Here is a 230,686-nt window from a genome sequence, read left to right as displayed (position 1 = left end):
TGATAAAATGACACCTTTCGACGAATTAGTCAAAAGTATTAATGATAATATTAAATGTATTGTTTTGTACGGAGCAGTACAAAATAAGATAAAAGATACTTTGGATAAATATGATTATAAAAATTATCATATGGTACAAGGCGGATTTGACGAAGTTTGCATAAAAGCTACATCGCTTGCGGATAAAGGAGAGTGTGTACTCCTTTCTCCCGCGACTTCAAGCTTTGACATGTTTGACGACTACGAACAAAGGGGAAGAGCGTTTAAGTCATACGTAAAAAATTTGAAAGGATAAGTTAAATGAACGAAGGAAGAAAAAGAAAAAGGACAATGGATTACTGGCTGCTCCTTACTATAATGGGGCTGACCATATTCGGGATAGTATCTATTTTTTCTGCCAGTATGTATAACTCGGGAATAAGCGGAAGTCCTTTTTCCTATTTTACCAAACAGCTTATTTTTGCTATCATCGGAACTATTTTGATGATAACTATTTCAAATATAGACTATCGTAAAACAAAGCAGTTTGCTCCCATTGTAATGATAGGAGTTATAATAATGCTTGTCCTTGTTTTATTCATAGGTACTAATGTAAACGGAGCGAAAAGGTGGATAAGGATAGGAAGTCTCGGAACGATACAGCCCAGTGAGTTTACAAAAATAGCTCTTATCCTTTTCCTTGCTTATTACATCGAAAGGAAAAAAGAGCTTATAAGGAGTTTCCGTTACGGTATATTGCCTGTCATAGGTCTTGCACTTATAGTATGCGGACTTATTGCTTTGGAGCCTAATCTTTCTACCGCGACTATCATAGGTGCACTTATAGTAGGTATGCTCATAATCGGAGGTATGAACCTAAAATATTTCATACCCGTCGTAATAGCGGGTGTGGGAGGGATAGTATTCATGATAATAAGTACCCCGTGGAGACTTACGAGAATGCTTACTTTCCTTGACCCTTGGGCTGATATAAAAGGTGCAGGCTGGCAGATCTGTCAGTCGCTTATGGCACTGGGTTCGGGAGGACTTTTAGGACGAGGTTTCGGTCAGGGGAAAGCAAAGCTGTTATTCATGCCCGAACCTCAGAATGACTTTATATTTGCTCATATCGGTGAAGAAATGGGACTTATTTTCGGGATAATACTCATTGCTGTTTACTTATTCCTTATTTGGAGATGTGTTATTATCGCTCTCAATGCGCCTGACAGCTTTTCCATGCTGTTCTGCGGAGGAATGGCGGGACTTCTCGGATTACAGGTATTTATAAATATAGGTGTTGCGACGGCACTTATACCCGTAACCGGTATGCCTCTTCCATTCGTCAGTGCGGGAGCTTCCTCCCTTATATCTCTGATGTGCGGTATGGGGGTAGTGCTCAATATATCCAAACATTGTAATATTTGATTCGCCCAAAAGGGCGAACCATAATTCTGTAAGGCTCTGCCTTACAAACCGCCCTTTTTTGTCCGAAGAAACAAAAAAGGAGTAAAAGTTTTTCCACTGCGTGGTGCTAAGAGCTTCGCTAAAAAAGATATTAAACTTATTTAAGTCATTCACTCGCATATTACCTAAAAAATTTATTAGCTTTAATACAAGGCAAAATTTTTATTTATATGGGGTAGGGGATGCGACTGTTTTACAAAATGCGGGCAGCATTTTGTAGAAAATCCAGTCGTTATAAGCCACCGCGGCTTGAGCGGAGATTTTTTGGTACTTTTTAATCTTTTAAAAAGTGCCGGGGTTTTAGGGGCAGAGCCCCTAGGAAGTTGTTTCTTTATAAAAGAAATAAAAAAAACCAATAACTTAATTGCAATTTTATTCTTTTATTAGGATAGATTTGCAGCTAAGTTATTTCGATTATTGACTAAAATAATCGGTAGTTAGCTTAGAATGTTTATATACATATATTAAATATTATACTTAAAATAAAACCTTGCTAAAATTAGGGAGGGGTAGCAACTGTTCAAAATTTTCGAGCGGAAAAATTAAGTAAATCCAGTTGCGTATATAGCCACCGCGGTAAGCGGAGCCCTTTGTTCTAAAACTTTGAGTGAACAAAGATTTAGCAGGGTGTAAGGGACGGAGTCCCTTGACTGTTTGTTTCTTTAAAGGAAAAGGAGAAGACTATGAAAATTTTAATCGCCGGCGGCGGTACCGGAGGTCATATATATCCGGCCGTTGCAATTGCAAATCAAATAAAATACGAACATCCCGACGCTGAAATAATGTTCGGCGGAAGAATGGACTGCATGGAAGCGGATATAGTTCCAAAAGCGGGGTATAAACTGAGCAGTATACGAATTTACGGTTTTGAAAGATATTATTCCAAACTTCAAAAGGCGGGAGTTTTCATTAAGATGTTTCGCGGATTTAACGACGCCAGAAAGCTTGTTAAAGAATTTGACCCCGATGTCGTTATCGGTACGGGAGGTTTCGTAAGCGGTCCCGTAGTCCTTGCGGGAGCTTTAAAGGGTAAGCCTACTCTTATCCATGAGCAGAACGCAACACCCGGGTTTACCACAAAGACACTTTCAAAATGGGCAAATGTGGTTTGTTCGAGCTTTGAAAACACCAAGGAATTCGTGAAATATCCCGACAGAGTGGTTCATACCGGTAACCCCGTAAGAAGAGAGTTCGGGCTTTATAACCGTGAAATTGCCAGAAAGACGCTGGAAGTGGATAAAAACAGAAGAGTGATAGTCTGTTTCGGAGGAAGTCTGGGAGCAAAAAACTTAAACGACTCTATGCTTTATTTGATAGATAAATATAAAAACAGAGATGACGTTTATATTTATCACGTAACGGGAAAAGCCGGATATGACGAGTTTATGGAAAATGCAAGTAATCAGGGTATAAACTTCGGAGAGATACATAATGTGGAGATAAAAGACTATGTATACGATATGCCTTTGCTTTTAAATGCCGCAGACCTTGTTATTGCAAGGAGCGGTGCGGGAGCTATTGCGGAAATCACATACGTCGGACTTGCCGGTATCTATATCCCTTATCCTCTTGCAGCCGATGACCACCAAAGGAAGAATGCCGAGGAAGTCGAAAAGGCGGGAGCGGGGATAATGATTTTGGATAAAGATTTGAGTGCTGTCAAGCTCGCGGGAGAGGTGGACAAGATACTTGATAATGAAGAGCTTTTAAAGCAGATGAGCTATAGAGCAAAACTCCTTTCCAACCGCAACAGCGCGGAGATGATAGTTGATGAAATCGAAAAGCTCCTATAAGGGCTGTCTGCCCTTAAAAAACCGACCATTCTGTGACTGACCTAAAACTCTTTTGGAGTTTTAGGTCAGTCACAGAATGGAAGAAAGGACCCGCTGGGCGAGGTGCCTAAGGCTTCGCCAAAAGGGATCTTTAACTTACTGAAGTCATTCATCCGTTATTTACCTAAAAGAGTTATTACTCTATAATAAAAATAAATTTTAAATTTAAGAGGGCGGAGTAGTGACTGTTCCCTGAAAATCGGGTAGATTTTCAGAGGAAATTCAGTCACGTTAATAGCCACCACGGCGATTGAGTGGAGCCCTTTATTTTATCTTTGGGCGAACAAAGATAAATGGGGTTTGGGGCAAAGCCCCGAAAAGAGTCTTCGGGACACTTCCCGAGGAAGCAGGACGAAGTCCTGCAAATAAGCTTCACCGGTGCAGTGGACAAGTCTTAAAAAGTGTATTGAAAAAATCTTTGGACAAGCAAAGAATGGCGGGCTATGGGGCAGAGCCCCTTATATATTTATTTTTTGTAGAAGAAAGGTCTTAGGACTGTGTCCTAAAAAGCTATGCCCTTTCGGGCAGAATAAAATACCTCTCACAATATAGTCTTAGTTTGAATAATATAGACTATATAGGTATGGGAGGAAAGTAAATGGACAGTTTCGTTATTGAAGGCGGCAGAAAATTAGACGGCGATATAAACTTGCAGGGCTGTAAAAATGCGGCTTTACCGATTTTGGCAGCATCTATATTAAGCAAATCCGAAAGTATTATACATAATGTACCGGGTATCGAAGATGTAGGTATAATGATAAAATTACTTAAAGACCTTGGATGTAAGGTGATAAAAGAAGGAAACACCATATCGGTAAATTCCGAGGATTTAAATAAGACGAGCCTTAATGAAGGCTTACTCAGAAAAATGCGATCTTCCATCATGTTGATGGGGGCGGTTCTTTCTCTTAATAAGGAATGCAGTTTTTCTATGCCCGGCGGGTGTGATATCGGACTCAGACCGATAGACATGCATATCAAAGCATTAAAAGAGCTGGGCTGTGAAATGAGTGAAGAAAATGGTATCATAACTCTTAAAGGGGAACATTTAAAGGGAAAGAATATCCAGCTTGATTTTCCCAGTGTAGGTGTTACGGAAAATATTATGCTTGCTTCCGTATTGGCAGAGGGTGTGACCTCTATAGGTAATCCCGCAAAGGAACCGGAAATAATCGACCTTCAAAATTTCCTTAATTCCATGGGGGCGAGAGTATACGGAGCCGGTACAAATACCGTTTATATCGAAGGGGTCAAAGAGCTTCACAGCTGTGAATATACCGTCATGAGCGACAGGATAGCATGCGGGACATTTATGTGTCTTGCGAATATGACGGGCAGCAGTATATATTTAAAAGACGCAAAAGTAGATACGATGAAAGCCGTCTACTATAAATTGATGGAAAGCGGTGCCAGGTTCAAGATATACAGCGACGGGATATTGATAAAGGGCGCCGATAAGATAAAAGCCATAGATTCTCTTATTACACTTCCTTATCCCGGATTTCCCACGGATATGCAGTCTCAGTTCGGTGCGATGCTCTCTCTTGCAGAGGGAGTAAGTATAATAAACGAAACCATATTTGAAAACAGGTTCAAATATACATGCGAGCTTACCAGAATGGGTGCAAACATGAATGTAAACGGGACTACCCTCGTTATAAACGGAGTAGATAAGTTAAGCGGTGCAAATATGTACGCCGAGGATTTAAGAGGCGGCGCCAGTCTTGTGATAGCCGCACTTGCCGCAGAGGGCAAAAGTAATATTTACGATATATATCATATCGACAGAGGATATGAAAATTTAGAAAAGACTTTAAGAGGACTTGGAGCAAAAATAGACAGAAATCAGTAAAGGTGTTATTATGGGTAAGAGTTATTATGAAGCACATACATACAGACCTAGAAAAAAGAGGAGAAAAAAAAGACGCAGATTTTTCAATCCGAAATCGCTTCTTATTATTTTCATATTCATAATCATAATCGTAGGTGCTTTATTTGTAACTTCTTCCGATATTTTTAATATCGAAAACGTAGAAGTTGAAAACAATCAAATATCCAATAAACAGGAGATCATCGCAAGAAGCGGTATAATAGAAGGGGAGAATATTTATTCTTTCAGTGCGGGAAAAGCCGAAGATGAAATAGAGAGGATAACTATAGTAAAAAAAGCTAAGATACATAGAAAATTCCCCTCAACGGTCGTAATAGAAATAGAAGAAAGATCTCCTTATTTCATACTTCAGGAAGAAAAGACTTTTTATGATGTAGACGATGAGGGCAAGGTCATATCCTCATCCGATACACTGACCAGGTATGATGTTCCCATAGTTACGGGGATAAAGATAAAAGACCTTGAAGAAGGTAAAAAATTATTTGATTTGAATGATGTACAAGTTCAGACTTTAAAACAAGTTTTAGAATTTTTGAAAGAAAATGAAATGCTTAAGAAAGTTTCACAGTTTTATGCTGACGGTTCGGGAAAATATAATCTATACTTTGAAAACGGAAGTGTCCTTCAGTTTTCAAACTTTTCCGCTTTTTCGTACCATAAAAGCTTTGTCCTCTATTTCATAAAGAACATGGATATGAAGCAGAAGGTAGAATTGATACAGGGAGTTAACCCAATATATAGTAAGATATAGCATTTAAAGTCAAATATGTAGTAAAAATCACAAAAAAGTGTTGCATATATTAAAAAATAATATTAAAATAGAATAGAATTAGTTTACTATGTTTAGGAGGAGTTATTATGCCATACGAAATGGAAGATATACATATGGGTAATTTTGCGGATATAAGAGTAATCGGCGTTGGCGGCGGTGGCAACAATGCTGTTAATAGAATGATAGAAGGCGGACTTCAGGGAGTTAGGTTCGTAGCGGTAAATACCGATGCACAGGCTTTGAGTGAATCTTTAAGCGAAAACAAAGTGCAGATAGGAGACAGGACTACAGGCGGTCTCGGTGCAGGTGCAAATCCACAAGTCGGACAAGAATCTGCGGAAGAAAGCAGTGATGAACTTAAAAAAATCGTAGAAGGTGCAGACCTTTTATTTATTACCGCAGGAATGGGCGGGGGAACAGGTACGGGTGCGAGCCACGTTATCGCTAAGATAGCAAAAGAACTCGGTGTACTTACAATTGCCGTTGTAACAAGACCATTCGGTTTCGAAGGTAAAGTAAGAGCCTCCAATTCAGATCTTGGTATAAGACTTCTAAGAGAGCATGTAGATGCATTAGTAGTTATCCCAAATGAAAAATTACTGGGAATAGCAGATAAGAATACGACATTCAAAGATGCGTTAAAATTAGCCGATGATGTATTATCACAAGGTGTCAGAGGTATCTGCGACCTTATCGGTATCACGGGTATCGTAAACTTAGACTTCTCTGACGTTAAGACTATCATGAAAGATGCCGGAATGGCACACATGGGTGTCGGATACGGTACGGGCGAAGATAAAGCCGTTGAAGCCGTACAGGAAGCAGTTAAATCTCCGCTTCTTGAAACAAGTATCAAAGGTGCTACCGGGGTTATCATCAACATTACCGGCGGGGAAGATCTATCATTATTTGAAATCAATAAGGCTGCGGAAATAGCAAGAGAAGAAGCAGACCCTGATGCAAATGTTATCTTCGGTGCCGCAATAGACCCAAGCCTTGAAGACAGCGTTAAGATAACTATCATCGCTACAGGCTTTAACATGAAGAATAAAAATGGACAACTTGTTGAACTTGCGGAAGAAGAAATAAAGAAAGAAATCGAACCTCAGGAACAGGAAGTTAAGAAAGAAAAGAAGAATGACTGGGGAGATATCCCTGATTTCTTAAAGGATTCTTTATCAAGAAGAGACAGAGACGATTATTAATATATGAAATTTAAGACCGCTTAAAGCGGTCTTTTTTACATATTTTAAAATTTGATAATCAATTAAATAAAAAGGAAAGACTTAATGTCCTTCCTTTTTTATATTTTCCGAAATATCTTTTATTATCATTTTGATTGCTTTATCTTTAGATACCTTTTTGATTTTACAATACTCCATCAATTTACTGTAGCTGTCTTTATCTAAATCAATGTCCAAATATTCTGTGTCATTCATTATTTTAACCTCCGTTTATTCCTTGCCAAACAGAAGTATGCAGTGTATAATATTTACATACTCCGTTTGGGGTTGGTAGTCCATGTCATCTTGCAGGGTGCTGGGCTACCTTTTATTTTTTTAGTTCCTCGTAGACCTTCTTTATTCCCATTCTTATGATTTCGGATTTTGTCTTTCCTGTGATGTCACTGCAGTATTTCAGCATTGAAACATCATTTTCCGAAAGCCTTATACGTGTATTCAATGTCTTAGGGTCATCTGTCGGTCTTCCTCTTTTAGATACCAAGTAAAATCACCGCCTTTTTTCGTATCCATATATGTATCATATATGTTGATACATAATAAGTCAATATATATTTCATATGTTCGTAACTTGTAATTAAGATATGGTAAAAAAATTATGTATTTAAAATTGAAGTAAATCAGAAAAAATAGTATATCGATATTTAATTAATATAAATAAAAAAATTAAAATATCATATCTTATTTTTTTAATAAGTATTAAGTTTATATTACTATTACTATGCTATTTAAAGCTTAATGTTTTAAAATTTAAGCAGGAGATAAGGGTTATTTTATTAATAAATTTTTGTTTATAGTCAATATTGATCGTAACATGAAAATTAAAAAATAAAAAAGGAAGAACTCATTGTTCTTCCTTCTTAGGTTAGATTTATTTTATTGTATGACATAAAAATCATAAACCTATATTTATATTTTTATATCATACTCATTATATTGAGTCGTTACGTACATTTTCGATTCTGACTCAACAGTTAATAGGGGAAGGGGTAAGTCTGTTTGCTTAATAATTCAATATTTTGCAATAAGATTTAAAATTGTTTTACCTTTATTATCCGTTTAAGGGGATGGGATGAGACTTTTTTAAGAAAATTGGGCAAATTTTCTTAAAAATCAAGTCGAATTTAGCCACCGAGGCTTAAGCGGAGATTTTTAGTACTTTTAATCTTTTAAAAGTACGTATACGTTGTTATTTACAACAGTTTTCTTTTAATTTAAAAGATTTACAGTCAGTACAAGCACATTGTGTAGGATGAGCTTCGTGAGTTCCTACCTTGATTGATTCCAATGAACAGTAGTTACAATCCTGACAATTGTATTCACAGCTTTTAACATCACATTGAATAGCAGTATTTTTCATTTTATATCCTCCTGAATTTGTAATTAAGTAACTTAACGTTACATAATTAGTATGTGAAAAATGAAAAATATTATTAAACTATTTTGCAAGTTCGTCTAAACTTTTAAAAGTATATCCTTCCTCTTTGATTTTTGAAAGCAAATCTCCCAGTACTTCGCCGTTGGTTTTTGAAGTTGAATGAAGAAGTAGTATGCATCCGTTATGAAGTTTGGGAAGCACTTTGTCGAACACTTCGCTGTAACTTTTCTGCTGATTATTGTTCCAGTCGTTATAAGCAAGTGACCAGAAAATCGTTTTATAACCCATGCTTTTTGCCATAGCCAAAGAATGTTCGTTAAAAGTTCCTTCAGGCGGTCTTAAATATTTTTTGATTTCCTGTCCTGTGGTTTTTTTGTATAGATCCGCAAAATCATTGACCTGCTTTTTAAATTCTTCGTCGCTGACATATCTTAAATCTTTATGAGAATATGTATGATTTGCTACTATATGTCCTTCTTTAATCATTCTTTTAACGAGTTCCGGATTTTTTTCAAGGTAGTTTCCTACTAAAAAGAATGTTGCCGGCACCTTTTGTTCTTTTAATGTATCAAGGATTTTTTCGGTATATCCGTTTTCGTATCCTGCGTCAAAAGTAAGATAAATATTTTTTTCATTTTCATTGCCTACATAATAAGCATCATATTTAGAGAGCGTTTCTTTATCCGCGTTCCCGACAGGCTGTTTCCCGTCCCCGTAGTTTCCGAGTCCCCATTCGGTCTTGTCTATCCCCGCACTTATTTTGTGAATAAAACCAAAACATATGACCGCGATTATAATCACCGCAATAATTCCAAATAAAATAGATATAAGTTTTTTTCTGTTAAGATCAATCATTGTTTATCCCTCCTAATAAAGTATATAGACAAAGTCCATCTTTATGATTAAACTTTCTAAATTTTAATTTGGTCCTTATTTATCACGTATGATATCTTTTATAATTTTAAGCGTTTTAGTATTGTGTATATAATTTTATATATATTAAAATGTTCAAAAGATATGTTTATTAAAAACCATTTTTTAATTGTTGATTTTATGATACTGGGAAAATTAAAAATCCTTAGGTTATGCTTTGTGTCCGGGCGCGGAATCTCGTGAAGCGAGGCGTAGTGCCCGGTATTTTTTTATATTAAATTTTTATTTTATTATTAGTATTCCGCAAAAATAAATTTAAATGAAAAAAGACACCAAATAGGTGCCTTTTTTCGAAACAAAACAATATCAATTTCAAAGGATAAAAATATAACAATAAACTTTTTTATTTATTTTTATATTTTACAAGGATTATTATAAAACCCTTAAATTAAAATAAAATGATAATAGAATTAATATTATATAAATTTTCCTATATTTTTTATTAAGAATTTGTGAATATTGCGTTTACGGGGCACTACGCCTGCTTTCGGCAGATTCCGCGCCCCGTAATCAACTCTTCTTTTCATTTTTATTTTTAATTTAAAAAAATAAAAAAATCCATCTTGCAACGGATTTTTTTATTAGTGTTTCAATTCTCTGTTCTAAAATACGTAATCTTTTAAAAATATATAATTTCTTTACTTTTTAATTATATCACAAGAGAACACGAATTCATCACATTTAATTCAAACTTAAGAATTTTTTAATAATTAAGGAATAGTAAAAAATACCAGCCTTATGATATATGTAATGACATACAAAATCAGAATAATGATTAAAAGTGTACTTCTTGTTTATATAATTATATATATTTAAGATATATTAAGTTCTATAAAATATATATTATGGTATTATGTTTTCTTATTAAAAAATTTAAACCTGTTTAATAATAACAACGTCTATTTACCTAAAAAAGCTATTAACCAATGAGAGCATTTTATATTATGATAAGTCCGAGTATCAATAGCCCTAATACCGTAAGGACTTCTCCGAAAGACATTTGAATCAAAGTTTTTGAAAACACTTCTCTGTCTGTGATTTTATTTACATTGTTTCCCGCAAATGTGGCTTTTATTATCATAGCCGCAAAATTCAAAACTGCGATGACGGAACATGTCCTTATAAGATTTGTGCTTAAAATAAGTTCAAAGCTCCTGGTGTAAATCAACAGACTTTCCATTACCGCAAAAACGATATTTGTCATACAAACGACGTATAAAAGGAATATTTTATTCTTTTCTTCCGTTTCTTTATTTGCATTTTCTTCGTAGGTTATAAAATCTTTTTCTTTCTTTTTCTTTAAGTTTATGTACAAAACAGTATATAATGCACCTATAATACTGAATGATAAAATAATTATATATGGTAAGTATCTCATGTCATTCTCCTTTGATATAAAATATATCATAATTATTCGCTCCTCTCAAGTTTTAATCATAACTTTGATTAAATTAAAACCGTCTGTATAAAATAATATTTTTAAGAGAAAATATATAGAAAACGGAGGTATGAAATGGCTAAATACGAATGTACATTATGTGGATATATTTATGACGAAGAACTCGGAGATCCGGATAACAATATCCCGCCAAATACAAAGTGGGAAGATGTTCCCGATACTTATGTCTGCCCAGTGTGTTTTGTTAAAAAAGACGCATTTGAAAAACTTGAAGACTAATGTCTTAAAATTGACAATACCCTTGTATAGTGCTATAATCTATAAGTTAATGAAGATTATGGTGCTATTTTTTTGCACTTTTTATTAAATGCTCATATTATATTAAAGGAAACAAATAAATGAAAAAAGAGAATATTAGAAATATTGCTATTATTGCCCATGTAGACCATGGTAAAACGACGCTTATAGATGCAATGCTTAAACAAAGCGGTACATTCAGAGATAACGAAGATGTAAACGAAAGAGTCATGGACTCCAACGATTTGGAAAGAGAAAGAGGGATTACGATCCTTGCAAAAAACACATCTGTATACTACGACGATATCAAAATTAATATCGTAGATACTCCGGGACATGCCGATTTCGGCGGGGAAGTGGAAAGAAGTTTATCCCTTGTAAACGGGGTAATCCTCCTTGCGGATGCATTCGAAGGATGTATGCCTCAGACGAGATTTGTTTTAAAGAAAGCTTTGGAACAAAACCTGCCTGTTATCATCGTTATAAACAAAGTCGACAGAGAAAATTCCACTCCGGAAAAAATCGCTGACGACGTACTTGAACTTTTCATAGACCTTGAAGCGGATGAAAGCTATCTTGATTCAAAAATACTTTTTGCTTCCGCTAAACAAGGCTGGGCAAGCGAAACTCCTCAGAGACAAGCAGAGGGTATGGGAGTACTTTTTAAGGCTATCAAAGATGAAATACCTTGTCCTGTGGGAGATGAAGAAGGGGATTTTCAGTTCCTTGTATCAAATATCGAATACGACGAATACACAGGAAGACTTGCTATCGGTAAGATAGAAAGAGGAAGTGTATCGACAAACGAAAGCGTGACAATAGCGAGAAAAGAGGGGGAAATATCAAAGGGTAAGATTTCTCAGCTTTATACTTACGAAGGACTTAACAAAGTACCTTGCAAGAGTGCAAGTGCGGGCGAAATTATTTGTATCGCGGGTATTGCAGATATAAATATAGGTGAAACCATAGGTTCCGCAGAGGGCGTGGAAGCAATGCCTTTCGTTGAAATCGACAAACCCGTACTTTCCATGAATTTTTCCGTAAACACTTCTCCTTTGGCTGGAATGGACGGAAAATACGTAACAAGCAGACATCTCAGAAACAGACTGTTCAGAGAGCTTTTATCCAATATTTCTCTTGAAGTAAAACCTACGGATAGTGCGGATACTTTCAAAGTATCGGGTAGAGGGGAACTTCATTTATCTATACTGATAGAAAACATGCGTAGAGAAGGATATGAATTCATGGTTTCAAAACCGACCGTAATCACAAAGGTTATCGACGGAGTTAAGTGTGAACCTTTCGAAAGGCTTGTTATCGACGTACATGACGACCATACTGGAACGGTAATCGAAAGCTGTGCCAACAGAAAAGGTGAGCTTTTGAATATGAACAAATCAAGCGACAGCTATACAAGACTTGAGTTCATGATACCGTCCCGCGGACTTATAGGATACAGAAGTGAACTTATGACTGCGACAAAGGGAACTGCGGTAATAAATTCAAACTTTGAAAAATATATGCCATACAAAGGCGACTTCGAAGGAAGGAGCAGAGGTTCTCTTATAGCAAGCGAACCGGGAGAAAGCATTACTTACGGACTTTACAACGCTCAGGAAAGAGGTTCTTTATTCATAGGACCAAACACTACGGTTTACGAAGGAATGGTAGTCGGAGAAAATGCAAGACCCGACGATATGACGGTAAACGTATGTAAGCGTAAGCAGGTAACGAATATGCGTGCTTCCGGAAGCGACGAAACTTTAAGACTTACTCCTCACAGACAGCTTAGTTTGGAACAGTACCTCGAATTCATAAATGACGACGAACTGTTGGAAGTAACACCAAATCATTTAAGAGTAAGAAAAGAATACTTGAATAAACAAGACAGGATAAAAGCGGAAAACAGAAAAAAACAACAAGGTAAATAAAATATAAGGGGCTCTGCCCCTAAAACCCCGCAAAGTTTTTTCCAAAGCGAAAAAATTTTGAGAAAAACGCTTCCGCGGGAGCCGCGGAGGCTTTAATAGACTGAATTTCCTAAAATTTTCTGCCCGAAAATTTTGGAACAGTCTATACCCCAACCCCGTAGTAGAAGTTTTACTTTTATTATGGGGTTTAGTTAATTAAACTAATAACTTTTATAGTATATGAAAGATTGGCGATTGTTTCAAAAATCTCGGGCAGATAAGTATTCCTTGGAAGAGAATTTACCTTGCCAAATATATAAAGGTGTATTCAATTATAAAAGATAAAACTTTTATTTATTGGGAGGGGAGAAGTGACTGTTCCCTAAAAATCATGTTATTTAGTGTTTTTCTATACTTAAATTTGCAATTTTCTTTAATTAATCCTACTTTAATACCACTATGTTTACATGAAATATATTTTCTTAAATTTAATTTAAGAAATTTTTTAGGCAAATAGCGGATGAATGACTTCAATAAGTTAAAGATCTTTTTTGCCGAAGGCTAAGCACCACGCAGTGGAAGAATTTTTCTCAAAGTTTTTTTTCTTTGGAAAAAACTTTGCAGGGTATAAGGGACGGAGTCCCTTGAATGTTTGTTTCTTAAAAAAGAAAGGAAAAAATAATGAACAACATAATCATAGGCAATATAATATCATTCATTGCGGCTCTTTTTATGATATCGAGCTGTATAGTAAACGACAGAAGCAGAGTGTTCATGCTTCAGTTTTTTAATTCCTTTCTGCTCGGTATAGCGTCGTGGTTCTTTGCTTCTTATGCGGGTATTGCCGCACTTCTCATTTCTTCTGTAAGGAACTTTATTGTTTCAAAGGATAAATTTACGAAGAATGTAATGATTGTATTCCTTATTTTATCGGTGACCTTGGGAGTAGCAGTCAATAACAGAGGCTTTATCGGTCTCATACCTATTATCGCGACCGTACAGTATACTCTTTGCAGTTATTATGTAAAAGGGGTAAAGGAAACGAGATACAGTATATGGGCTAATCTTTTTATGTGGATAGTTTATTCCTTTTCGATACTCGATTTTTCGACGGCACTGTCGGATTCAACTACACTTATCATAAATACCATATCAATAATAAAACATAGAGACAGTGAAGTATCTATGGAAGAGATAAAAGAAAATATCACTTTTGATGATTTTGATTATGCGTCGGATAAAATATAAAAGATATAGGAAAGATTTTTAAAAGCATGGCTTGGCTGTGCTTTTTTATTATTTATCATTGATTAAAGTTATAGAATTATTTATTAAATCAAGCTATTTTAATATATTTAGAAAAAATAAATTTATGATAATATAAAGAAAAATATATTTATATTACTTTAGTTAAGAATTGATTGAATGAGTTACTTAAATTGTTCTTTAAAATGGTTAAAGGGGCTTAGCCCCTTTTATTTTGATTATTTGATAAATATAGCACATGAGATACCGATAATCACAAGCACTACCAAAACCGCCGCAATAAACTTTATATATAACATCATATATCCGGCTATCTTTTCCGTATTGGATACTTTGTTTTCGATGACATTCCTTATATCGTTATCGGTAAGTTCATCAAGACTTATTTTATATAGTTTTGCTATGGATATGGACTGTTCTATGCTTGGTGAAGTCTGTCCCGTTTCCCAGTTTGAAATGGTCTGTCTGGTCACATTAAGTTTTTCTGCGGCTTCTTCCTGAGAGTATCCCTCTTTCTTTCTTATCATCGTCAATTTCTCGCTTAAGTTCATTAGCTATTCTCCTTTTTTTATTCTATGATAGCTATAGTGATATTTAAAGTCTATCAAATACCTTTTGCAGCATGTAAAAAGGCTTTTGCATGAATAAATAGTAGATTTTATTTATTAAAATCGTAGTAAACCATGGTTATATACAGTCTAAAAGTCATTTGATATTATAGATTAATTATATCACAAAACGTATTTGATATATGATTATAAATTCTATAGTGTCTTACAGTTCTTCTTATTAAGATATCTTTTCATCTTTCAAAATGCAGAACAGCTGTTTATTAGAGGAAGTATAGTAATAACTTTTTTATATTTATTGATAGTGTTTGTATCCGCTGTTATTTCTTGCAATATTCTATAATACTTAATGAAATAATTAAATGAAAATAGTAAAAAATGATAAATGGAAACTTATTTTTGTATCAGTCAATCAAATGAAATCTATCTCAAAAATCTTATTAGTTCAAGTTTTAGGAATAATTTTAACTGTTGATTTTTATTGATATATTCTTTAACAAATATAGAACATTACTTTATTCATTTGTTTGTATTTAAGGAGTGAGTCATAGAATTATCATGGTAATTATAATAAATTTTATTAATTTTACTTTTTGTTAAATCATATTAGAAATATTTAAATGATTATAAAATCTTTTAAAAAGTAATCTTTCGATTTTATTGGTACAAATCATCATAAAAATCTAAAGTATGATTTCCTCTGCTTAATATTTTGAAGAATATATATTAGATTTAAATATGCTCGGAATTTAAGTTTAAGAAGAAATTATTTAACAGTTGATTTGAATTGAATTTTAAAAGTAATAATTGTGATTTTTAAGTTGCTTTTTATTAATAAATGTCCCTTAGGCTTATTTGTTTTACTACATAATAAAATCCTGTTTACTTTTATTTTGACACAGTCAAGTTTTAAATTTTAAATATATTTCAAAATCCCATAGGGGATTTTAGGTCAGCAATAAAATGTATAGATAGACTCTCTACACGCGTATACTTAGCCTTCGTGGTATGATTATTAAACTTGATATATTACTATCGATTTAATAATATGATTTCGCAGTTATTCAATGCAGTAAATTCCATCATGATAATTTGTAAATCACTATAAATCACTTTAATTATTTAAAACTTTTTAGACTTATCACGTTAGCTCAAATATCGGTGTAGGGTGAAACTTTTTATAATTTGATAATAAATAACTATTATGTTAATATAGTAGCAAGTATTTTAAGAAACGGTGATTATATGAAAGATAATGATAAAAAGGGATTAAAATCATTCGATGATTTCCTTATGCCTTATTTGACGGACGACGAGAAGATATTAAACAAAGAAAGCGATATAGCAAAAGATGCTCTGCTCTTTGGCGGGAAAGACTTTAACGAAGGATTAAACAAAGAAGTGAATGAAAATATTGATGATAGTAAACCTGATGATATAAGTGACTCTTATGAGGAAAACAAAGGTCATTTCTTAAACGATAATAAGGATTATTCAGCTGAAGAAGAGGATAGCATTTCCGATTATGATGAGAACGAAGAGAATTATTATAAATCGGATATTGAAGGAATCGACAGGGGCGAAAACAATGATAACCAAAATGGTTTAAATACGTCAAAACAAAACAATAATCAAAATAAAAGCATGGACGTGGGCGGAGGCAAATACGATATGCTTCCCAACATGGTAATGCTTTTGATACTCTCGGTAATCGTAGCATTGGTATTCCTAAAAGGCTGGGATGTATTCCATGGATTTGAAAGCCTTCTTTTCTTTATTGTGTGGGCGAGTATACTTTCTTATGTATCAATAATAATACACGAGGGCGGTCATTTTATCTTCGGTAAACTCAGCGGATACGAGTTTGCTTCCTTTAGGATCGGCAATATGATGTTCGTTAAGAACAACGGCAAAATGACTTATAAAAGATATCATATCCCCGGTACGGGCGGACAGTGTCTGATGATACCTCCCGATGTGAAAGATGATAAATATGATTTCCCAAACTTTTTGTATTCACTTGGCGGAGTTATAATGAACTTCATTTTCGGCGGGATATGTCTTATTTCGTATATAATGCTTCCTTATGTGATATTCTTATCGGAAGGGCTTATTATGGGAGTCGGACTAAGCTTATACTTTGGTCTGTTAAACGGGATTCCCAGAAAAATAGGCGGGATTGCGAACGACGGAGCAAATGCGTTATATTTGGATGAAGATATCAATTCGAAGAAAGCATTTTATTCTCAGCTTAAAATAAACGGACTCCTTACAAAAGGAATCAGGCTTAAAGATATGGACGAAAGCCTTTTTGATGTGGATGAAAGAGCGGATTATCTAAACCCTCTCGTAAGTGCTATGGTGACTTTAAAATGTAATTATCTGGTAGACAAGAAAGAATTCGATAAAGCAAAGGAACTGATTTTATATTCCCTTGATAACTTGACGGATATGCTTAGCGTTCATAAAAGTGAGCTTAGATGTGAACTTTTGTTTTTAGAGCTTATGGGAGAATGTGACAAGTATGAAATAGACAGGCTCATGAATGATGACCTTAAGAGATATATAGAAACTACGAAGAACAACTATGTATCCAGAAGAAGACAGCTTTATGCTTATGAACTTCTTTATAATGAGGACGAATATAAAGCTAAAGAACAGATTGATGCGTTTAAGAGGATATCTTCTTCTTATCCTTACGAAACGGAACTGGAAGGGGAGATAGAGCTTCTTCATGCCGCACATGATAAGGCGGTTGAAAGAGGGATTGTAAAAGAAGATAAATAAGGGTGAATTATCTTGAAGTTTGAACTGATAAGAAGTTTGGAAGAGCTTACCGAAAGTATAGAAGGAAGTTTGATTTTATCAAGCTCACTTGAATATTGGAATGATGAAATAAATGATGTTACAAATAATTTAAGTGAAATTTCTTTAAATGACTGGGAAGAAGTTATCAGCACATATAAAATAATGGATGATTATGATTCTTTCATAGGTATCATAAGTTTTTATACTCTTAAAAAGGGGATTTTACAAAGACAATTTATACAAATAGATAAAATAGATATTTTTACTCAGTATATGGGGTACGGCTACGAAGCAAAATTATATAAAAAATTATTTGAAAAGTATCCCAAAGCCAAGTTTATTAATTATATTATGTCACAGGACGAACTTAACAGCAATTCTTATATGGTAAAGAGTCTTTTGGACATAGGATTCAAAAAGAAAAAATTAAAAACGGCAGGTATGTTTGATTATAAGTTTTGTCTTTACAGGAATGATATAATGTGATTTATATTTTGCATGAGGGAAATTATATGAAAAGATTTTTAATAACTCTGGGATGGTTATCCTTTATAATGTTTTTATTTGATTTATATATGGAATATTATGGTATGGATATGTATGATACCTGTCTGTTTTCTCTCGGCGGAGAATCGGTCGGTTACGGCGGTGTCATTGATTTATCTCCCATATTTATGTTTATTATCTATTTGATTTGTTTCGGTATCAGTTTGACAGCAGCCGTCAAAAGTAATGATAAATATTTTTTATAAATATATCAAATTTAATTCTCGGAGTTATAGTTTTTGTAACTATGTTTTATAGAGACAGTATAGTCTTTCCGTCTGCATTTCATAAAATATTTTATTTTTACGGAATTGCCGGACCGATACTGGGTATTATTGCTGTAATATATAAAATAAAAGAACGAAAATCGAATAAATAAAAGTCCTCGGAAATTTCCGAGGACTTTTTTAGATATTTAAAGTTATATTTTTTGTAAATCATTTTACTCGGAAATTTTACATGTGACTCAAAAGTGACCACTTTTGCCATAAATATTGAACAAACATTCGAGGTAGTATATAATAATACCGAGCCGTAGAATAAGGTGCGGGTGGTTTCCTCTTTACTACATAAAGGGGGTGGTGCTATGAAGATAGATTACGTACTGATAATAAAAGTACTTATACTACTATTTGAGATAGCCGCCGCTATTTTAAGTTTCTTTATTTAAAAAATAAGAAAAATTAAAATAACTACCCAGTTGCGACCTGAGTAGTTATTATTGAATAAAAAACTATCTTAGGAAGCCACCTTCATCTCTATGGCTCCTTCTTTATTTATATTATATTCTTTAATTTCATTATTGTCAACAATTCTAACTAATTTAAAAGTGACGAAAATTTGCTATATCATTCTTTGTATTTTCTTTTAGGTTTATAATTTAATAATAAGTAAACATCTCTTTTAGGTAATATGCGGGTGAATGACTTCACTAAGTTTAATATCCCTATTAGCGAAATCCTTTATTTTGAAATTTACTGATTTAAGCCTTAAAAAAAGTTTTAAATTCTATTAAAAGTAATAACTCATTTAGGTGATTTGCGGATGAATGACTTATTAAGTTTAATATCCTTTTTGCCGAAGGCTAAGCCACTGCGGCTTGAGCGGAAGAATTTTTATCCCTTTTTTGTTTCTTCGGACAAAAAAGGGCAGGGTTCTTAAGGGACGGAGTCCGTTACAATGGGTTTTTAAGGGCGGACAGCCCTTAACTGCTTATCTCCTCCTCCTGACACCGTACATATATCCGCCTTCTATCGTTACGATATCGTTTATGGTAACCACGCTGTCCGGTACGACGTTGTAAGCGATTTCTCTGGCTTCTTCCACTCTTTTTCTGTTTACGTGAAGTTTAAGGATATATCTTGTGTGATTAAATCCTTCGCCTTTCATTATAGTAACACCGAAGTTGTTTTCTCTTAAAATATTTGCAAGGTTTTCTCCCTCAGTCCCTCTCACGTTGATTTCCATACTTACATATCCGAGAGCGATCTTCTTTTCTATCACTATCCCCACGTAGATCCCTACGCTGTATCCGAGAGCGTAAAAAAGAGCCTTCCACAAATCTTCGCTTAGGCTTGAGAGTACGCTTGAAGCTACAAATATCCAAAGTAAGATAACGATGAACCCTACCAAACTTCCAAGCTCTTTCTGTCCTTTGTTGATAAGTACTATACGCAGTGTATCAAGGGAAATTTCCAGTACTTTGAGAAAGAATATTGTCATATAAACAATAGGTCCCGTCTTGGTTAAAAAACTCATTAAAAAATCCATTTTTTGCACCTCTTACTTATATTGTTACCTGTAGTATACTACTTTATTTCATAAAGTAAAGAAAAATATTTTAATTTTACATTTGCTTTAAATGTAGTATAATATTAGGACATTAAGATTTAATTAATAATAGATTTAATTATTTATTAACTTTAAAATATATATAAAAGGAGATTATTATGATAGGGATAATAGCGTCTATGGACGAAGAATTATATTTGATAAAAAAAGAAATGAAAGATTTAAAAGAAGAGGATATAAAGGGAAGCAGATACTTCATAGGTAATATCGATGATAAAAAAGTCGTTGCCGTAAAATGCCTTACGGGAAAGGTTGCAATGGCTTGTACTGCTCAAAAACTAATCGACAATTTTGCTCCCGATCTTCTGATCAACTGCGGAGTTGCTGGTGGACTGAAAACGGGTATCGAAGTGGGGGACGTGGTTTTATCAACAAAGACCGTTCAAAGCGATATGGACGTTACTCAGCTCGGTTATGAAGTCGGATGTGTTCCCGATATAGACGTTACATATTTCGTTCAGAACAAAGCTTTCAATGAAATCGCAGAGGATATCAAGTATGATTTTGATTTTGGTGTATATTTCGGGAATATACTGACTGCGGATAAATTCGTTTCAAATAATAAAGATAAAGAGTATCTTATAAAGACTTTCGACGGATACTGTACGGATATGGAGACAGCTTCTCTCGCTCAGGTATGTCATATAAATGATATCTCATTTGCCGGGATAAGAGGTATAAGCGACAGTGCAGATGAGGGAGCCAGTACGGACTTTAAAGAAAACCTTAGAAAAGCCAGTGATAATTGTGCGAAATTGCTGATTGCTGTTTTAAAGAAAATGTAAGGGACTAAGCCCATTAAATATAAAAAAGAAAGGTAATAAAGTGGACGTAATAACAAAAATAACGAAGACAAAAAGAGAATATAACGTAACGATAAACGATGAAAAAGTACTTCGTCTGGAGAAAAAAATCATAAATAAACTTAAATTGGAAGATGAAGTTGATATCGACGAGCTAATAAAAGAAAGCTACGACGATTTATACGATACTGCTCTTAATATGGCTCTCAATTACCTTTCTTATGCCATGAGGTGCGAAGGGGAAATCCTTGATTATCTAGGTAAGAAACACTTTCCCGATATAGTGATAAATGATGTTTTAAACAGGCTTTTGGAGCTTAAGTATGTAAATGACGAAGATTATATAGAAAACTTTACGAGAAGTAAATCCGCTTCTCTTATCGGGAGAAATAAAATAAAGAATGACCTTATAAAGAAGGGGATAGATGTTTCCTTGGTGCTTAAGACTGTGGAGATGTGCTTTAGTATGGAAGAAGAAACAGAAAATTTAAGCGAGTTCATATCAAAGCAGGACAAAAAGCACAGTGAGCTTTTTTACAGGGAGAAGAGAGATAAAATAATAAACAGTGCCGTTAGGAAAGGTTACGATTATAAGCTTGTAAATTCCGTAATTGACGATATAATAAGCGAAGACGAGAATATCAGCGAAAATACAAAATTAAAGGAAAAGATAAAGAAACGTTTTTATAAATACATAAATAAAGGCGAAGAGCTTGAAAAGGTAAAATATAAAGTGTTTCCGTTCTTTTATGCCAAAGGTTACAGTGAAGAGATACTGAGCAGTGTATATAATGAAATCCTTGAAGAGATGGAAAATGAGGGATAAGCTAAAATTATGATATATTAATGATAATTTTAAAAGTTTAATTTTGTGTTAAATTTCGGTAATCAAGTAAATTATATATGGTTTTAAATTATAGTATTTTAAGAAATCAAAATGTATTTATATTTAAAAATCATTGATATTTATCATTAAATAAATATAGATGTCAAATCATATTAAATAGAGACAATAAAAAAAGTGCTTAATGCACTTTTTTTAGTTGCCTGAAGGACAAATCGGTTTGAAGTATGCTTCGGAATGGTCACAGATAGGACAAACTTTAGGAGGGTTTGGTCCTTTGTGATGATGACCGCATTTTAGACAGATCCAGTCGCAGTCGCCTTCTCTGTGGAAATAACCTCTTTCAACTTCTTGTGCCAATGTGTCATATCTTTTGTGGTGGAATTTTTCAACATCCGAAATCAAGTCGAAATATGTTGCAACTTCCTTGAAACCTTCTTCTCTCGCAGTGTTTGCGAATGTAGGATATATTTCATATGCTTCTTCGTATTCACCGAGAGCCGCTGATTTTAAGTTTTCCAAAGTAGTTCCGTAGAAAACAGGGTAGTCTGCTTGATCCACCATGATTTTTTCTCCCGGTAATTCTTTGTTTATAAGGAACATAAATCTTTTGGCATGATAAAGTTCGTTTAATGCAGTTTCGTTGAAAATATCTTCGATGTATTTAAATCCATCTTTGTTTGCTCTTTTTGCATAGTAAGAATATCTTTGATAAACACCGCTTTCACCTACAAAAGAGCTCATTAAGTTTTTAACTGTTTGACTATTTTTAAATTCCATTTTTTCCTCCTTTTTTAGTATTTTTTACGGAGGAAGAAAAAATATACTAATGTATACTGTTTTAATAAATATTTTTGATTTTTAATAAGATTTTTTAATTTACATTATTTAAAATTATAATGTTGAAAATTCTTTTAGTTTAAAATTTTTATGAATGTTATTGCTTATATTAAACTCTGTAGGGTTCCACCCTACAACCCGGTGTAAGGGACTCCGTCCCTTAGGAACCCTGCGAATATTTTTCCAAAGCAAAAAATATTCGATAAAATGCTTTCACTCAATCGCCGTGACGGCTTTAACGCGGTTCGATTTTCTACAAAATGCTGCCCGCATTTTGTGAAAGAACCGCTGTCCCGCCCCCATAAAAACTTACTTTTTTAATGTATGACATTTTGTGAATGTCATATGATTTTTAATTTCATATATAATTTATAGTATCAGCAGGTTCAAAAATCCCTTAAATTCCTTTGTATAAGCCGTTTTGTCATATTTTCCTTGCCACACAATCCAAAAAACTAAGCAAAGTTGAGCGGTTTAAAACTCTGTATTTAAGAAACCAATTTAAATAAAATATAAACAAAAAACATGGTGCAGTGAATGAAAATAGACTATCTTATGTTAGGAGAAAAATTAAAACAACAAAGAAAAAAACAAGGAATAACACAAGAAACTCTTGCCGAATATGTGGATTTATCCGTAAGCCATTTGAGTCATATTGAAAACGGAAGTACAAAAGTATCACTACAAACTATAGTAAATATCGCAAATATTTTAAACATAAGTTTAGATGAATTATTAGATTTGGATTTAGGCAAAAGGTCTATGTTTATTACTGTAAGAGAAATAGATTTACTTTTTAAGGACTGCACTATTGAGGAAAGACAAGTTTTAGTCAAAAATTTGAATTATTTAAAAAAGCTGGATTTAGAAGAAACTTTAGAATATGTATAGTGCTAAATTAATTTAGCACTTTTTAAATTTAAAAGGAGTAAGAAATGAAAAAAGGTGTATTGGAAGATTTATTTTATGGGAATATAGAACCTATGGATATCAAAAGCGAATTAAGCGATGAAGTATTATTAAAAGGAAGTCTTCTATTCAAAAATGAAAATAGTTTCAGTCAAGATTTATCAAAGGAAAAAGAGGAAGAATTTGAAGAATTGACTAAAAAGTGGCTTGATTATAATTTAGCTAACTGTTCTCATTATTTTATTGTGGGTTTTAAACTTGGAGCAAAGATGATGAAGGATATACTTGAAGAAGATAAATAAAACACTCCTAAAGGGTGTTTTTTTATTTATGAATATTATTCTTTTAGTTAATATGGATATGAAAGATTAAAATAAGTTTAATATCCCTTTTGCCGAAGGCTTTAGCTCCACGCAGTGGAAGCGTTTTTCTCGAAATTTTTTCGCTTCGGAAAAAACTTCGCGGGGTGAAAGGGGTGGAACCCCTTATATACTATTGTGAACAGAAAGTGACCACTTTCGCCATAAATATTGAACAAATATTCGAAGTGGTATATAATAATACCGAGCCGTAGAATAAGGTGCGGGTGGTTTTCTCCATTTATATTCAGCGTAAGCTGAAAATACATAGGAGGTGGTGCTTATGAAAATAACTTTAAAAGAAGTATATAAACTATAAAATAGGTTATATTCGCAAATATCGCTAAAGCGAATCTGCTCATGTTATTCTAATATGTGTAAACACATACTTGAATTTTAATAAATTAAAATTCAATAAGAATTCTAAAGAATTCTTAGAATAGTCAAAAAAATAACTACCCTAACGCCGAATCAGGATAGTTATTTTATAACTTAATTGTCTGAGGAAGCTACCTTCATCTCTACGGCTCCTTCTTTGTTTATATTATATTCTTTAATTTCATTATTGTCAACAATTCTAATTATTTTATATGTGACGAAAATTTGTTATATCATTTTTATAATTTGAAAGCTTTCATTTGCTAATAAGTAAATAACTCGTTTAGGTAATATGCGGGTGAATGACTTCAGTAAGTTTAATATCCTTTTTGCCGAATGCTAAGCCTCCGCGGCTTGAGCGGAAGAATTTTTACCCCTTTTTTGTTTCTTCGGACAAAAAAGGGCAGGGTTCTTAGGGGACGGAGTCCCTTACAATGGGTTTATAAGGGCAGACAGCCCTTAATCATAAATTTTAGAAATTATTAAGATTTTTATACTATTTTTAATAAGAAACGATTTTTATAATAAACAAAAATCGAGGTGATGATATGGACAGAAAAGACAAAACTTATAAAATTTATCTTATGTTTTCAAGATCGAATACGCTTCTTTCCAAAGCGATATATAAAAGGACAAAGGAAGATTACACTCATGTGGCGATTTCTTTGGACGATACTTTCGATACTTTTTATGCCTTCGGCAGAAGAAATCCAAACTTCATGCTTCCCGCCAGATTTACAAAAGAAAGTCCTTTTAAAGGATTGTATGAAAAAAATCAGGATATTAAAATAAAAATCGTATCTATAGAAATAAATGAAAGTCAGTATGAAAGTATATCGAACCATTTGTCTAAAATGTATGAGGAAAGACTTGATTATAAATATGATATTTTAGGTGTAATGTTATGTAACGGAAATATTACTCTTAACAGAAAATATCATAAATTCTGCTCCGAATTCGTTAGCGAACTTCTAAGCAGTAACGGAGTTATAGATATTTTTAAATCTCCGAAACATATCCGTCCTTATGAACTTTCAGCAATGAAAGATTTTGATTTAGAATTTGAAGGGAATGTATATGAGCTAAGCAGATTATATAATAAAGATGATCTCGGCTATTCATATTTAAGCGATATATACGAACCGGTATAGAAAAATGAAAAACAAGAAAAAAACGATAATAATAGCGTCGGTCATTGCACTCATCACGCTTATAGGTTTGGGAGTGATATTGAGCCTTGACCTGGAAAAAATAATAAAGTGGATTTCAAATCTGCCTCACGGACTTAAAGAACTTTTGATGATATCTCTTATAACGATACAGATATTCATCGCTTTCATACCCGGTGAACCTTTGGAGCTTGCGGCGGGGTATATGTTCGGTTCCCTTTGGGGGACGGCAGTATGTATGGTCGGTTCTTTTATAGGAACGATAATCGTTTATTATCTGGTAAAGATTTTCGGCAATAAGATAATAACCATGATGTTCAAAGAAGAGAAAGTAGAAGAAGTGAAAAAGACTTTCGAGAAGAAAAAAGGTCTTTACTGGGTATTTGTTTTATTCCTAATCCCCGGTACTCCCAAAGACGTAATGACTTATCTCGTATCTCTTACAAATGTAAGGCTGTATAAATGGCTTGCTATCACTACGATCGGAAGGATACCGAGTATCGTCACTTCCACTTTTATAACGGGTTCAATAAAAAATCAGCAGTATATACTTGCAGGTATAATAGGGATCATAACTGTCATTATAGTGACAGCAGGATTTTTTTACTATAAAAAGTTAAATAGTTCTTCCAATTGCTGATAAGATTATTATAGAATAGAGGTAATTATATGAAAAGAGGACTTTTAAATGCAGCATAATATATTGATAGTTGAAGACGAAAAAGGCATAAGAGATGCCATTAAGATTTATTTGAATAATCAGGGATATAACGTATTCGAAGCCGAAAACGGAAAAGAAGGCTTGGAGGTTTTGAATAGGGAAGATATACATCTTGCCATAGTCGATATAATGATGCCCGTAATGGACGGTATCACAATGACGATGAGACTAAGAGAAACTTACGATATACCCGTTATATTCTTAAGTGCCAAATCCGAAGATATAGATAAGATAACGGGGCTTAATATAGGTGCGGACGATTATGTCACAAAGCCTTTTGCTTCAATGGAGCTTATCGCAAGGGTAAATTCTCAAATAAGAAGATATGATCAGATTTTAAATCTTAAACATAGTTCTATAAAAGAAGAGGAAAATTCCAACAGATATGTCGTTGGAGGTCTCGAACTTGACGATGACACAAAAGAAGTGACTGTTGACGGTAACAAAGTAAAGCTTACCGCAAAGGAATATCAGATATTAAGGTTACTTATAAAGACTCCGGGAAGGGTGTACTCTTCCGAGCAGATTTATGAACAGGTATGGAATGAAAAGGCGATAAATACAGAGACCATAATGGTCCATATAAGAAAACTGAGAGAAAAGATAGAAGTAAATCCCAAGAAACCTCACTATATAAAAGTAGTATGGGGGATAGGGTATAAAATGGAAAAGATGTAGGTGAATAAAATGAACAAAATAAATAAGAAGCGGACGTTTTTTATATCATTTATGGCGCTCATCATATTCTTAAGCGGTATGGTGGTAAGTTTATACGATAATGTAGAGGGAAAATTCAATCATAACGAAAATATTATAATAAATCATTTAAACAGTGAAATGAAATATTTTACCCTTGCCAAGGCAAAAGAAGCTGATCCGAGCTATCAAATCCTGTCTTTCGGCAAAGATGTACCGAAAGACATCAGGGAACAGCTGACGGAAAATCTTGAAGAAAATATGTCAAGTTCTCTTAATGTGCTTGAAAATGACAGTAATTTTTTATATGAAATAAAGAATACAAAAACAAAGAAGACGGTTAAGAGTAAATATCTAAAGAATAACATATTTGATAAAGATGTAAAGAATAAGAGTATATTCTACGGTACTCTATATTACGATGCAAAAGGGGAACTTAAGGATATAGAATCTTTATATAAAGGTGATTATGACGGGTTTGACTTTATGTCTTTCTTTGAAAATTCTCTTGATGTCGGTTATTCCGGAGGGGAAGACGGAAGTGACAGATTTTATATTAACGGCGTCAGCGTTCCTCAGGATCAGATAAAAATAAATACTCCCGATAACGTATCTATAGCTTACTCTGTTCCCAAAAATGTAAAAGATAACGGGGGCATGGTTTATTATTACTTAAACAGCTGGGAAAATTATAATGCTTTTTCTGCGGCGGCATTGATGTTCGGAAGTTTTATAATCGCATTATTTATACTATTTTACCCTAAGAGCATAGAAGACGAAGTAACTCCTTTTTCTTCATTCAGAAAACTCAGAGGAGAAATCAATATAGGCTTTACAGCGACTGCCATAACTCTTGGGTGTATGGGATGCTTGATAGTATCGGGATATACCATAAATGGGGTGTTCTTAAATCTTGTCGATACATTGGGATTTACTTTTGCTAACTTTATAGTTGTCCTATGCAATATGGTAATATGGGCTTTGACTTTCCTTGTTATCGGCATAGGCTGTTATGACGTAAAATATATAGTAGTTGACGGTATCTGGCGTTTTCTGAGGGACGACACTTTGATAGGCGATTTATGCAGGAATATCAAAGGGGGTATCAATAAACTCGGCAATGTGGATTTATCCGATAATATAAATAGGACGATAATGAAATATGCCCTTATAAATACATTGGTGATACTTATAATGATATGTCTTTGGTGGTTTGGTATATTCCTCGCCATTATATATGCTGTCGTTTCATACTTATGGGTAAAAGAAAAAGTCGACAAGATAAAAGCGGATTACGATGTTTTGCTCGTGTCTGTGGAAAACTTGGCAAAAGGGAACTTTAACGATGAGATAACCGAGGATGTGGGTGTATTCAATTCCTTAAAAGATGAATTTAGGAATATCAAAACCGGATTTGAAGAAGCGGTAAGGGAAGAAACCAAGTCTCAGAATATGAGGACCGAACTTATAAGCAACGTTTCTCACGATTTAAAGACTCCTCTCACCGGGATAAAGAACTATGTTGAGCTGTTACAGCAGGATAGTATTGACGAAGAAACAAGAAAAGAGTACACCGAGACTTTAAATCAGTACATCGATAGATTAAGTACGCTGATAGAAGATTTGTTTGAGGTAAGCAAAGTAAACAGCGGGAATATCAATTTGGATTTAATGGAACTAAATCTTATACAATTGATAGAACAGACAAAAGACGAATGTTTTGAAGTACTTAATTCCAGAGGACTTGAAATGATAATGACGTCGGCAAACAGTGAAATAGCGCTGATGCTTGACGGAGACAAGACCTACAGGATATTTGAAAATCTGTTTAATAACGTGGCAAAGTATGCTCTTCCTTCCACAAGAGTATATATAGATATAATAGAAAGCGAAGAAGATGTCATGGTGGAAATAAAGAATATTTCAGCCTCTCAGATGAACTTTACCAGCGAAGAGATAGTCGAAAGGTTTGTAAGAGGAGATAAGTCAAGACATGAAAGCGGAAGCGGCATAGGTCTTGCAATAGTAAAAAGCTACGTTGAAGCACAGGGCGGAAGTTTCAAGATCGATATAGACGGGGATCTGTTTAAAGCTATAATCGTATTTCGTAAAAATACAAACAATTAGGGGCTTTGCCCCTTACCTCAAATGCAGAGGTTGCCCCTGCAATCCGCCAAAATTTTCCTTGTCCGAATTTTTGGATTAAAGGATACCATTCATTCGCAGCGAAAGCTTTAAGGCGGTCGGATTTGACTATTCACTGTTTATCAGAGCAGATAAATTTAACAAAAGTTATTCAAGCATTAGCCCGAATAACATGAGTAAATTTGATTTAGCAGGATTTTAGTATGGTTTTATGTACATTCGCAAATTACCATAAACGGTATTCGCTTCATCAAACCAAAGAAATCATGCTGACCTCTGAACTTTGTTCAGTGAAAGCTTAACCAAAGATAAAATTTTCAAAACTCCTTTGGAGTTTTGAGTCAGTCACATAACGGATAAAAAACCGCTCTTAACGATAGTTATAATGTTTCGAAAGAGTTATTATCTTTTAATAAATATAAAGTTTTTATTTCAATTAAAGTTATCCCGCCTTATGTTTAAATAATATGGGGCGGGATTTTTTTGTTATATATAAGTTTATTAAGTTAAAAATATTTCGAGCCTTGAAGAATAAAAATCAAGAAGTATATATAAGTGATACGTATATATATCAGTGTAAAAGAAAAGTAAATTTTCTTATATATGAGGGTAAATATGGCAGTTTATGGTATAATATCAAAAACGTATTTATGGTGTTGTAAAGATATTGATTGACTTATGATAAAGAGCATTAAGTTATTTGATATAGGGTATATACATCATATCAAAGGTCAAAAATATCAAGAATAAAATTTATTATAAATAGGTTAAAACCAATCTATTTTATTGATTTAATTAATATGGGGAGAAGAACTTGAAAAACAAAGACTTGGATTTATTTATTACCTTCGCCAACATCGGAGCTTTTACCTTCGGCGGAGGTTATGCAATGATACCCCTGCTTCAAAAAGAAGTCGTGGAGAAGAAAAAATGGATAGACGAAAACGAGATGCTGGATATAACGGCGATATCTCAAAGTACCCCGGGACCTCTTGCAATCAATTGTGCCACATTCGTGGGATATAAAATCGGAGGGGTATGGGGTTCAGTCCTCGCCACCCTCGGAGTTGTCGTCCCTTCTTTTTTTATAATAATCGGAGTTTCTATTATTTTTAATATGTTCAAAGATAATATCATCGTTAATAACGTATTTGCGGGAGTAAAGGCGGGAGTTATCGTGCTGATTTTGGAAGCGGCTTTAAAGCTGGGAAAACCCATAAAGAAGGATTATTTCAATATGATACTGCTTTTTGCTTCACTTCTCATAACCGCATTTACAAGTATAAACGTCATTTATGTCCTTATCGCATGCGCACTTCTCGGAGTGATATTTCATGGGTTTAATATCATCAAGGGAGGGGATATGTAATGGTAATGGAATTATTTATTGTCTTCTTTAAAATAGGACTGTTCACTTTCGGCGGGGGTTATGCAATGATACCTCTTATAAAGACCGAAGTCCTTTCACACGGCTGGGCGACAGTCGGAGAGATCATCGACTTTATAGGCATAAGCGAATCCACTCCGGGACCTTTTGCGATAAATATAGCTACCTTCATAGGCTTCGACCACAGCAGCCTCATCGGGGCGTTCAGTGCCACGCTGGGTGTGGTTTTGCCCTCATTTATAATAATAATCCTGATAAGTAAATTTTTCTTTAATTTTCAGGATAACAAATATGTGCAGGCGGTGCTTGCGGGGCTTAGACCGGCTGTCGTCGGGACCATAGCCGCATCGGCAATGACGATTTTTGCTTCTGTATTCATATTGAAGGGAAAGCTTACCAACTATACGGGGCTGATGATTTTAGCTGTAGTGCTCTTATTAAAGCTTAAATTCAAAGAAATGCACCCCATTGTCCTTATTATAATATCCGGATTTTTGGGATATTTGTTTTACGGTCCGCTGGCGGGGGTAATATAGAATATCGGAGGTATGTTTTACATACCTTTTTTATTTTTGAATGTAATCCAAGTAAAATAAAAAATGTTAAAAGCATTTTTTAGTCCTTTTCACTTTATAGTCCATTTTTATCTGATTATAGTTAATAAATCTGTAGTTATTTAAAATTTATTATATTAAGTATTGAAATATATTAGAAAAAATAGTAATATATGTTTAAACATATAAACATGATATTGGGGAGAAATTTATGAGTAAACAAACAATGGAATATATGGAGAAATGTGCTCCCATATTCTCAATGCTTCAGGACAAGAGGCGCCAGGAAATAACTCAGCTTTTATTTGATAATCGGGAATTAAGCGTTACTGTGCTTACAGACAAACTTTCTTTATCCCGCCCGGCTGTTTCTCATCATTTGAAGTTATTATTGGATGCTGATTTGGTCACGGTCAGGCAAGACGGCAAGGAGAGGTATTACAGAGTAAATTTAAAACCTGCGTTAATGCTTTTAAAAAAATTAACGGATTCAATCGAGACGGATATAGAACAAATGAAATAAAATAAAGCGTCACTTAGGTGGCGTTTTATAACGGATATTAAGTTTATATGTTTAAACTTATAAAATCAAGAGGTGTAAATATGAACTATACAAATCAAGATAATTGGGAAAAAATAATGTCTTTTCTTCCAAAAGAATATCATTTTAACGAAGAGCCTTTACCTAAGGAAGAACATTGGGACTGGAGAGGAAACGATGTGCATTTGGATACATTCAGGAATAAAGATGCAAAGGCCAAGATAATCTTATTTCATGGTGTTGGTACCAACGGTCGTCAGATGTCTACGATAATCGGCAGACCTCTTGCAATAGACGGATATGAAGTTATCGCAATAGATATGCCCTTATACGGCGTTACAAAAGTAAATAAAAATACGGTGATCGGTTATGAAGACTGGGTAGAGCTTGGAAGTGATTATATAAATCATGAACTGAAAAAAGATGACCGTCCTATTTCCCTTTACGGGCTTTCCGCGGGAGGTATGGAAACATATCATATTGCCTGCAAAAATCACAACATCAAAGGTATCATAGGTATGACTTTTCTCGACCAAAAAAGTAAAGAAGTTAGACGAGCAACTACGAACAATGCTTTTTGGGCATACCTTGGGACTCCTCTTGCGGGAATGTCGGTAAAGCTGGGATTTGGCGGATTAAAGATGAAAATGTCGGTTTGTTCAAAGATGTCCGCTCTGTGTAATAATGAATAGTGTCTGAAGGAATTACTTAAAGATAGCTCCTCCGCAGGTAACAAAGTTCCGATGAAGTTTATTTATTCTTATATGCAGTATGAACCGGAAATATCTCCCGAAGACTTTGATATCTGTCCGATTTTACTGACTCAGCCGGAGAAAGATAAATGGACGCCTTTATGTTTGAGTAAACCTTTCTTGGATAGGATAAAAAAAGCGGATATGAAAATAAGTATTTTGCAGGACGGTAGCCACTATCCTGTTGAAGAAACTGCACTAAAACAGCTTCATGAAAATATTTTGAATTTTATTGATGAAAACCTATAAAATACGTTATCTGTTCGGCTCGTTTAAATATAATATTTTGTTTGGAAATCAAATGAATAAGATAAAATAATAATAAAGAAGAAATCATGTAATCTTTCCTATATTATATAATAATGATATTAAATCAACTTTTTAATGTGGTGCTTTCATATAGGTTCACAAATAAGACAATATTTGTAAAGCTATAAATAAGCGCCTTTCTATCATTTAAAACTCTTTATAAACTTCTTAATAAAAACTATTATCAAAATAAGAGACAATAAAATACAAACGAGGACGATAACGTCTTCGTAAATATATGAAATATCCAGTCCTTTCATAATAAAATCAATAACCTCTTTCATTTTTATGCCTCTTTTTATGCCTCTTTTTATGCCTCTTAAATAATTTGTCGAAAAATGTTTTTATTACCTTTAACCTACCACATAAATATGAAATAACGGTGATATATCAATTAAAAATTTATTAATTGTTTTCGTTTTAATTAGATAAATTGGGATTTTGTATGATTTAACTTGTTTTTTTATTAAAATCAATATGTATATAGAATTTATTACCGCTTATCCTTTTTGCTTTTTTTCATTTGACGTAGTATAATTACTTTATAAATTACGGATATGACTTTTGAACATAAGGAGAAAATATATGAAAATCATTGTTGTTGCGGGAATGCTTGCTGCGGGAAAAAGTGTGGCTTTAAGATTTTTTCAGGACAGAGGGTTTTACTGCGTGGATAATCTTCCGCCGAAACTCATAGATACATTCATCGAACTTTTGGATAAGAGCGAACCAAAAACAGAGAATATAGCAATAGTTTTGGATGTGAGGGGGAGTGCTTTCTTCGATGATATAGATGAAATTTTAGACAGCTTAAAGAATGAAAGAGGTGCGGACGTTTTATATATCGATGCAGACGATGACGTACTTATTTCAAGGTATAAAAAGAATAGAAGGAAACATCTTATATCGGGAAATGACAGGATAGAAGTTGCCATAAAAAAAGAAAGAAAATCAATGGAAGAGGTAAAGAAGAGGGCAGACCTTATAATAGATACTTCCAAGCTTTTAGAGAGGGACTTCGAAAAAATACTTCATGACTGTTACGGGAAGACCGGTGATATATCTTCCGAATTCAGTATCAATATAAGTTCGTTTGGATTTAAATACGGTATACTGCACGATGCGGATATAGTCTATGATGTAAGGTTCCTTCCGAATCCTTTTTATGTAAAAGAGTTGAAGCCTCTTACTGGGAAAAATCAGGAAGTATCGGATTATGTGTTTTCCTTTGATGAAAGCAAAGAATTCATGGATAAGCTGGAGGACATAATCGCCTTTACTATCCCATATTATATTAAAGAAGGAAAGGCTCAGCTTGTAATAGGGATAGGCTGTACAGGGGGAAGACACCGTTCTGTCGCAATAGCGAGCGAACTGGCTAAGAGGATAGAAGAAAAAGGATATATCGTTACGGAAGAGCACAGAGATATAAGCAAAGATAACTATCAGTATTAAGCAGGTGATTTTATGAAATTCAAAGATAAAAATATCGTCATAATCGGCGGGGGAACGGGAAACAGTGTTCTTTTAAAGGAATTTAAAAAGCATACCGACAACATAACCGCTATAGTTACCGTTTCCGATGACGGAGGAAGCACGGGTAAACTGAGAAAAGACCTGGGCATTTTGGCAGTTGGGGATATCCGTAACTGTATAACGGCGCTCGCCGAAGACGAATCTACCATGACGGAGCTTATGGAATATCGTTTTACAAAAGGAGCGTTAAAGAAACATTCCTTCGGGAACTTATTTTTGGCGGCACTTAATGAAATAAGCGAAAGTTTCCCAAAGGCGATAAAGGATATAAGCGATGTTTTGGCAATAAAGGGAGAAGTCGTTGCGGTATCGAAGAATGATGATATAACTCTTTGTGCACTCCTTGATAACACTGCGGTCGTGAACGGAGAGTCCAAGATACCGAAGCAGGCCGTTAAAATGCGTTCCAAGATAAAAAAAGTATTCATGACTCCTAGTGATGCGAAAGTTAATGACTATGCGGTGGAAAAAATAGAGAATGCTGATATAATCATTTTAAGTCCGGGAAGTCTTTATACTTCCATAATACCGAATTTGCTTATCAAAGATATACCTTATGCCATAGATAAGAATAAAAAAGCTAAGAAGTATTTTGTGGCGAATATAATGACCCAGCATGGAGAAACGGACGGATTTGATGTATGGAAGCATGTTACGGAAATAGATAAACATATCCCCAGAGGATGTAAGATATTTGATGAAGTGATTTACAGTACTACGGTTTTGGACGAAGACGTAATAAAAAGATATAAGAAAAAACATGCAGATGTAGTTGAAGCCAACATAACCGATGAGATGAAAAGTCTTTATAAATTCACCGGTCTTGACCTTGCGAGAGAGATAAACGGGGTCATGAGACATAACAGTGAGGTTTTGGTGGATTATTTAAAAAATACCTAGGGGCTCTGCCCCTAAAACCCCGGCACTTTTTAAAAGATTAAAAAGTGCCAAAAAATCTCCGCTCAAGCCGCGGAGGCTTAAAACGACTGGATTTTCTACAAAATGCTGCCCGCATTTTGTGAAACAGTCGCTTTCCCACCCCATTGGCATTGAACATAGTGTCTTACTTTAATGTTAATAACTTTTTTAGGTAAATAGCGGGTGAATGAATATCGTAAGTTAAAGATCTCTTTTGCCGAAGGCTTAGGCTCCGCGCCCAGCGGGGTCGTTTTATCCATTTTTTGGACAAGCAAAAAATGGCGGGGTGAAAGGGGCGGTGCCCCTAGTGTTTATGTTAGTGATGTAAGTTTGAATACATCGGAAGATTTGCCTATAACGATTATATGGTCGTTTTCTCTGAACACATAGTTCGGAGAAGGCATAGGGTCTAATATATTTTCGTTTTTGATTGCGATTATGTTGACTTTGTATTTTTTTCTTATTCCAAGGTCGGACATGTTCTTTCCCACCCATAGATCCATTATAGGTATTTCGTAAATGGAGTATTCCGGGGTCAGCTGTATATAATCGAATATGTTCTTAGCATTATATCTTATGGCGAGCTTTTCCGCAGTATCTCTTTCCGGATATACTACCTCGTCCGCACCTATCCTTTTTAGTAATTTCTTTTGAATATCGCTTCTCGCCTTTGTTACTACCCATTTCGCATTCAAGTCTTTAAGCAGTGCAGTGATTTCAAGGGAAGCCTGAAAGTCCTCTCCGATGGCCACGAAACAAATATCGAAATTATTTATCCCGAGGGACTGTAATACACCTTCCACTCTGCAGTCTCCGATTTGTGAGTCCGTGAAGTCCGAAGCAAATTCCGAAATAAGTTCCTCGTCTTTATCTATTATCATTACGTCGTTTCCTAACTCCTGCATTTTCTTTGATAAATGCTTTCCGAAACGTCCCATTCCTATTACAAGTACTGATTTCATATTAATATATCCTTTCTGTTGTAAACTATCCTATTAGTATTTTTTCTGCCGGTCTTTCGACAGGCGCACATTTTTTCTTTGCTGCAAGTGTTAACATAAGTGTAAGTGCTCCGACTCTGCCCGCATACATCAGTGCGATTATGACGCATTTTGAAGCGGCGCACAGTGTAGTGGTTATACCCATTGAGGAGCCTACGGTACCTATTGCCGAAGATACTTCAAACATTATGGATACTGCAGGGAGGTTCTCAAAGTAGCATAGGAGTAAGCTTCCTATTAAAAATCCGATAAAATATAATGTGAATACCGCGCTTGCCTGTTTGACCGTATCGTTGTCAAGACGTCTTTTAAATATGGTTATGCTGTTTTTATGTCTTGAAGAAGCCACCGCACTCATAACCAAAACTACCAAGGTAGTGGTTTTCATACCCCCTGCGGTCGAGCCCGGACTTCCGCCGATAAGCATTAAAACTATCGTAAATATTGAGGTCCCTTGTGTGATACTTGCCCAGTCTACAGTGTTAAAACCTGCGGTCCTCGGCGTTACAGCCTGGAACAGTGACGCTAATATACTTTCTTTCATTGAAGAGTGAACGAGCACTCCGTTTTTGGTTTCGAATAAGAAGAATAAGACTGCCGCGCCGAATATAAGTATAGCCGAAGCGGATATGACTATTTTTGAATGAAGTTCATATCTTCTTACATGCCATTTGTTTTTTATTATATCGCTCCATACCAAGAACCCGATACCGCCTATGACTATAAGCGACATTATGGTGATATTCACTATTATGTCATCGGAATATCTAGTTAGGGAAGAGAACTGTTTAAATCTTCCCATCAAGTCAAATCCCGCATTACAGAATGCAGATATGGCATGGAAGACGGCGTTATATATACCTACCTTAAATCCCATTTCGGGAATAAATCTTATTGACAGTAGTATCGCTCCAAGACCTTCGAATAATATCGTTCCCTTTACTATACGAAGTATGAGCTTAACCACTCCGCTGAGCTGCATGCTTCCCGCGGACTGCATCAATAGCCTTCTTTCGTGAAGTCCGATCTGACGCTTTAGGAATATAGAAAACATGGTGATAATGGTCATAAAACCTATACCGCCTATTTGTATCAAACATATTATAACTATTTGTCCGAAAATCGACCAGTGAGTGTATGTGTCAAAGACTACAAGCCCCGTCACGCATGTTGCGGATGTTGCTGTAAAAATAGAATTTAAAAACGGAGTAAACTCTCCGCTTCGTGATGATATAGGCAGCGTCAATAGTATACCGCCTACTAAAATTGTCAGGAAAAATCCAAGTGCAATTATTTGTGTGTAAGATAATTTAAGCTTTAATTTACTTTCCATTTAATCATTTACCCATTATAAACAATTTTGTTTATATAAAGTCCTTTTAAAATCTTAATATTATTTTTATACCTTATTTGAGAATTATATCAGACAATCAATAGAAATGAAACCATTATTTGAAAATAATTTTCAAGTAAGTTTTCAAGCCGTTTTTCATACATTTTAGCTCAAAATAAATGATGTATCGTATATTTGAATAAGCGTATATTAAAGGCTGTTTTATTTGAGCTTATTACTATAATATGGTATACTTATTTAATTAATTTTATTAAATAGCTAAGGGAAAAAATCAAAAATGGGAAATAATGACTTTAAGGGTGATGAAAAATTGGAAAATTTTTCAGATGACCAAATCGAAAAGATAAATCTAAAGAGGATAGCTTCTGTATGCGTATGTATACTTTTTTTCCAAATCATTAATTTATTTAATCCGCAGTTTTACGTCCAGCGTATTTTATGGGGCGGTACGTTTTTGTTATCACTGTCTGCGGTCATATTCCTGATACTTATTTTGGTCATAAAAAGGAATTCGTCTTTTAAAAATATATCATTTATATATAAACTGTTTTGGAGCATTCTTGTAATCGGAGTTTTCCCGTTTTTATACAGAGATGCTTCAATGTCTCTAATCCCTCTGAACTGCGTTGTCCTTGCAGGGGTTTTGATATGTGCTCCCATACTTAAAAAGAACGATTTGAGATTTATTTATTTGGTTTCGATAATAGTGAATGTATGTGCATGTTTATATGCGAAGGATATTCCTTTTTATTATTATCTTCAGGTCGTGATCATCAATATTACCGCATATCTTCTTGCCAATAATCTTCATGGAAAATATATGGAACTTTTTGACAAACAGCGTCAGGCTTATAAAGCATATATGAATTCTATTTTGGAACAGGAAAGCCTTAAAGCGAAACTCAATGAAGAAAAAAGTGCAAATTCCGCAAAATCCGAATTCCTCTCAAGGATGAGTCACGATTTGAGAACACCACTGAACGGGATAATAGGTTCTTCTTATTTGGCTTTGAATGATGATATCCCAAGAGAAGAAGTAAATGATTATTTAAATAAGATAAATCAGTCGGGAAAATATTTGTTGTCTCTTATAAACGATGTTTTGGATATGTCCAAAATCGAAAGCGATAAAATGGAGCTTCATCCCGAGCCTTATACTTTATCCGAGTTTTTGGATACTGTAAACAGCATCATAAAAGAGCAGTGCAGTGAAAATGATATAGATTTTGATATAGTATGCAAAGAGGTGGATATAAAATGTGTCATGCTTGACAGGCTTCGCTTCAATCAGATATTTTTAAATCTTCTTTCAAATTCCGTTAAATTCACTCCGAAAGGGGGAAAGATAGATTTGATAATAGAACACCTGTCCAAAGATGATGATAAAATAAAGAAGCGTTTTATCGTTAGGGATACGGGAATAGGAATGAGCAAAGAATTTTTAGCTCATGCTTTTGAACCTTTTACTCAGGAAAAGGCAGGGGATACTTCCGAAGGTACGGGGTTGGGGCTTTCCATAGTATATAAGATAGTTGAGCTTATGAACGGCAGGATATATATAGAGAGCGAACCGGGGAAGGGCACGAGCGTTACGGTTGAGCTGGAAGTGGATATAGTTAAGGATATGGAAGATAAAGAAGAGAAAACAGAGTTTGACTTAAATAAACTCAAAGGTAAGAGGATACTCATTTTCGAAGATAATGAACTCAATCTGATGATAGCAAAGACATTGCTGGAACAAAAAGGTATTTATGCAGAGTGTGCCGAAAACGGGAAAATCGGCGTCGATATGTACTTAAATAAGGAACCTTACCATTACGATGCGGTGCTTATGGATATACAAATGCCCGTTATGAACGGGCTTGAGGCTTGTAAGAAGATAAGGGAATCGAATAAAGAGGACTGCAAAAGTATACCTGTGATCGCAATGACGGCAAATGCTTTTGCGGAAGATATAAAATGCTCCATAGATGCGGGAATGGACGAACACCTCGCAAAACCTATAGAGCCGGATATACTTTATAAAACGATTTACAAACAAATATTTAAATAAAGAAAGATGAAATCATCATCTTTTTTTATTTGTTTTAAATATTCTTATATCAATCATAATTAAATTTTAAATACTTCGGAATAAAACGATTATCCTTGATATTAAAGCCAAATGAATATATAATATACACATATATAATTTGTCGTATTTTGCTGTAAGGTATTAAACAATAAGGGAGAAACGATATGGAAAACCAGCATGAATTCGGTCCGTGGAATAAAAATCCTCTGAATGTGGGAGGAGAAAAGGATGTGCTGTCGAATATAATGAATATAAGTATATTGAATTTTAAGTTAGATCAAAATTTAACTGTTATTTGGGCTAACGATGATTTTTATAAGAATATAAATTATACAAAAAAAGAGTTTGAATCTATCTTTGGGGATTTGTATCATTATTACAAAGATTACCCCAAAGATTTTACTGTTTTAAGTGGGAATTTATTATCTAATTATGAAAAAGGGGAAGCATCGGTACAGGTTACTGTCCGTCTTCCTTTAAAGGATAAAGGTTTCAAATGGTTCCGCATTACAGCGACCGTAACAGAAAGCGAAGAGCATGATGTACCTATTGTATATGCTGTTTTTTCTGATGTAACGGATATGGTGGATAAATATAAGAAGACCGCCAAAGTATGCAGGGAAAAGGCAAATAGCTTTGAATTTATGATGGAGGAATATGCGGGCAATATCTATATAAGTGATATGGATAACTACGAACTGCTGTATTTGAACAGGACCGCATGTGAGACATTGAAACAGCCTGCTTCGAGTATGGTAGGCAGAAAATGTTATGAAGTGATACAGGGAAGGACTTCCCCTTGTCCTTTCTGCACCAATGATATTATAAACGACAAAGAGTTTTATGAATGGGAATTCGATAACCCTGTGCTGGAACGTACGTTTATGATAAAAAATCGTATCATAAACTGGGAGGGCAGAAGAGCAAGGCTAGAGCTTTCATATGATATGTACAGTACGGAGTATAAGCTTGCAAAGAAAGATAAAGAGAGGGAAGTTATCTTAAGGACCCTTCCCGGAGGTTTTGTAAGGCTTGATGCAAGGGATTATGAAACTATCCTTTGGTACGGTGCGGACTTTTTAAACCTTATAGGTTACAGCGAAGAAGAATTCGAAACCAAATTAAAATCCAAATGCGGATATGTTCATCCCGATGATTATAAAAAAATCATTCCCGTTTTGGATGAATTAAAAGAAACAAATGGCAGCACCGTTACCGAGATAAGGATTATCCGCTCCGACGGAAGTATCAAGAATCTGACAATGACCCTATGTTACGTATCCGAAAAAGACAGCTGGGACGGGATACCTTCTTTCTACAGCCTCGGAATGGACGTGACAGAGGAACGTATGGAGCAGGAAAGACAGCGTATTGCATTGGAGGACGCTTATCAAACGGCGAAAGTCGCCAATGAAGCAAAGACGAATTTCTTATCTTCCATGTCCCATGATATACGTACTCCTATGAACGCTATAATGGGAATGGCTGCTATTGCTAAGATGAATACAAATGAGCCGGATAAAGTCCGGGACTGTCTAAATAAAATAAACATATCAAGCAAACATCTTTTAAGTCTTATAAACGAAGTTTTGGATATGTCGAAAATCGAAAGCGGTAAAATCAATTTAATGCTTGAAAAGATAGACCTTTCGGAGCTTGTGGAAAATGTAGCGGATATTTGTAAACCCTTGGTGGCAGAGAAAAATCAGCAGCTTAAGATGAGTGTAGGCAGAGTCAGACATGAAAAAGTGATCGCAGACGGTGACAGGCTTCAGCAGGTGCTTTTGAATTTGATGTCAAATGCGATAAAATATACTCCCGAGGGCGGAACTATCACTTTCAGGATAAATGAACTGTCTTCTGCGATAGATAATTTAGGTCAGTATGAATTTATATTCATAGATAACGGCATAGGTATGGCGGAGGATTTTATCCCTCATATATTCGAGCCTTTCTCCCGTGCGGAAGATTCTCGTATAAGCAAGATACAGGGTACGGGGCTCGGGATGGCGATAACGGATAATATCGTACGTATGATGAACGGGATCATAGAAGTTCAAAGTACTCTCGGTGTCGGAAGTAAATTTGTCGTTTCGGTTCCAATGGAGATACAAAACGAAGAAGAAATGTGTGATGAAGAGCTCGTAGGTCTTCCCGTACTGGTAGTCGATGATGACCAGATAGTATGCGAAAACGCGAGTGCACTTCTCGATGAACTGGGTATGAGAGGGTACTGGGTACTTTCGGGGCAGGAAGCCATACTAAGCGTCATAAATGCTCATGAAAGAAGAGACGATTTCTTTGCGGTCATATTAGACTGGAAAATGCCCGAAATGGACGGACTTGAAACATTAAAAGCCATAAGGAAAAATTTGGGGGATGATGTTCCCATCATTATAATATCAGCTTACGATTATTCCGAGATAGAGGAAGAATTCCTTGAAGCGGGAGCGGACGCATTCTTGAGTAAGCCTTTATTTAAATCAAAAATGCTTCATGTACTTCAGCTGTTCTGTACTCACAGTAATCTTATATCTTCGGAATACGAAGAAAAAAATGATGCAGACCTGTCGAATAAGAAAGTACTGCTTGCCGAAGACAATGATTTGAATCGTGAGATAGCAATAGAACTCCTTCAAATGGAAGGGATAGAAGTGGACTCAGTTGAGAACGGAAAGCGAGCGGTCGAAATGTTCGAAGCGTCAGCCGTAGGTGATTACGGGGCAATACTCATGGATATACAAATGCCGGTTATGAACGGTTACGATGCGACAAAGGATATACGTTCGCTTAACAGGGTAGACGCAAAGACCGTTCCTATCATCGCACTTACCGCAAATGCCTTCGCAACCGATGTAGGAAAAGCCAGAAGCGTAGGCATGAACGAACATGTTGCGAAACCTATCAATGTAAAACATTTGATAAAAGTCCTTCAAAGATGGATGGGTTAAATTTAATTTATTTTATTATAAGGAGCCGATAAACATGATTTGTTTAAGGCTCTTTTTGTTTGCGAATAAAGTCCTTACTTATAGATTTTTTTAATAGTTTATTGCAGTTATAAGTATTTTTATCATTTTAGGAAACTGATTTTTTTAATATAATTGAATGAATGATTTAGAAAGTTTAAAGGTTTATTTGACTGCTGAAATTTAAAGTCTTTTATCATTTCACTTTGATTTAGTTATAAAGGTTGATTTTAGATATGAAGCATATCATGTTACTTGATATATAACAAAATTCGGTAACACTTCTTAAGAAATTTTCGATAGTCAAAATGAAGTTGAGTGCAGAAAAGGAACTTACCAAAGTTTTTGAGGGTGACAGTCTATATAATTCCACTGAATTTCTAATAATTAAAAAAGAACCGCCTTTTGGCAGTCCTTTTAAATAAATCCTTCAATAAAATCCCATACTTCATCTCTTCCCAGTTTTTCCTCGGTAGAGAAAATTATCACCTTATCGTCTTCATCCAAGCCGAGAGTCTTTTTTATGAGGTCTATATTTTGTTTTCTTTTGTTTTTACTTATCTTATCCGCTTTTGTCAAAACCACGACAGGGTATATATCATTATCCAGTATCTCGTTATACATCTTTATGTCGTTTTCGCTTGGTTTATGCCTTATATCCACAAGGAAGAATACTATAAAATCCGCATTCCTCTTCTTTAAATAATCGGTTATTATATTGGAGAAAGTCGCTTTCTCGCTTTTGGATACTTTAGCATACCCGTAGCCCGGCATATCGACTATATAAAATTCATTGTTTATTATATAGTAATTCGCAGTTCTGGTCTTTCCCGGAACGGAACTTGTCCTGGCTAAAGATTTTCTGTTCAGTAAGTTATTTATAAAGCTGGATTTGCCGACATTGGATTTTCCGATAAGTACTATCTCCAGCTTGTCCTCGGGAGGCAGCTGGTTGAACTTTGCGGCGCTTGTAAGTATTTCGGCGCTTCTTATAATCATTTTCAGTCCTCTTTGAATATTATTTTATATACATCCATCATGTGTTTTACAGGTACTATTTCCAAAGTATCTTTTATATCATCGGGAACTTCTTCAAGGTCCTTGATATTTTCTTTTGGAATAAGCACTTTCTTTACTCTTGCTCTTGATGCCGCAAGAAGTTTTTCTCTGAGTCCTCCTATAGGAAGCACATCTCCCGACAGTGTTATTTCGCCGGTCATGGCGATATCTTCCGGTACCGACATTTTTGTAAGGGCGGAAATTATCGCCGTTGCAAGGGTTATCCCCGCACTCGGACCGTCCTTCGGTGTCGCCCCTTCGGGAACATGGATATGTATGTCTTTCTTTTCATAGAAATCTTTATCTACTTTCAGCTTGTCAACGATAGTCCTTACATATGTAAGAGCTGTCTTTGCAGATTCCTGCATTACATCACCGAGGCTTCCCGTAAGCTCGATATGACCTTTACCGTCGGTTATGACCGCTTCTATTTTCAAAGTATCTCCGCCGTAGCTGGTATAAGCAAGTCCCGTTACTTTTCCCACATGTTTTTTATTTCCCTGCTTGTCGAAAGTAAGGAGTTCTTTACCTAAAAATTCATGGAGGTTTTTCACTGTAACTTCGATTTTACCTTCTTCATCAGCTACGATTTTCTTAGCGCATTTCCTGCATATCTTGGCGATTAGTCTTTCAAGCTGTCTTACTCCGGATTCTAAGGTATAATCCGTAACGATTTTAGTAAGAGCTGCCGTGGTGAAAGAAAGGTTTTCTTTTGTAAGCCCATGCTCTTCCATTTCTTTTTTGATAAGGTGTCTTTTTGCGATTTCCACTTTTTCCTTTGGAAGATATCCCGGTATCTCTATAACTTCCATCCTGTCTAAAAGTGCAGGAGGTATAGTAGCTATGTTATTCGCGGTCGCCACGAATAATACTTCCGATAAATCAAATGGGATTTCGAGATAGTGGTCGGAGAAATTTGAATTTTGTTCCGGGTCAAGTACTTCCAGTAATGCACTTGCAGGGTCCCCTTTAAAGTCGGAACCTATCTTGTCTATTTCATCAAGCAAAAATAGGGGAGTGTTGCTTTTTGCCTGAGCAATCCCCGTTATTATCCTGCCCGGCATAGCTCCGATATATGTCCTTCTGTGACCTGTTATCTCCGCTTCGTCTCTGGTTCCGCCTACGGAAAGCCTTACGAATTTTCTGTCCGAAGCCTTTGCTATCGCCTTTGCTATGGAAGTTTTTCCGACCCCCGGAGGTCCGACCAAACAAATTATAGGTCCTTTCAAGGTATCGGTAAGTTTAAGTACGGATAAGTATTCGATTATCCTTTCTTTTACTTCTTTTAAGCCGTAGTGGTCTTCATCGAGTATCTTCTGTGCTTCTTTTAGATTGATGTCGGGTTTTTCTTCTTTTTCCCAAGGTAAGTCGAGTATGGTTTCGATATAAGTCTGTATCACCCCGGCTTCGCTTGAACCTACGGGGATGAGTTTGAGCCTATCGATTTCTTTTTCTATTTTTTCCTTGAATTCTTCTTTTATGGGAAGTTTTTCAAGTTTTTCCAAATAGTTACTGCCTGCACCGCTCCCGTCGGAGTCCTGAAGTTTTTCCTGCAAAATCTCTATTTTTTCTCTTAGATAAACTTCTTTTTGAAGTTTTTCCATTTTTTCTTTGACATCCTGTTCTATCTCGTTTTCAAGGGATAGGACAACTATCCTGTTTTCGATTATCTTATATACTTCTTTGTATCTTTCTTCGCTGTCTAAAATGCAAAGGATATCCTGGAATTTATCAAATTCCACGCCAAGGGGCGGAAGCATCATGTCGATAAGTTCGTTTGGATTTTTGATGTTATTTAAAAATGAAAGTATTTCAAAGTCATTTCCCGTCATTTTTAAAGAAGAAAATTCCGAGAATTTTTCTTTTAATACATTGGTCATTGCCACTTCTTTATCCGTTAGATTATCGTTTGAATAATTTATTATATCTCCGCTTGCAACCAAATATGGGTCGTGCTGTTCATATTTATTTATCTTAACACGGTTTAAGACTTTTATTGAAACTTTGATAGCATTATATGGAAGTCTGATAAGGTTTGTTATCTTTGCCAAAACTCCGACTTCTCTTAAATTTTCGATTTCGATTTCGTCTTTATCCGAATCTCTTTGCGCGATAAGGATTATCATGCTTTCTTCTTTTACACTTTCTTCCAGTGCCATTAAAGAAGCACTTCTCGCCACATCAAAATTAGCGTTCATTCCTGTTATTAACGATAAATCCCTCGTCGCAATGGCAGGTAAAGTCAAATTTTCCATGTTGCTGGTATATGTATCCATTATGTTTTGAATATTAGCCAATTTCGTACCTCTCTTAATTTTTTTATAGTAAAATAATATATAGTATAACGCATACTATTCTATAATTACCTCTTACGATATATCCGTGTAATGGTAATTATAATACAACGAACATGATTTTATCCTAATATCCGATAAACTATGATAAAATTCTACTTGTCATTATATATTTATTAAAACTTTATTGCAATAAAAAATAGAATATTTCTTATGTAATATCTGTAAGAATAGGAATATTTTCTTATATCATGAGCTTTTGCTCATCTCCCGCACAATATCCGACTTCGCTTTTAAGTGTTTCATAAATAAACCCGAAACCGAGGAGTATCATCATATCGTCGAAGGAATTATGATAAAGTGAGAATTTGAAGTTTATACTTGTAAGATCTGTTTCTATGTACTTATACATTATATCAGAAAATCCCCAAATATTACCCCATTTTCTTCCCCAAATCAAACTATCCGATAAATTTAAGTCAAGACTTATTTCTTTTGTGTCTTCTCCGGTTATTTTTATGTTTAAATTGCTTTCGCCTTCCATGTCATAATTCTGAAGATATATGGGCATTATTCTTTTTAGGTGTTTGTATTTATAAAATTCCGATAAATCGTATGGTTTTGATACGACTTTGAATTCTATGGGTACCCTTTTATTTTTGATTGGGTCAAAGTCGCTCAGTCCTCTGGAGTTTTCTTTATTAAATATATCCGTTTCAATTATATAGTTTTTGCTTCCTATAAAAAGCTTACTGTTTTTATTGAACAGATAATAAATAACGAGTCCTGTGTTTATATTAAATCCCGTTGACTTTTCAAAATCGTATTCCATGAGTTTATTGGCATAGTCCAGTTCGTTATCGTCATTGAAAGCCAAATATACTTTACCGTTATTAAACGCCATGGCAGAGAGTTTTTTGTTTTTTATATTGCTAAGAGAGGTATTTACTTTGCCGTCGCTTATGATTTTGGTATAAATGCTAAGTGCTTCCAAAGAGCCTATATCCGCAAATATCCGGTCGTTTACTTCTATTATTTTGTTTCCTGTAAAGAATGTAAAAGAGCAGGGGGTGGATATTACGCATTTGTTGTTCAAAGCTCCGTAGGGGAGTGAAAGGGGCTGCCATACGAATTCGTCAAGGTATTCTTCCTTACCTCCGCTGAATATGTACCAGCCTTGTTCGTAGCTGACACATAGATATTTTTTTATTACCGTCATTGCGGTGACATTTCCTATGGTGCTTGCTGGATAGAGCGTTGAGCTTCTTCTGAACACGTTGAATTCGCCCGGGTCAGAGTAAAAGACCGCCTTTTTGTCTTTGGGATGCCCTGCGGCGAATATCCTCTTGCTGTAAGGGTGGTATATCATCATCGTACATTTTTGAACCTCGTCCAGGGATATATTGTCGTCGGTTTCTCCGTCTCCGTCCTCGTCGTATTTTGTTGCCCTGTTTGAGATGTTGTCGAATAGGGAAGTGTCGTAGTATTTGAGGTTTGATAAACCGAAAGATATCTGATTTCCGTCGCTGTCAAATCCCATTATATCCCTTTTCGCTCTATACCTGAACAGCTTTGAAGTATCTTTTGCCCATATGTTCTTTTTAGAGGCAGAATCGTATTTTTTATAATATCTCGGAGCCAGAATGACTTCTCCCATATATATTTTGTTTACGGTACCGTCTAGATAAGTATAGTCATAATCTCCGATACCCATAGGGACTTCGCTTCTGTACTTGTCGATATTTATTTCTTTCCATAGCGAAGTATCGTTATAGTTCGCGGTAATAAGATTTATAAGCTTCTGCTCCTTTAAGCTTAAATAATATTTCCCGTAAACACTCTCGCTTGATTCTTCATGATTTACCTTAACTATACTGTTCTTTACGATATATTTGATACCCTCGTCACTGGTAAAGTCAAACCCCGATATCCTGTAGAACTTTCCGTTGAATGAAAAATATAATCCTTTTTCCGTCTGAGCGAAACTTATATCGGATATGTCCTTATTGATAAGTTCATAATCCCTTGCGAATATATAGTATCCTCTTTCCTCTTTCAGCGGATGAATGGGATTATCGTAGAATTCTTCCCACTTTTTTTCGTTTGAAAAGTCTGGCTTTGTTTCGTCTATGATGTATTCTCCGTGAGAGTCTTTTTCTCCCGTGGTGTCGTACACTTCGTAGCAGTATCCCTCCATATCATCCGTATGATCCATGCTCCATTTCCCGTCATTGTCTTTTCTTTTTACTTTTTTTCCTATTATGTAATTATCGGTAATGGCCCTGTAAAATTTATCGTAGAAATGAACCATTTCATTCTGTTTTATCAGACATGGTTTGAATTCTTCTATTTCCAGTTCAACATCAAAATCTTTATCCGCGTAGATATAACCGAAGTAATAATTTGACACGTTCAAGTAATAATATTTATCCGGAAGACTTTCCTTTGGTATGACATATCTTGCTATAAAGAAAATCCTGTTGTATCCGTTTATCATGACTTCTTTTGCGAATATGAACCTTACGTCTTTTAGTTCGATCAGCTCATCTTCACTGTCATCCGCAAAATTTTTATCTTTGAGGAGCCTATGGAGATATATATCCGTCCCCGACCTTTTTCCTATCCCTCCGTCAAAAGATAAGTTTGCATTCTGACACTCACTAAGGCAGTTGTCCTCAAGATATATGGGAGCCAGTGTATCGTTGAGCCCGCCTTCGAAATTCTTTATTAAATATTCTTTTTCCACTTCTTCACCTTCTTTCTTGAATATATATAAAAAAAGATAATTTCCCTAAAGAAATTATCTTAACTTTAATTATACTTTGAACTTTTCGCTTCTTCAATGAAGAGTTTTTGTTTTCTTTTTGTTAAGAAAGAAACATAGAAGGGGTTTCTCCCCTTAAAAACCCCACGAAGTTTTTTCCGAAGAAAAAAACTTCGAGAAAAATTCTTCCACTGCGTGGTGCTAAAGCCTTCGGCAAAAGAGATCTTTAACTTACTGATGTCATTCACCCGCTATTTACCTGAAAAAGCTATTATCTCTAATATAATATAAAACTTTTAATGTAAATTGGGGTAGGATAACTTCTATTCCAAGAAATGCGGGGTCTCTCAATAATTCGTAAATATCACTAAAGTAAATTTGCTCATGTTGTTAATCAGTCTAACGACTGAACATATTTTATAAATAAAATATGCTTATTTCTTCTAAATAGCAAACAGTCATCGAGAAGCGTTAAAAGCCGTCACGGTGACAACATGAAAGCATTTAAATTCTTCAAATAAAAATAGGATTTTATATGATAACCAGTCGTTACCCGCTCTTTATATAAAGCGCTATCTCCGATTAAAGCTAATAGCTTTTTCAGGTAATATGCGGGTAAATGACTTAGCTAAGTTTAGTATTATTCCACGAAGGTTTATAAGCTGTGCGGCGGACTGAACTAAAATATTGAAAATCTTGTTTTAATACTTAAGGGTAGTGACTGTTCCCGAAAAATCGAGTAGATTTTCTGAGAAAATGCAGTCACGTTAAAAGCCGTTAAGGTGACAACATGAAAGCATTTGAATTCTTCAAATAAAAATAGGATTTTATATGATAACCAGTCGTTACCCGCCCCTTATATATAAAGCGTTATCTCCGATTAAATCTAATAGCTTTTTCAGGTAATATGCGGGTGAATATCTATCGTAAGTTTAATATCTTTTTTAGCGAAGCTCTTAGCACCGCGCAGCGGAAGCGTTTTTCTCAAAATTTTTTCGCTTAGGAAAAAACTTTGCGGGGTTTTAGGGGCAGAGCCCCTGAGAGCTTTGTTTCTTTATAAAAGAAACCCCTCTCAATGTTGTAATTAAAAGGGGATTATGCTATAATTTTTTAATATGATTTTTTGTAAAAAAGTGTATATTTTAACTTAAATTGGGAGAAAAAGATGATTAAAGCCGACAGTGTGAATGATGTTTTGAATAAAATAAAAAAGGACTTTGAAAATAGGGAAAAAAGTTCTCATATAGTTATGATAGAAGACAGCTTAAATCATGTTTTGGCATCGGATATAGTTTCCAAAGTGAATATCCCGAGCTTTGACAGAGCGGAAATCGAAGGATACGCCCTAAATCATGAAAGTCTTTACGGTGCGGACTACTATGATCCCATAAATCTCGATATATCGGGTAAAGAGCAAATAAATGATAATGAAGCAAAATATGTTATAAGCGGGGAGGCTCTTCCAAAGGGTGCCGACTGCGTTATCGATATAGAATATGTAAAAGAAAAAGATGCTGTCATTTCGGTAAACAGAGAAATCGCAAAGGGGCACGGTGTTTCGTTCAAAGGCTCAAAGATAAAAAGCGGGGACGTGGTCTTAAAGAAAGATACGAAATTAAATCCTCTTAATATAGGTCTTCTTGCAAGCCTTAACGAATTCATGGTGGAAGTCTATAAGAAAATAAAAGTCGGTGTCATTTCTTTCGGGGAAGATATAACTGTCGTAAGGACTCCCGAAAAGGATAAAGATATAGATTTGAATTCATATATATTATCGGCAGAACTTGAAAACAAGAATGTGATCAATATTCCTTACGGGATAGTGGATAAGAAGAGTTCGGCAAAGGTGCTTGAAAAGGCTTGCGATGAATGCGATATTGTTATCGTTACGGTAAGTTCTTCTTTTGATTATAAAGAGGCTTTTGGGGAAAATAAAGTTTACTCGGATGAGATACTGGTTTCTCCGGGAGAAGATACTTTGATAATGAATTATGATCATACCCCTGTATTCTTTTTAAACGGAAATCCCAAAGATGTATATTTACTTTATAATGTATTCGTAAGACCCGTAATAGACGGATTTTTAAATATAGAAGAAAATGAACCTTACATAAAGGCGAGAAGCATTTATAACGTTCCTTCCAAGAAAGGTATAAATGAATACAAACCTGTAATACTTGAAAAGAGAGATGACGGGTATTATTTTGAAATAATAGAAGACGATAGTCTGTTGAGCGAATTTCTAAGTAATACAGACGGATATATACTTATACCTAAAGACAAAGACGAGATAAAGAAAGACGAAGGCGTAAAAGTAACTCTTGTGTAAAGGAAATAAAATGGAATATCTAAAGGACATATCTTTTGAACAACTGAATGAATTATTTGACGAACTGTTAAACGGCATGCCTTGCTTGGAAAGCGAAGAGGTATCTGTTTTTGATGTAAAGGGAAGGGTATTAAGCGAAGATTTATATATAAAGGAAGATGTTCCGAGCTTCAATTATGCACTTAAAGACGGAGTAAGTATAAACATAAAGGACTTAAGTAAAAAAGGTGCTTTATTAAAGATAGATGATTATAAAAAAGTGAACAAAGGGGATAGGGTAGAAGATAAATACAATGCGGTGATAGATAAGAAAAAAGTCATTCATAAAGAATATTCTTTGTATTTGAATTACTATCCGTCTATGTTCGAGAATATAAAATATAAGGGCGAAGATACTTTAAAAGGAAGCTTTTTATATCATAAAGATACCTTGATAAACGGCGAAGAGGCGGGAGTACTCATTGCTTCGGGTATAAAAAAAGTCAAAGTCTACAGAAAACCGAGAGTAAGCATGATCCCTACGATAGATATGGTGAGTGACAGAAGAAATAAAACTTCGGATAACGATTCGATCATCTTAAAAGGAAAAATGAACTTGGAAAGAGTTGATTTAAATATATCGGATCCCTTAAAAGAAGATAAAAGGGACTTTGAAAGGGTCATAAAGTCAGCGGCTATGTCCTCCGATGCGGTTTTGATACTTGGTAAGACGGGGGAAGGTAATAACGACTATACATTCGATACCATGTCTAAACTCGGCAGAGTTTATTTCAGAGGAGTGAGGATAAATCCGGGGAGTGGTTTTGTTCTCGGGAAAATAGAAAACGCATTGGTATTCGGTATCCCCGGGGATAACATCTCCGCCATTATGATATATGACCGTTTTGTATCGAGACTTATTTCAAAGCTTTCAGTGACCGATACAAAAAAGGATAAGACTTTATATGCTGCGCTTTTAAGCGATACGCCCTCAAGTCCTTACTGTAAGGATTTTGTGTTTGTGAATTTATTTTTATATAACGAAAATTATTATGCACTTCCAATATATGAAGTAAACTCGGCAGCGGATTATTTAAAGGCGGACGGATACTTTATATCAAAGGAAAAACAGACACTTTTAAACAGAGGGGAAAGTTTGGAAATACACCTTTTAAAAGACAGGAAAGACATAAATAAGAACATACTTTTCACAGGCAGGAAAAATCATTTTAATACAAGTCTTTCAAACTTCTCCGAAAATAAAAGAAGTGAAATAAGCCTTGTGCTTTCACAGGATAAGTCTTTGGCGGAAAGCTATATCGAAAGCAGGGAATACTTCCTAAAAGACTTTGAGAATAAATTCGATTACTTTAAAGAGGAATTGAATAAGGGGAAAGTGATAATAGAGGGTGCCAGCGAGAGGTATGGATTTGCCACAAATAAAAAGTATCTTGAAATAGTTTCCGTTACGGATTTGGTGAGTAAAGACGTAAAGATAGGGAATTTACCGAAGAATACTTTTTCAAGGTCATCTTTGGAAGGACTCTTAAAGGCAAAGAATATAAATCACGGCGATATAAAAGGTTTCGGAGAAAATGTATATAAGAACGAAAAAGTCTTGCTGTCGGCACTTCTTGAGGATAAAATAGATATATGTTTTATCAGTGAGAGAGAAGTTAAAAATCATAAGAGTATAAAATTTATCCCTATAATAGTAAAGGAAAATGATTTTATAATAAACTGTGAGGATAAGGCTTTGATAGATATGATACAAAGTATATTTACGGATGAAAGTCTGAAAGGATTTTTGTCCGAAGATTATGACACTGAAAATTTAGGTAAGATATCGAGAATAGAAAGGTAATAAGCGTAATATGGATGTAAAAGAAAAATCACTTAAACTGCATGAAGATTTAAGCGGCAAAATAGAAGTAGTAAGCAAAAAGGAAGTAAAGACAAGCGAAGATCTATCGCTACTTTATACTCCCGGCGTTGCCGAGCCTTGTGTAAAGATACATGAAAATGAGGATAATGTATATAAGTACACCGCAAAGAAGAACTTGGTGGGTGTGGTAAGCGACGGAAGTGCCGTTTTGGGGCTTGGGGATATAGGAGCAAAGGCTTCTATCCCTGTAATGGAAGGCAAAGCCATTTTATTCAAGGAATTCGGTGATGTTGATGCCTTTCCTATATGTATAGATTCTACTGACGTAGAGGATATAGTAAAGACAGTTAAACTCATATCTCCCGTGTTCGGAGGGATAAACCTTGAAGATATTTCCGCACCGAGGTGTGTGGAAGTGGAAGAAAGGCTCAAGGACGAGCTGGATATCCCCGTATTTCATGACGACCAGCACGGGACTGCCATAGTTGTGGGAGCGGGTATAATAAACTCGCTTAAAATAGTAAAGAAAGATATAGATAAAATAAAAATCGTGGTAAACGGAGACGGTTCAGCGGGATATGCGATAACAAAAATGCTTATAAATCTGGGAGCAAAGAACGTTATCGTATGCGGTATAAACGGAGTGGTAAAAGAAGATAAAGATAACAACTACGTTCAAAAGGAACTGAGTAAGATTACAAATCCGAATAAGGAAGAGGGAACACTTAAAGATGTTATAAAAAATGCCGATGTATTCATCGGTGTTTCCAAGGGTAACCTTGTGGATAAAGAAATGGTGGAGAGCATGAACGGTGACGCCGTGATTTTCGCCATGGCAAATCCTACCCCTGAAATCATGCCCGACGTGGCTAAAAGCGGAGGTGCAAGGGTTGTCGGAACGGGAAGAAGTGACTTTGAAAATCAAGTCAACAATGTTTTGGCATTCCCGGGTATCTTTAGGGGAGCTCTTGACGCTTATGCAACTAAGATAAGCGAGGGAATGAAAGTAGCGGCTACTCATGCAATAGCAAACTTTATTAAAGAAGAGGACTTGAATGAACATAATATCCTTCCGTCCGCTTTGGATAAAGATGTTGCGTCTGTTGTGGCAAAAGCCGTTTACGATGAAGCGGTAAAAGAAAATATAGTAAAAAATATCAAATAAATCAGTATTATCTCAGGAGGGTAAAGTGAAAAACCAATTATTGAATATCAGCGAAGAAGCTAAAGAAAAAATACAAAATCTGAATGCTTTGGAAGATTTGGAAAACTTCAGGATAGAATTTCTCGGCAAGAAAGGGAAGCTTACTTCTATCCTAAGAGGAATGGGAGGACTAAGCAAGGAAGAAAGACCTATTATAGGTAAGCTTGCAAACGAAGTAAGGGCAGATATAGAAGAAGAACTGAACAAGATGAAATCTTCTATTGAAGATAAGCTCATGGAAGAAAAATTAAAGAGGGATAAAATAGATATAACTCTTCCCGGCAAGGAAGTCTTAACGGGACATCATCATCCTTTATATCACGTTATAGGAGAACTTCAGGAGATATTCGAATCTCTCGGTTTCAGCGTTGCGGAAGGTCCGGAAGTGGAGCTTGTAAAATATAACTTCGATAACTTGAACGTACCTCTTGACCATTCATCAAGAGACGAAAGCGATACTTTCTACGTTGAAGGGGGCAACTGTCTTAGGACTCAGACTTCTCCCGTACAGATAAGAGCTATGAAAGACCAAGAGCTTCCTATCAAGGTAATAGCTCCGGGAAAAGTATACAGAACAGACGAAATCGACGCCACTCATTCTCCTTTGTTCCATCAGCTTGAAGGGCTTATAGTAGATAAGGGTATCACTATGGCAGACCTTAAGGGGACTTTGGAATACGTAGTCAAGAAGCTCTACGGCGAAGACACAAAGACAAGGTTCAGACCTCATCAATTCTACTTTACCGAGCCAAGTGCGGAAATGGACGCGACATGCGTAGTATGTAAAGGCAAGGGCTGTAATGTATGTAAAGGCTCGGGATATATAGAAATCTTAGGCTGCGGTATGGTTCATCCAAACGTTTTAAGAGCCTGCGGGATAGACCCTGAAGTTTACAGCGGTTTTGCCTTTGGTTTAGGGCTTGACAGGATGACCACACTTAAGTACGGTATCAAGGACTTAAGACTGTTATTTGGAAACGACACCGAGTTATTGACTCAATTTTAAGGAGGATAGAGAATGTTAGTACCAATAAATTGGCTTAAAGAATATGTAAATATAGATAAAGATATAAAAGAATTCGCAGATATGATGACCATGAGCGGTTCAATGGTGGAAACCGTCACTTATCTCGGGGAAGGGATAGAAAATGTCGTAACGGCGAAAATCAATAAGATAACTCCTCATGAAAATGCACAAAAACTTATAATATGTACCATGTTTGACGGTAAAGAGGAATACCAAGTCGTAACGGGTGCAAACAACGTAAGTGAAGGGGATATAGTTCCTTTTGCAAAAGTAGGTGCAAAACTTCCCGACGGGACCAAGCTTAAAAAAGCGAAGCTTAGAGGAGTAGAGTCCTTCGGTATGCTTTGTTCTGGACAGGAGCTTGGAATGAGTTCAAGCATTATCCCAAAGAATATGGAAGACGGGATATATATATTTTCAAGTGATGTACCTATAGGTATAGATGCAAAAGAAGCTTTGGGGCTTGATGAGTACGTTATCGACTTCGAGCTTACAAACAACAGACAGGACTGTAACTCTATCCTCGGAATGGCTTATGAAGCGGGGGCGACCATGGGCGAAAAGTTCATCATGCCCGACTTCAAAATAGAAGATAAAAGTAATGATATAAATGATAAATTGAGCGTTGAAGTAAAAAACACGGATTTATGCAAGCGTTACTGTGCAAGACTTCTTAGAGTAAAGAAAGTAGAACCTTCTCCTCTTTGGATGCAAAAAAGACTTATGGTGTGCGGTATAAGACCTATTTCAAATATAGTAGACGTTTCAAACTACGTTATGCTTGAGCTCGGTCAGCCTCTTCATATGTTCGATTACGATAAATTGGAGGGACATAAGATAATCGTGGATACCGCAAAAAACGGGGAAACCATGGTAACTCTCGATAATATCGAAAGAGAACTGGACGATAAAATGCTCCTTATCAATGACGAAAACAGGGGAGTATGTGTTGCGGGGGTAATGGGTGCGGCTAATTCCGTAGTTGATGACGATACGAAGAATATCGTAATAGAATCTGCTAATTTTGGTAAGAACTCTATCAGAAGGACTTCGAGAAAGTTCGGGCTCAGAAGCGAAGCTTCTGCACACTACGAAAAGGGTATAAATCCTTTGATTACAAGATATGCAATCGACAGAGCGGCTTCACTGCTCGTTGAAATAGGAGCCTGCGAACTTGTGGAAGGTCTTATCGATGAAAACTTCTACGAAAAAGAACATGTCAAAATGGATATAGATTATAATGATGTAAACAAACTTCTCGGTAGTGAAATTTCCGCAGAAGAACAAGTTAAGCTTCTTGATTTACTGAATTTTGAACCTAAACTAAAGGGAGACATGATAAGTATAACCGCTCCGCTTCTTAGAGATGACGTGAATATCAAAGAAGATGTCATAGAAGATATCGCGAGGATGTACGGATATAACAACCTCCCTAGTACGCTCATGGAAAGCTCGAATTATATAAGTGAGAAGAATACCTATTACAGGGATAAAAACGCTCTTAAGGACGCTCTCGTTGCCGCAGGGGCTCTTGAAACCCTTACTTATACATTCACATCAAAAGAAAAACTTGATGAACTGGGTTTTGATGAAAATGATATTAGGAGCAAATATTTAAAGGTAATAAATCCTCTCGGAGAAGACACCGGATATATGAGAACGAGCATGATGGTAAGTATCCTTGAAGCACTTTCTTTCAACTATTCCAGAAAGAATAAAGAAAGGGTGTTGTTTGAAGTAGGAAATGTATTCTTCAACGATAAATTTGATGAGCTTGGACTTCCTCTTCAAAAGGAACATCTTGTGATAGGTAAATACAATACCGATTTCTTTGAAATAAAAGGTATCGTTGAATACTTATTCAATAAGTTTAGGATAAAGGGTGTGAAATTCATCAAAGCCGAAGAAAATATGCTTCACCCTTCAAGAAGTGCTTATGTATGTATAGATGATAAGATAATCGGATATATAGGAAATGTTCATCCCGTACTGTTAAAAAAATACAATCTCAAGGAAGATGTCGTGGTTGCGGAGCTTGATGTCAAGACCATAATCGAACTTTACGATAAGGAAGTCGTATTCAAGGAATTCCCTAAATTCCCCGCACTTGAAAGAGATATCGCGGTAGTCGTGGATGAAGATGTCTATGCGGGAGAAATCATTGACGAAATCAAAAAAGCGGGGGGCAAATATCTTGTAAAAGCCGAAGTGTTTGATGTATTCACGGGAGAACAGGTAGGTGAAGGCAAGAAATCTGTCGCTGCGGCGCTTAACTTCAGAGCAGAAGACAGGACTCTTACAGACGAGGAAATAGATGTTACTTTCTCTAAAATAGTAAAAGCTCTCGATGAAAATCTAAATGCAAAATTGAGATAATCAAAGTAATAAAAAAGGTACTTAATAAGTACCTTTTTTTAATCCATATATTTATTTTCGAATTCTTCCACGGTTATAGGCTTTGAAAAATAATAACCTTGAATAAAATCGCATTTATAATTTTCCAGCATGTCGAATTGTTCTTTCGTTTCCACACCTTCCGCAACGGTTTTTGTCTTTTCTATGTGCTTGCACATATCTATAACGTGTTCTATGATTATCCTTGCATTGGGGTTATTGTTGATATTATCGATTATGCTTTTATCTATCTTCAAGTTATCGAACTCTATTTTCGTGAGTATGGATAAGTTTGAGTAATCGGATCCGAAATCGTCCAGAGAAATCGTAAAGCCCTCTTTCCTTAATCTTTCTATTATTTCAAACAGTACGGCGTCGCTCATCTTTGATATGCTCTCGGTCACTTCTATATTTATAAAGTTATGAGGTATATCGTAATGGTCGCATATAGCGCATATTTTATCTATTATATTATACTCCATTACCGTAACCCTGGATAGATTTATGCTTATCGCAATTAAGGGTTTGTTTTCACTTCTCCATTTATCCAGTATCTTACATACGCTTTCAAGAACGAATAAGTCTACATGTCTTATTATATTCTTTGCTTCGTAGGAAGATATGAATTTGTCGGGAGTTATAAGGTTTCCGTCATCATCTATTTTCCTTACCAAAGCTTCGGCACCCGAGATCTTTCCCGTGGAAGTTTCTATTTGAGGCTGAAGCAGAACAGTAAATTTATTATTTGCTATTTCTCTTATAAGCTTCTTCGATACTTCCGAGCGGTAATTGTGTTCTTTTACCAAGTTTGATTTATAATAAGACTGCTTTTCCAGATACATTAGGTTATCGGCATTTTTTATGAGTTTTTCAAGCTCTGTTTTCCCTTTGTCCCATACCGCACCGATAGAAATATTTATTTCTTCTTCTTTTTTCAGTAAATGTCTTAAACGGCTGACTGATTTTTCAAATTCATGTTTTTCAATGTTTGGACAAAGAGCTACGAATTCGTCTCCGCCTACTCTGAATATATGCTTATCATACACCTTTTTAAGTAATTCTGCGGTTTGTTTTAAAAGTATATCGCCGTAGTCGTGTCCGTAGCTGTCATTTATAAGTTTAAGTCCGTTTACGTCAATATAGACTATCCCAATATTTTCGGGAGGGTTTTCATTGAAATGTTCAACTACATTTATATAATGATTTCTGTTCCCAAGGTCTGTAAGGGCATCGTAGTAACTCATTTTATTCAGCGTATTAAGAAGTTTTTCCTTATCGATGTCGTTCATTATAAAATAAGTCAGTGTCTTTATAAGGGTAAGGTCGTTTATATTTTTTTTCGGATCGTCTACCCCGAGAAATCCCGTTATTTGTCCGTCCTTGATGAGGGGGGCTGCAATCAAGCTGTCTATTCCCTGACTTGACAAGATTTTATATGCAGGAGAATTTTTATCATATTTTTCTCCGAGGGCAGAAATATAGAATTCTCCTTCTTTGTTAAATTGATACAGCCAATCGTCTATAAGGGTTATGGGGAGGTTTTGAAGGTTATCTATTTCTTCGGTAACGTTTTTTGTGCAGTATTCATAAGTATTTGAAAAAACTTTGTTTTCATAATCTATTTCAAATATATATGCGCGGCTACCGTTATAAAATCCGCATACTATTTCAAGAAGCTTGTCTATGGCAGCTTGTATGTTCCTGTCTCCCGAAAGTGTCCTTGCACAGTTTACGATAGTTTCTTCTTTATAGATTTCATACTCAAGCTTTCTTTTTTCGCTTTCTTTCTGAGTTATATCCGTTGCTATTTCAAGCCTTGCTTTTTTGCCGTCTATATTTACGACTTTATCTCTAACTATAAAATATTCTCCCAGCAGGGGATTGAAACTTTCCCAAGTATAAAAAGAATCTTCGTTTATAAGCTTATTTGTGCAGAATTCACATGGAGAATCAAGTCCTCTTAAAACTTTGTAACATTTCTTTCCTCGGTAGTCTTCTTTTTCATCTATATTAAAGCTTTCTCTCGCAGTCTTATTCATATAGATAAGTTCGTATTTATCCACATCACTTATATATATCAAATTGTCCATTTCATTAATTATAAGCGAGCATATTTCATCGTATTCCATATTTTTTGATATTTTTGCAGTAATGACTGCAGTCTCCTTTTATTCTTATATATCATTATATATCAACTCAAAAAGAAAGTGTACTGATTTCGTACACTTTCTAAAAATAATTACTTTTTTCTACTTTAACGTGATTTTTTTAGGGTACTTGTAACTGTAGCTCCCGTGGATGAATTTCACTGTGTATTTCCCTTTTGAAAGGAGCTTTTTATTGTATTTGCCGTTATTGCCGTAGCCTTTAAAAACCGTGCTTTGTTTTGTATTTGCTTTTTTATAATAAAATGCCTGATTGAATACGAGACTGTTTTTTGAGTCATATATCCTTATGTAGCTTGTTCCGGGTCTATTTGGTTTCATGGATAATGTGGTGGATGCTTTTCTCTTTATCGCCGTTTTTGTAATGTTGGTATTTAATTTTGTGGCTTTACTATATACTTTTATGTTATATTCCTTTGATTTTACGCTCTTCGATGAGGTTGAAAGAAGGAGTTTAACCATATATTTCGTTCCCGATGAACTTCTTTTAACGTAACTTCCCGTTTTGTATCCCGCTTTATTTCCTTTAGTTGCTTTTCCGTCCCAGAAAATCTTTTCTGATGTGGTTCCCGTCTTTTGCTTGGTAATGCTTTTCTTTGCGACTAATTGTTTTTTTGTGTTGTATACCTGCAGTTCAAGCTTAGCATTCTTTTTGTTGGAATATATTTTTCCTTCGACTTTTAGATTGTTTCCATATCCTGGAGTAAAACCGTAACTTGGGGAAGGACTTATCTTTATGGATGAAATCGTAAGCTTATCCGCTGTATCGGCGGGAACGGATGATTTTCCTTTTCTTACTATATCTATACTGCTTTTGGGGATATATCCCACCGAGCCGTTATGATCATATAAGTTCTCAAAATGAACATTTCCGCTTTTAACTCCCATATCGCTTTGGACTTTATAATAATCTCCGCTTGTTCCCAGTATGACTACGGGGATACCCACGGGTTCGTTTAGGTTCTTGTTGGATAATTTGTAAAATACTTTGCTTCCCGATGAGGGTTTCTCCATGACGTTTGCAGTTTTATTGGTTATACCTATAGTATATTTTTCATAATCTTTGCTTCCCATGTTTTTATCTTGTGTGTAGGCAATCCCTCCTATTTTTTCTCCGTGATATGGATCGGAAGCATATTTTACGTTCACACCTATTTTTTTATTTCCCGGAGAAGGACCGTAATATCTGAAATCGGAATTCGCATCGAAATAAGCCCTGCTTAAATGTCTGTAGGCATGTTCTTCTATACATTTCTTCGGACTTTCGAATGAATATGCATTGTCGGGAGTTTCATCGTATGCCGCAATCCCGAACAGATTATTTTTGTTTATAGCATAACTGCTGGTGCCGTATCCGCTTTCCAAATTTGCGAAAGACAATTCCATAAGGGCATTTATCCCATATTTATTTTGAACGTCTATGAGCGTACTTCCTTGATTTTTAAGTTTTGTATTACTCGGATAAGTATTTATCCTATTATTTAAATCCTCTTTTGTATAGTTCGTTTTTGTCCTGTAGGAAAGATAAGTAAAGTAAGGATAGTGGGTACCGATTTTAGAAGAAGAACTTAAATATTTAGAAGTATAAAAGTTCACACCGTCCATACTGTAATACTTGGTATCCGTCTTCATAAATGAAGGAGCCTTATCTACGATAAAACTTTGGAGCGTTGATTTTTCACCGTTTTCATATTTCTCTGATACACTCGGGTCGGTGAGTATGGATACATAGTGATAAAGATCCCTGTTAGTATTTACGTAGTAATATCCCGTAGTGTACTTCTTTTGGGAGCTAGAAGCTGATAGGTATGTATCGCTTAGGACTGCTTCTGGTATAAATGTAAGGTTATCGGAAGACGTATAATTGGTCATACCGCTTATACCTATTTTACATGCAGAAGATGTAAGGTCGTTTTTATTCTCCGCACCGTAGTAAAATACCTCATGATTAGTGGGTATGTATGGTGCGGAAGAACCGTGATTTTTATCCAGTGAGATAATGGTCGAATTTACCGAAATATAAGCTTTCCCCAGCTTCATATCGATTATTTTTTCTCTGTCGTTTAAAATAACAAGTCCATTTGCTTTTTTTGTATATTCGACGGAGTTCTTATTTTTATACTCCGTATACAAAGTATTCATTGAGTTTTTTGCACTTTCAAATGTACTGAATGTCTTTAATTTATTGAATTTGACTAGGGTAGGGTACTTGTCTTCGGACTTGTCTTTTGCGGCATAAGCATAGGCAACATAAAAATTTTTATTTACTGCTTTTGTATTTTTATCCTTATTATTTAAATACTCCTTCGGCAGTTCGTCCCCTTTATATTTGCTTTCGTCTTTTGCTTCGTTTTTTACGAAATCGGGGATTTCAATAGTGTATATATTATTTGCACTTATATTAAATGATGGGATAAGAAATAACAGTAAAACCCAAATTATTCTTTTACCTGTATTCATAAAAATTTCTCCTTAAGATTTTTTATCCATAAAATTATACTATTTCAAATAGCATTTTTAGCATTAAGATAAAATTGGCAGAAATGTAAAAAAAAGACACTTAATAGTGTCTTTTTATTTTAATACTAATTTTTTAGGATATTTATAAGTATAACTTCCATGTATGAATTTAACTGTATACTTTCCTTTGGCAAGTAGTTTTTTGTTGTATTTTCCGTAATTACCATAGCCCTTAAATGAAACCGATAATTTTCTGTTTGCTTTTTGATAGTAGAACTTTTTACTAAAAACTAGTTTTCCTTTTGAATTATATATACTTATATAACTGGTTCCCGGTCTGTTTGGTTTCATAGAAAGCGTTGTTTTGCTTTTTCGTTTTATAGTTGGTTTTGAAATATCCGTCAGTAATTTCGTCGCTTTGGAATAAATCTTTGTTGTGTATAATTTTGTTTGCGCGGTTTTCCCATTTACTGTGATTAACAGCTTAAATTTATAAGGTGTTCCTTTGGAGCTTCTTTTTACATACGCTCCGGTTTTATATCCGGCAGTATTTCCTTTTGTTGCCTTTCCGTCCCAAAAAAATGTTCCTATTGTAGTTTTGGTTGTTTTTTTTGTTTTGCTCAATTTTGCCACAAGTCTATTTTTAGAATCATATATACGAAGCTGTGCAGATGCTCCCTTTACGTTTGTAGCGAATTTTCCTTTTACTCTTAAATAATTTTTATATCCCGGAGTAAAGCCATAGCTTGTATATGGTCTCGCTGATGCAGATGTTACTGATACTTTTGTTGTATTTGAAGTGCTCGATGAAGTTGAGCCGCCTGATGATGAAATGGAGTTACTTCCTTTTCTTATAATAGTTATTTGGCTTTTAGGTATATATCCGACCGAGTTTGTAAAGTTATATTTATTATAGCAGCTTGCTTCAGAGTTAACTATCCCCATATCGCTTTGAACTTTATAATAATTCCCGCTTGTTCCGATTATAGCGACCGTTATACCTACAGGAGAAGAACCTCCTTTTGTTCCGAGCCTGTATAGTTTTTTACTTGATGTCGAAGCTTTTTGATATACATATGCCGCAGTAGTCGTTTTACCTATGGTATATTTGCCGTAGTCTTTCGAGCCCATATATTTATCCTGAGTATAGGCGATACCGCTGATTTTTTCTCCGTGATATGGATCCGATGCATATTTTACCGCTACACCTATATTTTTATCTCCCGGACAAGTCCCGAAGTATCTTGAATCGGTTTTTGTATCGAAGTATCCTTGGGACAGATATCTTCCTGCATGCCTTGTTATACAATCTCCCGCAGATTTAAAATAAGAAGCTCCATCAGGATTGGAATCCGTAGCCGCTATACCGAATAAATTCTTTCTTGATATGGCATAACCGCTTGTTCCGTATGCACTCTCTAAATTTGCAAAAGACAACTCAAGAAGAGCATTTATTCCATATGTATTTTGCGCAGAAACCAAATATTTACCGGTCCCCCTCAAAACGCTGGAACTTGAATAGTTTTTTATCCTGCTGTCAAATTGTGAAGCGGAATAATTGCTTTTAGTCCTGTAAGGAAGATATTTGAAGTATGGATAATGAGTTCCCGCTTTGGTTGATGATGATAAATAAGAATTTGTATAAAAATTGACTCCGTCCATGCTGTAGTATTTTGTTCCCGTTTTCATAAAAGAAGGAGCTTTGTCTACTACCATACTGTAAGTATTTCCAACGTATTCGCCGCTTTCAAAATATGTAGAAGTGCTTGAATTTGTAAGAGTTTTATAAGTATGAATAAGTTCTCCGCTTGAGTTTTTTGAATAATATCCGACGCTATATTTTTTAGTACTGCTTGATGCGGATTTATACATTTGTGATATCAGTGTATGAGGTACAAGAGTTAAATTAGCAGAAGATACATATCCCTTTGCACCGCTGATCCCAACATTTACACTTGAGTTTGTGGAAGAATTTGCTTTAGCGCTATAGTAAAATAATTCATGATTTTTTGTTACATATGTACTTGCAATATTCATTGTTGCACCGCTTGGAGTTGCATAGGCACGTCCGAGTTTCATTGCTATGATTTTACCGGAAGTATTTCTTATACATAGTCCGTAGGCTTTTGTAGTATCTCCCGCATTTTTATATTTGGTATAATAACTGTTCATGGAAGAATAAGCATCATCAAATTTTGAATATCCTTTAAGGTCTGTAAAAGATACTTTTGTTGCGTATTTATCGCTTGATTTTGCTTTGGCTGCATATGCGTAAGAAACCGTAAAAGTACCCAAAGACTTGACTGCTGCGGATCTGGATGACTTTAAGTTTTCCGTTTCAGAAGTGTTTTCTTCTTTTGCGGCTTCTTCGGAGTAAGACTCTCTGTCCATACTTTTTTCTTCTTTTGTTAAATCGGATTCGTTAGCCTGACTTGGTATATCGTAAGTTATGTCCATATTCATGTCTTCGGCAAAAACGCTTCCGGATATGGATGTGATAAATAGGATTATGAGTATTAGGCTTATTTTCTTGAATGATTTCATATTTCGTTTCGTTCCTCCAAAAGGCTATATTTACTAAATTATACAATATTCGACAAATATTTACAATAAAAAAAGAGCCTATGACTCTTTTTGGTTAAAATTTACAGAAAACCATATATTTTGTACATCAATATGGAACCGCTGACGTTTGCATTCAGGGATTCGCATTTTCCGCTCATGGGGATCTTTACTTCTTTTGTGGCGTATTTCAAACATTCGTCGCTTATACCGTTACCTTCGTTCCCCACGATCAAAACATTGTTTTTTTTGTTAAGCGTTATATCTTCTTTTCCGTTCAATGTGGAAGCTATTATATCAAATCCTTTTTCTTTTAATGTTTTTAAAATTTTATAATCTTCATCCAAGATTATTTTAGTGTTTATTATGCTTCCCGCACTTGCTCTCACTGCTTTTGAAAGGAAAGGGGATGCTGAAGAGTTCAATATTACTGCGTCAAAATCCGTACAGACACTGCTCCTTATAAGCCCTCCCACGTTTTCGGGGTCTTGGACCGTATCCAAATATAATATGTTATCGTTTTTATTTATATCATTTATATCACAGTATTTCGTTTCTAATACCGCAAGCACTCCCTGAGGGGTCTTTGTGGAAGATATGTATTTGAATATTTCATTATCCACTTCCAAAGCATCATCATAATCTTCGGTGTATTCCTCGGTGGTTATTATATATTTGATTATATGATTTTTATTTATAACCGCGTCCTTTACGAATTTTATCCCTTCAAGGACATAAAGTCCGTATTTATCCTGGTATTTCTTTTTTTCCAGACTCTTTACAAGTTTTATTATTTTATTCGTCTTTGATGTTATCATGGCTTTCCTCTTTGATTTACTCATCTCATTATAACTATTTTTTTATTAAATGTAAACAAAATAAAAAGGACATAAATCATGTCCTTTTTTATTACTGAACTTTTTTATCAAAAGCTTCTTTTACCATTTCTTTGGTTACGGTAAGTTCTTTTACATCTTCTCTGCTTGGTGCTTCATACATAACATCCAGCATGATGTCTTCGAGGATACTTCTAAGTCCTCTCGCTCCGGTCTCTCTCTTGACGGTTTCCTTTGCTATTAAGTTAACAGCTTCTTTGTCAAAATGAAGATCCACATCATCTAAGCTGAGCAGATATTTATATTGTTTTATTAAAGCATTTTTAGGTTTTGTCAAAATATTAACAAGAGCCTTTTCATCAAGCTTCTTAAGTGAAGCACTTATAGGAAGTCTTCCCACAAGCTCGGGGATAAGACCGTATTTCACGAAGTCCTGAGGCTGTGCAAGTTTGAATAAATCGTCGGTGGATTTATCTTTGACTCCGGTAATATCGTTGCCGAAGCCCATTGAATGAGTTCCAAGTCTTTTCTTTACAACTTCGTCCAAACCGTCGAAAGCTCCTCCGCAGATAAATAATATATCTTTGGTATCTATTTGAATGAAGTCCTGATGAGGATGTTTTCTTCCGCCCTGAGGGGGAACGTTGGCAGTGGTTCCTTCAAGTATTTTAAGGAGTGCCTGCTGAACACCTTCACCGCTTACATCTCTCGTAATAGATGTGTTTTCGCTTTTTCTGGCAATCTTATCGATTTCGTCGATATATATTATCCCTTTTTGTGCAAGCTCTACGTTATAATCCGCCGCCTGGATAAGTCTCAGTAAGATGTTTTCAACGTCTTCACCCACATATCCCGCTTCGGTAAGTGCCGTAGCGTCCGCAATTGCAAAAGGTACTTTTAATATCCTTGCCAGTGTGGAAGCCAGCAGTGTTTTACCGCTTCCCGTCGGTCCCGTTAGTAAGATATTGCTTTTTTGTAATTCTACATCCGAATCTTTATCATCACTGTTTTCTGCTACGTTTATCCTTTTATAGTGATTATAAACCGCAACGGCTAAAGTCTTTTTAGCATCGTCCTGGCCGATTACATATTCATCCAATAATTCTTTGATTTTATTAGGTTTTTCTACATCATTAAGATTTGGAGCTAAATCATTAACAAATTCGTTATTGTCATCATCGTAAAATGTTTCGTTGAACATTTCGTTACAAAGTGCAATACATTCGTTACAAATAAATACTCCCGGTCCCGCTACCAAACTTTTTACTTCGGATTGGCTTTTTCCGCAAAATGAACAATGATTCTGCTCTTCGTAAGTTTTGTTTTCGTCACTCATATAATAGCTCCTTTCTTATTTATCTTTTTTCGATAACTTTATCTATAAGCCCGTATTCCATAGCCTCTTTAGCAGACATAAAGTTATCTCTGTCAGTATCTTTTTCGATAGTTTTAAGTGTTTTTCCCGTTCTTTTACTAAGTATTTTATTAATATCTTCTCTTGTCTTTAAGAGTCTTTTTGCGTGTATTTCCACATCGCTGCTTTGTCCCTGAAAACCTCCCAGGGGCTGATGTATCATTATTTCACTGCTTGGCAGAGCAATCCTCTTGCCCTTTTCACCGCATGCGAGTAAGAATGCTCCCATGGATGCTGCCATACCGATACAAATAGTCGATACATCGCATTTGATATAATTCATTGTGTCATATATAGCCATTCCCGCAGTAACGCTTCCGCCCGGGGAATTTATATATAACTGTATATCTTTTTCGCTATTCTGTGACTCTAAAAATAGCATTTCCGCTACCACTAAATTAGCAACGTCGTCGTTTATTTCTCCTGAGAGAAATATTATCCTGTCTTTAAGTAAACGAGAGTAGATATCGTAAGAGCGTTCAGCTCTTCCTTCATTTTCTACTACCATTGGGATTAATGGCATAAAAATTACCTCCGAATTTAGGTTTATTTTTCTTCTTTTTCTTCTTCTTTAACCTTAGCATTTTCAATTAGGAAATCGAAAAGTTTTCTTTGTTTGATGAAGTTTTCGATGTAATTTTCTGTAGCTTCGTCAAGGACTTTCTTGAAGTCTTCAACCTTTTGGTTGTAAGCTTTTGCGAAGTTTTCATATTCCGCTTCTTTTTCTTCGTCACTTACATCAAAGCTTTCAACTTCCATTAATTTATTTAATACCAAGTCTTGTTTTACATCATGTTCTGCTTGTTCAACGAACAGTGCATCGAAATCAGCTTCGTTTTTGCCGTCGTTTTGCTGTTTCATTATTTCATAGTAAGTTTTAGGGTCGATTCCGCTTTGCATTATTTGCTGTTCGAATTGAGCCTTAACGTCTTCAGTCTTTCTGTCTATCATACATTTAGGTATGTCGATTTCGGTATTCTTGCATACTTCTTCGATAATAGTGTTGATAGCAGCGCCTTTAAGATTGTTTTCTCTTTGTTCTTTGATAGTTTTCTTTAGGCTTTCTTTGTATTCGTCCAAAGTATCGAATTCGCTTATGTCAGCTGCGAAATCATCATCAAGTTCAGGAAGTTCTTTAGCTTTTACTTCATGAATTTTTACTTTGAATACGCTGTCTTTTCCCGCAAGTTCGGCAGCATGGTATTCTTCGGGGAAAGTAACGTTGACATCTGTTTCTTCTCCCGCTTTTTTACCTACAAGCTGATCTTCAAATCCCGGGATGAACGAATTGCTTCCTAGTACCAACGGATAGTTTTCGCCTTTTCCGCCTTCGAAAGGTTCATCTCCGACATAACCGTCAAAGTCGATGATAACAGTATCGCCGTCTTTAGCTTCGGTATCTTCAACGCTTATAAGTCTTGCGTTTTGTTCTCTTACTCTTTCAAGTTCGTCTTCTACGTCTTTGTCTGTAGCTTCATACTCTGTAGAGTAGATTTCTATACCTTTGTATTCGCCAAGTTCGAATTCAGGTTCCAATTCAACTTCAATAGTAAATGTAGCACCTTCTTCTTTACTTATGCTGTCTAATTTTGTCATTGCAGGCATGTTTACAGGTTTTAAATTATGTTCTTCAATGGCTTTTTCGTATTCTGAAGGGAATGCTTCGTCTAATGCATCTTCAAAGAATACGCCTTCGCCGTATCTGTTTTCAATAATTCTTCTTGGGGCTTTTCCTTTTCTGAAACCATCGATGTTGAACTTACCTCTGTTTTTTTTGTATGCAGCATCAAGGGCCTTGCTAAAATCTTCTGCGGTAACCGTTATTGTGATTGTTGCCACGTTGTTTTCTTTCTTATCTAATATTGAACTCATTTATATTTTTACCTCCTAAGTCCCATTCTAACTCAAAATAGTATTATATCATAATTAATCAGAAATTCAAGATTTAAAAGGCTTTTGTTTACATATATTTGTAAAAAAAAGGATATTTTAAATAAGCAAGTCAATTTTGAGTCAAAAGAAAAGCAAAATCTGTCTTATAAGTGATAATACTCACTGTTTTAAGGATATTTTACTGACGGTATTTAACATATACTAAATATAAATTATTATATCAGGATTATAATAATATTAAATTTTGATAATAAATTTATCGTTTTTTTTAAAAAAAGTTTATTTTATTAAAATTTGACAAAAATTATTGCTTAAAGAATAAATCGTATGCTTATTATTAAGCTTATTATTTAGGTATGAAAATCAAAAAAGTAAATAAATTGATTTTTAAGAAATCGACTGAAAATATATTAAAATATCCTTTTATATTTAAGATAAGCATTTTAAGTCTATGACTTTCTTTATAGATATATTATTTTATATTTTTATTATTATATTATTATCCTGGTAATTTTTTACTAGGGGTATAGTAATTTTTTTCCATAGGTACAAAAGTATCATTGTTTATTCTATAAATATGTTTTTGATTTTATATCAAATGCTTCTTTTAAATATATTCAATTCATTTATTTCTTTATAATATTATCTTTAAATATTTTTTTTTGGTACTTAACTATTTTTAACGGGCAGTTCAATGAGTATGAGGTATTTTCATGCTACGCTGTTCTTCATAGATATATTATTTTATATTATTAATCTTATATTATTATCTCCACAATTTTTGATGGGGGGACTCCAAATTTTGAGTGGGGGTATCACAATTTTTAATAGGGGGTATATGTTATTTTTTAATAAATGAGTTTTAAATATAAATCCTTTTATTATGATATATATTATTTTATATTTTTATTATTATATTATTATCTTTATCATTTTTTATAAGGGGGTACTATCATTTTTGATAAGAGGTATTAACATTTTTGTATAGGGGTAAATATTTTGTTTTAAAGAAATAAACCTATAAGGGATTTTATCTTTTATATCCTGTTCATTTTTTCTGAACAAATTGAAATTATAGAGTTGTCATCTAAGTAATAGATTTTAGAGCTTTCGGGTGCAGTATTCCCGAAAAACATACATATATAGGTAAAATATGTTTGGTTGTTATTTTTATCGTTAGTTAAAGATCTCTTCAACAAAAATCTAATTTATCACCTAATGGAATTATTTTTCTCTTTTTTAGACGGACATAAGATTTAATTACAATTTAAAAAGAATTTTAAATTGTATAATTATTTTTTAAGTATTGCTGAGCATTGCAGAGAGTTATTATATAAAAAATGCCCCTTTTACATAAAGGGGCTGATTATCAGCTATTCTATTAAAATGAAAGTTTATTCTTGATAGTTATTATATTTTTCCAAGCAATGTATCGAAGGTTTTACTTTAATAAAATTTAAAACTTTGTTTTTAAAGGGTCGGGGCAGCGACTGTTTCCTGAAAATCGGGTAGATTTTCAGAGAAAATCCAGTCGCTAAAGCCTCCGCGGCTTAAGCGGAGATTTTTTGGTACTTTTTAATCTTTTAAAAAGTGCCGGGGTGTAAGGGGCAGCGCCCCTTATATTACTTAACTTCTTTAACAAGCTGGACTTCTTTCATTTCTTTAATGATATTATCCGCTTTTATATCTTTTATCCATACTTTACCGCTGTCGACTCCTATTTTGGACTCGGCTTTATCTATATAGCATATCAGTTTTGAGCCGTCCTTAAAATGAACATAGAAAATCTCCTTTGTATAATCTTTGTTCGATAATACTTTGATCTTATAATTTCCCATGTTTTTTATAAACTTTGCGGCAGTACTGTCTTTACCGTTTATCTCTCTTTTTTCTTTTACTACGGACATGAACGGTTTATCTTCGTAACTTATATATTCGACTTTTGTGATTTCTTTATTCAAAACTTGATTTTCCATTACGGAATTGAGCATGATCTTTTTTGAAAATCCGGGAGTAATAAGTAAGAATAAAACTAAAACTATCCCTATAATAATAAAAGGGAGATATTTTTTAATATTCGGCTTCATATTTCTTATTTAAGGTCCTTTCCCTTATAACCGTAGATATAGCTTACGGGAAGCACGAACATGAAACCTACACCCTTTTCTTCGATATTATCCAGTAATTTCATTATCTCAATAGTTACTTCGTCAAGCTTGTCTTCGCTTTTTATGATAGACATCACAGTTATGTTTTTAGGCTTGTCTCCCGCCAGCATTTTTCTTACCGAAGTAAATGTATGGCTGTCCGAATTGTCGTAATTCATCTCGACTTTCCCAAGCCCCGTAGAATTAAAAAAAGTTCCGCCGACTTCGCACTTCGATAATATCTCATGAACGTCGTCGATCAAATACGTATCGTTTAAAACTAAAAATAAAGCGTGCATAATTTACCTCCAAGATAACTTATATATAATTAGTTTATCATAAAAAAGTATAAAAATCTAACAAAAAACAAACTACTCGGCTTTTTTTCTTTGTAATTTATTTTTCGTCTGGTGTATAATTAAGTACTGGTTAAAGAATAGATTAAATTATCTATAAAGAGAGGTATATATAATGGCAAAAAACAAAACTTCAGGTATCTAATAAAAGAGTTAATTATGAACAAATAGATACTATTGTAGGTAGTGATATTACTTTTATAGGCGACCTTGCTTCAGGCGGAAACGTAAGATACGAAGGTAACTTAAAGGGTAATGTAAATTTGTCCGGAAATATAATAGTCGGCAGGAATGCATTCATATCAGGAAATATAAATGCTAAAAATGTTCATATAATAGGTACTGTTGAAGGAATTGTTACTTGTGAACAATTAAAAATCCTTTCTACGGGTAAACTAACCGGAGACGTTTATGTTGATAATATCATCATAGACGAAGGTGCTATTTTTATCGGAGGGTGCAAGATAAAATCAACCGAGCTTAAAGAAGAAGAACAGTTAAGCGAAGCTCTTGCCGGTAATGAAGAAGAAAATATAAAGCAAGCACAGGAATAACAGATATATAACGGAGGTAAAAATAATGCAAATCACAAAAGATATGGGTATCATGGATATCGTAAATAAATATCCTCAGGCCGTTTCCGTATTTCAGGCTTACGGTATGGGATGTATCGGATGTATGGCTGCAAGATTTGAAACATTGGAAGAAGGTGCCAATGCACACGGAATCAATGTTGACGATTTGGTAGACGATTTAAACGAAAATATTTAATTTAAAAAAGCCTCTTTTGAGGCTTTTTTTAGTAGGAGAACATATGACCAAATATTTATACGAAAACATGTACGAAAAGGCTGAAAAAGTAAGAAGTGAATATTTTGTTGATACATATCCCGTGACCTTTGAGAAGTTTGAAGAAATATTTGAGGATTTGAATTATAAACTGAAATTTTTCGATGACTGCGATAAATCATGCGTTATCGGAAATTTGCTGATCGTCGGCAATACCAAAATGGAAGATAATGAATATTTAAATAAGAACTCCACTTTGGCTGACGAGACAAAGAAAAGGAGAGAGGCTTTGGCTCATGAGGCGGGACATCTCTTCTGTCACAGCATAAATCAGCTTGAAAGCGAAGATATCCCTCTTAATAAGGAAGAAGCTCAAGCCGATGCATTTTCATTGTATTTTCTGATGCCCGATGATTTATTCGAAGAGTTCTACGATAATTCTTTTCTGATGTACGGCGGTTTCAATCCGTATGACGCCAGCGAGGCTTTCGGTGTTACGGTGGATTTTACCATGAAGAGAAAGAAATATTTTGAAAAGAGCAGAAGGCACGAAAGAAAAATAATGAGCGAAGATGTTTAAAATAGTTTAAATATCCGTCATTGAATAAATCAAAAAAGTAATATACTATTAAAGTAAAGTTTTCCCGAAAAGCGGGGGGACTTTATTTTTTTACGGAGGTGATAAATTGAAAGTCAATAAAATAGGATATGAAATGCTTGACGATACCCTTAAGTCTATTATCGATAAGAATGTAGATACGGGGCTTGTAAAGAGTTTTTCCCATATCCCAAGTATCAGGACAATGCAGGATAAGGAAGCGTATATCATTTTAGACGATGATATATATTTGGAAGAAAACGAAGAGAAGAACAGGAAAGGATACATATATTATGCAGAAAATTTAGGAGACGGCTATGTATATGTAGGCAAACAAAAGGATATAGAGTTTACTCCCTATGATTTACTGGAAAACAACCCCTTTGCTTTTAAGGAGCATACTCATGATTTGTCGGGAAGTGACTATACCATTTCTTGGGACAGCGTTACAGGCAAGCCCGAGAGCTGGCACCCGAGCAGACATACTCATGTTTCGGGGGAAGTAAGCGTAGGTTGGGCGGATATAAATGAAAAACCTGAGGTATTCCCTCCCGCTGAGCATTCCCACGGTTCGGGCGGACAGCTTGACAGAGGCTGGGAGGATATTTTGAATAAGCCCGGGTTATATGGGAATAACCTTCTTCATAACACAGCTTTTAAAGTACATCAAAGATACGATGATATGGATTTTCCTATGAATATCCTATCCGACGGTGAAGCAAAAATTATATTCGACAGGTGGGCTTTTATAAATGAACTTAATATACCCATGTCTGTTTCAAGAGAGGCTAATGGTGGGTTCTCGGTTGACGGACTAAATAATGTAAGTAAGTATGACATATTCAAAATAAGACAAACTGTCAAGGCAAGCGAGATAGGATATAGTAAAGGTGCGGAAATGAAAAGGTTCAATGTTTCAGTAAACGGAGAATTTGAAAATATTCTTTCTATCGAGTTATATATAAATAATATGTTGTTGGGAACTTTAAATAATAGTGATAATACAAATTTCCAAATCAATTTCGGAGTGTTACGAAACGATATTATATTTGAACTGCAAATAACATTTAAAGAAAATGTTTTGCCGAGTTTTAAGCTTTATAACATCAAAATGGAAGCGGGAGAATTTAAGACTGATTATGTGGATGTAAACGAAAGTTTGGAGCTTTTAAGGTGCAAAAGATATTATCAAAGGCTTACATTACCCGAGAATGTCATTATAAGCGGTTCAAACGATCATGTAAGGTTTATTTATCCCGGGTATATAAATATGATAAAAACTCCCTCTGTTACATTATTGAATGATTTATACATTCATAAGACTGACGGGAACAGCCATATAAAAATAGGGGGTGCTGGAGATGATTTGAGAACACTGACAAACGTTAAATTCAAAGACAGTGCAGTAGTAGCCGATACCAAAGACAAACTATATAACATTCCCGAGAAGAATTATTATGTACCGAATTCAAGCTCATCGGAATTACTTTGGGATGAAAATGAAATAGAACTTAGCGTAGGATATTAAAAGGAGGAAATAATGAAGTATATAAAAAAAGAAGAAGCGGTCATTAAAGACAAAAAAGAAGCAAAGTACGACGAGCACGAAATATGTTCATTTATATTCGATTTGCTGGAGAAAAAAAGGAGAGAAAGACTTCCGTATGAACTGAAGTGGAGGCTTGCCATAAACTTTCTTCAGGGAGATCAGTATTCATACATCGATTCTGTAAGCGGAGGAATAATGGAGGTGGATAATGTGCAGTGGTGGCAGGAGAGAGAAGTGTTCAATCAGATAGCTCCCATATACGATACGAGGCTTGCAAAGTTATCAAAGCTTAAAGTTCTTATGAACGTAAGACCCGCCACGAATTCCAAGGACGATGTCAAATCCAGCAAGGTATGCAAAAAAATACTTGAGAGCATAGAAGAAGACTTGGAGATGAAGAAACTTCAAAAGCAGGCGAATATATGGGCGGAGAAGACGGGAAGCGCCATATGGGGAGTATTTTGGGATAAAAATAAAGGAAAGACCATAGGTTATAAAGAACAGTATGTTGTAAAAGAAAACAGCGATAAAAAAGAGAAAATAAATGTAGCAATAAAAGAAGGAGGTATAAATTATGAAATTATATCTCCTTTTGATTTTTTCCCTTCAAATGTATATGCGAAAGACATTGAGAGTTTAGACTATGCCATATGGTATAAAGTGATGAGCGTGAAAGAGATAGAAAATATGTTCAATATTACCGTAGAGGGATATGAAAACAACGTAGTGTCTTATTCCAAATCGAAAACGAACGTGGGAGGTCTCGGAAGCAAAGGTCACGGTTACAGCGAAAGCAGCAAAAATATCGATTTGAGCGCAGAGGTCATATCCTACTTCGAAAAGCCCACAAATCGATATCCCAAAGGCAGATATATAGTTTGTACAAAAGATAATGTGCTTCATATGGGAGACCTGCCTTATATAAACGCAGAAGACGGAGAAAGAGAACTTCCCTTTGTAATTCAGAAATCTCTCGATTACGGAGAATTTTTCGGAGAGAGTATAATAAACAGGCTCATACCTCTTCAGAGAAGATTTAATAACATCAAGAACAGGAAGCAGGAATATTTGAACAGGGTGGCAATAGGACAGATAACATACGAAAAGGGGAGTATCGACGAAGATGACGTCATTGATATGGGGCTTGCTCCGGGGGCTGTGATACCGAGAAGACAGGGAAGCGAAGAACCGTCATATCTTAGGACGCCCGCACTTCCTTCGACTATACTCAGCGACGAGAAAGCAACGGAAGAACTCTTTATTACACTCAGCGGAGTGAGCGAGATGAGCAGGAACTCTTACAATCCGAAGAACGTAACTTCGGGTGTGGCACTGTCATTGCTTCAGGATCAGGACGATACGAGGCTCGCTCTAAACTATGAAAATATGTACGACACGAGAATAAAAATAGCAAAGCAGACGCTTAGGATACTCAAAAATTCCGTTACGACCCCGAGACTTTCCAAGTATGTGGATATGAAAGGTCAGGTAGAGGTATTTTACTGGGACGGGACGAATATAAATTCCACGGATATATATATCGACAGCACGTCACTCCTTGCAAAGACCCCTGAAAGCAGGAGAGAACTTGTCCTTGACCTTATGGAGAGGGGACTTTTCAACGACCCCGATACGGGAAAGGTAACAAAGGAAACATTGGTAAAACTCTTTGAGATGATAGAGCTTGGGAACTGGGAAGATTACTGCGAAAGCGTTAATCCTAATATATCCAAAGTTGACAGGGAGAATATCAATATGCTAAAGGGCAGAGAAGCTAAATTCAAACCTTACGACGAACATGAACTGCATAAGAATGAACATATAAACTTTATGTTAAGCGAAGAGTTTGAAAATGCCTGCGAAAATGACGGAGACCTTGAAAACAGATTTTTAAAACATATAGAGCTTCACGATAAAGCGTTGAATTCCGCTTCATAAAATAAAATGCCGGGTTCACCGGCATTTCTCATTTTGTTTTCTTCATAAATATAGGACTTCCCAAACCTTGAATAAACGTGAAAAAGTTAAAGCTTTTCTTATATTCTTCAAAACCCAGCTTTTTATAAAGCCTGTGAGCATTTACATTCTTTGATAACACTTCCAAATGACATTCTTCATATCCTTTCATATCATAAGTAAAATCAAGAAGTTTTCCTGCGATACCCTTGTTCCTGTGATTTTCACAGGTAGTCAAAAGTTCGATATATATCTGTTCCTCATTTTTTATTGGGATGTTGTCCGTTGACATCCTAAGCTGTTTATATATGAATTTCCCTTTCCTCTTAAATATTTGTCTGCACACATCTTCTTTAAAATCGTATACTCTGTTCTTTAATGTACTGACTCCCAAAACACCCAGGACTTCATCGTCTTTTATATATACATACATCATCTTAAAATCAAAGGATAAGAGGAAGAGCTTTAAGGCTTCATCTTCATCGGCAAAAGTCAAGGTATTTTTGAACCCTTTAGTAAATATTTTTACCGCTTCTGTTTTCTTTTCTTCATTCAGTTCATTAAGATTTATAATATTGGTTTCGTACATGGTGTTCTCCTAAGGGTTTGTTTTTTTATATTTTATCATAGGCGGATAGGATATTTCATTTATATTTTATTATAAAAATTATCAAACTGTCATCGTTTATATTATGTGACCTATAATTGTCCTGTTTGTGACCAAATGTTCTAAGAGTGTTGAAATTTGTCAAAAAATGTTTTATCCTTTAAACATAGGATAAAAGGAGATTAAGTATGAATATAGAAAAATGGTTATGGTTGATGTCAATTCAAAATATCGGAGCAAAAAGAGCTATTAATTTATATGATTATTTCGGTTCCATAGATGAGATATATTTGAATGATGATATAAATAAATATACTAAGGTCAGCGGAATAACTCTCGATATCGCAACAAGGCTCACTATGGATAAGGATTTAAATAAATTTAACAGGCTCATAGATAAGATGTATAATGAGGGTATCAACTACATTACCATGGATGATAAATATTATCCTTATTCTCTAAAGGAAATTTACGATTATCCTCCCATACTGTTTTACAGAGGTAAAAACCTATTCGTCGAAGAAAACCCAATGATTTCCATTGTGGGAACGAGAAAAGCCAGTAATTACGGGATTCAGGTCGCAAGGGATTTTGCAAGGGAATTTTCAAATAAAGGTTTGGATGTTGTAAGCGGTATGGCTGCGGGGATAGATACTTATGCTCATAAGGGTGCACTTCAGGGGTTTGGGGATACCATAGCCGTACTTGGTTCGGGAGTAGATAAAATATATCCCAAATCAAATGCGAAGCTCTACGATGAAATAATAGAGCGAGGTATGGTAATCAGTGAGTACTTTCCGGGAACGGAGCCTTTGAGCCATCATTTCCCCGCAAGAAACAGAATTATAAGCGGACTGTCCCACGGGACGATCGTGATAGAAGCTTCATATAAAAGCGGTTCACTGATAACCGCAAGATATGCCAACGAACAGGGAAGAGAAGTTTACTCGGTTCCGGGAAATATTACTTCCGCCTTATGCGAAGGCAGCAACTCTCTTTTAAAAGACGGTGCAAAGCTTATTTTAAGCGCAAACGATGTTTTGGAAGATTTATATTATGTTCTCGACAGACCGAATATGGAAAGGATAACTGATATAATAGAAGCGAAGGAGGACAGGTCTTTCAGGCAAATAAAAAAGGAAGTAAATATCCTTGATAAATACGAACTTTCCGATGATGAAAGAAATATATGTCAGGCGATTTTAGACGGAAATAACACCGCGGATCTTATAAATGAAAATCTGGGGCTTGAAATAAATCTTATAAATTCTGTCTTGACAATGTTGGAAATTAGAGGTATTGTTATTAGCACAGGCGCAAATCTTACCATAAAACAGTAGATAGTGCGCATAACTTATCATCGAAAGGAGTAGGGGATGTCTTATAGATTAGTAATAGTGGAATCGCCTGCTAAAGCGAAAACAATACAAAAATATTTGCCTAAAGACTGCAAAGTAGTTGCGTCTAAAGGACATGTGATCGATTTACCCAAATCCAAGCTCGGAATAGATATAGAAAATGATTTCGAACCGGATTATAAAACTATAAGAGGTCAGGGGGAAAGGCTTAAAAAGCTTAAAGCGGACGCAAAAAAAGCCGATGAAGTTATCCTCGCAACTGATAACGATAGAGAAGGGGAAGCCATTTCGTGGCATCTTGCCAATTATTTGGGGCTTGATTTAAATGATAAAAACAGGATGGAGTTCTTGGAGATAACTCCCTCTGCCATAAAGAATGCTATAAAAAACAAAAGAACCATAGATATGAATATCGTGGACGCACAGCAAGCAAGAAGAGTTCTCGACAGGCTGGTTGGTTATAAAATAAGTCCCGTCCTATGGAGCAAAGTACTAAGGGGACTAAGTGCCGGAAGAGTTCAGTCCGTTGCTATGAGACTTATAGTAGATAAAGAAAATGAAATAAGGAATTTCGTAAGCGAAGAATATTGGCTTATGGAAGGTATCTTCAATAAAAAAGATACAAAAGAGGCGTTTTTAAGTAAGCTTGCTCTTATAAAAGGCAAAAAAGCCGAAGTAAAGACAAAAGAAGACGCAGATAAAATAGTAAGAGATTTAAAAGAAAATAAGTATATCGTAAAAGAGGTCAAAAGAGGTACGAAGAAGAAAAATTCACCTCCTCCTTTTGAAACCAGTTCGATGCAGCAGGACGCAAACAATAAACTTAATTTCTCTATTTCCAAGACTATGATGCTGGCTCAGCAGCTTTACGAAGGTGTGGAAGTCGAAGGGATAGGTCAGATAGGTCTTATCACTTATTTAAGGACCGACTCTACAAGACTGTCCGAAGAAGCCGTAAAAGCCGGAAGTGCCTTCATAATAGATAAATACGGTAAAGAATTCCTAGGATATACGGGACCTAAGGGTAAAGCCAACAGCAAGATACAGGACGCCCATGAGGCTATCAGACCGTCAGATGTAAATCTGACTCCCGATAAACTCAAAACGTCACTGAACCAGGATCAGCTTAAATTGTATACACTTATATACAACAGATTTTTGGCGTCACTCATGACTCCTGCGGTTTATGACACTTTAAGAGTGGATATAGAAAACGGCGATTATATTTTCCGTTCTACGGGTTCAAGAGTGAAGTTCAAAGGCTATCTTGAAGTATATGATTTTATAAGCAAAAAAGATAAAGACGGTGAAAATGAAAATATACCGCTCCTTACGGAGGGTGAAGAAGTCGATTTGAAGAAATTATCTCCTATCCAAAAGTTCACTCAGCCTCCCGCAAGATACAATGAAGCGAGCCTTGTAAAGGTGCTTAAAGAAGAGGGTATCGGAAGACCTTCCACTTATTCTCAGATAATAAATACCATAAAGAACAGAGGCTACGTTGAAGTAAATCAAAGAAGATTTTCTCCTACAATGATTGGAGAAGCGGTGGATAAACTTCTCAGAGAAAACTTTGAAGATATAGTCGACGTCGATTTTACCGCTCAAATGGAAAGTACCTTGGATAATATAGAAGAGGGAAGCAAGAAATGGAAAGATGTAATTGCGGAATTCTATAAAGGGCTTGAAAAGGAACTGGATAAGGTAAAAGACATTGAAAGGATAAAACTGCCGGAAGAAGAGACCGATGAAGTATGTGAAAACTGCGGGAAACCTATGGTCATCAAATACGGAAGGTTTGGCAAATTCATGGCGTGCAGCGGTTATCCCGACTGTAAGACGACAAAACCTATCGTAAAAGAAATAGATGCGGAGTGTCCGAAATGCGGCGGACAGGTCGTTGAAAGGAAAAGCAAAAAGGGCAGTGTGTTTTACGGATGTAAGAATTATCCGAACTGCGACTTTGCTTCTTCACAGAAACCTACCAAGAAGATTTGTCCGAAATGCGGAGAACTTCTATACGAAAGCAAAGGCAAGACAAAAAAATTATTTTGTAAAAATAAAGAATGCAAATATAAAGAAGAACAATAAAAAAGGAGCTGTATGCTCCTTTTTTTAATTATTATTTTTTCCATAATCCGTGAAGATTACAATATTCATATGTAGCAACAAGTTCATCTCCGTCTGCTAAAATAAATTCAGCTTTAGGTTCGTCACCCGGTTTTAAATTCTTGATTTGGTGACCCATTTTTGTTTCTATCCAAATGAATTCAATGTGATGTTTTTCTTCCATAGGATGAATAACATCTCCTACTTGTACGCTTACTTTATTACCGTCAACGCTTACTGCAGGTACATGTTTTTCAACTGCCGCATCTGTTGTTCCCGCTTTTAGTTCTTCCATTTTTTCTCCGCAGCACATTACCGGTACTCCTTGATTTTTTGCGAAAACGATTATGTTTCCGCAGTGGTTACATCTGTAAAATTTTGCTTCCATGATTTTTTTACCTCTCTTTTTTATTATTTGGTCTGCTAAGTTATTCAAACTATTTAAGCTGTCCTCTTTGAGTGCTGATTTTATAGTTACTTCTTCTTCTATAAAATTACAGTTTTTGAGTTTTTCCAAAATAGCTTTCATCTTTTTATTTGCCGAAGGTCCCCATGAACCGTTTTCTATGAGTGCAATATCCCTGTTTTGAATATTGTGAGCCGCCACTTCGTGAAGAAGAGCTTCCATTTTAGGGAATATTTCGTTGTTGTAAGTTATAGATGCGAACACAAGAGTTGAATACTTGAAGGCATCCGAGATTATATATGAAGGATCGGTTTTTGATACATCATATACTTTTATGTTTTTAACTCCCTTATCTGCCAATGTATTTGCCAAAATATTCGCAGCAACTTCGGTATGACCGTAGATCGATGCGTAAGCTATTACCACCGATTTTTCTTCCGGAGTATAAGTGCTCCATAAATTATATTTATCCAAAATGAATTCTATGTCTTTTTTATCTCTCCAAATGTGACCGTGAAGAGGACATATCATTTCTATATCAAGGGCAGAAGCTTTTTTTAATGTAGCCTGGACCTGAGGACCATACTTTCCTACGATATTTGTAAAATATCTTCTGTTTTCATCGAGCCAGTCTTTTTCGTAATCGACTTCATCGGTGTATAAATTACCGTCTATAGCTCCGAATGTCCCGAAGGCATCGGCTGAGAATAAGATTTTATCCGTGGTATCATAAGTAACCATAACTTCAGGCCAGTGAACCATAGGTGCCATAACGAAAGCAAGAGTGTGTTTACCTGTGTTCAAAGTGTCATTTTCCTTTACCAAAACTACTCTTGAATCTATATCGAAGTTAAAAAACTGTTTTATCATATTCACTGTTTTTTGATTTGCAACTATTTTTACATCGGGATATCTTTCCACTATTTCTTCTATCATTGCACAGTGGTCCGGTTCCATGTGGTTTACAACGATATAATCAAGGTTTCTGTCTTTCAGCACTGCTTTGACGTTTGTTAAGAATTCACTGCTTGCATTTTTGTCTACGGTATCCAGTAATACGGTTTTTTCATCCATAAGTAAATATGAGTTATAAGATACTCCGCTGTCTACCGGATAAATGTTTTCAAAAAGTGCTATCCTTCTGTCATTTGCTCCTACAAAATATAAGTCTTCGGTTATTTTTCTGATACTCTCCATAATCTAAAAATCATCCTTTCTTTTCTGTTTAAAAACATAAATCTTCAAGTTTTTCCCGGTTCAAGACCAAGATATATTTTTTATCTACTTTTATAAGATTGTCTTTTTGCATTTTCATCAAACTTCTCGAGAGTGAAGGTCTTTTCACTCCGAAATAATCCGCCATTTCTTCTCTTGTCATATTTAGTGTTACTCTTTTATCGTCTTTCATACTTTGAATTAAATAAAGAGCTATTTTTTCTTCCAAGGTCGTTGCGGATAAAATATGTATTTTTTTCATCAGTGTAAGAGATTTATCTGACTGAAGCTGCATGATGTTTTTTATGAGCATTTTATGAAATTCGCATGCTTTTTCACATACGTTGAAGAAAAAGTTCCACGGTATTATCATGACTTTTGATTTCTTTGTGGAAATTGCATCATAATAATTCAGTGCGTTATCCAACCCATGAAACAAATCTCCGAAAATCTCACCGTCTTCCACTTCGTAAAATACATTCCTGTTTCCCGACGGATAATCTTTTACTATCATTACCTCGCCTTTTAACAAAACATAAAGGTAATCGGATATTTCATCTTCATTAAATATGATTTCATCCGCTGAATATTCTTTTATCCTTGAATTGGAACAATGAAGCATTTTTTCTATGGATACTTCGTCTATCCCTTTAAATAATTCAGACTTGGCAATCAATTTTAAATCCATTTTTTCACCTTATTCAGATTTGCTGCCTCACTAATGAATTTTCTATATAATACCAGAAAAATATTAGCATTTCGGTAACATTTGTTACAATTATACATCTTTTACTATGATTTTTCAATATTTTTAATTATATTTTAATAATCTAAAATGGAAAATTATTCAAATTGTAACTTTTGATTTTTTAAATTTTATATCTGTTGATTTTATATTAAATAGTGTTAAAATTATTTAATATAATTTAAGGGAGGTAAAAATATGAAAAGATTATTGAATACTTCATTTATGTATGCAATACTTGCAATGATAGGCGGGGTATTTTACAGAGAGTTTACGAAATATAATGGATTTACCGGTGTAACCATGCTTTCAAAAGTTCATGCACATTTGTTCATGTTGGGCATGATCGTGTTCCTTGTTATATTACTATTGAATGATAAATTCGATATAATTAGCTTAGGGAAATTCAATATATTTTATATCATTTATAATTTGGGTGTTTTGATAACTTCCGTTATGTTAGCCGTTCATGGAGTTATCCAAGTGTTAAATGTGAACATATCAAAGGCGCTTGTTTCAGCGATATCGGGAATTGCCGGTATAGGACATATATTCGTCGGTGTAGGAATATTATTGCTTTTCTTTATGCTTAAAGAAAGGATAAGCGAAAAGGAGTAAAAATCAGTACATAAACGCATGAATGGTATAATTAAAATATTATTTTGATTAATATTTATGATATGAAACAGTATACGGAGAACAATATGACAATCGATAAAATAAATATAAATGAAAAAGATAAGATAAAAGAGCTTTCGGTATTTGCTTCAAATATAGTAAAAGAATATTTTGACCCTATAATAGGAAGTTCACAAAACGATTATATGATAGAAAAATTTCAAAGTGTAAAATCTATCACTTCACAGTTAAATGATGGATATGACTATTATTTTGTTTTGGATGATTTTAATGAAAGGATAGGCTTTATAGCTTTTTATCCTAAAGGTGAATGTATGTATCTTAGCAAGTTTTATCTAGGTAAAGATAACAGGGGGAAGGGGTATTCAAAAGAAATGCTTGATTTTATTATAGATAAAGCAAGAATGTGTGGACTTAAAGGTGTGACTTTAAATGTGAATAAGAATAATCCCGTTATAAATGTATATGAGCATTTTGGTTTCGTTAAAATTAGAGAAGAAAAAAATGATATAGGCAGTGGTTTTTATATGGATGATTTTGTTTATAGGTATGAAATAGTCTAAAATATAGGAGTATTATAATTAAAAAGTTTTATATATAATATCAATATCTTTACAATTATCAGTTGCTTTATTGTTAATGTTATATTCTGTTTCAACAAAACGAAGTAATATAATAAAAAACAATAATTATCCGGATGTCATAAGTTGATTTTTTCAAATCAAAATCCTGTTAAATCAGCATTTTGATACATCCCGTTTAAGGGTAATAGTGATTAAGTGAACAAATATGGTTATAAGTTAACATAAAGTAACGTAACTAAGTGAGCTGTTTGACATTACCAAATGGCTCATGCTAGAATGAAAACATAGCTATATGTTTTTAAAGGAGGTCTTTTGATGTTTAATGAAATCTGCATTTATGAAGCGAAAATCAACAAACAAGATGAAATAGAAACTTTAATGAAAGAGGTTGCCGAGTTTTATCTTTCTCAGAGAGGTGTTATAGATGTGAAGTATATCAAACGTACACACCGCCAAAAAGATTTTAATGCAGTCAAGGAAGGTGAACCACCTATCCGTCTTACTAAATGGGTAGGTAAAGTTACATATATTTTGCATTGGACTCTGGAGGATGAAGAAACTCATGCCCGAGTTTCAAAGCTTGGATTGGAGAAATTTTATAAAAGATGGAACCGTTGTCTTACTACGATGCCCAAAATCTTATTGGGTGAGGATATTGTATAGTTCGATAGGATAATCCTATCTTGGCTCTATTTGAATTTAATAAATTTTATACATAAAAAGATTTTCAATTATTTCTTTGTGCTTTTTTAATTATTCCTTGTTTTGAAAATATTATTAAACAGTTATCTTATATTAGATGTGCTTTCGCCTTTATAATCCTGCATTGTAAGACCACACTGACCTATGAATTTACCTTCTTCGTTAATTTTTGCGACCATTAATCCGAACCCGTCATTTTCATACCTGCAAAGCCGTTTATTAATCTAAATTTTACTTCTTTGACACTAAAACCATGCTTATAATCGTACATGGTTTCTTTGTCTTTTAGTATTTCAGACAAAAAAAATCATTTTTATTTGGTTTTCTTAGTATTTTTTTGTTTCTGCATCATATTTTTATCCATTAAAAAAGGAGTAATCGTACTTACTCCTTTTATTTTTTATAAGCTGTAGAAACCTACTTTTTTCTTTACTTTTCTGAGTGTCTTATTAGCTATATAAGAGGCACTGTCTCTGCTGTCTTTCAAAACTTCGTTGACGTAAGTCTTATCTTTGCATAGTCTGTCAAATTCGTTTTGGATAGGAGAGAGTCTGTCTGCAATACTTTCTCCCACCGCATTTTTAAAGTATGCGTAGTTTTTGCCCTCAAAATCTTTTACCGCTTCTTCCATAGTTTTATTTGCCGCACAGGAGTATATTTCAAGCAAGTTTGATACTCCTGGTTTATTTTCTTTATCGTAAATGATGTTCATATCCGAGTCCGTTACCGCTCTTTTGCATTTTGACATTATCACATCTTTACTATCTATCATAGAAATAAATCCGTTTTTATTTTCATCGGATTTTGACATCTTCTTTAAAGGATCCTGAAGCGACATTATCCTTGCTCCGTTTTCTCCGTAGTAACCTTCGGGAACTTTGAAAGTAGGAGAGTAGTTATTGTTAAATCTGTTGGCTATTGTCCTTGTAAGTTCCAAATGCTGTTTTTGGTCGTCTCCGACGGGAACGAGGTCTGCCTGATAAAGAAGTATATCCGCCGCCATTAGTACGGGATAGTCGAATAGTCCCACTTTTATATTTTCTCCCTGACTCTTGGATTTATCTTTATATTGAGTCATTCTCGAAAGCTCTCCCATGTGAGCGTTACAGTTAAGTATCCACTGAAGTTCTGCGTGAGCGGGAACGTGAGACTGAATGAATAAAAGAGATTTTTTAGGGTCAATACCGCTTGCAAGGAGCATTGCCGCACATTCAAAACTTCTTCTTCTTAAATCCGCCGGAACTTGGTTTACTGTTATTGCGTGCATATCGGCTATGAAATAAATGCAGTTATAATCGTCCTGACGTTCTACCCAGTTCTTTATCGCTCCGAAATAATTTCCTATTGTAAATTCTCCGCTGGATTGGATACCGCTTAGTATGGTTTTTTTATCTTCTGACATAGTCCTACCTCTGAATATATTTAAATTTGATTTTATGCTTTTACTATAATTATTAATAATAACAATATTTCTCTTTATTTTCAATAAAAAACAAAGATTATTGAGTAAATCTGTTACTTGATATAAATAATGACTGGATAGGTCTTATTTATACATTATTTGATTTATTATTTTTATTGATAATATAATTAGCTTGGGATTTTAAAATTATATATTTTAATCATTTAACTTTTTTTACCGTAAATTATATATATTAATAAAATATAATCGTATCTTAACTTATTTAAAATATGATTAAGATAAAATAAGTATTATAACAATTAGCCTATGATTATTTTAAATAAATCACATTACGAAACTTATTTTGTTGGTATATATTAAAAAATAAGTTATAAGAAATATGAATGTATATGATAATAAATATTTTTATATAATCAAAATTATATTATTCTTCACCATTTATCCTGCCTTTTTCAACATTTGGAAGAATGAAGTTGTTATATGCATAATCCCATAATACTTCGGAACCCTTATTTGTGTTTGTGTTTCTGTTAAGTATTTGTTCGAGTTTTACTCCCCATTCCTGCCAGCTTTTGCCGTCGTTTGCAGCATTTAACATCATAGGCTGGATATTGTCCATTGTATGTGCAAACCTTGCTTCCTTTGTTTCTCCCTCTTCAAATTCTTCCCATAGAGCCATTAGTTTTTCTCCTTGGTCGGAAGGGAGAAGTCCGAAAATCCTCTTTGCCGCTTTTTCTTCACGCTCTCTTTGTGTTTTTTGTCCCTCTTTGTCGTAGGCAAAAGTGTCTCCCGCATCTATTTCCACTATATCGTGAATGAGTAACATTTTTATCGTCTTCAGTACGTCTATTTCTTCGTTTGCATATTCGCTCAGTAAAAAAGTCATTATAGTCATATGCCAAGCGTGTTCTGCGTCGTTTTCCTTCCTCTTTGCGCCCGTTAAATATGTCTGTCTTTCGATAAACTTTTCTTTATCTATTTCTCTGAAAAATTCAAACTGCTTATCTATCCTATTTTTATCCATTTTTCTCTCCGTTTTATTTAATATGTTTCATTATAAATAATCATTTTATTAAAAGCAAGTATCTAGGGGCTCCGCCCCTTACACCCCGCTAAATCTTTGCTCGCCCAAAGATTTAGAATAAAGGGCTCCACTAGCTGCGGCGGCTTAGCCTTCGGCAAAAAAGATCTTTAACTTACCGAAGTCGTTCACCCGCAAATTACCTGAGAGAGTTGTTGACTTTGATTTAATATAAACATTTTATGTAAGGGTAGTACATCAGCAGTTTTAAAGATTTTCGGTATATAATAAAGAAACATATAAATGTTGCTTTAGGCATATTAGCAAATCAATAGAAGATGCTTCCCGTGTTTCTTGTGAAAAATGCTACCAAGCCCCCGTAAAATATAAGTTTTACGGATAGTTTTTAGAAATAGCCTTCTTTGGATACATTTATTTCTCAAATAATATTTGAAATGGAATGTATACATTCCTGTTTTGTTCAAGAAAAATGATAAAATAATTATAAATGATAATTTAAACAAATAATATGGTGCAGTGAATGAAAATAGACTATAGAAAACTAGGAAAAAGGTTAAAAGAGGAAAGAAAAAAACAAGGTGTTACACAGGAAAAATTAGCAGAGTACGTGAACTTGTCAGTAAGTCACCTTAGTCACATAGAAAATGGAAATGAAAAGACATCACTCCAGACTATAGTAAATATTGCAAATGTTTTAAATGTAAGTTTGGATGATCTTTTAGATTTGGATTTGGGAAAAAGGTCTATGTATCTAACAATCAGGGAGATTGATTTACTGTTTAAAGACTGTACAAAAGAAGAACGAAAAATATTGATTGATAATCTTAATTATTAAAAAAAGTTGAGCTGAAATAAAGGAAATGAAGATTTTTCAGATAAATTTTCTTTGTATTTATAACTAAGAATAAAAAGGTTAGATATTAAAGAATATTTTATAAATAAATAGTTTATTTAATGTATAAATAGGCGTATTAAACACTTTAAAATAAATTTATAATGTATCTTACTGGGGATTTTCAGAGAATAAATCATATAAGGCTTTTATTTTTTTAAGTTATATCTTTTTTATAAAATGGTAGGGGTAGCTTCTTTTTCAAGGAATGCGGGCAGCATTACTTAGAAAATCAAGAAGCGTAGTAAGGCACCGCGCCCAGCGGGGTCGTTTCTTCCATTCTTTGGACAAGCAAAAAATGGCGGGTCGTAGGGTGGAACCCTACAGAATGTAAGGTCATATGGCGAAACCTTAAAACCCCTTTATATTGACTTTAACAGCATATTTTGATATACTTTTTTGTTAGGTAAGGGTATTAATCTTTCCTAATAAAAGGAGGAAATAAAATGATAAAAGTAACATTTCCGGACGGAAACATAAAAGAATTTGAAAACGGCGTAAGCGTTTTGGATATTGCCGAAAGTATATCTCCCGCACTTAAAAGAGACGTTTTATGCGCAAAAGTTAATGACGAAATCGTGGATATAAGAACCACTTTAGATAAAGACGCAAGTATCGTATTTTATAAATTCGATGACCTTGAGGGTAAAAAAGCATTCTGGCATACGACCAGTCATATATTGGCTCAGGCTGTTAAGAGACTTTACGGCGACAAAGTAAAACTTGCCATAGGACCGAGTATAGATAACGGATTTTACTATGACTTCGATATAGAAACTCCCATAACGGAAAATGACCTTGAAAAAATCGAAGCTGAAATGAAGAAAATAGTTAAGGAAAACTTATCTATCGAAAAATTCGTTTTACCAAGAAAAGAAGCTATCGGATTTGAAAAAGAGGCAAATGAAGATTATAAAGTGGAATTGATAGAAGATTTACCCGAAGACAGCATAATTTCTTTCTATAAACAAGGAGAGTTTACCGACCTTTGTGCGGGACCTCATTTACTTAACACAAAGCCGGTAAAGGCGATAAAGCTCCTTTCTACGACAGGTGCATACTGGAGAGGGGACAGCAACAAAAAAATGCTTCAAAGGGTATATGGGATTTCATTCCCTAAAGCAAAACTCCTCGAAGAATACCTTGCTATGCTTGAAGAGGCAAAGAAGAGAGACCACAGAAAAATCGGCAAAGATATGGACTTATTCATGATCTGCGAAGAAGGTCCGGGCTTCCCGTTCTTCCTTCCGAAAGGAATGGTTATAAGAAACGAGCTTGAAAACTTTTGGAGAGAAGAACACAGAAAAAGAGGATATCAGGAAATCAAGACTCCTCTTATATTAAACGAACAGCTTTGGCATACTTCCGGACATTGGGATCATTATAAAGACAACATGTACTTTACTAGGATAGACGATAACGACTATGCAATCAAGCCTATGAACTGTCCAGGCTCTATGCTTGTTTATAAAAGAAAGATGTGGTCGTACAGAGATTTACCTCTAAGGATAGGGGAAATGGGTCAGGTACATCGTCACGAGTTATCCGGTGCACTTCACGGTCTTATGAGAGTAAGGACTTTTACTCAGGACGATGCTCATATATTCATGCTTCCCGAACAAATCAAAGAAGAAGTTATAGGTGTTATCGACTTTATCGATTATGTATATAATATGTTCGGATTTAAATATCACGTTGAACTTTCAACAAGACCCGACGATTCGATGGGTTCGGACGAAGACTGGAACATGGCTACGGAAGCTCTAAGAGAAGCTATGGAAGAAAAGGGTATGGACTATGTGGTAAACGAAGGCGACGGTGCATTCTACGGACCGAAACTGGACTTCCACTTGGAAGACTGTCTGGGAAGGACATGGCAGTGCGGTACTATACAGCTTGACTTCCAAATGCCTCAAAGATTTGACCTTACTTATATCGGTCATGACGGCGAAAAACACAGACCTGTTATGATACACAGAGTTATCTTCGGTTCCATAGAACGTTTCATAGGTATCTTAACGGAACATTTTGCTGGTGCATTCCCGTTATGGTTAGCTCCCGTTCAGGCTAAACTTATTCCTATTACGGACAGAAATCTTGAATATGTAAAAGGTATCAAAGATAAGCTTGAACAAAAGGGTATCAGATGTGAAATAGACGACAGAAGCGAAAAAATGGGATATAAGATAAGAGAAGCTCAGCTTGAAAAGGTTCCTTATATGATAATCGCCGGGGACAGAGATATGGAAAATGGCGTCATATCCGTTCGTGCAAGAAAAGACGGGGAAGACCTCGGTGCAATGAGTGTAGACGAGTTTATAAATAAAGCAGTAAAAGAAATAGAAGAAAAAAGTATTTAGCATATAAAAAAAGAGCAGTTACATACTGCTCTTTTTTATTTATAAATATACTTTAGAAATAATTTTTTATGATTTACAATATAGAATAAAGAGGCTATAATGAATATATTAGTATAATATGTGGTTTAAAGTATTATTATGAAAGAGGACAATAGGTGTGGATAGAAAAAAGAGAATATCAAACGGAAAGATAACATGGATCGCAGGGCTTGCTGTGGTTTTATTTGTTATTGTTCTTTTCGTTTCCAATCTAATTAATTCCAATAAGATTATTAATCAGGTCGAGAGTATGCGGGAACATCCCCTGAAAGTCATCATAGCTTCGGGTGATGTTGAAACCTATATAAAAGAAATGAGGATACACTCCGAAAAGCTTTTATATAACAATAATAATGCGGAAACTTCAAGGATGGAAAAATCCATGGAAAGTCTTTATCCCAAACTTGAAAAAAGTATAAAGGAAATAGAAGAAAAGACTCTTATTTCAAAAGGTAAAGCAGCCGAACTCTATAATATTTTTTCCAAAATAAAAAAGGAACACATTGCGGTCATTGATTATGGTAAAACCGGAGACAGAAGCTACGAAGAAATGGAAGCTTTTCAAAATAAAAATTTAAATTCGCTTTATTCAAAAATGGAAGATTTAAATGATAATATTTTGGTCTCTGCGGAAAATAAATTTAATAAAATCACCGAAACCGCCATATATAATAAAAATGTCTCTGTTTTTTTATCGATAGTTGTGCTGATATTGACTTTAGTAGCAGTAGCGGTTTATCAATATTTTATTTCAAAGCAGCATGAACTTATCAATTACAAAAATAAGCTTTTCGATATAGTCTCAAAAAATATAGACAATGCTTTTTATATAAAAAATCTTAAAAATGAAGAAGATGATTACATATCCGATAATATAAAAAATATATTGGGTTTCGATGGTCGTGAATTATTATCTTCTGATTTTGGTGTGATCAGCGAATATATAAATAATGAAGAGATAGAATATCTTAAAGACTTATCTGAGAAGAATGTTGATTCGAATTGGAGTTATTCTTTTATTTATACAAATCCCAATACAAATGAAAAGAAAAACATACTTCTCGAATATTACTACGTACGGGATAAGGATATCCCCGTTGTGATCACAGTATTCACCGATGAAACGGAAAGAAAAAATATGCAGAGAAAACTCGAAAATGCACTTGACAATGCAGAAAGAGCGAGTATCGCAAAGAGTGAATTCTTATCTAGGATGTCTCATGAAATAAGGACACCTCTTAACGGTATCACGGGAATGACTTTGATCGCCATACAAAATATTAAAGACGAAAAAAAAGAACTTGACTGCCTCAATAAAATAAGCATCTCCTTGTCCTTGTAAATGATGTTTTGGATATGGCTAAAATCGAGAGCGGCAAAGTTGAAATAAAGAATGAGAAGTTCAATTTCAGAGTATTTATCGAGTCCATAACTTCTATTTATTTTACTCAGGCAAAAGCCAGAAACATAGATTATGAAACGATTTTGATCGGCGATATCCCCGAACAGCTCAATGGCGATTCTTTGAGATTAAATCAAATTTTGGGTAACCTGCTTTCAAATGCGCTTAAATTTACTCCTGATAACGGAAAGATTAAATTTAAAATAACATTGGTAAAAAGCAGTACTGATGAAGACATACTTAAGTTTGAAGTCATTGACAACGGCTGCGGTATCAAAAAAGAGAATGCGGATAAGATTTTCAATGCCTTTGAGCAGGAAGATGACAGTATAACGAAACGCTACGGAGGAACGGGGCTCGGACTTTCTATTTCTAAACGTTTTGCTCATCTTATGGGAGGAGAAATAAGTGTACAAAGCAAAGAGGGCGAGGGAAGTGATTTTATAGTCCAAATACCTTTTAAAAAAGTCCTTGACCAAAAACCTATAAGAAAATCGGATTTGGGGAATTTGAATGTACTCGTTGTGGATGATGATATCGAAACTTGTACAAATACAAAATCTCTTTTAAATAAAATCGGATTAAATGCCGACTGGGTAGATAACGGATTTGATGCAATAAAGAAAATAGAAGAGTCCATAAAAGAAAATGATAAATTCGATGTGTGTCTTATCGACTGGAAAATGCCTTATATAGACGGTATCGAAACTACAAGAAGGATAAGGGAAATTGCAGAGGATAAAGATATCCTCGTAATACTCATAACAGCTTATGATGTGGAAGAAATAAGAGAAGAAGCTTTGAGAGTAGGGGCAAACGGAGTTATAAACAAACCTTTATTCGAATCCACTATCGTTGAAGCCATTGAAAACGCAAAGAACCATAATGAAACTTATGAAGTCATGAAAGACGGCTTTGCTGGAAATGTCTTTGCTGGAAAACGAATTTTAATTGCGGAAGATAATGACCTCAATCTTGAAATAGCCTCGGAACTTATGATAATGAACGGTGCCGAAGTTGAAAAAGCAAAAGACGGAAAAGAAGCCGTCGATATGTTTGCAGGTTCTAAAGAGGGATATTACGACTTGATTCTTATGGATATCCAAATGCCGGTTATGAACGGCTATGAAGCGACGAAAGAGATAAGGAAGCTTGACAGAAGAGATGCCAAGACTGTTTCCATTGTCGCAATGTCGGCAAATGTATTCGAAAGTGACGTTAGAAAGAGTATTGAAAGCGGTATGAATGACCACATAGGTAAACCTATAAATATGGATGAGATATATGATAAACTGGGTGCGCAGTTTAGTTAAAAAACAAAAAAGAGCATTTTACTATGCTCTTTTTTGTTTTGCAATTATTTAATATTGGTAGTATAATATTGTTTGAGTATAAATTCAAAAAAAGTATTTAATATAGTTTCAAGTTTTAATGTTAACGTATTTATGTTAAAATGATATATATTACATAAAAGAGGCATTTTTTAATGAAAATCAGCGATAAGAAGTATATAAAGAAAAGCTTAAGAGATAATAAAAAAATCATTTTTCTATGGGGGGTATTGATTTTTTTCTTAGCTCTTTATTTCTATATAATCATGTTCAACATGAATAAACTTATGGATCAGGTAGACTTGATAGTCAGAAGACCTTACGAAGTTCTTGTTTCTACGGATAAAGTAAATGCGGAGATAGATAAGCTAAAAGTATATAATGAAAATTTGAAATTCAACAGTACAAAAGATAATATAAAACATATAAGTAAAGATATTGAAAATATTTATGCTAGTGTCGAAGGCGAATTTTTGAACTTAAGAAGTTTCTTTGATGCCAATGACGGTAACGTCAGAAAACTTTACAATAATTTCCGTGAGTTAAAGAAAAATGAAAATATCCTTTTAAAAAATGCGTCAGATGAAAATTATAAGTATAAAGAAATAAATAAGTATATGACGGATAACGTAAATCCTTATTTTGATAAAATCGACACTCTTGTAGTAAAAATACAAAATAAGGTCGATATAAAAATACATAGCTTTTATATGAATGCAAATGATATAAAAAACATTTCTGAGTCTATATCTATTATTATGTTCCTTATAATTATTTTGGGACTGATAGCATATCAAATATCTTTGAATAAAAAGAATAAAATAATAAATTATAAAAACTCCATATTTGACACTATATCAAAGAACATCGCTCAGGGTCTTTTCCTTCATAATTTAAATGACCCTAACGAAAATTTCATATCCGAGAGTTCGGAGAAGCTCTTTGGAATAAAGCATGAAAAGCTATTGAACGGATATGATTTGATAATAAGAAATATAGATGAAAAAGACAGGGAAGAGATAAGTAAAATACAAAAAAGTACGGATAAAGAAGACTGGGAGTATACCTTTGATTATCATCATCCTATTTCCGGTGAGGTCCTAAAAATCAAGATGTCGGTTAATTATGTAGATGCCGACGGAGAAGATGTATGGCTTACTGTTTACAGCGATGAAACCGATCAAGTATTGATGCAGGAAAGCTTAAAGAATGCACTTGAAAAGGCAGAGAAAGCGAATGAAGCAAAAAGTGATTTTTTATCGAGGATGTCTCATGAAATAAGAACTCCTCTGAACGGTATAATAGGTATGGTCACTTTGGCAAGAGAAAATATTAACAACAAATCAAAAGAAATAGACTGCGTGAATAAAATTTCCGCTTCTTCGAAACATTTGCTTGTTTTGATAAACGATATATTGGATATGTCGAAAATAGAAAGCGGAAAAGTCGAAATTAAGAATAAAAAATTCGGATTTAGGAATTTTGTTGAATCCACCGTCAGCCTTTTCTTTTCGCAGGCAAAAGAAAAGGGCATAAAGTTTAAGAGTGTACTTATCGGGAATATACCTTCATATGTAAAAGGAGATTATCTTCATACAAATCAGATAATAGTAAATTTACTTTCAAATGCCGTTAAATTCACCGATAAAGGCGGGGAAATAACAAACAGGATAAGCTTATTAAAAGAAGAAGATAATAAGGTTTGGATAAGGTTTGAGGTATCTGATACCGGGGTGGGTATAGAAAAGAAAAACTTTGATAAAATATTTAATCCTTTCGAACAAGAAGATGCTTCCGTTTCTTATAACTACGGAGGGACGGGGCTTGGGCTTCCTATCGCAAAGAGGTTTACACAAATGCTCGGCGGTAATATTTCTCTCAAAAGCGAAGTGGGAAAGGGAAGTACCTTTACCGTAGATTTGCCTTTTACCAGAATACCGGAGCCGAACATAGATATTTTTATGAATAAAAAACTGAATATACTTTTGATAGACAGTATGCCGGAAACTCTGGATAGGATGGCTTATATATTCGAAACCATGAAAATAGATTATAAGTGCATCGGAAGCGGAGAATGCGGTATTAAAGAAATAAAGGAAAACCCAAGCAAATATGATATATGTATGATCTATGATGATTTAAACGATATGAGTGCATCTAAGGTCATTGATGATATAAAAGATACTGCTGAGAACGATATAAAAATCATCGTTTCTTCATATGATACCATCGATATAATGGATGATAAGAAGTGGGAAAGAGCCGATGCTTTTATAAATAAACCTATGTTTATATCTTCCATAATAGATGTTTTATACGGAATGGATAATATAGACTTGAACTTTGAGGATATAAATTATAAAAACGAAGATATTTTAAAGGGCAAAAACGTCCTTATAGTAGAAGACAATGAACTTAATATGGAAATATTAAGGGAGCTTCTTATATTGCAGGGCTGCAAAGTCACTTGTGCCGTAAACGGTGAAGAGGGAGTTGAAGCCTTTGAAAAATCCAAGCCATATGATTTCGATATAATATTCATGGATATACGAATGCCTGTAATGGACGGTTATCAAGCGACTGAAATAATAAGGGGCCTTGACAGGAAAGACGCAAAAGAAGTCATAATAATCGCTATAAGTGCAAATGCTTTCGAAGATGATATTGAAAAGAGTATAAGCTTTGGTATGAACGCTCATATAAGCAAACCTATAAATATCGGAAATTTGATAGATAGTTTAAATAATATATATAACAAAAAAGATACTTACTAATAGTAAGTATCTTTTCTTATTTCGCCAGTCTGTCTATTTTTTCTCTCGTCAGTCTGTAAACCGTCCATTCGTCCATAGGTTCCGCTCCCAATGAAAGATAAAAATCGATGCTCGGTTTGTTCCAGTCAAGACAGGACCATTCAAGTCTCCCGCAGTCTCTTTCCTTTGCGATCTGAGCTAATTTCTTTAGAAAACCTTTGCCGTAACCGTTTTTCCTATATTCTTCTCTTATGTATAAGTCTTCCAAGTATATTCCGCTTTTACCAAGGAATGTAGAAAAATTATGGAAGAATAATGCAAATCCAATGGGTTCGTTTTCCACTTCTCCGATTATTACCTCGGCTTTTTTCTTTTCGAACAGCCATTTGTTCAAAGTTTCTTCATCTGCCACTACTTCATCCAGCATATTTTCGTATACCGCAAGTTCTTTTATGAATGTAAGTATTAACTTTGTGTCTTTCGGTTCTGCAAATCTGAATTTTAATTTATTCATTCTTCATCTCCTTGATTTTATCTTCTTTTATTTCAATTATCACATTTTCTCCGTTTTCATATGTGACGTATTTTATAATCAAATATTGACCGTTAATTTTTATCGCTCCGTTTTTATATAGAGGGATATTATATCCGCTCATCATTTCTCTGTTTGAATATTCAAAATAAATATCATCTATATAAAAATGTTCGCTGTCGTGTCCTTCTTTTTTTAGTGCATGAAATCTTTCTACATATCCGCTTATTGTTTTATAATTATCGGTTTCATATTTTTCTTTTAAGTCAAAGTAGTCTATCAGATAACCCGCAGATGTATAAATAAATAATATAAACGTGATCAAGCCTACCGCTTTTGTGAGTATATTATTTGCTATATACTTTTTATGTAGCTTATTGCGGGGTTCATTTACTCCCGAGTTTTGCCTTGTATACCACCTATTGAAAGTAAAAAATCCAATTGATACAATAAGAGGTATCAATAATATCGGGATATAAGAGTAATTGAAATGTAGGGTGTAGAGTGTTTCTGCCATATGTACCTCTTATGAAAAATATTTACCGTTCGGTTTATGTTTCTTATAATATTTATAATGTCTGTGGCATATTATGAAGTATAAAATATACCCAATCACCGCACTGAGTGTATTGAATATCACATCGTCTATATCGGCTCTTCTGCTTACAAGGAATAAGAACTGTGAAACTTCTATAAAAGTAGTCATTAAAAATGCGGTAAAGACCGTCTTTTTAAAAGTTATCTTTCCCGGAAAGGCTAGAGGGAGCAAAAATCCGTAGGGAAGAAGGAGACCTATATTCCCAAACAGGTTTATAAATGCGACCATGCTCGGCTGTCCTCCGCTGAAAAAGCCGTTATATCTAAGGCTTTCAAAATAACTTTTAATACTCGCAAAGGGGATCAAATTATAGTTTCTTTCATATGTGTATTCGCCCATATAAGGAACGAGAGTCATGGAGAAAACTATTATTATATATATAACTAAAATCGATAGACAAAACCAATTTACTTTTTTGTTTTTATAACTCAAACTTTACCTCTTTCTCTCATAATACTTTAACATGATACAATAAATAATATATAAACTCAACTTTAAAATCGAAGTTTAATATTATCTTAAGACTTTTTTAACCAAATAAATATGTGATTAAAAGGTTCTTTGAAATAAAAAAAGACACAACCGAAGTCATGTCTTTGAATTTTATAGTGCGCCTTTAGCAACTTCCACTAATTTAGCGAATGCAGCTTCGTCATTCATAGCGATGTCAGCTAACATTTTTCTGTCGATTTCAACGTTAGCGTTTTTAAGACCGTTTATGAATCTTGAATAAGACATATCGTTCATTCTTGCCGCTGCGTTGATTCTTGTTATCCAAAGTTTTCTAAAATCTCTCTTCTTTTGTTTTCTTCCTGCATAAGAACTTCTTAAAGCTCTCATTACAGCTTCGTTTGCAGGTCTGTATAATTTAGATTTTGCTCCGTAATAACCTTTAGCAAGTTTTAAAACTTTTTTATGTTTCTTTTTACTATTTAAACTTCTCTTTACTCTAGCCATATATCATCACCTTTTAACTACTTAACGATAATGTAGCTGATTGTCTTTTGGTCAGCTGCAGAAACGTAGCCACCCTTTCTTAATTTTCTTTTTCTCTTAGTTGTTTTTTTGTTTAGAATATGATTTCTGAAAGCTTTCTTTCTTTTGATAACACCAGATTTTTTTCTTTTAAATCTTTTAGATGCACCTCTGTGCGATTTCATTTTAGGCATTTTAAATCCGTTCCTTCCTGCTATTTTTTTTCTTTACCTTTTATTGGGCTTAAAGTCATAGTATAGTTACGTCCTTCAAGCTTAGGCTTAGTTTCTATTGTTCCTACTTCATCAACCATAGAAGCAAATTTTAAGAGTACTTCTTTACCTCTGTTTACATATGCCATTTCTCTGCCTCTGAACCTAACGGAAACTTTAACTTTGTCTCCCGCTGATAAGAATTTACGGCAGTTCTTGGCTTTTACTTCCAAGTCATGATCCTGTACTCTAACTGAAGTCCTGATTTCTTTGATGTTTACAACCTTTTGGTTTTTCTTGTTTTCTTTTTCTTTTCTGTTTTGTTCGTATTTGAACTTTCCGTAGTCAAGAATTTTACAAACCGGCGGTTTAGCTTCAGGGGAAACTTTAACTAAATCCAAGTTTCTCTGATCGGCTTGTTTCAAAGCTTCTTCAGCAGACATAATACCAAGCATAGAACCATCATCAGCGACAACTCTTACTTCTCTGTCTCTGATTTGTTCGTTAATTTGAAAATCTTTAATCGAATTATACCTCCATGATTAAAAAAATAGATAGCATAGAACTGCTACCTAAATATATCACTACAATTAATTTGCAATATATTTACCAAACTAAATCCACGTTTGTTTGGTGAGAAGCAATTCTTCTACTTTGTTTGACTTAAATAGTATAACCGTAAAATCCCTGTTAGTCAAGCTTTTTGTGTTAAAAGTTAGTAATTAATAATATTATATTTTGATTTTTAATACTATTTATAACTAATTTATTATAATTTTAATTGACTTATATCAAATATATAATAAATAGGTTTTATCGTTATAGTTATATAATACACTTTGAATATTAAAATTTATGAATATATGATTAAGAAAACAGGGATACAAAGTTAGTATCTCTCATAAGTTTTTTATATCTAAACTAATAATATTATCTTTTTCTAGATTTTTTTTAAATCTTTTATTGATTCTTTGTATCCCTGTATGAAAAATGCTTCTTCTATCAAATAGGCGTATTTGTTTATGGTATCTTCAATTTAAACATATCGTTCTTTTGTTATGATTTCTCTCAAATGCTCTGTTAAGTTTGATTTTTCCATTCTGATATTCTTTGGTGTATGTTCCGCTTTAAAATTACTATCGTTAGGGCAGAATTTCCTATATATTTAGCCGAATATATCGTCAATCATTTTTCCCCTCCGAACCGTTTAAATATAAATCTTCCAGTTTTGTGATGGCAAGATTTACCGTTTCTTCTATGGTCAAGTCATTTTCTTTGCAGTATCTGTCCAGTTTTTCTTTTATTTCTCTATCTAATGTGAATTCAATGTATTTGTATTTCATAAAAAATATACCTCCGTTTTTATCCTTGCCAAACAGAAGTATGCAGTGTATAATATTTACATACTCCGTTAGGGGTGACAGTCCACATAATTGCTTGGTATGGCAGGGTGGGCTGTCTTTTTATTTTTTTATTATTTCTTCGTAAACCATTGATAATCCTAGCCTTAATACATCCGAACGTGTCATGCCAAGCTTATCGGCACATATAGTCAACACTCTTACTTCGTCTTCATTCATCCTTATCCTGGTATTATAAGTCCTGGGGTTATCTGTAGGTCTACCCATTTTTTTTACCATTAAAGTAATCACCTCGCTTTTGGTAATACATATATTATATACTGTGGTAACACATAAGCCAATAAAATAATCGCATAAAGTAGGATTTATTATTCTTATGCTTTAAGTCGGTTTTTGTAAGGAATTATGTATTGGGGAAGAAGATTTGGTATGCAAATTTAAAATGAATAAGATATGAGACATACAATGCTTTATTTAAAGTTATTTACTTATAATCGGTAAAGAAAATTAAGTGTTAATAAAAGATTAGTATATATTATTTTAATCACAGAAAACGAATGATTGATATTATGATTTCATTTATCAGATGATTTTATAAACAAATATTATTTTACCGCTAAAATCAATAAATATTTTTACTTCTATATTTTAATATGAAACCTTACTCATAATACTTTCTTTGGTTTAAATATATATTTCAGATAGGTCTTAAATGTTCAATATTATAAATATTATGATATAATCATTATATTGGGAGGTGTTAAAATGTTATTTGATAGTTTTACACTTAAAGGAAACGTTATAAAAAACAGGATAGTGATGTCTCCGATGGTTACATATTCTCTCGTTAGGTCAGACGGCTTTATAGATGATAGGCATATATCTTACTACGAAAAGAGAGCAAAGAACGAAGTAGGTACCATTATAGTTGAGGCAAGCGGTGTAGACGGTAATCAAAAGGCATGGAACCAAATCGGGATATGGGACGATAAGTTTATCCCGGGGCTTAAAAAGCTTGCAGGTGCCATAAACGATAACGGAGCATTTTCCGTAATTCAGCTTCATAATGCGGGAATAAAGGCAAAGATGGAAGAGTGTCCTTACGGTCCTAGTCCTTTGGAGGGATACGGCAGACAGATGTCAAAAGATGATATCAAAAAATCAGTAAATGACTTTGTAAATGCGGCGGTAAGGGCGAAAGAAGCCGGATTTAAAGCTGTGGAACTTCACGGTGCTCACGGATATTTGTTATGTGAATTCACTCTAAAAAAATACAATAATAGGACCGATGAGTACGGATTTGAAAACTTGGAAGACAGATACCGTTTTCCTATCGAGGTCACAAAAGCGGTAAGGGAAGCTGTTGGAGAGGATTATCCTATTTATTACAGGATGGGAGTTAATATGGAAGATATAGATGATGTTATCAAGGGAGCGAATATGCTTGTAAACGCGGGCGTGGATGTCTTAAATATATCTTCTGCTTTCGATGCTTCAACATCTTTGGAAGATAAAGAACACGAGTTCAACTCGGTTACATCAAGTGCAAAAATAATAAAGGAAAATGCGGATATTCCCGTTATCTGCGTAAACAGGATATCTACACCAGAGAGAGCCGAGAAACTTTTAAAGGAAGGATATGCGGATTTCACCGCCATAGGAAGAGAACTTCTTTCCGACTATCAGTGGGCATATAAGGCAAAGAACGATATACCTATAAATTATTGTTATCACTGCAAGCCGAAATGTCGTTTGAACGGAGGAGACAATAAATGTCCCAACCTTATAAAGACGGGGGATACTTTGTATTAAGTTTGATTACTGAAAAATCAATATAGTTAATATATTTAAAGCTAAAATTATATCATTATGGTTTTGTATATATTAGAACAAGGTTTGTTTTAAATTATGGTTATTATTTTTAACAATATATTTTAAGTTCCTAATGTAAAAGAAAATTTAATCACAAATAATTTATATATTTGTATTATAGGAAATTACAAATGTAAAATGAATGCTGATTCAAATCTGTTTTAAAAATATAAAAGTAAATTTGATATAAGTTTTTGAAATTTTACGAATAGGTTATAAAACATAGAAATTCAATATTTATAAAAGTTATTATTAAATCATCAAAGGAGAATAAATGATGTTATTTGATGGATATGAAATAAAAGGGAATAAGATAAAGAATAGGATAGTAATGCCGCCTATGGTCACTTTTATGCTGGCAAAGGAAGACGGATATGTTACGGATAAGCACGTATCATATTATGAAAAGAGAGCGAAAAGCGAAATAGGAACGATAATCGTGGAAGCAGCCGCTACGGATAAATCGCAAAGACCATTCTATCAGCTTGGTATATGGGATGATAAATTCGTAGAGGGACTGTCAAAAATCGCAAAAGTCATTAACGACAACGACTGTTTCTCTGTGATACAGCTTCATAATCCCGGAGTAAGAGCCGCGGGGAAACTGAGCGAACATCCTTACGGTGCCAGTGCACATCCTGACTACGAGGGAAGCAGGGAAGTAAAAAAGGAAGAACTTATCAAGGTAAAAGAATATTTTGTAAATGCGGCGTTAAGAGCGAAGAAAGCGGGATTTAAAGCGGTGGAACTTCACGGAGCTCACGGATATTTGTTATGTGAATTTACTGCGCCGAATTACAATAAGAGGACAGATGAGTACGGAGGAAGTTTAGAGAACAGGTTTAGATTTCCGATAGAAGTAATAAAAGCGGTGAGAGAAGCCGTAGGGGAAGACATGCCTATATACTATAGATACGGACCATGCGTTCCCGATATAGAAAGCGGGATAAAAGGAGCGAAGATGCTTATAGAAGCGGGGGTGGATGTACTCGATATTTCATATGCAAACAAAGAAGACGTAACACTCAAAACCGATAATCCCGATTTCAATTACAGCGTATATTCCGCTAAGCTTATCAAAGAAGCCGTAGACGTTCCCGTTATAGCCGTTAATATGATTTCTACTCCCGAAAGAGCAGAATATCTGCTAAAAAATAACTATGCGGATTTTACCGCTATAGGAAGAGAACTTATTGCTGACTATCAGTGGGCGTATAAGGCAAAGAACGACATACCTATAAATTATTGTTATCACTGCAAGCCTAAATGTCATATGAACAGGGGAGACTATAAATGTCCTAATTTGATAAAGGCAGATGAAACCCTTTATTAAAATAAAAAAAAGACGAGATTTTCTCGTCTTTTGATTTTTATTCTTCGTCCTCGTTATCTTCTTCGATTATATCATTAACTTCTTCGATGATGCCTTCTTTTTCTTCATCGCTCACATCGGCATCTTCTCCGAGTTTGATTGCTATGATTTGATCGAATAAAGCGTTTATTTCTTCACATAGTTCGTCAGCCACATGTTCATAAGAACCTTCTTCTTCATATGCTGAATATACAAGTTTACCGATTTCTCTGTATTTTCTTGAAATTTCATAATCCAATTTTTCTGCTTGAATTGTTTTCTTTGCACTTTCCGCAAAGCTCTTGGATGCTTCTAAAGCTTCCGAAGAAAATTGTCTCGCTTTTTCTGTTGCTTCTCCCAAAAATTCACTTGCTTTGTTTAATAAATCGTCTTTGTTCATATTAAAACCTCCTGCTTTTATATTATTATACCACATAATATAAATAAAAAATATTTTTTTTCATAGTAGTATAAAAATCAAAAATGTTAACAATAATATCATTAGCACATGAAATTGGGGGACAAAGATGAAGAATTCATATATAAAATTTATGGGTAACAGACCGGAAGATCCTGCGGTCATAAAAAGCGATATAAACTTTACAAATGTTGCGGGTTTAGATGAAATAAAAGAAGAACTTTTGGAAATAAGCGACTTTTTGACAAAGCCTGCAAAGTATAAAAAGTTCGGAGCGAAAATACCCAGCGGAGTACTCCTTTACGGACCTCCCGGAACAGGGAAAACTCTTATAGCAAAAGCTTTGGCAGGGGAATGCGGAGCTACGTTCATGTATGCTTCGGGAAGTGAATTCATTGAAAAGTTTGTAGGTATAGGTGCAAGCAGGATAAGAGCTTTATTCGATAAAGCGAGAAAAAAAGCCCCTGCGATAATTTTTATAGATGAACTTGATGCAATCGGAGTAAGCCGAAGCACCGATAATAATTCCGAGAGAGACCAGACATTAAATCAGTTTTTAATAGAGCTTGACGGTTTCAGCGAAAACACGGGGGTCGTCGTAATGGCGGCGACAAACAGGATGGATATGCTGGACAGCGCACTTTTAAGACCTGGAAGATTTGACAGACATATTTATGTGGGCAATCCTTCGAGTATAACGAGAAAAGAAATTTTAAATCATCATATTCAGGGTAAACCCGTATCCAAAAATCTCGATATACAAAAGATAGTAGAAAAGACAAACGGACTCAGCGGAGCACATCTCGCAAATATAGTAAACGAGTCGGCACTTATGGCAATAAGAAAAGGCAGGAAAGTAATAACCAACGATGAATTCGATAAAGCTATCATAAAAACCATGGCGGGGCTCAAAAATAAGAGCATGATTTTAAATAACAAGGAAAAAAGGATAGTATCTTTTCATGAGGCGGGTCATGCCCTCGTGAGCTTCATTCTGACCGGAGTACTTCCCGATAAGGTAACTATAGTCCCATACGGAGTATCTCTCGGTTTTGTCCTTACGGGAAGCGGAGAAGATAACTTGATACTCACAAAGAAAGAACTCGAAGAAAAAATCTGTATGCTTCTTGCGGGAAGAGCCAGCGAAGAGATAATATTCGGAGAAATAAGCACAGGTGCTCAAAATGATATAGCAAAGGCAAACGAGCTTGCCAATTCCATGGTATGCGAATATGGGATGAGCAAATATAAAAATAAGACTTTTGATATCAAAAATGATACTATTTTTAAAGATGAAATAGACGAAGAAGTAACGAAAATATTGGACTCTACTTATTTGAAAGCGAAAGACATTATAAAATCGAATGTGGAAGCTATAAATAAGCTCGCAAAACTTCTTTACAAGAAGGAAGATTTATCGTCCAAAGATTTGGAAAAAATCTTCGATACTGCTTTAGTATAAAAAATTGATTAATAACTGTTCGATTTAGGAGCAGTTATTTTTTATTTGTTTTTTATGAAAACGAATTGCAAAGTAGGATGATGTGTGATAAAATTGTGATTAAGATAAGGAGGGAATTTGAATATGAAAAATTCTAAAAAAATATTATGCGGTTTGGTTGCGTCTTTATTTATGTTTTCCTGTGTGTCTGCTGTAAGCGCAGCTACTCCGAAAAAATCGTTAAATGTAAAGTCACCGAGACAAGTAGTTACAAATAAGTATGTAAAAATTTCTTCACCTACTCATAAGAAAGTATATTATAAGGGTGAAAAAATAAATGTGACGGCAACTGTAAAAGATCCGTTCGGTAACGGATATACAGGAGTAGTCAGTTTTTTAATGGGTTCAAAAGGTCAAACTTTATCCGAAGGAAGTACAAAACTTTTTAAAGGAACTTATACATATAAAACGACACTTAATACCAAGAAAGCTCCAAACGGTGCAAATTATGTAGTTGTAGGGATAGCTGATGCTACCGACGAGACCGGCAGCAGTATGGAATTGGCATTGACCGAAATAAAAGTTGCGACTTTAAAAGCCCCAACAAAAGTAAAAGCAAAAGCGGGTAAAAGAAAAGTGACTTTATCTTTCAAAAAAGCAACGGGCGGTAAGAAATATGAAATTTACCGTTCAACAAAGAAAACAAAAGGCTACAAAAAGGTAAAGACCACAACGTCCAACAAATTCACAAACAAGAAGCTTAAAAAGGGCAAGAGATACTATTACAAAGTAAGAACGGTAAGAGGAAGCGTTAAGAGTTCATTCACCAAACCTATAAGGACTCCTAAGGTAAAATAATAATAAATCAAAAGACCGATATAAGTCGGTCTTTTTTATTTCATAAAAATCTATATAAGATAAATAAATTTATTGTTTGATTGTAAATTAAATGGCATTAAAAAAGAAGTAAGAAAACTTACTTCTTTGATTTTTATAAAACTTTATTTAAGAATTTTTTCGTTCTTTCGTGTTTAGGATTGTCGATAAGTTCTCTCGCGGGACCTTCTTCAACCACCACACCGTCAGCCATGAATATGACTCTGTCCGCTACTTCTTTTGCAAAGCCCATTTCATGAGTAACGACTATCATGGTCATGGAATGTTTTTTAGCCAAGTTTTTCATAACTTCCAAAACTTCTCCTACAAGTTCCGGGTCAAGAGCTGATGTTGCTTCATCGAAAAGCATTATTTCGGGATCCATTGCAAGGGCTCTGGCTATAGCGACCCTTTGCTGCTGACCTCCCGATAATCTGTTTGGATATTCGTCTGCTTTATCTCTGAGTCCGACCATATCCAAAAGTTCATAGGCTTTCTTTTCTATTTCTTCTTTTCCCACCTTTTTAACTACCATTGGAGAAAGTGTTACATTTTCAAGAACCGTCTTATGAGGGAATAAATTGAATCTTTGGAATACCATGCCTATCTTTGTACGTATCTCAACAAGCTTTTCCTTTTCAGTCTTTACTACACTTTTATCATTTTCTCTGTGAAAAACGAGTTCATCGTCTATGTATATTTTGCCTGAAGTCAATTTTTCTAAGTGGTTTAGACATCTTAGAAATGTACTTTTACCCGACCCCGAAGGACCGATTATACAAACGACTTCACCTTTTTCAATTGTAAGATTTATATCTTTGAGTACACTTAGTTCACCAAAATCTTTTTTTACGTTTTCTACTTTTACACTGCTCATAATATCCTCCTAAATGTACCTGCTGGTTTTCTTTTCGAGTCTTTGGAATAATACTATACATACCGATGTAAGTACCAAATATATCCCGCCTGCCACAAAGTAGTAGCTCCAGTCACCGCTTGCCGCAAATTGTTTCGAAACTCTCATCAAGTCGGCCATACCTATAGTTGAAACCAAAGATGTATCCTTTAATATCATGATAAACTCATTTGCGAAAGGAGGTATTACCCTTGAAACCGTCTGAGGTATTATTACTTTGAACATTGCCTGAGAGTAAGTCATCCCGAGGGCTTTTGCCGCTTCCATCTGACCTTTGTCTATTGACTGGATACCCGCTCTGAATATTTCAGAAGTATAAGCTGCCGTATTTAATGTAAGGGCTATGATAGCCGCTGTGAACGGTTCGAAATTCAGCGGTGAACCCACCATTTGTTTTACCATTAAAGGTATGGCAAAATATACTACCATTATTTGAAGAAGCAGAGGAGTTCCTCTGAACACCCAAGTATAGATCCATGCAATCCCTTTTAATATTTTATTTCTGCCGATGCTCATAAATGCAATCACAAGAGCGAGTATCATACCGAGAACTATACTTATAAGAGTAAGTTCTATGGTCGACACTGTTCCTGCTGCCAATTTCGAAATCTGCACACTAGTCATAATATTTTCTCCTATTTTACGTTTAATCTTTTACATTATATAATAAAACAAGAAGCCTGGCAAGCAGACCTCTTACTTTTTTCTCTAATACCACAATATATACGGTTATTCGTCATATCCTTTTAAAGTCGTATCTATATTTTGTGTTAAATCTTTACCAAATACTTTCTTTGATATTTTTGTCATCGTTCCGTCTTTGCTTAGTTCTTCGAGTATAGGATTGATTTTATCTATAAGAGCCTGATTGCTTTTTTTAGCCGCAACCGCGATTGGTTCGTTTGTGAGTTTATCGCATGTCTTTACAAATTTATTTGTATTTTTATGAACGTAATATTCTCCGACCACAAGGTCTGTCACTACGCAGTCGACACTTCCTCCTTCAAGAGCTACGAATGCTTCGGTCATTCCGTCGTATTCTCTTAAATCAAAATCGATTCCCTTTGATAAGTAATAATTACATGTATCATTCGAAGTTGTACTTACTTGTACGCCTACTTTTTTACCTGCAAGTTCTTCAACGGATTTGATTTGTTTTCCGCTTTTAGATGAAATTATTACCTGCTGATTTGCAAGATAAGGATTTGATAGTGCAAGCTGTTCCTGTCTGTCTTTATTTACTCCCACAGAGGAGATCACAAGGTCGTATTTATCTGCGTCTAGCCCCGCGAAAATAGCGTCCCATGAGCTGTTTACGAACTCGACTTTCCTTCCCATTTTTTCTCCTATGGCTTTTGCAAATTCGATATCGAAACCGACCGTCTTGCCGTTTTTGTCCACGTATTCCATAGGGGGATATGTATTGTCTATTCCTACAACCAATGTTTTGTCCTTTGTAAACTGAGCTTCCGCCGAAACCGTATCTTTAGAACCGCAGCCGCTGAGTAAGCTGAATCCCAAAACAGATGTTAGAACTATAGCCGCGATTTTCTTTCCTTTTTTCATATTGTATTTCCTCCAAAAATAAGTAAAAAATTTACATCTAAATATACTACACAATGTAAATAAATGCAATAGTTTTTGTTAATTTTTATAAATATTTATGTATATTTATACTATATTAATGATATGTTAAAAATCTTTATACCTTTTTAATAAATAAAAAAGAGCCTATGTCAGACTCTTTTTTTATGTTGATTTTTATTCATCGTAGTTCTTTAAGTTAGCGTCGATATTCTTTGTTAAATCTTCACCGAACAGTTTTTTGGAAATTTCAGATGTTTTGCCGCTGTCGATAAGTGATTTTAAAGATTTGTTAATTTCGGCTATTAAAGCTGTATTTGATTTTTTAGCTGCAATAGCGATAGGTTCGTTTGTAAGTTTATCGCAAGATTTTACATAATCTTTAGGGAAGTTGTTTACATAGTAATCACCAACTACCAAGTCTGTTACTACACAGTCAACATTTCCGCTCTTTAAAGCTAGGAAAGCAGCCGTCATATCGTCTAATTGCTGTAAGTCGAATTCAAGACCTTCTTTTTCCTGATAGTACTGACAAGCTTCATCGGCTGTTGTACCTACTTGAACCGCAACTTTTTTGCCGCTTAGTTCTTTAACCGATTTGATTTGTTTTCCGTCTTTAGCTGAAATAACTACTTGCTGATTGGCAAGGTAAGTGTCTGATAAAGCCAAAGTTTCCTGTCTGTCTTTGTTTACGCTGATAGCGGAAATCGCAACATCATATTTATCTGCGTCAAGACCTGCAAATATAGCGTCGAACCCAACTTGAACGAATTCAACTTCAAGTCCCATATCTTTAGCGATAGCTTTAGCAAGCTCGATATCGAATCCCGCAAGTTCGCCTGTCTTTTCGTCTATGTATTCCATTGGCGGATAAGAAGCTTCAAGACCTACGGTAAGAGTTCCTTCTTTTACAAGTTTTACTTCAGAGCTGTTCGCATTATCTTTGTTACCGCATCCCGCAAATACGGCAAGGCTCATTAGTGCAGCCATTGTAACTGCCATGACTTTTTTCAATTTCATAATTAATCCTCCGTTTATTCCCTTTGAAATTAATAAAAGTTTACTATGATTTTACCTAAAAATCAAGCACTTTTTTATTTTTATACATTTTTATTTATATTTATACTTAAGTTTCCTTTTTAAAAGAAACAAAATTCAAAGGGATTCCACTCTTTTAAAACCTCGCTATTCTTTGCTTATCCTACTCGCAAATAATACTGAAGCAAATCCTCTGGTGTTATTAATTGTGTTTCACACATCTAAAATTTACTTAAGTAAATTTTAGTAAGCTTTTTTCGAAGTCTTTTAATAGTCACAAAATGGAAGAAAAGACCTTTCTCAACGCAGAAGCTTAAAGCTTCGCTAAAAGAGATATTAAACATCCTTCCGCTTTCATATGCTGATTACACAAAAGATTTATCAGCTATTGATGAATAATAGATTTTTGAAACGACCGCTGCCCGAAGTCTTAAATAAAAGTTTAAATGATTTTTTATTGACTTAGGGGAGTCACGACTATAAAATGCAGTCGGAAATCTGTCAGTTGGGTTTTTAACAATATCATCATTTTATAAAAGTAAGTTCAATGAGTTATAAAAAACCTCTCTGTTTTTACAGAGAGGTTTTAGGATTGTTTTGCGGAAGTTATATTTTAAAGCGGTAAATCTTTTTTGTTAAACCATACTATACCCGTGATATATAGTACAAGAGATATAACTCCCATTACTATGAATTCCGTGCCGTAACCGCTTCCCAGCAGTATATTTTGAGTATCGAACAATGTATTCAATGTTACGTATTTCAAGAAGTCCAAGTCGGGAGATAATTTGATAAACAGGCTTACGACGAAGAAGAACAGAGGTATGCCCGCTCCCAATGTTAGAGAGTCCTTAGAGGTATTGAATACGCATGAAGCACAAAAGCATATACCGCTTATCACCAAGTGATATAGGAAAACTCCGAGGTTTAGAGTCAGGAACGTTTCTATATCCAGTGCATCGGGCTGAAAAGCGTTTGCTGCAACTATGCCTACTCCCGAAGCAATGCCCCACATTACTGCGAGGGAAAGGATAAAGTAAACCGCACTGGTTATGGTGATTTGATTTCTGGTGGTAGGGGTGGATAAAAATCCCGTCATGCTTCCTTTGTCGATTTTTTCCGCTATCATCCTGTTTCCTACCATGATTGAGTAAACCATAGGGAAGATTATCGCCATAAGGGCGTAGAATGAATTTGACATGAAGCCTACAAGGGTACCGTTACCGGATAACAGGTTGCCCGCAAGGGTACCCGCCGTAGCCGACTGTAGACCCGACATAGCCTGCGGTGTGAATACATAGCACATTACAGTCAGGAATATGCATAAAACAGCCGTAAAGGCTAATAAGAACTTCATATTGGATTTTATTGTTTGCTTAAAATAAGGGAAACTAAACATTGTCATTACCTCCGTAGAACTGCATGAAGTATTCTTCAAGCGTATGTTTTTCTTCCTTTAGAAAGTTTATGTCGCATTTTGATAATTCTCCTATCAAAGTGTTTATATCTTTGTCGTTTATAGAGATTATCATTTGTTTTTCCGCTTCTTTGAATTTTGCGTCGGGGAATTTTAGTTTCAGATTTTGTACGTCATTGTCATTTTTAAGTTCCACTTTATACGTCTTGAGTTTTGAATGTTTAAGTTCGTCTATGGTAAATTCTTTTATTAATTTACCGTTTCTTATCATACCCACTCTGTCGCATGTCTTTTCCACTTCTTCGAATATATGAGAAGAAAGGATTATGGTCTTTCCTTTTGATTTTTCCTTTTGTATAAGTTCTATAAAGTTATTTTGCATCAAAGGATCCAGACCGCTCGTGGGTTCATCGAGGAGAAGTATTTCCGGGTCGTGCATAAAAGCCGCGACTATGGCTACTTTCTGCTTCATTCCTTTAGACATGCTCTTGATGTTTGAATTTGGGTCTATTTTGAATAGATCAAGCAGTTCTTCCGCATGAGCAAAACTCTTCATATGTCTCATGTTCGCAATCAGCTTTAAATATTTAAGACCGTTCATATCTTCGGGAAGAGCGATTTCTCCCGCAAGGTACCCCATATCTTCCTGAAGTTTCTTTTGATCATCCCAACATTCCATATCATTTATCTTTACACTTCCGACTTCGGGTCTTACAAAGCCCATTAGATGTCTCATCGTCGTGGATTTGCCCGCTCCGTTGGGACCGAGATATCCGTAGACTTCTCCTTTTTTAATACTCAGAGAAACATCGAATACACCTTTGTGATTTCCGTAGTCTTTGGTTAAATGACTTATTTCGATAGTATTCATAAATCACACTCCTTATGTCATTTTTTATATCTATAACATTCTAATGTCAAGGCTCACTTAAATCAATCAACAATTATATACAAATTGTCGGTTTTGAGTTATAATGATTTCGAGGTATTTACATGAAGAGAGAAGAGACCAGAAACGATTTTATAACAGCATTTTGGCAGTTATATCAAATAAAAACGATAGATAAGATATCAATAAGGGAGCTGTGCGAACTCAGCGGATATAACCGCTCCACATTTTATTCCTACTTTGAAAACATATACGATTTACTGGATGAGGCGATAGAAGATATAATGACTTCACCGAGAGAAGCCTTCTCTAATATAGATAGTTTTGAGACCGCCTTGAACAGCGACAAGATAATGTATATGTTTTTAAGTATATTTAAGTCAAAGGAAAAGTATATAGAACTGCTTTTAAAAAATCATCATCATTATATTTTGGAGGATAAGGTAAAAGAATTTCTTATTCCCTTTATAAAGAGTCAGTTTGAACTTGTCAATGAAAAGAAATTCGAATATATCATAGAATATCATGTATCGGCTTGCTTCGGGCTTATAAAGAAGTGGATAAAGAATAATAAAGACTATAGTGAAGAAGAAATAATCGAGTTGGTGTACAACATAACTTCCAAGGGTATCCTGAAAATGATAGCAGAAAATATCAAAACCGATAGAGGTGAACCGTCCGAGAAGTAAAAACATATTTTTATTCATAAAAGCAATATCAAATTTATCAATATTATTTTAAATGGATTTATAATTAAAGAATAAGTTAAAATATTTTAAAATAGGATTTAAGGATTTTAAAATAATTGATTTATTTGGGGAAATTTATAATGCGTAAAGCTGATATGATCTTCAAAAGATATAAAACATATTTACTCTTTTATATATAAATTATCCGAGAACTTAAATACTTAAAATGTATGGATAATTATTTGAAGTTTATTTAATGTAAATAATAAAAAGCTTAAAATTACTTAGGTCATATAACTTATATTACCTTAAAATAATTATTAACCTTTATAGTTTTTTATAAGGTGATAGACTGTTAATGAATATCGGTCAGATTTTTACTGTTAATATTATGCAGAAATATATATTTTATTTATAAAATATATTAGGTCTTCAGACTGATATTGGGAACGAAAGGATTTTTGTAATAATTAATTTAATCGATATTAAAAAAAGACTTCTTTGAAGTCTTTTTAAGATTTGCTTTGATTTCGGATGTGTGAAATACGTTTTATACATCATTTCGAATTTATTTTATTATCAAAATTTGCTTTAGGAAGATATGAAAACCTGACGAGCCGGTTTTTATTTGAGGAAGGGGAGCTCTCAGTGGTTTTTTGGTATCGCCTTTTATAGAGGACTTTTTTTGATTTTCGCCTGCTTTCTCGGATATCTGTCTAAAGTCGGTTTTATCTTTTCTATTACGATTATATCCCTTTCTGCATTTGAGTATGGAAGATTTATCTTATGAGTGTCCAGTAGTTTGCATGAAAGTGAACCTATCGCATTTTTGCTTTCCTCTAATTCTTCATTTCCTCTGCTTCCCTTTAAAGCTATGAATTTACCTCCTGATTTTATAAAAGGAGTGGTGTACTCGGTAAGTACATTTAGCTTAGCTACCGCTCTTGCGGTCACATAATCAAAACTTTCTCTGTAGTCTTTATCGTGAGAAAGTTCTTCGGCTCTTGCATGTATGGCTTCTATATTATTTAGTTCAAGTTCTTTTATTGTTTCGTTCAAATAATTTACTCTTTTGTTTAAACTGTCAAGGAGAAGTATATCCATATCATCATTTAATATTTTTATGATTATTCCCGGCATTCCCGCTCCCGAACCTATATCTATGAGTTTCCCTTCGTTTTTTATGTATTTTACCGCTATGGCACTGTCGATTATATGCTTTTCGATGAACTCTTTTTCGTCGGTTATAGCCGTAAGGTTGAATTTCTTATTTTCTCTTAAAACTATTTCCATGAATTTTAATAGTTTTTCTGCCTTGTTATCTTCTATTTCTATACCTGATTTTTTTAGTCCCGCTTTTAAATATTCTCTTAAATCCATAATATTCTCCTAAGTTAATGTCAAAAATAGTATAACAGAATTACGCTTCAAGAAAAAGGTGTAACATGTTTATTTTTCCACGTATTTATGTTATCCTTTATAAGAAGATTTTAAACGGAATGAGAGGACACAATGAAGAAAAAACTTGTTATTATAGACGCATATTCGATTATTTATAAATGCTTTTTCGGGGTAAGACCCATGCATTCTCCGAAAGGTATTTCAACCAATGCGGTTTACGGATTTTTAAATATAATATTAAAATTGATAAGCGATGAAAAACCAAATTATTTATATGCGGCGTTCGATAAGGGACATAAGAATTTCAGACACGATAAATACGCCGATTATAAAGCGGGAAGACAAAGTATGCCCGAAGAGCTGAGGGAGCAGATACCTTATATAGAAAGGCTCCTTGACGCAGCAAATATCATCTCTTTGAAAGTAGACGATTATGAAGCCGATGATATAATAGGAAGCGTAAGTGAAGTGGCTGACAAAGAAGGTATAGATACCGTAGTAATTACCGGAGACAGAGATTCATTCCAGCTTGTATCGGAACATACTAAGATACTCTATTCAAAAAGGGGTATAAGCGATATCGAAGTGATTAATGAGGATTATTTAAAAGAGAAGTATAACCTTACGCCTAAGCAGATGATAGACCTTAAGGCATTGATGGGCGATAAGTCGGATAATATCCCGGGAGTAAAAGGAGTGGGGGAAAAGACCGCTCTTAATTTGCTTGAAAAGTATTCTGATTTGGACGGAGTTTATGAACATATAGAGGAAATAAAAGGTAAATTACAGGAAAAGCTTATAAATGATAAAGACAATGCTTTCTTAAGTAAAGACTTGGGAACCATTGAAGTAAATATGGATATTGACTTAGATTTAAACGAGGAATGTAACTTTAATTTTGAAAACGAAGAATTCATCTCTATACTCCGTGAGCTTGATTTAAAATCAATAATCAAAAAGCTTGGTGTAAAAGCCAATGACACGAGGGAAGATAATAAAGAAAACGAAAAAGACGATTTTTCTCATATAAAAGAAGAATATAAAACCATTTCGAAAGATATATCATTGGATGAAGTTTTAAATAATATCAAAGATAAAAAATCCCTCAGTGTTTATTTTGTTTTAAGCGACGATTTAAAGACGATAAAAAGTGCCATGATTTTTGATAAAGATAATTTTTATCTTTATGACAGCAGCGTATCGGACATAAGTGAACTGGTAAAAATAATGAGAAGCGGACTTGATATAGTTACTCATAACTTTAAAGACGTTTATAAAGTGTTTGTGTCTCAGGGATATGATGATATACATTGCAGATTTGATATTTATCTCGGGGGATATGTTTTAAATCCAAGCGATGAAAGATATTCTCTCGAAGTAATGAGCAAGAAATATCTCGATATAGATTTGGAAGAAGAAAAAGGCGAAGCCGTACAGCAGAGCTTTCTTGATATAGAAGACAACAATAAATACAATATGCAGATGAAAAAAGCTAAAAGCATATATTCTCTTGCTGGGATTTTTAAGGAAAAAATTAAAGAAGAGGAAATGGAAGACTTATATCAAAATATAGAGCATAAACTGATGTATGTTTTAGGTGATATGGAACTTGAAGGGTTCAAAGTAGATTTGAATACTCTTGAAGAGCTTGGTGTGGATTTTGATAAAAGGGTAGAGGATCTTACAAGAAATATAAGAGAAGCCGCGGGCGAAGATGAGGATTTTAATGTGAATTCCACGAAACAGCTCGGTCATGTTTTATTCGATAAAATGGGGCTTCCCGCACTTAAAAAGACAAAGACGGGATACTCGACGAATATAGAAGTCCTTGAAAAATTAAGAGATCATCATCCAATAATCCCTATGATAATAGACTTAAGGCAGATAAGCAAGCTCAATTCCACTTATGTTAAAGGTTTGGTCAGTCTTATAGATAAGGATACCAATAAGATACATTCCACCTTTAATCAAACCATAACCACAACGGGCAGGATATCTTCATCCAATCCCAATCTTCAGAATATCCCCGTAAGGACGGAAGAGGGAAGGATAATAAGGAAGGTATTTATCTCAAGCAGTGAAAATAATGTACTGGTTGATGCGGATTATTCTCAAATCGAACTTAGAGTGCTTGCTCATATTTCAAAGGACGAAAAGCTGATAAATTCATTTAAGAACAATGAAGATATTCATACAAGGACAGCAAGCGAAGTATTTAATGTGCCTATAGATGAAGTGACATCCGAAATGAGAAGCAGTGCAAAAGCGGTAAACTTCGGTATAGTTTACGGGATAAGTGATTTCGGTCTTGCAAAGGGTCTTAGTATTGCAAGAAAAGACGCAAAGGAATATATAGATACTTACCTTTCCAAATATCCGGGAGTATGTAAATACATGGAAGATATAGTAGTTACCGCAAAAGAACAAGGATATGTTACGACTATGTTCAACAGAAGAAGATATATAAATGAAATATACTCCAAGAATTTTAACGTAAGGTCCTTCGGAGAGAGGACGGCACTCAACACTCCTATTCAGGGAAGTGCGGCGGATATTATAAAACTTGCTATGGTTAATGTTCAAAACGAACTTAATAAGAGAAAGCTTAAAGCAAAACTAATTCTTCAGGTACACGATGAGCTTATAATCGATACACCTATGGAAGAAGTAGAGGAAGTAAAGGCACTTCTAAAAGATAAAATGGAAAACGTGGTAGATATGTCATGTCCGCTTAAGGCTGATATCTCTGTGGGAAAAACTTGGTTCGAGGCGAAATAATGAAAATAATAGGTCTTACCGGTTCAATAGGAACGGGAAAGAGTTCCGCAAGTGAAATACTCAATAAAGAATTCGATATCCCCATAATCGATGCAGATAAAATCAGCAGAGAAGCTGTGGAAAAAGGAAGCAGGGGACTAAATAAAATAGAAAATGAATTCGGCAAAGAATTTATCACGGAAAACGGAGAGCTCAACAGGATAAAAATGGGGGCTCTGGTTTTCTCCGATGAGAAAGCAAGGATAAAGTTAAATGATATCGTTCACCCCGAAGTAACGAATAGATTCAATGAGCTTGTTAATAAATATAGAAATCAAGAAGAGCCTTACGTTGTTTATGACTGCCCTTTACTCATAGAAGAAAAGCTTACGGGTTTTGTAGATGTGGTAATGCTTATTTATACTTCTTACGATATCCAGCTTAAGAGGGTAATGCTTCGGGATAAGATAAGTAAGGAAGACGCAATAAAGAGGATAGAAGCTCAAATGAGTCCGGGAGAGAAAATAAAGTTTTCGGATATAGTCGTAAATAATGACGGGAATTACAGTGAGCTAAAAGATAATATCAAAAAAGTATATCAGAGTAAATTTTCTAAAAATAATACTTGCATAAATATACATTAATATGTATAATGTATCATATTATGGAGGTAACGAAATGATAAATGTCGGTATTTTGGGAGCTACGGGTTATACCGGAGCGATCCTTGTAAGTATACTTAAAAAACATAAAGAAGTAGGAAATATAAAGCTGGGTTCCCACAGTTATGTTGGGCAGGATTTCAGCGATGTATATAAGGCTTTTAAAGATATAGAAGACGGAGAATGTCTGGATAGTGATATGAATGAATTTGCGGATGAATGCGATGTGGTATTCATGGCTCTTCCTCACGGAGTAGCTTCAAAAGTCGTAACTAAGGAAGTCTTGGAAAAAACAAAGGTGATAGACCTTGGGGCGGATTTCAGGCTCAGTGATATAGATACATATGAAGAATGGTACAAGACAAAACATTACGGCGAAGATGTGCTCAGTGAAAGTGTCTACGGTTTATGTGAAATAGAAAGAGAAAATATCAAAGGAACGAGACTTCTTGCAAATCCGGGATGTTACACTACTTGTTCCATATTATCTCTTTATCCTTTGGTAAAGGAAAAACTTATAGATATAAATTCTATCATTATAGACGCAAAGTCGGGTGTCAGCGGAGCGGGCAGAAAAGCCGCGACCGGGTCTTTATTCTGCGAATGCAACGAAAGCATAAAAGTGTATGGAATAGGAACTCACAGACACACTCCGGAAATAGAAGAGCAGTTATCCAAGCTTGGAGAAGATATAACTTTATCTTTCACTCCTCATTTGGTACCTATGAACAAAGGGATTTTGACTACTATTTATGCAAATGTAAACGAGGGAGTAGGGGAAAGTGATATAAAAGAAGCTTATGAAAAATATTACAAAGATGAATATTTTATAAGGCTGAGAGAAACGGGAGACCTTCCCGTAACCAATTACGTAAAAGGAACTAATATCTTAGATACGAGCTTTGTTCTCGATAAGAGAGTGAACAGAGTCATAGTATCAAGCGTTATCGATAACCTTATGAAAGGTGCTTCATCACAGGCGGTGCAGAATATGAACATAATGTTCGGCTTTGGTGAAAAAGAAGGGATTGATTTTGTTCCTATGTATATATGATTTCTTTTAAAAGAAAGAAAGGATTAAGGGCTATCCACCCTTAAAACCCTGTTATAAGGGACTCCGTCCCTTAGGAACCCTGCGAAGTTTTTTCCGAAGAAAAAAAACTTATGGAAACTCGCAAATCTTGCTGACGCAAATCCGCTCGTGTTGTTTAATGTGCCAAGGCACATCTGGATTTTAATAAAATCCAGTCCATTTATTAAATGGGTAAACAGTCAAATTCTTCCACTGCGTGGTGCTAAGCCTTCGGCAAAAGGGATCTTTAACTTATTTAAGAATATCACCCGCTATTTACCTGAAAGAGTTATAAACTTTAATATAAGAATATTTTGTGAAACAGTCGCTCTCCCGCCCCTTATTAATGAAAAGTTATTATTTTTTATAATATATAAATGTTTAATTGAAGGATGGAGTAGCTTCTTTTCTAAGAAACGCGGGTAGCGTTTCTTAATAATTCACAAATATCGCTAAAGCGAATTTGTTCATGTTGTTTATCAATTTATCGACTGAGCGTATTCTATAAATAATATACGCCTATTTCTTCGAAATAGCTAACAGTTACATCGAGCAGTGTAAAAGCCATTACGGCGATTGAGTGAAGTCCTTTATTCTTAAATTGACTAATTAAATCTTTTAGGGAAGATTTTTAGATTTTAATTAATTAAAATCTGTGTGTACGAAGTACACTAAATAATATGAGCAGATTTGCTTTAGGAATATTTGCAAATTAGGGCGAGCAAAGTTTAAGCATGGTGTAAGGGGCAAAGTCCCTTATAGGAATTGTAAGGCAAAGCCTTACAAATAATAGTAAGGAGTATAACAATGAAAACAGAAAAAGGATGCGTTGTTGCACCAAAAGGATTTTATGCTGCCGGTAAGTCTACCGGACTAAAGAGAAAGAGAAAAGACATGTCTCTTATATATTCAGAGAAGCCTTGCAATGTAGCTGCGGTATTTACCACAAATGAGGTAAAGGCTTCAAGCGTGCTTCATAATATGGAGTTGTATAATAAAGGTAAAAAAGCAAGAGCCATAATCATCAACAGCGGTAACGCAAATGCTTGTACGGGAGAAGAAGGGCTTAACAATACATATAAAATGGCTGAAGAGACTGCTGCATGTCTTGCATTAAAACCCGAAGACGTATATGTGAATTCTACGGGAGTAATCGGCGTACAGCTTCCTATGGATACCATTATCAGCGGTATAAGAGAAGTTTCTCTTGCTCTCGATGATGACATAGTTTCCGGGATAAACTGTGCGGAAGGTATCCTTACCACCGATACTTTTATCAAAGATAAAGCGGTTGAAATAATAATCGACGATAAGAAAGTCAAAATAGGAGGTATAGCCAAAGGTTCGGGAATGATACATCCGAACATGGCGACAATGCTTTCCTTTATCACTACCGACGTAAACATAGACGACGCTGTTTTCAAAGACCTTTTAAAAGAGATAGCCGACGATACATATAACATGATTTCCGTTGACGGAGATACTTCGACAAACGACAGTGTGATTGCCCTTGCTAACGGCATGGCGGGAAACGAACTCCTTACAAAAGAGCATAAGGACTATAATGTGTTCAAAGATGCCTTTACTTTTGTATGTAAACACCTTGCCACTCAAATCGTAAAAGACGGAGAGGGGGCTACGAAGTTCATGGCAGTAAATGTACTAAATGCCGACACGAAAGAAAATGCGAAGAAAATAGCCAAGAGCATAATAGGTTCTTCTCTTGTAAAAACTGCATTCTTCGGAGAAGACGCAAACTGGGGCAGGGTACTTTGTGCCGCAGGATATTCGGGAGTAAAATTCAATCCAAATATCGTTACTCTTTCATTTAAGAGTGCAAAAGGAGAAATCGAACTTTATAAAGACGGGATAGCTCTTGATTTTGACGAAGAAAAAGCCCTTGAAATACTACAGCAAGTTGAAATAGAAATAGATATAAACATGAATATGGGAAATGAAAAAGCAACTGCATGGGGCTGTGATTTAAGCTATGAATATGTAAAAATAAACGGAGAGTACAGAAGCTGATGGATGATAAATATATGGAAAAAGCCAATATTTTAATAGAAGCTCTTCCTTACATAAAAGAGTTCTACGGTGAGATAGTAGTAATCAAATACGGCGGAGCGGCACTGGTAGATAAAGAAATGGAAGCCAGCGTAATAAAGGATATCGCTCTTATGAAGCTTGTTGGTATAATGCCTGTTATCGTTCACGGGGGCGGAAAAGATATCAATAAGATGCTGGATAGAGTCGGTAAAGAACACAAGTTTATAAACGGACTTAGATATACCGATAACGATACTATGGATATAGTTCAGATGGTCCTTGCCGGAGGAGTCAATAAAGACTTGGTTTCACTGTTTACAAATCAGGGAATGAATGCCATAGGTATTTCAGGACAGGACGGTCATATCCTCGAAGTCGAAAAACATACTCCAGGAGGAGATGATATAGGCTATGTTGGTAAGATAAAAAGTGTAAATCCTATGCTTATAGCAAAACTCATAGATGATGATTTCATTCCTATCATAGCTCCTGTAGGTGTTGACGAGACGGGACACAGTTATAATATCAATGCGGATTTTGTTGCTTGTCATGTGGCGAGTGCACTGAGTGCAAAGAAATTGTTATTCATGTCTGATATAGAGGGAGTCCTCAATAAGGATAAAAACCTAATCAGACAAATAAATATAGGCGATGTACAAGGTCTTATCGACGACGGCACAATAGACGGAGGTATGATACCGAAGATAAAGGGTGCAAAAGAAAGCGTTGAAAACGGCGTTGAAGGCGTACATATAATAGACGGCAGAGTTGAACATAGTTTATTAATAGAATTATTTACCAACTATGGAATAGGAACGATGATTAAGGAGTAAGAAATGGAAGATACGGTAAAAACGGGCAGTGAAGTCTTAATGAATACATACGGGAGGATTCCCGTGGTTTTTGACAGAGGAGAAGGGGTATATCTGTATGATGATAAGGGAAATAAATATCTTGATTTTGTAGCGGGGATTGCGGTAAATGCTCTCGGTTATAACGACGAGGGACTTAACAATGCTTTAAGCGAACAGATGAAGAAACTTTATCATGTTTCAAACCTTTATTATACAAAGGCAAATGTGGAAGCCGCAAAGCTTTTAGTCGATAACAGCAAGCTGGACAGGGTATTTTTCTGTAATTCGGGAGCAGAGGCTACCGAAGCGGCTTTGAAGTTATCAAGACTTTATGCTTATAAATTTAAAAATAAAGAAACTAAGATAATCGCAATGAAGAATTCTTTTCACGGCAGGACTTTCGGTTCCATAACCGCAACGGGACAGCTTAAGTATCAAAAGGGTCTGGGACCTATCTTACCCGATGTGACTCATGTTGATTTTATGGACTATGAAGCCTTGGAAAAAGAAGCTAGGAGCGGTGCCTGCGGTATTATCCTCGAACCCGTACAGGGAGAAGGCGGTATCAGACCCGCAACTAAAGAATTTTTACAAAAGGTAAGAAAGTTATGTGACGAACTGGATATACTTCTTATATTCGACGAAGTTCAGTGCGGTATAGGCAGGACGGGATACTTATTTGCTTATGAATATTTCGATGTAGTTCCCGATGTTGTGGCAATGGCGAAAGGTCTCGGAGGAGGTTTCCCTATAGGTGCGATTTTGGTAAGCGAAGATAAAGCTAAAGGTTTCGAACCAGGCAACCATGCTTCTACCTTCGGAGGAAATGCACTTGCTTCTACGGCAAGCAAATACGTTGTAAACAAGATTTTAAACGAGGGTATACTTGATAACGTAAAAGAGCAAGGGGAATATTTAAAATCAAAACTAGAGAGCTTAAAAGAGAAATATCCTTTCATAACCGACGTAAGGGGTGTTGGTTTGATGCTTGGAATGGAACTTGAATTCCCGGTAGCGGATATAATAAATAGTGCTCTTTCCAAAGGTTTGTTGTTACTTAATTCGGGAGTAAACATAATCAGATTTGTTCCGCCTCTTATTGTTTCCAAAGGGGATATAGATAATTGTATTGAAATCCTTGACGGTATCTTGGATGAAATATAAACATGATTGAAATCGGTAATATTTAGATAATAATATATCTTGTAAATTAAAGGGTCATAAAAAATGAATGAAAAAAATAATGAAAATAAAGTATTTGCCAAAGGTTACTGTTTTGAAATAATATTTGTGTTTTTCTTGATAGGCTGTTTGCTGGGGACTTATTATGAAGAAATTTTATGGTATGTAAAATATCATGTAATCACCGACAGGCAGGGTCTGCTCTATGGACCTTTCAGTCCCATATATGGAATAGGCGTAGCTATTTTTGTTATTTTTCTCGGTAAAAATAATGATAAAAGAAATGTTTGGAAGACTTTATTATACGCTTCTATCATTGGAGGGGTTACGGAATTTGCTACAAGCTGGATAGCCGATGTTGTCTTCGGCGTTGAATTCTGGGATTATACTGGCAGATTTCTTAACATATGCGGAAGAACCACCATTCCTTACATGATAGGCTAGGGGATAGGCGGTACAGTCCTTATAAAGATAGTTTATCCTTTTGTATCAAAGTTGCTTCAAAAAACCCCTTATAAAATAGGACATCCTATTTTTATAGCTGTAGTAATATTTATTGTGATAAATATGATACTGACATATACCGCTCTCGGAAGAATGGCTTTAAGGCAGAAAAATATTCCTGCCAAAACATTTATCGGAGAATGGATGGATAAGACATATAACGATGATTATTTATATAAAAAATTTCCTGTTATGAGTCCGGAAAATAAATAATATATTTTATGATTATTTGTATTATTTTTCTCTTGGCTTTAGCAAATAAAATTTAAATTAAATATGCTAAAAATATTACATTAACTAGCATAATAGTACATATAATACGAAATTAATATTTATAAAATGTAGTATTTACGATAAAAAGAGAAAAAATTATATGATTTTCTAATTTTTTCTTTTTTTTATAGTAAACTTTGTGGTATTATATATTTATATATTGTATTTTGATAAATTTATATATTTTTGTAAAGTGAATGGGTGATAGATATGGAAGAAAAAAACACACCAAAGAATAGAGTCGTTGTTAATATTCTGGGTACTAATTACACTATAATAACCGATAATGATGAAGACAGCTTAAAGAAAGTTGCGGGCTTTGTGGATGAACTCATTAAGGAAGTAAAGAAAAACAATCCTTATATGAATCCTTATACGGCTGCAGTGTTATCTTCACTTAACTTATGCGAAGAATTATTCTCCTTAAAAGATGAAGTCGAAGACCTTAGAAAAGATAAGGAAGAGTATGAAATACTTACGGATTATAAGGAAAAGTTGATGTCTGCTTTGGAAGAAGCCGAAGCAAACGAAGCTAAAAGACTTTCCATGCAGTATAAGTATGAAAAACTTGAAATCGAGAATGAAGAACTAAAAGATTTACTTGAAGAGTATAAGGAAAAATTCACATCTATGAGAAGTGAAATTGAACTTAACAGAAGATCCATAAGCGAACTTCAAAATAAACTCCTTGAAAATCAAATCGAACTCGTAAAAGCAAGAAAGAATATACTTGATTATTCAAGCTAACTTATAAAAAATAAAAAGCTTTCAATATGAAAGCTTTTTTTATTTAATATTTTATCAAACTATTCAGTTTTTCCAGTTTATCTTTATCCATAGGTTTTACGTCTTTTAACCTATAGTCCATTCCAAGTTTTTCGTATTTACTTATAGCCATATTGTGATATCCGAGAAGTTCCACTTTTTCTACATTTCCTATTTGTTTTATAAATTCATTTAAACTCTCGATGTATTCTTCTGTGTCGTTGATACTAGGTATTATAACTTGCCTTATCCATACTTTTTTATCAAGTTCATTTATATCTTTTATTATTTTAAACAGCGTTTCCTGGTTTCTGCTTGTTATTTTGGTAAATTCCCTTGGATTTGTATGTTTTATATCCAGAAGTATCAAATCCGCCTGATTTATAGCTTCGTGTGAAAATTCATCGTAGTATGTACCGCTTATATCTATGGCACAGTTTATATTTTCCTTTTTAAGCGCTTTTATGGCTTCAATAAGGAATTCGCCTTGAAGTAAAGGTTCTCCTCCCGAGAATGTCACTCCGCCGTCATCTCCGTAGTAGGGGATGCCTCTTTTGGCTCTCTTTACCAAATCTTCGGCTTCCACTTCACTTCCCGCACCTATTTTCCAGCTGTCGGGATTGTGACAGTAAAGACATCTTGCGGGACACCCCTGCAAGAAAAAAACCGTCCTTATACCCGGACCGTCAACTGCTCCGAATGTTTCTATGGAATGTAATCTGCCTTTGACCATTTTTTTACCCTCTTATAAACTTTCTCAATTAAGAAATGATACCGGACATAAGACCGGTATCACTCAATTTAAATTATAAACTTTCGTGGAAAGTTCTTTCTATAACTTCTTTTTGGTGAGCTTTTGATAGTGCGTTGAATCTTACCGCATATCCCGAAACTCTGACCGTTAAGCTTGGGTATTTGTCAGGGTTTTCGTAAGCGTCCATCAACAGTTCTTTATTTAGAACATTTACGTTTAAGTGATGTGCTCCCTGGTTGAAATATCCGCTTAGTAATTTAACCAATGTTTCATTTCTTGATTTTTTATCTTTACCCAGTGAATCTGGAGTAATACTGAAGGTATTTGAAATACCGTCCTGACATGTATCCCATTTGATTTTTGATACTGAGTTAAGTGAAGCTATCGCTCCCGTGTTATCTCTGCAGTGCATTGGGTTAGCTCCCGGTGCGAACGGTGTTCCCGCTCTTCTTCCGTCAGGAGTGTTTCCCGTCTTCTTACCATACATTACGTTTGAAGTGATTGTAAGTATAGATAAAGTATGGACCGCATTTCTGTATGAAGGGTGTTTTCTCAACTCTTCTATAACTTTTTCTGTTATTTTAACTGCGATTTCATCTACTCTGTCATCGTCATTTCCGTATTTAGGGAAGTCGCCTTCTGTTTTATAATCAACTATCAATCCGTTTTCATCTCTTATAGGAGTTACTTTTGCATATTTGATTGCTGATAATGAATCTGTTGCAACGGATAATCCCGCAACGCCGAATGCGATAAGTCTTTTAACTTCGGAGTCAAGGAATGCCATTTGACTCTTTTCAAAGTCGTATTTATCGTGCATGTAATGGATTATATTCATTGTATTTACATATAGTCCCATGAAATATTCTATATATTCCATATATCTCTTCCATGCATCGTCGAAGTCTATAGGACCGTCTCCAACAGGTTCCATTTGAGGACCCATGCTGTCTCCGCTTCTTTCTTCCTTACCTCCGTTTAGAGAAAGTAAAAGGATTTTTGCGAGGTTACATCTTGCTCCGAAGAACTGTATCTGCTGACCCATTTGAATAGCTGATACACAGCATGCGATAGAGTAGTCATCTCCGCAGTGAGGTCTCATTACATCATCGTTTTCGTATTGAATAGAGTCAGTATCAATTGAAACCTGTGCACAGAATTTCTTGAACGGTTCAGGAAGGTTTTTAGACCATAGAACAGTTAAGTTCGGTTCAGGTGCGGCACCTAGGTTATATAGAGTATTTAAAATCCTGTAAGAGTTCTTTGTTACTCTGTGTCTTCCGTCTTCTCCGACCCCAGCGATACCTTCCGTTATCCACATTGGGTCTCCTCCGAAGAGTTCGTTGTATTCGTTTGTTCTAAGATGTCTTGCAACTCTTAATTTTAAAATGAAGTCATCCATGATTTCCTGGATTTGTTCTTCGGTGTAGTTTCCTTTTTCTAAATCTCTTTCGGCGTAGATATCAAGGAAAGTTGATATCCTTCCGATTGACATCGCAGCTCCGTTTTCTTCTTTGATACCCGCAAGGTAAGCAAAGTATGTCCACTGAACGGCTTCTTTAAAATCTTTGGCAGGCTTGGATATATCATAACCGTATTTTTCTGCCATTTTTTTGATTTCTTTTAAAGCGTCTATTTCGTGTGAAATTTCTTCCGCAACTCTTATGTTTTCTTCAAGCATTACAGATCTTGAAGAAACTTCGTCGTGGTCTTTTTTCTTTTCTTCGATCAGTCTGTCTATACCGTAAAGTGCACATCTTCTGTAGTCACCGATGATCCTTCCTCTTCCGTAAGCGTCGGGAAGACCTGTTAAGTAACCCAAATGACGGGCTTTTTTGATATCCGGAGAGTAAGCTTTGAATACTCCGTCGTTATGTGTAGTGATATAATTGAACATATCATCTATTTCTTTAGGTAATTCGGCACCGTATTCTTTAAGTTCCGATTTGACCATTCTTATTCCTCCGAACGGACAAATACCTCTTTTTAAAGGTTCGTCTGTTTGAAGACCTACTATTATATCTTTTCCTTCTATTATATATCCGGGATCAAAAGCATTTATTCTCATGATCTTAGATGCATCGACTTTTAAAGTACCGCCATTTTTTCTTTCTTCGACTAAAAGTTCTTTAACTCTTTCGTTGCATTCTGTGGTCCTTTTTGTAGGTCCTGCAAGAAAACTTTCGTCTCCGTCATATGGGGTATAGTTTATCTGGATAAAATCGTCAACGTTGATGTTATCATTCCATAAACCTTCTTTAAATCCATCCCATTGTTTAAACATTATATTTCCTCCATATAAATATTTTTATATAAATTTTATTCAAATAATTAAATAAAACCAAAAATAAATTCAAAAAAATCATTTTGATTTTTCTGATTTATCTTCGGTCTAATAATACTCTATTTTAGCATATATAGTCAAATCTTTTTTGAATTTTTCTACATATTGGTACAATTTATTTACTCATTATCACTGTGACTTTGCTGGCTCTTTGATATTTGTTCTCTTTGCCGTCTTTTATATCCTGTTCGGATACAAAAACATCCACAAGATCATATCCTTTTTCGTCCATCTCATTAAGGTAATTTTGCAGCTTGCTCATAAATAAATCTCTTTCAACGATATACTTCATCCTACTATCCCCCTAGTAAATTAAATTTATTATATATCCCACATAATTAGTTTAATATAAATATATCACAATAATAAATTCATGTAAACTTGTAAAATACAAGTTTAATTCATTTCTAATCAATTTTTTATCACTTCTTCACAATTGTAACAATTTAATACTGATTTTATTTTTTTATTTTTGATTATATTTAGATAGAAGTATTTAACTGAGAGGAGGTGGAGAAATGATTAAATATAATACTCAAAATATGCAGCTGTTTGCAGATGATAAGAAAAAAATCAAAAATCCCATAAATCAAAAAAACATTAAGGATTTTCAAAATGAAAAAAATAAAAAAGAGGATGATAAAAAGCCGGATGATGTTGATCCTTCAAAAGAAAATACCAAAGATGAAAATATGAAAAATAATAAAAAAAATATAGACAGTACAAAAGTTAAAAAATCTTTGGAAGAATATAGTGAAGAAGGACAGCAAATCAATGAAGACAGTGATTATTCATCTAAGGAAAGTCCCGAAGTCATGAGTTTGAAATTCAGGATAAGAGAGCTTGAAGAAGAAAATAATAAGCTTACCAAAGAAAAATCCGAAATTGAAAAGGGTTATATATTTAAAGAGAATATTATAAAACTAAGAGAAAAATATGAGGATTTTAAAAGTCTGGAAAACAGCATTTTAAAGAAAATCGATACCGAAGTCATAAATATTGACGGCGAAAAGGTTAAGTACTTGTATGAAAGCGGATATGACGGTTTGATTGCGGCGTATAACATGTGTAAGTATTCTGTGGAAGAACTTCCGGATATAGAAGATTATATCGAAAAGAATATAGATAAGATTGCACAGAATGAAACGGTAAAGAATGTGGTTATAGAAAACTATCTTAAAGACTTGGATGAAATGAAAATGCCTCTCGTTTTTAAAGACGAAGACGGTTATACATCTTATACAAAAAAGGAAGAACCGAAAAACTTTGCCGACGCAGCAAAATTATTTTTAAAATCCCTTGAATAAATATAAAAGGAGTGTGATTATATGTCAGTTACAACAACTAAGAGTGCCGATCAGGCACTTAAATCTTATTTTTTATCCCCTGTAAGAGCGTCTTTGAATGAAGACTCGGGACCGTTTTTTGCAATGATTACCCGTAACAGCGAAGATGTTGAAGGCGGAAATATCAAAATGGCCCTTCAGTACGGCAGACACGGCGGTATAGGCAACAGAAGCGAAGACGGCCTTTTACCTACTGCAAATGCAAGAAAATATGTACAGGCTACTTGGGAAACAAAAAACCTGTTTGCGGTTTTAAGTATTTCGTCTAAACTCATCAAAGCTTCAAGGACAGATAAAGGAAGTTTTGCAAATATGCTTACCGCTCAAATGCAGGATTTACTTACCGATGCAAAGGATAATATCAGAAGACAGTATTTATCCGACGGCTCAGGTAAGGTTACATGTATAAAGAAGAATGACAGTACATGGGTGTATAAAAGCGGGGAAGCGACCGTAAATGTCGAAAACAGCAAATATTTTTATCCCGGTCAGTTCATAGATATAATCGATAGCAGCGAAAATAAAGGATTTGCGGATATGGAAGCATTGGAAATAAAAGACGTAGATTATAAAGCTAATACGATTATCCTGAATCTACCTTCCGATTTGACTGTTGAGTCTAATGCATCGGGAACCGTTTCTGCGGATTATATCGTCTTTACTGGAAACAAAGATATGGAACTTACGGGTATCGACGCTGTATTTAACAGCTCCAATCTTTACGGAATAGACAGGTCCGCAAATTCATGGTTTAACGCAAATAAAATCGCGGCGGAAGAAGCAGACGGTGCTCATCCGTTAACGGAAATGGATATGCAGTATGCAATTGATTTATGTGAAGAGCAAATGGGTTCTACAATAGATTATATCCATACCACATACGGCGGTGCCAGAGCATTTCAAAACCTGTATCAGTCTTATAAAAGAAATATCGAATATACCGATATAAAGGGCGGTTATAAGACGATGTCTTTCGCAGGTATCCCGATTTTTAAAGAAAGATATCTGAAAGAGGGGACAATGGACTTTATTTCAACCAAAGACTTCTCTCTTTTCCAATTAGATGATTTTGACTGGATGCAAAAAGACGGAGGTATCTTGCATAGAGTTGATAATACTCCGGTATATCAGGCAGTTCTTGAAATGTACTGCGATATCGGATGTGCAAAACCTAAAGGTCAAGCAAGATTATTCGGATTTGACGAAATGTAATAAAAAAGGAAGATTTTATCTTCCTTTTTTATTTAATATTCTGCATCAATATTTTCAGTTTTTATTTTATTTTCCTCCGCATATTTTAATGCATAAGAATTATACGGCGCATATATAACTACATTTTTGCTGTCATCAAAAACTGTCTTTCCTATGAAACCCAAATTATATGACGGTGCGATGAATTTCGTAAGTTTAGGACAGTTGCTGAATGCTTTTTTGTTTATTTTAGTTACTCCCGTACTTAAATCAACTTCTGTAAGTCCCGTACAGTCCGCAAAAGCATAGTCTCTGATATAATTTACACTTTTAGGTATAGTTACTTTATTTAAGCTTATACAGCCTCTGAATACTGAAGCTCCCATAATTTCAATAGAGTCCGGAAGGTCAATGTTTTTAAGAATAGTACAATTTTCGAAAGCATTTGCTTTTATCTCCGTTAAGCTGTCAGATAATTTTACATCAGTTAAACTTTCACATTCCGCAAAAGCATTTTTGCTTATGGTTTTTGTTCCTTTTAGTGTAACATTTGATAAGCTTACGCTGCCGTAGAAAGCTTCGCTTGCTACGGATGATACATTTTTAGGTATTTCTATACTTTTTAAACTTCTTGTATTATAAAATGCCAAAGAACCTATAGTTTTAAGCTTTTTAGGTAAAATTATTGTTTCAAGCTGTTTGTTACCATAAAATGCAGAATTACTGATTGTTTTAGTATCAGCATTTACTGTATAGCTATTTAAATCTTTATCGGTCGGATAAGCAATTAAAGTTTTTTTATCCTTACTGTACAATACACCGTCAATGCTTATGAACGTTTTATTGTTTTGAGCTACTGTAAAATCCGTAAGATTTGAACAGTTGGTAAAAACATTGTTCCCGATTTCTTTAAGGGTAGAAGGAAGCGAAATTGTCTTCATCCCGCTGTTTAAAAATGCACTTTCTTCGATTTTGGCGGTACCTTCTTCAATAATAACATTATTTAAATTTAAACAGTTTGCAAAAGCATAGCTGTTGATTTTTTTACTTCCTTTAATGGTAAGTTCCTCAAGATTACTGCAGTTGTAAAAAGCAAAATCTCCTATTGTTTCCACTGATTTAGGGATTACGATACTTTTTGCAGGTATGTTTTTAAAGGCTTCATCTTGTATACTTACGACAGGACAATTTTTTATCTTATCAGGAATAACAAGGCTTTTGATACTTTCCTCTGTTGTGTCATATGATATTATATAAGCTTTTTTGTTTCTTATCCTATATGTATATCCGTTTTCTTTGCCTTGTGTTACGTTGGTTATACTGTCGCCGACTTCTCTCGAGGTTTCTTCGTCTGTCATATCCGTTTTAGCGAAAGTAATTGAAGGTATTATTAATAAAGTCATTAAAATAATTGATATCAAAGTGATTTTTTTATTTCTTTTCATTATCTATACTTCCTTTTTATATTCAAATCATTTTACCATATTTATGTAATTATTTAAATATATTATTTCTTAATTTCATTATATTTTCATCATAAATTATTATTCATCTTTAAATTTAAATATTTTTATTAAAGGTATTGACAATATTGAAATAAGGTTGTATTATTGTATTAGTTAATTAATACAATAATACAAGAAAGGACGGACGAATATGGGATGGGAATTTAAAAGTGACAGACCTATATATCTGCAATTAGCTTCATATATAGAAAGAGATATACTAAAAGGAAAATACAAAGCAGCTGACAAACTAGCGTCGGTCAGAGAATTTGCAAGTATTGCAAATGTAAATCCAAATACCGTTCAAAAAGCTTTCAGCGAACTTGAAAAAAACAACATAGTTTTTTCTTCAAGGACCAGCGGAAGATTTGTGACGGAAGACGAAAATGTAATTAAGGAGAGAAGGAAATTGTTAGCCAGGGAATATGTAGATGATTTTTTGCTTAAGATGAGAGAGATTGGTTTTAATGATGAAGATATTATATCTGTAATAAAAGAGGCTGTGGGAGGAAAAAAAGATGAGTAATTTAATTGAAATTAAAAACTTATTTAAGGAATACAATGAAATACTTGCTCTGAATAATGTTACTTTAAGTATTCCAAAGGGTAAAATAGTGGGGCTACTCGGTCCTAACGGCAGCGGCAAGACTACACTTATCAAGTTAATGAATAAACTTCTCGTTCCTTCCGGGGGAGAAATCACGATCGACGGAATGAGTCCGGGGATAGAAACAAAAGAAATTGTGTCTTATCTTCCCGATAAAAGCTATTTGAATGAATGGATGAGGGTAGATGAGCTGATGGATTTTTTTGAAGATTTTTATAAGGATTTCAATAAAAAGAAAGCTTACAAAATGCTTGAAAGTCTTAAAATAAATCCTACGGATAAACTCTATGAGCAGAGAAGCCAGAGTTTATCTTTTAGACGAACCTATCGGCGGAGTCGACCCCGCAAGCAGAGACTATATTTTAAACACCATTATAAATAATTACTCCGAAGATTCAACGGTAATCATTTCCACTCATTTGATTTCCGATATAGAAAAGGTACTCGATGAAGTCATTTTTCTGAAAAACGGTCAGGTGGTATTAAATGGTGACGCAGATGAAATAAGGGAAGAAAAAGGAATGTCTATAGACAATTTATTTAGGGAGGAATTCAGATGTTAAGGAAATTAATGAAATACGAATTTAAAGCTACAAAGAGAATAATGCTTCCTGCAATTATTGTACTTTTTCTTATATCAATATTTAACGGAGTTTTCTTTGGAGTTATAGAACCTCATATAAGTAAAAACAATATATTTGTCAATCTCTTCGGAGGCGTTGGGATGACTGCTTATGTATTGGGTATTATAGGTATATTTATAATATCGGGGTTACTTGCACTCTTTAGATTTTATAAATCAGACTTATCAAACGAAGGATATTTGACTCATACATTACCTGTAACGATATCAAAAGAAATTTTAAGTAAAATAATAATAGGTACATTTTGGATAGTTGTAACGGGGATAGTCGTAATGTTCTCTATATTTGTCATTTTGATGGTTTCGGGTGCTTTGAATATTACGGATATAGACTGGACTTCTTTCAAAGAAGTAATTAATGCTATATTTACCGAAGAAGGCGGACTTGCATTTATTGCAATTATATACGTAATCATAATTATAATACTTGGATGTTCATCAAAGATACTTAACGTATATGCATCCATGGCAATAGGATTTTCGGCTAAAAAGAATAAGATTTTATGCTCATTCGGAGCATATATGGTATTATCATTGATTTTAACTGTAATAACCACTGTTGCCGGAATGGTGTTATCCAATCCTTTAAAAGCGATGATGAGTACTTTAAGTAATGCAGCCGCTTTCCATTTATTATTCATCGGGGTTATATTATATATACTGATATTAAACGCAGCATATTTCTTCATAACCAAGTATATGATGGAAAACAGACTCAACTTAGAATAATTTGATTATATATTTTTAATTAAATATAAAAAAGGAGCTGATAAAAATGGCTCCTTTTTGTTTGGCTTAGACTGTTTAATATATTGGTTATTGTAATTTATTTGCAAATTTATCAACTTTTTATGAAAATTTTCTCAAAATTCTTGAAGTTAGGTGTAAGTGATGATATCATTTAGTTTAATAAAAATTTTAGGAGGAGTTTATGGCAGTATTAAAACCATTTAAGGGTATAAGACCCGATGAAAAATATGTAGAAGATGTATCCTGTTTACCTTATGATGTAATGAACAGGGATGAAGCAAGGGAAATGGGCAAAAATGAAAAGTCCTTTTTACATATTGTACGCTCCGATATAGATCTAGACGACAGTGTAGATATTCATGATGAAAAAGTATATGAAAAAGCAAGAGAAAACTTCGATAAATTCTTGGATAAAGGTTATTTAAAAAAAGAAGACAAAGAAGTTTACTACATATATAGACAGATCATGGACGGCAGAGTGCAGACAGGTATCTGCGGATGCTGTTCCACATTCGAATACGAGCAGGGGATAATCAAGAAACATGAGTTTACGAGACCTGAAAAGGAAGTGGACAGGATAAATAACTTTCTTGCATGTTCGGCTCATACAGAACCTGTGTTTTTCGCTCACAGACACAATGAAAATGTACATAACTTTATAGAAGATTTTACAAAAAACAATAAACCGGTATACGATTTTGTTTCCGACGATGGTATAAGCCATATATTATGGGTAGTCGATAAAGAAGAAGACGTTGAAAAAGTAAGAGAATATTACAATAATATAGATTACCTATATATTGCGGATGGTCATCACAGGACAGCTTCGTCTTACGAAGTGGGTAAGAGGCTCAGAGAAGAAGCGGGGGATGATGTCGACAGAGAATATAACTATATATTATCAGTAGTGTTTGACAGCGATGAGCTTGCTATAATGGATTATAACAGAGTGGTAAAAAGTTTAAACGGACTTGATAAAGATGAATTCTTTAGTAAAGTAAAAGAAAAATTTGAAGTAAGCGAACCGAGTGAAGAAATAATAAAACCAAATAAGAAACATGACTTTTCAATGTATGTAGAGGGTAAGTGGTATCTTATTACCGCCAAAGAAGGTACATTCGATGAAAGTAATCCCGTTAAGAGCCTTGACGCCGATATACTTCAGGAAAATCTTTTAGGTCCCGTTCTCGGTATTGATGACCCGAGGACGAATGACAATATAGAATTTGTCGGAGGTATAAGAGGCTTGAAAGAATTACAGGAAAGAGCAGATAAATTCGGTGGTGCAGCATTTGCGGTCTATCCGGTAACCATGGATGATTTGTTCGGTGTGGCGGACGCAAACATGGTCATGCCTCCGAAATCCACTTGGTTTGAACCGAAACTAAGAAGCGGTTTATTTATACATAAAATATAAAATACATAATAGTAATAATATATAAAAGGAGATTGAAGTAAATGAGCAGAGTATATAACTTTTCAGCAGGTCCGGCTGTATTACCGGAAGAAGTATTAAAAGAAGCAGCGGCAGAAATGCTTGATTATAACGGAAGCGGGATGTCTGTAATGGAAATGAGTCACCGTTCGAAATGGTTTGAAGAAATCATCAAGACAGCGGAACAGGACTTAAGAGATTTAATGAATATTCCCGATAACTACAAGGTATTATTTTTACAAGGCGGTGCGAGTCAGCAATTTGCAATGATACCTATGAACCTTATGAAAAACGGAGTGGCTGATTACATTATCACAGGTCAGTGGGCTAAAAAAGCTTTTAACGAAGCTAAAAAATACGGTAATGCAAAAGCGGTTGCTTCAAGCGAAGATAAGACTTATTCATATATCCCCGATGTAAGTGATCTAAATATCGACGACGATGCGGATTATGTATACATATGTGAAAACAACACTATCTACGGAACAAAATATCATACACTTCCAAATACAAAAGGAAAGACTTTGGTTTCCGATGTATCTTCTTGTTTCTTATCTGAACCTGTAGACGTTGAAAAATATGGTATCATTTACGGCGGAGTACAGAAGAATATCGGTCCCGCAGGTGTTGTAATAGTAATAATCAGAGAAGACCTTATCCCATCAGATGATGAAATAGATGAAAAAGTTCCTACAATGCTTAGATATAAGACTCATTCTGATAATGACTCTTTATTCAACACACCTCCCGCATATGGTATTTATATCTGCGGAAAAGTATTTAAGTGGCTTAAAGGTAAAGGCGGCTTAGAGGCTATGAAAGAACATAATGAAAAGAAGGCTAAGATACTTTACGATTACTTGGATGAAAGCAAGATGTTCAAGGGTACCGTCGTGAAAGAAGACCGTTCTCTTATGAATGTACCTTTTGTTACTGGAGATAAAGAATTAGACGCTAAATTTGTAGAGGAAGCTACAAAAGCAGGCTTCGTTAACTTAAAAGGACATAGGACTGTCGGAGGTATGAGAGCTTCTATTTATAACGCAATGCCAATCGAAGGCGTTGAAAAATTAGTGGAATTTATGAAAAAATTTGAAAAAGAGAATGCTTAATATAAGTTTTTTATATATGTTCTAATTTTATTTTCATCGTATAATATTGAAAAAAGCGGGCATATGTAACAAATTTTCAAAAATAAAATGAAACAACGATAAATTATTAAAAAAGTTGTTTCATTTTTTCTTTTAAATTATTGATTTTACTGATTAATTTATATATAATACTGATAAAGTTCAATTTATGCTCGAATATTGGGGCTAATTTAAACTTGCTACGAAATGAGGTCTGAAAATAAAATAAATCAAGACTTCAAAAAAATAAAATAATTATAATATTAGGAGGAATTTTATTATGGCAGTAAAAGTAGCTATTAACGGATTTGGTAGAATTGGGAGGTTAGCATTCAGACAAATGTTTGGTGCAGAAGGCTATGAAGTAGTTGCAATCAATGACCTTACATCTCCGGATATGTTAGCACATTTATTAAAATATGACTCATCACAAGGAACATACGCTCTTGCTGATAAGGTTTCAGCTACAGATGATTCAATCATCATCGACGGCAAAGAAATCAAAATCTATGCAGAAGCTGACGCTGCAAAACTTCCATGGGGAGAAATCGGTGTAGACGTAGTATTAGAATGTACAGGTTTCTATACATCTAAAGCTAAAGCAGAAGCTCACGTTAAAGCAGGTGCCAGAAAAGTTGTTATCTCTGCTCCAGCAGGTAATGACCTTCCAACAATCGTTTATAACGTAAACGAAAAAACATTAACACCAGAAGATACAGTAATCTCTGCAGCTTCTTGTACAACAAACTGTTTAGCTCCAATGGCTAAAGCTCTTAACGACTTAGCTCCAATCCAATCAGGTATCATGAGCACAATTCATGCTTACACAGGAGATCAAATGACTCTTGACGGACCACAAAGAAAAGGTGACTTCAGAAGAGCAAGAGCTGCTGCAGTTAACATCGTTCCTAACTCAACAGGTGCTGCAAAAGCTATCGGTCTTGTTATTCCTGAACTTAACGGTAAATTAATCGGTTCTGCACAAAGAGTTCCTACACCAACAGGTTCTACAACAATCTTAGTAGCTGTTGTTAAAGGTAACGTAACAGTTGAACAAATCAACGAAGCTATGAAAAAAGCTCAAACAGAATCATTCGGTTACACAGAAGAAGAATTAGTATCAAGCGATATCGTAGGTATGAGATACGGTTCATTATTCGACGCTACACAAACAATGGTATCTCCAATGGAAAACGGCGATACACAAGTTCAAGTAGTATCTTGGTATGATAATGAAAATTCTTACACAAGCCAAATGGTAAGAACAATCAAATACTTCTCAGAATTAGCTTAATTAATTTAAAGTACAATTTACAAAGATCCAAAATGGGTCCGGGATCGTTACTGGCCCGGACCTTTTTATTTACAAAATTTTGAAAGGAGCACTTTTAGATGCTAAATAAAAAATCAGTAGATGATATAAATGTTAAAGGAAAAAAAGTATTAATAAGATGTGACTTCAACGTACCTTTAAAGGACGGAGAAATCACAGATGAAAACAGAATAAACGCTGCACTTCCTACAATCGAAAAGGTTATGAAAGACGGCGGAAAAGTTATTTTATGTTCTCACCTAGGTAAACCAAAGGGAGAAGCTAAACCTGAATTATCACTTGCACCCGTTGCAAAGAGATTATCGGAAAAATTAGGTAAAGAAGTTGTTTTTGCGGCTGATGACAACGTAGTAGGCGAAAATGCAAAAAAAGCAGTTGCTGAAATGAAAGAAGGAGATGTAGTCCTTCTTCAAAATACACGTTACAGAGCTGAAGAAACCAAAAACGGAGAAGCATTAAGCAAAGACTTAGCTTCACTTTGCGATATTTTCGTAAACGACGCTTTCGGTACAGCTCACAGAGCTCACTGTTCTAATGTTGGTGTTACTGAGTTTGTTGACACAGCCGTTGTAGGTTATTTAATGCAAAAAGAAATCGACTTTTTAGGTAATGCCGTAAACAATCCTGAAAGACCTTTCGTAGCAATTCTCGGAGGAGCTAAAGTTGCGGATAAATTAAATGTTATCGCTAACCTTCTTGAAAAATGCGATACTTTGATCATCGGCGGTGGAATGGCTTATACATTCTTAAAAGCTAAAGGATACGAAATCGGTACTTCTTTGGTAGATGATGAAAAATTAGATTACTGTAAAGAAATGATGGAAAAAGCCGAAAAGCTTGGTAAAAAACTTTTACTTCCTATAGATACTACAATAACAAAGGATTTCCCAAACCCAATCGATGCTGAAATCGAAATAAAAGTAGTATCTTCAGATGCAATCCCTGCTGATATGATGGGACTTGATATCGGAACCGAAACTGCAAAATTATTTGCTGACGCAGTAAAATCAGCTAAGACAGTAGTTTGGAACGGACCTATGGGCGTATTCGAAAATCCGATACTTGCAAAAGGTACGATCTCTGTAGCAGAAGCTTTAGCTGAAACAGACGCTACAACTATCATCGGCGGCGGAGACTCTGCAGCAGCCGTTAACCAACTTGGTTTCGGAGATAAGATGACTCATATCTCTACAGGCGGCGGTGCAAGTCTTGAATTCCTTGAAGGAAAAGACCTTCCGGGTGTAGTTGCAGCAAACGATAAATAAACATTACAGATAAGTAAAAGGAGAGTATAAATGGCAAGAACAAAAGTAATAGCCGGCAACTGGAAAATGAATAAAACAGCTGCTGAAGCAAAAGAATTTTTTAATGAATTTTTAGATAAAATCAATGTGGCAGACCCTGAAGTGGTTATTTGTCCGACTTATATGACTATCCCTGCGGCTGTGGAAGCTGTAAAAGGCACTAATGTTGGTATCGGTGCACAAAATATGTACTTCGAAGAAAGCGGTGCTTACACAGGCGAAGTAACAGCAGATATGATAATAGAAGCAGGCTGTAAATATGTAATCATCGGTCACAGTGAAAGAAGACAATACTTCAACGAAACCGATGAAGGCGTAAACTTAAAGACTAAAAAAGCTTTGGAAAAAGGTTTGATACCAATCCCTTGTGTCGGAGAAACTTTAGAAGAAAGAGAAAGCGGAAAAGCTTTTGACGTATTAAAAGAACAAACTACAAAAATGCTTGAAGGTATCTCTAAAGAAGACGCTAAGAAAATAATCCTTGCATACGAACCTGTATGGGCTATCGGAACAGGCAAAACAGCTACTGACGAACAAGCAAACGAAGCTTGCGGATACATCAGAAAACTTGTTAAAGAACTTCTTGGCGAAGAAGTTGCCGATGCAATGAGAATCCTTTACGGCGGAAGCGTTAATGCTGGTAATGTAAAAGCATTGATGTCAATGAGCGACATCGACGGTGCTTTAGTTGGCGGAGCAAGCTTGAAAGCTGATTTTGTTACTTTAGTAAATTTTAAAGAAGCTTAATAGGTGGAACATGAATAAAGTATTATTAATGATATTAGACGGCTATGGCTATTCTGAAAGTCATGAAGGTAATGCAGTATATAGTGCTTCAACACCGAATTTAGATAAACTATGGGAAAACAATCCTCACTTATTCTTAAACTGCAGCGGTTTAAGTGTTGGTTTACCTCAAGGACAAATGGGTAACAGTGAAGTAGGTCATTTAAACTTAGGTGCTGGAAGAGTCGTATATCAGGAACTTACAAGGATCACAAAATCAATCCAGGACGGAGATTTCTTTACTAACGAAGAATTCTTGAAAGCTGTCGAAAATGTTAAGAAGAATAACTCGGCTCTTCATTTGATGGGCCTTGTATCAGACGGCGGAGTCCATTCTTCAAACGAACATTTATATGCTTTGCTGGAACTTGCTAAAAAACAAGGACTTAAAGAAGTATATGTTCACTGCTACATGGACGGAAGAGATACTCCTCCAAAGAGCGGTAAAGGATATATCGAAGAACTTGAAGAAAAAATCAAGGAAATAGGTGTAGGTAAAATCGCTACGGTATCGGGAAGATACTACGCAATGGACAGAGATACTAGATGGGAAAGAACAAAAAAAGCATATGATGCTTTGGTTTATGGTATCGGAGAAAAAGCAGACAGTGCTGCTGATGCTATGCAGGCTTCTTATGACGCCGATACCACAGACGAATTCGTTCTTCCTACAATCGTTGGTGAAGGCGCTAAGATATCTAAGAATGACAGCGTAATATTCTTTAACTTCAGACCCGACAGAGCAAGACAAATCACAAGAGCTCTTGTAGAAGCTGATTTTGACGGATTTGACAGGGAAGAAGACTTGAATTTGACATTTGTGACATTTACAAATTATGACGCAAGCTTTAAAAATGTACTTATCGCATTCAAACCTCAAGTCATAACAAATACTTTGGGTGAATATTTAAGCGATAACGGATATACTCAGCTAAGGATCGCCGAAACTGAAAAATATGCTCATGTGACTTATTTCTTCAACGGCGGTATCGAAAAAGAATACAAAGGGGAAGACAGGATACTCGTTCCGTCTCCTAAAGTAGCTACTTACGATTTAAAACCGGAAATGAGTGCTTATGAAGTAAAAGACAAGCTTGTTGATGCTATAAACAATAAAGATTATGATTTTATCGCAGTAAACTTTGCTAACTGTGACATGGTAGGTCACACAGGCGTATTTGAAGCTGCAAAAGCTGCTGTTGAAGCGGTTGATGAATGTGTAGGCGAAGTTGAAAGTGCTGCTGTTAATAACGACTACAGCATTATTATCACAGCTGACCATGGTAATGCGGAACTTATGTCTGAAGACGGAAAACCATTTACAGCTCATACTACAAATAAAGTTAAGTGTATAGTTGAAAGTAAATTAATCAAAGGCGTAGTTGAAGAAGCAGCTTTATGTGATGTATCTCCTACGGTACTTGATTTAATGGACGTAAAACAGCCGGAAGATATGACCGGAAAATCATTCGTATTAAAATAATCCAAAAGTCATTATGGTTTATCGTGACTAATATGAATATAAAAAAGCTCCTTATAGGGGCTTTTTTTGTTATAATGATTTTTTATTATATAGTGAGTATGGTCGCTTATTTTAAAATATGAATAATTAGAAGATAGTTTCAAGATTGGTATATTTTATTTGATAAAAAGCTGAAAATTTATATAATATTTTTGATTTTGATTTTTAATATATAAAATTATTCGTATCAGAAATGTTTATTTATATGTAATTTTAATTTTAATCTAAGTTATAATTAATAAAAGTGTCGTAATATATTTATATAAAATGAAAAGAGGGATTGTTATGGATTTTTACTTTGATTCACCTTATATCAGCGGACTTTTTATAATAACTGTTTTACTTATAATTGCATGGTGGAGGATATTCGAAAAAGCGGGGGAAGCGGGATGGAAAGCTTTGATACCTTTATATAATACTTATATTCTATATAAAATAAGCATGGGTTCGGGTTGGTATTTTATACTTCTTATGATACCTTTTGTAAATATTGCGGTTTATATATTAATGTGTATGGGACTTGCCAGGTCTTTTGGGAAAGGTATAGGTTTTACTTTGGGACTGATTTTTTTAAGTAATATTTTTATGCTCATCTTAGGTTACGGAAGCAGTGAGTATTTGAACAGTTAACTTTTTACGTTATATAATGTGAATCGTTATTTATATACCTAAATCTTTTAAGGATAGTGTTTTTTATATTGAGCTTTAAAGTATGATAGTAAATATCTTATATAAATCAGAGCGATTTTTATATTTATATATAGTGTTCATAAAAATAATCTTACTTATTTTTATAAAATCATTTTTTGTGTATTGTTCTGATTATACTTTAGGAGTCAGATATAAATATAATAATATAAATTTATTATTATATTCGATAGAAGATTAAAGAAATCAATAATTAGGTAGGTATTTTGCTTTATGGCTGATAAATCAAACAAGAAGTTTTGGGAAAGGACAGCGAAACTCTATACATATTTTCAGGAAAAAGGAAACGAAGAATTATATAAAACTATTTATGAAAAAATAAAACCTTTTTTTTATAAAGAACAACGTGTTCTCGAGTTGGCATGCGGGACGGGACAGCTTACGCGTTTGCTTTCTGATGAAACAGATAGCTGGACTGCTACGGATTTTTCTGAGAAAATGGTTTTTGAAACAGAAAAGCGCCTTAATAATCAAAATGTCATTTATGAAGTTCAGGATGCGACGGCTCTTGGTTATAAAGATGACGTTTTTGATGTCGTACTTATCGCCAATGCTCTGCATATAATGCCAAATCCAAATAAGGCACTTGATGAAATCAAACGTGTATTAAAGACTGACGGTCTTTTAATAGCACCTACGTTTGTATATGACGGAAAAGTAAATAAAATTCGTTTATGGTTTATGGAGAAAGCAGGTTTTAAGACTTTTCATAAATGGAAATCTCAAGAGTATATGAATTTTATTGAGGATAATGGTTTTAAAATAAAAGAAAAGTATTTAGTTCAAGGAAAGTTGCTTTCGGAGTGTGTTTTGGTTTGTGAGAAAATGAAAGTTATAAATTTATGCTTGTAAAATAAAAATAAATTTTTAAATTTACAACATTTTTTGTTTGTTATAAGTAGTTATATGTTAAAATAGACTATACTTTTATATTTAAATTTGGAGAATTTTATGAAAAAGACAAAGGAACAAATTCATTATAATATGTCCAGAGTCAAAAATAAAGACTCTAAAATAGAATTAATTTTAAGAAAAGAGTTATGGTCTCGAGGGCTTAGATATCAAAAAAATGTTAAAGATATATTCGGTAAACCTGATATAGTTTTTAAAGGCAAAAAAATAGCTGTTTTTTGTGACAGTGAATTTTGGCATGGGTTTGATTGGGAAAATCGTAAAAGAGATTTTAAAAGTAATCAAGATTTCTGGATTCCAAAAATTGAGAGAAACATAGAAAGAGATATTGAGGTTACTAAACATTTGGAAGAACATGGTTGGATTGTTTTAAGATTTTGGGGTAAAGAAATAAAAAATAACTTGAATAAGTGTGCAGATATTATAGAACGGACAGTTAGAAATGGTAAAAAGTAAAATTAGATCAATAGACTTATTTGCGGGTATCGGCGGAATAAGACTGGGATTTGAGAATGTATTTAAAGATAATATTGAAACGGTTTTTGTTTCTGAATGGGATAAATACGCAAAAAAAACATATATGGAAAATTTTAATGATGATTTTGAAATTGCGGGAGATATTACAGAGATTGATGAAACTTCAATTCCTAATTTTGATATATGTCTTGCGGGTTTTCCTTGTCAAGCTTTTAGCTTGGCTGGTAAACGTAAAGGATTTGATGATGATTATAAAGGTACATGTCGCGGTACCCTTTTCCTTGATGTAGCCAGAATTTGCGAATATCATAAACCGAAAGTGATTTTTTGTGAAAATGTAAAAGGATTAGTAAATCATGATAGAGGAAGAACTTTTAAGGTAATATGTAGTACTTTTAAAAAGTTGGGATATAGTGTTTTTTATGAAATACTTAACAGTAGAAATTTTGGAGTCCCTCAAAATAGAGAAAGAATTTATATAGTTGCTTTTAGAAATGATATTGCACCAAAGGATTTTATTTTTCCTACACCCATAGATGAAAATAAAAAAATAAAAGATATAATGGAAGAAAAACCGGTGTCACCAAAGTATTATTTAAGTGACGTTTACTTGGAAACGCTTAGAAAACATAAAGCTCGTCATGAAGCAAAAGGAAATGGTTTCGGGTATGAAATAAGGGATATTGAAGGAATTGCGGGGGCAATTGTTTGCGGAGGTATGGGTAGAGAACGAAATTTACTTATTGATTTCAGACAAAAAAATTTAATTCCCGTAACTCATATAAAAGGAGAAATAAACAAAGAGGGAATAAGAAAGATGACACCCCGAGAATGGGCAAGACTTCAGGGTTTTCCTGAGTCTTTTAAACTCCCTTTGGCTGATGTTCATTTATATAAACAGCTTGGAAACAGCGTAACTGTTCCCGTAATAGAAGAGATAGCAAAGAAAATAAAAGAGGTATTATTAAAATATGACTGATAAAAATAGCGGTAATAAAGGTGAATGGTCTGAAGTATATACGTTTTTGTATTTATTGTCAAAAGGAAGGCTATACGGTGCAGATAGTGAATTAAATCGATTGGAAGATGTTTTTTATGATATTATAAAAATTATAAGACATGAAAAAAAAGGTGTTTTAAATTTTATCGTATCGGAAAATGAAAAAGATATAGAAATAGTTGATGGTAATGATAATCATTTAATTACATTGCAAATGTCTGAGTTTGATAAAAAAGCAAACCTTTTACTTAATAAAATAATTAATCAAAAAACTGCGGGAGCATTTGAAGTACCTGAAATTACTGATTTTTTGAATAAAATTAATTGCTTTAAATTAAAAGCACCGTCTAAAGATAAATCCGATATAACTTTAAAAGTTCATGATTTTCATACAGGAATTGATCCGACTTTGGGGTTTAGTATAAAGTCAAGATTGGGTAAACCATCGACTCTTCTTAATGCAGGTAAAAATACTAATTTTATTTATAAATTAAATGGCAATTTTACTGATGATGATATGAATAAAGTGAACTCTATGGTACATATAAAGAAAACTAAAAAAGGAGAGAAAGTCGAAACAGCAATCGGCGAAAGATTAAGTTATATTTTATCGAAAGATATAAAATTAACACATTTCGATATTTCTGGTAAAAATTTTAAAAATAATCTCATTTTAATTGATACAATGTTGCCAAATATCATTTCAAATATGCTATTAGAATATTATTCTACGGGAGTAAGCAATATTAAAATATTATTGGATAAAATTATAGAAGAAAATCCGTTAAATTTTGATTTATCTGAAAACCATCCTTTTTATAGTTATAAATTTAAAAAATTTATAACTGAATCTGCATTAGGTATGCTTCCCGGTACTGTTTGGACGGGAAAGGCAAATGCAACAGGTGGATATATTGTGGTAAAAGAGGACGGTGATGTTCTTTGTTATCATTTATATAATAGAAATGAGTTTGAAGATTATTTATTAAATAATACAAGATTTGAAAGAGCGAGTGCAAGCAGGCATGACTTTGCTAAAGTTTATAAAATCAATAACGATTATTTTATAAATTTAAATTTACAAATACGTTTCATAAAGTAAACTACCATATTTGGTAGTTTTTTTACTGTTGAGATATATTTATTTTATCCCATAAAATAAATTTAAATTAGTGTTTTTTTTCTTTATTTGTATTATAATCCAGTAAAAAGGTAGGAAATTAATAGCAATTTATATTTTTTTAATACTATGTTAGTTATAGCTAATATAGTATGTACTAATTTTTGATAATATAAATCATTATAATTAAAACATACATTGGTTCAAAGTGTATATTATCCCTATTTTTGCTAAAACTAAAATTTAAAAGGAGGATTTTACATTGAGTAATTCAAAAATTGTTAATTTAAAGGCGAGAGAAATTCTTGATTCCAGAGCAAACCCTACAGTGGAAGTTGAAGTATGTTTGGAAAATGGAGTAAGTGCCATTGCAAGCGTACCTTCAGGGGCTTCGACAGGAGAATTTGAAGCCGTTGAACTTAGAGATAATGATGAAAGCAGATACTTAGGAAATGGCGTTTTAAAAGCGGTGGCTATAGTTAATAAAGATATCAGAGATATCCTTTTGGGAATGGACGTTACCGACCAGAAGGGGATTGATGAGGCTATGCTTGAACTTGACGGGACAGAAAATAAAGAAAAGCTCGGAGCAAATTCTATTTTGGGCGTTTCCCTTGCTTGTGCAAGAGCTGCAGCGAAGAGCCTAAATATACCGCTTTATGAATATATCGGTAAACTTGCGGGAGTAGGAGAACCTTGTGTGCTTCCCGTACCAATGATGAATATCTTAAACGGCGGTAAGCATGCGGATAATAACGTAGATATTCAGGAATTCATGATCGTTCCTCATGGTGCTTCATCATTTAAAGAAGCCTTGAGGATGGGAAGTGAGGTTTATCATAAATTAAAAGATATTTTAAAGCTTCAGAATTTATGTACTTCCGTAGGTGACGAAGGGGGATTCGCACCTAATCTTGAATGTGCGGAAGAGGTAATAATGCTTATATTAAAGGCGATAGAAAATGCAGGTTATAAAGCAGGTGAGGATATTTCTCTTGCATTAGACGTTGCGAGCAGTGAAATCTATGATAAAAATCAGGAATCGTATTTCTATGAAACCGAGAGCAGAAGATATGGTGAAATGACGACATATTATGAAGTCCTTACAACAAAATACCCAATAATTTCAATCGAAGACGGATTATTTGAAGATGACTTTGAACACTGGAAAGTTTTAACCCAAAAAATAGGAAATAAAGTTCAGCTCGTTGGAGATGATTTATTCGTTACAAACGAAAAAAGACTTAAAAAAGGAATTGAAATGGGAGCGGGAAATTCCATACTTGTAAAAGTAAATCAAATCGGTTCCCTTACAGAAACCTTTAATACAATGAAACTTGCCAGAGAACATGGTTATACAACTATCGTTTCTCACAGATCGGGTGAAACGGAAGATACTTTTATCGCGGATTTAGCCGTTGGATTTAATGCAGGACAAATCAAAACAGGGGCACCTTCCAGAACAGAGAGAGTTTGTAAATATAACAGACTCCTCAGAATAGAAGAAGAGCTTGGAGATAAAGCTAAATATATCGGCAGAGAAGCATTTACGAACTTAAAAAATTATGTTTAGTATAATTATAAAACAGCATAGTGTATCTGTGCTGTTTTTTTGTTTGTCAATTTGTTTTTATTTGAGGTTAAATTTTATTTTATATATAAGAAATAAAATAGCGAAGCTACAATGAATGTAATAGACATTTTAACTTTATAATGAGTCGAAACTTGGGATTTTAAGTTATTTATATAATTTCTAAAAGATAAGTCGGGATTATAGATAAAATAGAGTTTATTAATGTTGATTTTATTCACATTTTTACAATCAATTGATTTATATATTTGAAATTTAATAATATTATTTTTATCTTAAGATTTGTGGGATGTATTTAATATTAATAATTTTTACAAAGAAGGTAATATACTCATGTATAATGTATATCTTAGTCGTTAAATAACTATCTTTACGGTTATTATCTTAATGGTATATTTATTTAACGAAGTATTATTACGGTTAGAGAATTAATGATATATCTTGGATTATTTATTAATCATTTTATTAAGGTTAAAATGGTTATCAAATAATAAATAAAAATTTATATATGTTTCTCTCTAACTATATCCCTGTAAAATATTTACAACCAATAAAAAAAATTGTATAATATAAAAGTAATCGAAGATTTAGCTTGATCCTCCAGTTATCTAAATTTAGATTACATAAATTTAATACCTTAAGAAATTTATCTTCAGGGCAAGGTGCAATTCCTGACCGGCAGTAAAGTCTGCGAGCTAATGGCTGATATGGTGAAATTCCATAACCGACGGTAAAGTCCGGATGAAAGAAGATATGATAAGAAATCGCCCTGTTGTTTTAGTACTCAGGGCGTTTTTTAAATTCACCTCATATCTGTTTATAAGGAGAATTATGGAGAACATTACTGAAAAAACAACACAAAAGACAAGGTCAAACTTAAACGTAAGAGTCATGGTGGTTACCGCAATGTTAAGTGCGGTATCATTCCTTTTGGCATTTTTGGAAATCCCTATGCCGCTGTCTCCGTCATTTGCTATGATGGATCTATCCGATTTACCCGCTCTTATCGGCGCATTCGCTTTCGGTCCCGTAACGGGAGTAGTTATAGAGCTTATTAAAAACGGCCTTCAATTGTTCAGTACCAACACCGGAGGAATAGGAGAACTGGCAAACTTTTTGATGGGAGCGTCTTTTGTATTCACTGCGGGGATTATTTATAAAAGAAGAAAGACCAAGAAAACCGCTCTGATTGCTTGTATAGCCGCAAGCGTGGTCATGGCGGTAGTTGCGGGACTTCTTAACTATTTTGTGCTTCTTCCGATGTACAGCGTGTTCATGCCGATAGACCAGGTGATTGCTGCATTCGGAGAAATAATACCGTTTATAAAGACAAAACTGGAAGTGATTTTATTCAGCGCAATTCCCGCAAATATTATAAAGGGACTTATGATTTCGGTTTTTACAATGCTTATTTATAAAGGAGTAAGTCCTATACTCAAAGGAGAAAAATAATCAATGAAGGAAGCTAAAGATTACTTTAAATTTTTAGTAGAAGAAATACATTCCACTACTTTCGCAACGGTAGACGATAACGGACTGCCGGAAACCTGCGTAATAGATTTAATGCTTTGTGATGATGAAGCACTATATTTTCTTACCGCCAAAGGCAAAGGCTTTTATGACAGGCTTATCAAGAGGAAATTCGTTTCTTTGTCGGGAATGAAAGGACTTGATACCATGTCTACAAAAGCAGTGAGCGTGAAAGGAAAGGTTTGTTGTATAGGTAAAGAAAAACTGGATGAGATATTTGAAAAGAATACATATATAAATGAAATCTATACCAGCGAAGAGAGTAAAATGGCGCTCGCGGTATTTAAAATTTATCAGGGAGTCGGGGAATATGTAGATCTTTCCGTCAAACCCATGATAAAAAGGACATTTTCATTTGGAGGGGAAAATGTTGAAAAGAGAGGTTATGAAATAACCGATGATTGTTTCCTATGCGGAAAATGTATTAAAGTATGCTCATTTAATGCAATAGAAGAAGCTGAGGAAAAATATAAGATAACTGAAGATAATTGCTTGGAATGCGGGAACTGCTACAGTGTATGTCCCGCAGGAGCTGTAATAAAGTATTAATAAAAAAGACCGTCAAGCGGTCTTTTTTATTTTATGTTGATATCATCAGCTTTTCATCTATTTCTTTCTTTTTTGATTTATAGTATGTAAATCCTATCAAATCCGCCAATATCCATCCTATAGGCACACTTACCCATATCCCCATAACCCCTATGCTTGGTATTTTAGATAATGTATATGCGAGAAATACCCTGGTTCCCAGGGATACTACCGTCAGTATTACCGATATAAAAGGTTTTTCCACTGCTCTGAAAAATCCGTAGAGTAAGAAAAGACACCCTATCCCGAAATAAAAAGCTCCTTCTATCTTTAAATAATCGATACCATGATTTATGATTTCCGCTTTTGAAGGATCTACAAATATAAGCATAAATTGCTTTGCGAATATACAAACGATTAGAGATATTAAAAGACAGAATATAATAGTATATTTAACCGCACTTTTAATTCCTTCTTTTATTCTCTCTTTCTTTTTTGCTCCGTAGTTTTGGGCAATGAACGTGGAGAAAGCATTTCCGAAGTCCTGGACGGGCATGTATGCAAAAGAGTCTATTTTTACGGCTGCGGCAAATGCTGCCATGACGATGGTTCCAAAGGAATTTATAAGCCCTTGAACCATTAATATCCCGAAGTTCATTATAGACTGCTGTATACATGTAAGAAAGGAAAATTTGAATATATCCTTTATAATATCTCTTTCGAATTTTAATTTCCAGATATCGAACCTAAACTCGGGGAATTTGAAAAAAGTGTATAATGCTATCCCTATACCCGATACAAACTGGGATATAACCGTTGCCACAGCAGCCCCTTCGACACCCATGTCAAAAGATAAAACAAATATCAAATCAAGGACTATATTTAAAACCACAGATACTCCAAGATAAATAAGAGGTGACAGGGAATTCCCCACAGACCTTAGTACGGAAGAGTAGAAATTATATAAAAAAGTTGCGGTGATACCTAGAAATATTATCCATAAATAACTTTTCATCATTTGATAAATCGAAGAGGGGATATTTAAAAAATGCATTATCGGGTCTATAAATACAAATACTGCCATGTTTAAAATAATGGTAACAGAGAGTATTATAACAAAAGAAATCCCAATACTTTTCTTAAGTTTTGATATATCATTTTCTCCGTACCTGATGGAAAAAACAGCACCGCTGCCCATACATAGTCCCAGTAATATGGAAGTTAAAAAAATCATTAATGTATATGATGACCCTACAGCAGCCAGTGCATCGGGACCGATAAATTTCCCGACGATTATCGTATCCGCAATATTATAAATTTGCTGAAGAAGATTTCCTATTATCATTGGTACAGCAAACAACATCATTTTCTTTGTTATATTTCCGTTTGTTAAATCAATCAGCATAATAGTATCCCTTGAAGTCTTTTTTACTATGATATAAATTTATTTCATAAATGTCAATTAGACATAAATTATGGCTTAATAAGTATTAAATATTTTATGCATTACAAAACCTGTAATTTTTTAGGTATTTCTAAAGGTGATTTGATTATGTTGAAAAATGAAAATTTAAGAAATACAAAAAAATAATGAATTTTATACATAGTTATCTGATATATAAAAAGAATTAAGACATTACAAATAAGATTAAAAAATAAAATAATTCTTTGCAATTATGAAGATTTGATTTTATGTCAAAAATATATTGAAGAAAGTATCCCAAGTATGATAATTATAGTGCTATAAATGCAGACAAAACGACGGGAATCTCCTGTAATTATTATGATGCAATGGGTGTTCCTATAATCTTTATGGATAAATATAACCCTGTGCAGTTTGGAAATTACAGGACAAACTCATAGTGGTGATTTAAGTTCGAAGGTAGAGGCTTTAAGAACTCATAGACAATATCGGCATAGAGGACTTATAAATGGTAAAGAAAGAGTGTAACAAAAGAAAATCAGGAAAATAATTATATAATAATTTAAATATTGAATAATTAAATGAAAACCGAGATTTTGTCACATTAATCAAAGAATAGAACAAAATCTTTCAAAAAAATCAAAAATTTCTTTGTTTTAGCGGTTTCATATGATATAATATGAAACTGCAAGATTTATATTTAGGAGGATAAAATGACAACAGTATTATTAGTATTCATGGTAATCTCAAGCATTACACTAATAGGTAGCGTCCTTTTACAAGAAGGCTCTTCAGCCGGAATGGGAAGTGCTATTTCAGGTGGTGCGGAAGGATTATTCGGTAAAAAGAAAGCTCATGGCATGCAAGGTTTACTTAATAAAATAACTTTAGTATCAGCTGTAGTATTCTTTATTTCAATTTTTGTTTTTAACCTTCTAGCAAAATAACAAACAATATTTAAAATAACAATTTCGGAGGAAAAAAATGTTCAGTGTAGAAACTTTAAAGTTTTTTGCCCCTGTTGCGGGTATTATAGCGCTTTTATTTGCGTTATATCTTGCTTCTTCAATCAAAAAGGTTGATGAAGGAACTGACAGGATGAAAGAAATTTCATCTCACATTCACGAAGGTGCAATGGCATTCTTAACAAGCGAATATAAATATATAGTTGTATTTGCTGTAGTATTATTTGTAGTATTATTTGCTTTAATCGGATGGGAAACAGCTGTTTGTTTCGTTGTCGGTGCACTTTTCTCTGTTTTAGCGGGATTCTTTGGTATGCAGGTTGCTACTAAAGCTAACTCTAGAACAGCGGCACAAGCTAAAGATAAAGGCATGGGTGCTGCATTAAAAGTTGCTTTTAACGGCGGCAGCGTTATGGGTCTATGTGTTGTAGGTCTAGGTGCTCTCGGTGTAAGTATAGTTTACATGATTTTCGGTAATGTAAACATAATCACAGGTTTCGGACTCGGTGCTTCTTCTATCGCATTATTCGGTAGAGTTGGCGGTGGTATTTATACAAAAGCTGCTGACGTTGGTGCTGACCTTGTTGGTAAAGTTGAAGCCGGTATTCCCGAAGATGACCCTAGAAACCCTGCTGTTATCGCAGATAACGTAGGTGATAATGTAGGGGACGTTGCAGGTATGGGTTCTGACTTATTCGAATCTTACGTAGGTTCTATCATCTCAGCTATGACTCTTGGCGGATTATTACTTGGTTCCGTAGAATCAATCATGTTCCCTCTAGCTCTTGCTGCGGTTGGTATCATCTCTTCTATTATCGGTTCTTTATTCGTTAAAGGCGGAGAAAATTCCGACCCTCATAAAAGCTTAAACATGGGTACATATGTAAGCGGTATTTTAGTTTTGATTGCTGCTTATTTCTTAACAACAAGCTTACTTAACGATATTACATATTTCTATGCAATCATCTCAGGTCTTGCTTGTGGTATCTTAATCGGTAAAGTTACTGAAGTTTATACTTCTGACCAATATAAATCAGTAAAGAAAATTGCTCAGCAAAGTGAAACAGGTGCAGCTACCACTATCATCAGCGGTCTTGCCGTAGGTATGATGTCAACAGCTATTCCTATTATTTTAATCGTTGCTGCTATCTTACTTTCTTATAATTTAGCAACAGAAGGTTTATACGGTATCGCTCTTGCTGCTGTAGGTATGCTTTCAACAGCAGGTATGACTATCGCTGTAGATGCTTATGGTCCAATAGCCGATAATGCAGGCGGTATTGCTGAAATGGCAGAACTTGATGATTCTGTAAGAAACATTACTGATAAACTTGACAGTGTTGGTAACACAACAGCTGCTATCGGTAAAGGTTTCGCTATCGGTTCAGCTGCTCTAACTGCTTTAGCATTATTTGCTTCTTATTCAACAGCAGTTGGTATCAAAGCAATCGACTTACTTGATGTAAAAGTTATCGCCGGTTTATTCATCGGTGGTATGCTTCCTTATGTATTCTCTTCTTTAACAATGGAAGCTGTTGGTAATGCAGCTAACAAAATGATTGAAGAAGTTAGAAGACAATTCAGAGAAATTCCGGGTATCATGGAAGGTAAAGGCAAACCTGAATATTCTACATGTGTAGAAATTTCTACTCAAGCTGCCCTAAAAGAAATGATAATCCCAGGACTTCTTGCAGTTATCGTTCCACTAGCTGTAGGTTACTTCCTAGGCGCTACTGCTTTAGGCGGACTTCTTGCAGGTGCACTTGTAACAGGTGTATTAATGGCTATTCAAATGGCTAACTCAGGCGGTGCTTGGGATAATGCCAAGAAATACATCGAAGGCGGAGCTCACGGCGGAAAAGGCAGTGATGCACATGCTGCTGCGGTTGTAGGAGATACAGTAGGGGATCCATTCAAAGATACATCAGGTCCATCACTTAATATTTTGATTAAGTTAATGACTATCGTAGCTTTGGTATTTGCTCCACTATTTATGTAATAAATTATTAATAAAATAATACTGAATTTAAAAAGACCCTTTTTAAAAGGGTTCTTTTTTATTTAATTTAAATTAAATTTAAACTATCTGCATTCTTTGTTATTTTTGTTAGATTGGTTTTGATTATTTTGATTAGATTGATTTTGATTGTTTTTGTTAGATTGGTTTTGGTTATTTTGATTAGATTGATTTTGATTGTTTTTATTTTTATTACTCATTTTAATAATCTCCTTTTCTTAATTTTCTAATAATATTATTTCCTGAAATGAAAATTATATAGTAGGAAATTTTAGGTTATTTTTTGATTTTCAAAGATTATAACATGTCAAAACCTGTACTTTTTGGTTGAAATATGTTAATATACTATATATTAATTATATATATATTTTTTATTTTAATGTAACATATTTATTGATAATAATACGATTATAAGTCTTATTTGTTTTAAAATGAATTATCATTTAATATTAGATAATATGTAAAATTATAATATGTATAGAATTAATCAGTTAAGTTAATAATGAATTTAAAATTGTGGGGTAAAATATGAAAAATATGTCAGTAGTAATACCTGCATATAATGAAGAAAAATCTATTTGTAGGGTTGCTGAGACTATTAATGAAGTTTTAAATAAAGAAAATATTCCTTTTGATATAGTTTTTGTGAATGATGGGTCAAAAGATAGTACTTGGCAGGAAATTTGCAAATTATCTAAAGAAAAAAGTTATGTTAACGGTGTTTGTTTTTCTCGAAACTTCGGTAAAGAGTCTGCTATTTTTGCAGGTCTTCAATATGCAAAAGGAGATTGTGTTGTTGTAATGGATGCAGACTTACAGCATCCACCGGAAATTTTAATACAAATGTATAATTTATGGCTTCAAGGATATGAAGTAATTGAAGGTATAAAATCTTCCAGAGGTAAGGAAAGTTTAATTTATAAACTGGGTGCTAAATCTTTTTATAAAATTATTTCAAGCGCTACTGGGATAAATATGTCTACGTCTTCAGATTTTAAATTAATGGATAGAAAAGTTATAAATACCATTATTGAGCTTCCCGAAAGACATATGTTTTTCAGAGCTATTTCTTCATGGGTAGGATATAAAGCTACTTCTGTGGAGTTTGAAGTTCAGGAAAGATTTGAAGGGAAATCAAAATGGTCATTTTTATCTTTAGTGAAATACGCAATTAGAAATATTACATCATTTTCAACTGCACCAATGCAAATAGTTACAGGATGTGGCATAATTTTCTTCTTTTTTGCTATTATTATTGGAGTGCGAGCCATTTATCAATATATTGTCGGATCTGCTCTTGGTGGATTTACGACTGTTATTCTATTACTTTTAATAATAGGCGCAGTAACTATGCTTAGTCTTGGAATTATAGGATATTATATTTCGAAGATATATGAAGAGGTAAAGAGGAGACCTCGATATATTATTTCTAAAACAGCCGGTGAAAAAACAGAGAAATAATGGGAGGATATATGTTTGATAAAATTATAAATTTATACGAAAAATATAAAGGAATTATTTTATATGGTATTTTTGGTATACTCACTACAGTAATTAATTTTGTTTTATATTTTTTATTTGTAAATTTATTTAGTGTTAATTATCTTATAAGCAACTGTATCGCATGGATAGGGGCTGTTATTTTTGCGTTTTATACCAATAAAATTTATGTATTTGAGTCTAAAAATAATGAACTGGGTAATGTGTTTAAAGAATTTATACTGTTTACCGGTTCCAGAGCATTTACTTTTTTTATTGAGACATTACTATTATTTTTAGGTGTGGAACTTTTAAAACTAAATAATGGAATTGTTAAAATTGCAATTGCTGTTATTGTCGTTATATTAAATTACGTTTTTACTAAGTTCGTTTTTAAAAATAATATTCAAGATATAAAAATAGTTGGTAAAAAAACTGAGAAGAGAATTTGGTATAAAAATTATTATCTTATTTATACAATAATATTTATAATAGCATGCTTTATTATCTACTTGCCTTTTATTTTTGAAGGTAAATCTTTTTTTTATAATTATGATGGAGTAAGTCAACATTATAATTCACTGGTTTATTTTGGGAAGTATATTAGATCTATTATAAAAAATTTATTGTTAAATCATCAATTAATTATACCTATGTGGGATTTATCTGTAGGTTTTGGACAAGATATATTAACATCTTTAAATTATTATTCTATTGGAGATGTTCTGGATATACTATTTGTATTAACTCCAATTAAATTTTCATCATATATGTATGTTTTTTTGATTCTATTTAGGATGTTTTTGTCGGGTATTTGTTTTTCTTTATATTGTTTTAAAATGAAACAAAGTAAATATTCAACTTTAGTTGGAACTTTATGTTATGTTTTTTGTGGGTACGTAATATTTTCGTCTATAAGACATCCTTTTTTTATTAAATCCAATGTTATATTTACCATTAATTTTAATTTGGAATTGAAAATATTTTAAAAGGTAAAAACCCTATTTATTTATGGTAATGATTGGAATAAGTGCTATAAGTAACTTTTATTTTTTATATATGTTAACAATTGCTGTTGTATTTTATGCTATAGTTAGAGTTTTATATCTTTATAAAGATAAAGGCCTCTTTATAAAGATGTTTTTTAAATATCTTTTTGTTTTGGGAGGATATTACTTACTTAGTATTTTATTAGTGTCTGTTTTGTTTATTCCTGTAATTTATGGTTTTTTATATTGTTCCAGGATATCAAAGGATACTGGTGTGAATTTGTTATTATATCATTGTAATTATTACTTATCCTTTATATCTCAATTATTTCAGGTTAAAGAAGTAGGAAATTATCAATCATTTAATATTACTATTGTAACGTTTCTCAGTTGTATTATGTTGGTTAATTTACAAGATAAAATTAGTAAATATTTAAAATATATTTTATTTATTTTAATTATATCATCTTTTTTACCTATAATTGGTCTTGTTATGAATGGTGGAAGTTATATTTCAAATAGGTGGTCGTTTGTTTTTTCGTTTGTTGTTTCTTTTATAACTGTATTTATTTTTAATAATTTTAAAATTTATCTGTTGAAATACAAAAAGAGCATTATGAAAACTTCATGTATATACGGTTTTTTGATTTTAGTATCTTCAATTATTTTAATATTTATAACTAAAAAGAATGATGCAGAAAATCTTTTGCCATATTATTATTATTATATAAGTTTTGTATTTTTAAATATATCAATACTTCTAATATATATTGCATCTCAAAAATGTAAAAATAAGATTATTTATAATAATATAATTTTAATAATTGTCTTTTTAAATCTTTGTATTCCAGCTTATTTATATTTAAGTACTTCAGGCGGAAATTATGTGGATTCTTTTCTGAGTAGAGAGTATGCATATTCTACTTTAAAAGATAAAAATATCAAATATGTAAAAAAGAATGATCAAAGTATTTATAGAATAGGAATTTCAAATGTAGGCACTTCATCTAAATATACTTATAATTATGGTATGGCAAATAATATTCCAGGTACGTCTTCTTATTATTCCTTGATTAATAAAAATTTAACAGAGTTATATAATGAAACAGGAAATATAGGACTTAAAAACTTGTCAAATTTAACTGGTTTTAATAATAGGGAAGTATTTAATTCTTTGTTTGGTATAAAATATTATATTTTAGCTGAAAAAGAAAATAAATCAACTATCCCTTATGGTTATACGAAATTAAAAGAAAATGAATTAATTTATAAAAACAACAATGACCTTCCCTTATTTTATACTTATAATTCTTTCATAAGTAGAAAAGATTATGAACAATTGGAGTTGAATAAAAAAGAAAGTTCTATGTTACAAGGCGTTGTTTTGGATAATGAAATAAAATATAGAAAGACTAAATTAAAATTTAATGATGAAACTGTATTAAACAATGAAGATATTTATAATATTTTAAATAAAAATAATTCTATTATGATATCAAAAAATAAAATTATTGCTAAAGAAGATAATACGGAATTGAAAATACCTTTTAAAGGGGATGAAAATAATGAATATTACTTAATATTTAAATCTTTATCTTATAAAAATAATAATAATTCATTATTTCCTTCTTATTATACTGGTTCAAATGTTAAGATAAATTTTTCAAAAAGTAAAAGAGACGATAATATTGTTTCTCTTAAAACATCAAACCATCCAAATTATTTTGGAAAATTAAATTTATTATATAATTTAGGAAGATATGATAAAAAAAGTGATTGTATTTTAATAAAATTATCAAAAAAAGGTGAGTATTCATTTTCCGATATGAAGCTTGTTAGACAGTCTATGAATGATTTTAGTAATCATATCGATAAGTTAAAAGAGGACAAGTTAAATAAATTGACTATTGACGGTAACTATGTTGAAGCTAATATAACTACTAAAGAAGATAAAATAGGGGTTCTTGCAATACCGTACAGCCCCGGATGGAAAGCTTATGTTAATGGTCAAGAAACCGAAGTTCTTAGAGCCAATACAGCATTTATGGGAGTTAAACTTGAAAAAGGTAACAATAGTATAGTGTTTAAATATACAACACCGGGTCTTAGAGAAGGTGCAATTATTTCTTTAATAACAATACTTCTAACATTATTATATGTAAAATTTAAAAAGTATAAAATAAAAATAAGTTAACAAAAAAGAGAAGAAATATCTTCTCTTTTTTATTTATACATACGATTAATAATTTTATATTCTTGATAAAAAAACTTTACTATGGTAAAATAAATAAGTTAATTACAAAGGAAAAAAGAGGCATTTTATGAATAATATAGATTTAAAAAACAGAAGGAAAAAAGTTCTCGAGTATATGGAAAATAATTCAGCTGCGATAATTTTTTCCGGAGAATTAATAAAAAGCGAAAACGGTAATGATTATGAGTTTGAAGTAAACAGGGATTTTTATTATCTTACCGGGATTGATGAAGAAGATTCCATCCTTCTTTTGTATAAAGATAATGAACATACTGAAGAAAAACTTTTTATTCCGAAGAATAACGAAAAATCTTCAAAATGGACTGGGATCAAGTTAAGTGCTCCCGAAGCAATGGCGATAAGCGGTATCGAAAAAGTCTTATACCTTGAAGAATTTGAAAAATATATCAATGATATCGGAAACAGAGAAGACCTTCATAGGATTTATTCATTGATAGATGAAACAAACAGTGATGAAAATTATAATTTAAATCTCAGAATGTTTAAACAAATGTATAAAGTTTTTGATAACGTAGAATTTTATAATCTGAAGAGATGTTTAAATGAGCTTAGAGAAGTCAAGAACCAATATGAAGTAAAATGTATTTATGAAGGTGCAAAAAATTTAAAAACAGCTATAAACATGGCTATGAAAATAACAAAGCCAGGTATCAAAGAAGCTGAAATTGCAGCTACAATAGATTACGTATCCAGGAAAAACGGGGACACGATTCCTTTCCCTACTATAGTAGCAGGCGGTAAAAATGCGACTACCCTTCATTATATAAAATGTATAGACAAACTCAAAGAGGGGGATTTGGTCTTATTGGACTGCGGCAGCGGTGTAGATAAATACAGTGCCGACGTAAGCAGGACTTATCCCGTAAGCGGTAAATTTACAAAGCTTCAAAAAGTATTGTACGATTTGGTTTTAAGAGCCAATAAAGCCGTTATAGAAAATGTTAAGCCGGGAGTGACACTGTCAAAGTTAAATGATATAGTTATAGATATTTATGAAGACGGTCTTAGGGAGCTGGGAGTTATAAAAACGAGAGAAGAAGTCAATGATTATTATTATCACTTCGTATCTCATTTTATCGGACTTAACTGTCATGACCCTTTTGAAAAAGATAAACCGCTGGTTCCCGGTAATGTTATCACAGTTGAACCCGGACTTTATTTTGAAAAAGAAGGTATTGGGATTAGGATAGAAGATAATGTTCTTGTTACAAATGACGGATATGCTCTTTTAACAAAGGATATAATCAAAGAAGCAGAAGATATAGAAGCCTTTATGAATTAAACAAAGGAAAGTTGTTAACTGGGGTGTAGAAATGGATGAATTATTAACTCTCGGAGTATTTATTGCATGTGGTTTTATTGCCAGCAAGATTTGCGGAAAGTTCAGGCTTCCCGCCGTAACCGGATATTTATTGGCCGGGCTTATTCTGGGAGTATCGTTTTTTAGCGTAGTTCCGAAAGATATACTTACAGAGCTTAATTTCCTGCAGGATATAGCTCTTGGGTTTATAGCCTTTAATATAGGAGAGAGTTTCAATATAGATAAAATAAAAAGCCTTGGCGGGGGAGTAGTGCTTATAACCATCGTTCAGGCAAGTGTTACGATTATCGTTGTTACTCTCGGGGTATATTTAGCTACCTCTGATTTACCTTTATCAATAGTGTTTGGTGCACTTTCTGCCGCTACGGCTCCTGCCGCAACGGTAAATGTAATCAAACAGTATAAAGCTAAGGGGAAACTGACAAATACCATACTTACCGTTGTAGCACTCGATGATGCGGTTTGTTTGTTCCTTTTCAGTATTGCCTGTGCGGTTTCCGAATCGATGATAAACGGACATTTTAATATGTACAGTGCACTTATTTCGCCTCTTATAGAGATTGTATTATCTCTTGGTATAGGTGCCGTTATAGGTATAGCATTCTGTTTTGTTGAAAGGAAAATCAGAAGAGATAAGTCACAGGTACTGATTATAAGCTGTGCTTCGGTTCTTGTAGGAACTGGGCTCGGTATTTATTTTGAATTATCTTCAATTTTGATTTGTATGGCTGTAGGAAGTGTCATTGCAAACTACTGTTCAAGATATGACAGAGTATTTGCTTTGACCGAAGAAGCTGTAAATCCTATATATGTGATTTTCTTTGTTCTTGCAGGTTACAGCCTTGATTTAAAGGTCGTCCTCAGTCTTGGGCTTATAGGCTTGGCATTTGTCGTTTCAAGGTTTATAGGCAAGATACTGGGGGCATTCCTCGGGTGTGAAATGGCAAGGACCGATAAAGTTACAAGAAATTATCTCGGTATGGGTTTGATGCCTATGGCGGGAGTCGGCGTCGGACTGGCTGTTGCGGCTGCTCGTATGATGCCTGATTACGGCCCGTTATTTTTAAATATAATAATGGGTGCAACATTTATTTTTGAAATCACAGGTCCTATCCTTACGGCAAAAGGACTTAAAAAATCCGGTGATATTAGTATTAAATAATTTGGGAGAAATGTATGGAAAAATATTCATTAAACGAACTTAGAAAAATGTTTTTGGAATTCTATGAAAGCAAAGGACATTTAAGACTTGAAAGCTTTTCTTTGGTACCTCATAACGATAAAAGCTTGCTTCTTATAAATTCGGGAATGGCTCCTTTAAAACCATATTTTATAGGTGAAGAAGTTCCTCCGAAAAAAAGGGTAACTACATGTCAAAAGTGTATAAGAACACCTGATATAGACAATGTAGGTAAAACTGCCAGACATGGTACGTTCTTTGAAATGCTCGGTAATTTTTCATTCGGGGACTATTTTAAAAAAGAAGCCATAGCTTTTGCATGGGAGTTTTTAACTGAAAAAATCGGTTTAGATAAGGACAAGCTTTATGTTTCGGTTTATGAAAATGATGATGAAGCCGCTGAAATCTGGAAGAATGATATAGGTCTCACAGATAATAGGATAACCAGACTAGGTAAAGAAGATAACTTTTGGGAAATTGGTCTGGGACCATGCGGACCTTGCAGTGAGATATATGTAGACAGGGGAGAAGAATATGGCTGTGACCGCCCTACATGCGGTGTAGGCTGTGACTGTGACAGATATATGGAAGTTTGGAACCTTGTGTTCACTCAGTTCGATAAGGATAAAGAAGGTAATTACAATAAGCTTGAACATCCGAATATCGATACGGGTATGGGACTTGAAAGACTTGCCGCATACGTTCAGGAAGTGGATAATATCTTTGAAGTCGATACTATCAGATATATCCTTGATTATATATGCGAAATATCAGGTAAGAAATATGGTGTAAACGAAAATGACGATGTTTCGATAAGAGTTATCACCGACCATATCAGAAGTAGTGTATTCATGGCGAGTGACGGTATCTTAACCTCCAATGAAGGAAGAGGATATGTCCTTAAAAGGATTTTAAGAAGAGCAATGAGACACGGAAAACTCCTCGGTATCGAAGGTCATTTTATGGAAGGCGTTGCCAAAAAGGTAATAGAAATTTCCGGAGAAGCTTATCCTGCTTTAAGAGAAAAAGAAACCACTATACTTAAACTTATAAATATAGAAGAAGAAAAGTTTAATGAAACAGTCAATCAGGGTTTAAGCATGATTGACGAACTTATCGCAAATCTAAAGGGAGATACTTTAGGTGGTTTGGATGCTTTCAAATTATATGATACTTATGGTTTTCCTCTTGAACTAACGGAAGAGATACTTGAAGAAAAAGGTCTTAAAGTAGATAAAAATGGTTTTGAAAAGGCGATGCAGGAGCAAAAAGACAAAGCCAGAAGTGCAAGGAACAATAAAGAAATCGTCAGCTATAAAGGTGATCTTACAAACTTTATAGCAAATCTTCCAAGCACCGAATTCAGCGGATATGAAAGCCTTTCAGATAAAGGTAAGGTAATCGAGATTATTAAAGATAATGAAGCTATAGATATCTTAAACGAAGGTGAAATCGGTCTTGTAATATTTAACAGGACACCGTTTTACGCTACAAGCGGCGGACAGGTTCACGATATTGGCAAGATAGAGGATGATAAAGTAAACGCAAAAGTCAAAAGTGTAACAAAGAGCGGAGATAAATTCGTTCATGAAGTGGAAATCATTTCAGGAAGTCTTGAAGCAGATAAAGAGTACAGTATGACGGTAGATAAACAAAACAGACTCAATACCGAGAGAAACCACTCTGCAACTCATCTTCTTCATAAAGCCCTCAAAGAAGTGTTGGGCGAACATGTAAATCAGGCGGGTTCTTATGTAGACAGCGAAAGACTTAGATTTGACTTTTCTCACTTTGAAAAAGTTACTAATGAAGAACTTGATGAAATCGAAAAAAGAGTAAATGCCGAAATCTTAAATAAAGATGAAGTAAATTACTTTGAAACAAGTATAGATGAAGCAAGAAAGCTCGGTGCTACGGCTTTATTCGGAGAAAAGTACGGAAGTAATGTCAGAGTAGTAAAAATGGGGGATTATTCCATCGAGCTATGCGGAGGCTGTCATGTAAATAATACAAATGATATAAGCATGTTTAAAATACTTTCCGAAAGTTCCGTTGCCAGCGGAGTAAGAAGGATAGAAGCCATAACCGGAAAATGTGCCATAGAAGAAAGTTTGGAAAAATATCATGAGCTTCAGACAATAAAAGACAAATTAAGACTAAATAATAATAATATAATAGAAAAAGTAGATGAACTACTAAATAAGAACAAATCTTTATTAAAAGAACTTGAAGCATTCAGAAAAGAAGCAAACAAAGATGTTGTTTCGGGAATTATAGATAATGCTTTTGATGTAAATGGAACAAAATGTGTATTTGCAAAAGTAGACGGTCTTAATGTGAATGATCTTAGAGAACTTAGTGATAAAGTAAAAGATAAGGTCGAAAACGTGATCGTGTTCTTGGTAAGTGTAGCTGGAGAAAAGGGCTTTATGATCGCTTCCGCAAGTAAAGAAGCGGTCAAAGACGGATTTAACTGCGGTAAATTCATCAAAGACGTTGCGGTAAGTATCGGAAGCGGCGGCGGCGGCAGACCCGATATGGCTCAGGCAGGGATAAAAGACATTTCAAAAGCGGATATGGCGTTGGAAAACGCAAAAGGATTTATTAAAGAAAGATTATAAATTGTTAAGAAAACAATAAAAAACTTGAATAATTATAATTTATAATGTAAAATTTATTATAGGTAGGTGATATTATGGGAACAAGTAACAGTAATAGTAATTATACAATGCAGTTTAGCGTGGATAACGATCGTTCGAAACTGATTGAAGAAACTATTAAAAAAGTGAAAGCGGCATTGGAAGAAAAAGGATACAATCCTGTCAATCAATTAGTAGGTTATATAATGAGTGGGGACCCAACATATATTACCTCTTATAAAGATGCGAGAAAGCTTATAAGACAAATCGAGAGAGATGAAATCTTGGAACTCGTTTTGTGTAAGTATTTAATGGATTGTGAATAGTAAAAGTACGTTTAAATAAAACTGAAAATTTTTATACTAAAACCTACTTATTTAAAACATAAGTAGGTTTTAGTTGCTATTTATAAAAATAAGGAGAAATTGTTGAAGAAAAGAATATTAGCTCTTGATTACGGAGACAGCCGTATAGGCGTTGCCGTAAGCGATGCACTGCATATTACGGCTCAGGGCATATGCGTAATAAAGAGGACCAAGAACATAGAAGAAGACATTGAAAAAATAAAAAAATACATAAAAGAATATGACACAGGACTTGTTATCTTGGGTCATCCTTTGAATTTAAGCGGAGAGAGAGGCACAAGAGCCTTAGTAACCGAAGAATTTTGTGATATTTTAAAAGAAAAAATAGATATTCCCGTTGAACTCTGGGATGAAAGGCTTTCTACAAAAGAAGCAGAGAGAGCTTTGGAAGCCGGCGGAGTCAACTGGAGAAAAAAAAGAGAAGTAATTGATATGATGGCTGCACAGATTATTTTATCATCATATCTTGATTATAATAATAATTTAGGAGGTTTTTAAATGAGTGAAGAACAACAAGTTGATGTGATCGTTCTAAAGAACGAAGAAGGGGAAGAAATTTCTTTTTTAGTGGAAGATGAATTTGAATTTGAAGATAAGTCATATTTAGTTTTATATGAAGAAGATAATGATGAGGATGCGTATCTATTCATTATCGAAGAAGAAGATGAAGACAATTTAGTGGTTAAAGAAGTTACGGACGAGGATGAATTTAATAGAGTTAGTGAGTTTTACTACAGCGAGTAAGGTAAAAAATGGCATTTAGAAAAAATAATTTTGAAGCAACACCTTTAACAAATGTAAAACAAATAGAAACGGAAGAAAAACCATTGCTTCCGAAACAAAAAAAAGAAACTAACACTAATAAAGAAACTAAGTCCAGAACAAGAAGAAATACTAACCAGAGAAGAACATCAAGACCGGTTAAAAAAGATGATAATAAGAAGACAAACAATAATCAGCCGGCTAAAAAGTTAAAAGTCATTCCATTGGGGGGACTTGGAGAAATCGGCAAGAACCTTACGGTTTTTGAAACCGAAGACGATATAGTGATCGTTGACTGCGGTCTTAAATTCCCCGATGAAGATATGTACGGTATCGATATAGTAATACCTGAATTTACTTATCTTATCGAAAACAGACATAAAATAAGAGGTCTGTTCATAACACATGGTCATGAAGACCATATAGGAGCTATTCCGTATTTATTAAAACAAATCAATATCCCTATCTACGGTACAAAGCTTACAATAGGTTTACTGAAAAGGAAGCTTACAGAACATGGGCTTGACGAAAGTGCCAAGCTTCATATAGTTAAACAAGGTCATATCGTTAAGATAAAAGGATTCAGTGTTGAATTTGTAACTTCAAACCATTCAATACCTGACAGCTGTGCACTTTATATAAAATCAAACTGCGGAACGGTTTTCCACACAGGGGACTTCAAAGTAGATTATACTCCCGTAGATAATCAACAGATAGACCTTCAAAGGATGGCTGCAATAGGTGCGGAAGGTGTGGATCTGCTTATCGCCGACAGTACCAATGCGGAAAGAGAAGGACATGCAAAATCTGAAGCAAGCGTAGGGAAGACTTTTAATACACTTTTTAAAGAAGGTGCAAATAAGAGGATAATCCTTGCTACTTTTGCTACAAATGTTCATAGAGTTCAGCAGGTATTCGATGCTGCTAAAAAATTCAAAAGAAAAGTAGCGATAAGCGGAAGAAGTATGGTCAATGTTATCGGAGTTGCAAAAGAACTTAAGTATCTTAAATTCAACGATAATATAATGATAGAACTTAATGATGTAGATAATTATGCTCCCGAACAGGTAGTGATTTTAACCACGGGTTCACAGGGAGAGCCTATGGCTGCACTTAGCAGGATGGCTAACGGTGAACACAGACAGTTTAAAATCACAAACGAAGATTATGTAATAATCTCCGCTACACCTATACCGGGTAATGAAAAAACAGTTGCGGATGTAATCAATAATTTATTTGAGCTTGGCGCTGATGTGGTATATCAAGGTGCAGAAGGTATACACGTTTCCGGACATGCTCAAAAAGAAGAATTAAAATTGATGCATTCCATTATCAAACCTAAATATTTCATGCCTGCCCACGGTGAATACAAAATGCTTTCTAAGCATAAAGATTTAGCTATGGAACTTGGTATGAAAGAAGAAAATATTTTCGTTATGAAAAACGGGGATATACTTGAAATAGGCGATAAAGCTAAGGTAAACGGAGAAGCTCCAAACGGACTAATAATGATTGACGGTCTGGGTATCGGAGACGTCGGTAATATCGTCCTAAAAGACAGAAAGAAACTAAGCGAAGACGGTCTTTTCGTCGTAGTTGTTTCTCTTACAAAAGAGAGAGTAGTGAGCGGTCCGGGTATTGTATCTCGTGGATTTGTGTATATGCGAGAAAGCGAAGAGCTTTTAAACGGTGCTAAAGACATTGCTAAGAAAGTATTAAATAAGTATAAAGACAGATTATTTGACTATAACAGCATTAAAGCTGATATGAAATACGAACTTGAAAAGTATTTATATGATAATACTAAGCGTAGACCTATGATTTTACCTATACTTATGTATGTTAAAATAGATTAATTTATAGGAGGAATTATAATGAATGTTTATGACAAAGCTAATGATTTAGCAAAAGCAATCAAAGAAAGCGATGAATTCAAAAGGTATAAGGATGCTGCCGTAAAAGTAGACCAAAATGAAGAACATAAAAAGATGATAAAGAATTTTATGGATTTTCAATATGAGTTCTATCTTGCTCAGATGAAAGGCGAACAGCCGGATGAAAAAAGAGTGGAAGAATTCAATGTACTTTACAGCACTATCTCGAACATAACCGATATCAAAGAATTCATGGAAGCTCAGATGTATTTCGCAAGGTTGATGGAAGATATCCAAAAGACGGTTGCGGAAGCAAGTGATACCGGGCTTGCGTTCTTGAATGAATTGGTAGGTAAATAATCAAAAGCAGTAAGCTATGCTTACTGCTTTTTTTAATTCATATTAAATGGTTATTTTATTTAATCCAGTTCAACCACCTTACTTCCGACCTTATCAATAAAAGCCTTGTCGTGTTCAACTATGATCATGGTAGGTTTGTACTTTAAGATAACTTCTTCAATCTGAATCCTTGAAAACACATCTATGAAATTCAGCGGTTCATCCCATATATAAAGATTTGCTCTCTCTGTAAGACTCTTTGCTATAAGGATCTTTTTCTTCTGTCCGGAGCTTAAATCTTCCAAATTCTTTTCAAATTCCGACCTTTCAAAATCTAATTTCCTAAGATTTGTCTTAAAAATCGTTTCATCAATCCCATTATCGAAACAGAAGTCTTTGAAAGTGCCCTTTAAAAAAGATGTATCCTGAGAAATGTAAGATATTTTTAAGCTGCTTCCTTTATATAAGTCTCCCGAGTATTTTATATCCTTACCTAAAATCAGTTTTAGGATACTTGATTTACCGGAACCGTTTTTACCTTTTAAGATAACTCTGTCGCCTTTATTTATATTAAAAGTAACATCATGAACCGCTTCTTTATCATCATAATATATATTTAAATGATTAAGTCTTAAAAGAAGCTTTGTATGATATTCACTTCCCACTATTTTTAAATCTTCTTGTTTCTCTATATTTTTAAGAAGCTTTGATTTTTCTTCTATTGAAGCATTTCTCCTTTTTTCTATAGCTTTTGCTCTTTGCATCATCTTTGCGGATTTATGACCGATAAACCCTCTGTCCGGTCTAAGCCCCGAGTTTCTTTTATTATATTTTGTTTTTTCAACTTCATTAGACCAACCCGTTGTTCTTTTTGAGGCCTCTGTAAGCTCTGATATCTCACTTTTTAGTTTTTCGTTTTGTGTAAGTTCAAATTTATCTTCTCTTTCTTTATTTGTAAAATAAGAAGAAAAGTTTCCTTTTTGTAAATCTATCTTATTTTTATTTATGGATATTATGTGGTCTACAGAGTTATCCAAGAGTGTTCTGTCGTGAGATACGAGAATAAAACCGCTTTTGGAATTTAGATATTCGGTAAGCTTTTCTCTTGCTTCCATATCCAAGTGGTTTGTGGGTTCATCGATCAGTAAAAAGCTGTTTTCCTTTGTAAACAATGAAGCTAGCATTATCTTTATTCTCTCACCATTACTTAAAGTATAAAACGGTCTGTATAAAACTTCTTCATCTACGCTGAGTAAATTAAGTTCCTTTGCTATCTGCCAGTATTCATAGTTAGGGTTTATATCTTCGACTATTTCTATTGTAAGTTTATTTAAATCATTTATTTCAAAGGGAAAATATTCGAAATTTACCTTTGTGTTTATTGTTCCTTTATATTCATACTTACCTAAAAGCAGATTTAAGAGAGTGGTTTTTCCTCTTCCGTTTCTTCCTATAAGTCCTAATTTCCATGAAGAATCTATATTTAAGTTTACATTTTCGAATATATTTTCATAAGTGCCTTCATAAGCGAAAGTTAGATTATTTATATTTATAAGTGACATATATTTACCTCCTTTAAATCAATAAAACCGCAAGAAAATCGATTCTTGCGGTCTAATAGCAGGTAGGCATTTAATAAATATATCATACCTATATTTTATATGCGACTAATAGATTTGAAAGAATATATGATTTTCTTGCTTTTTACATACGAAAATAAAGATATCAATAATAAAATTATTTTGTATGTTTTCTTTTTTACTAGCAAGAAAAATTAAACATCCTTTCATCTCCAATCTTTTTTATTTCTAAAGTGAATATATCATTATTGCTACTTTTTGTCAACTATAAGTTTTCTTTTTAAAGAAACAAACAATTAAGGGGCTTTTTCCCTTAAATAGCTTCTGTAGGATTTCCACCTTACAACATGCCATATTTTGCTTGTTCGACTCGAAAATATTGATGATGCAAATCTTCTCGTGTTATTAATTGAGTTTAACACATTTAAAATTTACTTTAGTAAATTTTAGTAAGCTTTCTTCGAAGTATTTTAATAGTCACATAATGGAATTGACCCCGCTGGGTGCGGTGCTTAAAAGCTTTGATTAAAGGGATATTAAACGTACTAAGTCATTCACATGTATATTATCTAATAAAGGCTATTAATTTTAATAAACGATATAATTTTTGTATAAAAGGGTAGGGGTAGCGGTCATTTCAAAAATCTCGGGCAGAGATTTTTAGAAAATTTGACTGCGTTAAGAGCCGTCACGGCGATTGAGTGAAAGCATTTTATCGAATATTTTTTGCTTCGGAAAAATATTCGCAGGGTTCTTAAGGGACAGAGTCCCTTATAAAGGGTGAAAGGGGTAGCTCCCCTTGAATTGTAACGAAAAAAAGTAATGTTTCATACTATAGTAATGGAAAGTACTAGGAGGGCAAAATGGAAAAACGAAAGGTACTAAGTAAAGTTGAAATAGGAAATTTAGGTAAAGTTCTGGATATTAATTGTGAGGGAGACGACAGAAGACGATTTTTAGATTTGGGTGTAGTAAAAGGTACCAAAATCAAACCTGTGCTCATAAGCCCTTTGGGAGACCCCAGAGCATACGAAATAAGAGGAAGTATAATAGCATTCAGAAAAGAAGATGCTGATAAAATAGAGGTATTTGAAGTATAATTCTTGTAACATATTTTTTGCTTTTTACATATTATGATATTAAATAATGTAAAAGGGAGGAAATTATGGGGCTCACTTCAAGCTCAACCGGAGCTAAGGTTTTGGAAGCAGATGTTTTTGAAAAGGCCATAGGCTGCGATTTCACGATAGGTCTTGCTGGAAATCCGAATGTAGGTAAATCCACTGTCTTTAATGCTCTTACGGGAATGCACCAGCACACAGGAAACTGGCCCGGTAAGACCGTTAGCAATGCTGTAGGAAAATGCAGATACAAAGACAAAGACTTATTATTCGTAGATATACCTGGTACATATTCATTGATGTCTAATTCCGAAGAAGAAGAGATAGCAAGAAATTATATATGTTTCGGGCAGGCAGACGTCACGGTCATAGTCGTTGACTCAACTGCTTTGGAGAGAAATTTAAATTTGGTATTTCAGACTTTTGAAATAACCAATAATGTAATAGTATGCGTAAATTTGCTTGATGAAGCAAAGAAAAAAGGTATAAAAATCAATCTGGAACTGTTAAGCGAGTATTTGGGCGTTCCTGTGGTAGGAGTTACCGCAAGGCGTCCAAAGACTTTAAACAGATTACTAAGTGCTATTTACAGTGTTTGTACCAATAAAATAAAAGTTAATCCAAAATGTATAAAATATAACGAGCACATAGAAGACGCTATTGAAAAAATAACGGAAAAATTAAAACAGACAAGTATCAAAAATACATATTTGCACAGATGGATAGCACTTAAACTCATAGACGGTGATGAAAAAATACTCAAATCTCTTGAAAATTATCTTGAAATAGATTTGCTTGGTAATAAAAGCATAATATCTACAGTCGAAAAGGTCAAAATAAAACTGATGACCAATAATATAACAAAAAATAATTTTAGAGACAGGGTAGTTGAAGAAATACTTCAAAACGATGAGGAAATATGTGAAGATGTTTTGGAATATGAAGTAAGGGATTATAATGACAGGGACAGAAAAGTTGATAAAATCCTAACGTCTAAGACTTTTGGTATCCCGCTGATGATATTGTTCCTCGGAGTGATATTTTGGCTAACGATCACCGGGGCAAATTATCCTTCAGAAATGCTTTCCGTTTTCTTCGGTTATGTCGGGGATAAATTGTATGCACTGTTTGATTATCTTCATGCTCCCGCCTTTTTAAAAGGAGTTCTGATAGATGGTATGTATAATACTCTTTCATGGGTCATAAGCGTTATGCTTCCTCCTATGGCAATATTCTTTCCACTGTTTACTATTCTTGAAGACCTCGGATATCTTCCGAGAATTGCATTCAATCTCGACCATTACTTTAAAAAGGCCTGTGCGTCGGGTAAACAGGCACTCACCATGTGCATGGGATTTGGCTGTAATGCTGCAGGAGTGATCGGATGCAGGATAATAAATTCAACGAGAGAAAGACTAATAGCGATTTTAACGAACGCTTTTGTTCCATGTAACGGCAGATTTCCGTTTTTGATAGCGGTAGCTTCCATATTTATAGGCGGTGTAGGATTTAGTTTTGGGAATTCTATCCTATCTACCTTAGCGGTTCTTTTCGTAATAATTCTTGGAATACTACTGACTTTGTTTATTTCCAAATTTTTATCCAAGACTGTTTTAAAGGGAATGCCAAGTACATTGACTTTGGAGCTTCCTCCTTACAGAAAACCTCAGATAGGAAGGATTTTGGTTAGGTCGATATTTGACAGGACATTATACGTTCTCGGGCGTGCAATGGTATTTGCCGCTCCTGCGGGGATAGTTATATGGCTTATGGCAAATATAGGCATAGGAAATGCAAGTATACTAACTCATATAGCCACATTTTTAAATCCTTTTGCTCAGCTGATGGGACTCGACGGTTATATCCTGACTGCGTTTATTTTGGGGCTTCCCGCAAATGAAATAGTGCTTCCTATAATACTGATGTGTTATTTAGGTAAGGGAACTATGGTGGATATAGAAAATACTATGGAAATAGGGAAGGTACTTATAGCAAACGGCTGGACTATTTTAACTGCGGTCAATGTAATGATATTTACTTTGTTGCATTTTCCATGTGCCACGACTTTAATGACCATTAAAAGCGAGACCAAAAGCTTAAAATGGACGGCTTTGGCATTTGTTCTCCCGACAGTATGCGGTATAGGACTTTGTATGTTTACAAATCTTATTTATCATATAATTATATAGACAAAAAAGGAATGGAAAACCATTCCTTTTTATTTTTGGAAAACTGAAAATATTAGATGTTAATTACAAAATAAAACGCCAATCCAACATTACTCTTTGTAATTTTCAGTGTTAGAGATATTATTTTCTATAGCCTTTTTAAATACTCTTAAATACTCGCCTTCAAATGCAGTGGAAATTTCATTTATATCTTCTTTATTATCTATGATAGGTCTGCATTCCTTATATATAAATTCATAATATAACTTTATTTTTTTCTTTATTCTCTTTTGGTCGGATTTATTGTCTTCAAGTATCAATAAATTATTAAGCCCTATGATGTTACTTATATCATTCATTACATTGTGAATTATACTTCTTTTCCTTTTATCGTCCATATAATCCTCCTTTACACAGAACTGTTTAAATCTGATTATACAATAATAAGCTATGTTTATTTTATGTCATATCGTGAAGTTTACTTTTTGGTCAATAATTAAAGGTACCAATAATAAAATTGATACCTTTTAGAGTTATTTATATTTAAAATAAAAACATGTAAGGTAAATGAATACCTTACATGAAGGGAAAAAATATTGTATTTTATAAGTTTTAATAAGTATAAATCTCAAGGGATACAATATTCTTTACTAGGATAACACTTATTATGGTTAAAAGCAAACATTTATCCCGAAATTCGGATATTTTTAATCAAATATTAATGAAGAATGATTGTTATATATTCTTTATTATTTTTAAATAAATAATTTATAAACAAGCTAAATTATGTAATATATGAAACATATTATAGATAAATATAGAATAATTTTGGTTTTTAATACGATAAATGGGATAAATAATAAATATTTGTAATAAAATTGTGCTTACTATATATCCTTATCTTTTGTTTACCTCTGAAATTATGTTTGGATTTCTAATCGAATAATCAAAATAACAACTCATATCGGATATATAATTACTTTTTTCAGTTCTATGCACTTTGCTAAACATAATACATTAAATTCAGTACTATCAGCAAGAATATAAGTTGTTTTGGTAGTTCCTGTTGATTTTCACTTTACTTCGGTACCATAATAATTATGGATTTTAAATACGATAATTCTCTTTATCCCGCTCTTAACATCAATTTATGTGATTTTAGCTATCTTAATTAAAATATGCTAATAATCATAATATAGAACATTTTTTAGATAAGGGAAAAAATATTCAAACATTCATCTGATGGTTTTCATAACGAAGAAGAACCGGGGTTGAATACGATAAATATTATAAAACAATTTTTTTAAATATATGGATTTGCTGACTTCTTTTAAAGATATATCCATTAATGATAAAAACTTTGATATAATGTATAAAAGGCATAGAAAATAGAGCTGTGTTATACTATAGGACATTAAGAATTTAAATGTCAATGATATTAAAAATATATAAGTTATCTATGTAATATCTTTTGGAGGGTATATTTATGAAGTTTGTTTTAGCTCCCGATTCTTTCAAAGGAAGCATGAGTTCCGTTTATGCATGCAGTGCAATGGAAAAAGGGATAAAGAAAGTATCGAGTGATGCCAATATAATTAAAATACCTATGGCGGACGGAGGCGAAGGTATCGTAGATGCTTTCGTTATAGGAAACGGCGGTAAAAAAATCGATTTGGATACGGTAGATCCCTTTGGCAGAAAAATAAGTGCTTCTATAGGTATTTTAAAAGATGAAAAAACTGCGGTAATCGAAATGTCCTCTGCCTGTGGGCTTTATCTTATTAAAGAAGAAAGAAATATTTTAAAAGCCAGTTCTTATGGTACGGGTGTGCTTATTAAGAAAGTTCTTGATTTAGGATTTAGAGATATAATCATCGGACTCGGAGGCAGCGGTACCAATGATGGCGGCATAGGAATGATGTGTGCTCTCGGAGTCAAATTTTTAAATAGTGTAGGTAATGAAATAAAGTTAGGGGCAGAAGAGATATGTGATATCAGCAGGATCGATTTATCTAATTTAGATGAAAGGATAAAAGAAACTTCTTTTAATATCGCATGTGATGTAAATAACCCGCTTATAGGTAAAAACGGAGCTTCATATGTGTTTGGACCGCAAAAGGGTGCAAGCCTTGATGAAATTGAGTTTTTAGATGATAGTTTAAATCATTTCGGAAAAGTAATCCTTAAACAATTCGGAAAAGATATAAGATATATCCAAGGAAGCGGTGCTGCGGGCGGTATGGGTGCTTCGGTTTTATTCTTCTTAAATGGTAAATTTAATTTAGGCGTGGATTTAATATCTAAGTATAACAATTTAGAATATGAAATCAGCACTAGTGATTATGTTTTTACCGGAGAGGGGTGTGTAGACGGACAAACTTCCTTAGGTAAGACTCCTTATGGTATTGGTTTAATAAGTAAAAAATATAATGTTCCTGTTATATGTTTTGCAGGGAAGATAAAAGACGATTTGAATACTCTTTATGATAATGGAATAACGTCGGTCGTTCCGATTTTATCTGAGGTTGTAAGTTTGAAAGAAGCGCTGGAGATGGGATATGTCAATTTGCAAAGAGCAAGTGAAAACATTTCTCGTATAATAAATGCGAATAGAAACTCAATATAATTATTAAATTTATATTTATAATAAATAAAAAAGACATCTTAAAGATGTCTTTTTCCTTGCATTTCTTAAAAGGGTAGTCGGTTAAGAATTTACAAGTTTAAGGCGTTAAATAATAAAAAAAGAAGTATTACCTTCTAATTTTAATGGTGCCGAAGACCGGAATCGAACCGGTACGATCGGTAAGGATCGCAGGATTTTAAGTCCTGTGCGTCTGCCAGTTCCGCCACTTCGGCATAGTGGAAATTATCTTACAGATAACACCTTAGAACTGATTGGATCAATTACTAACTTATTATATCAAATGTTTCCGATATTACAATAGTTTGTCAAAAAAAAGTGAAAAAATATTATATTATGAGTTTATTATATTAGTCTGTTAGTCAGCTATTGTTTATATAATTATTAAAAGTTAAATAATTTGTAGCTATATAGTGTTATAATTGATTAAAATAAAGATTTATCAAAATACTTGAAATTATATAAAAGGAGATAAAATGGTTTATTTAGGTAATTACGCTTCTCCTGTTGGGGATATCGTTCTTGGAAGTGATGGAGAAAATTTGATAGGATTGTGGTTTAAAGACCAAAAATATTTTTTAGATAGCATTAAAGAAGATACTGTACAGAAAGATGATTTAAATATATTTAATGAAACGAGTAAATGGCTTGATAAATATTTCAGTGGAGAAAAACCTTTGATTTCCGATTTACCTATTTCTCCAAGGGGGAGTGATTTTAGAAAAAGTATATGGAAAATACTTTGTGAAATACCTTATGGAAAAGTTATTACATATAATGATATCGCAAAAGAGATAGCTAATCAAAAAGGTATTGAACATATGTCTGCACAGGCGGTTGGAGGAGCAGTATCTCATAATCCGATATCTATAATCATACCTTGTCACAGAGTAGTAGGTTCTAAGGGCAGTCTTACAGGATATGCGGGAGGGATCGATAAAAAGATAAAACTACTGGAACATGAAAAGGTTGATATGTCAAATTTATTTATTCCGAGGAAAGGTACTGCATTATAATGGGAAAAGTATTGGATGACGATTTGATTTTTCTTGTTCTTTCCATAGTTGAAGAAATCCCTGAAGGAAAAGTTGCAACTTATGGGCAAATCGCAGGACTGGCAGACAGACCGAATAATGCGAGATTAGTGGGTAAAATCCTCGGTATGTCTGAATACTACGGTGAATATCCTTGTCATAGAGTCGTTAATCATAACGGAAGGCTTGCACCTAATTTCCATACTCAAAAAGAAAAGCTGGAAAGTGAAGGCATAAAATTCAAAAATGATGAACATGTTGATTTAAAAAAACATAAATGGATTATATAATAAATATATAAGTTGATAAAAAATGAAACACATCGGCATATTATAGCCATGTGTTTTTATTATATTTAAGGCATAATTTTATTTGATATTTTAAGTAAAATGAAACATAATTTTCTCAAATGTAATCAACATTAGGATATTTTTTAAGAATTTTAAATTAGATTATAAATCGATTTAAATAAATTATTATCAATTTTGTACAATAAAAAAATTTTATTAAATGATATTATTTTTTATAAATCATTAAAAGGGGAGTCGTATGACATTTTAATTTAATTTAAAATTTTTTCCCTTAATAAATATTGTTTGGAAAGGACATAAAAAATGAATGAAGAAAAAAAATGTGTAATGGTAATTGATGAAAATTTGCCTCTCGGATTGATTGCAAATACTGCGGCAATACTCGGTAATACTATGGGGAGTCATTATCCTGATTTGGTAGGGGCAGATGTATCGGATAAAGAGGGGAATGAGCATATGGGTATCATAAGTATACCTATTCCTATTTTAAAGGGGAATAAAGATGTATTAATGGATTTAATAAATAAATTAAGTGATGAAAAATATAAAGATATCGTGGTTGCCGATTTTTCAGATGTAGCTCAGTCCTGTAATATTTACGATGAATATATAGAAAAAATCAGTAAAGTAAATTTGGGTGAAATGAATTATTTTGGCTTAGCTCTTTACGGGAACAAGAAACTTATAAATAAATTGACCGGAAGTATGGGGTTACTAAGGTAAATATTTTTATTTTTCTGCAATAAAAATTAAAAGTTCTTGTATGATGTCTATAAAATCTATTAGAATAAGTTAAAATAGTTTATGGCATTTATTAAGCAAAAATTTTTATTATGATTTGTCAGATGTTTTTTTATATAAAAAAATCAATCATATTTCAGATTGATTTGAATTTGTCTTATTGGAGCGAAAGACGAGATTCGAACTCGCGACCCTCGCCTTGGCAAGGCGATGCTCTACCACTGAGCCACTTTCGCATAAAATGGTGGTCGCAATAGGGCTCGAACCTATGACCCCCTGCTTGTAAGGCAGGTGCTCTCCCAGCTGAGCTATGCGACCAAGCACGTTATAGTATAAAGTAAAATATAAAATTTGTCAATATTTTTTTAAAATAATTTGAATTTTGTCGCTTGTTTTTTTTATCTCTTTTGTGGTTAGGAAATCATGGAACGATATATCGTCAAATTTAGTTTTATCATATATATCAATTATTTCTTCAGCGGAATATAATCTCTGCATATGTCTGATATTTTCTGTTTCTTTTTTATCTTCGTATATTTTTATATTTGTATAAAGATAATTTTCCTCTTTTTTCCTTTTTATAATAAAATCAATATTTTCACATGAGAAATCATCATTCGTTTCTAAATAATCTTTATTTATGATATCAAAAGTAAAAATAGAATTTTCATTCAGCATTTCATAAGCATTATTTAAAGTATCTGTAAAATCATCTTCATTTAAAAGATAGTTCATACTGTCGCATGCGGAATAAATCAAATCGAATTTTATATCACATGTAAATTTAGACATATCACATTTTATTAAGTTTAGATGTTTATTTTCAAAAAAGGCGTTCTGGTCGGCAATGCTTAGCATTTCTTCGCTTATATCAACTCCGTATAAGTTAGCATTTGTCATTTCATCGATACATAGAAGCATTTCTCCGCTGCCGCAGCCCAAATCCAAAATATTTTTATTATTTAAATTTTTACCCGCAAGAGAGTATATATATTTGCTCCATAACTCATAGTCTACAAAAGAAGTATATATATCATAGTATTCGCTGAATTTATCGTAATTGTTATTCATTTAATAAGTTTTCCCTTATAAATTTATCCGTTCCGTTTTCAAATACGCTGTCAGTGATATACATTGCATGTTCTTTTAATTCTTCTCTTGCATTATCAACCGCTACAGGTATGCCCGATTTATCTAAAAGAGGTATATCTGCCAGACTGTCACCGAAACTCATAAGTTCTTCTTTTTTTATATCTGCATAATCCATCAAAAAATCCATAGCCTGTCCCTTTGATGAACATCCGAATTCAAAGACTGTCTGAAATGACTGGATATAATTTACTCTTCCTTTATATTTTTCTGCGATTTTTTTTAATTTATTTTGTACTTCATCTGTTTGAAGAAAGTCAAAAATACATATCCTAGTCAGCGGTTTGTCTTTAGGAAAATCTTTTAAATTTCTCATTATATTTACTCGCAAGTCTTTGTCGAATTGTTGTACTTTCTTAAATATTTCTACATGTTTATCACAAAAATCCGGTTCCGCTTCGCAAGGATTTACATATAAATCATCTCTGGATTCAAGCATGAAAATAAGATTATCAAAATTCTCGATTGAAGATATTATATCCAGCTTTATATCCTTTGGGATTTCAACTTTATATATTATTTCCTTATTTCCGTCAATAAATTTAGTAACAAGTGCTCCGTTGTCACTAATGACATAATCAGGATTTAATTTCTTTGTGAAATAATATGCTTGATAGAACCCTCTTGCTGTAGCTACTATGGTTTTATATCCCTTTTCTTTTAATTTTTTAAAAGTTTCAATAGAAATATCATCTATTGCGAATTCATCTTTTATAAGCGTATGGTCAAGATCCGTTGCGACTGCTTTAATTTTATTGAATCGTTCCTTGTTTTGAGACAGTGTAAATTCATATAATTTATTATTTATATAATCGTAATTTTCTCTTCTATGAGGAATGAGACAATTTGAACAGTCTTTTACTCCATTCTTTGTGTAAGTAAAATTACCTCCGCATTTATCTTCCATTAAATAGAGGGGGCAGTAGCAAAACAAGCAATTAAAATTTTTTTTGTCATCGGTTTTGTGGCAAGGGAAGAACTCGCATTTTTCATGATTTATAAATTTATAATTTTCCATAAAACAATTTTAAATCAAATCCTTTATTTTTTCAAGCTTGTCTTGTATAATACCTGATAGTGAAAGAGGATAGTATGAAATATAAAAATATAGTTAAGGCGACTTTTATAGAAAGACCCAACAGATTTATTGCTAATTGTAAAATAGGAGATACGGTTGAAACTGTACACGTAAAGAACACCGGAAGGTGCAGAGAATTATTAAAAAAGGGTGCAGTTGTCTATCTTGAAAAATCGGATAATCCGAACAGAAAGACAAAGTATGACTTAATAAGTGTATATAAAAAGGATATACTGTTTAATATGGACAGCCAAATCCCAAATAAAGTATTTAAGGAAGCACTTGAAAATAAAATTATAAACCTTGAAGGATTTGAAGGGGAATTATTTATAAAGAGCGAAAGCACTTACGGAAATTCAAGATTTGATTTTTATGTGGAAAGTAAAGAGCATAAAGCATATATAGAGATAAAAGGGGTAACATTAGAAGAAGAGGGGATAGCTATGTTTCCCGATGCACCTACACTTAGAGGAATAAAGCATATCAATGAACTTGTAAAAGCTCATAAAGACGGTTATGAAGCATATATAATTTTTATAATCCAGTTTAAAGGAGCAAAGTATTTTACACCTAATCCCGTACATGATGATTTTATAAACGCACTTAAAAAAGCTAGAGAAAATGGTGTGAATATCCTTGCTTTTGACTGTGATATAACCAAAAATGAGATAAAAGCAAGTAAAAAGATAGATGTTAAAATATAGAAGATTTTAATTATTAAGAATTAATGAAAATTTTGTAATATTTTACATATTTTTAATCAAACATACTTTTATTTAACTTTTATTATGCTATAATACTAAAAGTAAAATGTTTACTTATACTAGGAGTTTTTATGAATATAGAATTTACTTTTTTAAGTTTGATAATTATTATTGCATCTTATTTTATAGGGTGTATAAATGGTGCATATATATTTTCAAAAAGTGTAAAAAAAGAGGATATAAGAACTTACGGAAGCGGTAATGCTGGGGCTACCAATGCTCTTAGGACTTATGGCTTTTTTTCCGGACTTTTAGTTTTTTTGATAGATTTTTTTAAGGGAATGCTTGCTGTCGGACTGTGTTATATCTTCAAGCAAAGTCCCTTTGTTATACTGCTTTCGTCACTTGCATGTGTTGCAGGACATAACTGGCCTATATTTATGGGGTTCAGAGGCGGCAAAGGTGTTTCTGCCAGTGCGGGTATTCTTGTAATGGTAGACTACCGATTGGCTCTTATGGCTATTTTGATCGGATTTATATTGGCGATTATTACCAGAATGGTATCTGTGGGTTCTCTTACAGCCCTTACGCTAAGTGCAGTATTTTTTATTGTATTTAAAGTAGATATTTTTTACATTATTTTATCTTGCATTCTTTGCATTTTAAGCATATATCAGCATAGACTTAATATAAAAAGAATAATTAACGGAAATGAAAATAAATTAAGCTTTGGTAAAAAAGATAAATAATTTATATAAAATAATAGATTTGAGGATTTATTTATGAGAAAAAGTTCTAAGAAAAATTTAAAAATAATTTGGTTGGTAATACTTTTATTCGGTCTTATAAGCGGCGGGATATTGATTTCTTTTGCTATCGGTCATAAGTTATATTGGGTAGCACCAATTTGTCCGATACTCATAATCCTTATGTATTACTTATCATTATATTTTAAATATAAATCGTATAGCATCATATATAATAAAAAAGGTTATGATACTACGATGCTGTATATTGACCCTTTTTATACTCTATATAGAGATCCCGATAAGAAATACAGAGGAAGACTTCATAATAAACACTATTTTTCACTTGGAGTTACGGTTCCGAAATTCAAATATCCTCAAAATGATGAAGAATTTAATAAGTTGAAAGGTGATTTTACTTTTACTACTTTTGAAAATATAGCAGGGACTTTACTTCTGCTTGTTTTGGCTTGCATATCAGTATATTTCCTTTTCGTTTATATATTTTCTGATATAATATTGTTTTTTATTGATGTGGCTTTGATTTTTTTGATTTTGTTTACATCAACACAAATTTTATTTATACTTCTTGAAGGTGATAAATGCTTGGATATCCCGAATGATAAAATAGATACGGGAGAGAAGGATGAAGAAGGACATCACATTGTTAAAAATTCATTTACTGAAGAACAGTACGATTACCTGGTAGCATCTAAATTCCTTCTTTACGGAAGTTATAACCTTAAAAATAGAGATGTTAAAAGAAACTATCTGCTTAAAAAAATCTCAGATTATTTAAACAAAGATTTTGATTTAAAAGACTTAGATTTCGAAGATATGTATACTGTTGACTTCGTTTTAAGAGATTATCTAGATGTAAAATTCGGAAGATTGAATGTAGGATTCAGCAAATATATAAACTTTTTATATGAAAATTTTGATGATATTGCAGTAAATAAAATATCTTCTTTAAAAGATGATATCAAAGAATATTTAGTTGTTTGTCACCATATCATAGCTTATTTTATTAAAAGAAAAGACTATAAAAAAGCTAATGATTTATATGATAAATTGTCTGATTTTGATTTAGATGAAAAGAAAGATAAAGATTTGATTTATTTGAAGAAAAGAAATGCTGCTTTGCTTAAAATAGAAGGTAGTGATATCAATAATGTTTTAATTGATGATACCATTGTTTATAACGGACTTGACGTATTCAGCAAGGTCACTTCAAATTATTTGGAAGAAGAAAAAGACTACAGATATATAACCGAAACGAAATCACAAAGAGATAAAAGAAGGAAAGAACGTGAGGATAAGTTAAGAGCTCAAGGGGCTTTCGTAGAAGATACGTCAGAAATAGAAAATGATAATAAATCTAGTAAAAAAGGATTATTTAAAAAGAAAAATAAAAAAGAAGTATGTGATAAAGAAAATGAAGAACTTACTTTAAATGAAGAAAAAGAAATTGTATCTGATGAAAGCGAAATATCCGATAATGAATCACTTAAATCTGAAAATATAGAAAATATAGATAAAGAAGATGATTTGAGTAAAGAAGATGATAAATAAAAAAAAGACTGCATAAGCAGTCTTTTTTTATACAACCTCATAGCCTTCTTCGGTTATGATTTTTTCCAAATCTTCTTTGCTTGCCATTTCTTCATTATATTTGATTTCAACGATGTTCTTTTTAGCACTTGCTTTAGCTTTTTTTACCGCTTCGTTCTTCTTTAAAGCTTCCATTACTCTGTTTTCGCAGTGAGAACAAGACATTCCGTTTACATTTAATATTATTTTTGTCATAATTTACTCCTCCTTATTCTTTTTTATTATTATATATCAATTGGTTTCAAATTAACATAGGAAATAATTAAATGAAAAATTTTCAATAATTTACTAAATTTTCTTGACATTTATGAAAATGAGGTGTATCATATCAAACAAGATATACATTAGGAGAAGAAAAAATAGAAAGGTTTAAAAGAACTTAACAGCTTTAAATTTTATAACTTTTTTAGCTTTGCAAACTATTATTTCTTTGCAGGTTCTTTTTCATGTACAGTTTAGCCTTTTAGTGAGTATCAACTTTTATGTATAAAAATTTATGTAAAAATATTAGGGAACTCATTAAAAGGAGTTCCCTTTTTTATTTTACAAATACACAATTTTAAGGAGAAAATAAAATGATAGTAGTATTACAACCGAATGCAGACAAAATGGAAGTGGCGAAATTAGTTGCCTTGATCGAAAGCAAAAACCTTAAGATCCAACCTATCGAAGGACAGGATCTTACGATACTCGGACTGGTCGGGGATACCTCGATTTTAGATGCTAAAATCCTTGAAGCCAATGATGTGGTAAGAAGAGTCCTTCACGTAGAAGAACCTTACAAAAAAGCCAACAGACTGTTTCATCCAAACAACAGTGAAATAAAAATCGGAGATCAGGTAATCGGAGGAGAGAAGCTTGCAATAATTGCCGGACCTTGTTCGGTAGAAAGCAGAGAACAAATCACGGAAGTCGCAAAAGATGTTAAGGCTTCGGGAGCAAATTTCTTAAGAGGAGGAGCTTTCAAACCAAGAACTTCGCCATACGCTTTCCAAGGACTCGGATACGACGGACTTGAACTTTTAAAGGAAGCAAGAAAAGAAACCGGGCTTCCGGTAGTAACAGAATTGATGTCAACTAACGACCTTGAAAAATTCATAGAAGATGTTGATGTGATCCAAATCGGTGCAAGAAATATGCAAAACTTTGATTTATTAAAAGAACTCGGAAGGATAAAAAAACCTATTTTGCTTAAGAGAGGTTTAAGTGCAACTATCGAAGAGCTTTTAATGTCAGCCGAATACATAATGGCAGGGGGCAACGAAAACGTGATTCTTTGTGAAAGAGGTATAAGGACTTTCGAAAATTACACAAGAAACACTCTTGACTTAAGCGCTATACCTGCAATCAAAAAATTAAGTCATTTACCTATCATAATCGACCCTTCTCATGCTACCGGAAAATGGTGGATGGTTGAGTCTCTTGCAAAAGCCGCTGTAGTTGCCGGTGCAGACGGACTTATCATAGAAGTACATAACGACCCTTTGAATGCACTATGTGACGGTCAGCAATCGCTTAAACCCGAAGCATTCGATGAATTGATGTCCGATATCAAAAAACTTGCTCCAATCGTAAACAGAACAGTTTAGGAGAAATAAATGAGTAATTCACTTCATGTTGATCTCGGAAAAAATTCTTATGATATCATAATAAAAAAAGGTATCTTGAAGAATGTCTGTGAAGAGATAAAAAAGGTCTATAAAGGCGAAAAAATATTTATAATAACCGACGATATAGTTTCAAGTTTCTATTTGGATAAAGTTTCTCAAGATTTGAAATCAGGAGGATATTCAGTGGATTATATCGTTCTTCCAAACGGAGAAAGTACAAAGTCTCTTTCTTCGCTGGAAGTGATATACGATGCTTTGATAGATTTTAAGATGACAAGAAAAGATCTTATCATAACTCTCGGCGGAGGTGTTATAGGCGACCTCGGAGGATTTGTGGCTTCGACTTTTTTAAGAGGTGTGGATTTTATACAAATCCCTACGACCCTTTTATCGCAGGTAGACAGTTCCGTAGGAGGTAAAGTTGCAATAGACTTGGCTAAGGGCAAAAATCTTGTGGGAAGTTTTCATCAGCCCAAACTGGTTTTGATAGACCCAAACGTACTTGCAACTTTAGATGACAGGACGGTAAACGATGGATTTATGGAAGTCATAAAGTACGGCTGTATATTCGATAAAGAGTTCTTTGAACTCTTATACAAAATGCATTCAAGGGAAGATATCCTGGAGCATATAGAACATATAATATATAAAAGCTGTGATTTAAAAAGAAAAGTGGTTGAGGAAGATGAAAAGGATACGGGAGAGAGAATGAAATTAAATTTCGGTCATACTCTTGCTCACGGGATAGAAGCGTATTATAATTATGAAAAGTATACTCACGGAGAAGCGGTAGCCATAGGAATGTATGAAATAACCGCTCTGAGTGAGAAAAAAGGACTGACGAAGAAAGGTACGAGTGATAAAATCAGAGATATACTTGTAAACTTCGGTATGGACTATGATATAAACGCTGTACATAATGAAAATATTTTATCTCATATATCTTCTGATAAGAAAAATGAAGGCAGCATTTTAAATGTGATACTTTTAGATGAGATAGGAAGCTGTTATATTTATAAAACAAATTTAGAATTTTTTAAGGACAAATAGATGGATAACATAAAAATCACACCAAATAAGCTCAAAGGAAAAGTAAATATACCTCCGTCAAAGAGTATGGCTCACAGAGCAATAATATGTGCGGCACTTTCTAAAGGAAAATCCGTAATAGATAATATAGAACTGTCCGATGATATAATCGCAACAATATCGGCAGTAAAGAGTATGGGGGCAAAGGTTACAACAGATAACAGGAAAGTGACCATAGAGGGGATTTTAAATTCTCCGAAAGAGTCTGACTTCACTGTCGACTGCAATGAATCCGGTTCCACATTAAGGTTTTTTGTTCCCATAACAATGCTTTTAAAGGGGGAGAAGACTTTTATAGGTAAAGGTAACTTGGGAAAAAGACCTCTCGACGTATTCTATAATATATTTGATAAGCAGGGAATAGAATATTATTACGAAAAAGACATTTTAAACCTTACCGTAGACGGAAGATTAAAAGCGGATACATTTGAAGTAAGAGGAGATATAAGTTCTCAGTTCATAACCGGATTACTGTTTACTCTTCCTTTACTTGAGGGAGATTCAAAAATAGTCATCACCACTGATTTGGAATCCAAAAGTTATCTTGACTTGACTTTATCGATGTTAGAAAAGTTCGGGATAAAAATCATAAATAATGATTATAAAGAATTCATCATAAAAGGAAATCAGGAATATAAAGCCATGGATTACACCGTGGAGGGAGATTACTCTCAGGCTGCATTCTTCTTATCCGCCAACTATTTGGGAAGCGATATAGATGTTTTAGGGCTTGATGATACATCTCTTCAGGGAGATAAAGAAATCATCAAGTGGATTGATGTTTTAAATAGCTCCGAAGAAAAAGTAATCGACGCAGCAAACTGCCCCGATATAATCCCCGTGCTTACCGTATGTGCAGCTCTTACAAAGGGCGAAACAAGGATAATAAATGCGGGAAGGCTAAGGATAAAGGAATGTGACAGGCTTAATGCAATATCTAAGGAACTAAGTAAACTTGGTGCAAAGATAATCGAAAACGAAGATAATCTTGTTATAGAAGGTGTAGAGTCATTAAAGGGCGGGATAGTTGATTCTCATAAGGATCATAGGATTTCCATGAGTATGGCGATCGCGTCAACGGCGGCAAAAGATGATATAATAATAAAAGATTATATGTGTGTAAGAAAATCATACCCGACTTTCTTTGAAGATTTTGTAAGCTTGGGAGGTGAAATTCATGAGTGCGACATTTGGAGATAATTTTAAAGTTACAATATTCGGACAGTCTCACAGCGAGGCGATCGGTGTAGTAATAGACGGTCTGCCCGCAGGTATAAAACTTGACTTCGATAAAATAGATTTTGAACTCAAAAGAAGGCAGGGGGGAGATAAATTTTCCACTCCGAGAAAAGAAGCCGATACACCGAAAATCATAAGCGGTTATTTCGATGATAAGACGGCAGGTTCTCCTCTTTGTGCCATCTTCGAAAACGGCAATACGAGAAGCAAGGATTACAGCGAACTTAAAGTAAAAATGAGACCTTCACATGCTGATTATCCGGCATACATAAAACATAACGGAAATAATGATTACAGAGGCGGGGGAAACTTCTCGGGAAGACTTACCTTACCTCTTACTTTTGCGGGAGCGGTAGCTAAGCAGCTTTTGGAAGAAAAAGGGATTTATATCGGTTCTCATATCAAAAAGATAAACAAAGTGGAAGATATATCTTTTGATAAGGTGAATATAGGTAAGGATGAACTCATTTCTTTAAAAGAAGAAGTTTTTCCTTTGCTGGATAAGAGTAAATTATCCGAAATGGAAGAAGTCATTTTAAAGGCTAGGAATGACCATGACAGTGTCGGAGGGATAGTGGAATGTGCCGTGCTGGGATTTCCCGCAGGGGTAGGTTCTCCTTTCTTTGACAGTATAGAATCAAGATTATCTCATCTTTTGTTTTCCGTTCCGGCAGTAAAAGGCGTAGAGTTCGGAGAAGGTTTCGGATTTGCGGATTTACTGGGAAGCGAAGCAAAAGACGAGTATTACTACGATAAAGACGGAAACGTAAAAACATATGAAAATCACAACGGAGGAGTCCTCGGCGGAATTTCCAACGGACAGCCCATTTGTTTTTCGGCGGTTATAAAACCTACGGCAAGTATATCAAAACTTCAGCGTACTATTGACGTGGGGAAAAAAGAAAATACGAAGCTTGAGGTCGTTGGAAGACATGACCCGGTAATAGTCAAAAGAGCTGTTCCAGTAATAGAAGCCGTAAGTGCAATATGTTTATATGATTTTTTATTAAATGAGTAGGTGGTTTTATGAGAAGTTTAGAAGAAAGCAGAAAAAGAATAGACGAAATAGATAAAGAGTTGGTAAGACTTTTTGAAGAGAGAATGAATACTGTCGTAGATGTTGCAAAGTATAAAAAAGAAAATAACATAGATGTTTTAAATAAAAACAGAGAAGCCGAAGTAGTTGAAAAAGCCATAAATAATCTAAAGGATAAAAAATATGCGGAGGAAGTGGCTGACTTCTTTAATCATTTGATGGATATAAGTAAAAATTTCCAAAGAAAAGCCATAGCCAAGAAAATGGTCAGTAATCTTAAGAAAAGTATATTTATTGACATAACCGAGACAGCGTCAAAAGCGGGATACAGTATGATGATAAATCCTCTTGCAAAAAAGGTTTGTGAAATATATTTCGGGGATAAAACAAAAAAAATCGAATTCAATTCTTATGATGATATAATGTCTGGGTTGATAGACGAAAGTCTTGATTATGTGCTTTTGGCTGTAGATAATGCAATGGACGGACATATAGCAGAGCTTTACGATTTACTTGAAAAATACGAAGATATTTACATAAAAGACAAATTCGTTACGGATAAAGACGGAATAAAATTGGAAGATATTCACGGACTTAACACCGAGAATTACAATAAATTCATAATCCTCGGTAAATATAAAAGGTTCGTAAAAGACAGCAATAAAATTGATTTGATAGTAAGGATAGACAACGAACCTAAATCATTGGGACATCTTGTAAAATATTTCTCCAATTACAATATCAATATAAATAAAATAGATTCCAGAGAAGCTGACAGTTCGGTTAAAGACTTCAGTGTTTTTATCAATTTTGACGGAAGCTTGGAAGATAAGAATATTTTGAAAATGCTTTCCGGTCTTGAAGGAGATGTTCATTATTTAAGACTTGTGGGAGCATACAGAGGTTAAGATGAAAAAATTCGGTTTGATAGGAGAAAAGCTTCCTCACAGCTTTTCAAAGATACTCCATAGCATAGCTTTCGAAATCCTAAACTTAGATTATGAATATGAGCTGTATGAAATAGATTTGAATACTGCATATGATATAAAGTCATTTATGATAGATAATGAACTTGACGGGATAAACGTAACCATTCCTTATAAAGAAACCGTAATTAAAAGCTTGGACAGCATAAGCGAAGAAGCAAAGAAGATAGGTGCGGTAAATACGATTAAAAATATAAAAGGTAAGCTTTACGGATATAATACCGATTACTATGGATTTTTATATACTCTGAAAAGTAATGATATAAATATAAATAATAAAACGGTTGTAATACTTGGCAGCGGAGGCGCAAGCAAAGCTGTCATAGAGTGTGTAAAAGATTTGAATGCAAAAAGTATTTATCTCGTAAGCAGAAATAAAACAGACAAAGAGACAAAAGACGGGATAGTTTTAATTGATTATAAGGATTTAGAGGATATAAAAGGGGAAGTTCTTATAAATACGACTCCTGTAGGAATGTATCCGAAAGTAGATTTTTCTCCGGTAGGTGAAGATATTATAAATAACTTCAATAATGTAGTGGATGTAGTATATAATCCCCTTGAGACCAAACTTATGAAGACGGCAAATAAGTTAGGCAAAAATTCCTTTTCGGGGCTTACAATGCTTATAATGCAGGGGCTTAAATCCGAAGAAATTTGGAATGATTTTAAACTTACAAAACAAGAAATAGATTTGATAGAAAATAAAATAAAAAAGGAAATATAGTATGAAGAAAAATATTCTCTTAATCGGTATGCCTGGCTGCGGTAAAAGCAGTATCGGAAAGGCTTTATCAAAGAGTATGGATTTGAAATATATTGATATGGATGACTATATCGAAAAAAAGACGGGAAAAGCCATAAGTGAACTTTTTGAGAAAGGTGAAGACTATTTCAGGGATATCGAAACCGAGTGTGCAAAAGAAATATCGAATATGGAAAATATGCTTATTTCTGCCGGAGGGGGAATAATCCTGAGAAAAGAGAATATGGACTTTTTAAAGAAAACTTCTACTGTTATTTTTATAAACAGAAGCGTTAAAAACTTACTTAAATCTAAAAATCTCGGAGCCAACAGACCTTTACTCAAAGATAATGAAAACCATATATATAAATTATACAACGACAGGATCGGATTATATAAAAAATATGCAGATATTGAAGTGGACAATAACGGATATTTTAAAAATTGTGTAGAAGAAATAATGAGAAAAATAAGATAAATTTTCGACAAAATATCATAAAATAAAAAGCATGTGTCATAATTGATACATGCTTTTTTGATATTTGATACAAGCATAAAAAATTATGTTTTGTTAATGTTTAAATTTGACTTAATATCTATCATTTTGGAGCATAAAAAATATATTGAAAAAAGTAATATTAGTGATATACTAATAATTGTACCTGATTTTAAATAGCATACAATATATGGTATTTTAGGTATAATAAGTATTAATAAAGGTGGAAACGGTAAATGGATAATTTGAGTATTAATAATATTTTTACCAGACGATTTACAAAAGAATTGGAAAGGGAGCCGAATAAGACGGTTTTTGATTTATTTGAGTATAAAAGAGTCGACGTGGAAATATTTGATTATAAAACAAATAAAAATATATTTGAAATGAAGGATTTGGAATTTCCCGAATTCTATTCTAAAAATGCGTGTAATATAATCGCTTCCAAATATTTCAGACGTGCGGGTGTAGGTTCTGCCGACGGACATGAAACCAGCATGAAGCAGGTTGCTGACAGAATGGTCGGATTTTGGGCTGATGCACTCGTTGATGAGGGGCTTATAAGAACAAAAGAACAGTATTCCATATTCTATGATGAACTTGTTTATGCCCTTATAAATCAGATGTGGGCTCCGAACTCTCCTCAGTGGTTCAACACAGGTATCAAGAGAAACTACGGTATCGCAGGCGAAAGCGATCATTTATATTATTATGATATAAAAAGCGGAACAGTTAAAGAAAGTAAGGACAGATATACAAGGACTCAGGCTTCTGCATGCTTTATCCTTTCCATAAAAGACACTCTTTTAGGAGATAACTCTATATCCGAACAGTACATAACAGAGACTAAATTATTTAAAGGGGGATCCGGCGTCGGAACCAACTTCTCTAATTTAAGAGCTATAAATGAAGGGCTTTCAAGCGGAGGAAAATCTTCCGGACTTATGAGTTTCCTTAAAGGTTTTGACAGGAATGCGGGAGCTATCAAAAGCGGCGGAACTACGAGAAGAGCCGCAAAAATGGTAATTACCGATATAGATCATCCCGAAATCGAAGATTTCATCACTTGGAAAGCAAGGGAAGAAGACAAAGTCAGAGCCCTAGGGAAAATGGGCTATGACATGTCCATGGACGGAGAGGCTTACGCTACTGTCAGCGGACAGAACGGAAACAACTCCGTAAGGCTTAATAAAGAATTCATGCAAAAAGTCCTTCATTTGGATGAAGATCCCGATGCGGATTTTGAACTTAAGGGAAGAGTTGACGATAAGGTAAACAGAAAAGTAAAAGTAAAAGAATTATGGGATTTGATTTGTCAGTCTACATGGAACTGTGCGGATCCGGCTGTTCAGTTCGACGACACATTCAACGACTGGCATACCTGCCCTGCCGGAGAAGACGGAAAAGTCGGTGCAAAACACAATAGGATAAATGCAACCAATCCTTGCAGCGAATATGCTTTCTTGGATAACACTGCATGTAATCTTGCTTCCATAAATATTTACAGATTTTTCTCAAAGGAAGAAGGCAAATTTAAATTAAATGACTATATCCACTTGATTTCACTGATCCAATTGGTTCTTGAAGCTTCCATACATTGGGGACAGTTCCCTACAAAAGAAGTGGCAAGAAAGAGTCATTTATTCAGGACAACAGGTCTGGGGCTTGCCAATATGGCGTCCCTTCTCATGGTGCTCGGATATCCTTACGACAGTGATGAAGGAAGGAACCTGTCGGCTTCATTATGTTCCATAATGACTGCTCAGTCTTATCTCGTTTCTTCTTTGATGGCAAAAGAAGTCGGTCCTTTTGCGAAGTATGATATAAACAAAGAACATTTATTGAAAGTACTTAGAAATTCCGCAAGATGTTCTCTTGCCATAGATGATAATTTTGAAGGACTTGATTATTCTCCGGTTCGTCTTGACGAAGATTTGATGACGGAAATGGGTCTTGAAGAGGTTTTGAATGCGGGAAAAATACTTTGGATAAAAGCAATCGAAGGTGCGAACCGCTACGGTGTGAGGAATGCTCAGGTCAGCGTTATCGCTCCTACGGGAACCATATCATTTGCTATGGACTGCGGAGCTACGTCTCTTGAACCGTTCTATTCAAACGTCGTTTATAAGTCTCTTGCAGGGGGCGGAATGATGGAACTGGTAAATCCTGTATTGGAAGACGCTCTTATCAATTTGGGATATTCCGATGAACAGGTAGATAAAATCAAAGATTATTTACTTGAAAAAGATGAAAACGGGATGTTCGTTCACTTTAATTTAAACGATGCTCCGTACTTAAGAGAAGAAGATAAAAAGATATTCGAAACTGCCAACGATATTTCTCCAAGCGGACATGTTCTCATGGTTGCTGCGGTAACTCCTATGATAAGCGGTTCGGTTTCGAAGACCGTTAATATGCCTGTTAACGCTACTGTTAAGGAAATAAGCGATATTTATAAGCTTTCTTATATAACGGGAGTAAAAGCGATTTCCGTATACAGAGACGGCTCAAAAGCTTGCCAGCCTCTTAACACCGCCTTGACAGAAGACAGCGATTCACTGGAAAACTTGACTTATGACGCACTTTTGGATTATGCAAGAAACTGTAAAAAAGGAAGCCTTCACAGAGTTAAACCCGACGGAATGAGAACGAGCAGGACGCATGCGGCTAAAATAGGGGATATTGAATTATATGTGACTATAGGATTTTATAAGAACGGAAAGATGTCAGAGCTGTTCGTTTCAACGGATAAAGAGGGGACTGTTGTAAAAGGTCTTCTTGCCTCCCTTTCAAAATCCATATCAAATATGCTTCAGTATAATATTCCCGCAAAGGAAATTTCAAGATTACTCAGAGGTCAGCAGTTTGAGCCCAGCGGATTTGTGTCAAGGCATCCTTACATAAAGAACGCCGCAAGTATTGCTGATTTACTAAGTAAAATCATCGATATCGAACTCGGAGATTATTCCAGAGTTCAGATAAAGCCAACAGATATGGAAGAAAAGCTATATAGCGGTTCGATAAAAACGAGTGAAGAAAAAGCGGAAGCAAAAAATGTTACTTACGATGAAATAAAAGACGACCCTGATACGGAAAGAGTTTACGGAGAGGTATGTCCTGTTTGTTCTTCGACACAATTATTTACCAACGGTACATGCAAAGTGTGCAGAGAATGCGGTTCAACCACGGGATGCAGTTAAAATAAATGTAAATAAATGGTTAAACCCTTTATAAATCATTATAAAAATGGTAAAATATATGATAGTTTAAAACCCTTTAATTGATTTTAAAGGGTTTTATGTTAATCTAATTTTGATTTGGAGGAATTATGTCTGAGACGGTAAGGAATATTACTATAAATGGCAAAGACATAACTTTGATTGGTACTGCTCATGTATCAAGGGAAAGTGCCATTCAAGTAGAAAATCTGATAAGGGAAATAAAGCCCGATAATGTGTGTATAGAGCTGGACGAAGGAAGATATTCTTCTCTTGAAAACAATAAGTCATGGCAGGATACTGATATCGTAAATGTAATAAAGGAGAAAAAGACTACTTTACTTTTGGTAAATCTTATTTTAAGTTCTTATCAAAAGAGGATAGCGGAAAGCTTCGATATAAACTCCGGACAGGAAATGATAAATGCGATAAAGGTATCCAAAGAGATAGGATGTAAACTCACCCTTGCCGACAGAGATATAAAGACGACTTTTTTAAGGATATTTAGAAAGATGTCATTATGGGAAAAGATGAAACTCCTGTCGGGACTTATCTTAAGTTTCTTTGAAGATGAGGAACTTACAGAAGAAGACCTTGAAAATATAAAAGAGGGGGATTTTATCGAAAATGCACTTCTTGAAATCAGCGAGGACTTTCCCGATTTAAAGACATATCTCGTGGATGAGAGAGATCAGTATCTATCTCAAAAGATAAAAAACGCTGAGGGCGAGAGAATAGTTGCTGTTGTCGGGGCCGCACATATGAACGGGATAATAAAAAATATCGAAAAAGATATAGATTTAAGCGAAATAGATACTATCCCCAAAGGCGGGAAAGCAGGGAAAATAATCGGTTTTGGTATACCGATATTGATACTTGCAATGATACTTATAAGTTTCTTTAAGAGCATTTCAACGGGGATGTCTCAGATAGTAAGCTGGGTCCTCTTTAACGGGACTCTCAGTGCACTGGGCGTAGTTTTGGCTCTCGGAAGTATCCCTTCTATCATAACTGCGTTTATAGCCGCACCGTTCACTTCTCTTAATCCGCTTCTTGCGGCAGGCTGGTTTGCCGGGCTTGTGGAAGCTCATATAAGAAAACCCAAGGTATCTGATTTTGAAAATCTAAGCAGTGACTTGGATAGCTTTAAGGGATTATGGAAAAACAGGATAACCAAGATATTGTTGGTCGTAACTTTCGCAAATTTGGGAAGTATGATAGGGACTTTTGTTGCGGGAGCCGATATTTTTAAAAGTTTCCTAAGTATATTTTAATTAAGGAGTTAAATATGGATATAGCTGTAGTGGGGCTCGGTCTTATAGGTGCCTCTTTTGCAAAAGGGATAAAACAGCATACGAATAATAAGGTCTACGGGTTTGATATTAATAACGAAACATTGACAAAGGCTAAGAGAGACGGGACTATCGATGATATAGTCCTTATGAATAACTTAAGTGATTTCGACATGGTCATAGTTGCTCTCTATCCTGTAAATACAATAGAAGTCTGCACAGATGCGCTTAAAACCATGAAAAGGGGTTCAACCTTGGTAGATTTATGCGGTATCAAAGGAAGTATAGTCGATAAGATAGAACCTCTTGCATTAAAAGCCGAAGTCGATTATATCGGTACTCATCCAATGGCGGGGAGAGAACTTTGGGGATATGACGCGGCGGTCAATGATTTGTTCAAAGGTGCGAGTTTCATAATAACGAAGACGGAAAATACTAATATGGAAAAAGTAAAAATTCTCAGAAATTTGGCTGAGGAGATGTTATTTAAAGAAAGCGTGATTACAACTCCGAAAGAGCATGATAAGATAATCGCTTTTACTTCACAGCTTGCTCATGTAGTCAGCAATGCTTATGTAAAAAGCCCTTCTTTGCTTGAAGAAAAAGGCTTTTCTGCGGGAAGTTTCTTAGATTTGACAAGGGTTGCCAAGTTAAACGAATATATGTGGAGCGAGCTTTTCGTCATGAATAAGGAGCCTTTATTGTTCGAAGTCGATAATATAATAAAGGAGCTTGAAAAATACAGGGAAGCTCTTGAAAATGACGATATTCATTATATGGAAGAGTTACTCAAGGAAGGTCGTATTTTAAAGGAGAAAAGTAACTTAGCTCATTCTAAAAAATGTTGATTATATTTACTTTTTCCCTTTCATAAACATTATTTACATTATATTTAAGAGTATTCAAAGAAGCTATAAGGTCACTTTCGGCTTCTTTTTTTAAATATGCTTCGCTTTGTCTCATAGAAATATCCACGTTGTCTATTTCCTGATGATTTATTATAATAAACCAAATCTTTTTACTTTCTTCCGATTTGCTTTTTAGTTTCTGAAATTCTTTTTCTGCTTTTTTAAAGTCTTTTTTATCCGCATGAGAAATGATTTTATCTATACTGGAATCTATATCACTGACGCTTGTCCTGATAAAATTATAACAAAATATATTGAGTCCGAGTAAGACCGCAAGCAGTAATGCCGCAAAACTGAATGATCTCATTATTTTAATTTATCCTTTCTTATAATATAAAGTACGTTATCGTATATATATGCCCAAAAAACATCTTTGTCATCTTTTATATCGCGATGTTTGAGCTCTTCCGTAAGCCTTTCATCGGTATAACCTACAAGCTTAAAGCTTTCATACATCCTCTTTCCGTATTTGATAAGACTTACGGGTATACCGTTGTCCATTTTTTTAATAAAGCTTGACTGTCCGTTTGATTCCAAAAGCATATACGATACTTCGTTTAAATCTACTATATCGTTATTTCTCAGCTGTTCGCATAAATCGTCTATTCCAATAAGCATTTTTGACATTTGCTTTTGCATTATATCTCCGTCGTAAATCAAATACTCGGGCTTACCGCAGATAAATGCTCTCATCTTTTCGTTTTTATAAGTTATAAATGAAATTAAAGTTTGAAGGAATACTAGGACGACGAGAGGGATTATCCCGTTTAACAGCGGTACATTTACATCTCCGATGGGCTGAGTTACTATATCCGCTATCATTATCGTAATTACGAGCTCAAATGGCTGGAATTCACTTATTTGTCTTTTCCCGAGAAATCTAATGGCAAAAAGAACGGAAAAGTAAATTACACTTGCCCTGATAAAACAAATTAACATAATTAAAACCTTTCTTTTTTTTTAGTTTTAGTATATGATATAAATGAATTTTTATAACATGGAGAGTATAAATATGAGCGGTTTTTTAGAAAGTTTATCAAAAATAATTAATATTATAAATCCGGTTTTATTATTTGTCGTTTTTATTTCCATCATTTCTTTTTTAAGTTATTTAAGAATAAAATTTGACGGGTTTTTCGGCGATATCAAAGATATTTCGAAAAATTTGGAAAGAATAGCGGATAATGATAAGAATAATACAAACGGATTTTACAGATAAACAAAGGAAAAATCACGTGTCGATTTATGGTCGAAAAAGCCTGTTTTCAAAGGGTTTTCAACCTATAAAAATGGACTTGATGATGTATTTGTGATATACTATATAATGATATTCATAAAACAAAAGATACTATATCTTGTGATTATTTACGTCAAATTGACCTGTTTTTGATATATAATTGTCCATTTGAATATAAGTATAAAAAAAATGTAAAAATATGCTATAATATAGTGAAATTGGAGGAAAGATGTCAAAAGATAAAAAAAACGAAGGCAGGAGCTGGGCAATAAAGATTACCTTTTTGACCTTTGGCTTATCAATGGCCTTTAATGTTATAAGCGAAACACTTGTCGGCAACGCCGGTCTGGTGGGGGCTTTATTCGTTCTTGTAGCCATTATTGCTATCGGTATCATATGCGATATGGTCGGTACGGCGGTCACGACCGAGGGGGTGGCACCTTTCAATGCAATGGCGGCAAACAAAGTAAAAGGAGCAAGAAAGGCAGTGGATCTGGTTTCCAAGGCTTCTCAGGTTTCAAATATCTGTAATGACGTTATAGGTGATATTTGCGGTATCATCAGTGGTGCTACGGTTGCCATTATAATAGTAAAAATAGCCGGTATTTATAATTTATCGGAGACTTTTGTCATAAGTATAATCTTAAACGGCGTCGTTGCGGCGCTTACCGTTGGGGGAAAAGCTCTGGGTAAACATATCGCAATGGCGAATTCCACGGAAATAGTAAGAAAGGCGGCTGTCTTTGTAGAACTGTTTTCATTCAAAAGGAGAAGCGAAAAATGAAAAGCAAAGAAAGATTAGACGTTCTTTTATTTGAAAGCGGTATGGCTGAAAGCAGAGAAAAGGCAAAGAGACTTATAATGGCGGGAGTTGTTTTCGTAAACGACCAAAGGGTGGATAAAGCGGGAACAAAGGTAGACATATATTCCAATATAATAATAAAAGGAAACGATAACCCCTTTGTAAGCAGGGGCGGTTTTAAACTTGATAAGGCACTCAAAGTATTTGATGCTGACGTAACGGGTAAGACCTGTATGGATGTGGGAGCTTCCAGCGGAGGCTTTACAGACTGTCTGCTTCAAAACGGAGCAAAGAAAGTATACAGTATCGATGTCGGTTACGGACAGTTTGCATATAAATTAAGACAGGATGAAAGAGTAGTCTGCTTGGAGAAGACAAATTTCAGGAATATGGAATTTGAAAAGGTTGGAGAAATGATAGATACAGTCGTAATGGATGTATCATTTATTTCAATTTTAAAACTGGCTGACAACTTATTGAATTTCCTAAAAGACGACGGGTTTTATATCTGTCTTATAAAACCGCAGTTTGAAGCGGGAAAAGATTTGGTAGGTAACGGCATAATAAAAGATAAAAATATCCATAAAAAAGTGGTCAAAGATGTTATATACGGACTAAAAGATAAAGGTCTGTATGTAGAAAAGCTTGATTATTCTCCGATAAAAGGTCCCAAAGGGAACAGAGAGTTTATCGCATATGTAACCAAAAATGAGGATAATATGATAGATATAGAAAAGACTGTAGAAGAATGTGTTGAGAATGCACATAAGGAGCTTAAGTAATCATGAAAGAAAGATATGTTGGAATCATAACTAATAATAAAAAAGACAAATATATGAGCTTCACAAAGCAAATCGTACATTACCTATATGAAAAAGGTATACATATATATTTGGAAGAACCTTTGAATGACCCCGATAAAGATAATTTCTCGATATTAAATGAAGAAACTATCAAAAATGTGGAATTTTTGATAATCATCGGGGGAGACGGAACCATTTTAAAAGCTCTTTCTCAAGTTGGAAAATACGAAAAACCCATACTTGGTATAAATTTCGGCACGGTTGGATTTCTTGCAAATGTAGAAAAAAATCAGTGGAAAGAATATATTGATAAGGCAATCGACGGGAATTATACCATAGACGACAGGATGCTTCTCGATGTATATGATAAAAATGGTTTAAAACTCGGAGTTGCACTGAATGATACCGTTCTGTTCAGAAAAAATCATTACGGAGTTGCGGAGTACAAAGTATTTATAAATGACGAAGTATTTGCGGATTATCTTGCGGACGGAGTAATAATCGCCGGTCCTACAGGGTCTACGGCTTATAATTTATCGAGTGGCGGTCCCGTTGTAAATCCTAACTGCGATTTATTTATCATAAATCCTATTTGTCCTCACACTTTGAACAACACTAGCATTATAGTGAATTCAAAGGATGTGGTAAAAATCAAATTCAATCCCAAGATAACCAGTGTATTCATAGACAGCACTCAGCCTGATATAACGGATAATGAAATAATCGTTAAAAAGAGCGACATGAAAGCACATTTCATAAGATTTGACGATTATAACTTTTATTCTTTACTTGTAAATAAAATTAAAAATCCTATAGCGGAAGGAGATTTGGATAATGAAGATTGACAGACATTCTAAGATATTGGAAATTTTAAATAAATATGAAGTTGAAACTCAGGAAGATTTGACGGAATACTTAAGAGAGGCGGGAATAAACGTAACTCAAGCTACCGTTTCAAGAGACATAAGACAAATGAAACTTGTAAAGGTAATGACAAAGAGCGGTAAATACAAATACGCCGCTTATTCAAATCAGAGTTCGGAACTCGACGACAGGATAGTGAATGTATTCCGTGAAGCGGTCTTAACCATAGATTACGCAGCTAATTTCGTATGCTTACATACGATTACGGGTATGGCTCAGGCTGCGGGGGTTGCTATTGACGCACTTAAATTGAATGAAATCATAGGGACAGTTGCAGGGGATGATACATTATTCATTTTAGTCAGGACCGAAGATAACGCAAAGGCGCTTGTTAAAAAGTTTGAATCATTATTAAAGAAAGGATAGAAATATGCTTTTATCACTTAATATAAATAACTATGCGATCATAGATAAATTAAGTATTGATTTTGACGAAGGACTCAATATCATAACCGGGGAAACCGGTGCGGGTAAGTCCATTATCATAGGAGCCCTTTCACTTGTTCTCGGAGAACATGCCAAACTGGAAAATATAAGGACGGGACAGGATAAAGCGAATATCCAAGCACTTTTTACCGTTGACGATAATAGTTTGGAGCTAAAAAAAGTTTTGGACGACCTTTCTATCGACTACAGCGACGGTACCCTTATTTTATACAGAGAGATATCATCGAAAGGGAGGAATATATGCAGAGTCAATAACTCTCTTGTAAATGTTTCCACCCTTAAGGAAATAGGTACTCATCTGATTGATATTCACGGTCAGCATGAACATCAAAAGCTTTTAAATCAGCATACTCATTTATCTTTTCTTGACGCTTACGGAAATAACTTAATAAACGACGATCTTGAAAATGTCGAAAGGTCTTATTTTGAATACAAAAAAGCGGAAAAAGATTTTAAATCCATAAAAAGCAAAGCCAAAGAAAATGAGGATAATTTAGATTTGCTCACAAGGCAGTTTAAAGAAATCGATGAAGTGGAATTAGAGATCGGAGAAGACGAAGCCCTTTCAAAAAGAGAAAAGCTTTTGTTGAATTCTCAGAATATCTACAATTATATCGACGGAGCTTATTCTCTTCTTTACAAGAATGAAAATAATGTTTCCATAAATCTTGCCGAAGCCGAGAAGATGTTTTCGGAAGTCGAAAGGTTCGATGACAGTGTGAAAGAAAGCATAGAAATGCTGTCTGAAGGAAAAACTTTGATAGATGAAGTCATATTCTTTTTAAGGGATTACAGAGACTCTATCACTTTTAATCCATCCGAACTCAACGACATAGAAAGCAAGCTAAATAAAATAAATAATTTAAAAAAGAAATACGGTTCTACCATTGAGGAAATCTTGGAGTATAAAGAAAATATAAGCGAAGAATTGGAGCTTATAAATAATTATGATGAAAGGATTTCAGTATTAGAAAAAGAATTAAAGGAAAAAAGAGAAAATTATCTCGATCATTCTTATATTTTAAGGGATAAAAGAAAGAAAATCGCAAAAGACTTTTGTGAAAAGATCAGTAAAAACCTTGAACTTCTGTCGATGAAAGGGACTGTCTTTACGGCTCGGTTCAAAGATTTGACGGAAAATGAGAGTTTTAATAAAAAAGGCATTGACGATATTACATTTTTAATATCAACAAACAAAGGTGAGAGCTTGAAACCTCTCAGTAAAATCGCATCGGGGGGTGAAATATCGAGAATAATGCTTTCATTCAAGAGGATATTATCGGAGAGTGATAATATCGATTCACTAATATTTGATGAAATTGACACAGGGATAAGCGGACAGACCGCACTTGTCGTAGCAAAGCAAATGTGGGAGCTTTCCAAAAATCATCAAATCATGGCAATCACACATCTTCCGCAGATAGCTGCAATGGGAGATACGAATTATTTCATTAAAAAAGAAATAAAAGGTGAAAAAACATATACTTCATTTGTAAGATTGAATGAAGAAGAAAAAGTAAATGAGCTTGTTAGGATCATAAGCGGAGAGAGTATCGGTGATAATGCGTTCATGTATGCCAAAGACATGTTGGAAAACGCTGAGAAATCAAAAAATAGCTAATCACTTTTAAAGTTTGTTTATATTTTTCCTTTCATTGGGGAAAATAGATGAAAAACAAACGAGGTATAAAAAGTGAATGCAGTAAAAAAGAAAAGAGTTCTTTTAGGATTTCTATCATTAATATTAATTATATCAGCTTATATCCTTTATCTTAATTTTTCGACAAAGGAAATAACTGTTTTATCCAGCCAAACGACAAGCGTTTCTTTAAATTTACCTAAAAACTGCAGTATTCAAAATGAAAACGAGGATTTAAAGGTAAACGGTAAAAGTGAAAAAAACTATAATGTAGATAATGACAAAATAGATGTTTATTCTTCTTCTGCCGGTAAATACAAATTAAAGGCGAAGCTGTTTGGAATAGTTCCCATAAATAATTATAACATTAACGTCTACCCAAATGTTAAGCTTCATCCGTCGGGGAAATTGGTCGGGGTCAGCATGAATACAAAAGGTGCCATAGCCGTTCAGTTCCAGTCTATTATCGACGTCAATGACAATGAAGTTTGTCCCGCTAAAGACGCGGGGATAAAAATGGGAGATATCATTGTAAAAATAAATGATAAAAAAGTTTATAACGCAAAAGAAGTTATAAGTGAACTCAATAAGCTAAGTCATAAAGAATTATCTATGGTCATAAAAAGGGAGAATACCGAAGAGACCATTAAAATCACCCCGGTAAAGGCTAAGAAAGACAATAAGTATAAAATCGGTGTGTGGGTCCGTGACAGCGTTGCGGGTATAGGTACCCTTACTTGTTACAATGAAGATAAATCAAGATTTGTGGCTTTGGGACACAGTATAAATGATGTTGATACCGGGATAATCATGCCTGTTAAAAACGGTAATGTGATAGAGAGTGAACTTATAAGTATCGTTAAAGGCAAACGAAATGCTCCCGGTGAACTCAGAGGTGTACTAAAAGCAGATAAAAAAGACATAATCGGTTCCATTCATTTAAATAATGATTACGGACTTTACGGAGATGTTACAAAAAAAGTTGCCACAAGCAACGCTTTGGATATAGCTCTGCAGGATAAAATAAAAGAAGGAAAAGCTCAGATATTAACTACCATTGATAATAACGGCCCTAGATTATTTGATATAAAAATTAAAAAAACTTACAAACAAACCAAAAAAAATACCAAAAGCATGCTTATAGAAGTAACCGATAAAGAGCTTTTAAGTAAGACCGGAGGTATCGTTCAGGGAATGAGCGGAAGCCCTATAATCCAGGACGGCAAGCTTATCGGAGCGGTTACACATGTTTTCATTTCCGATCCCACAAAAGGTTATGGAATATATATAGAATGGCTTTTAGAAGATTTATTAGCTAAACAAAATTAGACAAACTTTGCATATAAATTGTAGTAATCTTTAAAAGAAATTAAAATTAAACAAAATAATATTTATTCAGGAGGAGAAATATGGTATACAAAGTTGCAATAGCAGATGATAATGAAAAATTTGCCTTGGCTGTTAAAAACCATTTTGAAGAAAAAGAAAATTACAACGTTGTGGGAGTAGTAGGTAACGGAAAGGATCTTATAGATGTGGTTGAAAAAGAAAGACCCGACATCTTACTTGTAGATACTATCATGCCTATGCTTGACGGTATTGGAGTTTTGGAAAAATTGAACAAGAAAAATATGAAGGATTATTCACCTCATGTTGTTATGATGTCTGCAGTGGGAGGAGAATCTTTTACCAGACAAACCGTGAACTTGGGAGCGGATTATTATTTCTTAAAACCGTTTGACTTGGGGGAACTATCTAGAGAAATCGATGCATATTTTTCTCCTGATGTTTTAGATACACCTAAAAAAGGACAGCAGAAAAAAGATAAAAATTATCAGGTAGCCGTGACTTCCATCTTGCATGAAGTCGGAGTACCTGCACATATCAAAGGTTATATTTATTTAAGAGAAGCTATCAAACTCGTAATCGACGATGTTGAATTACTGGGCGGGATTACAAAAACTCTTTATCCTATGATCGCAGAAAAGTATAACACCACTCCAAGCAGAGTTGAAAGAGCGATCAGACATGCGATAGAAGTTGCATGGAACAGAGGTAAGGTGGAAACAATAGATAAGATTTTCGGATATACCATCGACCAAAATAAAGGTAAACCTACGAATTCGGAATTTATAGCTATGGTTGCCGATAAAATGAGACTGGATATCGGACAATACGCTTAAGTATGAATATATAATCAAATAATTTAGAGTGATAATGATGTTTATCACTCTTTTTTATTGATTTAAATACGTTTTTATATTAGAATAGAGTTAACAGTAGGGGGTAAAGCAATGGATAAAGTATATCAATACAGCAAATTATATACGTATTTTAAAGAAAAAATTGAAAACGGATATTATAAACCGGGAGATTTGATACCCCCGGAACCCGAGATAGAAAAGATGTTTAACGTTAGCAGGACAACTGTAAGAAAGGCTGTGGACCTGCTTTCCCGTGAAGGTTTTTTAAAAGCTCAGCAGGGGAAAGGTACCGTTGTAACGGATAATAAAACAATGCAGAGTTTGAATCACGTTACTTCCGTATCTGAAACATTAAGACATAAAGGTTATGATGTTAAACCGAAAAATATTTTTATAGATACCGTTGCGGCTGATGATTTTATAAGTGACAGGCTTGGTATAGAAAACGGTACTACCATTATAAGGATCCAGAGGATACAGCTTGCTAACGGAGTGCCTATAGCAATAGTAAAAAACTACTTAAGAAAAGAAGATGTTCCGGATATCGTAAAGAGACAGGATGAAATATATTCATTATATGCATTTTTGGAAAAGGAATATGGAATAAACTTCGATTCTGCAACCGAGCTTATCTCTGCAAAGAATGCAACTTTCGAAGAAAGTCAAATGCTCAATGTACCTGTGGGAAATGCTTTGATTGAACTAAAAAGGACGTGTTTTATGGGAGATAATCCTATTTGTATTGACCACTCAAAGATAGTGGGAAGTAAATACGAACTGGAAATAGAAATGGTAGGAAGAGAAAGATAAAGAGGTAAAAAAATGAGAGAGTATAAAGACCTTGAAAATTTAAGCAGGATGATAGATATCAGTGCCGTCAGAACCGATGTAACAGTAAAAGAAATAGACACATTGGTTGAAATGGCAAAGAAATATAATTTTATAGCGGCGTTCGTTATGCCGGTATTTGAAGAATATCTTGCCGAGAAGTTAAAGGAAGTACCAAATACCAAACTCGGTATTGCGGTTGGATTTCCTTCAGGTGCAGAGCCCACAAAGATGAAAATAATCGGTGTTGAAGACGGACATAAGCTTGGTGCCGATGAATTTGATATGGTCATAAATGTAGGAGCTTTAAAATCGGGAATGTACGATGTCGTTTCCGACGATATAAAAGCAGTCGTTGACGCAGCTGACGGCAAACCCGTTAAATCAATATTAGAAATCGCATATTTAACGGACGACGAAATAAAAAGAGCAAGTGAAATCGCAGTAAAAAGCGGAGTTACATTCGTTAAAACGGGTACAGGTTGGGCGGATAAACCTACGACGGTGGAAACAATAAAACTCATTAAATCCGTAGTGGGTAATGATGCTAAAATAAAGGCTGCGGGCGGAGTAAGAAGCTTGGATACGGTTTACGATATGATAGACGCAGGCTGTTCAAGATTTGGTATCGGTCTTACTTCTGCGGTAAAAATCATGGAAGACGCATATAAAATACTTGGTAAATAGATTTAAGCGGGGTATATCCTCGCTTTTTTATATCAATAGTTCAAAGAAAGAGATAAGCATGAAAGATATAACAGTAAAAACCGACAGGCTCAATATAATTCCCCTTGAAATCAGTGAGCTTAAAATCATGTATGAAAATGAAAAAGATAATGAAATGAAATCGGCATACAAAGAAATGATAATCAACATGGAAAAACACAAGGGTTTTGAAGAGTGGTGTACAAATTGGGAAATAAAGCTAAAGTCCGGTGTGACTGTAGGAGGGCTTTGTTTTAAGGGGAAACCTGATACTAAAGACAGCGTAGAAATCGGATATGGTATCGATGAAGATTATAGAAATCATGGATATGCCGCAGAAGCGGTAAGGTATATCAGCGAATGGGCATTAAAACAAAAAAATGTTAAATTTGTATGCGCCCAGACAAACAAAGAAAATAAAATTTCTCAAAAAGTTCTTATAGGCAGTGGTTTTATACGTGACGGATATGGGGATGAAGATCTTTTATTTAAGAAAACATTATAAAATAAAAGTAAAAAAGCACAATTATTTGTGCTTTTTAAATACTAAATTCCTGATTTTCTTCTTCGATTATGTGTATATTTATATCTTTAAATTTTTCTTTTATCGGTTCCAAATCTTTTATATATCTGTAGTTGCCCTGGAAGTGCATTGGGAATACTTCTTTCGCACCTATGTTTTCAAGGAATAAGTTTATCGCAAGAGTAGAGTTTTCACCGAGCCTTCTGTCTACGGGAACGAATGCGAGATCAAGTTTTTTGCCGCCGAGGACATTTTTAAGTTTATAAATCTCTTTTTCGTAAGCTACTGCTTCATTTTCCTGTGTTTCTTTGTCATCATTTTCCCAGTGCCACCAATTCAAGTCCCCGCTGTGAAAAATGAGTTTTCCGTCAACTTCTATCAAATAACTTACTCCGAGATCCGTCGAACCGAAAGTTTCGATTTTTATATCATCAACTTTTAATTTATCATAAGGTTTTACAAAGTATATTTTATTTTTACGTTCATGTTCTTTTACTTTTATATCATCACTCAGTACCACGGTTTCTTTTTCCAAAATAAATTTATTGTAATGATCCATATGGGAGTGGGTCGCAAAATATACTTCTTTCTTGTTGTTTTTATTTTCCACGTTAGTTTTGTGCATGCTGTCTATTACCAAAATATGTCTGTCGGTTTCGATTATAAATCCGCTGTTATATAGATATTTTACTTTCATTTTTTTGCCTCCTTATAATTAAATTATATCAAACAATGCTTTTAATATAAAGCTAAATATGGTAATATATAATTTAGTTTAAAACAAAAAAACACATAAATCGGAGGAGAATATGAAAGCAATTATTACTGTAATAGGAAAAGATAAAACAGGTATCATTTATAATGTTTCAAAAGTACTCAGTGAACTTAAAGTAAACATTGAAGATATCTCTCAAACCGTTATGCAGGATTATTTTACAATGCTGATGCTCGTTACAATAGACGAAGAAAAAACTTCATTTAAATCTTTAAAGGAAGAACTTGATAAAACAGCCGAAGAAGTTGGTTTATCCATAAGACTTCAAAAAGAAGAATTATTTGATACTATGCATAAGATTTAAGGAGAGAGCTATGATATACAAAGACGTACTTGATACTATTAAAATGCTGGAAGTCGAAAATTTGGATATAAGGACTACTACTCTCGGTATTTCTTTGCTTGACTGTTTCGATTCCGATTATAAAAAAGCCACAAATAAAATATATGATAAAATCACTTCATTAGCCAAAGATTTGGTCAAAACCGCAGATACTGTTGCAGATGAATACGGTATCCCTATCGTAAATAAAAGGATCTCCGTAACACCGATAGCTCTTGCGTGTGCAAATAATGTTGACGAATGGATTGAATATGCAAAAGCACTGGATAATGCCGCAAAAGAAGTCGGAGTGGATATCATCGGAGGATACTCCGCACTCGTTCAAAAAGGCTGTACGAAGAGTGATGAAAGTTTCCTTGAATCTATCCCTTATGCTCTTACGGAAACTACGAATATGTGTTCAAGCGTAAACCTGGGAAGTACAAAATCCGGTATCAACTTTAACGCAGTGAAGAAAATGGGACCTCTTATCAAAAAAGCCGCTTATTTGAGCAGAGAAGATAATTCTTTCGGATGTGCCAAATTCGTAGTGTTTGCAAATGCTGTTGAAGATAATCCTTTTATGGCGGGCGCATTCCACGGCGTGGGAGAAGCGGAAAAAGTCATAAACGTAGGAGTAAGCGGACCGGGTGTTGTCAAGACTGCCCTTGAAGGCATGAAAGGTGCTACCGTAGACGAAATAGCTGAAACTATCAAGAGGACCGCATTTAAAATCACAAGGGCCGGTTCTTTGATAGGTCATGAAGTAAGCAAACGACTTGATGTTCCTTTCGGTATCTTGGATTTATCTTTGGCACCTACTCCCGCTATAGGAGACAGTGTTGCTGAGATACTCGAAGTGATGGGGCTTGAAAGATGCGGTGCTCACGGAAGTACGGCGGCTCTTGCAATGCTTACCGACGCAGTGAAAAAAGGAGGTATCATGGCTTCAAGTCATGTCGGAGGTCTGTCGGGAGCTTTCATTCCGGTAAGCGAAGACAACAGGATGATAGCCGCGGTTGAAGACGGATGTCTTAAATTCGATAAACTGGAAGCTATGACAAGCGTATGTTCGGTAGGTCTTGATATGATAGCTATCCCTTGGGATACTCCGGAAGATACTATTTCAGCTATGATTGCCGATGAAGCGGCAATAGGCGTGATAAACAATAAAACCACAGCCGTAAGGGTCGTACCTGTTTACGGTAAAAAAGTCGGCGATAAAGTAGACTGGGGCGGACTTTTCGGTTCTGCACCTATAATGGAAGTAAACAGCTTCAAAAGCGGTGACTTCATACAAAGGGGAGGAAGGATACCTGCTCCCGTACATTCATTTAAAAATTAATAAGGATAAAAATCATGAAACCTACATTAAAAATCAACTTAAATAAAATATATGACAATGCAAAGATCGTAAAGGATACTTTGGATAAATATAACGTAGACATAACATCCGTGACCAAACTTCACTGTTGTAATCCCGTTATCGTTGATACTTTAATGCAGGCGGGAATAAAAAAGTTCGGAGATTCCAGAATAGATAATCTTAAAAACATAAAAGATATAGACGCGGAAAAATGGCTTATAAGACTTCCGAGCATTTCAGAAGCCGAGGAAGTCGTAAAATACAGCGATATATCTCTTAACAGTGAATATGATACAGTTAAGGCTCTTAATGAAGAAGCTAAAATACAAAATAAAGTTCATGATATACTTCTTATGTTCGATGTAGGAGATTTGAGAGAAGGTTATTTTGATAAAAAAGATATAGTTGACAGTGCTAAAAGGATAAAAAACTTGACTAATATCAGACTCAGAGGAGTAGCCACAAACCTTACATGTTACGGTGGAGTGCTTCCCGATGAAAACAACCTTACAAATTTGGTAAAAGTAAACGAGCTTTTGGAAGCTGAGCTGAATACAAATCTTGACATAGTTTCCGGAGGCAATTCTACCAGCTATACAATGTTCAGAGAAGATAACCCTGTAAAAGGGGTAACCAATATAAGGATAGGCGATACCATTTTATTTGGCAGGGACTGTACTTACAGAAGTCATATCGAAGGAATGAACAAAGACGCTTTTATAATAAAAGCGGAAATAATAGAAATCAAAGAAAAGCCTTCTATCCCAATCGGCAGAAGAGGTTTTTCGGCTCTTAATTCAAAGCCCGAATTTGTTGATGAAGGTATAAGGAAGAGAGCAATATTGTCCGTAGGTAAGCAGGATATAGATATGGATATGTTCCCATTGGATAATGATACAAAGATCCTCGGCGGAAGCAGTGACCACTTGATAATAGACATCACAGACAGTAAAAAAGACTATAAAGTCGGAGATACTTTTGAGCTTTATATGTATTATACTGCGACACTAAGGGCTTTTACTTCTAAATATGTGGTTAAGGAGTTCATTTAAATGGAAGAAATCTATTTTGATAATGCCGCGACTACGGTTTGTTACGAAGAAGTATCGAAAGAAGTAAATAGATATTTTTTGAAAGAATATGCAAATCCTTCCGCGGTTCATAAAAAGGGGTTTGAAGCAGGCAAAATACTTAAAGAAACAAAAGATAATCTTTTAAAATTGCTTGGTATCGACAGTAAAAGAAGAGTCATCTTCACTTCGGGAGCAAGCGAATCTGTCAATCTTGCGGTAAAAGGAACCCTTGCAAAATATAAAAATCTTGAAGATATCAATATAATTACCACCGATATAGAACATCCTTGTGTAACGAATACATTCAGATATTTTGAAAGTTTAAATGTAAATACAAAATATATTACAGTTAACGAGTTTGGTGTAGTAAATATTGATGAACTGATTAACAGTATTGATGAACATACCAAACTTGTGAGCATTATTTATGTAAATAACGAGTTCGGTGTCGTTCAGGATATCGAAAATATAATAAAAAAAATAAAAGAAAAGAATGAAAATGTTCTCGTTCATATAGACGCAACACAAGCTGTCGGGAAAGTCGATATGAGATTAAAAGAAGCGGATATGATTTCTTTAAGCGCTCATAAATTTCACGGCCCCAAAGGTGTCGGTGCTCTTGTACTCAAAGAAAACATAACCCTTATCCCTCTTATTCACGGCGGAGGACAGCAGGAAAGCTTTAGGAGCGGGACGATAAATACTCCGCTTATTGCCGGATTTAACGAAGCTATAAAAATAACGTATAAAAATTATAAAGAAAATAAAAATATTTATAAAGAATTATTTGAATATGCGGTCAAAAAACTAAATGAAAATATTAAAGATTTTCAAATAAACACTCCATATGAAAAAGCAGATATATCTTATCATATATTAAATGTAAGTTTTAAAGGTATAAAAGGAGAAGTGCTTCTTCATATGCTGGAGGAATATAATATTTACGTTTCGGTTTCCAGTGCGTGCTCCTCAAGGAACAACAGCGTGAACACCATACTTCAGGCAATAGGTGTGGAAGATGAACTCATTAAAGGGACAATAAGGATAAGTTTCAGTGAATTCAATACAAAAGAAGAAATTGATTATTTTATTTTAAAATTAAAAGAATGTATAAATAGATTAAATCTTTTAAATAAATATAAGTAGGGATAAAAATTTATGAAGAAAATGATAATGGTAAAGTATGGGGAAATAAGCCTTAAAGGACTTAACAGGAAATACTTTATAGATTTACTCGCAAAGAATATAAGACTTTCTCTTAGGAAATTCGAAAATATAAAAGTACATACGATACAAAGCAGGATAATCGTAAGCGGCTATAACAATGAAGATGAGGATAAAATAATCGAAAGACTTAAAAAAGTTTTCGGAATAGTTTATTTGACAAAATGTTATGAAGTCGAAAAAGATATGGACAAGATAAAAGAAGTAGCTTTGATGGTCATGAAAGAGGGCGGATATGAGACTTTTAAGGTAGAAACCAAAAGAAGCGATAAGAAGTATCCTTTAAAATCCCCCGAAATAAGTAAAGATGTGGGAGCATATGTACTTATTAATACTGATGACTTAAAAGTCGATGTGAAAAACCCTGAAGCGGTTTTAAAGGTAGAAATAAGAGAGAATGCATATGTTTATGCGGGAGATATTAGATGCAATGCGGGACTTCCCGTTAATTCAAGCGGGATAGGCGGACTTCTCTTATCCGGAGGACTCGATTCTCCGGTTGCGGGATATTTAATGAACAAAAGAGGAATGAAAGTCGTAGGACTGCATTTTCACAGCTATCCTTTTACCAGTATGGACGCAAAAGAAAAAGTCAAAGACTTGGCGGAAGTTTTAAGCGATTATAATATGGGAATAAACCTTGTAAATATCAGCCTTACTAAAATACAAGAGCAGATAATATCCAACTGCGAAGGCGAATATTTAACGGTGATACTAAGAAGGTTCATGATAAAAATAGCAAACAGACTTAAAAATAAATTTGATTTAAAGGCTCTTATTACAGGAGAAAGCTTGGGACAAGTGGCATCGCAGACCATAGAAGGTATTTCATGTACAAATGAATGTTCCGCTCTTCCGATTTTAAGACCTCTTATAGCTTTTGACAAGACCGAAATAGTAGATATTTCAAGAAAAATCGGAGCTTATGATATTTCTATCAGACCTTATGAGGACTGCTGTACGATATTCGTACCGAAACATCCTATAATAAAGCCGAAACTATCCAGAGTTTTGGAAGAAGAAGCGAAGCTGGACGTAGAAGATTTGATAGAAGAAACGATAAATGAAATAGAAATAATAAAATTATAAATTAAACTGAATAAACGACAAATTTAGGCTTATTTTTTAAATTATTTGGAGTAATATATATAAAAACTGTTTAAGGAGTAGAGTTTTGAAATATACTATTACACAAGCATCCAATATTTTAGATTGTAAGCCTTATTTATTAAGATTTTATGAAGACGAATTCGAACTTCAAATCCCCAGAGGCTCGAACAACAGAAGATATTATACGACAAAGGAAATCGACATATTTCGTTACATAGAAGCCTTGAAAGGCGAGGGAAAAAGAAATAAAGAAATAAAAGAAACTCTTCACAAATCAAAAGATGAAATTATTTTTGAAGAAATCGAAGAAGAAAAACCAAAAGAAGAAGATAATAATATTACGTGTCTGATAAAAACGATAAATTCTTTGCGTGAAGAAATCGAAAATTTAAAGCAGCAGGATGCGTTTAAACAAAGGGACGAACTTATAACCGAAAACGCAAGACTTAAAATGAAATTAAAAGAAAAATCATATGAATTATCGATTTTAAAAGAAAAATATAACGCTCTGAAGCAGGCTAAAAAGCGAAGTTTATTTAAATTTGAATAGTAGGGAAAACTTTCCAGTGTATTTTTGTTTCAAAAGTCCATAATAGAATTATAACACTTATAAATGGAGGTGAAACAGATGAACAACAGAGAAGCTAAAAAAGGCTTAGACCAATTTAAGAAACAAGTTGCTAGCGAACTTAGCATTAATCTTCAAGATGGATATAATGGTAATTTAACTAGTAAAGAAGCCGGTTCTATCGGTGGTGAAATGGTTAAAAGAATGGTTGAATCTTACGAAAATTCAATGAAATAAGTAAGATAGCATTTGTATGATATAAAAAGGAAGCAGATTTTCTGCTTCCTTTTTTATTTTTAAAAATTATTAAACATTTGGATTTAACCCTAAATTTTTCAAAATTCTACATGTATGTTTTGGTACTATCATGTAGGCAAAAATAATATAGAGAGGTTAAATCATGAATTTTGAAATAAATATAGCAGGTAACACGCTGACTATCAAAATCAAAGGTGATTTGGATGATCATGTTACTTTGGATTTAAGAGAAAACATTGATTACGCATTATGCAAAAAAGAAATAAAAAATTTGATATTTGATTTAAGTGAACTCACCTTTATGGATTCCGCGGGTATAGGACTTTTTATGGGAAGATATAAGAAAATTTCCGCACAAAACGGCAAATGCGGTCTGGTCACAAAAGATAAGCAAATCATAAAAATACTTAGAATGTCGGGAATACTTTCGATTTTTGATTTATTTAATACATTAGAAGAAGGGATAGAAAAATATGAAAATAGGTAATAAAGTAGATAATTTTTTAAATGTTTCATTTAAAAGCATATCCGAAAACGAATCTTTGGCAAGGCTCATCATTTCAAGTTTCGTACTTCCGTTAAACCCTACCATAGACGAGCTTAACGATATAAAGACGAGTGTATCGGAAGCTGTGACAAATTCGATAATCCACGCATACAACAATGAAGACAATCACTTGATAACAATGGAAGCATTTATAAGAAACAGAGAAGTAACGATAAAAATAATAGATGACGGGATCGGTATAAAAGATATAGACCGGGCCAAGGAACCGTTATATACATCAAAACCCGAACTTGAAAGATCCGGACTGGGTTTTACCATAATGGAAAGCTTTATGGATGAACTTAGTATCACATCCAAAGAAGGCGACGGCACTACTTTAATAATGAGTAAAAAAATTTCAAGCAGGGATAATACATATAATGAATAGCGAATCTGCAAAAATTGATTATTTTTCAGATGAGATAAAAGAACTTATAGTAAACGCACAAAACGGAGATAAAAATTCTTTAGAAGAACTGACTGTTATAAATACACCTCTTATAAATTCCATACTAAAAAGATACCTTTCATATTCCATAAGCTATGATGATTTATTTCAAATCGGAGCCATAGGACTTATAAAGGCGATAAAAAGATTTAGTTTTGAATTCAACACTAAATTTTCAACCTACGCTGTATATGTTATAAACGGAGAGTATAAAAGATATTTCAGAGATGAAGGAATAATAAAGGTCGGAAGAAATTTAAAAACCATTTATTTAAAGACAAAGACCATAAGAGAAGATTATGTAAAGAAAAACGGTGTTGAACCGAGTATAGACTATTTAAGCGAAAAAATCGGAGTTTCGTCGGAAGATGTATTGATGGCTCTGGAAGCTTGCAGACAGCCGGAAAGTTTATCCAAAGAATTGAATAACAACGAAAACACTCCTATTTTACTAATGGATAAAATAAAAGACGAGAATGACAGTAATGAAAAGATAGTTGAAAAGCTTGATTTAAAAAATGCTATTATGAACCTTGAAAAAAGAGACAGGCAGATAATAGTGCTTAGATATTTTAAAAATAAAACTCAAAAAGAAGTAGCCGAAGTTTTAGGGCTTTCACAGGTACAGGTATCCAGATTAGAGAAAAAAATAATAGAAAATATGAAAAAAACTTTCGAAAGTTAAATTTTTGAAAGTTTTTTTGTTTTTCGGGGAAAATAATATAAATTTTTATTTAGGAGTTTATATATGGAATCAAATAAGCAAAATATCAAAGATTATAAAGAAGTCGTTAAGAAAAATAAACCCACGCCAAATAAAAGTCATTTATATATGTCTTTTATTGTGGGAGGTATCATTTGCATGATAGGTCAGTTTATCAATAACTTCTTTTCGAGAAGAGGCTTTTCAATGCTTGAAGCCGCAAACATGACATCTATCGCAATGGTCTTTTTAGGTTCGTTGTTAACGGGACTCGGACTATACGACAATATCGGTAAAAAAGCCGGAGCAGGTTCTATCGTTCCGATTACGGGATTTGCAAACAGTATCGTATCCAGTGCAATGGAATTCCAAAAAGAAGGATATATTTTCGGTATGGCGGCAAATATGTTTAAGATTGCGGGACCTGTAATAGTGTTCGGAGTTACTTCAAGCTCTGTAGTCGGACTGATATATTTTATTTTAACGAGGTAAGAGATGAGAAAAAAAATAGGAAGACAAACTTATAAATTTGAAAAAAGGATATGTATAAGAGACACAAGGTCTATAGCAGGACCAATCGAAAGTCAGGGACCTTTAAAAAGTTATTTTCATGAAACATTTGAGGATGATTTACTTGGACAGGATTCATTTGAAAAAGCGGAACATCAAATGTGTCTTAAAAATATATTATCTTTACTTGAAGCAAATCAACTGAATGAAACTGATATAGATATTTATATCGGCGGGGATTTACTGAATCAAATCATTACTACTAATTTAACTGCAAGAGACCTTAAGATCCCATACTGGGGACTTTATAATGCTTGTTCCACTTTTGTGGAAGCCATTCAGGCTGCCGCAGTCCTTCTTGACGGAGATTTTATAAACAGAGCTGTAATAAGTACGGCGAGTCATTTTTCTACCGCAGAAAGACAATACAGGTTCCCTTTGGAGCTTGGTACACAGTCTCCTCCCAGTGCACAAAGGACCGTAACGGGTTCAGGGGCAATGATTTTGGAAAAAAGCTGTCTGGAAGGACCTTTCGTTACTCATATGACTATAGGTAAAGTCATGGATTTCGAACAAAGCGACCCCAATGATATGGGAAGTGCAATGGCTATAGCCGCATGTGACACTATTATGACACATCTTGAGGATCTGGATGTAAACGTAGAAGATTATGACCTTATCGTTACGGGAGACCTTGGGGAAGTCGGATATAATATCACAAAAGATTTCTTAAGGAAAAAAGGTTTGAATATAGAAAACAGATATAAAGACTGCGGCATGCTCGTTTATGACATCATAAATCAAGATGTTATGTGCGGAGGAAGCGGTGCAGGCTGCAGTTCTACGGTATTTACGAGCTACTTCTACAACAAGCTTAAAAATAAGGAATTAAATAAGATTTTATTTGTGGCTACAGGAGCCTTACTAAGTCCCGTTTCAACAGGACAAAAGGAAAATATACCTTGTATAGCACATGCTGTAACAATCGAGAATTCTAAATAAAGGAGATAATAATGGATTATTTATATGTATTTATAACCGGAGGGATACTATGTTTGATTGCTCAAATCATAATGGATAACACTACACTGGTTTCCGGACAGATATTGGTAATATATATTGTTGCGGGAGTAATTTTGACTGCTCTTGGGTTGTATGAACCTATAGTAAAATTCGGTCAGGCGGGTGCCACGGTCCCTCTTACGGGATTTGGATACAGCCTTGTCAAAGGAACCATATTTGCGGTCAAACAGGACGGGCTTCTTGGCGTTTTGACGGGTCCCCTTACTGCAACGGGAGGCGGAATTGCTGCCGCAATAATATTCGGATATGTATTTGCGGTCATATTTTCTCCTAAAACCAAGAAATAAAATAAAAGAGATATCGGCTGAGATGTCTCTTTTTTAATGCTATTTAATACAAAAGGTGTTATAATGAGTTTAGTTTAATAAGGGACAGTTAAAATGAAAAGCATATATAAAACCAAAGAAGGCAAGAAGAAATGCCTTGAATTGTACGACAGACAGCTAAAAAAAATAGGAGCTCCTTATGAAGATATTTATGTCGATACTTCATTTGGTAGAACACATTTAATAAGGACGGGCAATAAAGCAGGGAAACCATTATTGGTATTTCACGGAGGTAATTCCACAACTGCTTATAATTTGCTTTTATGTAAATTCCTGCTTGATGATTTTGATATTTATGCAGTAGATATAATAGGTCATCCCGGAAAGAGCGACGAAATAAGCTTATCTTCGAGGGGATATTCTTACGGGAAATGGGCAAGTGAAGTAATAGATAAAATTGGATTTAGAAATATAATGTGTTACGGAGGTTCTTTCGGCGGAGGAGTACTTGCTAAATTGATGTGTATAAGCCCCGAGAAGGTGGAAAGATGTGTATTGGAAGTTCCGTCGGGAATAAATAATGCCTTTCCCATAAGCAGTGCAAAAATGATGATACCTTTAATTAAATATATCATTACAAAGAATGAAGATTTTATAATAAAGACAGCTATGTATATGACAAACGGAGAAGATATAATAGATGAAGATACGAAAGATATATTAAAAGACAGTTTTGACAATGTAAAAACAAAAGTGGCAATGCCTAGCAATACAGATAAAAATAGGATGAATAAATTCAAAGCCCCCGCATTTGTTTTAGCGGGAGAGTATGACTGTCTTTTTCCCGCAAAAAGAGTGATAAAAAGAGCCAAAGAAATAATCCCAAACGTCAGGACATATGAACTGAGAGGCAGGGGACATATGCATATACTGACAAACAAAGAAAAGCAAATGATAATTGATTTTTTGAAAGAATTATAAAAAAGGATACCTTTAAGGTATCCTTTAAATTTATATCGTTCTTAATACTTCACTGTCTTGTCTTGCGGCGCATGCGATATTATAGGCATGGTCACCGACACGTTCAAAATCCGTTAAAGACTGAATGTAAAGCATTCCCGTAGATACTCCGCATCTGCCTTCTCTGAGTCTTAAAACGTGATTTTCCTGAGCTTTGAGAGTAAGCTTATCTATTTCTTCTTCTATACTGTATAATTCAACTTGTTCATCTTCGCTTATTTCCTGATTGGTAAACGACTCGACTGCTTTATCAAGAAGTTCCAAATCATTATCTAAAAGAGCTTTTAATTCTTTTCTCGCATTATCAGAAAATCTAACTTCTTTTTTTACTGCTTCTTCGCTTTTTTCCATCAAATTCACTGCATGGTCATTTATTCTTTTTATATCGTTTATAACGTAGAATATCCTGGATAAGTGCTCAGAGTCTTTACCTTGAAGCTCCATGGAGTTTATTTTAATGAAGAATTCCGTCAAATGCTCACTCAGCCAATTAACCAGTTCCTCATTTTCTTTTATATGCTCTCTGTCTGTAGATTTTGAGTATATAAAATCATTCCCGGCTATAAAAAGACTGTCTTTTGAGATATCAGCCATCCTCTTTATTTCACTTATGATTTGCACCAATAGTGAAGCCGAATTGGTTACGATTTGAGGGTCTAAATAGTAAAATCTTAGGTTACTTGAATGTTCTCTGTCCGGTATTATTTTATATGACAGATTAACTATTGTGTTGGTAAACGGAAGAAGAACTACCGCCGTAACGAGTTTGAATATGATATGTATCATTGCTACCTGAGCTACAGGAGCCGCAAACGTACCGACAACAAAGTCCGCAAAAGGAGTGAACATCCCTATCGGAACAAACAGTATTGCTCCGAACAAGTTATATATAAGATATATAAAAGAAGCTCTTTTTGCATTTGTCTTAGCATTTATCGCAGATAAAAGGGGAGGTGCCGCAGAACCGATATTAACGCCGCATACTAAATATATAGCAAAATCGGCAGGCATCAAACCTTGAAGAGCCAAAGCCTGAAGTACACCTACGGCTGCCGAAGAAGACTGTAGTATAGCACAAAGTATGGTTCCTACAAATACTCCGATAATAGGGGAGTTCGCACTGCTTATGAAGTCGATAAACGGCTGATATGTCCTTAGACTTACCATTGCTCCGCTCATTGTACTCAATCCCTGAAATAGTATACCAAAACCGAGTATAATCTGTCCTATATGCTTTTTATTTTGTTTCTTTGCAAATAAAAGAAGCATTGCTCCGATGAAAATGCATACAGGCGCTATTGCCGAAATATCAAGTGCAATGATTATACTTGTGACAGTCGTACCTACGTTTGCACCGATAATTATCCCAACAGCCTGGTTCAGTGTCATCATCCCTGCGTTTATAAAGCCCATTACCATAACGGTCGTAGCGGAAGAAGACTGAATTACCGCAGTTACTACAAGACCTACAAGAAAGCCCATGACAGGGTTACGGGTAAGTGCCTCCAGGAGTTTTTTCATTCTTGCTCCGGCCGCAAGTTCCAAGCCGTCGCCCATGTATTTCATCCCAAATAAAAAGAACCCGAGGCCCCCGCATAACGTAAGAATATTAGTAAATGTCATATGCTTATACCCCTAAATTTTAAAATATTATATATATGAATACGAATTAATTACTAACTTAAATATTATTTATTTAAAGTATACGACAAAAAAAGACGATAATCAAGATTATTTTTACCGATAATTTACTATTATTTTACATTATATTTACATTTACTTAATAAAAAAACACCTAAAGCAGGTGTTTCACTTTATATAAAAAGGTTATTAAAGCATTCTCATTACCCCGATCACTTTACCGAGGATTTTTAAATCCGTGGAATAAATAGGGTCATAAACCGGATTTTCAGGCTGAAGTCTGACTCTGTTTTGTTCTTTGAAGAAAGTCTTTACCGTTGCTTCATCATCGATCAGAGCAACGACAATATCATGGTCGTTTGCGGTATTTTGTTTTTTTACTATAACCAAATCTCCGTTTAGTATACCTGCATTTATCATACTGTCACCTTTGACGTGAAGCATGAAACATTCCTTTTTCCCTACAAAAGAACTTGGAAGGGGATAGGTATCCTCAACGTTTTCCTCTGCAAGTATAGGATAACCTGCCGCAACATTACCGATAATAGGTACGTTTATTACGTCATCTACGAGGCTTACTTCATCAACTTGATTTTCATCTTTGGTGAAAGGAGAAAATCCGACTACTTCTATAGCTCTTTGCTTTGATACTCCTCTTTTTATGTAACCTTTTTTTTCTAAGTTGTTTAATTGATTATGAACAGATGAGGTCGATGTTAAACCTACATTTGAACCAATTTCTCTTACTGAAGGGGGATAACCCTTATCCTTTAATTCAGCTTTAATAAAATCTAATATTTTAATTTGAATTTTTGTTAAATCGTTATACATAACATTAACCTCCTATGATTATATTATACATATATTTCCGTTAATGTCAAACTTATGTTCTAACTTTTTCAAAAATTTGTTCTAAATATATTGACAAATAGAACGAACGTTTGCTATAATAATAACGAACAAAAGTTCTTATTTCGATAAGGGGGACAAGAAAATGACAAATTATGAATACAATGTATATAGAAACAAACAAAAAAGAATCGAAAGAGCAAAAAGAAAAAGAGCTTTAAGAAGAAAGAAAAGAATAATGATTTCCGCTTTGATTTTGGCTGTTCTTATAAGTGTTCCTACATTTTTTTATTCCGCTAAAGCAAAGACTTTACATCAGGATACTTACCCTGTATACACGGTTCAAGCTAACGATACTTTATGGGATATAGCCAAAGATATAACGGACGACGGGACAGACGTAAGACAGACTATCTATGAAATAGGTAAGCTTAACGATATAGATGAAAATCAATCTATTGAAGTAGGTCAAAGGATTTTACTTCCTTATTAAATTTAATATTTTATTTTTTTTTAATTTAGCACTCGAACATTTGATGTAAACATATGTTTATTAAGCTTCGGTTTTGTTCGAATAAATTAACCCACTCCTCATATATTCTTTAATATATGGGTAATATATAAATTATCAATCAATAGTAAACGCTAAAAAAGACCTTATCCGGGTCTTTTTTAGGTTAATCATCTCTTAACTTTGTTACTCTTGCCGCTATTTTTCTTCTCTCTTCTTCTATCGCTGCGTAATGTTTCTTTGTCGTATTTACATCTTTATGACCGAGAACATCTGCAACCAGATATATATCTCCCGTTTCCTTATATAAATTTGTTCCGTAGGTACTTCTTAATTTATGAGGGGATATGTTTTTTAGCGGAACAACTATCTTTGTATATTTCTTCAACATCTTTTGTATACTGCTTTGAGTCATCCTTTTATTTTGAAGGGATAAAAACAGAGCACTTTCCTCCGTATCGATATTCTCTCTCGTTTCCCTTAAATATCTGAGAAGTGCTTCTCTTACTTCTTCAGGCATATAAAGTATGGTTTTGTTCCCGCCTTTTCTGGTAACGACAAAACTGTCATTGTTAAAATCAACATCGTTCACATTAAGTCCCACACATTCGCTTATACGTATACCCGTACCCACAAGCAGTGTTACGATTGCTAAGTCTCTTACTTTTGTCTTATTATGATATTTGAGCTGAGCCGGGGTCAGGCTTTTCCCGCTTTCTATTTCATCTAAAAGATTTGCCACTTCGTTCGGTTCTAACCTTATAATAGGCTTTTCGTAATTTTTAGGCAAGTCCACCAAAACAGTCGGGTTAGTCTTGATCATTTCTTTCTTGAAATAGTATTTATAGAAAGAACGAAGAGTCGAAAGCTTTCGCATTTTCCCTCTGTTGGAATTCGAAAGCTGAACCTTACTGTTTTCGTTCTTATAATGTTCCTTGGTGTAATAAGAAAGGTATTCGGTAAAGTCTTCCAAGTCAACGGCTTTTACATTATCCAAATCACTTAGAGAAATGTCTTTTATATCTTTTAAATGAGTAAATAGGGGATGATTTTCTATTAGATATTCAAAAAATATCTTTAAATCCATAGCATATGCGATCCTTGTCTTTATGGAAGTATTGTTTGTGATACCCCTGAAGAAAGCATTTGCAAAGCTCGGCAGCTCTTTTATTTCTTCTCTTAGTTTTATATTAAGTTTATTTGAGACTTCTTTTGTATAATCGGCCATGTTAACTCCTAGACAAATAATATATCTAATTATATTACAATCTTCTTAAATTTCAAAGTTTTATGTGGTATAATGGTAAAAGTTTGATAAATTGATAGTATTAGGGGTGTAGAATGAATAAGACATTTAAAGAGGCATTTAAGGTTACTATGCCGGTACTTCTTGGATATCTATCCATTGGTTTTGCATTCGGACTGATGATACAAAGCATTGGTCTTAATTTTATTTGGGCGGGAGGAATGTCCCTTAGCATATATGCGGGTACGCTTCAGTATCTTGCAGTCGTAATGTTTCAAGGCGGTATGAGCCTTATAAGTGTTGCTCTAATGAGCTTTTTTGTGAATTTCAGACATATGGTCTACGGGCTTTCTTTAATAGAAACTTTTAAAGGGATAAGTTTTTTTAAAAAATTATATATGATATTTGCGTTGACTGACGAAACATATGCGCTTTTGACTTCTTCCACCGTTCCGGAAAGTGTGAAACATGACAAAGAAAATTATTATTTTTACATAAGTATACTGGACCAAAGCTACTGGATAATCGGCTCGATACTGGGAGCAACTATAGGCTCTATAATAAATATCAATACTAACGGTGTTTCATTTGCCATGATAGCCTTATTCTGCGTATTGTGCGTAGAACAGTGGATGAATTTAAAAGACAAGACTCCAGTGTTTATCGGAGGAATATGCGGTATAATATCTCTGATTATCTTCGGTGCGGACAACATGATGATACCCGCAATAATAGGTATTATAACACTTCTTCTGCTGGATAAGAAAAGGGAAGAGAAGGAGGGTATACTGGATGAATAAATATACTTTGATTCAAGGTCTTTTGGCAATCGGTATCATATGTATAATTACATTTATCACAAGATCGGTCCCTTTTGTCCTTTTCTCGGGGAAAGGGAAGAAACCGAGCGATACCATATTATATTTGGGGAAAGTCCTTCCTCCTGCTATGATGATAATGCTTTTGGTTTACTGCTTAAAGGATATGTCTTTGATAGCCTATCCTTACGGGATACCCGAAATAATAGGAGTACTTTTGGCAGTGGGACTTCATATTTGGAAGCGGAACAACTTTATAAGTATATTCGGTTCTACCATAGTGTATATGATATTGGTTCAGGCAGTTTTTGTGTAATAGATAATATAAATATAATAGGGAAGCAGTAATCATAAATAAAGTTTATAATAATATTAATTTTTACGTTAGATTTACATCTTAAAACAAGATAAAAAATAGAAAATAAATATAAAGTATAAAAATAAGCTTTAATATTTCCTTAAAATAAATTTATAAATTATGATTTTAAAATTAAAATATTTACTACACTAAATATTTATTTAGTGTAGTAACAGTATTATTAAATAAAGAGGTATGAAATGCAGCAGATAATCGAAACTTTAGCAAGTGAATTCAATCAAAACAAAAAACATATTGAAAATGTTATTGAACTCTTAAACAAGGGGGATACGGTTCCTTTTATAGCAAGGTATCGTAAAGAACTCACAGGTTCCATGGACGATCAGCTTTTAAGGGAGATAACGGACAGACTCAATTATTTGATCAACTTAAATGAAAGAAAAGAGGAAGTAAAGAAATCCATTGCTTCTTTGGAAAAGCTGACAGGAGAACTTGAGAAATCCATAAACGATGCAAAAACTCTTTCTGAAGTAGAAGACTTATACAGACCATATAAACCTAAGAGAAAGACCAGAGCTTCTATTGCAAAGGAAAAAGGGCTTGAACCTTTATCTGATTTGATTATTTCTCAAAATACGGATTTAGGTGATATCACCGAACTTGCAAAAGATTATATCAATGAAGAAAATGGCGTAAATAACGAAGAAGAAGCAATAAAAGGTGCTCTTGATATAATCGCGGAAAGCATTTCAGATGATGCGGGTATAAGAAAAGAATTAAAACAGTTCATACGTCAAAGAGGTAAGATAGCAAGTAAAAACACTAAAGATGAAGACAGTGTATATGCTACTTATTATGATTTCAGCGAAGGTATCAAAAAACTTGCGGGACATAAAGTGCTGGCGCTTAACCGAGGTGAAAAGGAAGGCTTCTTAAAAGTAGGTATAAGCGTAGATAAAGAGCAGGCTCTTTATATCATCCATAAGCACGTCATTAAGAATAACAAAAACAGTGCATATAAATATATGACAGATACATGTATCGATGCCTTTGACAGATTATTATTTCCTTCCATAGAAAGGGAAATCAGGAATGATTTGACGGATACTGCCAACGAATCGGCTATAAAGACTTTTTCGACTAACTTAAGACAGCTTTTGATGCAACCTCCTGTAAAAAATAAAGTAACTTTGGGTTTAGACCCTGCTTACAGAACGGGTTGTAAGATTGCAGTCGTGGACTGGACGGGAAAGGTACTGGATACTACCGTTATATACCCCACACCTCCTCACAATAAAACAGAAGAAGCGAAAAAGATAATAAACGCTTTGATAGCTAAGTATAACGTAGAGATAATATCTATAGGGAACGGGACGGCTTCAAGAGAATCTGAAAAATTTGTGGCGGATACGATAAAGGGAACTGACGTTCAATACATGATAGTAAACGAAGCAGGGGCTTCGGTATACTCAGCTTCCAAACTTGCCGCAAAGGAATTCCCTGATTTCGATGTAGCACTAAGGAGTGCAGTTTCTATTGCAAGAAGGCTTCAGGATCCCCTTGCAGAACTTGTTAAAATAGACCCTAAAAGCATAGGCGTGGGACAGTATCAGCACGATATGCCGAAGGCAAGACTTAATGAAGCATTGACAGGCGTGGTAGAAAGCGTTGTAAACAGCGTAGGTGTTGATTTAAACACAGCTTCTGTTTCTCTTCTTGAATATGTTGCGGGGATAAGCAGTGCCGTAGCTAAAAATATAGTTGCTTACAGAGAAGAAAATGGGATTTACAATAAACGTTCAGAGCTTTTAAAAGTTCCTAAACTGGGTAAAAAATCTTATGAACAGTGTGCGGGCTTTTTAAGAGTTGCAGAGAGTTTAAATCCTTTGGATAATTCCGGAGTACATCCCGAAACATATAAAGCGGCTAAAAACGTATTGGAACTCACTGGACATACTTTAAAAGACGTAAATACAGAAAACATATCTGATTTGGAAGAAGAAGCTAAAAAAATAGGTTTAAGCGAGATAGCTGAAAAATGTGAAATAGGTATCCCTACGCTAAAAGATATTTTAAAGGAGCTTATAAAACCGGGCAGAGACCCAAGAGAAGATATACCCGCTCCGATACTAAGAAGCGATGTTTTGGAAATGGAAGACTTGATTGTGGGTATGAAGTTAAAAGGAACCGTTAGGAATGTCGTAGACTTTGGTGCTTTTGTGGATATAGGAGTACATCAGGACGGGCTTGTTCATATATCTCAAATTTCAAATACATTTATAAAACATCCAAGCGATATATTAAAGACAGGGGATATAGTTGAAGTGACGGTGCTGGATGTAAATAAGGATAAAAACAGGATTTCACTTTCTATGATAAGGTAATAAAAAAGACACAGTTTAATATCTGTGTCTTTTTTATATTGTTTAATGCTGTCTTTTATATCTATATATAAAGGCAATACCTGTTATGGAAAGTAAAGATAAAATCACATAAAAACTTAATATATCCCCGTTTTCGTCTCCTGTCTTTACAATCCCCGAACCCGTAGTTTTTTTAGCTGCCGTTATTTTCGTTCCGCTGCTTTTGGTGTTTCCGCCTTTTTTCACAATAGGAGTATTATCAGATACTTTTTTAAAATCAGCAGATACAAAAATACCGCTTCTTGGCATTTTAAACTGATATTTCAAATCAGAGATTTTTGTTAATTTTATCGGATCAACGACATCACCTTTTATATTTATATTTTTAAGTTTATATCCTTTATCTTCTTTTACCGTCAAAGTTACTATATCATCTACTCCGGCGGATTTTCTATTCGCTGTAATAGTGCCTCCTTTTATATCGGGGGAAATATATATTTCATAAGTATCTTTTTCAAATTTAGCATGCACAATACCCGGCTTTGGATTATTTTGAGTAAAATCATAAGTTCCTGTCATCCTATTAAGAACAGGAAATTCTTTATTTCCGTTAGTATACTCAATATATATATCTGATAAATGATATTCCGGATCATTTATTACTTTTATGTGTCCTATTTCCTAAAGACATAGCTTTGACTCCGTTAATGTCACTTTCCCGAATTTAATATTGGGATCTACAGTTAAATCATAACAAGGATCAGAATGTGGAACTGTTACTGTTATATTATGATCACCTATAATAAATTTAAATTTTTCTTCAAGGTTACTGTCAGGACCGCTTGTTTTAGTGAAAGGTATAGAATTGTTTTCACTATCTACTATAGTAAGTCTAGTATCTAAATCCTTTATTTTATATCCGGGATAAGGAGTTACCGTAAGAATTACTTCTTCTCCCTTTACTCCTTTTGTTTTATCAGTTCTGTAGGTTACAGAAAGATCCTCAGATGTTAAAAATATAAAATGCTCATCATCTGCCGCTTTGGAAATTGATGGAACGGAGATTAATATAAATAAAGCCATTACAGTAAATAAAAGCATGTGTACTTTCTTTTTTGATATCATTATTTTTCCCCCTTTAAATATTAATTTAATAATATAATCATACAATATTTTTAATATTAAATCAATTTAATTTGTTATAAGGCAGGGGATATAGAATTTTAATTAGTTTTTTTACTTATTTTTTAATAAAATAATCTTAATGATTATGATTTCTTAGCAATACTATTATTAAAATGTATTTGATTTTTATTTCTATTGTTTGAGCTGATATTTTTGAAATATATATAATAATGAATAAAAAAATATACCATTATAATTCATTTTAAATCATCTCAATAATAAGGGGAAACTTGTATTTTTACTATTTTTAAGTTTATTGAATATAAGGGGAATAAGATACGATACCATATTAATAATAAACCAACTTTCCGCTAAAGACAACTTTAGCATAAACTTAAACATATTTTATACCTAAATTAAAGATATTATAATAATCTTCTCAAATCCTTTGTTTATCAGCCTTTGATCAAACACTTCCAATTAAATATTAATTAAAATAATTTTAATTAAACTTTCTCTTTATAATTTATCTTCAGCTCTTTTATCTTGATTGTATTTAATTCTTTTATTAAATCTTTACCAATTTATTAAATCATATAGTTCTTTCATATAAAAATCATTTTAAAATTTACTGAAGGGATTTTTATTCATATCGAGTTCATTCAGTTCATTAGAGTCTTTCAAATACTTCTCCACTTGTTTATCAGTCTTGATACCGAGAAAATTTTTTATATCCGTAAATCCTGCAGAGTTATACTCCTTTATCATCTTTACGGACGTATTCCTCAGTATTCCTGTTGAAATACCTTTTTTATTTATACCTATTTTAGAAAGTGCGTTCTTTACAACTTCTTGTATTCGTCTTTCGGTAATGGGCTGATTATTACGTCCTTTTAACAGGTACAACTGGTCGACTGGATTTAAAAAGTCGCTTAAAATGGCTCTCAGAGCGTCATTTATTTTTATTATCCTTTCATTTTCACCATTACTGTCGATAACTATGGAATTTTCGTAAATATCTTTGATTTTTATATTTTTTAGTTCTTTAACCGTAAGTCCGTTAAAAAGGATCAAAAATATTATGATTTGATTTTTTAACGGTTCATTATTTTTGGTATATTCTATCAACTCTTTTATTTGTTTATCACTCAGGACTTCATTATTGAAGGATGTATTATCGTATTTAAATTTAAAAGTTATAATCTCATTATTAAAAGAATATTTTTTATTTAAATACTTATAAAGATTTTTAACCGCGGATAATTTTCTTGCGATCGTCTTATCCGAATTACTTAATGATGATTTCAAATAATTTATGTAAGCATACATATCGATATTATTAAGACCTTTAAATAAATTTAATTCACTTTCTAAATTATGAGATGATTCATCAAAAGAGTTCCTTTCTTTGATAAACAAAAAGAAGGTATTTAAATCGTACAAATACCCCTTTTTAGAATTCTCATTTATATTTAAATCACTTAAATACTCTTCTATTACAAAACTATTCATTCCACTACCCTATTTACTTCACTAAATATTTATTTACTGAAGTAAAGTATACACTATCTATTTAATGATGTCAACCATCTTTTTAGCAGTTTCAGCGGGATTTTCTGCATTATAAAGTCCTCCGCCCACAATTATCACATCGGGATTTTCATCGCTGATACTTTTTACGGTATCCACCTTAACTCCCCCTGCAACACTCACTTTAGTATTTTTAACGAGTTTCTTAACGGTTATTAAGTCTTTAAGAGGATTTGCTCCCAATTTTTGAGTGTCTGATCCGGTATGTACGCATATGTAGTCTACACCGATTTTTTCAAGGTAAGATACTCTTTCTTCGAAATCATGAACGCAAATCAAATCTACAAGCAGCTCTTTACCTGCTTCTTTAACAGCTTTTAAAGAGTCTTCTATAGTTTGATTATCCGCTGCGGCAAGTACTGTTACTATATCCGCACCTGCATCTAAAGCGATTTTTGTTTCAAATTCACCGGCGTCCATTATTTTAAAATCGGCTAATATTTTTTTATCGGGAAAAGCTTCTTTAAACTTTGTAATACCTTCGGCTCCGTATTTATATACAAGAGGTGTACCGAGTTCGATTATATCCAGATATTCTTCACATTCCTTACCGATTTTAATACATTCATCCAGGCTTTTGGTATCAAAAGCAATTTGTAATTGTTTCATTTTATTCTCCTTTTAGTAAAAATCCCCGCACCTAATAGATGCAGGGAATATTTTATAATACTATTCAGATTTTAAAAGATCTCCAAAGATATCGCCTAAAGTTACATTGCTGTCTTCTTTATGATATAATTTGTTTCTTTCGATCTTTCTTTTTGGTGGATCCATAGTTTCTTTAATGCTAAGAGAAACTTTTCTTTTGTCCTTGTTAATATCAATGATTTTAACATTTACTTCATCACCGGTTTTAACTGCATCTTCAACATTATTTACTCTGTCATGTGATAATTGAGAGATATGAATTAATCCTTCAACATCAGGGATGATTTCAGCAAATGCACCGAAGTTTGTAGTATTTTTGATTGTAGCTTTAACAGTTTGACCTACAGAATAATTTTCGATAAATTCTTGCCAAGGTTCTTTTGTTAAGTCTTTAACACTTAATTTAACTTTGTAATTATCTTTGTCTAATTCTGTTACTATAGCTTTTACGCTGTCACCAACTTTGTATAAGTCGTTGATGTTACCAACTCTTTTCCAAGCTATATCTGAAATATGGATAAAGCCGTCAACTCCGTTTAAGTCAATGAACATACCGAAGTTTGTGATGTTCTTGATTGGAGCTTCAACTTCTTTACCGATTTCAAGAGCTGCTATAGCAGCTTCTTTTAATTCTTTTTCTTTTGCTTTTCTTTCCTTGTAAGCTTCTTCAAGTAAGATTTTTCTTGAAACGATGATTTTGTTCTTTTGTTTGTCAAATTCAACGATTCTGCATTCGATTTCTTTACCTAAAAGGCTGTCAAAGTCTTTGATAAATCTTACATCATAGTAAGAAGCAGGCATGAATGCTTTGATAAATCCTAAATCAACGATCAAACCGCCTTTAACTACTTTTGTAATCTTAGCTTTAACTGTTTCTTTAGAATCGAATTTTTCTTTAGCTTCGTCTAAAGCACCAAGTTCGTCAACTTTGATTTTAGAAAGTGAAACATTACCTGTTCCGTCATTCATTTTCATGACCATAACTTTAACTTTATCGCCCTTAGCAGCTTTGGAAGTCAAGTCTTCCATTAGGTCGTATAAAAAGTCGGCTTTTTTAACGATACCATCTGATTTATAACCGATGTTCATCGTTACTTCGTTGTGGTCTACCATAACGATTTCGCCTTCTACGATATCTCCCTCTCTAATTTCTTTGATTGATTCTTCGATGTTTTTTTCAAAACTATCCACCATGTTGTTGTCCATAGTATTAATTACCTCCTCTATTAACTGGGTTGGTGTCGATGCTCCAGCCGTTAGTCCAATATTGTTATATTTCTTTATAGCATCATCCAAGTCCGAAGCAGTTTCTACAAAGAAAACATTATCGCATTTTGATTTGCTGATTTCTACTAGTTTCTTTGTGTTCGAGCTATGAGTATCACCAACTACTACCATAGCTTCCACTTCTGATGCTATTAAACTGGCTTCTTCCTGTCTTACGCTAGTAGCATTGCAGATCGTGTTGAAAATCACTACATTAGCGCAGTTGTCTTTTATTATATTTGTAATATCATCAAAAAGAGCTTCTATTATTGTAGTCTGAGCAACTACGCAGACATTTTCGTCTGTTTTGAAGTTTTTGGCTTCTTCCTTGGTAAAGATTACTTTAGCTTTGTTTTCACACCAGCCGTTAACCCCTTTTACCTCAGGATGGTCGCTATCTCCTACAATTATTATAGTATAACCTTTATTGTGATATTTTTCAACCTTATTTTGAATAGATTTTACATAAGGGCAAGTTGCATCGATTAATTTTAAGTTTTTTTTCTTGATTTTTTCATAAATTTCCTTGCCGACCCCATGAGAACGGATTATGACCGTTCCTTCATCTATATCATCGAGATTATCTATTATAGATACTCCCTTTTCTTTGAGTTCATTTGTCACATGAACGTTATGTATCAGAGGACCGAGTGTATAAACTTTTTCATTACTGTTTTCACTTGCCTCATAAGCGGTATTGACAGCTTTGTTTACACCGAAGCAGTAACCCGCACTTTTTGCTTTTCTTATATTCATTTTATAACTCCTTTAATCTGATGATTTCAGGATAGATTTCTTTTTTGCATATATCTATACAGTCCTGCGAAGATAATTTTTTTCCATAGTATTCATCCAAATATATGGGTTTCCCGTAATTTATTATAAGAGGTTTTCTGAATTTGTATTCTCCTCTGATACCTACGGGAACTACGGGAACTTTCATCCTTGTGGCTAGAAGCACAAGACCGCCTTTAGGTTCAAGCATATCATCTTCAGTCATATTTCTTGTTCCTTCGGGAAAGATACCCAAAACTTCTTTATTCTTTAAAACTTTCATAGCTGTTTTTATGGCTACTATGTCATTGTCTTCTCTTTTAACCGGGATAGCATATACTTTATGTAAAAACCAGTTTAAAAACTTGGATTTAAATAAGACATCCTTTGCCATAAAATGCAGATGTCTACCTTTTATTTGTACAGCCATTAAAACCGGATCCCAAATATGTACGTGATTTCCGGAAATGATATAAGATGTATCATTATCGGGAAGATTATCGAGTCCCGTGACCTTTACTTTATATACAATTTTAGTAAAACCTTTATTACAGGTCTTAAAATATCATATAACATAAATTACCTACTAACCTTATTAATTATAAATTCAACTACATCATCTATATTCATATCAGAAGTATCTACCACTACTGCATCTTCACATATTACAAGAGGGTCTACTTCTCTTGTTTTGTCAAGTTCGTCTCTGAGTTCAATATCCCTTAGTATATCTTCATAAGGGATTTCTTTCCCTCTTTCGATATTTTGAAGATATCTTCTTTTTGCTCTTTCTTCGCTTGAAGCGTCAAGATAAAATTTGAACTTTGCATTCGGAAGAACTACGCTTCCTATATCTCTTCCGTCCATTATAACGCTTTTACCCTTTGATATTTCACGCTGAATATTTACCATTTTTTCTCTTACTTCTTTTATTGCGGCATAATCGGATACATTTTTATCTATATTTTCAAATCTTATTTCTTTTGTTACGTCTTTATCATTTACAAAAACATTTTCTTTGTCTAAAACAAGATCTATACTGTTTAAAAGGTCATTTATACCTTCTTTGTCATTTGATTTTATATCATTATTCAGAGCATAATAAGTAAAGGCTCTATACATAGAACCGGTGTCCAAATAAGTAATATTTAATTTCTTTGCTATTATTTTTGCAACGGTGCTTTTCCCCGAACCTGCGGGACCGTCTATTGCAATATTTATTATGTTATCCATTAATTACCCCTAAATAATACAAATACTTACGCTTTATTATATAATAACTTTTTATTTTTAACAAGCTTTTTTAGTTCATTTTAACATCAAATAATTTGTTTATTCCCTTACTGAACTGATATTTTTGGCTTACCTGAGGATTTAAGAGACCGTCGGATACTTTTAGTATCAAAACATCTAGCGTACCTTCTTTAAAATTCCTAAGGTCGACTTCCACTACATCTTTATCACTTACGGCGAGCGTCATGATATTATCATTAAGAGTATAATTGAAGTTTTCTTCTCCGTTTACCAGGATTTTTACGTTCTTTGTACTGCTCAGCGACATCTTTATAACTCCCGCTTTTAAATAATTATCGGAGTTTACGAGCTTTGTTTCATTTGAAGAACCGTTACTGACCGTAGATAAGACTTCATTTTTATTCATGATGTTAAGACCTACGAATAAAACACTTAATATAACAATAAAACTAAATAAAAATTTCTCAAATTTAAAAACCATATTACCACCTATTTCCTATTTATATTGTATGTATCAAGCTTAAAAAAATACTTTAAATCTAATCATGACGTACACTTTATTTAAATAATATTTTTATTGATTATTGCTTTACACTGTTCTAAATATTCAATTTGCGGTTAAGGCCATTTTATTTTGAGTGTAAATTGATTTTTGTTTTGATATACCTTTGATAATAATGAAAGAAAGCACGCTGATTTAAGTAAATAAAAAGGAGTCCTTTATATTATTTTATTATATGAAATAAAAAAGAAGATACTTCTAAAGTATCTTCTATATGTATTTAATTTTATTACTTTGTTTATATTACGTGGTTTTAGTTAATCAAGTAATTTAATGATCAAATCATTAAATTTGTCATTTTCACTCCATTGCGGAAAATGACAGGATCTTTCAAACCAATAGAATTCTTTTTCTGACTCTATAGTATCAAAATATTTTTTTGCCAATGCTGAAGATACATGATTATCGTATCTGCCTTCTATAAATATAACCAGGATTTTAAAGCTTCTTTGATTTTCAAAATTTATATCCATAAGCTCTTGCCACAAATATTCAATAGACTGTAAACTCCCCTTTTGGCGATTATATAAATCCATTATAGAATAATATTTCGAAAATATAAAAGGAGTTATAAGAGAATTATAATTTCTTTTTCCATAAAGAGAACCTTTATTTTTAACCACTTGTTTTGTTACATATAATAAATCTTTCAGCCATCCGTTATCATTATAAGAACAATTTATCTTTTTTAGTCTTTCTGCTTCTTTTTCGTTTGCATGATCAAGTGCAAAGTCGTAAGCAGCTTGACATGATTTTTTCATGTTTACAACTTGTCCGCATCCGATATATTTTATTACCATTTCCGGATGTTTTTCTGTAAACTTCAGTCCTAAAACAGCCCCCCAAGAATGTCCTAACAGATATATTTTCTTTTGATTGAATTTTTTAGTAAGTAATTTTGACAAAGAATAAATATCTTCTAAAAACATATCAATGGTGATTTCATCATTTTTAAAATCATAATATGACTTACCTGCTCCTCTTTGTTCCCAAACAACAACAGTAAAATGTTCTTCCAGTTCTCTGTTATATTTAAGGACTAATGGAAGCGCACTGTCTCCGGGTCCTCCGTGAAGATAAAGCAGTAACGGCAAATTATCCTTTTGAGCTCTTATTGAAATATATTGAGGCTTTCCATTGATTTCGATTTTGGATTGTTCGTTAATGTGCATTTTCCCTCCCGTATAATAAAATAATTTTATACTTCACTTTATAATAAAATGCACAAAATTATTTTTAATAACATTGATATTCATAGATTTATTTAGTGTACATTCTGTCCGGCAAGGTATCCCGTCGAAAAAGCGATTTGTAGATTATAGCCTCCCGTCGTTG

General features: G+C 34.0%; 212 protein-coding genes, 3 tRNA genes, 4 pseudogenes and 1 riboswitch (2 of these 220 only partly in view). Of the genes and pseudogenes, 144 read left to right on the top strand and 75 right to left on the bottom strand.

All coding sequences use genetic code 11. The features are described from left to right. The 6 genes from murD to ftsZ form a co-directional block, all read left to right on the top strand. Positions 1-295 carry the 3' end of a UDP-N-acetylmuramoyl-L-alanine--D-glutamate ligase gene (murD, locus tag ANASTE_RS03100; protein ID WP_007049470.1) on the top strand. Its footprint begins 1,082 nt before the window's first position, so the window shows 295 of its 1,377 coding nt (coding positions 1,083-1,377); its start codon lies off the left edge, out of view; the stop codon is at positions 293-295. 5 nt (positions 296-300) lie between these two features. After that, positions 301-1,404 (top strand): putative lipid II flippase FtsW, encoded by a 1,104-nt coding sequence (gene ftsW, locus ANASTE_RS03095; RefSeq protein ID WP_007049469.1) that lies wholly within the window; start codon positions 301-303, stop codon positions 1,402-1,404. Between the two features lie 722 nt (positions 1,405-2,126). Beyond that, positions 2,127-3,236, top strand: coding sequence for an undecaprenyldiphospho-muramoylpentapeptide beta-N-acetylglucosaminyltransferase (murG, locus tag ANASTE_RS03090; RefSeq protein ID WP_007049466.1), 1,110 nt, complete (start codon positions 2,127-2,129; stop codon positions 3,234-3,236). A 637-nt stretch (positions 3,237-3,873) separates the two neighbouring features. Next, positions 3,874-5,127, top strand: coding sequence for a UDP-N-acetylglucosamine 1-carboxyvinyltransferase (gene murA / locus ANASTE_RS03080; protein WP_007049464.1), 1,254 nt, complete (start codon positions 3,874-3,876; stop codon positions 5,125-5,127). Between the two features lie 10 nt (positions 5,128-5,137). Beyond that, entirely contained in the window at positions 5,138-5,917 is a 780-nt protein-coding gene (locus tag ANASTE_RS03075) for a cell division protein FtsQ/DivIB (RefSeq protein ID WP_007049463.1), read from the top strand. 107 nt (positions 5,918-6,024) lie between these two features. Beyond that, the gene (gene ftsZ / locus ANASTE_RS03070; protein ID WP_007049462.1) at positions 6,025-7,143 is read left to right on the top strand and encodes a cell division protein FtsZ; all 1,119 of its coding nucleotides are present in this window, start codon (positions 6,025-6,027) and stop codon (positions 7,141-7,143) included. Between the two features lie 81 nt (positions 7,144-7,224). On the opposite strand, the gene ANASTE_RS11890 is transcribed toward ftsZ, so the two are convergent. From ANASTE_RS11890 to ANASTE_RS03060, 5 genes are all read right to left on the bottom strand, one after another. After that, complete coding sequence (locus ANASTE_RS11890) at positions 7,225-7,377, bottom strand: hypothetical protein (protein WP_007049461.1); 153 nt, start codon at positions 7,375-7,377, stop codon at positions 7,225-7,227. Positions 7,378-7,489: 112 nt separating this feature from the next. After that, positions 7,490-7,663: a hypothetical protein gene (locus tag ANASTE_RS12055; protein ID WP_007049460.1), complete on the bottom strand. Its 174-nt coding sequence runs from the start codon at positions 7,661-7,663 to the stop codon at positions 7,490-7,492. Positions 7,664-8,368: 705 nt separating this feature from the next. Beyond that, complete coding sequence (locus ANASTE_RS11680; RefSeq protein ID WP_083781739.1) at positions 8,369-8,539, bottom strand: DUF1540 domain-containing protein; 171 nt, start codon at positions 8,537-8,539, stop codon at positions 8,369-8,371. A gap of 78 nt (positions 8,540-8,617) precedes the next feature. After that, a complete protein-coding gene (locus tag ANASTE_RS03065) occupies positions 8,618-9,412 on the bottom strand; it encodes a delta-lactam-biosynthetic de-N-acetylase (protein WP_007049459.1) in 795 nt (264 codons plus the stop codon). A gap of 1,015 nt (positions 9,413-10,427) precedes the next feature. Next, a complete protein-coding gene (locus ANASTE_RS03060) occupies positions 10,428-10,868 on the bottom strand; it encodes a hypothetical protein (protein WP_148345002.1) in 441 nt (146 codons plus the stop codon). A gap of 135 nt (positions 10,869-11,003) precedes the next feature. Here ANASTE_RS03060 and ANASTE_RS03055 point away from each other — a divergent pair, with 135 nt between their 5' ends. The 3 genes from ANASTE_RS03055 to ANASTE_RS03045 all read left to right on the top strand — a co-directional run bounded on the left by ANASTE_RS03055 (position 11,004) and on the right by ANASTE_RS03045 (position 14,344). Then, the gene (locus ANASTE_RS03055) at positions 11,004-11,168 is read left to right on the top strand and encodes a rubredoxin (RefSeq protein ID WP_007049457.1); all 165 of its coding nucleotides are present in this window, start codon (positions 11,004-11,006) and stop codon (positions 11,166-11,168) included. Between the two features lie 119 nt (positions 11,169-11,287). After that, positions 11,288-13,117 (top strand): translational GTPase TypA, encoded by a 1,830-nt coding sequence (gene typA / locus ANASTE_RS03050; protein ID WP_007049456.1) that lies wholly within the window; start codon positions 11,288-11,290, stop codon positions 13,115-13,117. 660 nt (positions 13,118-13,777) lie between these two features. After that, a complete protein-coding gene (locus ANASTE_RS03045; RefSeq protein WP_052294582.1) occupies positions 13,778-14,344 on the top strand; it encodes a YgjV family protein in 567 nt (188 codons plus the stop codon). 236 nt (positions 14,345-14,580) lie between these two features. On the opposite strand, the gene ANASTE_RS03040 is transcribed toward ANASTE_RS03045, so the two are convergent. Further along, on the bottom strand, positions 14,581-14,913 hold the full coding sequence (locus tag ANASTE_RS03040; protein ID WP_039944667.1) for a helix-turn-helix transcriptional regulator: 333 nt from the start codon (positions 14,911-14,913) through the stop codon (positions 14,581-14,583). 1,263 nt (positions 14,914-16,176) lie between these two features. On the opposite strand from ANASTE_RS03040, the gene ANASTE_RS11245 reads away from it, so the two are divergent. The 3 genes from ANASTE_RS11245 to ANASTE_RS03025 are packed head-to-tail and all read left to right on the top strand — an operon-like array spanning position 16,177 to position 18,491. Beyond that, positions 16,177-17,718 carry a M50 family metallopeptidase gene (locus ANASTE_RS11245; RefSeq protein WP_007049451.1) on the top strand — a complete coding sequence of 514 codons (1,542 nt, stop codon included), beginning with the start codon at positions 16,177-16,179 and terminating at the stop codon, positions 17,716-17,718. A gap of 12 nt (positions 17,719-17,730) precedes the next feature. Next, positions 17,731-18,225 (top strand): hypothetical protein, encoded by a 495-nt coding sequence (locus ANASTE_RS03030; protein WP_007049450.1) that lies wholly within the window; start codon positions 17,731-17,733, stop codon positions 18,223-18,225. Positions 18,226-18,251: 26 nt separating this feature from the next. Continuing rightward, the gene (locus ANASTE_RS03025; RefSeq protein ID WP_039944665.1) at positions 18,252-18,491 is read left to right on the top strand and encodes a hypothetical protein; all 240 of its coding nucleotides are present in this window, start codon (positions 18,252-18,254) and stop codon (positions 18,489-18,491) included. Between the two features lie 1,006 nt (positions 18,492-19,497). On the opposite strand, the gene ANASTE_RS03020 is transcribed toward ANASTE_RS03025, so the two are convergent. Beyond that, positions 19,498-20,055 carry a DUF5698 domain-containing protein gene (locus ANASTE_RS03020; RefSeq protein WP_007049447.1) on the bottom strand — a complete coding sequence of 186 codons (558 nt, stop codon included), beginning with the start codon at positions 20,053-20,055 and terminating at the stop codon, positions 19,498-19,500. A gap of 179 nt (positions 20,056-20,234) precedes the next feature. Here ANASTE_RS03020 and ANASTE_RS03015 point away from each other — a divergent pair, with 179 nt between their 5' ends. Both ANASTE_RS03015 and ANASTE_RS03010 read left to right on the top strand, forming a co-directional pair. Continuing rightward, the gene (locus ANASTE_RS03015) at positions 20,235-20,921 is read left to right on the top strand and encodes a 5'-methylthioadenosine/adenosylhomocysteine nucleosidase (RefSeq protein WP_007049446.1); all 687 of its coding nucleotides are present in this window, start codon (positions 20,235-20,237) and stop codon (positions 20,919-20,921) included. Positions 20,922-20,961: 40 nt separating this feature from the next. Continuing rightward, positions 20,962-21,765 carry a RecX family transcriptional regulator gene (locus tag ANASTE_RS03010; protein ID WP_007049445.1) on the top strand — a complete coding sequence of 268 codons (804 nt, stop codon included), beginning with the start codon at positions 20,962-20,964 and terminating at the stop codon, positions 21,763-21,765. Between the two features lie 213 nt (positions 21,766-21,978). Here ANASTE_RS03010 and rbr read toward each other — a convergent pair whose 3' ends face one another. Continuing rightward, positions 21,979-22,563 (bottom strand): rubrerythrin, encoded by a 585-nt coding sequence (gene rbr, locus ANASTE_RS03005; RefSeq protein WP_007049444.1) that lies wholly within the window; start codon positions 22,561-22,563, stop codon positions 21,979-21,981. Positions 22,564-23,178: 615 nt separating this feature from the next. On the opposite strand from rbr, the gene ANASTE_RS03000 reads away from it, so the two are divergent. The 11 genes from ANASTE_RS03000 (at position 23,179) to ANASTE_RS12190 (ending at position 32,483) form a co-directional block, all read left to right on the top strand. Beyond that, positions 23,179-23,514 (top strand): helix-turn-helix domain-containing protein, encoded by a 336-nt coding sequence (locus ANASTE_RS03000; protein ID WP_242648095.1) that lies wholly within the window; start codon positions 23,179-23,181, stop codon positions 23,512-23,514. A gap of 44 nt (positions 23,515-23,558) precedes the next feature. Next, on the top strand, positions 23,559-23,834 hold the full coding sequence (locus ANASTE_RS02995) for a DUF6809 family protein (protein WP_007049442.1): 276 nt from the start codon (positions 23,559-23,561) through the stop codon (positions 23,832-23,834). A 983-nt stretch (positions 23,835-24,817) separates the two neighbouring features. Further along, positions 24,818-25,420, top strand: a complete 603-nt coding sequence (locus ANASTE_RS02990) for a hypothetical protein (RefSeq protein ID WP_007049441.1) — start codon at positions 24,818-24,820, stop codon at positions 25,418-25,420. 4 nt (positions 25,421-25,424) lie between these two features. Continuing rightward, positions 25,425-26,078, top strand: a complete 654-nt coding sequence (locus ANASTE_RS02985; RefSeq protein ID WP_007049440.1) for a TVP38/TMEM64 family protein — start codon at positions 25,425-25,427, stop codon at positions 26,076-26,078. A 48-nt stretch (positions 26,079-26,126) separates the two neighbouring features. Then, a complete protein-coding gene (locus ANASTE_RS02980) occupies positions 26,127-26,837 on the top strand; it encodes a response regulator transcription factor (RefSeq protein WP_007049439.1) in 711 nt (236 codons plus the stop codon). 9 nt (positions 26,838-26,846) lie between these two features. Further along, positions 26,847-28,982 (top strand): sensor histidine kinase, encoded by a 2,136-nt coding sequence (locus ANASTE_RS02975; protein WP_052294580.1) that lies wholly within the window; start codon positions 26,847-26,849, stop codon positions 28,980-28,982. A gap of 832 nt (positions 28,983-29,814) precedes the next feature. After that, a complete protein-coding gene (locus ANASTE_RS02970; RefSeq protein WP_007049436.1) occupies positions 29,815-30,369 on the top strand; it encodes a chromate transporter in 555 nt (184 codons plus the stop codon). Next, positions 30,369-30,923 carry a chromate transporter gene (locus ANASTE_RS02965; RefSeq protein ID WP_007049435.1) on the top strand — a complete coding sequence of 185 codons (555 nt, stop codon included), beginning with the start codon at positions 30,369-30,371 and terminating at the stop codon, positions 30,921-30,923. Before ANASTE_RS02970 ends, ANASTE_RS02965 begins: the two co-directional genes overlap by 1 nt. A 229-nt stretch (positions 30,924-31,152) precedes the next feature. Then, the gene (locus tag ANASTE_RS02960) at positions 31,153-31,464 is read left to right on the top strand and encodes an ArsR/SmtB family transcription factor (protein WP_007049434.1); all 312 of its coding nucleotides are present in this window, start codon (positions 31,153-31,155) and stop codon (positions 31,462-31,464) included. 80 nt (positions 31,465-31,544) lie between these two features. Then, positions 31,545-32,174 carry an alpha/beta hydrolase gene (locus tag ANASTE_RS02955; protein ID WP_242648094.1) on the top strand — a complete coding sequence of 210 codons (630 nt, stop codon included), beginning with the start codon at positions 31,545-31,547 and terminating at the stop codon, positions 32,172-32,174. A 51-nt stretch (positions 32,175-32,225) separates the two neighbouring features. Continuing rightward, the gene (locus ANASTE_RS12190; protein ID WP_242648093.1) at positions 32,226-32,483 is read left to right on the top strand and encodes an alpha/beta fold hydrolase; all 258 of its coding nucleotides are present in this window, start codon (positions 32,226-32,228) and stop codon (positions 32,481-32,483) included. 203 nt (positions 32,484-32,686) lie between these two features. On the opposite strand, the gene ANASTE_RS11885 is transcribed toward ANASTE_RS12190, so the two are convergent. Further along, entirely contained in the window at positions 32,687-32,827 is a 141-nt protein-coding gene (locus ANASTE_RS11885; protein ID WP_007049431.1) for a hypothetical protein, read from the bottom strand. Between the two features lie 301 nt (positions 32,828-33,128). Between ANASTE_RS11885 and rapZ the strand changes: the two genes are divergently transcribed. Together rapZ and ANASTE_RS02945 are read left to right on the top strand one after the other, a co-directional pair. Continuing rightward, a complete protein-coding gene (rapZ, locus tag ANASTE_RS02950) occupies positions 33,129-33,998 on the top strand; it encodes an RNase adapter RapZ (protein WP_007049430.1) in 870 nt (289 codons plus the stop codon). Positions 33,999-34,010: 12 nt separating this feature from the next. Then, positions 34,011-34,979, top strand: coding sequence for a gluconeogenesis factor YvcK family protein (locus tag ANASTE_RS02945; protein ID WP_007049429.1), 969 nt, complete (start codon positions 34,011-34,013; stop codon positions 34,977-34,979). A gap of 329 nt (positions 34,980-35,308) precedes the next feature. Here the strand turns inward: ANASTE_RS02945 and ANASTE_RS02940 are convergent, their stop codons facing one another. Both ANASTE_RS02940 and ANASTE_RS02935 read right to left on the bottom strand, forming a co-directional pair. Beyond that, the gene (locus ANASTE_RS02940) at positions 35,309-35,959 is read right to left on the bottom strand and encodes a potassium channel family protein (protein WP_007049427.1); all 651 of its coding nucleotides are present in this window, start codon (positions 35,957-35,959) and stop codon (positions 35,309-35,311) included. Positions 35,960-35,984: 25 nt separating this feature from the next. Beyond that, a complete protein-coding gene (locus tag ANASTE_RS02935; protein ID WP_007049426.1) occupies positions 35,985-37,331 on the bottom strand; it encodes a TrkH family potassium uptake protein in 1,347 nt (448 codons plus the stop codon). Between the two features lie 298 nt (positions 37,332-37,629). Here ANASTE_RS02935 and ANASTE_RS11240 point away from each other — a divergent pair, with 298 nt between their 5' ends. Together ANASTE_RS11240 and ANASTE_RS02925 are read left to right on the top strand one after the other, a co-directional pair. Next, positions 37,630-39,405, top strand: coding sequence for a hybrid sensor histidine kinase/response regulator (locus tag ANASTE_RS11240; RefSeq protein ID WP_007049425.1), 1,776 nt, complete (start codon positions 37,630-37,632; stop codon positions 39,403-39,405). A gap of 185 nt (positions 39,406-39,590) precedes the next feature. Beyond that, positions 39,591-42,377 (top strand): response regulator, encoded by a 2,787-nt coding sequence (locus tag ANASTE_RS02925; RefSeq protein WP_007049424.1) that lies wholly within the window; start codon positions 39,591-39,593, stop codon positions 42,375-42,377. Positions 42,378-42,812: 435 nt separating this feature from the next. Here ANASTE_RS02925 and yihA read toward each other — a convergent pair whose 3' ends face one another. From yihA to ANASTE_RS02910, 3 genes are all read right to left on the bottom strand, one after another. Further along, positions 42,813-43,394, bottom strand: a complete 582-nt coding sequence (gene yihA, locus ANASTE_RS02920) for a ribosome biogenesis GTP-binding protein YihA/YsxC (protein WP_007049423.1) — start codon at positions 43,392-43,394, stop codon at positions 42,813-42,815. Positions 43,395-43,396: 2 nt separating this feature from the next. Then, on the bottom strand, positions 43,397-45,751 hold the full coding sequence (gene lon, locus ANASTE_RS02915; RefSeq protein ID WP_242648092.1) for an endopeptidase La: 2,355 nt from the start codon (positions 45,749-45,751) through the stop codon (positions 43,397-43,399). Positions 45,752-45,992: 241 nt separating this feature from the next. Continuing rightward, positions 45,993-48,494 carry a hypothetical protein gene (locus tag ANASTE_RS02910; protein ID WP_007049421.1) on the bottom strand — a complete coding sequence of 834 codons (2,502 nt, stop codon included), beginning with the start codon at positions 48,492-48,494 and terminating at the stop codon, positions 45,993-45,995. 1,183 nt (positions 48,495-49,677) lie between these two features. Between ANASTE_RS02910 and ANASTE_RS02905 the strand changes: the two genes are divergently transcribed. Genes ANASTE_RS02905 through pheT form a run of 5 tightly spaced genes read left to right on the top strand, consistent with a single transcriptional unit; the run spans position 49,678 to position 57,312 of the window. Then, positions 49,678-50,841 (top strand): molybdopterin molybdotransferase MoeA, encoded by a 1,164-nt coding sequence (locus ANASTE_RS02905; protein ID WP_007049419.1) that lies wholly within the window; start codon positions 49,678-49,680, stop codon positions 50,839-50,841. 10 nt (positions 50,842-50,851) lie between these two features. Then, positions 50,852-52,684: a substrate-binding domain-containing protein gene (locus ANASTE_RS02900; protein ID WP_039944661.1), complete on the top strand. Its 1,833-nt coding sequence runs from the start codon at positions 50,852-50,854 to the stop codon at positions 52,682-52,684. A 10-nt stretch (positions 52,685-52,694) separates the two neighbouring features. After that, entirely contained in the window at positions 52,695-53,870 is a 1,176-nt protein-coding gene (locus tag ANASTE_RS02895) for an NAD(P)-dependent malic enzyme (RefSeq protein WP_007049417.1), read from the top strand. Between the two features lie 25 nt (positions 53,871-53,895). After that, positions 53,896-54,915: a phenylalanine--tRNA ligase subunit alpha gene (gene pheS, locus ANASTE_RS02890; RefSeq protein ID WP_007049416.1), complete on the top strand. Its 1,020-nt coding sequence runs from the start codon at positions 53,896-53,898 to the stop codon at positions 54,913-54,915. 12 nt (positions 54,916-54,927) lie between these two features. Beyond that, complete coding sequence (pheT, locus tag ANASTE_RS02885; RefSeq protein WP_007049415.1) at positions 54,928-57,312, top strand: phenylalanine--tRNA ligase subunit beta; 2,385 nt, start codon at positions 54,928-54,930, stop codon at positions 57,310-57,312. Between the two features lie 38 nt (positions 57,313-57,350). Here pheT and ANASTE_RS02880 read toward each other — a convergent pair whose 3' ends face one another. The 9 genes from ANASTE_RS02880 to ANASTE_RS02840 form a co-directional block, all read right to left on the bottom strand. After that, positions 57,351-59,459: a sensor domain-containing phosphodiesterase gene (locus ANASTE_RS02880; protein WP_007049414.1), complete on the bottom strand. Its 2,109-nt coding sequence runs from the start codon at positions 59,457-59,459 to the stop codon at positions 57,351-57,353. Between the two features lie 120 nt (positions 59,460-59,579). Next, positions 59,580-61,955: a glucosaminidase domain-containing protein gene (locus tag ANASTE_RS11235; RefSeq protein ID WP_007049413.1), complete on the bottom strand. Its 2,376-nt coding sequence runs from the start codon at positions 61,953-61,955 to the stop codon at positions 59,580-59,582. Positions 61,956-62,069: 114 nt separating this feature from the next. Then, positions 62,070-64,499, bottom strand: coding sequence for a glucosaminidase domain-containing protein (locus ANASTE_RS02870; protein WP_007049412.1), 2,430 nt, complete (start codon positions 64,497-64,499; stop codon positions 62,070-62,072). Positions 64,500-64,600: 101 nt separating this feature from the next. After that, positions 64,601-65,335, bottom strand: a complete 735-nt coding sequence (locus tag ANASTE_RS02865; protein WP_039944658.1) for a TrmH family RNA methyltransferase — start codon at positions 65,333-65,335, stop codon at positions 64,601-64,603. Positions 65,336-65,426: 91 nt separating this feature from the next. After that, on the bottom strand, positions 65,427-66,689 hold the full coding sequence (gene clpX, locus ANASTE_RS02860; RefSeq protein ID WP_007049410.1) for an ATP-dependent protease ATP-binding subunit ClpX: 1,263 nt from the start codon (positions 66,687-66,689) through the stop codon (positions 65,427-65,429). 19 nt (positions 66,690-66,708) lie between these two features. Further along, a complete protein-coding gene (clpP, locus tag ANASTE_RS02855) occupies positions 66,709-67,290 on the bottom strand; it encodes an ATP-dependent Clp endopeptidase proteolytic subunit ClpP (RefSeq protein WP_007049409.1) in 582 nt (193 codons plus the stop codon). 23 nt (positions 67,291-67,313) lie between these two features. After that, on the bottom strand, positions 67,314-68,639 hold the full coding sequence (gene tig / locus ANASTE_RS02850) for a trigger factor (RefSeq protein ID WP_007049408.1): 1,326 nt from the start codon (positions 68,637-68,639) through the stop codon (positions 67,314-67,316). 1,643 nt (positions 68,640-70,282) lie between these two features. After that, positions 70,283-70,747 carry a hypothetical protein gene (locus tag ANASTE_RS02845; RefSeq protein WP_007049405.1) on the bottom strand — a complete coding sequence of 155 codons (465 nt, stop codon included), beginning with the start codon at positions 70,745-70,747 and terminating at the stop codon, positions 70,283-70,285. A 5-nt stretch (positions 70,748-70,752) separates the two neighbouring features. Next, positions 70,753-71,106: a hypothetical protein gene (locus tag ANASTE_RS02840; RefSeq protein WP_007049404.1), complete on the bottom strand. Its 354-nt coding sequence runs from the start codon at positions 71,104-71,106 to the stop codon at positions 70,753-70,755. A gap of 224 nt (positions 71,107-71,330) precedes the next feature. On the opposite strand from ANASTE_RS02840, the gene ANASTE_RS02835 reads away from it, so the two are divergent. The 5 genes from ANASTE_RS02835 to ANASTE_RS02815 all read left to right on the top strand — a co-directional run bounded on the left by ANASTE_RS02835 (position 71,331) and on the right by ANASTE_RS02815 (position 76,037). Continuing rightward, entirely contained in the window at positions 71,331-71,717 is a 387-nt protein-coding gene (locus ANASTE_RS02835; protein WP_083781737.1) for a polymer-forming cytoskeletal protein, read from the top strand. A 25-nt stretch (positions 71,718-71,742) separates the two neighbouring features. Further along, positions 71,743-71,934 carry a DUF1858 domain-containing protein gene (locus ANASTE_RS02830; protein WP_007049402.1) on the top strand — a complete coding sequence of 64 codons (192 nt, stop codon included), beginning with the start codon at positions 71,743-71,745 and terminating at the stop codon, positions 71,932-71,934. A 43-nt stretch (positions 71,935-71,977) separates the two neighbouring features. Then, the gene (locus ANASTE_RS02825) at positions 71,978-72,532 is read left to right on the top strand and encodes an ImmA/IrrE family metallo-endopeptidase (RefSeq protein ID WP_039944655.1); all 555 of its coding nucleotides are present in this window, start codon (positions 71,978-71,980) and stop codon (positions 72,530-72,532) included. Between the two features lie 106 nt (positions 72,533-72,638). Next, positions 72,639-74,078, top strand: a complete 1,440-nt coding sequence (locus ANASTE_RS02820) for a hypothetical protein (RefSeq protein ID WP_039944653.1) — start codon at positions 72,639-72,641, stop codon at positions 74,076-74,078. Positions 74,079-74,090: 12 nt separating this feature from the next. Beyond that, positions 74,091-76,037 (top strand): portal protein, encoded by a 1,947-nt coding sequence (locus tag ANASTE_RS02815; protein ID WP_007049399.1) that lies wholly within the window; start codon positions 74,091-74,093, stop codon positions 76,035-76,037. 28 nt (positions 76,038-76,065) lie between these two features. Here ANASTE_RS02815 and ANASTE_RS02810 read toward each other — a convergent pair whose 3' ends face one another. Then, entirely contained in the window at positions 76,066-76,644 is a 579-nt protein-coding gene (locus ANASTE_RS02810; protein WP_007049398.1) for a GNAT family N-acetyltransferase, read from the bottom strand. 206 nt (positions 76,645-76,850) lie between these two features. On the opposite strand from ANASTE_RS02810, the gene dprA reads away from it, so the two are divergent. Further along, on the top strand, positions 76,851-78,002 hold the full coding sequence (gene dprA / locus ANASTE_RS02805; protein ID WP_007049397.1) for a DNA-processing protein DprA: 1,152 nt from the start codon (positions 76,851-76,853) through the stop codon (positions 78,000-78,002). A 36-nt stretch (positions 78,003-78,038) separates the two neighbouring features. Further along, entirely contained in the window at positions 78,039-80,111 is a 2,073-nt protein-coding gene (gene topA / locus ANASTE_RS02800; RefSeq protein ID WP_007049396.1) for a type I DNA topoisomerase, read from the top strand. A gap of 31 nt (positions 80,112-80,142) precedes the next feature. On the opposite strand, the gene ANASTE_RS12185 is transcribed toward topA, so the two are convergent. The 3 genes and pseudogenes from ANASTE_RS12185 to ANASTE_RS02790 form a co-directional block, all read right to left on the bottom strand. Further along, entirely contained in the window at positions 80,143-80,517 is a 375-nt protein-coding gene (locus ANASTE_RS12185; RefSeq protein ID WP_117532005.1) for a desulfoferrodoxin family protein, read from the bottom strand. Positions 80,518-80,526: 9 nt separating this feature from the next. Further along, positions 80,527-81,732: pseudogene (locus tag ANASTE_RS02795) on the bottom strand (FprA family A-type flavoprotein); the annotation flags it as partial. Between the two features lie 28 nt (positions 81,733-81,760). Continuing rightward, positions 81,761-82,438: a Crp/Fnr family transcriptional regulator gene (locus ANASTE_RS02790; RefSeq protein WP_007049394.1), complete on the bottom strand. Its 678-nt coding sequence runs from the start codon at positions 82,436-82,438 to the stop codon at positions 81,761-81,763. A gap of 255 nt (positions 82,439-82,693) precedes the next feature. On the opposite strand from ANASTE_RS02790, the gene ANASTE_RS02785 reads away from it, so the two are divergent. The 3 genes from ANASTE_RS02785 (at position 82,694) to ANASTE_RS02775 (ending at position 84,381) form a co-directional block, all read left to right on the top strand. Beyond that, the gene (locus tag ANASTE_RS02785) at positions 82,694-83,113 is read left to right on the top strand and encodes a DUF2871 domain-containing protein (RefSeq protein WP_007049393.1); all 420 of its coding nucleotides are present in this window, start codon (positions 82,694-82,696) and stop codon (positions 83,111-83,113) included. Between the two features lie 86 nt (positions 83,114-83,199). Beyond that, on the top strand, positions 83,200-83,697 hold the full coding sequence (locus tag ANASTE_RS02780; RefSeq protein ID WP_039944651.1) for a GNAT family N-acetyltransferase: 498 nt from the start codon (positions 83,200-83,202) through the stop codon (positions 83,695-83,697). Between the two features lie 336 nt (positions 83,698-84,033). After that, positions 84,034-84,381 carry a hypothetical protein gene (locus tag ANASTE_RS02775; protein ID WP_007049391.1) on the top strand — a complete coding sequence of 116 codons (348 nt, stop codon included), beginning with the start codon at positions 84,034-84,036 and terminating at the stop codon, positions 84,379-84,381. A 439-nt stretch (positions 84,382-84,820) separates the two neighbouring features. Here ANASTE_RS02775 and trpS read toward each other — a convergent pair whose 3' ends face one another. Together trpS and ANASTE_RS02765 are read right to left on the bottom strand one after the other, a co-directional pair. Then, positions 84,821-85,822 carry a tryptophan--tRNA ligase gene (gene trpS / locus ANASTE_RS02770; protein ID WP_007049388.1) on the bottom strand — a complete coding sequence of 334 codons (1,002 nt, stop codon included), beginning with the start codon at positions 85,820-85,822 and terminating at the stop codon, positions 84,821-84,823. A gap of 445 nt (positions 85,823-86,267) precedes the next feature. Continuing rightward, positions 86,268-86,867, bottom strand: a complete 600-nt coding sequence (locus ANASTE_RS02765; RefSeq protein ID WP_007049387.1) for an HD domain-containing protein — start codon at positions 86,865-86,867, stop codon at positions 86,268-86,270. 538 nt (positions 86,868-87,405) lie between these two features. Here ANASTE_RS02765 and ANASTE_RS02760 point away from each other — a divergent pair. The 5 genes from ANASTE_RS02760 to ANASTE_RS11225 all read left to right on the top strand — a co-directional run bounded on the left by ANASTE_RS02760 (position 87,406) and on the right by ANASTE_RS11225 (position 95,683). Beyond that, positions 87,406-87,720, top strand: coding sequence for a helix-turn-helix domain-containing protein (locus tag ANASTE_RS02760; protein ID WP_007049386.1), 315 nt, complete (start codon positions 87,406-87,408; stop codon positions 87,718-87,720). A 503-nt stretch (positions 87,721-88,223) separates the two neighbouring features. Next, a complete protein-coding gene (gene thrS / locus ANASTE_RS02755) occupies positions 88,224-90,137 on the top strand; it encodes a threonine--tRNA ligase (protein ID WP_007049385.1) in 1,914 nt (637 codons plus the stop codon). A 157-nt stretch (positions 90,138-90,294) separates the two neighbouring features. Next, positions 90,295-91,518 carry a histidine kinase dimerization/phospho-acceptor domain-containing protein gene (locus ANASTE_RS11230; protein WP_007049384.1) on the top strand — a complete coding sequence of 408 codons (1,224 nt, stop codon included), beginning with the start codon at positions 90,295-90,297 and terminating at the stop codon, positions 91,516-91,518. Positions 91,519-91,532: 14 nt separating this feature from the next. Then, positions 91,533-92,891, top strand: coding sequence for a response regulator (locus ANASTE_RS02750; RefSeq protein ID WP_007049383.1), 1,359 nt, complete (start codon positions 91,533-91,535; stop codon positions 92,889-92,891). A gap of 173 nt (positions 92,892-93,064) precedes the next feature. Then, on the top strand, positions 93,065-95,683 hold the full coding sequence (locus tag ANASTE_RS11225; RefSeq protein WP_007049382.1) for an ATP-binding protein: 2,619 nt from the start codon (positions 93,065-93,067) through the stop codon (positions 95,681-95,683). Between the two features lie 16 nt (positions 95,684-95,699). Here ANASTE_RS11225 and ANASTE_RS02740 read toward each other — a convergent pair whose 3' ends face one another. From ANASTE_RS02740 to ANASTE_RS12050, 8 genes are all read right to left on the bottom strand, one after another. Further along, positions 95,700-96,176, bottom strand: a complete 477-nt coding sequence (locus ANASTE_RS02740) for a GNAT family N-acetyltransferase (RefSeq protein ID WP_007049381.1) — start codon at positions 96,174-96,176, stop codon at positions 95,700-95,702. After that, complete coding sequence (locus tag ANASTE_RS02735) at positions 96,169-96,711, bottom strand: hypothetical protein (protein ID WP_007049380.1); 543 nt, start codon at positions 96,709-96,711, stop codon at positions 96,169-96,171. Before ANASTE_RS02735 ends, ANASTE_RS02740 begins: the two co-directional genes overlap by 8 nt. 9 nt (positions 96,712-96,720) lie before the next feature. After that, positions 96,721-97,224, bottom strand: coding sequence for a VanZ family protein (locus ANASTE_RS02730; protein WP_052294579.1), 504 nt, complete (start codon positions 97,222-97,224; stop codon positions 96,721-96,723). A 171-nt stretch (positions 97,225-97,395) separates the two neighbouring features. Beyond that, positions 97,396-97,749 (bottom strand): 50S ribosomal protein L20, encoded by a 354-nt coding sequence (gene rplT / locus ANASTE_RS02725; protein ID WP_007049378.1) that lies wholly within the window; start codon positions 97,747-97,749, stop codon positions 97,396-97,398. Between the two features lie 17 nt (positions 97,750-97,766). Then, positions 97,767-97,961 (bottom strand): 50S ribosomal protein L35, encoded by a 195-nt coding sequence (gene rpmI / locus ANASTE_RS02720; RefSeq protein ID WP_007049377.1) that lies wholly within the window; start codon positions 97,959-97,961, stop codon positions 97,767-97,769. Between the two features lie 20 nt (positions 97,962-97,981). Further along, a complete protein-coding gene (gene infC / locus ANASTE_RS02715) occupies positions 97,982-98,503 on the bottom strand; it encodes a translation initiation factor IF-3 (RefSeq protein ID WP_083781735.1) in 522 nt (173 codons plus the stop codon). 657 nt (positions 98,504-99,160) lie between these two features. Further along, positions 99,161-99,322: a hypothetical protein gene (locus tag ANASTE_RS11880; protein ID WP_007049375.1), complete on the bottom strand. Its 162-nt coding sequence runs from the start codon at positions 99,320-99,322 to the stop codon at positions 99,161-99,163. A gap of 120 nt (positions 99,323-99,442) precedes the next feature. Continuing rightward, the gene (locus tag ANASTE_RS12050; protein WP_007049374.1) at positions 99,443-99,619 is read right to left on the bottom strand and encodes a hypothetical protein; all 177 of its coding nucleotides are present in this window, start codon (positions 99,617-99,619) and stop codon (positions 99,443-99,445) included. A gap of 486 nt (positions 99,620-100,105) precedes the next feature. Here ANASTE_RS12050 and ANASTE_RS02710 point away from each other — a divergent pair, with 486 nt between their 5' ends. Together ANASTE_RS02710 and ANASTE_RS02705 are read left to right on the top strand one after the other, a co-directional pair. Beyond that, positions 100,106-101,152: an NADH:flavin oxidoreductase gene (locus ANASTE_RS02710; RefSeq protein WP_007049373.1), complete on the top strand. Its 1,047-nt coding sequence runs from the start codon at positions 100,106-100,108 to the stop codon at positions 101,150-101,152. Positions 101,153-101,486: 334 nt separating this feature from the next. Then, positions 101,487-102,545, top strand: a complete 1,059-nt coding sequence (locus tag ANASTE_RS02705) for an NADH:flavin oxidoreductase (RefSeq protein WP_007049372.1) — start codon at positions 101,487-101,489, stop codon at positions 102,543-102,545. A gap of 37 nt (positions 102,546-102,582) precedes the next feature. Here ANASTE_RS02705 and ANASTE_RS02700 read toward each other — a convergent pair whose 3' ends face one another. After that, positions 102,583-102,963 carry a hypothetical protein gene (locus ANASTE_RS02700; RefSeq protein WP_039944646.1) on the bottom strand — a complete coding sequence of 127 codons (381 nt, stop codon included), beginning with the start codon at positions 102,961-102,963 and terminating at the stop codon, positions 102,583-102,585. A gap of 127 nt (positions 102,964-103,090) precedes the next feature. On the opposite strand from ANASTE_RS02700, the gene ANASTE_RS02695 reads away from it, so the two are divergent. Next, entirely contained in the window at positions 103,091-104,443 is a 1,353-nt protein-coding gene (locus tag ANASTE_RS02695; RefSeq protein WP_007049370.1) for an ATP-dependent metallopeptidase FtsH/Yme1/Tma family protein, read from the top strand. Positions 104,444-104,566: 123 nt separating this feature from the next. Then, positions 104,567-105,280, top strand: a complete 714-nt coding sequence (locus ANASTE_RS02690) for a fibronectin type III domain-containing protein (protein ID WP_007049369.1) — start codon at positions 104,567-104,569, stop codon at positions 105,278-105,280. 133 nt (positions 105,281-105,413) lie between these two features. On the opposite strand, the gene ehuA is transcribed toward ANASTE_RS02690, so the two are convergent. From ehuA to ANASTE_RS02660, 6 genes are all read right to left on the bottom strand, one after another. Further along, positions 105,414-106,175, bottom strand: coding sequence for an ectoine/hydroxyectoine ABC transporter ATP-binding protein EhuA (gene ehuA, locus ANASTE_RS02685; RefSeq protein ID WP_007049368.1), 762 nt, complete (start codon positions 106,173-106,175; stop codon positions 105,414-105,416). Between the two features lie 9 nt (positions 106,176-106,184). Further along, on the bottom strand, positions 106,185-106,838 hold the full coding sequence (locus ANASTE_RS02680) for an amino acid ABC transporter permease (protein WP_007049367.1): 654 nt from the start codon (positions 106,836-106,838) through the stop codon (positions 106,185-106,187). 105 nt (positions 106,839-106,943) lie between these two features. Next, positions 106,944-107,780 carry an ABC transporter substrate-binding protein gene (locus ANASTE_RS02675; RefSeq protein ID WP_007049366.1) on the bottom strand — a complete coding sequence of 279 codons (837 nt, stop codon included), beginning with the start codon at positions 107,778-107,780 and terminating at the stop codon, positions 106,944-106,946. Positions 107,781-107,975: 195 nt separating this feature from the next. Further along, entirely contained in the window at positions 107,976-108,818 is an 843-nt protein-coding gene (locus tag ANASTE_RS02670) for a transporter substrate-binding domain-containing protein (RefSeq protein WP_007049365.1), read from the bottom strand. A 631-nt stretch (positions 108,819-109,449) separates the two neighbouring features. Continuing rightward, complete coding sequence (locus ANASTE_RS02665; RefSeq protein WP_039944644.1) at positions 109,450-110,235, bottom strand: ABC transporter permease subunit; 786 nt, start codon at positions 110,233-110,235, stop codon at positions 109,450-109,452. Then, complete coding sequence (locus tag ANASTE_RS02660; RefSeq protein WP_007049363.1) at positions 110,228-111,124, bottom strand: ABC transporter ATP-binding protein; 897 nt, start codon at positions 111,122-111,124, stop codon at positions 110,228-110,230. The genes ANASTE_RS02665 and ANASTE_RS02660 overlap by 8 nt, the downstream gene beginning before the upstream one ends. A 122-nt stretch (positions 111,125-111,246) precedes the next feature. On the opposite strand from ANASTE_RS02660, the gene ANASTE_RS02655 reads away from it, so the two are divergent. Then, positions 111,247-111,831 (top strand): TetR/AcrR family transcriptional regulator, encoded by a 585-nt coding sequence (locus ANASTE_RS02655; RefSeq protein ID WP_007049362.1) that lies wholly within the window; start codon positions 111,247-111,249, stop codon positions 111,829-111,831. Positions 111,832-112,500: 669 nt separating this feature from the next. Here ANASTE_RS02655 and rsmG read toward each other — a convergent pair. Next, entirely contained in the window at positions 112,501-113,211 is a 711-nt protein-coding gene (rsmG, locus tag ANASTE_RS02650; protein ID WP_007049361.1) for a 16S rRNA (guanine(527)-N(7))-methyltransferase RsmG, read from the bottom strand. 132 nt (positions 113,212-113,343) lie between these two features. Between rsmG and polA the strand changes: the two genes are divergently transcribed. From polA to ANASTE_RS02605, 9 genes are all read left to right on the top strand, one after another. Beyond that, on the top strand, positions 113,344-116,010 hold the full coding sequence (polA, locus tag ANASTE_RS02645) for a DNA polymerase I (RefSeq protein ID WP_007049360.1): 2,667 nt from the start codon (positions 113,344-113,346) through the stop codon (positions 116,008-116,010). Continuing rightward, complete coding sequence (coaE, locus tag ANASTE_RS02640; protein ID WP_007049359.1) at positions 116,010-116,633, top strand: dephospho-CoA kinase; 624 nt, start codon at positions 116,010-116,012, stop codon at positions 116,631-116,633. Before polA ends, coaE begins: the two co-directional genes overlap by 1 nt. 34 nt (positions 116,634-116,667) lie before the next feature. Beyond that, the gene (gene argC / locus ANASTE_RS02635) at positions 116,668-117,705 is read left to right on the top strand and encodes an N-acetyl-gamma-glutamyl-phosphate reductase (protein WP_039944641.1); all 1,038 of its coding nucleotides are present in this window, start codon (positions 116,668-116,670) and stop codon (positions 117,703-117,705) included. Between the two features lie 825 nt (positions 117,706-118,530). Next, positions 118,531-119,751, top strand: a complete 1,221-nt coding sequence (gene argJ / locus ANASTE_RS02630; RefSeq protein WP_007049355.1) for a bifunctional ornithine acetyltransferase/N-acetylglutamate synthase — start codon at positions 118,531-118,533, stop codon at positions 119,749-119,751. Then, positions 119,751-120,605, top strand: a complete 855-nt coding sequence (gene argB, locus ANASTE_RS02625; RefSeq protein ID WP_007049354.1) for an acetylglutamate kinase — start codon at positions 119,751-119,753, stop codon at positions 120,603-120,605. The genes argJ and argB overlap by 1 nt, the downstream gene beginning before the upstream one ends. Positions 120,606-120,608: 3 nt before the next feature. Beyond that, entirely contained in the window at positions 120,609-121,790 is a 1,182-nt protein-coding gene (locus tag ANASTE_RS02620) for an aspartate aminotransferase family protein (RefSeq protein WP_007049353.1), read from the top strand. 63 nt (positions 121,791-121,853) lie between these two features. Next, entirely contained in the window at positions 121,854-122,252 is a 399-nt protein-coding gene (locus ANASTE_RS02615) for a putative ABC transporter permease (protein WP_007049352.1), read from the top strand. A gap of 114 nt (positions 122,253-122,366) precedes the next feature. Continuing rightward, positions 122,367-122,525: a hypothetical protein gene (locus ANASTE_RS02610; RefSeq protein ID WP_198004096.1), complete on the top strand. Its 159-nt coding sequence runs from the start codon at positions 122,367-122,369 to the stop codon at positions 122,523-122,525. 270 nt (positions 122,526-122,795) lie between these two features. Further along, on the top strand, positions 122,796-123,332 hold the full coding sequence (locus ANASTE_RS02605; protein WP_007049350.1) for a cell division protein ZapA: 537 nt from the start codon (positions 122,796-122,798) through the stop codon (positions 123,330-123,332). A gap of 43 nt (positions 123,333-123,375) precedes the next feature. Here the strand turns inward: ANASTE_RS02605 and pflA are convergent, their stop codons facing one another. The 3 genes from pflA to ANASTE_RS11875 all read right to left on the bottom strand — a co-directional run bounded on the left by pflA (position 123,376) and on the right by ANASTE_RS11875 (position 126,740). Next, positions 123,376-124,083 carry a pyruvate formate-lyase-activating protein gene (gene pflA, locus ANASTE_RS02600; protein WP_007049349.1) on the bottom strand — a complete coding sequence of 236 codons (708 nt, stop codon included), beginning with the start codon at positions 124,081-124,083 and terminating at the stop codon, positions 123,376-123,378. Between the two features lie 73 nt (positions 124,084-124,156). Further along, complete coding sequence (pflB, locus tag ANASTE_RS02595) at positions 124,157-126,388, bottom strand: formate C-acetyltransferase (protein WP_007049348.1); 2,232 nt, start codon at positions 126,386-126,388, stop codon at positions 124,157-124,159. Between the two features lie 175 nt (positions 126,389-126,563). Continuing rightward, entirely contained in the window at positions 126,564-126,740 is a 177-nt protein-coding gene (locus tag ANASTE_RS11875; protein ID WP_007049347.1) for a hypothetical protein, read from the bottom strand. Between the two features lie 226 nt (positions 126,741-126,966). Here ANASTE_RS11875 and ANASTE_RS02590 point away from each other — a divergent pair, with 226 nt between their 5' ends. Next, positions 126,967-127,755, top strand: a complete 789-nt coding sequence (locus ANASTE_RS02590) for a hypothetical protein (protein WP_007049346.1) — start codon at positions 126,967-126,969, stop codon at positions 127,753-127,755. Between the two features lie 21 nt (positions 127,756-127,776). Beyond that, entirely contained in the window at positions 127,777-129,006 is a 1,230-nt protein-coding gene (locus ANASTE_RS02585) for a phage major capsid protein (RefSeq protein ID WP_007049345.1), read from the top strand. 32 nt (positions 129,007-129,038) lie between these two features. Here the strand turns inward: ANASTE_RS02585 and ANASTE_RS02580 are convergent, their stop codons facing one another. Then, a complete protein-coding gene (locus tag ANASTE_RS02580) occupies positions 129,039-130,430 on the bottom strand; it encodes a leucine-rich repeat domain-containing protein (protein WP_007049344.1) in 1,392 nt (463 codons plus the stop codon). Between the two features lie 211 nt (positions 130,431-130,641). Here ANASTE_RS02580 and ANASTE_RS02575 point away from each other — a divergent pair, with 211 nt between their 5' ends. From ANASTE_RS02575 to ANASTE_RS02495, 17 genes and pseudogenes are all read left to right on the top strand, one after another. After that, entirely contained in the window at positions 130,642-131,016 is a 375-nt protein-coding gene (locus ANASTE_RS02575) for a GntR family transcriptional regulator (RefSeq protein WP_007049343.1), read from the top strand. Beyond that, positions 131,009-131,660, top strand: a pseudogene (locus ANASTE_RS02570) (ABC transporter ATP-binding protein). Before ANASTE_RS02575 ends, ANASTE_RS02570 begins: the two are co-directional and overlap by 8 nt. Beyond that, positions 131,654-132,469 carry a hypothetical protein gene (locus ANASTE_RS02565; RefSeq protein WP_007049340.1) on the top strand — a complete coding sequence of 272 codons (816 nt, stop codon included), beginning with the start codon at positions 131,654-131,656 and terminating at the stop codon, positions 132,467-132,469. Before ANASTE_RS02570 ends, ANASTE_RS02565 begins: the two are co-directional and overlap by 7 nt. A 202-nt stretch (positions 132,470-132,671) precedes the next feature. Continuing rightward, positions 132,672-133,907, top strand: coding sequence for a DUF1015 domain-containing protein (locus ANASTE_RS02560; RefSeq protein WP_007049339.1), 1,236 nt, complete (start codon positions 132,672-132,674; stop codon positions 133,905-133,907). 41 nt (positions 133,908-133,948) lie between these two features. Next, positions 133,949-135,037: a 3-phosphoserine/phosphohydroxythreonine transaminase gene (gene serC, locus ANASTE_RS02555; protein ID WP_007049338.1), complete on the top strand. Its 1,089-nt coding sequence runs from the start codon at positions 133,949-133,951 to the stop codon at positions 135,035-135,037. 298 nt (positions 135,038-135,335) lie between these two features. Then, a complete protein-coding gene (gene gap, locus ANASTE_RS02550) occupies positions 135,336-136,349 on the top strand; it encodes a type I glyceraldehyde-3-phosphate dehydrogenase (RefSeq protein ID WP_007049337.1) in 1,014 nt (337 codons plus the stop codon). A gap of 98 nt (positions 136,350-136,447) precedes the next feature. Next, the gene (locus ANASTE_RS02545; RefSeq protein ID WP_007049336.1) at positions 136,448-137,653 is read left to right on the top strand and encodes a phosphoglycerate kinase; all 1,206 of its coding nucleotides are present in this window, start codon (positions 136,448-136,450) and stop codon (positions 137,651-137,653) included. 30 nt (positions 137,654-137,683) lie between these two features. Continuing rightward, complete coding sequence (tpiA, locus tag ANASTE_RS02540) at positions 137,684-138,439, top strand: triose-phosphate isomerase (protein WP_007049335.1); 756 nt, start codon at positions 137,684-137,686, stop codon at positions 138,437-138,439. 10 nt (positions 138,440-138,449) lie between these two features. Then, positions 138,450-139,961 carry a 2,3-bisphosphoglycerate-independent phosphoglycerate mutase gene (gene gpmI, locus ANASTE_RS02535; protein ID WP_007049334.1) on the top strand — a complete coding sequence of 504 codons (1,512 nt, stop codon included), beginning with the start codon at positions 138,450-138,452 and terminating at the stop codon, positions 139,959-139,961. 324 nt (positions 139,962-140,285) lie between these two features. Next, positions 140,286-140,630 (top strand): DUF5684 domain-containing protein, encoded by a 345-nt coding sequence (locus tag ANASTE_RS02530; protein WP_039944636.1) that lies wholly within the window; start codon positions 140,286-140,288, stop codon positions 140,628-140,630. A gap of 291 nt (positions 140,631-140,921) precedes the next feature. Further along, a complete protein-coding gene (locus tag ANASTE_RS02525) occupies positions 140,922-141,560 on the top strand; it encodes a class I SAM-dependent methyltransferase (RefSeq protein ID WP_007049331.1) in 639 nt (212 codons plus the stop codon). Between the two features lie 99 nt (positions 141,561-141,659). Then, positions 141,660-142,076: a very short patch repair endonuclease gene (locus tag ANASTE_RS12045; RefSeq protein ID WP_007049330.1), complete on the top strand. Its 417-nt coding sequence runs from the start codon at positions 141,660-141,662 to the stop codon at positions 142,074-142,076. Continuing rightward, positions 142,063-143,076: a DNA cytosine methyltransferase gene (locus ANASTE_RS02515; RefSeq protein WP_007049329.1), complete on the top strand. Its 1,014-nt coding sequence runs from the start codon at positions 142,063-142,065 to the stop codon at positions 143,074-143,076. The genes ANASTE_RS12045 and ANASTE_RS02515 overlap by 14 nt, the downstream gene beginning before the upstream one ends. Continuing rightward, positions 143,069-144,199 carry an HpaII family restriction endonuclease gene (locus ANASTE_RS02510; RefSeq protein ID WP_007049328.1) on the top strand — a complete coding sequence of 377 codons (1,131 nt, stop codon included), beginning with the start codon at positions 143,069-143,071 and terminating at the stop codon, positions 144,197-144,199. The genes ANASTE_RS02515 and ANASTE_RS02510 overlap by 8 nt, the downstream gene beginning before the upstream one ends. A 280-nt stretch (positions 144,200-144,479) precedes the next feature. Next, positions 144,480-145,790, top strand: a complete 1,311-nt coding sequence (gene eno, locus ANASTE_RS02505; RefSeq protein ID WP_007049327.1) for a phosphopyruvate hydratase — start codon at positions 144,480-144,482, stop codon at positions 145,788-145,790. A gap of 662 nt (positions 145,791-146,452) precedes the next feature. Next, positions 146,453-146,565, top strand: a riboswitch (FMN riboswitch). Positions 146,566-146,639: 74 nt separating this feature from the next. Next, positions 146,640-147,260 carry an ECF transporter S component gene (locus ANASTE_RS02500; RefSeq protein WP_039944633.1) on the top strand — a complete coding sequence of 207 codons (621 nt, stop codon included), beginning with the start codon at positions 146,640-146,642 and terminating at the stop codon, positions 147,258-147,260. 3 nt (positions 147,261-147,263) lie between these two features. Next, a complete protein-coding gene (locus ANASTE_RS02495; protein ID WP_007049324.1) occupies positions 147,264-147,887 on the top strand; it encodes a 4Fe-4S binding protein in 624 nt (207 codons plus the stop codon). Between the two features lie 31 nt (positions 147,888-147,918). Here the strand turns inward: ANASTE_RS02495 and ANASTE_RS02490 are convergent, their stop codons facing one another. After that, positions 147,919-149,271: an MATE family efflux transporter gene (locus ANASTE_RS02490; RefSeq protein WP_007049323.1), complete on the bottom strand. Its 1,353-nt coding sequence runs from the start codon at positions 149,269-149,271 to the stop codon at positions 147,919-147,921. 320 nt (positions 149,272-149,591) lie between these two features. Here ANASTE_RS02490 and ANASTE_RS12040 point away from each other — a divergent pair. The 3 genes and pseudogenes from ANASTE_RS12040 to ANASTE_RS02480 form a co-directional block, all read left to right on the top strand. Further along, positions 149,592-149,729: pseudogene (locus ANASTE_RS12040) on the top strand (adenine-specific methyltransferase EcoRI family protein); the annotation flags it as partial. Positions 149,730-150,002: 273 nt separating this feature from the next. After that, complete coding sequence (secG, locus tag ANASTE_RS02485; RefSeq protein WP_007049322.1) at positions 150,003-150,236, top strand: preprotein translocase subunit SecG; 234 nt, start codon at positions 150,003-150,005, stop codon at positions 150,234-150,236. Between the two features lie 37 nt (positions 150,237-150,273). Then, positions 150,274-152,253 carry a sodium-translocating pyrophosphatase gene (locus ANASTE_RS02480; protein WP_007049321.1) on the top strand — a complete coding sequence of 660 codons (1,980 nt, stop codon included), beginning with the start codon at positions 150,274-150,276 and terminating at the stop codon, positions 152,251-152,253. An 83-nt stretch (positions 152,254-152,336) separates the two neighbouring features. Here the strand turns inward: ANASTE_RS02480 and ANASTE_RS12290 are convergent, their stop codons facing one another. Further along, positions 152,337-152,471 (bottom strand): hypothetical protein, encoded by a 135-nt coding sequence (locus ANASTE_RS12290; protein WP_278183681.1) that lies wholly within the window; start codon positions 152,469-152,471, stop codon positions 152,337-152,339. A 328-nt stretch (positions 152,472-152,799) separates the two neighbouring features. On the opposite strand from ANASTE_RS12290, the gene ANASTE_RS02475 reads away from it, so the two are divergent. The 11 genes and pseudogenes from ANASTE_RS02475 (at position 152,800) to ANASTE_RS02425 (ending at position 165,515) form a co-directional block, all read left to right on the top strand. Beyond that, positions 152,800-153,732 carry a glycosyltransferase family 2 protein gene (locus tag ANASTE_RS02475; protein ID WP_007049320.1) on the top strand — a complete coding sequence of 311 codons (933 nt, stop codon included), beginning with the start codon at positions 152,800-152,802 and terminating at the stop codon, positions 153,730-153,732. A gap of 11 nt (positions 153,733-153,743) precedes the next feature. Then, positions 153,744-154,739, top strand: a complete 996-nt coding sequence (locus ANASTE_RS11220; protein ID WP_187361996.1) for a GtrA family protein — start codon at positions 153,744-153,746, stop codon at positions 154,737-154,739. A 19-nt stretch (positions 154,740-154,758) separates the two neighbouring features. Next, positions 154,759-156,933 (top strand): annotated as a pseudogene (locus tag ANASTE_RS02465) (YfhO family protein); the annotation flags it as partial. A 127-nt stretch (positions 156,934-157,060) separates the two neighbouring features. Continuing rightward, entirely contained in the window at positions 157,061-158,296 is a 1,236-nt protein-coding gene (locus tag ANASTE_RS02460; RefSeq protein WP_007049317.1) for an aminopeptidase P family protein, read from the top strand. Between the two features lie 31 nt (positions 158,297-158,327). Beyond that, a complete protein-coding gene (locus ANASTE_RS02455) occupies positions 158,328-159,497 on the top strand; it encodes a cation:proton antiporter (protein ID WP_007049316.1) in 1,170 nt (389 codons plus the stop codon). A 14-nt stretch (positions 159,498-159,511) separates the two neighbouring features. Further along, positions 159,512-162,136: an alanine--tRNA ligase gene (gene alaS, locus ANASTE_RS02450; protein ID WP_007049315.1), complete on the top strand. Its 2,625-nt coding sequence runs from the start codon at positions 159,512-159,514 to the stop codon at positions 162,134-162,136. 74 nt (positions 162,137-162,210) lie between these two features. After that, entirely contained in the window at positions 162,211-162,480 is a 270-nt protein-coding gene (locus ANASTE_RS02445) for an IreB family regulatory phosphoprotein (RefSeq protein WP_007049314.1), read from the top strand. Between the two features lie 102 nt (positions 162,481-162,582). After that, on the top strand, positions 162,583-163,017 hold the full coding sequence (gene ruvX / locus ANASTE_RS02440; protein WP_007049313.1) for a Holliday junction resolvase RuvX: 435 nt from the start codon (positions 162,583-162,585) through the stop codon (positions 163,015-163,017). Next, on the top strand, positions 163,018-163,263 hold the full coding sequence (locus ANASTE_RS02435) for a DUF1292 domain-containing protein (RefSeq protein ID WP_007049312.1): 246 nt from the start codon (positions 163,018-163,020) through the stop codon (positions 163,261-163,263). An 8-nt stretch (positions 163,264-163,271) separates the two neighbouring features. Next, entirely contained in the window at positions 163,272-165,137 is a 1,866-nt protein-coding gene (locus ANASTE_RS02430) for a ribonuclease J (RefSeq protein WP_007049311.1), read from the top strand. An 18-nt stretch (positions 165,138-165,155) separates the two neighbouring features. Beyond that, on the top strand, positions 165,156-165,515 hold the full coding sequence (locus tag ANASTE_RS02425; protein WP_007049310.1) for a YlbF/YmcA family competence regulator: 360 nt from the start codon (positions 165,156-165,158) through the stop codon (positions 165,513-165,515). A gap of 59 nt (positions 165,516-165,574) precedes the next feature. Here the strand turns inward: ANASTE_RS02425 and abc-f are convergent, their stop codons facing one another. After that, positions 165,575-167,056, bottom strand: coding sequence for a ribosomal protection-like ABC-F family protein (abc-f, locus tag ANASTE_RS02420; protein ID WP_007049309.1), 1,482 nt, complete (start codon positions 167,054-167,056; stop codon positions 165,575-165,577). Between the two features lie 881 nt (positions 167,057-167,937). Here abc-f and ANASTE_RS02415 point away from each other — a divergent pair. Then, positions 167,938-168,174, top strand: a complete 237-nt coding sequence (locus ANASTE_RS02415) for a FeoA family protein (RefSeq protein ID WP_007049307.1) — start codon at positions 167,938-167,940, stop codon at positions 168,172-168,174. A gap of 65 nt (positions 168,175-168,239) precedes the next feature. Next, the gene (gene feoB / locus ANASTE_RS02410; protein WP_007049306.1) at positions 168,240-170,384 is read left to right on the top strand and encodes a ferrous iron transport protein B; all 2,145 of its coding nucleotides are present in this window, start codon (positions 168,240-168,242) and stop codon (positions 170,382-170,384) included. A gap of 89 nt (positions 170,385-170,473) precedes the next feature. Here the strand turns inward: feoB and ANASTE_RS02405 are convergent, their stop codons facing one another. Next, positions 170,474-170,761, bottom strand: a complete 288-nt coding sequence (locus ANASTE_RS02405) for a hypothetical protein (protein ID WP_007049305.1) — start codon at positions 170,759-170,761, stop codon at positions 170,474-170,476. A 1,088-nt stretch (positions 170,762-171,849) separates the two neighbouring features. Here ANASTE_RS02405 and ANASTE_RS02400 point away from each other — a divergent pair. Then, entirely contained in the window at positions 171,850-172,989 is a 1,140-nt protein-coding gene (locus ANASTE_RS02400; RefSeq protein WP_007049304.1) for a glycerate kinase family protein, read from the top strand. Positions 172,990-173,133: 144 nt separating this feature from the next. On the opposite strand, the gene ANASTE_RS02395 is transcribed toward ANASTE_RS02400, so the two are convergent. After that, positions 173,134-173,222, bottom strand: a tRNA-Leu gene (locus ANASTE_RS02395). A 261-nt stretch (positions 173,223-173,483) separates the two neighbouring features. Between ANASTE_RS02395 and ANASTE_RS02390 the strand changes: the two genes are divergently transcribed. The 3 genes from ANASTE_RS02390 (at position 173,484) to ANASTE_RS02380 (ending at position 175,075) form a co-directional block, all read left to right on the top strand. Continuing rightward, positions 173,484-174,023: a methylated-DNA--[protein]-cysteine S-methyltransferase gene (locus ANASTE_RS02390; protein WP_007049303.1), complete on the top strand. Its 540-nt coding sequence runs from the start codon at positions 173,484-173,486 to the stop codon at positions 174,021-174,023. Beyond that, positions 174,023-174,331 (top strand): MGMT family protein, encoded by a 309-nt coding sequence (locus ANASTE_RS02385; RefSeq protein ID WP_007049302.1) that lies wholly within the window; start codon positions 174,023-174,025, stop codon positions 174,329-174,331. The genes ANASTE_RS02390 and ANASTE_RS02385 overlap by 1 nt, the downstream gene beginning before the upstream one ends. A gap of 324 nt (positions 174,332-174,655) precedes the next feature. Further along, positions 174,656-175,075, top strand: a complete 420-nt coding sequence (locus ANASTE_RS02380) for a DUF2000 domain-containing protein (protein WP_007049301.1) — start codon at positions 174,656-174,658, stop codon at positions 175,073-175,075. A gap of 179 nt (positions 175,076-175,254) precedes the next feature. On the opposite strand, the gene ANASTE_RS02375 is transcribed toward ANASTE_RS02380, so the two are convergent. The 4 genes from ANASTE_RS02375 to ANASTE_RS12035 form a co-directional block, all read right to left on the bottom strand. Further along, positions 175,255-175,329: transfer RNA gene (locus tag ANASTE_RS02375), tRNA-Gly, on the bottom strand. Positions 175,330-175,335: 6 nt separating this feature from the next. Continuing rightward, a tRNA-Val gene (locus ANASTE_RS02370) sits at positions 175,336-175,411 on the bottom strand. 36 nt (positions 175,412-175,447) lie between these two features. Beyond that, complete coding sequence (locus ANASTE_RS02365; RefSeq protein ID WP_007049300.1) at positions 175,448-176,164, bottom strand: class I SAM-dependent DNA methyltransferase; 717 nt, start codon at positions 176,162-176,164, stop codon at positions 175,448-175,450. Further along, positions 176,157-177,260, bottom strand: coding sequence for an HAD-IIB family hydrolase (locus ANASTE_RS12035; protein WP_187361995.1), 1,104 nt, complete (start codon positions 177,258-177,260; stop codon positions 176,157-176,159). The genes ANASTE_RS02365 and ANASTE_RS12035 overlap by 8 nt, the downstream gene beginning before the upstream one ends. A 74-nt stretch (positions 177,261-177,334) precedes the next feature. On the opposite strand from ANASTE_RS12035, the gene sfsA reads away from it, so the two are divergent. The 3 genes from sfsA to ANASTE_RS02345 all read left to right on the top strand — a co-directional run bounded on the left by sfsA (position 177,335) and on the right by ANASTE_RS02345 (position 180,342). Further along, on the top strand, positions 177,335-178,024 hold the full coding sequence (sfsA, locus tag ANASTE_RS02355; protein ID WP_039944626.1) for a DNA/RNA nuclease SfsA: 690 nt from the start codon (positions 177,335-177,337) through the stop codon (positions 178,022-178,024). A gap of 131 nt (positions 178,025-178,155) precedes the next feature. After that, the gene (gene plsY / locus ANASTE_RS02350; RefSeq protein ID WP_007049297.1) at positions 178,156-178,773 is read left to right on the top strand and encodes a glycerol-3-phosphate 1-O-acyltransferase PlsY; all 618 of its coding nucleotides are present in this window, start codon (positions 178,156-178,158) and stop codon (positions 178,771-178,773) included. A gap of 33 nt (positions 178,774-178,806) precedes the next feature. Continuing rightward, entirely contained in the window at positions 178,807-180,342 is a 1,536-nt protein-coding gene (locus ANASTE_RS02345; protein ID WP_007049296.1) for a hypothetical protein, read from the top strand. Between the two features lie 27 nt (positions 180,343-180,369). Here ANASTE_RS02345 and ANASTE_RS02340 read toward each other — a convergent pair whose 3' ends face one another. After that, a complete protein-coding gene (locus tag ANASTE_RS02340) occupies positions 180,370-180,576 on the bottom strand; it encodes a heavy-metal-associated domain-containing protein (protein WP_007049295.1) in 207 nt (68 codons plus the stop codon). A gap of 380 nt (positions 180,577-180,956) precedes the next feature. Between ANASTE_RS02340 and aroF the strand changes: the two genes are divergently transcribed. From aroF to ANASTE_RS02290, 10 genes are all read left to right on the top strand, one after another. Then, a complete protein-coding gene (gene aroF / locus ANASTE_RS02335) occupies positions 180,957-181,970 on the top strand; it encodes a 3-deoxy-7-phosphoheptulonate synthase (protein WP_007049294.1) in 1,014 nt (337 codons plus the stop codon). Between the two features lie 9 nt (positions 181,971-181,979). Further along, on the top strand, positions 181,980-183,041 hold the full coding sequence (gene aroB, locus ANASTE_RS02330; RefSeq protein ID WP_007049293.1) for a 3-dehydroquinate synthase: 1,062 nt from the start codon (positions 181,980-181,982) through the stop codon (positions 183,039-183,041). Next, positions 183,042-184,280 (top strand): 3-phosphoshikimate 1-carboxyvinyltransferase, encoded by a 1,239-nt coding sequence (gene aroA / locus ANASTE_RS02325; RefSeq protein ID WP_007049292.1) that lies wholly within the window; start codon positions 183,042-183,044, stop codon positions 184,278-184,280. Then, positions 184,258-185,337 carry a chorismate synthase gene (aroC, locus tag ANASTE_RS02320; protein WP_007049291.1) on the top strand — a complete coding sequence of 360 codons (1,080 nt, stop codon included), beginning with the start codon at positions 184,258-184,260 and terminating at the stop codon, positions 185,335-185,337. Before aroA ends, aroC begins: the two co-directional genes overlap by 23 nt. Before the next feature lie 8 nt (positions 185,338-185,345). Next, positions 185,346-186,263, top strand: coding sequence for a chorismate mutase (locus ANASTE_RS02315; protein ID WP_007049290.1), 918 nt, complete (start codon positions 185,346-185,348; stop codon positions 186,261-186,263). Between the two features lies 1 nt (position 186,264). Then, positions 186,265-187,068: a shikimate dehydrogenase family protein gene (locus ANASTE_RS02310; protein ID WP_007049289.1), complete on the top strand. Its 804-nt coding sequence runs from the start codon at positions 186,265-186,267 to the stop codon at positions 187,066-187,068. A 1-nt stretch (position 187,069) separates the two neighbouring features. Continuing rightward, positions 187,070-187,564 (top strand): shikimate kinase, encoded by a 495-nt coding sequence (locus tag ANASTE_RS02305; RefSeq protein WP_007049288.1) that lies wholly within the window; start codon positions 187,070-187,072, stop codon positions 187,562-187,564. 254 nt (positions 187,565-187,818) lie between these two features. Beyond that, positions 187,819-190,782 carry a vitamin B12-dependent ribonucleotide reductase gene (locus tag ANASTE_RS02300; protein WP_007049286.1) on the top strand — a complete coding sequence of 988 codons (2,964 nt, stop codon included), beginning with the start codon at positions 187,819-187,821 and terminating at the stop codon, positions 190,780-190,782. A gap of 128 nt (positions 190,783-190,910) precedes the next feature. After that, on the top strand, positions 190,911-192,074 hold the full coding sequence (locus tag ANASTE_RS02295) for a TraB/GumN family protein (protein WP_007049285.1): 1,164 nt from the start codon (positions 190,911-190,913) through the stop codon (positions 192,072-192,074). A gap of 14 nt (positions 192,075-192,088) precedes the next feature. Then, positions 192,089-192,940 carry a prephenate dehydrogenase gene (locus ANASTE_RS02290; protein WP_007049284.1) on the top strand — a complete coding sequence of 284 codons (852 nt, stop codon included), beginning with the start codon at positions 192,089-192,091 and terminating at the stop codon, positions 192,938-192,940. Here the strand turns inward: ANASTE_RS02290 and ANASTE_RS02285 are convergent. Both ANASTE_RS02285 and ANASTE_RS02280 read right to left on the bottom strand, forming a co-directional pair. After that, a complete protein-coding gene (locus ANASTE_RS02285; protein ID WP_007049283.1) occupies positions 192,927-193,307 on the bottom strand; it encodes a DUF4363 family protein in 381 nt (126 codons plus the stop codon). The two genes, ANASTE_RS02290 and ANASTE_RS02285, sit on opposite strands and share 14 nt — an antisense overlap. After that, complete coding sequence (locus ANASTE_RS02280) at positions 193,307-193,939, bottom strand: DUF421 domain-containing protein (RefSeq protein ID WP_007049282.1); 633 nt, start codon at positions 193,937-193,939, stop codon at positions 193,307-193,309. The genes ANASTE_RS02285 and ANASTE_RS02280 overlap by 1 nt, the downstream gene beginning before the upstream one ends. A gap of 73 nt (positions 193,940-194,012) precedes the next feature. On the opposite strand from ANASTE_RS02280, the gene ANASTE_RS02275 reads away from it, so the two are divergent. From ANASTE_RS02275 to ANASTE_RS02225, 11 genes are all read left to right on the top strand, one after another. Beyond that, positions 194,013-194,219 carry a hypothetical protein gene (locus ANASTE_RS02275; RefSeq protein ID WP_039944621.1) on the top strand — a complete coding sequence of 69 codons (207 nt, stop codon included), beginning with the start codon at positions 194,013-194,015 and terminating at the stop codon, positions 194,217-194,219. Between the two features lie 247 nt (positions 194,220-194,466). Further along, positions 194,467-195,021, top strand: coding sequence for a hypothetical protein (locus ANASTE_RS02270; protein ID WP_007049280.1), 555 nt, complete (start codon positions 194,467-194,469; stop codon positions 195,019-195,021). After that, on the top strand, positions 195,018-195,821 hold the full coding sequence (locus tag ANASTE_RS02265; RefSeq protein ID WP_007049279.1) for a TlyA family RNA methyltransferase: 804 nt from the start codon (positions 195,018-195,020) through the stop codon (positions 195,819-195,821). Before ANASTE_RS02270 ends, ANASTE_RS02265 begins: the two co-directional genes overlap by 4 nt. A gap of 2 nt (positions 195,822-195,823) precedes the next feature. After that, the gene (locus ANASTE_RS02260; RefSeq protein ID WP_007049278.1) at positions 195,824-196,687 is read left to right on the top strand and encodes an NAD(+)/NADH kinase; all 864 of its coding nucleotides are present in this window, start codon (positions 195,824-195,826) and stop codon (positions 196,685-196,687) included. Beyond that, the gene (locus tag ANASTE_RS02255; RefSeq protein ID WP_007049277.1) at positions 196,677-197,132 is read left to right on the top strand and encodes an arginine repressor; all 456 of its coding nucleotides are present in this window, start codon (positions 196,677-196,679) and stop codon (positions 197,130-197,132) included. Before ANASTE_RS02260 ends, ANASTE_RS02255 begins: the two co-directional genes overlap by 11 nt. Positions 197,133-197,136: 4 nt before the next feature. Beyond that, positions 197,137-198,834 (top strand): DNA repair protein RecN, encoded by a 1,698-nt coding sequence (gene recN / locus ANASTE_RS02250; protein WP_007049276.1) that lies wholly within the window; start codon positions 197,137-197,139, stop codon positions 198,832-198,834. A gap of 72 nt (positions 198,835-198,906) precedes the next feature. Next, positions 198,907-200,181, top strand: a complete 1,275-nt coding sequence (spoIVB, locus tag ANASTE_RS02245; RefSeq protein ID WP_007049275.1) for a SpoIVB peptidase — start codon at positions 198,907-198,909, stop codon at positions 200,179-200,181. Positions 200,182-200,261: 80 nt separating this feature from the next. Then, a complete protein-coding gene (gene spo0A, locus ANASTE_RS02240; RefSeq protein ID WP_007049274.1) occupies positions 200,262-201,035 on the top strand; it encodes a sporulation transcription factor Spo0A in 774 nt (257 codons plus the stop codon). Positions 201,036-201,146: 111 nt separating this feature from the next. Beyond that, complete coding sequence (locus tag ANASTE_RS02235; RefSeq protein ID WP_007049273.1) at positions 201,147-201,866, top strand: GntR family transcriptional regulator; 720 nt, start codon at positions 201,147-201,149, stop codon at positions 201,864-201,866. Positions 201,867-201,878: 12 nt separating this feature from the next. After that, positions 201,879-202,571, top strand: a complete 693-nt coding sequence (gene deoC, locus ANASTE_RS02230) for a deoxyribose-phosphate aldolase (RefSeq protein ID WP_007049272.1) — start codon at positions 201,879-201,881, stop codon at positions 202,569-202,571. Positions 202,572-202,629: 58 nt separating this feature from the next. Next, positions 202,630-203,094: a GNAT family N-acetyltransferase gene (locus ANASTE_RS02225; RefSeq protein ID WP_007049271.1), complete on the top strand. Its 465-nt coding sequence runs from the start codon at positions 202,630-202,632 to the stop codon at positions 203,092-203,094. 34 nt (positions 203,095-203,128) lie between these two features. Here the strand turns inward: ANASTE_RS02225 and ANASTE_RS02220 are convergent, their stop codons facing one another. Beyond that, a complete protein-coding gene (locus tag ANASTE_RS02220; protein ID WP_007049270.1) occupies positions 203,129-203,809 on the bottom strand; it encodes an MBL fold metallo-hydrolase in 681 nt (226 codons plus the stop codon). Positions 203,810-203,921: 112 nt separating this feature from the next. On the opposite strand from ANASTE_RS02220, the gene ANASTE_RS02215 reads away from it, so the two are divergent. From ANASTE_RS02215 to ANASTE_RS02150, 14 genes are all read left to right on the top strand, one after another. After that, the gene (locus ANASTE_RS02215; RefSeq protein WP_007049269.1) at positions 203,922-204,191 is read left to right on the top strand and encodes an ACT domain-containing protein; all 270 of its coding nucleotides are present in this window, start codon (positions 203,922-203,924) and stop codon (positions 204,189-204,191) included. A gap of 10 nt (positions 204,192-204,201) precedes the next feature. Continuing rightward, positions 204,202-205,554 carry a PFL family protein gene (locus ANASTE_RS02210; RefSeq protein ID WP_007049268.1) on the top strand — a complete coding sequence of 451 codons (1,353 nt, stop codon included), beginning with the start codon at positions 204,202-204,204 and terminating at the stop codon, positions 205,552-205,554. Between the two features lie 14 nt (positions 205,555-205,568). Next, entirely contained in the window at positions 205,569-206,627 is a 1,059-nt protein-coding gene (locus ANASTE_RS02205; protein ID WP_007049267.1) for an alanine/ornithine racemase family PLP-dependent enzyme, read from the top strand. Further along, positions 206,628-207,794: a cysteine desulfurase family protein gene (locus ANASTE_RS02200; protein WP_007049266.1), complete on the top strand. Its 1,167-nt coding sequence runs from the start codon at positions 206,628-206,630 to the stop codon at positions 207,792-207,794. Positions 207,795-207,806: 12 nt separating this feature from the next. Then, complete coding sequence (thiI, locus tag ANASTE_RS02195) at positions 207,807-208,961, top strand: tRNA uracil 4-sulfurtransferase ThiI (RefSeq protein ID WP_007049265.1); 1,155 nt, start codon at positions 207,807-207,809, stop codon at positions 208,959-208,961. Between the two features lie 85 nt (positions 208,962-209,046). Beyond that, positions 209,047-209,532 (top strand): MerR family transcriptional regulator, encoded by a 486-nt coding sequence (locus ANASTE_RS11215; RefSeq protein ID WP_007049264.1) that lies wholly within the window; start codon positions 209,047-209,049, stop codon positions 209,530-209,532. Between the two features lie 78 nt (positions 209,533-209,610). After that, on the top strand, positions 209,611-209,787 hold the full coding sequence (locus tag ANASTE_RS02185) for an alpha/beta-type small acid-soluble spore protein (protein WP_242648090.1): 177 nt from the start codon (positions 209,611-209,613) through the stop codon (positions 209,785-209,787). 163 nt (positions 209,788-209,950) lie between these two features. Then, a complete protein-coding gene (locus tag ANASTE_RS02180) occupies positions 209,951-210,295 on the top strand; it encodes an STAS domain-containing protein (RefSeq protein WP_007049262.1) in 345 nt (114 codons plus the stop codon). Continuing rightward, complete coding sequence (gene spoIIAB / locus ANASTE_RS02175) at positions 210,282-210,743, top strand: anti-sigma F factor (RefSeq protein ID WP_007049261.1); 462 nt, start codon at positions 210,282-210,284, stop codon at positions 210,741-210,743. Before ANASTE_RS02180 ends, spoIIAB begins: the two co-directional genes overlap by 14 nt. Then, positions 210,736-211,488 (top strand): sigma-70 family RNA polymerase sigma factor, encoded by a 753-nt coding sequence (locus ANASTE_RS02170; RefSeq protein WP_007049260.1) that lies wholly within the window; start codon positions 210,736-210,738, stop codon positions 211,486-211,488. Before spoIIAB ends, ANASTE_RS02170 begins: the two co-directional genes overlap by 8 nt. A 63-nt stretch (positions 211,489-211,551) precedes the next feature. Continuing rightward, positions 211,552-211,998, top strand: a complete 447-nt coding sequence (gene spoVAC, locus ANASTE_RS02165) for a stage V sporulation protein AC (RefSeq protein ID WP_007049259.1) — start codon at positions 211,552-211,554, stop codon at positions 211,996-211,998. Between the two features lie 3 nt (positions 211,999-212,001). Beyond that, positions 212,002-213,018, top strand: a complete 1,017-nt coding sequence (gene spoVAD / locus ANASTE_RS02160) for a stage V sporulation protein AD (protein ID WP_007049258.1) — start codon at positions 212,002-212,004, stop codon at positions 213,016-213,018. Positions 213,019-213,029: 11 nt separating this feature from the next. Then, positions 213,030-213,386, top strand: a complete 357-nt coding sequence (spoVAE, locus tag ANASTE_RS02155) for a stage V sporulation protein AE (RefSeq protein WP_007049257.1) — start codon at positions 213,030-213,032, stop codon at positions 213,384-213,386. A 93-nt stretch (positions 213,387-213,479) separates the two neighbouring features. After that, positions 213,480-214,346, top strand: a complete 867-nt coding sequence (locus ANASTE_RS02150; protein WP_007049256.1) for an alpha/beta fold hydrolase — start codon at positions 213,480-213,482, stop codon at positions 214,344-214,346. A gap of 30 nt (positions 214,347-214,376) precedes the next feature. Here ANASTE_RS02150 and ANASTE_RS02145 read toward each other — a convergent pair whose 3' ends face one another. Further along, positions 214,377-216,008 (bottom strand): Na/Pi cotransporter family protein, encoded by a 1,632-nt coding sequence (locus tag ANASTE_RS02145; RefSeq protein ID WP_007049255.1) that lies wholly within the window; start codon positions 216,006-216,008, stop codon positions 214,377-214,379. A 207-nt stretch (positions 216,009-216,215) separates the two neighbouring features. Beyond that, entirely contained in the window at positions 216,216-216,857 is a 642-nt protein-coding gene (gene lexA / locus ANASTE_RS02140) for a transcriptional repressor LexA (protein ID WP_007049254.1), read from the bottom strand. 163 nt (positions 216,858-217,020) lie between these two features. Between lexA and ANASTE_RS02135 the strand changes: the two genes are divergently transcribed. Beyond that, complete coding sequence (locus ANASTE_RS02135; RefSeq protein ID WP_007049253.1) at positions 217,021-217,368, top strand: LysM peptidoglycan-binding domain-containing protein; 348 nt, start codon at positions 217,021-217,023, stop codon at positions 217,366-217,368. Positions 217,369-217,552: 184 nt separating this feature from the next. On the opposite strand, the gene ANASTE_RS02130 is transcribed toward ANASTE_RS02135, so the two are convergent. Beyond that, positions 217,553-218,614, bottom strand: a complete 1,062-nt coding sequence (locus ANASTE_RS02130; protein WP_007049252.1) for a tyrosine-type recombinase/integrase — start codon at positions 218,612-218,614, stop codon at positions 217,553-217,555. 113 nt (positions 218,615-218,727) lie between these two features. Here ANASTE_RS02130 and ANASTE_RS02125 point away from each other — a divergent pair, with 113 nt between their 5' ends. From ANASTE_RS02125 to ANASTE_RS02115, 3 genes are all read left to right on the top strand, one after another. Continuing rightward, on the top strand, positions 218,728-219,432 hold the full coding sequence (locus tag ANASTE_RS02125; protein ID WP_007049251.1) for an AzlC family ABC transporter permease: 705 nt from the start codon (positions 218,728-218,730) through the stop codon (positions 219,430-219,432). Beyond that, the gene (locus ANASTE_RS02120; protein ID WP_007049250.1) at positions 219,425-219,766 is read left to right on the top strand and encodes a branched-chain amino acid transporter permease; all 342 of its coding nucleotides are present in this window, start codon (positions 219,425-219,427) and stop codon (positions 219,764-219,766) included. The genes ANASTE_RS02125 and ANASTE_RS02120 overlap by 8 nt, the downstream gene beginning before the upstream one ends. A 242-nt stretch (positions 219,767-220,008) precedes the next feature. After that, the gene (locus ANASTE_RS02115; RefSeq protein WP_007049249.1) at positions 220,009-222,153 is read left to right on the top strand and encodes a Tex family protein; all 2,145 of its coding nucleotides are present in this window, start codon (positions 220,009-220,011) and stop codon (positions 222,151-222,153) included. A gap of 42 nt (positions 222,154-222,195) precedes the next feature. On the opposite strand, the gene ANASTE_RS02110 is transcribed toward ANASTE_RS02115, so the two are convergent. From ANASTE_RS02110 to ANASTE_RS02065, 10 genes are all read right to left on the bottom strand, one after another. After that, entirely contained in the window at positions 222,196-222,711 is a 516-nt protein-coding gene (locus ANASTE_RS02110; RefSeq protein WP_007049248.1) for an InlB B-repeat-containing protein, read from the bottom strand. A 102-nt stretch (positions 222,712-222,813) separates the two neighbouring features. Next, positions 222,814-223,257, bottom strand: a complete 444-nt coding sequence (locus ANASTE_RS02105) for a hypothetical protein (protein ID WP_039944615.1) — start codon at positions 223,255-223,257, stop codon at positions 222,814-222,816. 621 nt (positions 223,258-223,878) lie between these two features. Continuing rightward, a complete protein-coding gene (locus tag ANASTE_RS02100; RefSeq protein WP_007049246.1) occupies positions 223,879-224,769 on the bottom strand; it encodes a tyrosine-type recombinase/integrase in 891 nt (296 codons plus the stop codon). 57 nt (positions 224,770-224,826) lie between these two features. Continuing rightward, a complete protein-coding gene (hxlA, locus tag ANASTE_RS02095; protein ID WP_007049245.1) occupies positions 224,827-225,456 on the bottom strand; it encodes a 3-hexulose-6-phosphate synthase in 630 nt (209 codons plus the stop codon). 60 nt (positions 225,457-225,516) lie between these two features. Next, positions 225,517-227,517 carry a bifunctional 4-hydroxy-3-methylbut-2-enyl diphosphate reductase/30S ribosomal protein S1 gene (locus ANASTE_RS02090; RefSeq protein WP_007049244.1) on the bottom strand — a complete coding sequence of 667 codons (2,001 nt, stop codon included), beginning with the start codon at positions 227,515-227,517 and terminating at the stop codon, positions 225,517-225,519. 1 nt (position 227,518) lies between these two features. Beyond that, entirely contained in the window at positions 227,519-228,067 is a 549-nt protein-coding gene (locus ANASTE_RS02085; protein WP_083781734.1) for a lysophospholipid acyltransferase family protein, read from the bottom strand. Positions 228,068-228,114: 47 nt separating this feature from the next. Beyond that, positions 228,115-228,768, bottom strand: a complete 654-nt coding sequence (gene cmk / locus ANASTE_RS02080; RefSeq protein ID WP_007049242.1) for a (d)CMP kinase — start codon at positions 228,766-228,768, stop codon at positions 228,115-228,117. A 70-nt stretch (positions 228,769-228,838) separates the two neighbouring features. Continuing rightward, complete coding sequence (locus ANASTE_RS02075) at positions 228,839-229,270, bottom strand: hypothetical protein (RefSeq protein WP_007049241.1); 432 nt, start codon at positions 229,268-229,270, stop codon at positions 228,839-228,841. A 338-nt stretch (positions 229,271-229,608) separates the two neighbouring features. Further along, positions 229,609-230,523, bottom strand: a complete 915-nt coding sequence (locus ANASTE_RS02070; RefSeq protein WP_007049240.1) for an alpha/beta hydrolase — start codon at positions 230,521-230,523, stop codon at positions 229,609-229,611. 92 nt (positions 230,524-230,615) lie between these two features. Then, a protein-coding gene (locus ANASTE_RS02065) for a BaiN/RdsA family NAD(P)/FAD-dependent oxidoreductase (protein ID WP_007049239.1) crosses the window boundary here: on the bottom strand, positions 230,616-230,686 show its final stretch. 1,171 nt of this gene lie beyond the right edge of the window; only the last 71 of its 1,242 coding nucleotides appear in the window; its start codon lies off the right edge, out of view; it ends in the stop codon at positions 230,616-230,618.

The sequence above is a fragment of the Anaerofustis stercorihominis DSM 17244 genome (genome assembly GCF_000154825.1).
In the GTDB taxonomy this organism is placed as follows: Bacteria; Bacillota; Clostridia; order Eubacteriales; family Anaerofustaceae; genus Anaerofustis; species Anaerofustis stercorihominis.
Note: the sequence above shows the minus strand (reverse complement) of the source record. Positions and strands in the feature narration are given on the sequence as shown.

Coding starts and splice junctions, on each gene's coding strand:
- ANASTE_RS02170 (WP_007049260.1), top strand. CDS start 210,736: ATGAATAGCGAATCTGCAAAAATTGATTATTTTTCAGATGAGATAAAA.
- rplT (WP_007049378.1), bottom strand. CDS start 97,749: ATGGCTAGAGTAAAGAGAAGTTTAAATAGTAAAAAGAAACATAAAAAA.
- argB (WP_007049354.1), top strand. CDS start 119,751: ATGGATGATAAATATATGGAAAAAGCCAATATTTTAATAGAAGCTCTT.
- ANASTE_RS02340 (WP_007049295.1), bottom strand. CDS start 180,576: ATGACAAAAATAATATTAAATGTAAACGGAATGTCTTGTTCTCACTGC.
- murG (WP_007049466.1), top strand. CDS start 2,127: ATGAAAATTTTAATCGCCGGCGGCGGTACCGGAGGTCATATATATCCG.
- ANASTE_RS02815 (WP_007049399.1), top strand. CDS start 74,091: ATGAAGTATATAAAAAAAGAAGAAGCGGTCATTAAAGACAAAAAAGAA.
- ANASTE_RS02545 (WP_007049336.1), top strand. CDS start 136,448: ATGCTAAATAAAAAATCAGTAGATGATATAAATGTTAAAGGAAAAAAA.
- ANASTE_RS02935 (WP_007049426.1), bottom strand. CDS start 37,331: ATGGAAAGTAAATTAAAGCTTAAATTATCTTACACACAAATAATTGCA.
- tig (WP_007049408.1), bottom strand. CDS start 68,639: ATGAGTTCAATATTAGATAAGAAAGAAAACAACGTGGCAACAATCACA.
- ANASTE_RS12185 (WP_117532005.1), bottom strand. CDS start 80,517: ATGGAAGCAAAATTTTACAGATGTAACCACTGCGGAAACATAATCGTT.
- ANASTE_RS02680 (WP_007049367.1), bottom strand. CDS start 106,838: ATGACTAGTGTGCAGATTTCGAAATTGGCAGCAGGAACAGTGTCGACC.
- ANASTE_RS02365 (WP_007049300.1), bottom strand. CDS start 176,164: ATGAATAACAATTACGATAAATTCAGCGAATACTATGATATATATACT.
- rsmG (WP_007049361.1), bottom strand. CDS start 113,211: ATGGATTTAAGAGAATATTTAAAAGCGGGACTAAAAAAATCAGGTATA.
- ANASTE_RS02235 (WP_007049273.1), top strand. CDS start 201,147: ATGGATAAAGTATATCAATACAGCAAATTATATACGTATTTTAAAGAA.
- ANASTE_RS02145 (WP_007049255.1), bottom strand. CDS start 216,008: ATGACATTTACTAATATTCTTACGTTATGCGGGGGCCTCGGGTTCTTT.
- ANASTE_RS03015 (WP_007049446.1), top strand. CDS start 20,235: ATGATAGGGATAATAGCGTCTATGGACGAAGAATTATATTTGATAAAA.
- topA (WP_007049396.1), top strand. CDS start 78,039: ATGTCTTATAGATTAGTAATAGTGGAATCGCCTGCTAAAGCGAAAACA.
- pheT (WP_007049415.1), top strand. CDS start 54,928: ATGTTAGTACCAATAAATTGGCTTAAAGAATATGTAAATATAGATAAA.
- ANASTE_RS02285 (WP_007049283.1), bottom strand. CDS start 193,307: ATGAGATCATTCAGTTTTGCGGCATTACTGCTTGCGGTCTTACTCGGA.
- ANASTE_RS02760 (WP_007049386.1), top strand. CDS start 87,406: ATGAAAATAGACTATAGAAAACTAGGAAAAAGGTTAAAAGAGGAAAGA.
- ANASTE_RS02345 (WP_007049296.1), top strand. CDS start 178,807: ATGAGAAAAAGTTCTAAGAAAAATTTAAAAATAATTTGGTTGGTAATA.
- ANASTE_RS02660 (WP_007049363.1), bottom strand. CDS start 111,124: ATGAATACTATCGAAATAAGTCATTTAACCAAAGACTACGGAAATCAC.
- ANASTE_RS02700 (WP_039944646.1), bottom strand. CDS start 102,963: ATGAACAAAGACGATTTATTAAACAAAGCAAGTGAATTTTTGGGAGAA.
- ANASTE_RS02280 (WP_007049282.1), bottom strand. CDS start 193,939: ATGTTAATTTGTTTTATCAGGGCAAGTGTAATTTACTTTTCCGTTCTT.
- ANASTE_RS02185 (WP_242648090.1), top strand. CDS start 209,611: ATGAACAACAGAGAAGCTAAAAAAGGCTTAGACCAATTTAAGAAACAA.
- ANASTE_RS02220 (WP_007049270.1), bottom strand. CDS start 203,809: ATGAAAGTAAAATATCTATATAACAGCGGATTTATAATCGAAACCGAC.
- ANASTE_RS02785 (WP_007049393.1), top strand. CDS start 82,694: ATGAAAAGATTATTGAATACTTCATTTATGTATGCAATACTTGCAATG.
- ANASTE_RS02300 (WP_007049286.1), top strand. CDS start 187,819: ATGGATAATTTGAGTATTAATAATATTTTTACCAGACGATTTACAAAA.
- thrS (WP_007049385.1), top strand. CDS start 88,224: ATGATAAAAGTAACATTTCCGGACGGAAACATAAAAGAATTTGAAAAC.
- ANASTE_RS02125 (WP_007049251.1), top strand. CDS start 218,728: ATGAATAAGACATTTAAAGAGGCATTTAAGGTTACTATGCCGGTACTT.
- cmk (WP_007049242.1), bottom strand. CDS start 228,768: ATGGATAACATAATAAATATTGCAATAGACGGTCCCGCAGGTTCGGGG.
- serC (WP_007049338.1), top strand. CDS start 133,949: ATGAGCAGAGTATATAACTTTTCAGCAGGTCCGGCTGTATTACCGGAA.
- argC (WP_039944641.1), top strand. CDS start 116,668: ATGATAAATGTCGGTATTTTGGGAGCTACGGGTTATACCGGAGCGATC.
- ANASTE_RS11225 (WP_007049382.1), top strand. CDS start 93,065: ATGAAAATCAGCGATAAGAAGTATATAAAGAAAAGCTTAAGAGATAAT.
- ANASTE_RS02445 (WP_007049314.1), top strand. CDS start 162,211: ATGGGAACAAGTAACAGTAATAGTAATTATACAATGCAGTTTAGCGTG.
- ANASTE_RS02460 (WP_007049317.1), top strand. CDS start 157,061: ATGAATAATATAGATTTAAAAAACAGAAGGAAAAAAGTTCTCGAGTAT.
- ANASTE_RS02455 (WP_007049316.1), top strand. CDS start 158,328: ATGGATGAATTATTAACTCTCGGAGTATTTATTGCATGTGGTTTTATT.
- ANASTE_RS02695 (WP_007049370.1), top strand. CDS start 103,091: ATGAAGAATTCATATATAAAATTTATGGGTAACAGACCGGAAGATCCT.
- spo0A (WP_007049274.1), top strand. CDS start 200,262: ATGGTATACAAAGTTGCAATAGCAGATGATAATGAAAAATTTGCCTTG.
- pflB (WP_007049348.1), bottom strand. CDS start 126,388: ATGTTTAAACAATGGGATGGATTTAAAGAAGGTTTATGGAATGATAAC.
- ANASTE_RS02895 (WP_007049417.1), top strand. CDS start 52,695: ATGGATGTAAAAGAAAAATCACTTAAACTGCATGAAGATTTAAGCGGC.
- ANASTE_RS02750 (WP_007049383.1), top strand. CDS start 91,533: ATGGCTAAAATCGAGAGCGGCAAAGTTGAAATAAAGAATGAGAAGTTC.
- ANASTE_RS03025 (WP_039944665.1), top strand. CDS start 18,252: ATGAAAAGATTTTTAATAACTCTGGGATGGTTATCCTTTATAATGTTT.
- ehuA (WP_007049368.1), bottom strand. CDS start 106,175: ATGAGCAGTGTAAAAGTAGAAAACGTAAAAAAAGATTTTGGTGAACTA.
- gpmI (WP_007049334.1), top strand. CDS start 138,450: ATGAATAAAGTATTATTAATGATATTAGACGGCTATGGCTATTCTGAA.
- spoVAD (WP_007049258.1), top strand. CDS start 212,002: ATGAGAAAAAAAATAGGAAGACAAACTTATAAATTTGAAAAAAGGATA.
- ANASTE_RS12290 (WP_278183681.1), bottom strand. CDS start 152,471: ATGAGTAATAAAAATAAAAACAATCAAAATCAATCTAATCAAAATAAC.
- dprA (WP_007049397.1), top strand. CDS start 76,851: ATGAATATAGAAAAATGGTTATGGTTGATGTCAATTCAAAATATCGGA.
- lexA (WP_007049254.1), bottom strand. CDS start 216,857: ATGTATAACGATTTAACAAAAATTCAAATTAAAATATTAGATTTTATT.
- ANASTE_RS02120 (WP_007049250.1), top strand. CDS start 219,425: ATGAATAAATATACTTTGATTCAAGGTCTTTTGGCAATCGGTATCATA.
- rbr (WP_007049444.1), bottom strand. CDS start 22,563: ATGGAATTTAAAAATAGTCAAACAGTTAAAAACTTAATGAGCTCTTTT.
- ANASTE_RS02480 (WP_007049321.1), top strand. CDS start 150,274: ATGTTCAGTGTAGAAACTTTAAAGTTTTTTGCCCCTGTTGCGGGTATT.
- ANASTE_RS02315 (WP_007049290.1), top strand. CDS start 185,346: ATGAGAAGTTTAGAAGAAAGCAGAAAAAGAATAGACGAAATAGATAAA.
- rapZ (WP_007049430.1), top strand. CDS start 33,129: ATGAAAATCATTGTTGTTGCGGGAATGCTTGCTGCGGGAAAAAGTGTG.
- ANASTE_RS02275 (WP_039944621.1), top strand. CDS start 194,013: ATGAGCGGTTTTTTAGAAAGTTTATCAAAAATAATTAATATTATAAAT.
- ANASTE_RS02580 (WP_007049344.1), bottom strand. CDS start 130,430: ATGAAAAGAAATAAAAAAATCACTTTGATATCAATTATTTTAATGACT.
- trpS (WP_007049388.1), bottom strand. CDS start 85,822: ATGTCAGAAGATAAAAAAACCATACTAAGCGGTATCCAATCCAGCGGA.
- ANASTE_RS02845 (WP_007049405.1), bottom strand. CDS start 70,747: ATGAAGCCGAATATTAAAAAATATCTCCCTTTTATTATTATAGGGATA.
- ANASTE_RS02925 (WP_007049424.1), top strand. CDS start 39,591: ATGGAAAACCAGCATGAATTCGGTCCGTGGAATAAAAATCCTCTGAAT.
- ANASTE_RS02390 (WP_007049303.1), top strand. CDS start 173,484: ATGGTTTATTTAGGTAATTACGCTTCTCCTGTTGGGGATATCGTTCTT.
- tpiA (WP_007049335.1), top strand. CDS start 137,684: ATGGCAAGAACAAAAGTAATAGCCGGCAACTGGAAAATGAATAAAACA.
- ANASTE_RS02435 (WP_007049312.1), top strand. CDS start 163,018: ATGAGTGAAGAACAACAAGTTGATGTGATCGTTCTAAAGAACGAAGAA.
- ANASTE_RS02590 (WP_007049346.1), top strand. CDS start 126,967: ATGATTAAATATAATACTCAAAATATGCAGCTGTTTGCAGATGATAAG.
- ANASTE_RS03065 (WP_007049459.1), bottom strand. CDS start 9,412: ATGATTGATCTTAACAGAAAAAAACTTATATCTATTTTATTTGGAATT.
- ANASTE_RS02780 (WP_039944651.1), top strand. CDS start 83,200: ATGACAATCGATAAAATAAATATAAATGAAAAAGATAAGATAAAAGAG.
- ANASTE_RS12045 (WP_007049330.1), top strand. CDS start 141,660: ATGAAAAAGACAAAGGAACAAATTCATTATAATATGTCCAGAGTCAAA.
- ANASTE_RS03020 (WP_007049447.1), bottom strand. CDS start 20,055: ATGGATTTTTTAATGAGTTTTTTAACCAAGACGGGACCTATTGTTTAT.
- ANASTE_RS02425 (WP_007049310.1), top strand. CDS start 165,156: ATGAATGTTTATGACAAAGCTAATGATTTAGCAAAAGCAATCAAAGAA.
- ANASTE_RS02905 (WP_007049419.1), top strand. CDS start 49,678: ATGATTAAAGCCGACAGTGTGAATGATGTTTTGAATAAAATAAAAAAG.
- plsY (WP_007049297.1), top strand. CDS start 178,156: ATGAATATAGAATTTACTTTTTTAAGTTTGATAATTATTATTGCATCT.
- ANASTE_RS11875 (WP_007049347.1), bottom strand. CDS start 126,740: ATGAAGTATATCGTTGAAAGAGATTTATTTATGAGCAAGCTGCAAAAT.
- ANASTE_RS11880 (WP_007049375.1), bottom strand. CDS start 99,322: ATGAAATACAAATACATTGAATTCACATTAGATAGAGAAATAAAAGAA.
- feoB (WP_007049306.1), top strand. CDS start 168,240: ATGGGGCTCACTTCAAGCTCAACCGGAGCTAAGGTTTTGGAAGCAGAT.
- ANASTE_RS11680 (WP_083781739.1), bottom strand. CDS start 8,539: ATGAAAAATACTGCTATTCAATGTGATGTTAAAAGCTGTGAATACAAT.
- ANASTE_RS02475 (WP_007049320.1), top strand. CDS start 152,800: ATGAAAAATATGTCAGTAGTAATACCTGCATATAATGAAGAAAAATCT.
- ANASTE_RS02210 (WP_007049268.1), top strand. CDS start 204,202: ATGATATACAAAGACGTACTTGATACTATTAAAATGCTGGAAGTCGAA.
- ANASTE_RS02690 (WP_007049369.1), top strand. CDS start 104,567: ATGAAAAATTCTAAAAAAATATTATGCGGTTTGGTTGCGTCTTTATTT.
- ANASTE_RS02830 (WP_007049402.1), top strand. CDS start 71,743: ATGCAAATCACAAAAGATATGGGTATCATGGATATCGTAAATAAATAT.
- ANASTE_RS02490 (WP_007049323.1), bottom strand. CDS start 149,271: ATGCTGATTGATTTAACAAACGGAAATATAACAAAGAAAATGATGTTG.
- ANASTE_RS02655 (WP_007049362.1), top strand. CDS start 111,247: ATGAAGAGAGAAGAGACCAGAAACGATTTTATAACAGCATTTTGGCAG.
- ANASTE_RS02255 (WP_007049277.1), top strand. CDS start 196,677: ATGAAGATTGACAGACATTCTAAGATATTGGAAATTTTAAATAAATAT.
- ANASTE_RS02605 (WP_007049350.1), top strand. CDS start 122,796: ATGGAAGAAAAAAACACACCAAAGAATAGAGTCGTTGTTAATATTCTG.
- aroC (WP_007049291.1), top strand. CDS start 184,258: ATGAGTGCGACATTTGGAGATAATTTTAAAGTTACAATATTCGGACAG.
- ANASTE_RS03075 (WP_007049463.1), top strand. CDS start 5,138: ATGGGTAAGAGTTATTATGAAGCACATACATACAGACCTAGAAAAAAG.
- ANASTE_RS12050 (WP_007049374.1), bottom strand. CDS start 99,619: ATGGTAAAAAAAATGGGTAGACCTACAGATAACCCCAGGACTTATAAT.
- ANASTE_RS02090 (WP_007049244.1), bottom strand. CDS start 227,517: ATGAATATAAGAAAAGCAAAAAGTGCGGGTTACTGCTTCGGTGTAAAC.
- ANASTE_RS02975 (WP_052294580.1), top strand. CDS start 26,847: ATGAACAAAATAAATAAGAAGCGGACGTTTTTTATATCATTTATGGCG.
- ANASTE_RS11240 (WP_007049425.1), top strand. CDS start 37,630: ATGGGAAATAATGACTTTAAGGGTGATGAAAAATTGGAAAATTTTTCA.
- murA (WP_007049464.1), top strand. CDS start 3,874: ATGGACAGTTTCGTTATTGAAGGCGGCAGAAAATTAGACGGCGATATA.
- abc-f (WP_007049309.1), bottom strand. CDS start 167,056: ATGTCACTTATAAATATAAATAATCTAACTTTCGCTTATGAAGGCACT.
- pflA (WP_007049349.1), bottom strand. CDS start 124,083: ATGGTCAAAGGCAGATTACATTCCATAGAAACATTCGGAGCAGTTGAC.
- clpP (WP_007049409.1), bottom strand. CDS start 67,290: ATGCCATTAATCCCAATGGTAGTAGAAAATGAAGGAAGAGCTGAACGC.
- ANASTE_RS02705 (WP_007049372.1), top strand. CDS start 101,487: ATGATGTTATTTGATGGATATGAAATAAAAGGGAATAAGATAAAGAAT.
- ANASTE_RS02510 (WP_007049328.1), top strand. CDS start 143,069: ATGACTGATAAAAATAGCGGTAATAAAGGTGAATGGTCTGAAGTATAT.
- ANASTE_RS02180 (WP_007049262.1), top strand. CDS start 209,951: ATGAATTTTGAAATAAATATAGCAGGTAACACGCTGACTATCAAAATC.
- ANASTE_RS02620 (WP_007049353.1), top strand. CDS start 120,609: ATGGAAGATACGGTAAAAACGGGCAGTGAAGTCTTAATGAATACATAC.
- ANASTE_RS02560 (WP_007049339.1), top strand. CDS start 132,672: ATGGCAGTATTAAAACCATTTAAGGGTATAAGACCCGATGAAAAATAT.
- sfsA (WP_039944626.1), top strand. CDS start 177,335: ATGAAATATAAAAATATAGTTAAGGCGACTTTTATAGAAAGACCCAAC.
- ANASTE_RS02765 (WP_007049387.1), bottom strand. CDS start 86,867: ATGGATAAAAATAGGATAGATAAGCAGTTTGAATTTTTCAGAGAAATA.
- ANASTE_RS02380 (WP_007049301.1), top strand. CDS start 174,656: ATGAATGAAGAAAAAAAATGTGTAATGGTAATTGATGAAAATTTGCCT.
- thiI (WP_007049265.1), top strand. CDS start 207,807: ATGAAGAAAATGATAATGGTAAAGTATGGGGAAATAAGCCTTAAAGGA.
- ANASTE_RS02205 (WP_007049267.1), top strand. CDS start 205,569: ATGAAACCTACATTAAAAATCAACTTAAATAAAATATATGACAATGCA.
- ANASTE_RS02670 (WP_007049365.1), bottom strand. CDS start 108,818: ATGAAATTGAAAAAAGTCATGGCAGTTACAATGGCTGCACTAATGAGC.
- alaS (WP_007049315.1), top strand. CDS start 159,512: ATGGAAAAATATTCATTAAACGAACTTAGAAAAATGTTTTTGGAATTC.
- ANASTE_RS02430 (WP_007049311.1), top strand. CDS start 163,272: ATGGCATTTAGAAAAAATAATTTTGAAGCAACACCTTTAACAAATGTA.
- ANASTE_RS02150 (WP_007049256.1), top strand. CDS start 213,480: ATGAAAAGCATATATAAAACCAAAGAAGGCAAGAAGAAATGCCTTGAA.
- ANASTE_RS02385 (WP_007049302.1), top strand. CDS start 174,023: ATGGGAAAAGTATTGGATGACGATTTGATTTTTCTTGTTCTTTCCATA.
- ANASTE_RS02870 (WP_007049412.1), bottom strand. CDS start 64,499: ATGAAATCATTCAAGAAAATAAGCCTAATACTCATAATCCTATTTATC.
- ANASTE_RS02135 (WP_007049253.1), top strand. CDS start 217,021: ATGACAAATTATGAATACAATGTATATAGAAACAAACAAAAAAGAATC.
- ANASTE_RS02525 (WP_007049331.1), top strand. CDS start 140,922: ATGGCTGATAAATCAAACAAGAAGTTTTGGGAAAGGACAGCGAAACTC.
- ANASTE_RS02265 (WP_007049279.1), top strand. CDS start 195,018: ATGAAAAGCAAAGAAAGATTAGACGTTCTTTTATTTGAAAGCGGTATG.
- ANASTE_RS02225 (WP_007049271.1), top strand. CDS start 202,630: ATGAAAGATATAACAGTAAAAACCGACAGGCTCAATATAATTCCCCTT.
- ANASTE_RS02840 (WP_007049404.1), bottom strand. CDS start 71,106: ATGCACGCTTTATTTTTAGTTTTAAACGATACGTATTTGATCGACGAC.
- ANASTE_RS02105 (WP_039944615.1), bottom strand. CDS start 223,257: ATGATATCAAAAAAGAAAGTACACATGCTTTTATTTACTGTAATGGCT.
- ANASTE_RS02200 (WP_007049266.1), top strand. CDS start 206,628: ATGGAAGAAATCTATTTTGATAATGCCGCGACTACGGTTTGTTACGAA.
- ANASTE_RS02405 (WP_007049305.1), bottom strand. CDS start 170,761: ATGGACGATAAAAGGAAAAGAAGTATAATTCACAATGTAATGAATGAT.
- ANASTE_RS02575 (WP_007049343.1), top strand. CDS start 130,642: ATGGGATGGGAATTTAAAAGTGACAGACCTATATATCTGCAATTAGCT.
- typA (WP_007049456.1), top strand. CDS start 11,288: ATGAAAAAAGAGAATATTAGAAATATTGCTATTATTGCCCATGTAGAC.
- ANASTE_RS11235 (WP_007049413.1), bottom strand. CDS start 61,955: ATGAATACAGGTAAAAGAATAATTTGGGTTTTACTGTTATTTCTTATC.
- ANASTE_RS02290 (WP_007049284.1), top strand. CDS start 192,089: ATGGATATAGCTGTAGTGGGGCTCGGTCTTATAGGTGCCTCTTTTGCA.
- ANASTE_RS02565 (WP_007049340.1), top strand. CDS start 131,654: ATGTTAAGGAAATTAATGAAATACGAATTTAAAGCTACAAAGAGAATA.
- ANASTE_RS02980 (WP_007049439.1), top strand. CDS start 26,127: ATGCAGCATAATATATTGATAGTTGAAGACGAAAAAGGCATAAGAGAT.
- ANASTE_RS02305 (WP_007049288.1), top strand. CDS start 187,070: ATGAAGAAAAATATTCTCTTAATCGGTATGCCTGGCTGCGGTAAAAGC.
- ANASTE_RS02990 (WP_007049441.1), top strand. CDS start 24,818: ATGGACAGAAAAGACAAAACTTATAAAATTTATCTTATGTTTTCAAGA.
- ANASTE_RS02740 (WP_007049381.1), bottom strand. CDS start 96,176: ATGAATAAATTAAAATTCAGATTTGCAGAACCGAAAGACACAAAGTTA.
- polA (WP_007049360.1), top strand. CDS start 113,344: ATGAAGAAAAAACTTGTTATTATAGACGCATATTCGATTATTTATAAA.
- ANASTE_RS02810 (WP_007049398.1), bottom strand. CDS start 76,644: ATGTACGAAACCAATATTATAAATCTTAATGAACTGAATGAAGAAAAG.
- coaE (WP_007049359.1), top strand. CDS start 116,010: ATGAAAATAATAGGTCTTACCGGTTCAATAGGAACGGGAAAGAGTTCC.
- rpmI (WP_007049377.1), bottom strand. CDS start 97,961: ATGCCTAAAATGAAATCGCACAGAGGTGCATCTAAAAGATTTAAAAGA.
- recN (WP_007049276.1), top strand. CDS start 197,137: ATGCTTTTATCACTTAATATAAATAACTATGCGATCATAGATAAATTA.
- ANASTE_RS02295 (WP_007049285.1), top strand. CDS start 190,911: ATGTCTGAGACGGTAAGGAATATTACTATAAATGGCAAAGACATAACT.
- ANASTE_RS11885 (WP_007049431.1), bottom strand. CDS start 32,827: ATGAAAGAGGTTATTGATTTTATTATGAAAGGACTGGATATTTCATAT.
- ftsZ (WP_007049462.1), top strand. CDS start 6,025: ATGCCATACGAAATGGAAGATATACATATGGGTAATTTTGCGGATATA.
- argJ (WP_007049355.1), top strand. CDS start 118,531: ATGAAAACAGAAAAAGGATGCGTTGTTGCACCAAAAGGATTTTATGCT.
- gap (WP_007049337.1), top strand. CDS start 135,336: ATGGCAGTAAAAGTAGCTATTAACGGATTTGGTAGAATTGGGAGGTTA.
- ANASTE_RS02515 (WP_007049329.1), top strand. CDS start 142,063: ATGGTAAAAAGTAAAATTAGATCAATAGACTTATTTGCGGGTATCGGC.
- ANASTE_RS12035 (WP_187361995.1), bottom strand. CDS start 177,260: ATGGAAAATTATAAATTTATAAATCATGAAAAATGCGAGTTCTTCCCT.
- ANASTE_RS02530 (WP_039944636.1), top strand. CDS start 140,286: ATGGATTTTTACTTTGATTCACCTTATATCAGCGGACTTTTTATAATA.
- ANASTE_RS02665 (WP_039944644.1), bottom strand. CDS start 110,235: ATGTTTAGTTTCCCTTATTTTAAGCAAACAATAAAATCCAATATGAAG.
- ANASTE_RS03040 (WP_039944667.1), bottom strand. CDS start 14,913: ATGAACTTAAGCGAGAAATTGACGATGATAAGAAAGAAAGAGGGATAC.
- ANASTE_RS02995 (WP_007049442.1), top strand. CDS start 23,559: ATGAAAAAAGGTGTATTGGAAGATTTATTTTATGGGAATATAGAACCT.
- ftsW (WP_007049469.1), top strand. CDS start 301: ATGAACGAAGGAAGAAAAAGAAAAAGGACAATGGATTACTGGCTGCTC.
- aroB (WP_007049293.1), top strand. CDS start 181,980: ATGAGTAATTCACTTCATGTTGATCTCGGAAAAAATTCTTATGATATC.
- ANASTE_RS02775 (WP_007049391.1), top strand. CDS start 84,034: ATGTTTAATGAAATCTGCATTTATGAAGCGAAAATCAACAAACAAGAT.
- ANASTE_RS02945 (WP_007049429.1), top strand. CDS start 34,011: ATGAAATTCAAAGATAAAAATATCGTCATAATCGGCGGGGGAACGGGA.
- ANASTE_RS02070 (WP_007049240.1), bottom strand. CDS start 230,523: ATGCACATTAACGAACAATCCAAAATCGAAATCAATGGAAAGCCTCAA.
- secG (WP_007049322.1), top strand. CDS start 150,003: ATGACAACAGTATTATTAGTATTCATGGTAATCTCAAGCATTACACTA.
- ANASTE_RS02585 (WP_007049345.1), top strand. CDS start 127,777: ATGTCAGTTACAACAACTAAGAGTGCCGATCAGGCACTTAAATCTTAT.
- ANASTE_RS02110 (WP_007049248.1), bottom strand. CDS start 222,711: ATGACAGGAACTTATGATTTTACTCAAAATAATCCAAAGCCGGGTATT.
- ANASTE_RS03060 (WP_148345002.1), bottom strand. CDS start 10,868: ATGAGATACTTACCATATATAATTATTTTATCATTCAGTATTATAGGT.
- ANASTE_RS02940 (WP_007049427.1), bottom strand. CDS start 35,959: ATGAAATCAGTACTTGTAATAGGAATGGGACGTTTCGGAAAGCATTTA.
- ANASTE_RS11890 (WP_007049461.1), bottom strand. CDS start 7,377: ATGAATGACACAGAATATTTGGACATTGATTTAGATAAAGACAGCTAC.
- ANASTE_RS02880 (WP_007049414.1), bottom strand. CDS start 59,459: ATGGAATACGATGAAATATGCTCGCTTATAATTAATGAAATGGACAAT.
- ANASTE_RS02825 (WP_039944655.1), top strand. CDS start 71,978: ATGACCAAATATTTATACGAAAACATGTACGAAAAGGCTGAAAAAGTA.
- ANASTE_RS02955 (WP_242648094.1), top strand. CDS start 31,545: ATGAACTATACAAATCAAGATAATTGGGAAAAAATAATGTCTTTTCTT.
- ANASTE_RS02615 (WP_007049352.1), top strand. CDS start 121,854: ATGAATGAAAAAAATAATGAAAATAAAGTATTTGCCAAAGGTTACTGT.
- ANASTE_RS02260 (WP_007049278.1), top strand. CDS start 195,824: ATGAAAGAAAGATATGTTGGAATCATAACTAATAATAAAAAAGACAAA.
- ANASTE_RS03045 (WP_052294582.1), top strand. CDS start 13,778: ATGAACAACATAATCATAGGCAATATAATATCATTCATTGCGGCTCTT.
- ANASTE_RS02415 (WP_007049307.1), top strand. CDS start 167,938: ATGGAAAAACGAAAGGTACTAAGTAAAGTTGAAATAGGAAATTTAGGT.
- ANASTE_RS11245 (WP_007049451.1), top strand. CDS start 16,177: ATGAAAGATAATGATAAAAAGGGATTAAAATCATTCGATGATTTCCTT.
- ANASTE_RS02965 (WP_007049435.1), top strand. CDS start 30,369: ATGGTAATGGAATTATTTATTGTCTTCTTTAAAATAGGACTGTTCACT.
- ANASTE_RS03000 (WP_242648095.1), top strand. CDS start 23,179: ATGTTAGGAGAAAAATTAAAACAACAAAGAAAAAAACAAGGAATAACA.
- ANASTE_RS12190 (WP_242648093.1), top strand. CDS start 32,226: ATGAAGTTTATTTATTCTTATATGCAGTATGAACCGGAAATATCTCCC.
- ANASTE_RS02075 (WP_007049241.1), bottom strand. CDS start 229,270: ATGGTTTTTAAATTTGAGAAATTTTTATTTAGTTTTATTGTTATATTA.
- spoIIAB (WP_007049261.1), top strand. CDS start 210,282: ATGAAAATAGGTAATAAAGTAGATAATTTTTTAAATGTTTCATTTAAA.
- ANASTE_RS02500 (WP_039944633.1), top strand. CDS start 146,640: ATGGAGAACATTACTGAAAAAACAACACAAAAGACAAGGTCAAACTTA.
- aroF (WP_007049294.1), top strand. CDS start 180,957: ATGATAGTAGTATTACAACCGAATGCAGACAAAATGGAAGTGGCGAAA.
- ANASTE_RS02495 (WP_007049324.1), top strand. CDS start 147,264: ATGAAGGAAGCTAAAGATTACTTTAAATTTTTAGTAGAAGAAATACAT.
- spoVAE (WP_007049257.1), top strand. CDS start 213,030: ATGGATTATTTATATGTATTTATAACCGGAGGGATACTATGTTTGATT.
- deoC (WP_007049272.1), top strand. CDS start 201,879: ATGAGAGAGTATAAAGACCTTGAAAATTTAAGCAGGATGATAGATATC.
- spoVAC (WP_007049259.1), top strand. CDS start 211,552: ATGGAATCAAATAAGCAAAATATCAAAGATTATAAAGAAGTCGTTAAG.
- ANASTE_RS02270 (WP_007049280.1), top strand. CDS start 194,467: ATGTCAAAAGATAAAAAAAACGAAGGCAGGAGCTGGGCAATAAAGATT.
- ANASTE_RS02865 (WP_039944658.1), bottom strand. CDS start 65,335: ATGATAACATCAAAGACGAATAAAATAATAAAACTTGTAAAGAGTCTG.
- clpX (WP_007049410.1), bottom strand. CDS start 66,689: ATGAGTGACGAAAACAAAACTTACGAAGAGCAGAATCATTGTTCATTT.
- ANASTE_RS03055 (WP_007049457.1), top strand. CDS start 11,004: ATGGCTAAATACGAATGTACATTATGTGGATATATTTATGACGAAGAA.
- ANASTE_RS02735 (WP_007049380.1), bottom strand. CDS start 96,711: ATGGCAGAAACACTCTACACCCTACATTTCAATTACTCTTATATCCCG.
- aroA (WP_007049292.1), top strand. CDS start 183,042: ATGGATAACATAAAAATCACACCAAATAAGCTCAAAGGAAAAGTAAAT.
- ANASTE_RS02215 (WP_007049269.1), top strand. CDS start 203,922: ATGAAAGCAATTATTACTGTAATAGGAAAAGATAAAACAGGTATCATT.
- ANASTE_RS02310 (WP_007049289.1), top strand. CDS start 186,265: ATGAAAAAATTCGGTTTGATAGGAGAAAAGCTTCCTCACAGCTTTTCA.
- yihA (WP_007049423.1), bottom strand. CDS start 43,394: ATGATTATAAGAAGCGCCGAAATACTTACAAGCGCCGCAAAGTTCAAC.
- ANASTE_RS02710 (WP_007049373.1), top strand. CDS start 100,106: ATGTTATTTGATAGTTTTACACTTAAAGGAAACGTTATAAAAAACAGG.
- ANASTE_RS02115 (WP_007049249.1), top strand. CDS start 220,009: ATGCAGCAGATAATCGAAACTTTAGCAAGTGAATTCAATCAAAACAAA.
- ANASTE_RS02985 (WP_007049440.1), top strand. CDS start 25,425: ATGAAAAACAAGAAAAAAACGATAATAATAGCGTCGGTCATTGCACTC.
- ANASTE_RS02960 (WP_007049434.1), top strand. CDS start 31,153: ATGAGTAAACAAACAATGGAATATATGGAGAAATGTGCTCCCATATTC.
- ANASTE_RS02790 (WP_007049394.1), bottom strand. CDS start 82,438: ATGGATTTAAAATTGATTGCCAAGTCTGAATTATTTAAAGGGATAGAC.
- ANASTE_RS02100 (WP_007049246.1), bottom strand. CDS start 224,769: ATGAATAGTTTTGTAATAGAAGAGTATTTAAGTGATTTAAATATAAAT.
- ANASTE_RS02675 (WP_007049366.1), bottom strand. CDS start 107,780: ATGAAAAAAGGAAAGAAAATCGCGGCTATAGTTCTAACATCTGTTTTG.
- ANASTE_RS11220 (WP_187361996.1), top strand. CDS start 153,744: ATGTTTGATAAAATTATAAATTTATACGAAAAATATAAAGGAATTATT.
- ANASTE_RS02900 (WP_039944661.1), top strand. CDS start 50,852: ATGGAATATCTAAAGGACATATCTTTTGAACAACTGAATGAATTATTT.
- hxlA (WP_007049245.1), bottom strand. CDS start 225,456: ATGAAACAATTACAAATTGCTTTTGATACCAAAAGCCTGGATGAATGT.
- ANASTE_RS02400 (WP_007049304.1), top strand. CDS start 171,850: ATGAAGTTTGTTTTAGCTCCCGATTCTTTCAAAGGAAGCATGAGTTCC.
- ANASTE_RS02130 (WP_007049252.1), bottom strand. CDS start 218,614: ATGGCCGATTATACAAAAGAAGTCTCAAATAAACTTAATATAAAACTA.